Here is a 230,686-nt window from a genome sequence, read left to right as displayed (position 1 = left end):
AATCAGAATCAGTGACAACTGCCAGCTGTTAAAAAACATAATGCCGAACAGCGCGATAATATACGAGCCTTCACGGACAACGGTTACCAGTGCGCCGGAGGAAGAGGAAGCCACCTGTTCAGAATCGTAAGTGATACGGGAAAGCAGAGTCCCGGTGGATTGCTGATCAAAGAAAGAAACCGGCATCCCCATCATATGGCGGAACAGGTTACGGCGCATGGTCATAACCACTTTACCGGAAACCCAGGAGAGGCAGTAGCTGGAGACAAAACTGGAGATACCGCGCAGCAGCATCAGCCCCAGGATAATCAGCGGCATAATACGGAGAAAATCACTCTCGGCTTTACCGAAACCGTCATCAAGCAACGGTTTCAGCAGCGACAGCATAAACGCATCACCGCCCGCATTGATGACTAACGCAATAGCCGCCACGATGATACCTGTTTTAAACGGAGCGATTGTCGGCCATAACCGGCGGAATGTTTGCCGGGTTGAAATATCAATATCTTTCATTATTGCGTTTACCAATACCAAAAATTAGCTGCCTATATTACCCGTTTACCGCCTGATCTCCAAACCATGCGCTGAACCAGCGGGCAGAGAGGTGAAAACGGTATGTCACAACGGATATCTTTCCGGCAAAAAAACGGACCGTAATCTGGCCGCTGTGCGCGGTGTCATGCCACTGCACGCCGAGATGATGATAACGACGGCGTACTTTATCAGAAGGCAGACGCCACGGGCTATAGCGTGCAACAGAAACCAGTGCGAAAGCGGGATTTACCGCACGAATAAAAAATTCTGATGATGAGGTTTTGCTGCCATGGTGCGGAACTTGCAGTACGGTGGCCGACAGTTCATCGTTATACTTCATCAGCTGTATTTCTGCTTGTCTTTCAATGTCACCGGTCAGCAAAACCTGATATTTCCCGTCACTGATACGGATAACACAGGAGCCGTCATTTTTACTCAGCTGATATTTTTCATCCGGCCATAACACCTCAAAGTACAATGACTGCCATACCCAGCGCTCCCCGCGACGGCAGGGTGTATCTGCCTGCGGGATGTTGCCTTTGACCACTGCGGCAGGATAAGCGCGGCGTAGTGAATCCAGACCGCCGGTGTGATCGCGGTGATCATGGCTGATAATAATCCGGTCAGGAACCAGCCGGTGATAACGCAGATAAGGCAGCACCGTGCGCAGCCCGTCATCCCGGGATCCGAAACGGTTGCCGGTGTCATACAGCACAGCTCTGCCATCCTTTATGACAACCGCCGCCAGTCCGTGCCCGATATCCAGCAATGTGACCGACCATTCCGGCGGCGGGGTTTTCCGCAGATACAGACAACAACTGAGCACCATCCCCGGCAACAACAGCGGATGCTGACGCCACATATCCAGCCGGATGATATAAACAGCAATCCACATAAGCGGCATCCATATCAGGGCGATGTGTCCGGTAACCAGCCAACCCTGCGCCAGAAACGGCAGCGGCCATAATGCCAGTGCCAGAGAATAATCCGCCAGCTGCAGTGCAGGCGTTGTCAGTAATCCGGCAAACAGTAACGGCACGGTCAGAAAAGAGATCACCGGTACAACCCACAGGTTACTGAGGAACGACAACACATTGACACCACCGAAGAAAAATCCCTGAACCGGCAGCAACAGCAGAAACAATCCGCTCTGATAAGAGAGAAACAGCCGGATATTGCGCCGCAGACGGGTAACGCGTGTTCCAGGGATAACAGCAGGCCGGCGGGATAAAACGCCGGTATGATGCCAGAACAGTAATGCGGCCACCGCCGTATAAGACAACCAGAATCCGGCGGACAGAATCGTCAGCGGATCAGCCAGCAACAGCAGTGCGGCGCTTATCATAACAAACTGATACGCCGGCAGATGGTAATGCCGCCAGCGCAGCAGGTGCCACAACAACAACGCAGCCAGCGCGCGGCAGGCGGGAACGGCAAATCCGGCCAGCCAGACATAGACAATGGCGGCACAGACTGACAGCACCACCGGAATACCATATGACATGACACGCTGCGGTAACAGCAGTAACAGTAACCGCCCGGCCCACCAGCCCCATAATGCTGCCAGTCCGATATGCAGTCCGGAGATGGCCACCACGTGTGCCACACCGGTTTCCTGCACCAGTCTGCGCTGCTCCGGTGTGATACCGCGTCGTTCACCAAACAGGAGCGCCGCCATCAGGCCGCTGTGCGGCAGGTTATCCATCCGGGGAAGATATCGCGCGATCATCCTCTGGCGCAGATTGCAACCTGAAGATAATTTTTCGCTGCGCCCGGGCGTCAGGGAAAACAGAACCCGTTCGGACAGTAAATATTGCTGCCGGTTTGATTGTCCTTCATTTAACTGACCATGTACCGGCCGTAATACAGGGCGGTATATGCGCCACATCTCTCCGGCACACACCGGTTTAAATGCCCCTTTTATTTTTATATTAATAAAAGCCGTATCATTATAGATTTTATTATTTATATTAATAACACGACCCCTGACTGAATAATAATCAGATGGATTGATCATAATATCGCGGGTTATGATATCAATATATTCCGGTTGTTCTGCAGAAAAGAGTGACAGCGTATTACTGAGATGAATATTAACTGCTAAGAAAGTTCCTGCAACAATACGAATAAAAAAACTCAGCCGCGTCCGGATAAGAAACAATACGCAGACACAGCCGGATAACAAAAGATTTTCTGCCGGTGACAACAGGCGTGGTATCAGCAGTAACGGCAGGTTTCCGGCCACTACCGCTGCCGCAACCAGCCACAGTGACAGCGGGCGGGGAAACAGATATTTCAGCACAACCATGACTTGCATATTACTTATCCGGAAGGTAAACAGACCGGTATTATGTAATTAATGGTATTGCGTTTTATTACGATAAAAGAAAAATGAGAGTTGTCACGAATTTATATTTCAATCATACAAATAATCAATTATTTTATGCGAGTTAACTCACAATTATTTGTTTCATTATAAAGACAGTCCACTTTTTAATAGTATTTTATGATGAACTGAATATTATAGCTCCGGCAGCCTGTTATTAAATACATTAAACATTGCCAACACCAGAACCTTATAAAACTCTATATTATTAATAAATCATTAACATTTTTACAATAATAATATTCTGATTTTTTTTTTGTAAAAAAAATGACGCCGGCGGCGTCATTTTTATTATCTCTGTCAAGAATCAAGCATAGATATTTGCGCGGTCGCGTAACTCTTTGCCCGGTTTGAAGTGAGGAACGTGTTTACCTTCCAGTTCCACCTGTTCGCCGGTTTTCGGGTTACGACCTACCCGCGGTGCACGGTAGTGCAGAGAAAAACTGCCGAATCCACGGATTTCAATACGTTCGCCGTCAGCAAGCGTATTTGCCATATGCTCAAGGATCTCTTTTACTGCCTCTTCAACAACTTTAGCCGGAAGATGAGATTGTTGGCCTGCCAGCTTCTCAATCAGTTCAGATTTGGTCATATAACCTCCTGGACTACCCTGATTATCATAAAAGCAGACCGCTTGCGCGGCCTGCCGCTGCTTAATTACTCGCCTTTAGCTGCTTTGAAAGCTTCTGCCATTGCGTTGTTAGAGAAACCAGCTTCTTCCTGTTTGTTTACAGTAGCGATAGCGTCTTTTTCATCCGCTTCGTCTTTTGCACGTACAGACAGGTTGATTACACGGTTTTTACGATCAACACCGGTGTATTTAGCTTCAACTTCATCACCAACACTCAGAACCAGAGTAGCATCTTCAACGCGGTCGCGTGAAGCTTCTGATGCACGCAGGTAACCTTCAACGCCATCCATCAGCTCAACAGTTGCGCCTTTAGCGTCTACTGCAGTTACTTTACCGGTGACGATAGCACCTTTCTTGGTAACAGCGGTGTAGTTGTTGAACGGATCTTCAGCTAACTGCTTAACGCCCAGAGAGATACGCTCGCGCTCTGCATCAACCTGCAGAACAACAGCTGCGATTTCGTCGCCTTTTTTGTATTCACGTACTGCTTCTTCGCCTGCAACGTTCCAGGAGATGTCAGACAGGTGAACCAGACCGTCGATGCCGCCATCTAAACCAATGAAGATACCGAAGTCAGTGATTGACTTGATTTTACCTTCAACGCGGTCACCTTTGTTGTGAGTTTCCGCGAACTGCTGCCATGGGTTAGATTTGCACTGTTTCAGGCCGAGGGAGATACGACGACGTTCTTCGTCGATGTCCAGAACCATAACTTCAACAACGTCGCCCACATTAACAACTTTAGATGGGTGGATGTTTTTGTTGGTCCAGTCCATTTCAGAAACGTGTACCAGACCTTCAACGCCTTCTTCGATTTCAACGAAGCAGCCGTAGTCAGTCAGGTTGGTCACGCGACCGGTCAGACGGGTGTTCTCAGGGTAACGCTTAGCGATTGCGACCCAAGGATCTTCGCCCAGCTGTTTCAGGCCCAGAGATACGCGGGTACGTTCACGGTCGAATTTCAGCACTTTAACAGTGATTTCGTCGCCGACATTCACGATTTCGCTTGGATGTTTAACACGTTTCCACGCCATATCAGTGATATGCAGCAGACCATCAACGCCGCCCAGATCAACGAATGCACCGTAGTCAGTGAGGTTCTTAACGATACCTTTAACTTCCATGCCTTCCTGCAGGTTTTCCAGCAGCTGATCGCGCTCTGCGCTGTTTTCTGATTCGATAACTGCACGACGGGAAACAACCACGTTGTTGCGTTTCTGATCCAGCTTGATTACTTTGAACTCAAGCTCTTTGCCTTCCAGATGCGTGGTGTCACGAACAGGACGCACGTCAACCAGTGAACCCGGCAGGAACGCACGGATGCCGTTCAGTTCGACAGTGAAACCGCCTTTCACTTTACCGTTGATAACACCGGTAACAGTTTCAGCTTCTTCGTATGCTTTTTCCAGCATCAGCCACGCTTCGTGGCGTTTTGCTTTCTCGCGGGACAGAACAGTTTCACCGAAACCGTCTTCTACTGCGTCCAGAGCAACATCAACTTCGTCGCCAACCTGGATTTCCAGCTCGCCCTGAGCATTTTTGAACTGTTCTACCGGAATAGCAGATTCTGATTTCAGACCTGCGTCAACCAGAACAACGTCTTTATCGATAGCAACAACGGTACCACGGACGATAGCGCCCGGACGAGTTTCGATAGCCTGCAGGGATTCTTCAAAGAGTTGAGCAAAAGATTCAGTCATGTTTGATCTTCAAGTGTTTAAGTATTAACGTCCATTTAGCATCCGGCCGAATGGGGTTGTTTCACATACCTTGCAACATTCCTTGTCACAAAGGGGTGGCAGAAAACTGCTTCTTTGCCTTGTTCTCTGCCGGTAAAAAACTTCAACTTAACATTATAAACAAAAACGAATACAGAAACCTACTAAAAAACACGTTTTCAGTCAGATTTCCCGCAAATTTTGTTTATCATTCCGCCGTTTCTGCCAGTTTTGCCTTCGTATAACGGAGGGCTTCGGCAATAACGTCGTCAATTGACATGGTTGTTGAGTCCAGAATCAGCGCATCGCCGGCAGCGACCAGCGGGGCAACCGCACGGTTGCGGTCGCGGTAATCGCGCTCTTCTATCTCAGCAAGAAGGCGGTCAAAATTAACACTAAAGCCTTTATCCTGCAACTGCTTCATCCGGCGGTGGGCGCGCTCCTGCGCACTGGCATCGAGGAAAATTTTCACCGGTGCATCCGGGAACACGACAGTACCCATGTCACGGCCGTCGGCAATCAGGCCCGGTGCCACACGGAATGCACGCTGACGGCGCAGCAGCGCTTCACGGACACGCGGGAATGCCGCGATTTGTGAGGCAGTCATGCCCACCTCTTCCTGACGGATACCCCGGCTGACATCCTCACCTTCCAGAATAATCTCAAGGCCGGATTCTTTTGCCAGGAATTTCACATCCAGATTGGCAGCCAGCGGAACCAGTGCATCTTCTGAGGTGATATCCACATGATGATGCAGTGCCGCCAGCGCCAGAACGCGGTAAATTGCGCCGGAGTCCAGTAAGTGCCATCCCATTTCGTTTGCCAGTGCGTGACAAAGTGTCCCTTTGCCCGCGCCGCTCGGGCCGTCAATGGTGATAACCGGAACATATACTGCCATGCGCGCTCTCCTGTCGCAGTCCGGCGGCCGTCACAACGGCCGCCTGAAAAAAGATGCCGGTATTATACGCATCTGTGACAACAGAGGAAACGTCCTGTGCGCGGAACAGCGCTTTTTTATTCTGACAGCGCCGCCAGTTCACTGAAGTAGCCGGGGAAGGTTTTTGCCGTGCAGCCCGGATCGAGAATCGTGACCGGGGTGTCTGACAGTGCCACCAGCGAGAAACACATGGCGATCCGGTGATCGTTATAGGTTTCAATTTCCGCGTGCTGAAGTTTTGCCGGCGGGGTCACCTGAATGTAATCATGCCCCTCTTCCACCTGTGCACCGACTTTGCGCAGTTCCGCCGCCATCGCACTGAGGCGGTCTGTCTCTTTCACCCGCCAGTTATAGATATTGCGGATAGTGGTTGTCCCCTCCGCAAACAGCGCGGTGGTGGCAATAGTCATCGCCGCATCCGGAATGGCGTTCATGTCCATATCGATACCGTGCAGGGTATCACGGGTGCATTCGATGTACGTGTCCGCAAACGTGACCTTCGCACCCATCTTTTCCAGTACTGACGCAAATTGCGTGTCCCCCTGCAAACTGTTGCGCCCGATACCGGTAACCCGCACCGTGCCGCCTTTAATCGCCGCCGCTGCAAGGAAATAAGAAGCGGATGAGGCATCCCCCTCCACCAGGTACTGCCCCGGGGACTGATACTGCTGTTTTCCTTTGATCAGGAAACGGCGGTAATCTTCATTCACCACCGTAATACCAAACACGGACATCATCGCCAGTGTGATATCAATATACGGTTTGGACACCAGCTCACCGGTGATGGTGATTTCCGTGTCATTCTCTGCCGGTGGTGCAGCCATCAGCAGCGCGGTCAGGAACTGGCTGGATACCGAACCGTCCACACTGATACGGCCGCCGGTAAAGCCGCCGCGGATACGCAGCGGCGGGTAACCGTCATTTTCCGGGAAATCAATCTGTGCGCCGCCCTGACGCAGCGCATCAGTCAGATGGCCGATCGGACGCTCTTTCATCCGCGGTTCGCCGGTCAGCGTAATGTCATTATCCCCCAGACACAGTGCTGCCGTCAGCGGGCGCATCGCCGTCCCGGCATTGCCCAGGAACAATTCAATACCTTTAAATCCGCTGATCGGTTTGCCCTGACCTTCCACGATGCATTCGGTTTTGTCGTCAGAAAGCTGATAACGTATCCCCAGTTCCCGCAGTGCACTGAGCATATGGCGGATATCATCACTGTCGAGCAGGTTGATAAGGCGTGTGGTGCCCGCTGCCTGTGCCGCCAGCAGCAGTGCCCGGTTAGAGACACTCTTGGAGCCGGGCAGGTTAATCGTTCCGTTAATGCGGGCGATGGGTTGTAACGTCAGGGAATCCATACGAAATTATTCTCCGGTGTATAACATAAAAACGAAAAACGGGGCCGGATATCAATCCGGTCCCGGAAAAATGTCTGCAAAAAATCAGCTGTGACGGCTTTCAAACTCCGCCATAAATTCAGCCAGTGCGCGCACGCCTTCATACGGCATTGCGTTATAAATGGAAGCGCGCATACCGCCGGCCACTTTATGCCCTTTCAGGGAAACCAGCCCTGCGGCCTGTGCTTCGGCGAGGAATTTGCTGTCCAGTGACGGATCAGACATCTGGAACGGTACGTTCATCAGAGAACGGTTGGCTGCCTCCACACGGTTAATATAGAAATCACTGTGATCGACTGCTGAATAGAGCAGTTGTGCTTTGTCATAGTTGATCCGGGCAATTTCCTGTAATCCGCCCTGCTCAATCAGCCACTTAAAGACCATACCGGAGAGATACCAGGCAAAGGTCGGCGGCGTGTTGAACATGGAATCGCATCCGCTCAGAACGGTATAATCGAGGATGGACGGGGTTTCTCTGCGTGCTTTGCCCAGCAGATCCTCACGGATAATCACCAGGGTCAGCCCCGCCGGGCCGATATTTTTCTGTGCACCCGCATAAATCACCCCGAAACGGCTGACATCCAGCGGTTTTGACAGGATAGCGGACGAGTAATCTGCGATCACGATTTTATCGCCGAAGTCCGGCTCTTCGTGAATAGCAATACCATCAATAGTTTCGTTCGGGCAGTAGTGCACATAGGCTGCGTCATCACTGAGCTGCCATTCGCTCATCGGCTTCACACCGATACCGTCTTCCGATTCGGTTCTGACGTTAATAATGTTCGGTGTGCAATATTTTTTTGCTTCTTCTGCCGCACATTCCGCCCAGTATCCGCCCACCACATAATCCGCTTTGGTTTTCTCACCCAGCAGGTTCATCGGCAGTGCGGCAAAATGGCCGCGTGCACCACCGTGACAGAACAGTACTTTATAGTTATCCGGCACAGCGAGGATCTGACGCAGATTATTTTCCGCTTCCTTCGCCACGGACATAAATTCTTTGCTGCGGTGGCTGATTTCCATGACTGAGGTGCCGAGCCCGCGCCAGTTGCACAGTTCCTGCTCAGCACGGCGCAGTACTTCAACCGGCAGCATAGCCGGACCGGCACTAAAATTGTATACCTGACTCATTGACCTCACCCTATCTGTAAATTAACGCCCTGTATATCCATCATATGAATACGCCCTGTCTCTCGGTTTTATCACTCCCCATCCTTCGCTGCAACGCTTATTGCATGATGGGCGGCAAACCCTTTTTATCGCCCGGCAGAATATCTGACTGCCTCTGACCATCAGATTGGGATATTATATAATGTATTGCCGGAGATACATGACGCACGGCGGAAATACAGCGGAATAACGCGGTGGTAACTTTACATTCACAAAGGTAGCCGCTGACACGAAAAATCCGTATTATGTGCGCCTTTCTTCCCCGGTATTCCTGAGCCCGCATGCAGCGGGCCGTTACAGCAATTGTGGATCCCATGACGCAAACACATACTTTTATTCCCGGCAAAGATGCCGCCCTTGAAGATTCCATCAGCCGCTTTCAGCAGAAATTACAACAGCTGGGTTTCAATATTGAAGAAGCCTCGTGGCTCAACCCGGTGCCGAACGTCTGGTCCGTGCATATCCGTGATACTGACTGCCCGCTCTGTTTTACCAACGGTAAAGGGGCCACGAAAAAAGCCGCACTGGCCTCCGCGCTGGGCGAGTATTTTGAGCGTCTGTCCACCAACTACTTTTTTGCCGATTTCTGGCTGGGTGAAACCATTGCCAACGGGGAATTTGTTCACTATCCGGATGAGAAATGGTTCCCGCTGACAGACGATGATTCTCTGCCGGAAGGTATTCTCGATCAGTATCTGCGCGACTATTATGATCCGGAAAATGATTTGCAGGGCAGTCAGTTAATTGATCTGCAATCGTCCAATGAAGAGCGCGGTATCTGCGCCCTGCCGTTTACCCGTCAGTCTGACGGCAAAACGGTCTATATTCCGATGAATATCGTCGCCAACCTGTATGTGTCCAACGGCATGTCTGCCGGGAACACCCGCAATGAAGCACGGGTTCAGGGGTTATCGGAAGTCTTTGAACGTTATGTGAAAAACCGCATTATTGCTGAGCGCATCAGCTTACCGGCAATCCCGGAAGCGGTGCTGGCGCGTTATCCTCAGGTTGTTGAGTCAATCCGCACCCTGGAAAATGAAGGTTTCCCGATCTTCTGTTTTGATGCCTCTCTCGGCGGTCAGTACCCGGTGATCTGCGTGGTACTGTTTAACCCGGCCAACGGCACTTGCTTTGCCTCTTTCGGCGCTCATCCTGATTTCGGTGTTGCACTGGAGCGGACTGTCACTGAGCTGTTACAGGGACGCAGCCTGAAAGACCTGGATGTCTTCACTCCGCCGACATTTGATGATGAGGAAGTGGCGGATCAGACCAACCTGGAAACACATTTTATCGATTCAAGCGGCCTGATCAGCTGGGATCTGTTTAAACAGGATGCGGATTATGATTTCGCAGACTGGCAGTTCCGCGGTACCACAGAAGAAGAATTTGCCACACTGATGGCGCAGTTCGCGGCATCCGGCCACGAAGTGTATATCGCCGATTATGAACATCTGGGTGTGTATGCCTGCCGTATCCTGGTACCGGGGATGTCCGATATTTATCCGGCGGAAGATTTGCATATGGCCAATAACGCCATGGGTATTCACCTGCGTGAAACGATCCTCGCCCTGCCGGAAAGCCGTTACAGCCCGGAAGATTATCTCTCTCTGCTGGCACAGCTGGATGAGGAAGGTCATGACGATTTCACCCGTGTCCGTGAGTTACTGGGCATTGCCGCCGGTAAAGATAACGGCTGGTCCACCCTGCGTATCGGTGAGCTGAAATCCATGCTGGCTCTGGCGGGTGGTGATACTGATCAGGCGCTGGCCTGGGTCGAGTGGACACAGGACTTCAACGCCAGTGTCCTCAGTGCTGCGCGGGCAAACTATTACCGCTGTCTGCATACCCTGTTATTACTGACGCAGGAGCCGGATCGTGACGCGGAACAATACCTTCCTGCGTTTGCACGCATGTACGGTCAGGAAACACTGGATGCGGCCTTAAATGCCCTGAACGGCAAAAACTGTTTCTTCGGATTATGTGCATCTGATAATAACTTAACCGCATTTCCTGCTCATCAGGCACTGCTGGCAGCTTATGAAAAACTGCAAAAAGCAAAAGCGCATTTTTGGCCAAACGATAAAAATGCAATTTAATCGTCGTAAATAGCAATAAACGTAAATATTAGGTTAATTTGTTCGTTTTAAGTAACACAAAAACGACAAGTTAACCTGATTTTTTACTTTAATTAAATAAAAAATAAAAAATAAAAATATATTACAATTTTTAAAAAATTGTTTTTTCTTTATATACATCAACTTATGTTGATTTTTCAACTTTTTCAGGGATATTTGACGATTCTCTTGAACGCCTTTATGATCCACATCAAGTTTAATTTTTTCACCCTTTGTTACTATCATTGCGTGCTATAATTATTTGGAATCAAGAGACAGTTAGCATTATGAAAACTGACGCACTTTTTAATTTATTATCTCCTGCCGCTATGGCACATGTTGCAGACGATGTGGGTGTCTATAAAGCAACGAAATCCCCTCACATCACATACTTATCTGCATTTATGGCAGGAATTTTCATCTCAGTAGGTTTTGTCTTTTATATTACAGCCACCACCGGTACCGCAGGCATAGTGCCTTTTGGTATCGCAAAACTTATCGGTGGTTTATGTTTCTCGCTCGGTCTGATGCTGGTTGTGGTTTGCGGGGCTGACTTATTCACCTCCACCGTATTAACCAGCGTGGCAAAAGCCACCGGGCGCATCACCTGGGGACAGATGTTTGCAAACTGGACCCGCGTGTATTTCGGTAACCTGGTCGGCGCCCTCTTCTTTGTCGCCCTCATCTGGTACGCCGGACAATCAATGGCAGCCAACGGGCTGTGGGGATTAAATATCCTGCAAACAGCGGATCATAAGCTTCATCACACCTTTATTGAAGCCGTCTGTCTCGGGATTCTGGCAAACTTAATGGTTTGTCTGGCGGTATGGATGAGCTACGCAGGCCGTAGTCTGACCGATAAACTTTTAGCTTTAGTCTTACCTATCGGTATGTTTGTTGCCAGCGGATTTGAGCACAGTATCGCCAATATGTTTATGATCCCGATGGGGATTGTGATTAAAAATTTTGCACCTCCTGAATTCTGGACTATGGTTGGTTCGTCGCCTGAACAGTTTCCGTCCCTGACAGTTTCTGATTTTGTGATTAACAACCTGATTCCGGTCACCATCGGTAACATCATTGGTGGTGCAGTTTTAGTAGGTCTGACTTATTGGCTGATTCATTTACGCGGTGACCAGAAGCATTAATCTCTGTTTATCACGACTGAATTTCTAAGTTCCATTGTTAAAAGGTAAAGTATCATGTCAGAATTAAATGAAAAATTCGCTTCAGCATGGCAAGGCTTTAATCTGGGTGACTGGTCACAGGAAGTTAACGTCCGTGACTTTATCCAGAAAAACTACACCCCATATGAAGGCGATGAGTCTTTCTTAGCAGGCGCTACAGATGCAACAACCGCACTGTGGACTACTGTCATGGAAGGCATCAAAATCGAAAACAGCACCCATGCTCCTGTCGATTTTGACACTGATCTGCCGTCTACTATCACTTCTCACGATGCCGGTTACATCAACAAAGATTTAGAAAAAGTTGTTGGTCTGCAGACTGAAAAACCTCTGAAACGTGCAATGCTGCCGTTCGGTGGTATCCGTATGATCGAAGGTTCATGCAAAGCTTACGGCCGCGAAATGAACCCGGAAATCGAAAAAATCTTCACCGATTACCGTAAAACTCACAACCAGGGTGTGTTCGACGTTTATACTCCGGACATCATCCGCTGCCGTAAATCCGGTGTTCTGACCGGTCTGCCTGACGCATACGGCCGTGGTCGTATCATCGGTGACTACCGTCGTGTTGCACTGTACGGTATCGACTTCCTGATGAAAGACAAATTCGCACAGTTCACTTCTCTGCAGGCTAAATTAGAAAGCGGTGAAGATCTGCGTGAAACTATCCAGCTGCGTGAAGAAATCGCAGAACAGCACCGTGCATTAGGCCAGATGAAAGAAATGGCTGCCAAATACGGTCTGGATATCTCCCGTCCTGCTGCTAACGCTCAGGAAGCTGCACAGTGGACTTACTTCGGCTACCTGGCTGCTGTTAAGTCTCAGAACGGTGCTGCAATGTCCTTCGGCCGTGTTTCTACTTTCCTGGATGTTTACATTCAGCGTGACCTGGAACAAGGCAAAATCACTGAAGTTGAAGCTCAGGAAATCGTTGACCACCTGATCATGAAACTGCGTATGGTCCGCTTCCTGCGTACCCCTGAGTATGATGAACTGTTCTCCGGTGACCCAATCTGGGCAACAGAATCTCTGGCAGGTATGGGTACCGACGGCCGTACTCTGGTAACCAAAAACAGCTTCCGTTTCCTGAACACCCTGTACACCATGGGTCCTTCACCGGAACCAAACATGACCATCCTGTGGTCTGAAAAACTGCCTCTGAACTTCAAACGTTATGCAGCTAAAGTGTCTATCGATACCTCTTCTGTACAGTATGAGAACGATGACCTGATGCGTCCTGACTTTGATAACGATGACTACGCAATCGCATGCTGCGTGAGCCCGATGATCGTCGGTAAACAAATGCAGTTCTTCGGTGCCCGTGCAAACATGGCTAAAACCCTGCTGTATGCAATCAACGGCGGTGTTGACGAAAAACTGAAAATCCAGGTTGGTCCTAAACACGAACCAATTCACTCAGATGTTCTGGATTACGACGTTGTTATGGCTCGTCTGGACGAGTTCATGGACTGGCTGGCAACTAACTATGTAACTGCACTGAACTGCATCCACTATATGCACGACAAGTACAGCTACGAAGCAGCTCTGATGGCTCTGCATGACCGTGACGTATATCGTACTATGGCATGTGGTATCGCAGGTCTGTCTGTTGCAGCTGACTCCCTGTCTGCTATCAAATATGCGAAAGTAAGCCCGATTATTGACGAAAGCGGCCTGGCCATTGACTTCAAAATCGAAGGTGAATATCCGCAGTTCGGTAACAACGACTCCCGTGTTGATGACATCGCATGTGACATCGTTGAACGTTTCATGAAGAAAATTCAGAAACACCACATGTACCGTAACGCAGTACCTACACAGTCAATTCTGACCATCACTTCTAACGTTGTGTATGGTAAGAAAACCGGTAACACTCCTGACGGCCGTCGCGCAGGCGCTCCGTTCGGACCAGGTGCTAACCCTATGCACGGCCGTGACCAGAAAGGTGCTGTTGCCTCTCTGACTTCCGTTGCCAAACTGCCGTTTGCTTACGCGAAAGATGGTATTTCTTACACCTTCTCTATCGTACCAAACGCGTTAGGTAAAGATGACGATGTTCGTCGTACTAACCTGGCAGGCCTGATGGATGGTTACTTCCACCACGAATCAAGCATCGAAGGTGGTCAGCATCTGAACGTGAACGTAATGAACCGCGAAATGCTGTTAGAAGCAATGGAAAATCCTGAGAAATATCCTCAGCTGACTATCCGTGTTTCTGGTTACGCAGTTCGTTTCAACTCACTGACTAAAGAACAGCAGAAAGACGTTATTACCCGTACATTCACAAAATCCATGTAATTTGTGCGGTAACCATTTGCTGTCTTATTAAAATAACTTAAACTAAAAGGCCCCTCTGTTTCGGGGCCTTTATTATAACTGGTCAGTTTTGGAGTAATCCTGTCATGTCAGTATTAGGTCGTATTCACTCATTTGAATCCTGCGGGACCGTTGATGGTCCGGGTATTCGTTTTATCGTCTTTTTCCAGGGCTGTCTGATGCGTTGCCTGTATTGCCATAACCGCGATACATGGGATCTGCATGACGGTCAGGAAGTCACTGTCGACGAGTTAATGAAAGAAGCGGTCACTTACCGTCACTTTATGAATGCATCCGGCGGTGGTGTGACAGCATCCGGTGGTGAAGCGATACTGCAGGCTGAGTTCGTGCGTGACTGGTTCCGTGAATGTAAAAAAGAAGGTATTCACACCTGCCTGGATACCAATGGTTTTGTCCGTCGTTATGACCCGGTCATCGATGAGCTGATGGAAGTGACGGATTTGGTTATGCTGGATTTAAAACAACTCGATGACAGCATCCACCAGAATTTAGTCGGTGTGTCCAATCACCGTACATTACAGTTTGCCCGTTATCTCGCTGAACGGAATCAGAAAACCTGGGTACGCTATGTTGTCGTGCCGGGCTGGTCTGATGATGAGCATTCCGCCCACCTTCTCGGTGATTTCACCAAAGATATGAAGAATATCGAGAAAATTGAACTGCTGCCTTATCATGAGTTAGGAAAGCATAAGTGGACGGCAATGAATGAAGAATACAAACTTGATGGTGTTAAGCCGCCGTCAAAAGAGACCATGGAAAAAGTGAAATCCATCCTGGAAAGCTATGGTCATAAAGTGATGTATTAAGTTATTTCACTGTTATTGCTGACAGCACACCCAGGTGTGCTGTTTTTGTTTGCGCCGCCGGAAACCGGGTTCACTCTGCTTCACTGAATATTGTTTTCAGCAGCTCAGGATTATTCAGTGTGAAAAGATGCAAACGTCCTGATTCTGATAATGCAGAGCGGATAAAGAAACGGGTTAACGCAACGCCCTCGTCAGCCACTGAGTGAAGCGACGGGTCAGAAATCACGTTTCTGATCCATGACGGATAACCGATGCCGTTTGCTTTTGTGAACTTTTCAATAAAGCTGAAATTAGCCAGCGGAAAGAGCGACGGAACGATCCGGATATCATGACCGGCGGTCTGTTTAAGATGAGAAATGGCATCACTGTTCAGACAAAACTGGCAAATAAACTCCCGGATACCAAACCCGGCTTTTTCCTTAATCCAATACCGCTCTTCTGCCGGTGATACCGTTTCTTTATGAAAGTCCGGATAAATCGCCGCTCTTATTTCCGCCTCTCTGAAATTCTCACGGCAATACCGTATCAGGTCAATTGCATAGTTAAATGATTTTTCCGCACCGGGAATATGTTTATCCCCCCTGATAAGAAAGAAACTGCTTATCCCCGCATTTATATATCTGCTGAGAATACAGTCAAGCTCACACTCATCTTTATTATTTATCGCAATATGCGGAATGATTTTTTTGCCTGTATATTGTTTCAGTACCATACAGGTATCAAATGTCGCCGCCTGAGGCATCATACCAATTTCTGTATTTACCGTATAAAATAACGGATTAAGTGTCTCTGTAAATTCAATTAATGATTTTAATAATTCAACTCTATTATTATTTTCTGAAACAGCATTAATTTCAAAACTTATTCCATTCATCATTTCGCGATTGTCCCTTTCTGTAAAAATACCGTAAAACAAAAATATATTCTGTCACCCCGCCTGGTTGTAACCATTTCTTACATATTTTCTGCCGGTTTTCCACCCTTCTTTTTTAAACCACGTTATTTCCCGTAATGCTATCTGAAGAGTGAATGGTCTTTTTTCCGAAAACTTCACTGTTGCAGCAGCTCTCCTGAACAACTCGTTTATCCTTTGTTTCAGTTATCAGACAACACCAAGGACTGAAAACAAACAATAAATCAGAGTTTAAATCTGATAAATGTCGTAATTTTAGTTTATTAATTCACAAGACGCATCATTTCACAGTACCCGGGGTAATTTAATCCGCAATCTAAACAAAAACTAAAGCACATCGCCGCTCAAATAGATCTGATCAATAAAGCTCAATACAATTATTACGAGTTAAACGAAAGGCATGATATGCACATCGTGACACCTTAATTAAATAACCGACTGATAATCAAATTTACTTTAAATACTACCGAGGTTTTCAATGAGCGTTAAAAAAAACTCTGTTAATTGCATCTGTCGTTGCAACTTCATTTTCCGGTAATGTCTTTGCCGCAGAGAATGTCAATACAACCGGTATGATCCACTTTAAAGGCCAGTTTATTGATTCCACCTGCCAGGTGGAAACCAATAATGAGAATAAAACCGAAGGCACTGTGCAGTTAGGTACCTGGATGACGCAGGCATTCTCAAAGAGCGGTGAAAAAACAGAGGCCACCCCGTTCACTATCGGTCTGAGCGGATGCCCGGCAACCCTGGGTAAAGCCCGCGTTACGTTTGGCGGCACAGAGCATGCAGATAATGCCGACCTGTATAAAGTCGATAACGCAACCGGCGTCGGCATCGGTATTACCGGCAGTGCCACCAGCGAAACCTTTTACCGCCCGAACACCGAAGCCGACGGTATTACGCTGGGTAAAGATAACAGAGGCCAGAAAACCTATTACGCCCGTTATATGACAACCGCAGATACAGTAACACCCGGCACCGCAAATGCTGATGTTACCGTTACCGTCCAGTACAACCAGTAATTACTTTTGAAGGGGGCGCCTGCTCCCTCTTTTTACCGGAGTTCATTATGAAAAAATCACTGATTACGTTATTTCTTCTGAGCACCGCAGTTTCTGCGGCTAATGCAAGCGTTGTTCTGGGCGGAACCCGCGTTATTTATGAAGGTAATAAAAAAGAAGCCTCCATTACCGTCAGAAACGATGAAAAAACACCCTATCTTGTTCAGTCATGGATAAATAACTTCGATGATAATAATACGGCTAAACCACCTTTTTCCGTGACACCGCCGCTGTTCAGAATTGAGCCGGAATCAGCGAATGCCGTACGGGTTGTATTAACGTCACCGGGACTTCCGGAAGACAGAGAATCTGTTTACTGGCTGAATGTAAAATCTATTCCGCCGTCAGATCCTGCGGCGACAAATAATCTGACTATTTCAGTCAATAACAAAATAAAGCTGATTTACCGCCCGGCCGGATTACCGTCCGCAGATGCGGCAACTGCCTATACACAGCTGCATTTTGAAAAGAAAGGCAATGTATTACAGGCCACAAACCCGACACCTTATTATGTGTCATTTGGTGAATTAAAAGCCGGCAATCAGGAAATTGAGCATTCCGGAATGGTACCGCCGAAAGGAACCGCATCATGGAATATAAATGGTATTCAGGTAAACAGTGTGACCTGGAATGCCGTTAATGATTACGGGTCAATAACAGAAAATAAAACTCAGTCATTAAATTAATCGCCGGATAGTTATTTATTATTCATCACGCCACAGAGATTAAAACAATGAAGTTCACCTGTGAAATGCCTTATCGGAATGCTGATAATGCCGGATACCGTTTTCGGTTAAACAGAATTGCTGTTACCGTTACCGCGCTGGTTTTCAGTGCCGGCAGCAGTATTTCTTTTGCCGGAGACTATTTCAGCGTTAATTCACTCAGCATGACTGAAGGGCAGAATATCGCAGATCTTCAGAGTCTGGATCAATTTGCGGCACCGGGCGGACAATTGCCGGGCGATTATCATGTGGATATTATTGTTAACGGTGTTGTTACTGATGCCCGCACAATTACCTTTACCAAAAATAGCAACAACAATGGCCTGACACCGGTTCTGACCAAAGCCGATCTGGCATTATGGGGCATTAATACTGAGGCTCTCCCTGAGCTGGCCGCACTGCCGCCGGAGCAGGAAATCACCGCTGTCAGCCGCTATATTCCGGATGCATCGGTTACACCGGAAATTAACCATCAGCGTCTGCTGATCTCTGTTCCGCAGATAGCTATGAATAATACCGTTGCCGGTGGTATTCCCGAAGCACAATGGGAAAACGGGGTCACCGCATTTATCCTGAATTACTATTACAGCGGTTCAAATAATCACAATAACCATACTCCGGATACCGATGCCCATTATCTTAATTTACGCAGCGGCCTGAATCTCGGGGCATGGCGCATAAACAATTATTCAGCGTATTCAGTCAGCGCCGGTGAAAAGAAATGGCAGAATATTGATACCAGCCTGGAACGTGGTATCAACTTCATAAAATCACGGCTGATTATCGGCGATTCATCCACCCCCGGCGATATTTTTGACGGCTTTCAGTTCCGCGGATTACAACTGCAAAGTGATGAATCCATGATGCCCGATGCCATGAAAGGCTTTGCCCCCGTGATTCGTGGTATTGCTCAGTCAAATGCAGAAGTGACCGTCAGACAGAACGGTTATGTTATCTATCAGACGTATGTTGCACCGGGTGCATTTGAAATAAACGATCTCCACCCGACAGGTACCAACGGTGATTTAACCCTGGTTATCAAAGAAGCTGACGGTACAGAACGTACCAGTATCGTACCTTTCTCGTCCGTTGCCATTATGCAGCGTGAGGGACAGTTACGTTATTCCCTGACCGGCGGTAAATTCAGAGCTGCGGGTGACGGCAAAGAGCCGGATTTTTTTCAGGGTACCCTGATTTATGGCCTGCCGAAAGGCGTCACCGCCTATACCGGCACAATTCTGGCGGATAACTATCAGTCCCTAGCTGCCGGAGCGGGTATCAATATGGGGAATTTCGGGGCGTTTTCCGCCGATGTCACCCATGCCGGCACCCGTCAGTTACGCGGCAGTGAATCCCGTGACAGCGGCCGCTCTTACCGTGTTCAGTATTCAAAGAATATGATGACCACAGGCACATCCGTTACCCTGGCAAATTACCGCTATTCCACAGACGGTTACTATTCCTTTGAAGAGGCCAATAAGAACCGCGCAGAGCTGTACCGTGACAGTAAAAAGAACCGCTTACAGGTAACAATCAGCCAGTCGCTGGATGAATACGGCAGCGTTTACCTGAGTGCCTATCAGCAGGATTACCGGAATCGTGCCGGTAAAGAGCGTTCTGCCGGTGCCGGATACAACAACAGCTATGAGGGGATCAGTTATAACCTCAGCTACAGCTATTCAGATAATGCTTATCAGCATAAAGCAGATAACCAATTTTCATTTTCCGTGAGTATTCCGTTAACTACGGCAGCAGGCAGCAATGCCAGCTTTAATACCTCGGTAACAACAGATAACAGCGGACGCAGCGATATGATGGCAGGTATCAGCGGCAACTTATCCGGCGATAACCGTTTCAGTTATTCCATACAGCAATCCTATGCCAATAAAGGTACCGGCGCGGGCGGTAATGCCTCAGCCTCTTACCGGGGCAGTTACGGTGTCGCCAATGCCGGGTACAGCTATGACAAAAACTCACAGCGTCTGAATTACGGCTTAACCGGAGCAGTTATCGCTCATCCTTACGGCGTCACATTATCACAGCCGGTCTATGACGCATTTGCCATCGTCCGTGCACCGGGTGCGGAAAATGTCGCCGTGACCAACCGCAGCGGTGTATCTACTGACCGGCGCGGCTATGCGATCGTACCTTACCTGAATGCCTATACAAAAAATGAAATCGCCCTGGATGTCAGCAGTCTGCCGGCCAATGTGGAACTGAAATCAAACACTGTCAGTGTTGTGCCGACCAAAGGTGCTGCCGTCGTAATCAATTATCAGACACATGTGGGCTACCGCATCCTCTTTACGGTCACCAAAGACGGTTCTCCTGTGCCGTTTGGTGCCGTTGCATCGTCAGAGCAGAATGACGGCAACGACAACAGCACCGGTATTGCTGATGAGAACGGTGATGTCTACCTCAGCGGTATGCCGGAAAAAGGCCGGATAAATATTCAGTGGGGCAACAGCCCGGACAAACAGTGCCGTGCCGCCTATCAGCTGACCCAATCACAGACTGAGCAGCATCTGCCGGTTGTCCCTGTTACCTGTCATTGAGAGATATAACGATGAACTATACAAAATACTTATTTTCCGGTCTGTGTGCAGGGTTGCTTTCCTTTCAGGCTGGTGCCTATTACGACATTGCTCATATGGTCAGTGTCACCATTGACAGCCCCGCACAACAACAGCCCGTCGGAACAATGCTCGGTAACTGGCAGGATTTAAGTTCATCAATAAATTGTGATTCGGGCATAGCGCCGGATACTTACCGCTTCAGCAATAACGGCTATACCACAACCGGCGTGACACTGTCTGACGACGGAAAACGCTATCCGGTGTTTAAGACATACCTTGAAGGTGTCGGCGTGGCACTCGCTGTACGTGAAAAAGGCACATCAGCCTGGCATCCTGTCACTGAAAACCAGACAAGCGTTTCACTGAATAAATCAGACAGTAATATAGTATTTGAAGTAAAAGGCATTTATGTGAAGACCCAAAAAACATTAGTGCCGACAAAAGTTTCACAGGAGGTCAGTCTGGTGAAGATCTCCTGTATGTTTTACAACTCATCCGTAAGCATGCCGATAGAATTATCCGTACGCAGTAACGGAGCCACACAGAAAGCAGAAACCTGTAATGTCACCAATAAAACCCAGTCGGTTGATCTCGGTACTCATGAGCTGACGGCGGTCAGAAAATTAAAAGTGGGTCAGAATTTTGGCCATGCCCGTGCCGGGCTTACCGTGAAATGTGACGCGGGGATGAATGTCTATTTTACACTCGGTGATCACCTGCATTCCGGAAACATCAATACTGATACCCTCTTTCTTGAAAATCACAATACCAATCCGGGATTTGCGGTACAGATATTCGAACCGGAAAAATCAGAGCCCTATAAATTAGGTGGTGATAAAAAAACCGGTTCGGCACATCAGTATCCCTTTTATAAAACCGGCAACAGTACCTCAGAGACCATCACAAAATATCTGGATTTTAAATATGTAAAATTATCGGAAGATGTCAAAGCCACTGAAGGGAATGCGCAGGCAACAATTACTCTTATCTATAAATAACAGGTAAAAATAATGAAAATAATACGCTCTGTTTTTTTATACCTGCTGTTTTTATCGTCATATTCCGCGGCGGATACGAATGTAAAAGTGAATTACAGCGGTTCCATTAAAATACCGGCATGTGATATTACAACCCATAATACCAATGTTGAGCTGGGAACGTGGTTATTAACCGGTAACGGCAGTAATTTTCCCGCCGGCAGCACCACTGACTGGACTGAATTTGAACTTATTTTTAACTGCCACAGCAGTATGAGCCGGATCGCCGGTTCACTTCAGGGAAGCGCGGCGTCAGATAACAGATTATTTGAATTGGATAAGATCACCGGTGCAGCCACCGGCATGGCAATCCAGATTGAGTATTTTTCCGTACAAACTAACCGCTGGGAGCCGGCTGACGCCAATAAAATCAATCAGTTTCTTGCCATGAAACAGACTCAGGCCGGGACAAACAATCTGAAATTCCGGGCCCGTTATAAGCAGTTGGCCGCAAAGGCCACGACCGGAAAAGCAAATGCATCCGTGACATTCGTTGTGGAAAATAAATAAGGAATGAGTGATGTCAGCAATAATTAAACAATCAGCCTGTCTTTTTGCGGTTCTGTGTCTGTCTTTCAATGCCGCAGCTTATGACGCAATTTATAAGATCTCAGGTCGTATTCAGCCCGGCACCTGCACGCTGCTATCCTCTTCCGTCGTTAATGTGAAGCTGAATGATGTTTATCTGAGTAATACCGGACTGGGAAGCAAACCGGATTCAGTCAGTGATAAGGTTGACTGGAATATTGTTCTGGAATGCCCGTCAGATATTCCTGTGATAATTAATCCGGCCGGTACCACGGTATCCGGAAAAAGCAACTTACTGGCGATTGCTCCGGCAGCAGATGCCGCATCAGGAGTCGGTATTGAAACGGAATATAAAGCGGCTGACGGCGTATGGCGGGTATTAGAACTGAATAAAACAAACACGATTGTCAGCACAGTGAAGAATGACGGTATCCTGACCTTAAATTTCAGAGGGTATTATCGCCAGACTGCCGCCGAAATTGCGCCCGGAACGGCAAATGCGACATTAGATCTGAATATTGTTTATAAATAATCACAGAGTGATACCGGACACAGAAAATAAAGTCAGATAATGATCTTATTTATGTAGGTTTCCGGTTATTTTTTGACACTTTTTTCCTGCCAGTTTTTTATCCTGAACGTTTTGATCACAATGGATAATTAACACATGTTCAGAATCACAGGCTCACCTTCCTTATCCGCATCTGTCAGTACGCCGGATATACCATCTCCCCGGCCTTCCGGTACCACAGCCGCATTCCCCGGGCTGATAACAGAACGGCAGGCTGTTATTTCTCAGACCGGCATTGCCACAGAACATCTTGCCCCGCTTCAGGCATTAGCTGAAGAACAGCAACTGGTGATCAGCTTCCGTCCGGTCGAGACAACCGCAACCGGTCTTATCAGTGCCGGTTATCCGACAAAGAATTTTACTATCAAGGGGAAAAGCGCCAACTGGGGACCAATGGCCGGATTTATTCCGGTTAATCAGTTTTACAGCAAACTATGCGGTGAGAAACATAAAACTGAACTGATGGACAAAAAGGTTGCAGAATGCCTGCGGGATGGTCACGCCAGCGAAAATATTCTGCAAATAACCGATTCACGTATTAACGAACTGGTTCATATGGGATTACTTACCCGCCATCAGCCGGATAAAAACGGATTTATCACGCTCGAAGCTAAGTCGCCTCATGGTCACCCGCATCTGTTCACAGCCAAACCGGCCGCAGATGATACCTATGCCATTTATGTACAGAAAGATGATACACAAGTACGTGTTCTCTGTTCCCCGCAGCTAAATAAACCACTGACGGCCGACTATGACCTGATGATTGTTGCACCCCGCACTGAAGATTTCGGCAGTCTGGACATTCCGCATAACCCGGATGTCAGCGCAGACGCATTTGCGAAAAAACGATCTTATCTGTTGCGCCGCGGGTCGACAAAAGAGATTATCCACCAAGAATTACTGGAGAGAGAAGATCCCCGCCTCGGTAATAACACACCGAGAATCGCCGCTCTGATCCCGCTGATTAATTCGGCTTTATTTTGTGAGGACGGCAGAGAAGTCGTACATCACAGTATGGATGCCACTAACCCTTTTTCCGAGATGAGTGCTAATTTCCCTGTTACCTTTTTCCTGCCGGAGCCACTGGGCGAGTTACCGCAAATACTGCTGGCAGAAGATATTAATGGCCTGCGGACCGTGATCCGAACGCTTGAACATAGTGGTTTTATGGTACCGCATAACCCGCAGTGGGGTAATGAGATCCCGTCATTGCGCCGGGAAAGCTTTGAAGCTGCCAGAAAGGTGTTTAATACATTGTGATTGTTTGCCGGCATAAAAAATCCCGCTGGTTTTCACCGGCGGGATTTTTATCAGATCAGTGACAACTCACCGGCCATCAGCCGATATGTGTCAGACCTCTCATATACGGACGTAATACTTCCGGAATTTCGATACGGCCATCAGCCTGCTGATAGTTTTCCATGATAGCCACCAGGGTACGGCCTACAGCCAGACCGGAGCCGTTCAGAGTATGAACCAGCTGTGGTTTTTTATCATCTTTACCGCGGAAGCGTGCCTGCATACGACGCGCCTGGAAATCCCAGCAGTTAGAGCAGGATGAGATTTCACGGTAAGTGTTCTGCGCCGGAACCCAGACTTCGAGGTCATAGGTTTTACGGGAACCGAAGCCCATATCACCGGTGCACAGCAGCACTTTACGGTATGGCAGGTTCAGCAGCTGTAAGACTTTCTCGGCGTGACCGGTCAGTTCTTCCAGGGCTTCCATGGATTTTTCCGGATGAACAATCTGAACCAGCTCAACTTTATCAAACTGGTGCATACGGATCAGACCACGGGTATCACGGCCATAAGAACCGGCTTCGGAGCGGAAGCACGGGGTATGTGCAGTCATACGCAGCGGCAAATCAGCCTCATCCAGGATCTCGTCACGGACCAGGTTGGTGACAGGCACTTCTGCTGTCGGGATCAGCGCATAGCTGCTGGTTTCCGCTTCTTCTTCCAGTGGTTTGGTATGGAACAGATCACCGGCAAATTTCGGTAACTGCCCCGTGCCATACAGCGTATCCTGATTGACCAGATACGGAACATAAATTTCCTGATAACCGTGCTGTTCCGTGTGCAGATCCAGCATGAACTGTGCGATAGCGCGATGCAGGCGGGCAATCTGGCCTTTCATCACAACAAAACGCGCACCGGTCAGTTTGACGGCAGCCGGGAAATCCAGACCATCGGTCATTTCACCCAGTGAAACGTGATCGCGCACTTCGAAATCATACTGCTTAGGTGTACCCCAGCGGCTGACTTCAGGGTTATCGCTGTCATCTTTACCAAACGGCACTTCGTCTGCCGGCAGGTTAGGAATATTCAGAGCAATGGTGCGTAACTCAGCCTGCACTTCATCCAGCGCAGATTTGGCAGCATCCAGTTTATCCCCTAACAGATTCACTTCACTGCGCACTGCTTCAATGTCTTCACCGCGGGCTTTCGCTTCACCAATGGACTTCGATCGGGAGTTGCGTTCAGCCTGCAGAGTTTCAGTTTCAACTTGTAAAACCTTGCGGCGCTCTTCGAGAGTGCGCAGCGTGTCCACATCCAGGGTAAAACCCCTGCGAGCCAGTTTTTCGGCAACCGCGTCCAGCTCATTACGCAGTAAATTTGGATCGAGCATGCTATTCCTGTGCTTGTTGTTATAACGTGAGTGTCAGTAACGGAGATGCAACCGGCGAAAAGTGTTTTCCTGCTTTCCGGCAGTGCGGCTGTTATTAACGCAACTGTGAAACGCCTTAATCCGCCCGGAAACCCGCACTGTATGCAGGATGAACATTCTGAGTGTTTTAAGCCATTTACCTATTCTTACATTTCACACCTTACCGCAACAGCGGCATTAACGGTAGCGTTTTATCGGGCTATTTTGATCCTGCTCAGCAAGCCAGGCGAGTTTCTCGCCGATTTTGCCTTCCATTCCCCGGTTTGCCGGAAAATAGTAGCGGGTATCACGCATTTCAGGCGGAAAATAGACTTCTCCGGCGGCATACGCGTTCGTTTCATCATGCGCGTAACGGTACTCTTTGCCGAGCCCCATTTCTTTCATCAGTTTGGTCGGCGCATTGCGCAGATGTTCCGGCACATCGTAATCCCGCCCTTCTTTTGCGTCACGCATGGCGGCTTTGAATGCGGTATAAACGGCGTTGCTTTTCGGTGCGCAGGCAAGATAAACAATCGCCTGGGCTATCGCCCGTTCACCTTCTGCCGGTCCCACGCGGGTAAAGCAGTCCCAGGCCGAAATCGCGACCTGCATAGCGCGCGGATCGGCATTACCGACATCTTCCGATGCTATCGCCAGCAGACGGCGGGCAACATAGAGCGGATCACCGCCTGCGGTGATAATCCGGGCGTACCAGTAAAGTGCCGCATCCGGTGCCGAGCCGCGCACTGATTTGTGCAGCGCGGAGATCAGGTCGTAGTAGCGGTCGCCTTTGTTATCAAAACGGGCACTGCGCTCACCGCTGACTTCTTTCAGCAGTTCAGTGGTCAGCACACGTTTGCCGTCAGCCCCGGTTTCGGCCATATCCGCCATCATTTCCAGCACATTCAGCGAACGGCGGGCGTCACCGGCGACCAGTTCAGCCAGCAGTTTGCGGGTTTCATCCGGCAGGACGATATTTTGTCCGCCCAGGCCGCGTTCAGTATCATTCAGCGCCTGAATCAGAACCGCTTCGATATCTTCCGGAGACAGAGATTTAAGCAGATAAACACGGGCGCGGGATAACAGTGCGGAGTTGAGCTCAAACGACGGATTTTCGGTGGTGGCACCGATAAAGGTAACCGTACCGTCCTCAATATGCGGCAGAAACGCGTCCTGCTGACTTTTATTGAAGCGGTGCACCTCATCAACAAACAGAATGGTACGGCGCCCCAGATTACGGTTCTGACGCGCCCGTTCGATAGCTTCGCGGATCTCTTTGACCCCGGAAGTCACCGCTGACAGGCGTTCAATATCCGCATCCGCATAGTGACCAATCACTTCCGCCAGGGTGGTTTTTCCGGTGCCGGGCGGTCCCCACAGGATCATGGAGTGGAGCTGTCCGGCGCGGATAGCCCGCGGCAGTGGTTTGCCCTCTGCCAGCAGGTGAGTTTGTCCGATGTACTGTTCCAGCGTCCCCGGCCGCATTCTGGCGGCCAGAGGCTGATAATCGTTTTGCGAGAAATCGAGAGAAAAGTTAGTCACTGACGCCTCATTGACGCTGATCGTCCAGCGTAACCCCCTTCGGCGGTGTAAAGGTGAATTTATTCATATTCACATCAGTACTCTGCTGACCTTTGAGCTGATAGCTGCTTTTCTGGCCATCCTGCTCAACGGCGGCAAACTGCTGAATAATACCGTCCGGAGTTACAGTGATAGTAAATAATTTCAGATTGCCGTTGTTGGTTTTCGGTTTCAGCTCAAAGCTGTCACCACGCTGACTCACCATGTACTGCTGCCAGTCTGCCGGATCATTGCGGGTGATCAGCATAAACGGCGTATTTTGTGTGGCATCTTTCAGCCAGGTGGCGGTGACCTGCTCAACAAACGGGTTATAGAACCACAGTGTTTTGCCGTCAGAAACCAGTACGCTTTCATCCGGGGCGCTCATCTGCCAGTTAAACAGGTTCGGGCGTTTTACCCATAAATCCCCTGTTCCTTCCTGAACCAGTGCGCCGTCAGCATCAGTGACGGTCTGCGCGAAATTCGCATGGAAGCTGTTCACTTTTCCCAGACGCGACTGAAGGTCACTGCGGGTATCTGCATGTGCTGCACTGACTGCGGCACCTGCCAGCAGGCAGGCTGTGATAAACACCTTTTTCATGTATGCATTCCTGATGATGCGTTCGGATAAATCAGACGCCGCCTTTTCAGGCAGCGGTGTCATTAAAAGTTATTTGAGGACGGTGCCAGGACTTCACGGTTGCCGTTATGGCCCGGTTCACTGACAATGCCCTGTTCTTCCATTTCTTCCACAATCCGTGCCGCCCGGTTATAACCGATCCGGAACTGACGCTGGACACCGGAAATGGACACCCGCTGTTTTTCTGTGACGAATTGTACCGCCTGATCGAACAGCGGATCCAGATCTTCCCCGCTGACAGAACTGCCGCCTTCGCCGTCCTCACCGCCACGGGTGATGTTATCGATATATTCCGGACGCCCGCGGGCTTTCCAGTCATTCACCACATCATGAACTTCCTGGTCACGGACAAATGCGCCGTGAACACGCAGCGGCGCATTAGCCCCCTGCGGCAGATAGAGCATATCCCCGTTCCCCAGCAGCGATTCCGCACCGCCCTGGTCGAGGATAGTCCGGGAGTCAATTTTACTGGATACAGTAAAGGCAATACGGGTCGGGATGTTGGCTTTAATCAGGCCGGTGATCACATCCACAGACGGACGCTGCGTCGCCAGTACCAGGTGGATACCTGCTGCACGAGCTTTCTGCGCCAGGCGGGCAATGTGTTCTTCCACTTTTTTACCGGCGGTCATCATCAGGTCAGCAAATTCATCCACCATGACCACGATATACGGCTCTTTTTTCAGAACCGGGTGCGTCATTTCCATGCTGTCTGTCGGTTTCCAGAACGGGTCCGGAATCGGCCGTCCCATGGATTCCGCCATCAGAATTTTTTCGTTATAACCCGCGAGGTTACGCACCCCGAGCGCTGACATCAGTTTATAGCGACGCTCCATTTCCGCCACACACCAGCCGAGAGCATTGGCGGCATCTTTCATGTCGGTTACCACCTGGGTCAGCAGGTGCGGAATACCTTCATAAACAGAGAGTTCCAGCATTTTCGGGTCGATCATGATAAAGCGGACGTCTTCCGGTTTCGCTTTATACAGAATACTGATAATCATGGCGTTTACGCCGACTGATTTACCGGAGCCCGTTGTACCGGCAACCAGCAGATGCGGCATCTTACCCAGATCCGCCACCACCGGCTGACCGGAGATATCTTTCCCCAGCACCACCGAGAGCGGTGACGGCGTGTCACGGAATTCGTCACAATCCAGCACTTCACGCAGATAGACGGTCTGACGTTTTTCGTTCGGCAGTTCCAGGCCCACATACGGCTTACCCGGAATCACTTCCACCACACGAACCGCAACAGTGGAGAGTGAACGCGCAAGGTCACGGGACAGGTTAGAAATACGCGAGGCTTTCACGCCCGGTGCCAGATCCAGTTCAAAACGGGTGATCACCGGCCCCGGTTCATAACCGACCACGCGGGCTTTGATACGGAAATCATTCAGACGCGCTTCGATCAGGCGTGCAGTCTGTTCCATAGCGAATTCATCCACCGGCTCAATGGTATCCGGCGGTGAGGCCAGTAAATCAAGAGACGGCATCGGCGTGGTGGATTTCGGCAGCGGCTGATCATTGCGGATCAGGAACGGATGGAACAGGCTCTCTTCCATCTGTTTTTGTAACTGTGTTTCCTGTGAACTGACCGGTGCCGGATTCTGCTGCGGTGCGGCAACAGGCTCAGCGCTCTGTACCGGCGTCTGTGGTGCCTGATAAACCGGAGCCGGTTCAGCAACAGGCGCGGTGACCGGTGTCGGGATAAACAGCGGCTCTGCCGGTTCCGGGTTGACCAGATCGTCCACCGGGGAGAATGCCTTCAGTTCGGCCAGGTCTGATAAAATCGCATCAGCCTGCCCGCTGTAACGTTGTTGCTGCATCTGCATAAACTGAGCCTGAAGGCGCTCAGATTCCTGCTCGTCTTCATCGTCTTCTGTTGTCACAGTGTGAACATCCGCCACCGGTGATACAGAGGCAAAAGAGTGATGATTAACCGGAGTCTGATAAGCGGACGACGCAGGGATAAAGGCAGAGGAGGTCCCTGCGGTGATTTCCGGTGCGCTCGCTGCCGGCTCTGCTGCCGGCGGCATATCCGCATCATCATCACCATAGCGGCTGCGCTGCTGCGTCATAAACTCATCACGCAGACGCGCCTGTAATAGGTCGTCTTCATCCGGCTCTGTCTGTGCTGCCGGTTGTTCCGGCTGATGCTGCTGCGCAAATTCATCCTGCTCACGGCGCAGACGCTCAAGTTCCGCATCACGCTGAGACGGAATACGGATGCCGTAAAGTTCACGCCGGGTCGGAAGACGCACCGGGTTCGGACGCGGCAGTTCAGGGCCCAGCCCCTGTTTGATCTGTGCCGCACCAAAAGCTGCCGCGGCGGCAGCCGCGGAACTCAGATGCGCGCTGCTGTTATCATCCAAATCCGCAGAATCGGGTAAACCGAACGTAAAGACCGGTTCAGTGCGGCCGCTTTCTGCATACGGGTTTTCCCATTGCGGCGGTGCCGGTTCAGGTTCAGGCTGAACATCCGGCACGTGAATCGGCGTATTCGGATCAAACGTTGTCCGGTAAGCGTCCGGAACATCAAAACGGTAGTGTTCAGCGTCATCCGCAGCAGACTCAGTGTGTTCCTGTCTTTCAGGTTCCGCTGTTGCCGGTTCCTGTGCGGGGATATGCTGTACTGCGGGCACCACCGGTTCATTCACGGTTTCCGGGAATGCAGAAACAGGGTGTTCCGGTGTCAGCAGCGGGTCTGTGCTTTCAGCGGGATCATCATAATGAGTCTGCTTAGCCAGTTCCGCCGCATTCGGCGCGGAAAACAACACATCATCCTCATCATCGTATTCACGGTACTGTGCGGTCTGAGTCTGTGCATCACTGTCAGGCGCAACGGCAGTCAGTGCCGCAGCGGCAGCCGCTGTTTGCGGTACGCTGCTGTGCGCTTTTTGCTCATCAGCGTCTTCGTCATCATCGTATTCGTCATCATCCTCATACTCACGGTCGTCGTAATATTGATCGTCATACTGGTCGTCATAACGGTCACGGGAATGATTGGTGAGGAAGGTAATCGGTGAAAGAACGGCCGCGCCGGTTTTCTCGGCGATAGTGATCCACGACCAGCCGGTCAGCAGCATCAGGCCAACCGCCCACAGACTGAGCAGCGCGAGTGTCGCACCGAGTGCATTAAACCACGGCATCAGTGCCGAACTGAATAAACTGCCTATCACCCCGCCCGCAGCAAAGTTCTGCATATCATCCACATTCAGGGAGGCGAGTGCACAGGATGAGAGGATAAGGGTCAGTCCCCCGATGATACGCATCGAGAGTGAGAAAAAGTCTACGTAATCTTTATTTTCATTACTGCGGAAGGCCGACCAGCACCCCAGAATCATCAGCGGGGGAACGGTGTAAGCCAGTATGCCAAAGGCGGAAAAAAGAATATCCGCAAACCAGGCACCGATACTGCCGGCCAGATTTTTCACCGGCTCATGCCAGTTTGTCTGGGACCAGCTCGGGTCTGACGGATTAAACGATAAAAGGGCAACCAGCAGAAAGACGGCGCACAACCCGATCACAATAAGGACGGCTTCCAGCAACCGGCGGCCGCTGCTGATTTTTCTGAATTTAATGTGTTTGTCTTCTGTATATTCCTGGCTCATCTCATTTCCTGACGCAACGTCCGGTTTTTCCTGTCAGTAAAACGGAACAACGCTGAGGGTAGCTCAGCGTTGAAACTGTATGCATAAACAGGAGTGTACCTGATTTATCCCGTTTTGCACATGACGCAGGAAACAAATTAACGGGTCTTGATGACCAGACGGTTACTTTGTTTGACCTCTTCCATCACCACATAGGTGCGGGTGTCATTCACGCCCGGCAGACGCAGAAGAGTTTCACCCAGCAGTTTGCGGTAAGCGGACATGTCCGGCACACGAGTTTTCAACAGGTAGTCAAAATCACCGGAAACCAGGTGACATTCCTGAATCTCTTCCAGCTTCTGAACTGCAGTGTTGAATTGCTCAAAGACATCCGGAGCGCCGCGGTTAAGGGTAATTTCCACGAATACCAGCAGGGATGCATCCAGATAGTGCGGATTCAGCAGTGCGGTATACCCGGTGATAAAGCCCTGACGCTCTAAACGACGGACACGTTCCAGACACGGAGTCGGTGACAGACCCACACGTTTGGAGAGTTCGACGTTAGAGATACGGCCATCTTTCTGCAATTCGTTAAGAATATTCCTGTCGATTCTGTCAAGATCTTTACCCGGACGCTTTTTGTTATCAATCATCTCGTTATCTCTCTTATTTACTATTTTCCCACACCCATAACACTTCCCTTACCTGACAGAACAAAATCAGCATCGGAAAACATGTTTTCAGGCTAATCTTTGCATTTCTGATTATAAGAATACGCAACCGGCGCCAGTTTACCGGAACATTCAGATTATTATCGCTGTAGTCGTAAGCTGAAATTACCACGCTTCGTCATCAGGACAAACACATCGCCGGTGTAACAGGATGTATTAACCTGACGGATAAAAATCTCTTACACTGATGTTTTCGCAAATGCGCAGCCGATTGTCAAAGCAAATGAACAAAAATCAGAACAACCTGTTGAAGAAAATGGCAGAAAAACGTTTCGCTGACAAATACAGCGTGCTTTTGGTGTGATATTCAAACAACTTAGGAATCTTCTGAATAATCATTTTTTCGTACAATAACCTGAAAACCGACTCATTTCCGGCTCATTTCGATTTTGTGCTCTGCCGTTTTTATTCCTTTTTTTAACCCCCCGTTTCTCCTACAATCCTGTACACGCTTTTTTGCCATTTTGTTAATGAGGTGTTCATGAACGCAACCCGACACAGTAAATTAATTATTCTGGGTTCCGGCCCTGCCGGATATACCGCTGCCGTTTATGCGGCACGGGCGAATTTAAAACCGGTGCTGATTACCGGGGTTGAAGTCGGCGGCCAGTTAACCACCACCACTGATGTGGAAAACTGGCCGGGAGACCCGGAAGGTCTGACCGGACCGGGTCTGATGGAACGTATGCAGGCGCATGCTGAAAAATTTGAGACTGAAATCATCAACGATTACATCACGGAAGTGGATTTCAGCAAACGTCCGTTTACCCTGACCGGGGAAAATACCTACACCTGTGACGCACTGATTATCGCCACAGGCGCATCCGCCCGTTATATCGGCCTGCCGTCAGAAGACGCTTTCAAAGGCCGTGGTGTGTCTGCCTGCGCCACCTGTGACGGCTTTTTCTACCGTAACCAGAAAGTGGCGGTTGTCGGCGGCGGAAACACCGCTGTGGAAGAGGCGCTGTATCTCTCCAATATCGCGTCAGAAGTGCATCTGATCCACCGCCGTGACAGCTTCCGTGCGGAAAAAATCCTGATCAGCCGTCTGATGGACAAAGTGGAGAACGGAAATATCGTTCTGCATACTGACCGCACACTGGATGAAGTGCTCGGTGACCAGATGGGCGTGACCGCTGTCCGTCTGCGTGATACCCAAAGTGATGCAACGGAAGAGCTGCCGGTGATGGGCTGCTTTATCGCTATCGGCCACAGCCCGAATACCGGTATTTTTGAAGGACATCTGGATCTGGAAAACGGCTATATCCGTGTTCAGTCCGGCACACACGGCAATGCTACTCAGACATCTGTGCCGGGTGTGTTTGCCGCCGGTGACGTGATGGATCATGTCTACCGCCAGGCGATTACCTCCGCGGGAACCGGGTGCATGGCCGCACTGGATGCCGAGCGCTATCTTGACAGCCTCGCTGACAAATAATCCTGCATTATCAGGGCGCTATATCTGTAGCGCCTTTTCGTGTACCATGGCATTATCCTGCTGATTTCAGCCAAATTTTTACTTATCACCTGCATACAGAAAAAATGGATAAATCAAGACAGTCAGAACTCGTCCGCTGGTTAAAGCATCAGGCGGCACCGGCACGGCGATGGTTGCGCCTCTCGATGTTGCTGGGTGTACTCAGCGGTTTACTGATTATCGGCCAGGCCTGGTGCCTCGCTGTTCTCCTTCAGTCCCTCATCATGGAGCATACGCCCCGCGAACAGCTCCTCACTCCGTTCACTGTACTAATCATACTGTTTATTGCCCGCGCAGTTGTCGCTGCGATCCGCGAACGGGTCGGGTTTATCTGCGGGCAGGTGGTAAGACGTGAGATCCGCCGTACTGTGCTGGATAAACTGGAACAACTCGGCCCGGTCCGGGTAAAAGGCAAACCGGCAGGCAGCTGGGCGACCATTATTCTCGAACAGATTGACGATATGCAGGATTACTATTCCCGCTATCTGCCGCAGATGACGCTGTCCGCCATCATTCCGCTGATGATTCTGATCACCCTGTTCCCGATCAACTGGGTTGCAGCGCTGATTCTGCTGGTAACGGCACCGCTGATCCCCGTCTTTATGGCACTGGTCGGCTTAGGGGCCGCCGATGCCAACCGCCGTAACTTCCTGGCACTGAGCCGTCTGAGCGGCGATTTTCTCGACCGTCTGCGCGGGCTGGAAACCATCCGCTTTTTCCACCGCGGCCGTGAGGAAGTGAAACAGATTGATGACGCTACCGAAGATTTCCGTTCGCGCACCATGGAAGTGCTGCGCATGGCGTTCCTTTCCTCCGCCGTACTGGAGTTTTTCGCGGCGATTTCGATTGCGGTGGTCGCGGTCTATTTTGGTTTCTCCTATCTCGGCGAACTGAATTTCGGCAGTTACGGCGTGGGCGTCACGCTGTTTGCCGGGTTTATCGCCCTGATCCTGGCGCCGGAGTTTTTCCAGCCGCTGCGCGACCTCGGCACCTACTACCACGCCAAAGCACAGGCCGTCGGAGCCGCGGAATCGCTGGTAACCCTGTTATCTGCGGAGAATAATGCGGATGAATTACCGGGCACCGAACCGCTGGCACCGGCAGAGCAGATTTCTGTCACGGCAACCGATCTGGTGATTTTTGCCCCGTCCGGGGAAAAACTGGCCGGGCCGCTGACCTTCACCCTGAATGCCGGGCAGCGTATCGCGCTTGTCGGCCAGAGTGGTGCAGGAAAAAGCTCACTACTCAATCTGCTGCTCGGTTTTCTGCCGTATGAAGGCAGTATCCGGATTAATCAGCAGGAACTGCGTGACATCCGCCCGGAAAGCTGGCGGGCGCAACTGAGCTGGGTGGGACAAAACCCGCATCTGCCGGAACAAACCATTCTGGACAATATCCGCCTGAGCCGTCCGGATGCCGCTCAGGAAGAAATCAATGCGGTGATGGAAAAAGCCTATGTGACCGACTTTATCGGTTCCCTGCCTGACGGTGTGAATACCGTGGTCGGGGATAATGCCGCCCGGCTCTCTGTCGGCCAGGCGCAACGGATTGCCGTGGCGCGTGCCCTGCTCAATCCGTGTCATCTGCTGCTGCTGGATGAGCCGTCCGCCAGCCTGGACGCGCACAGTGAGGAGCGTGTGATGCATGCCCTGAATGATGCCGCCCGTCAGCAGACAACCCTGCTGGTGACGCATCTGCTGGAAGAGACCCGTGACTACGATGAAGTCTGGGTGATGGATAAAGGTCTGATTACTGAACAGGGAAGCTATGCCGCCCTGCAACAGCAGCAGGGTGCCTTTGCACAGCTGTTGTCACACCGGACGGGGGATCTGTAATTATGCGTGTTTTACTGCCGTTTTTAGCCCTCTACCGCCGCCACTGGTTCCTGCTGACGCTCGGGATACTGCTGGCGATTGCCACCCTGCTCGCCAGTATCGGCCTGCTGACGCTGTCCGGCTGGTTCCTGGCCGGAACGGCGATTGCCGGTGTGCCGGGGATTGCCTTTTTTAACTATATGCTGCCTGCCGCCGGGGTGCGCGGTGCGGCTATCTCCCGTACTGCCGGACGCTATGCGGAACGGCTGGTCAGCCACAATGCCACGTTCCGTGTGCTGAAACATCTGCGGGTGTTTGCCTTTGAAAAAATCCTGCCGCTGACACCGGGCGGCATCGCCCGATTCCGTCAGGGAGAATTGCTCAACCGGCTGGTCGGGGATGTGGAAACGCTGGATCATCTCTATCTGCGGGTCATTTCTCCGATTGTTGCCGCGCTGGTGGTGATTGCGGTCCTGACATTCGGACTGGGTTTTCTCGATCTGACTCTCGCATATGCACTGGGCGGGTTTATGACCTTCCTGCTGTTTGCCCTGCCGGTGGTGTTCTACTCTGCCGGTAAGCCAATAGGCATACAGCTGACAACACTGCGGGCGCAATACCGCACCCTGCTGACCAGTGCATTGCAGGGACAGGCTGAACTGACCATTTTTGGCGCGCAGTCCCGTTTCCGTGAGCAACTGGCAGAGACCGAACAGCGCTGGCTGATACAGCAGCAGCGCCAGGCCGGGCTGACAGGGCTTTCCCAGGCGGTGATTATTCTGGCAACCGGGTTTGCTGTTGCACTGATGCTGTGGATGGCCTCCGGGGTCAGCTGGCCGTACCGTGAGGGCGGAGCCATTATCGCTCTGTTTGTATTCTGTGCGCTGGCGGCATTTGAAGCATTAGGCCCGGTTGCGGTCGCGTTCCAGCATCTCGGCCAGGTAATGACCTCTGCTGAGCGCGTCTCGCAGATTGTTGACACCAAACCGGAAGTCACCTTCCCGGCCACCGGTCCGGCGGCATCCGCACAGGTCAGTGTCAGCCTCAGCGGCGTTGGTTTTACCTATCCGGGACAACCGCTGCCGGTGCTGAAAGATATCTCCCTGACTCTCCGCGCCGGGGAACATCTCGCTCTGCTCGGCAAAACCGGCTGCGGGAAATCCACCCTGTTGCAGTTGCTGACCCGTGCATGGGATGTCAGTGAGGGTGAAATCCGCCTGAATGACCAGCCGATTGCCGCTTATGATGAAAATACACTCCGGTCGCTGATGGCCGTCGTTCCGCAACGTATTCATGTGTTCAATAACACACTGCGCGGCAATCTGCGGATCGGGGATAATGAAGCAGCAGATGCGCAGCTGAATGCGGTACTGGCCCAGGTCGGACTGGAAAACCTGCTGGATAACGACCAGGGACTGAATGCCTGGATCGGTGAAGGCGGGCGTCTGCTCTCCGGCGGTGAGCAGCGTCGTCTCGGGATCGCCCGTGCCCTGCTCCACAATGCGCCGTTCCTGCTGCTCGATGAACCGACAGAAGGGCTTGATGCGGATACTGAGCAGCATATTCTCGCTCTGCTGCGGGAAATCGGCCGCGACCGGACGATGCTTATTATCACCCACCGTTTACAGGGCCTGGAACACATGGACACGCTGTGCGTGATGGATGGCGGGCAGATAGCCGAACAAGGCACTCACGACGCGCTGCTGGCGCGCAGAGGCCGTTATTATCAGTTTGTGAACCGTATGCCGGCCATGACCGGGGAATCAGATGCCATTCTATCAGCTGAATGAGGAACTTCTCTTTCCGCCGGTTGAGCACGCGCTGACCGATCCGGACGGATTGCTGGCCACCGGCGGGGATCTCTCCCCCGCCCGGTTGCTGCTGGCATACCGGGAAGGTATTTTTCCGTGGTATTCGCCCGGTGAGCCCATTTTGTGGTGGTCACCGGACCCGCGTGCGGTATTGTACCCGGAAGAGCTGCATGTCAGCCGTTCACTGCACAAAATTCTGAAAAAACACCCTTACCGGGTCACGCTCAATCATGCCTTTGACCAGGTCATCCGCGCCTGTACAGAGCGGGATGAAGGTACCTGGATAGGTGAGGATATTGTTGCCGCTTATATACGACTGCATCAGGCAGGACGTGCTCATTCCGCCGAAGTGTGGGATGATGACGCGCTGGTCGGCGGGCTGTATGGTCTGAACACCGGATCGCTGTTCTGCGGAGAGTCGATGTTCAGCCGTGTCAGCAACGGGTCAAAAATTGCTTTTATGACATTTTTCGCCCATTTTACCGGCCACGGCGGCGCGATGTTTGATTGTCAGATACTGAATCATTACACCGGATCACTGGGTGCGCGGGAGATCCCGCGGCAGACGTTTATCCGTCAGCTGTATCAGCTGCGCGATAATCATTTACCGCAGTCATGCTGGCAGCCGCAGACATTAGCACGTCCGGTGCCGTCACAACTGCCGCCTTTTTTATAAAATCGCTGCAAAGCAACAGGAAATGGTATGTTTCAGCCCGTTTTATGTTTCAGACACGGTGCTTAAAAAATATCATTCCTTTACATAATCCCGGTTTTTCGGCATTATCTTGCGGTTTGAAAATACTGGTTATTAACATTAGAGGATTAGATGGCCAAAGAAGACAATATTGAAATGCAAGGCACTGTGTTAGATACACTGCCGAACACGATGTTCCGTGTGGAACTGGAAAACGGACACGTTGTGACTGCACATATCTCCGGTAAAATGCGTAAAAACTATATCCGCATCCTGACAGGCGACAAGGTTACAGTAGAACTGACCCCATATGACCTGAGCAAAGGCCGTATCGTCTTCCGTAGCCGCTGATCCCTGCAGGCCACGCCTCATAAAAAGACACCACAGGCAACGCACCGAAGTGCGCGTCCTGTGGTGATCGTTTTTATGTCTGTACTGTTTGTCTCAGTACTGCTCTGCCATCAGGCTACCGGGTCACCGGATTTCTCTTTCAGGGCACTGAAACGGTAAGTCAGATCATCTTTCTTCTTATCAAGATCGATAATCACCGAACCGCCGTTCACCAGCTCACCGAACAGTAATTCGTTTGCCAGCGGTTTTTTCAGTTTATCCTGGATCACACGGGCCATCGGACGTGCGCCCATTGCCGGGTCATACCCTTTTTCTGCCAGCCATGAGCGGGCACGGGCAGACACTTCAATGGAAACGCCTTTCGCATCCAGCTGCGCCTGGAGTTCAACAATAAATTTGTCGACCACCTGGGCGATAATCGGCTGCGACAGTGCATTAAACCAGACAATGCCGTCCAGACGGTTACGGAACTCCGGTGTGAAGACCCGCTTGATTTCCGCCATCGCGTCAGTGCTGTTGTCCTGCTCGGTAAAGCCGATGGCTTTACGCTGGGTTTCACGCACACCGGCGTTGGTGGTCATCACCAGGATCACATTACGGAAATCCGCTTTGCGCCCGTTGTTGTCCGTCAGCGTCCCGTTATCCATCACCTGTAACAACAGGTTAAAGACATCCGGATGCGCTTTTTCGATTTCATCCAGCAGAACCACCGAATACGGATGCTTGATAACCGCATCTGTCAGCAGCCCGCCCTGATCAAACCCGACATATCCCGGAGGCGCACCAATCAGACGACTGACGGTATGACGCTCCATGTACTCGGACATATCAAAACGCAGCAGCTTGATCCCCATCGCTTTGGATAACTGTACGGTCACTTCAGTTTTACCGACCCCGGTCGGACCGGCCAGCAGGAACGCACCAATCGGTTTATGCTCGTTACCCAGCCCCGCACGGCTCATTTTGATGGATTCCGCCAGAGCATCAATCGCCGGGTCCTGGCCGAAGACCAGCATTTTCAGGCGGCTGTCGAGGTTGCGCAGCAGATCTTTATCACTGCTGGACACGGTTTTTTCCGGGATACGCGCAATCCGCGCCACAATCGCCTCGATTTCGCCGACACCGATGGTTTTCTTACGGCGGCTCAGCGGCATCAGACGGGTTCTTGCCCCGGCTTCATCGATAACATCAATCGCTTTATCCGGCAGATGGCGGTCAGTGATGTATTTCACTGATAAATCCACCGCCGCCTGAACGGCTTTCGCGGTGTAACGCACATCGTGGTGCGCTTCATATTTGGCTTTCAGACCGTTGATGATGCGTACGGTTTCATCAGCCGTCGGTTCGTTGATATCAATTTTCTGGAAACGGCGGGTCAGCGCTTTATCTTTATCAAAGATATTGCTGAATTCCTGATAAGTCGTGGAGCCTATCACCCGGATTTTCCCGTTGGATAATAACGGTTTAATCAGGTTAGCCGCATCCACCTGTCCGCCCGATGCCGCACCGGCACCAATGATGGTGTGGATCTCATCAATAAACAGGATGCTTTTTTCGTTTTTCTCCAGCACTTTCAGCAGCGCTTTAAAGCGTTTCTCGAAATCACCGCGGTATTTGGTACCTGCCAGCAGTGAGCCGATATCCAGAGAGAAAATGGTATAGCCTTTGATGACTTCCGGTACGTCATCCTGTTCGATACGCCAGGCGAGCCCTTCCGCAATCGCGGTTTTACCCACGCCGGACTCCCCGACAAACAGCGGGTTGTTCTTGCGGCGGCGGCACAGCACCTGAATCGTGCGCTCCAGCTCTGCCTGACGGCCGATCAGCGGATCAATCTGGCCTTTACGTGCCAGTTCGTTAAGGTTGGAGGTGAAGTTATCCAGGCTGTCCTCTCCGCTGCCGCTCTCTTCGGCGGCAGACTGGGACGGCTCATCAAAAGACGGGCCGCTGTCATTATCATCCTCACCTTTGGTGGTGCCGTGAGAGATGAAATTAACAATATCCAGACGACTGACATCATGCTTGCGCAGCAGATACGCCCCCTGGGACTCCTGCTCACTGAAGATGGCCACCAGCACATTTGCGCCGTTGACTTCATTACGGCCGGATGACTGGACATGGAAGACGGCGCGCTGCAAGACACGCTGGAAACTGAGTGTCGGCTGGGTTTCGCGATCGTCCCCTTCCGGCAGCAGCGGCGTGGTCTGTTCAATAAAATTTTCGAGTTCCTGACGCAGAACAGCCAGGTTAACACGGCAGGCTTCCAGCGCCTCACGGGCTGATTTGTTACCTAACAACGCCAGCAGCAGGTGCTCTACGGTCATAAATTCATGCCGGTTGTCCCTTGCTTTGGCAAAGGCGATATTCAGACTGAGCTCTAATTCTTGATTGAGCATAGGCACCTCCATTCTGAGAAATAAAGTGTATTCTTATACCTTCTCGAGTGTACACAGCAACGGATGATCGTTATCTTTCGCGTACGTATTGACCAATATTGTTTTCATTTCCGCAATTTCAGCGGTAAATACCCCGCAGATCCCTTTTCCCTGGTAATGGATGTCGAGCATAATCTGCGTCGCACGATCAACATTATAAGAAAAGAACTTTTGCAAAACTTCAACCACAAAGTCCATAGGGGTATAGTCGTCGTTGTTTAAAACCACCTTATACATTGAAGGCGGCTGTATCTTCTGCAGCTCTTTTTCCCTGAGCGTGACATCCGTTTGTGATTCAGATTGATAGTGACTCATTGCTATTCCGGTTATAGAAAACGTACGCCGCAGCAGGCGTATCAATACTCAGCGTTATTTTTATCAGACTTTACAGACCCATACTGTTTTGCCGTCAACAAAGGCTTGACGTCACCCTCTAATTCAATAGAGTATAAATAATGTACAAGGCAACCAGTATATCTGCGTAATACTGATACTTCATTATGAGTATTATGGATCATATGGCGCATTGTGCAGCATTTTTCAATCGTTTGACAGATGAGGGTGATAACAGTATGGAAACAGGTACTGTTAAGTGGTTCAACAACGCCAAGGGTTTCGGGTTTATCTGTCCGTCGGACGGTGGTGACGATATTTTTGTCCACTATTCGACGATACAGATGGACGGCTACCGCACGCTGAAAGCGGGTCAGAAAGTGAATTATGACACCATTCAGGGACCAAAAGGGCATCACGTCAGTGTGATTATTCCGGTTACTGAAGATGACGACACCGCAGCGCCGTAACGCTGTATTTTACAAATCATTGTATTTTACAAAATCATGTATTTTACAAAATTATGCGGATCGTCGCGGTAATGTCAATCGTCATTCCGCGACGTATTCGTATTTTCAGCCGGTGTGCGGCTATTCCCGCGCCAGTGCATCGATAGGATCAAGTTTGGCCGCATTCCTGGCCGGCAGGAAACCAAAGATAACCCCAATCGCGGTTGAACAAAGCACCGCACTGACAATCGCCGCAGGCCGGAAGACAAATTCCCAGTCCGGCAGTGCCATTTGAGCTGCAAAAGCAATGGAGTAAGAGAGTCCCAGGCCGATGGCGCCGCCCATCAGACACACCAGCACCGCCTCGATCAGAAACTGCTGCATCACATCCCCCGCCCGTGCACCGACCGCCATACGGATACCGATTTCGCGGGTACGCTCTGTCACGCTCACCAGCATGATATTCATCACGCCAATCCCCCCGACCACCAGTGAGATTACCGCCACCAGCGTCAGGAAAAGCTGCATCGTGGTTGTGGTTTTATCCACGGTTTTCACAATGCTGTCGAGGTTATACGTGAAGGTATCCTGTTTGCCGTGGCGCAGTGTCATCAGCCGGACCAGTTGCTCTTCCGTATTATTGGTGTTGTAACCGTCACGGATACGCACGGAGATCATATCCAGATAATTACGCTGCATCAGCCGCCCGGTCAGGGTGGTGTACGGCATCCAGACCTGTAAGGTTTGCGAGTTACCGAACATGGACTTGCGATCCGCAATCACGCCGACCACCGTTGCGGGCATATTACCCACCAGCAGCGTTTCCCCGACCACATTCTTCTGATGAGGAAAGAGTTTGCGTTTGGTATTCATGTCGATGATAACAACCTGAGAGCGGCGTTCATACATCTCAGGCGGGAATGCACGCCCTTCGCCGAAACGCATATCATACACCGTGAAAAAGTCCGGCCCGATCCCGGTGATGCGGGCCGCGGAGTCGATATTTCCGCGGCGCAGACGCGCATTACTCCCGATTTCCGCAGAAGCCGCATAGACATACGGCTGCCGGCGGATCACATCCACATCGCCGGGTTTGAGGGATTGCAGATCCTGTCCCGGATCACTGCCGAAGTCTTTGCCGGGATAGATAAAAATGGTGTTGGTGCCGATGGATTTGATATCAGACAGCACGAGGGCTTTGGCGGCATCACCAATCACCAGAATGGTCACCACGGAGGCAATCCCGATAATAATGCCCAGCATCGTGAGCAGTGTCCGCATCTTGTTGACGACCATCGCCCGCCACGCCATCAGCAGCGCTTCATTAAAGCGGCCGAAGAAACGGCTGAACGCACTGCTTTTCAGGCGGGGTTTTGCCGCCGGGGTTTTCGCCTGCGGATTGATTGCCGCCCCGCTGTCACTGAGAATATGCCCGTCTTTGATTTCAATGATCCGCGCGGCCTGTGCGGCAATGACCGGGTCATGGGTGACAATAATCACCGTATGCCCCTGCTCACAGAGCTGGTGGAGGATCGCCATCACTTCTTTGCCCGACTGGCTGTCGAGCGCGCCGGTCGGTTCATCCGCGAGGATCACTTCACCGCCGTTCATCAGCGCGCGGGCAATACTGACACGCTGCTGCTGCCCGCCGGAAAGCTGCCCCGGCCGGTAAATCAGCCGCTCACCCAGCCCCAGACGCTGCAACAGCTCTGCTGCCCGTTCGCGGCGCTCGCGGGCGCTCAGTCCGGCATAAATGGCCGGCATTTCCACATTCTGTTCCGCACTGAGGTGGGATAACAGATGATAGCGCTGGAAAATAAAGCCGAAATGCTCACGGCGCAGTGCCGCCAGCTCATCACCGCTCAGTTCTGCCGTGTTCTTTCCGGCGACAAAATACTGGCCGTCACTCGGCGTGTCCAGACAGCCGAGGATATTCATCAGCGTGGATTTCCCCGAGCCGGACTGACCGACAATCGCCACCATTTCACCGGCACTGATCGTCAGTGAGACATCATCCAGTACCGTGACACTGCTGTCACCGGAAGGATAACGGCGGTAAATATTCCGCAGTTCTAATAATGCGCTCATGAATTATCCTGCTGTGGTGTCATCAATGCCGGTCACCACTTTCTCATGCTCCGACAGACCTTTTACCACCTCAGCTTCCACATCATTACGGGTGCCGAGTGTCACCTGCCGGGTTTCCGGCTGACCATTCACCAGTACCTGTACTTCATATTCGGTCGGGGAAATCTCTTTACCCAGCGCCGCCAGCGGAATTTTCAGCACATTTTCGCGGTTTTCCAGTGCAATGGTCACCTGGGCAGTCATGTCCAGTTTCAGCACGTGCTGCGGATTGGGTACTTCAAAGCGCGCATAATAGAAAATGGCGTCATTAATTTTCTGCGGTTTCGGCAGGATATCGGTGATCACGCCGCTGAAGGATTTATCCGGCGCACCCAGTACACTGAACGTCGCTTTCTGGCCGGGTTTCAGATAAACCACATCCGCCTCGGAGACTTCCGCATTCACCAGCATCGTATCGAGATCCGCCAGGGAGAGAATGGTCGGCGCCTGCTGCATCGCGATCACCGTCTGCCCCTGTAATGTTTTCAGCTCTGTCACCACACCGTCCATCGGTGCACGGATATTGGTGTACTGCAAATCATTACGGGCGGTATCCAGAGTGGCCTGATTACGTGCCAGCTGGGCTTTACTGGTATCAATCGCCGCGCGCTGCACTTCCATATTGCGCCGTGCCTCATCCACATCCTGCTTTGAAATAACCTGTGTTTTTGACAGCGCCAGCCGCCGCTGATACGTCGCTTGTGCAAAAGCATACTCCGCCTCTGCCTGCTTCAGCCGTGCTCTGATTTCACTGACCGTCTGCTCCGCCTCAATCACCACGTTCTGTGCTTTGACCGGGTCGATAACGGCCAGCAGATCCCCCTTCTTAACAAAATCTCCCTCTTTGACATTCAGGGTCTGCAACTGTCCGTTAACCTGCGCCCCGACATCCACCTTCTGCAAGGCATCCAGTTTGCCGGTGGCCATCACTTTTTTTTTCCAGTGTCCCGCGCTGCACATCCTCCGTCATATAACTGACCGGTGCATCTTCACGGTTAAAAAACCAGAAACCGCCGGCGATCAGAATGATCAGAATGCCGGCGGTCAGTTTTTTTTTTCTTTGAAACTGCTCTCATGAATTCCTGTTTCCTCAGTTAGCCCGCCCTCTGGCGAGCCATGCCACGCGGGAGAACATCCGGCGCAGCAACAGCGGGATAGAGTCCACACCCCTGCCTGCGGCATTATTGGCAATCGCAATCGCCAGATCCGGTTTCGAGGTGCGGTGAATCGCTTTGGTAATCACCCGGCGGGCCGGCATTTTAATATTCTCGGGGATATCCGCAACCTTGTGATACAGGCGGCTGAACCCCTCACGATATAAAAAATGCTCCATGTCCGGCGCGGGCAGACGGGTCAGTCTGTCCTGCTCAACATCATTGAGCCCCGATGAGAAGTGTGCGGCGGTGGCCGCGTATTTCTTACCGGCTTCATCGCCGTCAACCAGCGTATGCCATTCTATACCCATTTTGTTGGCAAACTTTAACAAAGGTTTAAGACCGCACTGGGCAAACTCAATCACCTTGATCCCTTCTGTCTCAAAGTAGTAATTACACTGTTTTGCCAGGTCGTTCATCAGCCAGATTTCCGTTTCCCCCTCCACCAGCAGCCAGCAGCGGGCAAACAGTGCGGACGGACGGTTAAAGCGGATATGGAATGAGATACGCCGCAGTTCTTCCGGCGACAGATGATTTTCCCCCAGCCGGTAAGCAGCGACACGTGTGGATTCCCGCACCAGGCGGCAGATATCATGAATAGGCACCAGCGAAAGCAGTTCACCGGAGTTGGTGGTGGTAATACGCTGTAAAGAAAACAGATTGAGCAGCCCCCACGCCACCGACAGCATAATCGGATGCAGCCGGGTTTCCGGATCTTCCACGATGATGATCGGCCGGGCATACGGATCGAGTTTCAACCCGCTGTTGGACTGAAGCAGCGCGGCAAACATACCGAGGATAATCAGCCGCACATTACGCTGATTGGGACCGGCCACCACGCGGTTAATTCCTTCCAGCGCCTGCCATGCCCGCTGGCGCGGCTCAATATTCAGCCGCCGCGCCTTACGGCGATCCAGCAGATACTCCCCCTGTTCGGCAAAGTAGTGGCTGAGCAGCTGTTTCATGGCTTCCAGGCCATCCTGCAAATCATCATTGGAGAGTGTTTGCGGATTGCTGACCAGAGCGCGGGTCAGATCCGCCATCCGGTTATTAAAGGTTTCTGTCTGCATGCGGAGATCACACTCCTCCTCCTCACATTCAGGCATTCCTTTTCTCAGGCCATGCATAAAGCGGGCATCACGCAGACGCAGCACCGGATAAAGACGGATAATTTCACTGATAAAGGTATCTGTTTTTTCCGGCAGAAGCGGCTCACCGGCTTCATCCAGAAACGTGCGCTGACTGGTAATCGTGTTGTCATCCGCCAGATCGGCACTGACACGGTAGTTGATCCGCTGATATTCATCCCCGTTGCTGCGCCACAGCGGCGCCAGTTCACGGAAACGGCGGGAGCGGTAACGTCCGGGCCGGGTTTCACGGAATATCAGAACAATCTGTAAGTGACGGACAGGTCCTGATTCACTGTCAGCGGCGTGATAAAAGTCGCTCAGGATAAATTTTGCATTCAGTGCCTGCGGTGACAGTGTCAGGGTCAGGGCATCCAGCAGACTGGATTTCCCCCACGCGTTTTCACCAATCAGTACCGTATTGCCGGTCAATGGTAATGACAGCCGGTTTATACCGCGAAAACCCAGAATTTCCACTCTTTCCAGAATCATAGTTCCCTCACTGTTTGCCGGATACCGCCTGTGTTATGACAATAATGATCACAATAAAGTATTATCACAATGTAATAAATAAAAACGGTTTTGACTTATACTAAACATGAAAACAGAGGGATACGTAGCAATTCTGGTGGGAATGCCGCTATAATCGTCTGCTTTTTAATCAGACACTAACACGAACACAAGAAAGACGGCATTATTTTACGGAAACAACACACATGTACTCAGGGTTATTAATTATTCTCGCACCGCTTATTGCGGGTTATCTCATCCCGGTCAGCAACACGGCACTGAAAAAAATCATCGGCCGCGGTCTGAGCGCGATGGTGTATGTGATACTGTTTCTGATGGGGATCAGTCTGGCGCTGGTGGAAAACCTCGGCGCCAATCTGCTGGTGATAGTGCAGTACACGCTGACATTCTCGGTGGTGGTACTCGGCTGTAACCTTGCCGGATTGTTTTTATACGGCAAAAAATACCCGTGGCAGGTCCCGGCTCACAAACAGCAAAAACCGCCTTCCCGCCTGCATATGGTGCTGGAGTCACTGCAACTGTGCGGTGTGCTGCTGGCTGGCTTTGCCACCGGGTTATTCGGCTGGTCATTTCTCTCTTTTGCCGGTGCCGCCAGTGAATATGCCCTGATTTTTCTGCTGTTCCTGGTCGGTATCCAGCTGCGCAACAGCGGTATGACGCTGCGCCAGATCCTGATTAACCGCCGCGGTATGCTGGTTTCCCTGATTGTGGCAGCCACCTCACTGCTCGGCGGCGCGCTCGCGGCACTGATTGCCGGGCTGCCGGTCAAAACCGGGATGGCGCTCTCTTCCGGCTTCGGCTGGTATTCGCTGTCCGGTATTCTGCTGACCGACGCATTCGGTCCGGTACTCGGCAGTGTCGGCTTCTTTAACGACCTGGCGCGGGAAATTGCCGCGATTATGCTGATCCCGCTGCTGATCAACCGCCACCGTGCAGCCGCTCTCGGCCTCGGCGGTGCCACCACGATGGACTTTACCCTGCCGGTATTGCAGCGCAGCGGCGGTGTATCGATTGTCCCGGCCGCGATTGTGCACGGCTTTGTCCTCAGTCTGTTTGCACCGGTACTGATAGCCCTGTTTACCTGAAGAGTGAAAATGTATGCCACAACAACGGATTTTGCCTCAGCGGATTTTAGTACTGGGCGCCAGCGGTTATGTCGGACAGAATCTTATCCCGCAACTGATCGCCGCCGGTCATCAGGTCACCGCCGCCGCCCGCCGGGTGGAGTGGATGCAGGCACAGGGCTGGGAAAATACCCGCTGCTGCTATGCGGATCTGTATGATAAATCCACCCTGGAAACCCTTTTTCAGGATATCGATGTGGTGTACTACCTCGTCCACAGCATGACGGATGAGGCGGACTTACTGGCGCGCGAGCGTCTGGCAGCGGAAAACGTGCAGGCGGTGCTGAATAACTCTGCTGTACGGGAAGTGATTTACCTGAGCGCGATGCAGCACAGAGACAGCGACTCCCCGCATCTCGCCGCCCGCAGGCTGACCGGCGAAATTCTTGCGGACAGCCGTGTGCCGGTCACCGAGATCCGCGCGGCAATTATTGTCGGTCCCGGCTCGGCAGCTTTTGAAATCATGCGGGACATGGTGTACAACCTGCCCATCCTCACCCCGCCGCGCTGGGCGCGCTCAAAATCCTCGCCGGTGGCGCTGGAAAACCTGCTGAATTATCTGACCGGTCTGCTCGCGCATCCTGCTGACGGCAACCGCCGCTTTGATGCCACAGGGCCGGATTACCTCAGCTATCTGGAGATGTTCCGGCATTTTATTACCATCAGCGGTAAAAAACGGCTGATGATCCCGCTGCCTATTCCGCTGCGGCTGATTTCAGTTCACTTTCTGCGGCTTATCACCACGGTGCCGGAAGGCATCGCCAAAGAGCTGATTATGGGGCTGAAATATGATCTGCCGGGCGACGGAAAGCCGCTTCAGGCACTGATCCCGCAGACGCTGCTCAGTTTTGATGATGCCGTACGCAAGACCCTGAAGGATGAAGCGGATGCCGTGGATAATGAGGACTGGGGTTATGACCCCGAAGTCCGCGCCCGCTGGCGGCCGGGTTTCGGCTTCTATCCCAAACAGGCCGGTTTTACCCTGAACACCTCCGCCTCCGCTGATGCGCTGTGGCATGTCGTGCAGCAAATCGGCGGTAAAGACGGTTATTTCTACGCCAATATTCTGTGGTCTGTCCGCGCACGGCTGGATGACCTGTGCGGCAATAAAATCACTTACGGCCGCCCGGATCGCGATACCCTCGAACCCGGGGATAAAATCGACGGCTGGAAAGTGATCACCGTTAAACCCCGGCAGCAACTCTCTCTCCTGTTCGGCATGAAAGCTCCGGGACTGGGACGGCTGACGTTTACCATCCGCGACCACGGCCATCAGCGGACGCTGGATGTCCGCGCCTGGTGGCATCCTGCAGGATTCAGCGGGCTGCTCTACTGGTTCGCTATGATGCCCGCTCATTTATTCATCTTTAAAGGCATGGCGAAAACTATCGTCAAACGGGCGGCAGCATACGCCCTCTCAGCATCAGAGAAGACATAATCACTCAGTAAAAGTTATTAGTTTGCTTTTTTAGTAGTTTTTTATGCAGAAATAATTGCATATTTATTCTTACGGCGTTAATATTCACTCAACGTCACTGAGTATGCAGAATTACAGCATGAGTATTCAATTAAAAAACATCAATTGCTTTTACGGACAGCATCAGGCGCTGTTTGATATCAACCTGGAATGTGGTGCAGGTGAAACCATGGTACTGCTCGGGCCGAGCGGTGCCGGTAAAAGTTCGCTGCTGCGGGCACTGAATCTGCTTGAAATGCCGCGTTCCGGTGAACTGACCATTGCGGATCACCATTTTAATTTTGCCACCACGCCGTCTGCCGGTGAGATCCGTGCGCTGCGTCAGAATGTCGGGATGGTATTCCAGCAGTATAACCTGTGGCCGCATCTGACCGTCATGGATAACCTGACGGAAGCGCCGGTCCGGGTACTGGGTCTGACCAGAGAAGCCGCTCAGGCAAAAGCGGAAAAGCTGCTGGCACGTCTGCGTCTGACTGACTTTGCAAACCGCTTCCCGCTGCATTTATCCGGCGGACAGCAGCAGCGTGTGGCGATTGCCCGCGCCCTGATGATGGAACCGCAGGTGCTGTTATTCGATGAACCGACCGCAGCACTGGACCCGGAGATTACCTCTCAGGTCGTCGATATTATTAAAGAACTGTCGCAGACCGGGATTACCCAGGTGATTGTGACTCACGAAGTGGATATCGCCCGTAAAACCGCCAGTAAAGTGGTGTATATGGAAAACGGCCGTATCGTTGAACAGGGCGGCGCGCAATGCTTTACCACGCCGCAGACAGAGGCATTTGCCGGTTATCTGTCACACTGATTATTTTCTGCCACTGAACACTAAAATAGGATGTTGCTATGAAAAAACTGGTTATTGCCGCATTAATCGGCGCGTTTGCTTTCTCCGCAGCGGCGGCAGAAAAAGAAAAAATCCGTTTCGCGACAGAAGCGAGTTATGCCCCTTTTGAAACCGTGAATGAGAAAAACGAAATCGTCGGTTTTGATGTGGATCTGGCTCAGGCGATGTGTGCCAAAATCGACGCGGAATGTACCTTTACCAACCAGGCCTTTGACAGCCTGATCCCGAGCCTGAAATACAAGCGTTTTGATGCGCTGATGGCCGGTATCGACGTAACACCGGAGCGTCAGAAGCAGGTTGATTTCACCAATACTTATTATGATAACTCTGCTGTTTTCGTTGCAGTCGCGGGCAAATTTGATAGCATTGACAGCCTCAAAGGGAAACAGATTGGCATCCAGAACGGTACTACGCATCAGAAATACCTGATGGAACAGTTTAAGGACATGAAAATTGTTCCTTATGAAAGCTACCAGAATGCGGTACTGGATCTGAAAGGCGGACGTATTGACGCTGTCTTCGGTGACACAGCTGTTATCAATGAATGGCTGAAGAGCAATGACAATCTGAAAACCGTGGGTGAGCGTGTCACCGATCCGGAATATTTCGGCACCGGCCTGGCTATTGCGGTCCGTAAGGGCAACAGTGAGCTGAAAGACAAACTCAACAAGGCGCTTGGTGAGGTCAAAGCGGACGGTACTTACGATACCCTCTATAAGAAATGGTTTGAGTAATAACATAAAAAATTAATGAACGATTTTCTTTCTTTAACAAGTGCCGCCGGGGTAACCGTCGGCCTTGCTGTTTCTGCACTCCTGATTGGTCTTGTGCTCGCGATGCTGTTTACCCTCTGGGAAAACGTACGCTGGAAACCTGTCGCCTTTGCCGGAACCTGTCTGGTCACACTCATCCGTGGTTTACCTGAGCTGCTGGTGGTTCTGTTTGTGTATTACGGTACTCAGGAAGTAATTATCCGGCTGAGTGACGGTATCGATCTGGGCTTCTTTACCCTGACGCTTGAGATCGATAACGGCCCGTATGTGCCGATCTTCAGCGGTATCACCGCCCTTTCCCTGCTCTATGCCGCCTATGCGTCACAGACCCTGCGCGGTGCGCTGAAAGCCGTCCCGGACGGTCAGCGCGAAGCCGGTCAGGCACTAGGACTGAGCCGTACCACTATTTTCCTCCGCTTTATCATGCCGCAGATGTGGCGTCATGCTCTGCCGGGCCTGGGTAACCAGTGGCTGGTTCTGCTGAAAGATACCGCGCTGGTGTATCTGATTGGTATTAATGAACTGATGCTGCAGACACAAAGCATTGCCCGCCGTACTGAAGAGCCTTTCACCTGGTACAGCATCGTGGCGCTTATCTATCTCGCCATTACGCTGGTCAGTCAGTACATCCTCAAACGTATCGAATTACGTACCACACGTTTTGAACGGAGCGGCCAGTGAGCATATTTGATTATATTATTGCTGTATTACCGGGCCTGCCGGTCAGTCTGTCACTGACCTTTGCCGCCCTGGTTACGGCGTTTCTGCTGTCAGTACTGTTTACACTGATACTCTCTCTCAAACCCCGGATTCTGACTCAGCTGGTCAAAGGGTATATCACCCTGTTTACCGGGACACCGCTGCTGGTCCAGTTTTTCCTGATTTATTTCGGACCGGCGCAGTTTGAGGGATTAAAAGCGTATCCGCATCTGTGGGAACTGATGTCATCCCCGTGGCTCTGCGCTATGGTGACTCTGGCGCTGAACAGTGCCGCCTATTCAACGCTGTTGTTCTACGGTGCGGTGAAAGCGATCCCTCAGGGTCAGTGGCAATCCTGCCAGGCGCTGGGGATGTCACAGAAACAGACGATGCGGATTATCCTGCCGTATGCCTTTAAACGTGCATTATCATCCTATTCCAACGAAGTGGTGCTGATCTTCAAAAGTACCTCTCTGGCCACGACGATTTCATTACTTGAAGTGATGGGTTACAGCCGCCGCCTGTTTGGTCAGGATTATGACCTGAATGTCTTTATTGCCGCCGGGATTATCTATCTGGTTGTCAACAGCCTGCTGACGCTGGCGATGCGTCTGATTGAACGCCGGGCGCTGGCATTCGAACACCGCAACTGATCCGCTCATAAAAAAACGGGGCTGACGTCTGAACGCAGCCCCGTTTTTTTTATTCCGGCGATTTATTTTCTGGTCAGCAGTACCAGCACTTCATAATGTGCGGTATGCGGGAACATATCAAATAACTGCACGCGCTGCGGCTGATACTGTGTGAGATGCGCCAGGTCCTGTGCCAGACTCTGTGCATTACAGCTGGAATAGATAATCGTGTCCGGCGCCATGGTGTTCAGGTAATCACACAGGGCTTTCCCGATCCCTCTGCGCGGCGGATTAACCAGTACCAGTTCCGGCACGGCAGATTTAGCGAGAGCAAACTGCGCGGAATCCAGTGCCTGAAACGTGACATTCTCCAGCCCCATTTTTTCCGCTGAACGGGTGGCGCAGGCGATGGCCTCCGGACTGATTTCAATCCCGGTCAGTTGGGTGGATTTATCCGCACAGTGCAGACCGAATCCCCCCCGCGCCGCAAAACAGATCCCATAAGCGGGTGATACCCCGCTCACGCACCCATTGCCCGGCAGTATGATACAGCTGTGCGGCAACATCCGGATTGGTCTGGAAAAAACTGTGCGGACGGATATAGAGCGGAATACCGTTGAAGGTTTCTTCCAGTACCTCATCCGGGGTAAAGATAATTTCCTGCTCCCCTTCCAGAATCGCCATTGCGACCGGCTGGATATTAGCGGAAATCACCGATAACTGCGGTAATTGTGCCTGCAGAAACGGCAGTGCGGCCTGTAACTGCGCCACTTTTTTCTCTGAGCGCAGCACAAAACGCAGCATCATTTTACCGGTGGCACGGCTTTCGGTCAGCAGCAGAAATTTCAGCTCACCGCGGCGGCGTTCCACATTGTAGGGCGTGAGTCCGGCGCGGGCGATAAAGGGTTTCAGCGCAGCAAATACCGGTGCAAAATGCGGCGGATAAAGCGGGCAGTCTGATAAATCCACCGGTTCGTTATCCGTGACAATCCCGAACACCGGGCGCTCAACACTGCCGCTGACCACCATCTTCGCTTTATTTCTGAACGCAGTTTCCGCACTGAGGACCGGCGGCAGCCACGTTTGTACCGCGAACGGAGATAACAGAGCACGGAGATCCTGCTCTTTATCATCAATCTGCTGGATATAGGGTTTTTCAAGCCACTGACAGGAACGGCAGCGGCCGGATGAATACTGGGGGCAATGCATGACAGGTGTCCCGGATATCGAAAGTGGTACGGATAATCAGTGGATCACCGGAGAAGGAACGGAATCAGCGCGGAAACTTTCTTCATCTTCCGGCTCCGCATCATTCGGATCAAACAGCATATTGTTACTGAACAGCTCAAATACCACCGCACCAACCTGTTCTTCCATCAGTTGCAGGGAGAGAGAGAACTGCTCAAATGTCAGCCCGGCACTGAGCGGCAGCGAGTAACAGACCACCAGTTTCGGCATGGTGGAATCCTGAATATCCATAAACGTTTTGACCAGCAGCGAACTGGCGTTGATCTGGCTCAGGTTGGCAATCAGCGGGACAATCGCGGTCGGGCGGACTTCCGCCAGCGCCGAGAACACCAGCATATCGTCAAGGATATCAATTTTGGCATCAAACACACCGTCCACATTTTGCATATGCGGCAGATGCAGTGCCTGGCAGGAATCACACTCAAAACAGGAGAGTTGCAGCTGATCCAGCCATGTGCGTAATATCGTGAGATCGGGAATGATCATGAACCTGAAGCCTTTTAACCGGAAAAACAAAAGTACAGCGGGGAAAAATGTCACCCGCAGACCAATAACGGATCTTAGCTGAAAAACGTGAAGGGGAATAACGTTTTATTGCTTTTTTTCATTTTTATTCTGCCGGGTCTTTTTAGCGGCCCCGCTTTTGCTGTCAATCCCGACGGACGGCATCGCGCTGATTGCCCGCCAGACAATATTGATTGCCGCCGGTACCAGACACCCCAGGCCGGCAAACGCCATTATCATCAGTGCATTTTTACTGCTCATAAACCCCGGCAGCGCGATAAAATCATTCACTGCCAGATAAACCAGCAGCAGTAATATCACACCGATAACTTCACAGATAATCACCGGGCGCGGCATGTCTCCTAATGAACGCATTTGTCGCGGCTGTTTATTTGTCATTTTATCCTCTGCGATTGTGCTTTGCTTTCCGCACTGCGGATACTCTCTGAACCATTGATGCGGACTACCGCACAAATCGTCACAACATTCTTTCCTAACCGCTATGATACAGGCATAATTTATCTCATTAAAGCACCACTTCCGGTGTTACTGATGAATGAAGGAGCTTTTCATGTATACCGTTATTTTTGGCCGTCCGGGTTGCCCTTATTGCGTTCGTGCGAAAGAACTCGCAGAAAAACTGAAAAATGAACGTGATGACTTCGATTACCGCTATATTGATATTCACGCTGAAGGTATCAGCAAAGAAGATTTATCTGTCACTGTCGGTAAACCGGTCGAAACTGTTCCTCAGATTTTTATCGATGAAAAGCACATCGGCGGCTGCACTGATTTCGAAGCTTACGCAAAAGCCAATCTCGGCCTGTTCAGCTAAGCTATACTGCCGTTTCCCGCCCGGGAAACGGCTTGTTTTTCTTCTTCTATCCTGCTGATTTTCAACATCAAAAAATTATTTTCATTTTTTTGAATCTTTTTCCGAACTTTCCTGCCGGGACGCAGTCTGAATAAGTGCCACTGCTTTTCTTTGAATATCCCCAAGATTGAGGAAGCCCGATAGTCACCAATTTGGTTTTAACTATCGGGTTTTTTATTGCCTGCTGTTTATCCCGCCTGTTATTGCTTCAGATTTTGTCAATTTTTTGCAATGTTACGTAATAGCACGATTAACCAAGATATTTTTACTTTACCTTGATGCACAAGACGGCTACCCTGACCCGTCATTTTATTGCCGGATATACACAGGTGTGTTTTTAAGGAGTCCGATGTGCTGGAAAATCTGAATCATTCGCTTTTTCTCCTGATCAATGCCACGCCGGAAACATCTCATGCCATGATAATTGCAGCCACTTTCGCGGCAAAATATCTGGTTCTGCTGTTTCCGGTCGTTGCCGCAGGACTCTGGTTGCGGGGAACACCGGAGAATATGGTCCGCCAGCGCCGTGCAGTCTCCAAAAGTGCCATTGCCCTGCTGATTGGCTTCGCCGCCTCCTGGATTATCGGCACACTCTGGCCGCACGCCCGCCCGTTTGCCGAACCGTTCGGACACAGTTTTCTGGAACACGCACCAACCGCCTCGTTCCCGAGCAATCACGGTATTATTGTATTTACCTTCGCGCTGGGCTGCCTGTTCTGGTGTAATGTCCGCGCAGGATTGCTGCTGATGATCCCGGCACTGATTATCGTCTGGTCGCGGGTTTTCCTCGGCGTTCACTGGCCGGTGGATATGCTGGGTGCCTTTATCACCGTGCTGATTGCCTGTGCGCTGACAGAGCTGCTCTGGAGTCTGTTCGGCCCGGCACTGCAAAACCGGTTGCAAACGCTCTACCGCCTCTGTTTTGCTATGCCTATCCGTAAAGGCTGGGTGCAGGAATAACGGTATAAACATAAATCCGATAATACCGGCCGGTGTGCCGGTATGAGATTGCTGACAGTATTATTTTTGTTCACAGAATATTACCCTGCCATTTATTTAACATTTCAGTTCAGTCTGGCATCAGTATCACCCGGCCACTTAATTCGCGATTCAAATAATTATTTTAATTATCCGGGATATACAATGTGTCTATTATATCATCCTCTGTTTTACACTACCTGGTTCCCTGCATACTTCCCGAATCAAAACAAACTCAATGACAGATTAATTTTTGTTTAAAAACAACAAATAACAAGATTTTCAAATAATTCTCATCCGGTAATAATCCCGCTTATCCTTATTTTGTAATAATACGATATTGTTCAGCGCATATACTAATTAACACCTGAACCAATAAATTTGTTTAAATAAAAAACAGATAAAAATGGCATTATTGCAAAATATCTGACCTCCTATGCCGTTTCGGCATGCCCCATTCTGCAAAAACGGATTAACAACATTATTAAATGTTGCAACACGACCAGTTTTAATGTTATTTATAGCAAATGAGATGAAGATCACAGTGTTTTTCACTAATAAATAGTACATTTTCACTACAAAAAGACAGTCACCAATCTCAGATTCTTTTGAATATGAATTAATGCAGAGGCTTTTATTTATCCGTTGCAGATATCAGGCCTCTGCTGTTTATTATTTTTACCGGCAAGCAATTACCGGTAATTTTCCCGTTTTATTTATTTTTATCCGGTTGCGTACATAGACCCTGCTTCAGAAACACATTTTGTGCACAGCTCACCGTGCATTTTTTCGCTGTTATTGTTGCAAATTTTGGAGACATCTATGGAAACAACACAACCACAGGTCGTGGTCAGTCAGACTGATACCCGTAATGATTACCGCAAATGGCGTAAATCCGATACCGTCTGGATGCTCGGACTGTACGGTACGGCCATTGGTGCCGGTATCCTGTTTCTGCCGATTAATGCCGGTATCGGCGGGCTGCTCCCGCTGATCATTATGGCCCTGCTGGCCTTCCCGATGACCTTTTTCGCGCACCGTGGCATGTGCCGCTTTATATTGTCCGGTAAAAATCCGGGTGAAGATATTACCGAAGTGGTTGAAGAACATTTCGGTGCCAAAGCAGGGAACCTGATCACCCTGCTCTATTTCTTTGCGATTTACCCGATCCTGCTGGTTTACAGTGTGGCTATCACCAACACCGTGGAAAGCTTTATCGTTAACCAGATGCATATGACAGCTCCGCCGCGCATTATTCTGTCACTGGTACTGATTATCGGGATTATGTGTATTATCCGCTTCGGTGAAGCCGCGATTGTCAAAGCAATGAGCGTGCTGGTATTCCCGTTTGTGGCCGTTCTGATGGTATTGGCACTGTATCTGATCCCGCACTGGAATACGGCGATATTTGATACGCTATCTTTCAGCAGTCACTCTGCAGGTGACACCGGTCGTGGTCTGATGGTAACGCTGTGGCTGGCGATTCCGGTGATGGTATTCTCGTTTAACCATTCCCCGATTATTTCAGCATTCAGTGTCGCGAAACGTCAGGAATACGGCGAAAATGCGGAGAAAAAATGCTCGCGTATTCTGGCATGCGCCCACATTATGATGGTACTGACCGTGATGTTCTTTGTGTTCAGTTGTGTACTGAGCCTGTCACCAGTCAATTTACAGGAAGCAAAAGATCAGAATATCTCCATTCTGTCCTACCTGGCGAACTACTTCCATAATCCGATGATTGCGTATATCGCACCATTAGTCGCGTTTATTGCTATCACCAACGCATTCCTGGGACACTACATGGGTGCCCGTGAAGGCTTTAACGGTCTGGTCAACAAAGCATTACGTGCCAGAGGCAAAAGTATTGCACCGTCTAAGCTGAATAAACTGACTGCCCTGTTTATGCTGGTAACCTCCTGGATTGTTGCCACACTGGACCCGAGCATTCTGGGAATGATTGAAACCCTGGGCGGTCCGATCATCGCTATGCTGCTGTTTATCATGCCGATGTACGCTATCCGCAAAGTGCCTGCGATGCGTAAATATGCCGGTCACCTGAGTAATCTGTTTGTGGTTGTCATCGGTCTTATCGCCATTTCTGCGGTGTTCTACAATCTGTATCAGCTGTTTTTTGGTTAATAAATACATGACTGTTGCCCCCTCCGGCGGGTAACAGCAGTAACAATCATCAGCCGGGTTCCCTTACGGTTGGTCTGATGAAAGCAGGCAAACCAACATCATGAAGTATGAGTCAGAGAATACCGGCCCGCACGCCGGTATTTTTTTATCCGCGTTTAATTGCTCCCGCTGCTGCTGATCTTTTTTAAACCACATTTTTCACTGCCGACAGTATTATTTTTGTTCACAGAATATTATTCTGCTATTTATTTAACATTTCTGTTCTGTCTGACACCTGTATCACTCTGGTTACTTAATTCGTGATTAAAATAATTATTTTAATCATCCGGGATATCCCCGGCCATCATTATATAATGCCATATTTTATACTGTCCGCTCACCTGCACACGGCCAGTATTATCACAGACTAAATTAGTGAACATTTTCATCATAAAAAACAAAAAGATAAAAACAAAAACCCTAGTAGTTAAGTGGTTTTTATCCTGTGAAAATATGCTTTTTACTATTTTAAAATAATGAGATAGTGTGCAGGTGATATATTTATTAATATATGAATAAATTAATTTAATTAAATAGAATACAGGCAAAAATGACATTATTACGAAACAGGTCATTTCATATGCCGTTTCGGCATACTCTATTCCGTAAACACGGATTAACAATTTTATCAAATCTTGCAACAGAGCCTATTTTACTGAGATTTATAGCATTTGAGACTACGATCACGGTGTTTTCCACTGAAAAACAGTATATTTTCACCATCAGAAAGAGAGTTATCAATTTCAGGTACTTTTGAATATGAATTAATGCAGAGACCTTTATTTATCCATTACAGATATCAGGTCGCTGCTGTTTATTATTTTTACCGGTAAGCAATTACAGGTGACTTTTTAGCTTTACTTATTTTTTATCTGGTTACGTACATAGACCCTATTTCAGAGACGAATAAATGCACAGGTCAGCGTGCAAAATTTTAATTGTTGTTATTGTTGTACATTTTGGAGACTTCTATGGATACAACACAACCGCAGGTTGTGGTCAGCAAGACTGACACCAGCAATGATTATCGCAAATGGCGTAAATCCGATACCGTCTGGATGCTCGGACTGTACGGAACAGCTATCGGTGCGGGCGTACTGTTTCTGCCGATTAACGCCGGTATCGGCGGGCTGATCCCGCTTATCATCATGGCCGTGCTGGCCTTCCCGATGACCTTTTTTGCACACCGCGGTATGTGCCGCTTCGTGCTGTCCGGTAAAAATCCGGGCGAAGATATTACTGAAGTGGTTGAAGAGCATTTCGGTGCCAAAGCCGGCGGCCTTATCACCCTGCTCTATTTCTTCGCTATCTATCCGATCCTGCTGGTCTACAGTGTGGCTATCACCAACACCGTGGAAAGCTTTATCATTCACCAGATGCATATGACGGCTCCGCCGCGCATTATTCTGTCACTGGTACTGATTATCGGGATTATGTGTATTATCCGCTTCGGTGAAGCCGCGATTGTCAAAGCAATGAGCGTGCTGGTATTCCCGTTTGTGGCGGTTCTGATGGTGCTGGCGCTGTATCTGATCCCGCACTGGAGCACTGATGTCTTCAAAACTCTCACTTTCGACAGCAATACGGTCAGTGTAACCGGTCACGGTCTGCTGATAACGCTGTGGCTGGCGATTCCGGTGATGGTGTTCTCCTTTAACCATTCCCCGATTATCTCCGCCTTTGCTGTCGCCAAGCGTGAAGAGTACGGTGAGAATGCGGAGAAAAAATGCTCCCGCATTCTGGCATACGCTCACATTATGATGGTACTGACCGTGATGTTCTTTGTGTTCAGCTGTGTGCTGAGCCTCTCCCCGCAGAATCTGCAGGAAGCAAAAGATCAGAACATCTCCATTCTGTCTTACCTGGCAAACCACTTCCAAAACCCGATGATCGCCTATATCGCACCATTCATCGCGTTTATTGCTATCACCAAATCATTCCTGGGTCACTACCTCGGTGCCCGTGAAGGTTTTAACGGTCTGGTTAACAAAGCATTACGCGCCAAAGGTAAAAGCATTGCGCCGTCTAAACTGAATAAACTGACTGCACTGTTTATGCTGGTAACCACCTGGATTGTTGCCACATTAGACCCGAGCATTCTGGGAATGATTGAAACCCTGGGCGGCCCGATCATCGCTATGCTGCTGTTTATCATGCCGATGTACGCTATCCGCAAGGTGCCTGCGATGCGTAAATATGCCGGTCACCTGAGTAATCTGTTTGTGGTTGTGATGGGTCTCATTGCAATTTCAGCGGTGTTCTACAATCTGTATCAGCTGTTTTTTGGTTAAAAAATAAATGACTGTTGCCCTCTCCGGCGGGCAACAGCAACAACAATAATCAGCCGGAACTGAAAAGTAACGGCTTCGTGAATTTTCACGACACTATTAATCCACGCCTTAACATAGGGGGCGAGCAATATGGTCAGTGTATTTGACATCTTCAAAATTGGTATTGGTCCGTCGAGTTCCCACACGGTCGGTCCGATGAAAGCAGGCAAACAGTTCGCTGATGACCTTATCGCGGCCGGACTGCTGGAAAAAACCACCCGCATTCAGGTTGATGTGTACGGCTCTCTGTCTCTGACAGGGAAAGGTCACGCAACAGATATCGCTATCATTATGGGTCTTGCGGGTAATCTGCCGGATTCTGTTGATATTGATGCGATACCGGGCTTTATCAGGGATGTTGAAGAACGTGAACGCCTTTTGCTGGCAAACCAACGCCATGAAGTGGATTTCCCGCGCGATAACGGGATGAATTTCCATAAAGAAAACCTGCCGCTGCATGAAAACGGCATGTCAATCAGCGCATTCAGCGGTGATGAATTACTGTACAAGAAAACCTATTACTCCGTCGGCGGCGGCTTTATCGTGGATGAGGAGCATTTTGGTCAGGCTGCGGACAGCGAAACCAAAGTGCCTTATCCGTATCAGTATGCCGCTGATCTGCAAAAACACTGTAACGAAACCGGGCTGTCTCTGTCAGCGCTGGTGATGCAGAACGAACTGGCTCTGCGCAGTAAAGAAGAGCTTTCCGCTCACCTCGCGGCAGTCTGGGATGTGATGAAGGCCGGTATTGAGCGCGGTGTGAACACCGAAGGTCTGCTGCCGGGGCCGCTGCGTGTACCACGCCGTGCCGCGGCACTGCGCCGTCAGCTGGTTACCAGTGATAACACCTCCACTGACCCGATGCAGGTTGTCGACTGGATCAATATGTTCGCCCTCGCGGTTAACGAAGAAAACGCCGCCGGCGGCCGTGTGGTTACCGCACCGACCAACGGTGCCTGCGGGATCATCCCTGCGGTGCTGTCGTATTACGATAAATTCATCCGTCCTGTGAATGAAAATGCGTATACCCGTTATTTCCTGGTATCCAGCGTGATCGGTTCACTGTACAAAATGAATGCGTCTATCTCCGGTGCGGAAGTGGGTTGTCAGGGTGAAGTCGGTGTCGCCTGTTCCATGGCTGCTGCCGGTCTGACCGAACTGCTGGGCGGCAGCCCGATGCAGGTCTTTATCGCAGCGGAAATCGCGATGGAGCATAACCTCGGCCTGACATGTGACCCGGTTGCCGGGCAGGTGCAGGTGCCGTGCATCGAGCGTAACGCCATTGCTGCTGTTCAGTCTGTCAACGCCGCCCGTATGGCGCTGCGCCGTGTCAGTGAACCGCGCGTTTGCCTCGATAAAGTTATCGAAACCATGTATGAAACCGGTAAAGATATGAATGCCAAATACCGCGAAACCTCACAGGGCGGTCTGGCAATCAAAGTGATCCCGTGTGACTGATTAGTCTCCGTTTCATAACTGCAAAAACCCCCGCAATACAGATTGCGGGGGTTTTTCATATCAGGACATCAGCAGCAGGGTTTTGGGTCTGAAGCCGAACAATCCGGCCACCAGCGTGTCAGGGTAGTGCTGAACCGCAATATTGTACTGAATCACAGCCTCGTTAAATGCCCGGATACCGGGATTCAGCGCGTCCTCCACATCACAGACCGCCAGCTGAATACGGACAAACTGCGGGTCTGCAATCAGCACCGGGAAGGTCTCTGTCAGCGTCATAATATGATAAAAAACACTGCTGATATCATTTGCGGCACTGACACTCTCATCCAGTGTCGCCGCCTCTGTATAACGCGGATACGCATCCTGCCAGGAATAAAACAGCGTTGCATCCTGAATGCCTGCTTTTTCCGTCATATCCACCAGCTGGCCTATCCTCTCCGCCCGCTGATGTAACATGCCGTCAACCGCCGCATAAGCCTCCGTGAGTGGTGCCTGAAGGTCGTTAATCCGGAGATATACCCGCCGGACCCATACGATTCCGGCCACCGCAATGACCAGCGCGATAAACACAATTGTCCCCATATCTTTAATCCTTTATTGACCGGTGTGTAAAAATACCGGTCCTTTTTTATAAAAAAATCCGATATCAGGATGTAATATCGGATCTTATACGGATTTCAACAGGGTAATTCAGCAGACAGCATGATAAATTACCGCCTGAAAGGGGAATAACCTTATTAAGATAGCGGTAATTGCGCCATTTCCTCACCAAAATCCATCATCTGCACCGCATTAAAGCCAAAACGCTGATAAAAGTGTTTCGCGTATTCGTTCTCCGGCTCATAACTTAACCGCAACCAGGGCAGAGGCTGCTCCCGGGTGTTATTCATCGCGGTAATTTTTTCCAGCAGCGCCGTAAATGCTGCTTTTCCCAGCCCTTTTCCCTGAAATTTTGCATCCAGCATAAAGCGCCAGATCCAGAACATGCCATCATCATCATCAATGCCGTACATGGCAAAGCCAATCATAACGTCATCATCATAAATCACATCGGCACTGAAATTATTGACAAACTGAAGCTGTGCCAGCGAATACACATTGGATGCCACAAAATCTTCCTGATCCTCCCGCACCTCTAAATCAATACAGGCTTCCCAGTTATCTTTACTCACCGGACATAAACGAATCATCGCCTCTCCTGTTGTTACCGGTTTTTATCTGCCTGAACAGTATTACCGGGCTGATAAAAAATAGCCGCTCCGCATGGTGCATTCCGTGTTTTTCTTCCTTAATTCAGATTAAATCCCGCGCTTCACCGGATTGTCCGCTGCACCACTCTCTTTTATGCTTCCGTATATCCGCAGCCTGTCTGCATCTGTCATAATCGGAGCCACAATGAGCCGCCTTTTGCTGTTAAAATCATCTGTTAACGGACAACAATCCCAAACCAGCCAACTGATCACCCATTTTTATGATGCATGGAAAACCCGTTTCTCTGAGAACGATATTACCGTCAGGGATCTGGTGGCTGATGCTCTGCCTGTCCTGGATGAGCAGCTCTACTCCGCTTATTACGCGGTACCACCGGAACAAATGACCACTGAGCAAAAAGCAGCAATTGCCGTTTCTGATGCACTGATTGCCGAGATAAAAGCACACGATGTTATCGTTATGGCCGCGCCGATGTACAACTTCACCATTCCCGGGCAGCTGAAAAACTATTTTGATTTATTAATCCGTGCCGGGCTGACCTTCAGTTATACCCCGCAGGGCAGAACCGGGCTGGTAACCGGTAAAAAAGCGGTCATTCTGAGCAGCAGTGGCGGTATTTATGAAAATGGCGTGAATGATTTCGGAGTGCCGTATCTGAAAGTAATACTGGATTTTATCGGCATACAGGATGTGGATGTGATCGGTATTGATGGTGTGGCACAGGCACCGGATGCGGTTGCGGAAAAACAGGCGGCGGCCGGTGATACCATCACGCAGTTTGTCCGGAATTACCAGTAATAAGCAGGAAAACCTGCCGGTCAGATAACCGGCAGGCTGTTGTGATTAACCAAAGACGGAATGCCACAGTCCGGCAAAGAAGCGGACAATATAATCCCAGATACGGCCGAAGAAACCGGCTTCCTCAACCTGCTGCTGAACCACCAGCGGACGCTGTTCAACCACTTTGTCGTCGAGGATAAAGTTAATTTTTCCGACTACCTGATTTTTTGCCAGCGGTGCTTCCAGGGTCGTGCTGTCCAGCTCGAAAGTTGCTTTCAGATCTTTGAGTTTGCCTTTCGGGATGGTGACATAAATGTCTTTTTCCGCACCCAGCGGCACTTCTGAGATATCCCCGAACCAGACGCGCTCGGTGGTCAGCGGTGTATCGGCTTTCACCGGTGCGACCGTTTCAAAGAAACGGAAGCCCCAGGAGAGGATTTTTTCACTTTCGGCAAAACGGACGCGATCACTCGGTGCGCCGAGCACCACAGAAATCAGACGCATCGGGCCGTCGGTTGCGGAAGCCACCAGGTTATGCCCCGCTCCGCTGGTGTGACCGGTTTTTACACCGTCCACATTCAGATTGGTGCTCCACAACAGACGGTTGCGGTTCGGCTGGCGGATCTTATTGAAGGTAAATTCTTTCTCTTTATGGATTACATATTCATCCGGCACATCGGTGATCAGCGCCTGGGTCAGCAGCGCCATATCTTTGGCGGTACTGTACTGCCCTTCGGAATCCAGTCCGTGAACGGTTTTAAAATGGGTATTTGTCAGGCCAATTTGTTTGGCGTAACTGTTCATCTGGGAAACAAACGTTTCCTGACTGCCTGCCACATATTCCGCCAGCGCAATACTGGCGTCATTGCCGGACTGTATAACCATCCCTTTGTTAAGGTCGATTAATTTTACGCGATCATCGGGCTTGAGGAACATCAGGGAAGAGCCTTTCAGCACCGGGTTACCGGTGGCCCAGGCATTGATACCGACAGTCACGATGTCATCCGGTGTTACTTTTCCGGCTTTAATGGCCTGTCCGACCACATAACTGCTCATAATTTTTGTCAGTGACGCCGGGTCAAGGCGCTCATCCGCATTGGCGGATGCCAGGATTTTCCCGCTGTTGTAGTCCATCAGCACATACGCTTTTGCATCCACCTGCGGTGCAACCGGTGTTTCCTCCGCAAACGCGTGGCCGATGCTTAAAAATCCGAAAGCAAGCCCGCCGATTAAACCGGTTACCCGTGAACTGATTACTGTCTGCATTACTCTTCCCTCTTTAAACCCGGTACATCGTGACAAAAATAAGAGTGATAACTCTGTGATAATGAATACTATATTCATTTCATGAATGGTAAGCCAATGACACTTTAACGCGATTCTTCCTGTTACGGGCATTTCGTGTAAAAATTTACACTTCATGACATAAAATAACCGACAATACGCACACGTCATCGCATTTCTATCAACAGGAGTCACTATGATAACCGTCTGGGGCAGAAAAAACTCGTCTAACGTCAAGAAAGTCTTATGGTGTCTGACTGAGCTGGGGCTGACTTATCAGCAGAAAGATGCGGGCGGGCCGTTCGGCGGCCTCGATACCCCCGAATACCTCACCATGAACCCGAATAAAACCATCCCGACGTATCAGGACGGTGAGTTTATTCTCTGGGAATCCAATGCCATTCTCAGCTATCTGGCGGATAAATATGATGACGGCACACTGCTGCCGCATAATGCGGAATTCCGCGCGCGGGCAGCGCAGTGGATGTACTGGTCAGACGGCAGCCTGTTCCCGTATATCAAAGCGATGATGGGACTGCTGGTCAGAACCCCGGCAGAGCAGCGTGACCCGGCACGTGTTGCGGAACTGAAACAGTCGCTGAATAACCTGATTGCCATGCTCAACGACGACCTTGCACAGCGTGATTATATCGCCGGTGATACGTTCAGTATCGCAGATATGGCACTGGCACCGCTGCTCTATCCGTGGCGGGAAGTGTGTCACGACAGACCGGACTTCCCGCACATTGAGCGCTGGTTTGCACGGATTGAAACCCGTCCGGCGTACCGCGATATCGTGGCACTGCCGGTCAGTTAATACTTACTCCGTCATCGGCATCCGGCCGGGATCAGGGTACTGATACTCAAACCCCAGTTCCCGGCAGATGCGGCTGCCGTCAATCTCTTTTCCCTCAGAGATATCTTCTTCTCTGAAGACCGGCGGCAGTAAATTAATCTGACGGGACATATCAGGATAAAATTCAGCCCGTGACGGGTGCTGCGGCGCACACAGGTTGTACAGATGGCCGCCGTGCGGGCGCTGGATAAGCAGGCGGATTGCCGCAATCACATCATCCTGATGTACCAGATTAACCGGCTGATTCGCGCCTTTCACCGCTGTTTTTCCGGCCAGGAAACGCCCCGCATGACGGGATTCCCCTACCAGCCCGGCCAGACGCAGAATATCCGCTGACACGCCCGGCAACTCATTCAGCCAATGTTCAATCTCTGCGATTGCTTTGGCCGATTCTGTCACCGGATCGACCGGCGAATTCTCCGTCAGCTTCCCGGTCTGATTACCGTAAACGGCGGTTGAACCGGTAAAAATCACCCGTGACACGCCGCGCGCCGCCGCCAGATCCACCAGGTTCTGCACCGCTTTCACATACAGGTAACCGCCGCCCGCGGTTCTGGATGCAGGCAGCGTGATCACCAGAATATCTGTCTGCAAAAATTCATCCAGATCATCAGCATCACACTCTGGTTCCGGCGTCAGATTCAGCATATAACACTCAATACCGCACATCCTTGCCGCCTCTGTGCCGTCCGGCGTGGTTTTGGTGCCCTTAACGCGGATACCGATATCCGCAAGATGCAGTGCCAGCGGCATTCCCAGCCAGCCCAGCCCCGCGATAGAAACTGTTTTCATCGTGATCGACCTCTCTGTGTGGCTTATTTTTCTTTTTATTTCAGTAAATTATCTTAATTTCTGTTTTCTTTGCAAAAAAGGGGTTGCAAAGTCCGGGTGAGTTCTATAGGTTGAAAGACAAGCAATTTATATACATTGAATTTATAAATATCGTTATCACCATCATGACAACATTATCCGTGATAGCAACAAGCAGATAAACAACGAGAGATTATCATGACACGCATCCAGTTCAGCCATCACCACCACCATCACCCTGACTAGTCTTTCAGGCGATTGGTGCCGGAAGACGTCCAGAGCTTCCGGTGGCATGCGTGTAATAGAGAACCCCCGGAAGAATCTTTTTTCCGGGGGTTTTTTTATACCTAAAAAATTATAAAATTAAAGGATAATCAAAATGTTAGATAAAACGCGCTTACGGATAGCCATTCAGAAGTCAGGTCGCTTAAGTGAAGATTCCCGCGAATTACTCGCGCGCTGCGGCATAAAAATCAACTTACAACAGCAGCGCCTGATTGCCTACGCAGAGAATATGCCGATCGATATCCTGCGGGTGCGTGATGACGATATTCCGGGGCTGGTGATGGACGGTGTGGTTGACCTCGGTATTATCGGCGAAAACGTGCTGGAAGAAGAATTATTAAGCCGTCAGGCACAGGGACAAAACCCGCGCTACTTCACTCTGCGCCGCCTGGATTTCGGCTCCTGCCGCCTCTCGCTGGCTGCTCCGGTGGATTTCAGCTACAACGGTGCGGAGTGTCTTCAGGACAGCCGTATCGCGACCTCCTACCCGTTCCTGCTCAAGCGCTATCTTGATCAGAAAGGTATCCGTTTTAAATCCTGTCTGCTTAACGGCTCGGTGGAAGTGGCACCGCGCGCCGGACTGGCTGATGCCATCTGTGACCTGGTCTCCACCGGCGCCACACTGGAAGCCAACGGTCTGCGCGAAGTGGAAGTGATTTACCGCTCCAAAGCCTGTCTGATTCAGCGTGACGGTGAAATGCCGCCGGCCAAACAGCAGCTTATCGACAGAATGATGACCCGTATTCAGGGCGTGATCCAGGCGCGTGAATCCAAATACATCATGATGCACGCCCCGTCTGAGCGCCTGGATGAAGTAATCGCCCTGCTGCCGGGTGCGGAACGTCCTACCCTGCTGCCGCTGGCCGGTGAGCCGGATCTGGTGGCGATGCACATGGTCAGCAGCGAAACCCTGTTCTGGGAAACCATGGAAAAACTGAAAGCCCTGGGTTGCAGCTCCATTCTGGTTCTGCCGATTGAAAAAATGATGGAGTGATGACAATGACCGCAATGACCTTTAATACTCTGATCCGCTGGGAAAACCTTGATGCACAACAGCAGGCGGACGCCCTGATGCGTCCGGCGATGGCTGCATCCGGTGATATCAGCCGTGTGGTCAGTGACATCATCCGTGATGTGCGCGAAAACGGCGATAACGCCCTGCGTGCCCTGAGTGCGCGCTTTGACAAAACACAGGTAACAACGCTGCAAATCAGCGCCGCAGAGATTGCCGCTGCCGCTGACCGCCTGCCGGACTCACTGAAGTCCGCGATGGCGACAGCAAAAGCGAATATCACCCGCTTTCACGAAGCGCAGATCCCGGATGTGATTGATGTGGAAACACAGCCCGGCGTCAGTTGTCAGCTGGTCACCCGTCCGGTGGACAGTGTCGGATTGTATATCCCCGGCGGTACCGCACCGCTGATTTCCACTGTCCTGATGCTGGCCGTCCCGGCAAAAATCGCCGGTTGCCGTCAGATTATTCTTTGCTCACCGCCGCCGGTCGCGGATGAAATTTTATATGCCGCGCAACTTTGCGGTGTGGAAACGATTTATCAGGTTGGTGGTGCTCAGGCGATTGCCGCCATGGCATTCGGTACAGAGACCATCCCCGCCACTGACAAAATTTTCGGGCCGGGCAATGCTTATGTGACAGAAGCAAAACGTCAGGTCAGCCAGACTATCGGCGGCGCAGCGATTGATATGCCGGCAGGGCCTTCTGAAGTGCTGGTGATCGCTGACAGTGGGGCAAACCCGGCCTTTGTCGCTGCCGACCTGCTCTCCCAGGCGGAACACGGCCCGGATTCTCAGGTGGTGCTGGTCACCCCGGATGAAGAGATGGCACAACGTGTGGTGGCAGAAACCAACTCTCAGCTCGAATTATTATCACGCAAAGAGATTGCCCGTCAGGCGCTGTCCGCCAGCCGCATTATTATTGCCCGCGACCTGGACACCTGTGTGGCCATCAGTAATCAGTACGGCCCGGAACACTTAATTATCCAGACCCGTGACCCGGACGCCCTGCTGCCCGCGATTAACAGTGCCGGTTCTGTCTTCCTCGGTGACTGGTCGCCGGAATCCGCCGGAGATTATGCTTCAGGGACTAACCACGTCCTGCCGACTTACGGCTACACCTCAACATACTCCAGCCTCGGACTGGCGGATTTTATGAAACGGATGACCGTACAGAAACTGACCCCGGCCGGGTTATCCGGGCTGGCAGACGCGATTGAAACCCTGGCGGCGGCGGAACTGCTTACCGCGCACAAAAATGCCGTGACACTGCGGATGAATGCCCTGAAAGCAGAGGAGAATAACGGATGAACAAACCATTCAGCGCGATGGCACTGGCCCGCGAAAATGTGCAGTTACTGACGCCGTATCAGTCGGCACGCCGCCTCGGCGGTAACGGGGATGTCTGGCTGAACGCCAACGAATACCCGCAGGCACCGGATTTTACCTTTACGGATCGCAATCTGAACCGCTATCCGGAGTGTCAGCCTGCCAATGTGATCAACCGTTATGCAGCTTACGCCGGTGTCAGTCCGGAGCAGGTTATCGCGGGGCGCGGCGCGGATGAAAGCATTGAATTACTGATCCGCGCTTTCTGTGAGCCGGGAAAAGATGCCGTACTGTTCTGCCCGCCGACATACGGTATGTACAGCGTCAGCGCAGAAACGTTTGGTGTCGCACAGAAAGTGGTGCCGGCTCTGGATGGCTGGCAATTAGATCTCGACAGCATTGCCACCAGCCTTGATAACGTCAAAGTGCTGTATGTCTGCCACCCGAACAACCCGACCGGTAACCCGATCCGTGAACAGGATCTGCGTTATCTGTTTGATATTGTCGATAACCGTGCACTGATTGTGGTTGATGAAGCCTATATCGAGTTTTGCCCGGAGTTCAGTGTGGCATCGTGGCTGAAAGAATACCCGAACCTGGTGATCCTGCGCACGCTCTCCAAAGCATTTGCACTCGCCGGGCTGCGCTGCGGCTTCACACTGGCCTCTGCGGAGATTATTAATGTACTGATGAAAGTGATCGCGCCCTATCCGCTGTCATCGCCGGTGGCCGCCATTGCCGCCGAAGCGCTGCTGCCGGAGGGCATTGCCGTCATGCAGGCTCGCGTCAGCGAAATCCGCAGCAACCGGCAGATGCTGTGTGATGAGCTGGCCAAACTGCCGCTGACAGAAACCGTTTTCCCGAGTGAAACCAACTACATTCTGGTGCGTTTCCGTGATGCGGAGCGGGTTTTCCGCAGTCTGTGGGATGAGGGAATTATTTTACGTGACCAGCGTAAACAACGCGGACTGGAAAACTGCCTGCGTATTACTGTCGGCACCCGGGCAGAATGCCTGCGGGTGATCGCCGCCATCGCCGCGCTTGAAATGCCATAATCTGAGGACAACGGATATCATGACACAGAACGTTTTATTTATTGACCGCGACGGAACCCTGATCACCGAACCCCCGGTGGATTTCCAGGTGGACAGATTAGACAAACTGGCATTTGAGCCGGATGTGATCCCCGCGCTGCTGAAACTGAAAGACGCCGGATACCGCTTTGTGATGGTCACCAACCAGGACGGACTCGGTACTGACAGCTTCCCGCAGGCCGACTTCGAGGCTCCGCACCAGCTGATGATGCAGGTTTTTACCTCTCAGGGCATTATCTTTGATGAGGTTCTGATTTGTCCGCACAAACCGGCAGATAACTGCAACTGCCGTAAACCGAAAACCACCCTGGTGGAGAAATATCTGCTGCCGGGTGTGATCGACACGCAAAACAGCTATGTGATCGGCGATCGTGAAACCGATATTCAGCTTGCGCAAAATATGGGAATTACCGGTCTGCGTTACGGACAGCCGGGCGCTGACTGGAACAGCATCGCAGAACAACTGACCCGCCGTGATCGTTACAGCCGCGTGGAGCGCAAAACCAAAGAAACCGATATTCTCACCGAAGTGTGGCTCGACCGTGAGGGCGGCAGTACCATCAGCACCGGCGTCGGCTTTTTTGACCACATGCTGGATCAGATAGCCACCCACGGCGGTTTTCGTCTCAATATTCAGGTCAGCGGTGATCTGGTGATTGATGATCACCACTCCGTCGAAGATACCGGGCTGGCACTGGGTGAAGCCCTGAGACTGGCGCTCGGCGACAAACGCGGCATCACCCGTTTCGGCTTTACCCTGCCGATGGATGAATGCCTTGCCCGCTGTGCACTGGATATATCCGGCCGCCCGCACCTGGAATACAAAGCCGATTTTAAATATCAGCGTGTCGGCGACCTCAGCACCGAGATGATCGAGCACTTCTTCCGCTCGCTCTCCTACACGATGGGCTGCACATTACACCTGAAAACCAAAGGGAAGAACGATCACCACAGAGCCGAAAGCCTGTTTAAAGTGTTCGGACGGACACTGCGACAGGCCATCCGCGTGGAAGGTAATGTTCTGCCGAGTTCAAAAGGGGTGTTGTGATGCGCATAGTGATCACCGATACCGGCTGCGCCAATATCGCCTCCGTCCGCTACGCGGTGGAGCGTCTGGGTTATCAGCCGCTGGTCACCGCCGACCCTGACCTTATCCGTCAGGCAGATAAAGTGTTTCTGCCGGGGGTCGGCACCGCAGGTGCGGCGATGGAAAAGCTGACAGAGCGCGGACTGGTAAGCACCATCCGTTCCCTGAGCCAGCCGGTGCTGGGGATTTGTCTCGGCATGCAGCTGCTCGGTACCACCAGCGAAGAGGGTAATATTGAGCTGCTCGGCCTGATTGATACCCCCGTACAAAAAATGACGCCGGACGGTCTGCCGGTGCCGCATATGGGCTGGAATACCGTTGAATTTACTGCCGATCTGCCGCTGTTCCGTGATATCGCACCGCAGAGCTATTTTTACTTTGTCCACAGTTACGCCTGTCCGGTCAGTGACGCCACGGCGGCCACCACCACGTACGGTGAGGCTTTCAGCAGTGCTCTCTGCCGCGATAATTTTTACGGCGTACAGTTCCACCCGGAGCGTTCAGGTAAAACCGGCATCACTCTGATTAAAAATTTTCTGGAGATGAAATCGTCATGATCATTCCCGCACTGGATTTAATTGACGGACAGGTAGTGCGCCTTCACCAGGGCGATTATGCAAAACAGCGCGATTACGGCGCTGATCCGCTCAGCCGTTTGCTGGCCTATGAGCGCGAAGGGGCGGAACTGCTGCACCTTGTGGATTTAACGGGCGCCAAAGATCCGGCCAAACGCCAGATCGCATTGCTGAAAACCTTACTGGCAGGTGTCAGCGTACCGGTACAGATCGGCGGCGGTATCCGCACTGAAGAAGATGTGGCCGCTCTGATTGAAGCCGGCGCTGCCCGTGTGGTGGTCGGCTCCACGGCGATCAAATCCCCGGAAGAAGTAAAACGCTGGTTTGCCCGCTGGGGTGCGGAACGCATTGTCCTCGCACTGGATGTGCGTATCGGTGCAGACGGCAAAAAACGGGTCGCGGTCAGCGGCTGGCAGGAAGATTCAGAGCAGACCATCGAAGACGTGATCCGCGATTTTGCCTCTGCCGGGCTGCGCCACGTGTTATGTACCGATATCTCGAAAGACGGTACCCTGGCGGGCTCTAATGTGGCGCTCTACCGGGAAATCTGTGCGGCGTTCCCGGAGATTGCTTTCCAGGCGTCCGGCGGTATCGGCGGGCTGAGTGATATCGCCCCGCTGCCTGCCACCGGCGTGGCGGGTGTGATCGTCGGCCGGGCTCTGCTCGACGGCAAAATGACATTACCGGAGGCTATCGCATGCTGGCAAAACGCATAATTCCCTGCCTGGACGTCCGTGACGGACAGGTTGTCAAAGGGGTGCAGTTCCGTAATCACGAAATCATCGGTGATATTGTTCCCCTCGCCCGCCGTTATGCTGAAGAAGGCGCGGATGAACTGGTATTTTATGATATCACGGCATCCTCTGACGGCCGTGTGGTGGATAAAAGCTGGGTTGCCAAAGTCGCGGAAGTGATTGATATTCCGTTCTGCGTTGCCGGTGGTATCCGCAGCACAGAAGATGCGGCGGCGATCCTCAGTTTCGGGGCGGATAAAATCTCCGTAAACTCGCCGGCGCTGAGTGATCCGTCACTGATCACCCGGCTGGCTGACCGCTTCGGCGTGCAGTGTATTGTCATCGGAATCGATACCTGGCACGATACGGAAACCGGTAACTATCAGGTCTATCAGTTTACCGGTGATGAAAAACGCACTATCGCCACCTCGCGTAATACCCTCGACTGGGTGCAGGAAGTGCAGCAGCGCGGTGCCGGGGAAATCGTCCTTAATATGATGAACCAGGACGGTGTGCGTAACGGCTATGACTTAGAACAGCTGAAAAAAGTCCGTGAAGTATGTCACGTACCGCTGATTGCCTCCGGGGGTGCCGGTCATCCGGATCACTTCCGCGATGCGTTTTTACAGGCCGGTGTTGACGGCGCGCTTGCCGCCTCCGTCTTCCACAAACAAATTATTAATATCGGCGAACTGAAACGCGGACTTGCCCGCGACGGGATCGTTGTCAGAATACAGGAGTAACACACAATGCTCACGGAACAGGAAATTGCACAACTGGACTGGCAGAAAACCGGCGGCCTGCTGCCGGTTATTGTTCAGCACGCTGTCTCCGGCGATGTACTGATGCTGGGCTACATGAACCGCGACGCACTGGACAAAACGATCAGCGAAAAACGCGTGACGTTTTATTCCCGCACCAAACAGCGGCTGTGGACCAAAGGGGAATCCTCCGGGCATTTTCTGAATCTGACCGACCTGTTTAAAGACTGTGATAATGACACGCTGCTCGCCCTGGTTTTACCGGTCGGCCCGACCTGTCATCAGGGTACCAATAGCTGTTTTGCACCGGCACAAACTGCCCAGGGTTTCCTGTATGAACTGGAATCTGTGATTAAATCCCGCAAAAACGCCGATCCGGACAGTTCTTACACCGCGCAACTCTATGCCGCCGGGACCAAACGGATCGCACAAAAAGTCGGTGAAGAAGGTGTGGAAACCGCACTGGCAGCGACTGTCCGCGATAAGGCGGAACTGACCTCTGAATCCGCCGATCTGCTCTATCACCTGCTGGTCCTGCTTCAGGATGCTGATCTGGATTTAGCCACTGTAATCGCAAAACTCCGCTCCCGTCACCGTTAATCCGAAAGCCGGGCAAATCCTTTTTTGCCCGCTGTTTTTGTTGCCGTAACATTCTATAATGGTCAGGATATTGGCAACAAATGCAGAGACTGTGAGTGATATGAACCCGATTTTTGAGAAACTGACCGCCCGGCTGGATGAACATAATGCCCGCTACCGCGTAGTGCACCATGCCTCCGCCGGGAAAACCGAAGAAGTCGCCAGAGTGCGCGGCACACACCACGGTCAGGGTGCCAAAGCACTGGTTTGTCATGTCAAAGGAAACGGTGTCCGTCAGTATGTCCTCGCGATTCTGCCTTCTGATCAGCAGGCGGATTTACAGACACTGGCAAAAAAAACCGGCGGTACCCGTGCCTCTCTCGCCAGCCCGGCAGAGACGGCTGAACTGACACAATGTGTGTTCGGTGCTATCCCGCCGTTCAGTTTCCACCCCGATCTCCGTCTCGTTGCCGATCCGATGTTATTTGAGCGTTTCAGCGAACTGGCTTTTAATGCCGGCAGCCTGGAATGTTCGATCATTCTGAACACAAAGGACTACCAGCGGATTGCCGATCCTGAAACAGTATCGTTTGTCCGCCGTAAACTCTGATTTTTGCTTGGGAAGGCGCTTATGCAGGACGAACTCTTAGACTCTCTTTATTATCTGCTGTTACTCAGCCTGCTGCTGTATATGTCGCGACACCGCTGGCGCCGCTGGTTCAGAACACAGAAATCCCGCAGGCGTTTTGTCTCCTCTCCCGAGGAGGATGAGCAATCTCTGCGTCAGCAGCTAAGTGCGCCGTATCTTAACGGCAGTCAGTTTCATAAAACGGATCACTTTTTTGCGGTCAGCGCGCTGCTGCGCGAAGTGCTGATACATTATGAAGAAAAACAGATCCGGCTGAATGACAGCCTGTTCAGCCGGGAAGACAGTTATGAATTTACCTGTTTCGGCACACCGCTGCCCGCCCCGGCAACCGCCACGCTGGCAGAACGGCTGGCACTGCGGGATGATTTTCAGTATACCGCCGGTGAGTTACTCAGCCGCTACTGCATTACCCCGCCGGCCGGAAAACCGCTGAATCATCAAATCGGTCTGTGGATTGATATGCTCCAGTCTCTGCTGGATAGTGAGCTGGTTCTGCTGCTGGAAGAGAATAATCAGAAAGACCGGGACTGCCCGTCACTCCGGTTATCCGCAGAACAGGTTCACCACTGGCTTGATGAAATTAATGACACCATGACGCAAATCGCATCCCGGGTGTTGCAGGCACATACCCGCAGCAATATTGTGATGTAAAAAAGACCCGCAACGCGGCGGGTCTGAGAAACCATAAGGTTCCTTTTTTATAAAACATTTATTTATCGGCTATATCACTTAAGGTATCGCAGGGTGCTTCATTGTGAAAAACGGATTGTCAGGGCGATTTTTGACGTGTTTTATTGTACATAATCAGCTCATGATATAACCTAAGTGAAATGAACAGGGAGAGTTACATGGGATATAAATACGACCCCGTACGCGGAACCGTCATTTCATCAGAGACACCGTATGGTTTTGAGGAAAGACCCGATTATGATGAATTACATCATCAGGCTAATCTGCTTAAAATAAAATCAATACTGGGTGATACTACGGATGATGAGAATGTTGCCGCGCTGATTACTGTTGCGGAAGCGGAGTATGTTTTAAAAAACACGAATACATCGAATCCTTTTCAGTCAGCGAAAGAGGCATTGTTTGGTGTCGCTGATGTTGTTTCCAATTTTTCAGGAAGTGTTTATGAGTCAGGCCGCGTTTTCCGGATTATTAATGAGTTCAAAGATATCGGTATTAAAGCCACTGAATACGTCGGGAAAAATGGTAATGTTTATATCCGTCTGTCCGGTCATGCAGGGGTAAGAGCTTTCCTGAATGCAACGCGGTATTTAGCTGATAATCCGAAAATATTGTATATGGGCGTGGGGACTCAAGGCCAGAATGCTGTTTCTGCAGGAGCTACCCGGTTTTCAATTGTATATTCTCTGGCTTACCGTGTCGTTGAACTGATATTTAAGGATGAATATACGCTGACGGATTTTTTTGTGAATGTGACGATGGATATGGCAAAGCTTGCGGTAAGTATGAAAGTAGGCGGAGTCGTAGTTGGTTACTTTGTGACGGCAGGATATATCGCCAGCGGTAGTGTTATTGTTATATCTCTGGGAATATTTTTTGCAGGTCTTGTTATTTCTTATGGTTTATATAAACTTGATGATTACTTTGGAATAAGTGAATCTATTATCAGAGAGCTGAGAAAGCAGCGAAAACCAAGATCTGATGGTGAAAGCCGATACCATGCTGATAATTTTTTCATGAACTTTGGCAGGAACAGTCGTGGATGAAATTAAACCAGTAAAAATGTATTTTGTTGCAACTATACTGCTTTTTTTTGTTGCACTTGGCGCATATGGTTCTATAACAAGTTATATTGAATACTTTCTTAAAAGTGAGACTGTGTCATTTTCATTTCAGGTTGGTGTTATTATTTTTGGCGTTCCTTTTCTTGCCCGGGGTGCATATTTCCTTTTTATTTGCGGTTATCGTAAAACAAAACAAAAAGCAAATAATAAAATAAATAACGCATGTGTCGCGATAATGATATTTGGTATTGTTTTTAGTTTTATTTTTTCATTTTATGTTGAGTATGATTTAACATCACGCGGCTATGTAAAATGTTATAAAAAATCTATGTTAGCGCCAACTGAATATGTTATTTCAAAGGATATGTGCAAATAGCACATATCCTTTAGCTTATCGTTGTCTGTTAAATCATTTCACTGTTAATGCTGTATGTTGAGGTGCTGGCTTTTGTATGTTCTCTTGAGATAGAGATATATCTCATTTTGACGCGCTGATAGGGGTCTTCGCTGCCCTCACTGATTAAGTTCGCATGAACATCATCAACATCAACCAGTGATACGCCGGTAAGTTTATATGTGGCGCAGACCTCAAGCTGTCCGTGCTGACTTGTCCGGTAGCATTTGAAGGTTGCTTCCAGAATCTCATTATTATCGACACAGGAGTAAAGCAGAGGAAATGCTTTATCTATCGGTTTCGTGAATATCAGCTCTTTATAGGCGGCATTTTGCGCCCGGAACGCCCCTGCGCTTAAATTAAGTATCAGAATTTCATTTTCATGTCCGGCCTGATAACGGTTACCTATTGAATCAACAGATGAACATCCTGCAGAAATCAGTCCCTGAATTTTACCGGTTAACGTCAAATAAATCGGATGTGCCATAACAACGTCCTTAGTCAGAAAACATGAACTTAACCTTAAGTTAAATTTCCTGTCAAGGCGAAGCCAATATGTCCGTCTTGTTACTGTATTCATCCGGTGTCCGGATTGCTGTTATTATGTTAGTCAACAGCCTGAAGACCCGCATGCAGCGGGTCTTCTGATCTTTTTTCTGCGGCGATCAGCGCAGTGCCAGTTTCAGTGCCTCTTCTTTCAGATCCAGTTCATGCACCAGCCGTGTATAGGTGTGCTCACTGATATTCTTACTCTTACGCAGCTGTTTCAGCGCATCCCGCTCTGCCTGAAGGGCGTTCAGTGACATCCGCCGTTCCACACGGATGACATTCAGCCAGTCAAACCCGGCGGTCTGATCATCACTGTTACTGTCAAGATGACGGCCGTAGATCTCCAGCAGATGAGTTCCCACTTCTGTCCGCAGTGTCATTTCATCAATGTCTTCCAGCGGCTCCGCCATCTGCACCCGCAGATTGTTCATCGCAGCTTCATTCAGGGTGAAACGGGCATTCAGCTCTTCATTATCATGCGGTAAGTCAGTATTCAGCCCTTTCGTCAGTACCGGCAGGGCAACCGCGGCAATCACCAGCGAAAACAGAATAACTCCCATCGCCAGGAAGATAGCCAGATCCCGGTGCGGGAACGGTGAACCATCATTCATCAGCATCGGCAGAGTCAGAATACCGGCGAGCGTAATCGCCCCGCGCACACCGGCTGTTGCCATAATCGCCATCAGGCGCAGATGCGGCATGTCGGACTGTTTACCTTTGCGGCGCTGACGGAAAACTGTCAGTGTCATAGCAATCCATACCCAGGCAAAACGCAGAACCGCCAGACCGAAGGTGATAATCACCACATACAGCAGTAATACCCACGGTGCAGAAGCCCCGGCATCCGCCGCCACCTGCGGCACTGCACGCCACATTCCGGGTAATTGTTCCCCCAGCAGAATAAAGATCATTCCGTTCAGTGCGACCTGCACGGTATCCCAGACCGCTTTGCTCTGCATGCGGGTTGCGGACTGCATACGGCCGACAATACGCTCATAGTGCATCGCAATACCGGCAGCCACCGCGGCCAGAATACCGGAGACTCCCAGGTGCTCCGCCGCCAGATAAGAGACAAACGGGATCAGCAGGCTGATCATAATCTGGATTGCCGGGTCTTCCCCGGTACGCTGCACCAGGAACTGGTTCACTTTCCCGATAAACATGGCAATCAGCAAACCGACCATAATTCCGCCCAGCGCCACCACCATAAACTTCCCGGCAGCTGACGGCAGAGAGAATGTCCCGGTCAGTGCAGCTGTTACCGCAAAGCTGAAACACACCAGACCGCTGGCATCATTAAAGAGGGACTCCCCTTCCAGAATATGTGCCATACGGGACGGCAGCGGTGCATTGACCGTCATTGCCGCCACAGACACCGGGTCAGTCGGTGACAGAATCGCCGCCAGTGCAAAGGCAACTGCAAGGGAAACCGCCGGGATCAGCCAGTGGATAAACAGCCCCATACCGACAACCGTGAAGAACACCAGACCGATAGCCAGCGAGAAAATAGGTTTGATATCACTGAACAGCGCTTCCTTCGGAATACGCCAGCCGTCAAGAAACAGCAGCGGCGGGATAAAAAGAAACAGGAACAGGTGCGGCTCAAACGCCACATCAAAACCAAAAAGTGATAACCCTGCCCCAATAGCAATCTGGATGAAAGGTAACGGGATTTTATCCCGCAGCAGGCGGGAGATAAACACGCTGGCAATCACGGCCAGCAGAAAAACGAGGATCAGTGTAACGACAGACATAGGCGGTTTTTTATCCTTACAGAAATCTGATACATAACCACAATTCAGGGTTTGCAGGGTATACGATTGACAGTAAAAATAAAGCAGAGAAAGCGGGGAATGTAAAATTATTGTGTGTCAAAATCTGATCACCTGCGCTTCCTGAACATCCTCATTGCATAATTAACGCATAAGATAAGTAAAACCATCATTTTAACAACATGTTAGCTATTATCTTTTGTAATAAAAAAATAAATATTCTTTTTTAAAAAATGATTATTCATTCCGGATAATTAAAATAACCGGAATGGCCGGTAACAAATATCAGATAAATTAACTATTCAGTAATGACGATTAAAACCCTGCTGCAAAAACATCAGAAAATCCGGCAATGAAAAACAAACCTTCCGGTCTTATCCGGAAACATATTGTTATTATTTTATTTAAACGCAGGCAATCAATTGCGTGTTAAATATTGGTTATTAATACTTAGCCATATTCTAAATAAACAAAATAAGACGTGGTATTAGTACATGTATAGTTAACATTAACTGGTGTTATTTTTTTAGCAACCTTTTGTTATCAATGAGTTACACATTATCACATTCCCGTGAACATAAAGTTTTCTCGCCGATCCGCATCTATGTTTGTTTTGTAGCGCCACTATAGACTCAATTCAGTCATTTAAACCATTTGAAGCGATTCAGTCAGGATTTAAACTCTATAACAATGCACTTTTTTAGATAAAAAAATTACCAATTGGAAACTTGCGCCAGATCAATTCTAAGGGTGTAAGGGAGTGTGTTAGAGTATTTCCAAGTTAAGTTACTTACCCAAAAATATAACCAAATTCATTATTACGACGACGAGAAAGAATTCCATGAAAAAGATTAATTTAATTACTGCTATCCTGTTTACTGCTATTTCCGCAGGCGCTGTTGCCGCTGATGGTAAAATTACATTTAAAGGTGAAGTGGTAAAACAAAGCTGTGTAGTTGAAGGTGCAAATAAAGATAAAACAGTAACATTACCAAAAGTCAGTGCAAACGCATTACAGAATGTCGGTGATACCACCGGTACTACTCCATTCACAATCGAATTATCCAAGTGTGCGGCGGCAGAGAGTGTGACTGACGTGGGTTTAAGTTTTGTCGGCCCTAACATTGATCTGACAACAAAAACACTGAATACCAAAGGTATTGGTGCAACAACGGCTAAAAATGTCAATATTGCGCTGTATAACCAGAATGACCAGTTTATTAAACTGGGTATGGATAAAGACAACCAGAATGTCGGTTTTACCAAATTAGCGGAAGGTAATGTTCAGTTAAACTATATTGCTAAGTATTATGCCGTAGGCGCTTCTGAGCCGGGCGTAGTGGAATCTAACGTTGATTTCGAAATTATTTATAAATAATCTTATATTATAAAATATAATGGAAATAGGGTGATGAATTTGTTCTAATCACCCTGTTTCCTTTTCTTTATTCCACTCATCAAAATAAGAGTATATAAGAGCGAATATGATTAAAAAGATGATAGCTGTCTTTCTGTCGTTGGTGGCTATTCCGGCAAGCGCTGCTATTGTGGTGACCGGAACCCGTTTTGTATATCCTTCCGATGATAAAGAAATATCCGTTAATATTGAAAACAGCGGTGAAAAAACAGCGCTGAGTCAGGTCTGGCTGACAACCGGTTTTTCCGAAAAACGTTCCGGTAAAGAGGTCACCAAAGCAGATATTGAAGATACCCCTTTTGTCGTTCTGCCGCCGTTATTTAAAATTAAACCGGGAAATGTGCAGACCGTCCGTATTCTGTATACCGGTGAACCGCTTCCTGCTGATCGTGAAACAATTTTTACCCTTAATATTCTGGATGTTCCGCCGAAAAGCAAAGCCGTTGAAAATAACCTGCAGATTTCTGTCTTATCAAAATTCAAACTCTTTTACCGCCCTTCTGCAATTGCCGGCGATTACAGCTCCGCCGCTGATAAAACGGACTGGACAATAACAAAACAAGGCGCGGATATCTGGCTGTCCGCCAAAAATAACAGTGCATTTTATATCACACCGGACAAAGCAAAAGTCATTGTTAATCAACAGGAATATGATGTTCAGCCCGGGCTTGCCATGATGGCGCCTTTCGGCGGCACCACACAGGCAAAAATAAACCGGTTAACGGCAGTTCCGTCATCCGCTGTCATTAAATTCAGCTATGTCAATGATTCCGGCGGCAGTTCAGACGCCGAAAAAACCGTAAATTAAGGTTGCCCGAAGAAACATATGCAATGGCCTGTTTATCTCTCTGCTATTATTTTTTCCGCCACACTGCCGTTTAGTGTGGCCTTTGCTGATGACGACGACGATTACGAATTTAACCCGGCCTTTATTAAAAACTATGCCGTCAGCGGAGATGTCGATTTACGCCGCCTGACCACCGATAATGACCAGATGCCGGGATTATACCGTACTGATGTTTATGTCAATGATCAGAATACCGGGAAATTCCTGATTAAGCTGGAGAATAATAAGTCCGGAAAATTGCAGGTCTGTTTAACTCCGGAATTGGTTAATTCAATGGGATTAATCAATTCTCTCGTTGATACCTTTCATGAACAGACAGAAAAACAGGATGAAAACGACTGCTTTTATTTATCTGATCTGATCCCTGAATCCGCATTTGAATTTATTTTCAGTAAACAACAACTGCATCTTTCTGTCCCGCAGCGGGATTTACTGAAACCGGTTCCGCCGGAAAGCAATCCGCTTAACTGGGATGAAGGTAAGTCTGTTATATTTACCAATTATTTTTATAATCGCTATACCACCCGCTCAGAAGGCTATTCCAATACCACCGATTCATTAACGCTTAATTCCGGTATTAATATTTTAAAATGGCGTTTCCGTAATGACAGCCAGATAAATAATGATAAATATACGGCGGTCATGACCTGGCTTGAACGGGATATTGATTCGGTAAAAAGCAAACTGACACTCGGGGATTTTTATTCCGGCTCTGTTTTTTCCAACGGCAGTTCATTACGGGGTGTTCGTTTACGTAATGATAACAGCATGTTATCAAGCCGGGAAACCGGATATGCCCCGGTGATTCAGGGGATCGCCAAGACTCAGGCACAGGTAAAAGTGTATCTTGCGGATTCCGGAACAGAAATTTACAACACGGTTGTACCGGCCGGGCCGTTCGAAATCAGTGATCTCCTGCCGGTCTATTATTCCGGGGATCTGCTGGTCGATATTATTGAAGCCGACGGCAGCGTTCAGAAAATGCAGATTCCGGTGCAGAGCGGTTTATCCTTTACCCGTCCCGGTAAACTCGATTTCGATATCGGCGTGGGCAAACTGCGCTACCGTAATACCGTATTCGGTGACCCGGTAACCGATGCCTCATTACGCTATGGTGTCAGCAACCGGATTTCTGCCTCACTGGGAACGGTATTCAGTAACGATTATCTGTCCGGCGCCGCCGGAATGACCATCAATACCCCGGTGGGCGCCTTTAACGGCGAAGTGATCCACGCCAAAGCGACACTGAAAAATAATGATAAAACCCTTGAAGGGAATTCTTATAAACTCAGTTACAGCAAAACATTTCCGTCAACGGAAACCTATATCAACCTCTCTTCCATTCAGTTTGATACCAAAAACTATGTCAGCGTTTATAACGCGATGCAGATGAATCACGGCTATTTTCAGTATGATGAACAGCAGCAGAATAATGCCTATAAACTGAAAACCCAGTACACCCTGTCTATGAGTCAGCGCCTGCCGTATAACGCAGGCAGTGTCAGTGTCAGCGGTTCAACGGCAGATTACTGGAACAGCAGCAAAACCAGTAAGCAATATACTATGTCTTATACCACGAGCGTGTACAGCGCAGGGGTGATCGCCTCTCTCCGGAAAACCGATAATCAGTATAACAACGACACGCTCTTTTCATTATCGCTGAGCATTCCGCTGTCTGCCGGAAATAACACCTATCTGACCGCCAATTATCTCAATGCCGGCAATAACCGGAATATCGGTGCCGGTGTCAGCGGCAGTCTCAGCGACGATCTTGATTACTCATTATCCGCCGGACAGGATCAATATGAAGATGAAACCAGCCGTTACGCCACAGCCGGCGGCCGTTATAAAACCGGTATTGCGGATTTCTCGGCGGATTACAGCCATTATCCTGACTCAAAAACATTAAATGTAAGCGCCTCTGGTGCGATTGTCGGCCACAGCGGCGGATTACTTTTTGCCAACAGGCTGGGTAACTCCTTTGCCATTATAAAAGCGGAAGGCATTGAAAATGCGCAGGTGCTGGGAGCAGATACGCACACAAACAGCGCCGGTTATGCCATTCAGCCTAATCTCGTGCCTTACCGCAAAAATCTGGTCGGTATCGAAACCCGTGACCTGGGGCAGAATTACACCGTGGAAGAATCAAAACGCACGATTATTCCGCGTTCCGGCAGTGCAATATTTATCGAACTCGATACCCGTATCGGTGCTCCGGTGGTACTGAAAACCCGGGATTCTCAGGGAAATATGTTACCGCTGGGTGCAACCGTGTACGGACCGGATAACGAGCCGCTGACGTTTGTCGGCCAGGGCGGAAAAATCTTCCTGAATCTGAATGAAAAAATGACAACGATCCGCGTGGATACCAGCGCCGCCGACGGGCAGCAATGCGTGATTGACCTGACTGAGATTAATCACAAATACCTGATGAATGATAAAGTGTCGGTCGTGACAGCGACCTGCGGGATAATTAATGATGAGAATTAAATCACTGCTTTTTTTCTTCGCCATGATAGTCAGCACGCAGGTGTCCGCTTTCAGTACAGTAACGGACATTAAAGGCCACGTTGCCCCCGTCTGGCGGGGTGCAAAAGATATCAAAGCCACGATAGGTGTCTTTAACTCAGGCAGCTACCGCTTTGGGGAACCTATCCGGAATACCAGCGGACAGCTGATTGAAACTGAGTATGTCCCGCATTTTCACTTAAGTTATTCATCCCCCCGCTTCCGCTGCACCCGGGGTGAAACCTATCGTGCGGCTGTCACAACTGAAGGTATCGGAATCATTCTGGGCGAAAAAGACGGATATGCCGTGCTTAAATCCAATATACCCGGCGTGGGTTACCGGCTGGATATCGGCGGGGAAATTTCCGGAAACTATGTTAACCCCTCAATTACCCGCTACAGTAAAATAGGCGTAAATGGATCAACCGATATCGATCTTCCCTGCACATCACAAAGCCAGTTTGCACTGGGTGTCAAAGTCACGCTGGTCAGAACCGATGAACAACCGGATGACAGCCAGGGGCTTACGTTTTTACCGGTACATATAGCATCACCTTATCCGGTGGCTATTTCAGTTTATGACCCGGCCGGAAACCTGGTGCTGGACGGAAGATGGTCAATTCCGCTGAAAAAAACCAGTAACATCGCGGTTAAATACCTGAAAGAGTCCTGTCAGTACCGCTTTTCCAACCGCGAGCAGATTATCAGCCTCGGTAAAGTGTCTTCCGGTCAGTTTTCCGGTCCCGGCAGTACCGCCTACGGGCAAAACGGCCCGCAAACCGTGGATGTGTATATCGACTGCGGCGGCACTAACTTTATTCAGAATATCCGTGCCTCCGTTTTTGAAGGCGCCGGCGGTAATGAAGCCTCCGCCGCGCTGCGCCGTCAGGGGGTGCTGCTGAATAACCTGACCGGACAGAATGCCGCGAAGGGCGTGGGGGTTCAGGTACTGATCGATAATAATGCCAGGCCGCTCGGTACCGATATGCCGGCCTATATTGATGATGAAACTCAGTGGGATGTGGTAAAAGGCGGCGGAATTATCAAAGGTGTCTATCATTTTGCGGTCAGCGGACGTTATTATCAGACAGAGCCTCAGATTCGTGAGGGACTGATTCAGACTACTGCCGGATTTACCCTGATTTATCGCTGACGGCTGAACATCTTTTTTATCAGGGTTCTGAATAGTCCGCCGATATTAATCATAATATATGACTGCAACGGATATCTTATTGATGAAAAAAATACTGCTGGCCGGTGTGATTGCCGCCTGCTCTGCCTCTGCTTATGCTGTCCCTGATACCTGGTCAATGGGGACTGCTCAGGGATTTACTGAATACGGTATCAGTAACGGAGCCGGTAATGCCGTCATTATCGCCTGCAACGAAGGTGCGGGGGAAGGCTATGACAACAGCGTGTCTGTTTACAGTAATGACCAGAGCCTTGACGGTGACGTCTCTTTCCTGATTGATGATGAAGCCTATTATATTCCTGAAAACACCACGACCCGCAGTGGTGCTAATGCCTGGGTCAGTTTCACCTCAGCCATTACCCGGGCATCTGAATTTGAAGTGTATGTGAATAACAAACCGGCCGGGAAGTTTAAGCCCCGCGCCAAAAACAGTCAGAAAATCTTCAGTGATTTTGAATGTGCCCCGGTTGAATAACCTGCACGATATGATGATAACGCCGCTGTTTCCGGCGGCGTTATTATTTAACAGTTAGTCGTCACTGTCTTCCGGATTTTCCGGCAGCGTGATTTTCACACGGTTAATCCGGTGATTCTGAATTTCCAGCGGTTCAAACAGACAACCGTCAATACTGATCTGCTCACCCACTTTCGGCAGACGCTGTAAATGTTCCATCAGCAATCCGGCCACGGTTTCATATTCCCGTTTTTCGTCCAGTGTCAGCGGAATATAATTGATCAGATCTTCCAGCGGCATAAAACCGTTGGTTATCCAGCTGTTATCATCCGTAAACTGAATATCATGACGGGCATCATTTTCAATACCGCTGACCGGCAGATTTCCGGCGATGGTTTCCATCACGTCCGTCAGTGTCACCACCCCTTCAACATAACCGAACTCATCCGCCACAAAGGCAAAGTGAGTCTGCGCCTGGCGGAACTGCTCCAGCGCTTTCAGTAATGACAACTGCTCCGGGAACACCAGCGGCTGCTTGATCAGTGCATGCAGATCCAGCGTATCCTGCTGTAAACGCTGATGCAGCAAATCAATCACATGCACCACTCCCAGCAGTTCATCATCATCCCCCGAGCCTTTAATCACCACCCGGGTATGCGGGTTTTTGATCAGCAATGCGGCGATTTCATCACTGGTGGCATCAATCCGCAGCATTTCCACATCATGACGCGAGGTCATAATACTGTTGACGTTACGCTGAGACAGCCCCAGTACGCGGACAATCATCTGCCGCTCTTCCGGATCAAAAATATCCTGGTTATCCGAAATCAAATCTGCAGTGCGGTTATCCAGCTCCGATGATTCACGTTTACCGCTCAGAATACGCAGTACTGCTTCCGCTGTACGCTGACGCAGGGAATTCCGCCCGCGCAGAAACTTACGGCGGTTAAACATCGCCACCTGATTGAGCATTTCAATCATGATGGAGAAACCGATCGCCGCGTAGAGGTAACCTTTCGGAATGTGATAGCCGAACCCTTCCGCCACCAGGCTGAAACCGATCATCAGCAGGAAGCTGAGACACAGGATAACGATGGTCGGGTGTTCATTGACAAAGCGGGTCAGCGGACGGCTGCCCCAGATCATCAGCAGCATTGCAATAACCACCGCAGTGACCATAACACCGATATGATCCACCATCCCGACTGCCGTGATCACGGAATCCAGAGAGAAGACTGCATCCAGCACGATAATCTGTGCCACCACCGCCCAGAATTTCGAGGTTTTCCGCTGCTGTCCGTCATTATGCTCACCGCCTTCCAGCCGTTCGTTAAGCTCCATCGTGGCTTTGAAAAGCAGGAACAGTCCCCCGATCAGCATAATTAAGTCACGCGCACTGAATGCATGCCCGAACATCGTGAACATCGGTTTGGTCAGCGTGATAAGCCAGGAGAGACTGAACAGCAGAATAATACGCATGATCAGCGCACACAGCAGACCGGTTATACGGGCTTTGTCACGCAGCGCAGGCGGAAGTTTATCGGCAAGAATGGCAATGAAAACGAGGTTATCAATACCAAGAACAATTTCGAGTACGATTAGTGTGGCCAGGCCGGCCCAAATCGACGGATCAGCGATCCATTCCATACGGTTAGTTTTACCTTTTATTCACACAGCTTATGCTGCACACGAAATAATGCGGATTGTCCGGCCAAATAGCAATAAAAAATTCCGCACTTTGCCGCTGTTCCTGTTGTGCGCAATGACGATACCGTTTGCATCAATCGCTACCACGCGGGCTTTACATGCGTTAAACTGTGACGAAATTAACAGTCAGCTAACGAAATCGTCGTTAGTCACGGGTCAATTCCTGAAGGAGTCTTCATGTCCAAACAACAAATTGGTGTTGTCGGTATGGCCGTTATGGGCCGTAACCTCGCACTGAATATCGAAAGCCGCGGTTATTCTGTTTCTGTTTTTAACCGCTCTTCTGATAAAACTGACGAAGTGATTGCTGAAAACCCGGGGAAAAAACTGGTTCCCAGCTACAGCATTGAAGAGTTTGTTGACTCCCTGGAAAAACCCCGCCGTATCCTGCTGATGGTCAAAGCCGGTGAAGCCACCGATAAAACCATCGCGTCCCTCACCCCGCATCTCGATAAAGGTGACATTCTGATCGACGGCGGTAATACCTTCTTTCAGGACACCATCCGCCGTAATAAAGAACTGTCCGCGCAGGGCTTTAACTTTATCGGCACCGGTGTTTCCGGTGGTGAGGAAGGTGCACTGAAAGGGCCGTCCATTATGCCGGGCGGACAAAAAGAAGCTTACGAACTGGTTGCCCCGATCCTGAAACAGATTGCCGCGCAGGCTGACGGTGAGCCGTGTGTCACTTATATCGGTGCTGACGGTGCCGGTCATTATGTCAAAATGGTGCACAACGGTATCGAATACGGCGATATGCAGCTGATTGCCGAAGCGTATTCTGTGATGAAAAATGCCCTCGGCATCAGCAATGATGAACTGGCATCGGTATTCAGCGAGTGGAATAACGGCGAACTGAGCAGCTACCTGATTGATATCACAAAAGATATCTTCCGTAAGAAAGATGAAGACGGCAACTACCTGGTCGATGTGATCCTCGATGAAGCCGCTAACAAAGGCACCGGTAAATGGACCAGCCAGAGTGCACTCGACCTCGGTGTGCCGCTGACGCTGATCACTGAATCCGTGTTTGCCCGTTATATCTCCTTCCTGAAAGACCAGCGCGTTGCGGCATCCAAAGTGCTGAAAGGACCAAAAACAGCAGCATTCAGCGGCGATAAAGCAGAATTTATCGAGAAAGTCCGCCGTGCCCTGTATCTGGGGAAAATCGTCTCTTACGCACAGGGCTTCTCACAGCTGCGCGTTGCTTCTGACGAATATAACTGGGATCTGAACTACGGCGAAATTGCGAAAATCTTCCGCGCCGGTTGTATCATCCGCGCCCAGTTCCTGCAGAAGATCACTGACGCTTATGCGGAAAACCAGGCACTGGCTAACCTGCTGCTGGCCCCTTACTTCACACAGATTGCCGATGAGTATCAGCAGGCGCTGCGTGACGTGGTCTGCTACGGTGTTCAGCACGGTATTCCGACACCAACCTTCTCTGCCGCTATCGCCTATTATGACAGCTACCGCAGTGCGGTACTGCCGGCGAACCTGATCCAGGCACAGCGTGACTATTTCGGTGCACATACTTATAAACGTACCGACAAAGACGGCGTGTTCCACACGGAATGGTTAGATAATAACTAATTCCTGATCTTTATTATGATCTGAAAAACCGCACAGACCAGACCGGTCTGCGCGGTTTTTAACTATCAGAGGTTCGGTATGACTGAATTAAAACAACAGGATAATAATCCGTGGGGAAAGGTCATTCTCCCCGCCAAACAGACCTTCCGGCTGTCTGCTATGCTGCTTACCCTGCTGTTAGTGCTGCTCAATACCGGCATTTATTTTTATCAGGAACTTTATGTCTCACCGCTGCCGTCGCGGGAAAGTAATCTTTTACTGTTTGGTGCCAATGTTTATCAACTGTCACTGACCGGTGACTGGTGGCGTTATCCGATCAGTATGATCCTTCACGCCGATATATTTCATCTGGTACTCAATTGCCTGGCGCTGTTTGTTATTGGTATTAACTGCGAAGCGCTGTTCGGTAAATTCAGAATGCTGGTTATTTATGTGGTTTCCGGTATCAGTGCCTCATTATTCAGCGCCCTTTGGCAATCAACAGAATTTAATACGGAACAATCATTTTATTTATACGCACACACGGTGTATATCACCGTCAGTGTCGGTGCATCCGGCGCCATTATGGGCATTGCAGCCGCAACAGTGATATTTCTGATTAAAGAGGGATTTAACCCGGCGCTGCCGGCAGATGTCCGCGCATTGTACTCACGTAACCGGTTGTCTGTCGGTGCTATGATCGTGCTGACACTGGTTAACGGAATGCAGGCGGGGACTGACAATATCGCGCACCTCAGCGGTGCGGCTACCGGCGTGGTACTGGCGCTGGCATACCTGGTATTTACGGCGAAAACCCCGGCAGGTAAGCGGATTTATTCACTCTGTATCTCAGTATCGGTAATTTTACTGCTTGTTTTTGTTATCAGAGCGGTTTCGTTTTCCGATAATCCGCGCCTGATAAATGAACGGGCATTTATATTACAGGAAATGAATAATGAATCTTCCGCCGGATTGACGGCGGAATAATTCAGAACTGTGAACAGAAACAAATTTAAAATATATGCGGCGAAAAGAGAGTGAAATGATTGATTCTGGTCACATTAATCTCACCGTTAAATCGCTATGGTGATTAAACGATTAATGACATAAGCAGGTGATGATATGGATTATTGGTTTGTATCGTACAAAGTGCGCGCCCGTAACGGAGACACTTTACAGGGACATCAGATCACAGAAACTGAAGCCGGTGTGTCACCCCGGGATGCATTAGAAGAAGCCACTCAGAAAATCGCCGACGAGTCACAGGCCGACCTGCGTTCAGTCCGCATTATTGCATTTAACCGCGTGTAATTAACTCCCCCTTATAAAGCGAAACCCCGTCAGATACGGGGTTTTTTTTACTGCTTTTATACCGCCACTTTTTCGATATTGACCTTATCGCCGATTGCTAATCGCCCGAGAGCCGTTTTCAGCAGTGTATCAGTGAAAAGATAAAAACCGACATGGCTGTTATCAATTGCCGCCACCGTCAGACAGCAGCCGTTATACGACACGGAATCACCAATCGTCAGTCCCGGTAATAATTCTGCAGGAAACTGCACAATATGAATCAGATGATCATTGTTTTCTTCAATTTTTAAAATCAGTGCCGTGCCCTGCACAACCCCGGTAAAAATCTTATCCAAAGCCAACCTCACACTTTCCGTATTGATACAAAAAAACCGCAGCGGATAACCGGTGCGGCTTATCGCGTTTTACAGTGTAACCGGCACCAGGAACTCAGTGGCGGCAATCACGACCAGCAGGCCGACGAGCACCGGAACCGATGTCCGTTTCACCACTTCAAATGGTGAAATTTTCGCCATACCGGCAACCGCAACCACCACACCGGAAACCGGTGACATCGTACGGCCCAGGTTGGACGCCTGTAACATCGGGATCACCAGGTAGGCCGGGTTGATACCCATCTGCTGTGCCAGACGCGGGATCAGCTCGACAAATGCGTAGAATGGTGCGTTACCGGAACCGGTGGTCATCGCCGCCAGCATAGTAATAATCACCAGTGCAATCATCATCACGATAGCACCTGAACCGAAAGACTGCGCCAGGTCGATAAGACCGGAAATAAAGCCGACGGTGCTCAGACCCTGGGCGAACACACCTGCCGCAACCAGCAGCATAACCACGGTTGCAAAGGCATCAGCCATACCGCGGTAGCAGACATCCAGTCCTGCATACACTTTTTTGCCGTCAAAACCACGGACAAATTCAATAATGGCAGAAAGGATAATACAGCCGACAATAATCGTGATGATATGTAATTCAGGCAGCACGATGTGGCTCAGGAAACCGATGCTGAACGGCTTACCATCAAACAGCAGAACACCGATGATCGGCATAAACGGCAGAATGGCGTAGAACTTAGGTGCATTGGTGGTAATTTCTTTGACATCCAGGATTTCAGATTTGATATCTTCTTTGCGATCCAGGAAACGCTGCCAGAAATAGTGGGCAATCGCCATAGACACAATCGCCACGATAGAAATCGGCAGTGTCAGGCTGAAAGCGAACTCTTTCAGCGGAATCATCGAGGCTTCCGCCGCAATCACCACGTCACCGGAGGTCGGTGCCAGGATAATCGCCGCCGGAGACGCACAGATAGCCGCAGCCGCACCACGGCTGATCCCCACGTTCACCATGACCGGGAACAGGGTTGCCATCAGTAACACGCCCAGACCGGTAGCCGAAGACACCGCCAGAGACATCAGACAGGCAATAAAGTAGGCAACAATCATCAGCAGATACGGAGAGTTCACGACCTTCAGCGGTTTGGAGACCATTTTGATGACGACATCGTTGGCACCGATATGGGTCATATAAGCCGCAAAACCGCACAGTACCATGATCATCATACCGAGGTCGCCGCCGCGGTTCATCAGCAGGTACTTCACATACTCAATAATGTTTGTCGGTCCCCAGCCAGTGGAGGCGGCGGCGGACGGCAGGATATTTTTTCCCATCATGACACTGATGATCAGAAGCAGTAAGCCCCCGACCATCAGCACCCCTGTTGCTGAATACCCTTTAATAATATAGCGCCCGACGCCGACGGCGACGACAGCACCAATGAGAAGGTCTAACATTTCTGCTCCTGTCTGGTATTTTTATTTATAAAAATGATTAATGCACTGTGCCGAAAACCGGAGTGAGATTAAATGATATGTATCAATGAACCTTGGTTATTACCCGTATCATTTATGTATTCCGGCCTTCTGCATTAAAAAAGCAGTGACAATATAAATTATCGTCACTGCTCTGTTTGTATAAATTGTCCGCGAATTTATAACCGGTTAATTAAGGATTCCACAGCGTTGAGATCCCGCCCGGTTTTTTCATTCAGCAACTCTCCGGCTGCCTGTTTTACCCGCTGCTGTAACTGATTACGCAGCAGGGTTTCCACTTCAAATTTATACTGAATATTATCCCAGTCACCGAACAGCACAACCGGAATACGGATGGATTGCAGCCAGGTCACCAGATCGTTGGTTTTCCCCCAGCCTTTTAAGATCTGAACACCCAGGTTCACATCCAGATTCTGTTTCACCAGATTGGTCCGCCCGCTGCCGGTAATATTAAAGGCATCGGATACCGCCAGAATTTTACTGATTTTCACTTCACCGTTATTCAGCGTACCGATAGCTTCCAGTTTTTTCGCTTCGGTCATGGCATCCATGGATTGCGGCTGAGCCACTTTGTCAGTTGCCTGGGAAAGTGACTGCTGGATCAGATACGGAATATTCAGACCAAGCAGCTTAACATCGGTAATTGTCAGTGCCACATCACCGCGCCAGTTGTTTAATACCGCGTCCTGGTCATAACCGGTACCGCGCAGATCACCGTCAAAGCTCAGACGTCCGGTGAATTTTTCCGGCATTTTAAACGCCGTCAGCAGCGGTTTTACATCAATATTCTGCAGCAATGGTTTAATACGCAGCTGCGCCGGGACCTTTTCGGAATAAATCGTCATCGGCAGTGAGAAACGGCCGCCGAATACGTTACCGGTCATTTTGGAGATTTCAGTGATACTGCCCCGGTTCTCTGCTTTCACCGTCAGCTGCCCGATCTCCATCCCCTGATAAATCAGGGAATCCACATTCAGCGCCAGCGTGGCATTGAAGTGATTCATAAAGGTCAGGTCATATTTATCCGCGTTACTGCCGGTCGTGATCACGGCCGGTTTGGTGGCAACCGGTTTTTCCCCGTTTTCTGAATGCACGGCACGCTCATAACCGAGCAGGTTATCCAGATTCAGTTTTGAGGAGGCCAGCTGGATGTCATAACGCGGGGTTTCACCAAGCGCCGCTTCGATTGTGCCGCTGAGCTGACTTTCGTTCGCGCTCAGTTTCAGGTTTTCCAGAATCAGGGACTGAGGCGCCTGACCGACCGCTTCGTGCCAGGTATAGGTCGTCGTACCATTACCGTTGATGCCGTTGGCATACAGACCGGCACCGGACAGGCGGTAATTCAGACGGTTAATATTGCCGCTGACCTGTACCGGATACTGGGAAAGGTCGATATCAGAACTCAGGCTGAAAGAGAGCTCCTGCTGATTACGCAGAATATTGCTGTTCAGCGCTATCACATAGCGTTCAGGGGTATTGCGTTCGAGAGAGAAGTTAATGTCACGCATGTTAATCTGCGTACCGTCCTGAGCCTGCCAGACCAGCAGACTGTTGGCAATACGGATGCGATCCACATCAAACGACCATTTGTTTCCCTGCTCAACCGGTACCGGTCTGGCTTTCTGGTTACCCGGGGCCACAGGGACACTTTTCTTCTCCTGTGATTCGGTTTCAGGCAGGATTTTCAGCAGTGCGCCGTCAAGCATCACTTCACGGACCGATAACTGGTGTGATAACAGCGGCCAGAGCTCAACATCAAGACGCATATTTTCTGCCGTCACCACCGGTTCAGCGGCATCCGGTGCGGTCAGTGTCATTTTACCGGTGATGATGCTCAGTTTCGGCCAGACATGCCAGCGCATATCATCTTTCATTACCAGTTCGTAACCGGTGTCTTCCTTCACCTTGTTAACGATATAATCGCGAAAATCATTCGGGTTCACCAGCAGGATTAAGGCCGCAAGGCCCGCCGCCACAACGACAAGCAGAATAATCAGCGTGGTGAAAAATCGTTTCATAATCCCTGTTCCTTTCCCATTCTCTGTTGAACCCGCTGACGGACAGTTCTCTGTCCGCCGTTTAATCTTCGCTGATACGGCTGCCCACAGCTCCCTGCTGATTTTTATATTTCGCATCGCTGCGGCGGTTATACGGCCGGTCAGCGGAGCCGGATAACGGCTCAAAACTCAGGGCGCCGATCACCATGCCCGGACGTAATGCCAGAGGTAACTTACCTGAGTTATAAAATTCCAGCACGATTTGCCCGTGCCAGCCCGGATCGATCCGGTGTGCGGTGACGTGCACCATCAGACCGAGACGTGCCAGTGATGAACGCCCGTCCAGCCAGCCGACCATGTTATCCGGCAGCGTGACAGATTCCAGTGTTACCGCCAGTGCCAGTTCTCCCGGATGCAGGTAAAACACTTCATCTTCTGTCAGGGTGATTTCATCACTCATGACATTCTCCAGCGCCGCATTCACTTCTTCTTTCGGGCCGCTGAGATCAATATACGCTGCCGTATGGCCCCGGAATACCCGGAACTGATGTCCGAGACGGACATCCGCAGTCGCCCCGTTAATCCGCTCAACCGGCGGACGCGGGGAAATGGTCAGTCTGCCGTCATCAAGCCACTGAATAATGTCACGGTCACAAAGTCGCATGGTATCATCCTTCTTAAACTCAGCGTTTATCACCGGCGGATAAACGCGGGTTAATTCGTTGTCGGCGGCTTACTCGCAGAACTGACTGATTTTAGCTTTCAGAATATCAATCGCCACGCGGTTTTTACCGCCCCGCGGCACTATGATATCAGCATATTGTTTTGTTGGTTCAATAAATTGCAGGTACATCGGACGTACAGTTTTATTGTACTGTGCAATAACGGAATCCAGCGTGCGTCCGCGCTCATTCACATCGCGGCGGATGCGGCGCATCAGGCAGATATCCAGCGGGGTATCGACGAAAATGGAGAAGTCCATCTGTTCGCGCAGACGTTTGTCTGTCAGCAGCAGAATGCCTTCAAGAATAATCACCCGTTTCGGGCTGAACAGAACAGATTCCGGCTTGCGGGTATGTTCTGCATAATCATACTGCGGTAACTGAATAGACTTACCTGATTTCAGTGCTTTCAGATGCTGTAACAGCAGTTCGTGATCCATAGAGCCCGGATGGTCATAGTTGACCTTGATGCGCTCTTCCATCGGCACATCGCTCTGATCTTTGTAGTAGCAGTCTTCCGGAATCACACCGATATTGTGATCGCCCACCTGAGCACGTAACTCATGATAAAGCGTATTGGCAATCAGACTTTTTCCTGACGCGGATGCGCCGGTGATACCGATGATAGTGCACTGCTGCTGTGCTGTGTCAGCCATAATAGAAATAACCCGGTTTGAAAATAGGAGAGAAAAAAACCGAAACGATCTGCTGCGGCCTTTTTTGGTGCTTATCCGGCCGGGAGTAACAAAACGTGTCTGCCCGGCGCTGAATTATAGGGAGTAACGGCGCGAGATTCCAGCAGAATCGGGCATCCGGCCTCATTATTTCGGGGTAACCGCTCTTACTGCTGCCATAAAAAAAGACCGGCACATTACTGTGCGGGCCTTTTTTACTTTCCGGATGTGCCGGAGCTGACATAAACCCCGCTTATACTGCGCGGAAAGCGATTTCTGTCGGGATCTTATCCCCTTCCCAGAACATTTCTGCCGTCACATTGACCGCGATCTCACGGTAGATATCCGCAAATTCGCCGTCCGGGTCACGCATCACTGTCGGCTGGCCGCGGTCGAGGTCTTCACGCAGCGAAATATGCAGCGGCACCTGTCCCAGCAGTTTGGTGTGATAGCGTTCCGCCAGTTTCTCCGCCCCGCCGGTGCCGAAGATCGGCTCGACATGACCGCAGTTACTGCAGATGTGCGCACTCATATTCTCCACAATGCCCAGAACCGGCACGTTCACTTTCTTGAACATGACGATACCTTTCATCGCATCCACCAGCGCGATATCCTGCGGAGTGGTCACCACCACCGCACCGGTGACAGGAATGTTCTGCGAGAGTGTCAGCTGGATATCCCCGGTGCCCGGCGGCATATCGATGACCAGATAATCCAGATCCGGCCACAGGGTGTCCTGTAACATCTGCATCAGGGCTTTACTGGCCATCGGGCCGCGCCAGACCATGGCGTTATCATCAGTGACCAGATAACCGATAGAGTTGGAAGCCAGACCGTAGGCCATGATCGGAGCCATATGCTGGCCGTCCGGTGACGTCGGACGCTCTTTGGTGGTACCCAGCATGTTCGGGATGGACGGGCCGTAAATATCCGCATCGAGGATACCGACTTTTGCCCCTTCCGCTGCCAGTGCCAGCGCGAGGTTCACCGCGGTGCTGGATTTACCCACACCGCCTTTGCCGGAGCTGACCGCCAGAATATTGCGGACACCGTTAATACCCGGCAGATCATTGGCGCGGCGCAGCGTCGCGATATCATGGCGCAGTTTCCAGTCCACCGCCGCCGCACCGGTCACTTTACGTAATTCTTTGGTTTTTGCTTCAATCAGTGCTTCAAACGGACGCTTCCAGACAAACGGCATCACCAGCTCAACATGCAGCACATCATCCAGCATCGCGCAGTGATTCAGCGCTTTGATGGCAATCAGATTGCGTTTGAGTGTCGGATGCTCAAATGTCGCCAGTACCTGTGCGACCTGTTCGTTCAGCAATTCAGGGTTCATCTCCCCGGGGGATTTCGCATTCATCCCGGCTCCTTAGATTTATCATTTTTATTGCCTGTAACTATCGGCATCAATGATAGCAGAAGCCAACTGATTAATTTAGTCATTCCGCGCAAACCCGCACAAAACAAATCCCCTGCAACCGACAGGGTTATCACCGGATACTCACCGCAGAAAAAAGTCCGGAAAACCACACACAAAGCCGGATTACTGCTGGCAGGGGTGGACGGGATCGGTTAACATCAAAGACCCTTTATTATTTGAGGAAGTGAAATACTCTATGTCTCAGATCGCTAATAAAATTTTGGTAACCTGTGCGTTACCATATGCAAACGGTTCAATCCATCTCGGTCATATGCTGGAACATATCCAGGCTGATATTTGGGTCCGTTTTCAGCGAATGCGCGGCAAAGAGGTTCACTTCATCTGCGCCGACGATGCTCACGGCACACCGATTATGCTCAAGGCACAGCAGCAGGGGATCTCCCCTGAAGAAATGATCGCCAAAATGAGCGTCGAGCATCAGAAAGATTTTGCCGATTTCGCCATCAGCTTTGATAACTACCACTCCACGCACAGCGAAGAGAACCGGGTATTATCAGAGAATATCTATCTGGCGCTGAAAAAGAACGGCCATATTGAAACCCGGACCATTTCCCAGTTGTACGATCCGGAAAAAGGCATGTTCCTGCCGGACCGCTTTGTGAAAGGCACCTGCCCGAAATGTAAAGCGGAAGACCAGTACGGCGACAACTGTGAAGTGTGCAGCGCGACCTACAGCCCGACCGAGCTGATTAACCCGCGCTCCGTGGTTTCCGGTGCCACACCGGTACTGCGTGAAAGTGAGCACTACTTCTTTGATCTGCCGGCTTTCGCTGACATGTTACAGGCATGGACCCGCAGCGGCGCGCTCCAGGAGCAGGTCGCCAATAAAATGCAGGAGTGGTTTGATTCCGGTCTGCAACAGTGGGATATCAGCCGTGATGCGCCGTATTTCGGGTTTGAAATTCCGGGCGCGCCGGGTAAATACTTCTATGTCTGGCTGGATGCGCCTATCGGCTATATGGGTTCATTTAAAAACCTGTGTGACAAGCGCGGCAATCTCGATTTCGATGAGTTCTGGAAAAAAGATTCTGATGCGGATCTGTACCACTTTATCGGTAAAGATATCGTGTACTTCCACAGCCTGTTCTGGCCGGCCATGCTGGAAGGCAGCGGTTACCGCAAGCCGACCAACCTGTTTGTCCACGGCTATGTGACCGTTAACGGCGCGAAGATGTCCAAATCACGCGGCACCTTTATTCAGGCACGCACTTATCTGAATCACCTGGATGCTGACAGCCTGCGTTACTACTATGCGGCGAAACTCTCTTCACGCATTGATGATATCGACCTTAACCTGGAAGATTTCGTACAGCGCGTTAACAGTGACATCGTCAACAAAGTGGTTAACCTGGCATCCCGTACGGCGGGCTTTATCAAAAAACGCTTTAACGGCCGCCTGAGCGCAACACTGGCTGAACCTGAGTTATATCAGCAGTTTATTGATGCTGAGAAAACTATCAGCGAAGAGTATACCGGCCGTGAATTCGGCAAAGCTATCCGCGAAATCATGGCGCTGGCCGATGTGGCCAACCGTTATATTGATGAGAAAGCACCGTGGGTCGTGGCGAAACAGGAAGGTAAAGATGACGAACTGCACGCTATCTGTACCGTGGGAATCAACCTGTTCCGCGCACTGATGACCTACCTGAAACCGGTTATGCCGGAACTGGCGGCACGCAGTGAAGCGTTCCTGAATCAGGAACTGACACTGGACGGCATTGCAAAACCGCTGCTGGATCATCAGATTGCGGACTTCAAAGCGCTGTTCAGCCGTATTGAAATGGCAAAAGTGGATGCGATGATTGAAGCCTCCAAAGAAGATATCAAAGCCATGTCCGCCAAACCGGTCAGCGGCCCGCTGGCAGATGATCCGATTGCGGATACCATCAGTTTTGATGATTTTGCCAAAGTGGATATGCGTATCGCACAGATAGTGTCTGCTGATTTCGTTGACGGCTCTGACAAACTGCTGAAACTGGTATTGGATCTCGGCGGCGAAACCCGTCAGGTCTTCTCCGGTATCCGTCAGGCTTATCCGGACCCGAAAGCGCTGGAAGGCCGTCTGACGGTGATGGTTGCCAACCTGGCACCGCGCAAAATGCGGTTCGGGATCTCTGAAGGCATGGTCATGGCCGCAGGTCCCGGCGGAAAAGATATTTTCCTGCTCAGCCCGGATTCCGGTGCACAGCCAGGCCAGCAGGTGAAGTAAGTCCTGTAAATCAGCAGTAAAAATAACGGCAGCGCATCATTCAGATCCGCTGCCGTTTTTTATACAGATAATAAATGCTGATTGCTTTGCCGCCGCTGTGTCAGTGTGCTTTCTATTTCCCGGCGGATGCCCCCTCAAACACCGCCTGAGCATCTCTTCCCAGTGTAACCAGATCTGCATATCCCTCTTCTTCCGGCTGATAGTCTGATTCCGGATAATAGGAAAATGCCCCCATACCGCGGTGTCCGACAAATGCCAGCCTGTCCATTGCAGTAATATTATGCAGCGGAATGCCCTGCCGCCGGAATACTCTATCCTGCAGCAAACGTCCCCAGCCATCCGGCAGGCTGTCCGCAAAAAGACCGTGCAAACCACCGTGCGGATTGGCTGGTGCGGGCTGAAGCTCAGTGCTGGTCTCCAGTGTCAGAGGCGAACTGTTGCCGAAACGCCGGAGATAATCACGGTGATACTGAAAAAAAACGCCGGTTCGGTTCTGTACCAGCGTTCCGGCTTCTGTTGTTTCCCCCGCAGACAGTGTCCGTACTACCGTCAGTTTCTGAACAGGCTTAAAATTCATCTTTCAATACCTCTTCTATTGTCTGTGGTATCTTCACCTCAGTGCGTTTTTTCGGATCGACAACATCATAAAGTACACCGATATCATCCAGGCATTGCCATAATGTTAAAAGCTGACGGAATGATATGCGCCCGGTCAGCTCGAATTTTTTTATGGTAGATGCGGGAACCAGACTGCGGGCAGCCAGAGCATCACGCGACCATTTCCGGCTTTCGCGTTTTTTACGCAGCCAGACGGCAAATGCTTTGCTGACATCCGCATCAGTTAATAACAGCCGGGATAGCATCAGACCTCCTTTGGACATTATAATATCCAAAAATGATAATTTGACTAAAAATTGGATACTATTGTATCTGATATTTCACCCGACGTCCGTTACAATCAATATTTAGCGGCTATAAATGTATAAAAAACGATCAAGACAACCACACCGTTATACTATTTTTTTCGTGACCTGTAGCACAAATAAAAAGTTAATTGTATGATGAATGAGTTCATCCAAGAAGGAACATTATCATGAAACCAAAACAGATAGCGGAAACCGGCTGGCGCTATCTCCGGGCATTTCTGATCCTGTATCTGTGCCTGTTTGCCGGCAATATTATCGCGGTGTTACTGCCGTTTTCCGTCCCGGGCAGCATCGTGGGCATGCTGCTGCTTTTTGTGCTGCTCGCACTGCAGATTGTTCCGGCGCACTGGGTTCAGCCCGGCTGCACCTTATTAATGAAAAACATGACAATGTTATTTCTGCCGATCGGCATCGGTGTGATGAACTATTACGATACCCTCAGCGCCCAGCTGCTTCCGATCCTGGTTGCCTGTGTCGTCAGTACTTTTATTGCCATGTGTGCTGTTGCACTGAGTTCTGAATTTATTCACCGCCGTCATGTGCCGGTTCCGGAACAACAGGAAGCCGATGCGGTTGCCGCAGTAACTGAAAAAACCGAACAACAAGAGAAACGCAAATGTTAACGCATATCTGGTGGTCGCTCCCGCTTACCATCGGCGTCTATTTTCTCGCCAGAGCTATCTATATTAAATTTAAGCTGCCGGTATTAAACCCGCTGCTGATATCCATCGTGATTATTATTCCGCTGCTGATATTCACCGGAATCTCATACAACCACTATTTCGAGGGCAGCCGTATCCTTAACGACCTGCTGCAACCCGCGGTGGTGGCGCTGGCGTTTCCGCTGTATGAGCAATTGCATCAAATCCGTGCACAGTGGAAATCCATTATCACTATCTGCTTTGCCGGGAGTGTGATTGCGATGGTCACCGGCACCGCCATTGCCTTTATGATGGGCGCAACACCGGAAATCGCCGCCTCTATTCTGCCGAAATCAGTCACCACTCCGATTGCGATCGCTGTTTCTGATTCCATCGGCGGTGTCGCGGCAATCAGTGCAGTCTGTGTGATTTTCGTCGGGATACTCGGCGCTATCTTCGGCCATACCCTGTTCAAACGACTGAAAGTCACCACGAAAGCCTCACGCGGCCTGGCAATGGGGACAGCCTCTCACGCCCTCGGTACTGCCCGCTGTGCGGAAGACGATTATGTGGAAGGTGCTTACAGCTCACTGGCATTAATGACCTGCGGGATTATTACTTCTCTGATGGCGCCGTTTATCTTTCCGGTTCTGCTGGCTGTGTTCGGATAACCTGAAAATTTGAGTTCCATCTCGCAAATTCAGCATTTGTTTCATTCGTTTCATAATGAACGTGATAAAAATCACGTTCATTATGTGCAACTCCCCGCTAAAATGATCTTATTGATAATGGAGGTCATTTTATGCAAAACCGCTTTCATGCAGCCCTGAACACACTCCCTTCCCCGTTACAGACACTGCTGACAGATATTGTGTGCGCTGATACATTCCCCGGATATTTATCCGCCAAACAGGTCACTGCACTCTGCAACGCCGCAGGTACTGATGAGGATGCACTCGCGCTGGCCATGTTGCCGCTGGCGGCAGCCTGTGCTGTGACACCGGTATCCCGGTTTAATGTGGGTGCGGTTGCACACGGACTGAGCGGAAACCTCTATTTCGGTGCCAATATGGAGTTCTGCCATGTGCCGTTACAGCAAACGGTACACGCGGAACAGAGCGCGATCACCCACGCCTGGCTGCGCGGCGAAAACGGTTTGCGCAAAGTCACCGTCAATTACACACCGTGCGGCCATTGCCGTCAGTTTATGAATGAACTGAACAGCGGCACAGAACTGCTGATTCAGTTACCGGAACTGGCCGCTATGCCGCTGAAAACCCTGCTGCCGCATGCTTTCGGCCCGGTGGATCTGGGGATTGAAACCCGTCTGTTTGACCAGGTGCATCATGGTTATCATTTCCTTGCCACTAATGCGGTGGTCGGAAAAGCGCTCGAGGCGGCTAACCGCAGCCATGCGCCGTACTCTCATTCCCACAGCGGTGTGGCTCTTCAGGACAGCCGCGGACGCATCTACAGCGGTGCTTATATTGAAAATGCTGCCTTTAACCCGGGGCTGCCGCCGTTACAGGCCGCATTGATCTTTATGAATATGGCGGGCGGCGACCTGCACGATATCCACCGCGCTGTACTGGTGGAAGGCAGTAATGCCACACTGTCACAATGGGAAAGCACCTCTGCCACACTGAATGCCCTGGGCTGTCAGGATATCGCTCTGTTCAGTTATTGATCCTCTCCCTCTGAGGTTGGTGCTCACCGGTTCCGGGCATCAACCTTTACGTGATTACTCAATATAAATCTATCCCGCCTCTCACTTTCACACATCGGTATCACTAATTTCGTAACAATTACTGTACATATTTTTCAGATAACTTAGGATCAGTGCGTCCTGTCTTAAAAATGTCAATTGGCAAAGAGTAGTCATACATGGAACTGGAATACGAAAGCAAACGTGCATTATATATCCCGTATGCGGGCCCTATCCTGTTAGAGTTCCCGCTGCTGAACAAGGGAAGCGCCTTCTCCGAAGAAGAGCGCAGTAATTTCAACCTCCACGGCCTGCTGCCTGAAGCGGTGGAGACCATCGAAGAGCAGACTGAACGCGCCTATCGTCAGTATTCTGATTTTAAAAACGATACGGATAAACATATCTACCTGCGTAACATTCAGGATACGAATGAAACGCTGTTCTACCGTCTGCTCAATGCTCACCTCAAAGAAATGATGCCTATCATTTACACCCCGACAGTCGGGGCGGCCTGTGAGCATTTCTCAGACAGTTACCGCCGTGCGCGCGGGCTGTTTATCTCTTATCCGAACCGCGCTTACATTGATGACATGCTGCAGAATGCCACCAAGCAGAATGTAAAAGTCATCGTGGTCACCGATGGTGAGCGGATCCTCGGTCTGGGTGACCAGGGGATCGGCGGGATGGGTATCCCGATTGGTAAACTCTCCCTGTATACTGCCTGCGGCGGTATCAGCCCGGCGTATACCCTGCCTATCGTGCTGGATGTCGGTACCAATAATCAGCAGCGCCTGAACGACCCGCTCTATATGGGCTGGCGTCATCCGCGGATTACCGGCGAAGAGTATGATGAATTTGTTGATGAATTTATCAATGCCGTTAAACGCCGCTGGCCGGATGTGTTGTTACAGTTTGAAGATTTCGCCCAGAAAAATGCGATGCCGCTGCTGGAACGCTACCGCGATCAGCTGTGCTGCTTCAATGATGATATTCAGGGAACCGCGTCAGTCACCCTCGGCAGCCTGATCGCCGCCAGCCGTGCTGCGGGCGGACAGCTGAAAGATCAGACCGTTGCTTTCCTGGGAGCAGGCTCTGCCGGATGTGGTATCGCTGAGCAGATCATCGCGCAGATGAAATCCGAAGGTCTGAGTGAAGAGCAGGCGCGTGCCCGTATCTTTATGGTGGACAGATTCGGTCTGCTGACCGATAAACTGCCGAACCTGCTGAACTTCCAGAGCAAACTGATCACCAAAAGTGACATTATTGCGGACTGGGATGTGCAGAATGATGCCATTTCGCTTGAAGATGTGGTCCGTAACGCCAAACCGACGGTGCTTATCGGGGTTTCCGGTCAGCCGGGGCTGTTTACGGAAGAGATTATCCGTGAAATGCACAAAAACTGTGAGCGTCCGGTGGTCATGCCGCTGTCTAACCCGACCTCCCGCGTGGAAGCGCGTCCGGAAGATATTATCGCCTGGACAGACGGCCATGCACTGGTTGCGACCGGCAGTCCGTTCAATCCGGTGATTTATAAGGATAAAACCTATCCTATCTCTCAGTGCAACAACTCCTTTATCTTCCCGGGGATTGGTCTGGGAGTGCTGGCTGCCGGTGCCAAACGTGTGACTGACGGTATGATGATGACCGCAAGCCGTGCACTGGCTGATTGTTCGCCGATGGTTATCAACGGCGAAGGTTCGTTACTGCCGGATATCGAGGATATCAAAAAAGTGTCCCGTATCATCGCCAAACAGGTTGCCAAGGAAGCACAGATCCAGGGTGTTGCCACCGTCACCTCTGACGGCGCTCTCGATGAAGCTATCGAACGCAACTTCTGGCATCCGGAATATCGTGTTTACCGCCGGACATCTTTCTGACGAATAGCCGGTGAACTGTCACTGAAAACCCGCCTCTGTGCGGGTTTTATTCTTTTTTTCACCCTTGCCAGCTTTTCCCCGCTCAAGTAATCTTAGCCTTATGGTAACTATATAGTGATAAAGGTCTCAGGAATAATGGGAAAAGCCCGGATATGGAAACGGATCATTCTGTGGCTGCTGGCAGGTATTATCCTGGCGGCAGTGGTGGCTATTGCGGCAGATCGCTGGATAAGCTGGAAAACCGCGCCCTATATTTATGAAAATATCAATGACCTGCCGCCGGCTGAAGTCGGTATGGTACTCGGTACAGCCAAGTACTACAGAAACGGGACAATTAACCAGTATTACCTCTATCGTATTCAGGGTGCGGTCAATGCGTATAACAGCGGCAAAGTGAAATATCTGCTGTTGAGCGGTGATAACGCGCAGCACAGCTACAATGAGCCGAGTACGATGCGGAAAGATCTGGTGAATGCCGGGATACCGGCCAGTAAAATTGTGCTCGATTTTGCCGGATTCCGTACGCTGGATTCAGTGGTACGGACAAGAAAAGTCTTTGATACCAATGGGTTTACCATTATTACCCAGCGTTTTCATTGCGAACGGGCACTGTATATCGCGATGGAGAAAGGAATTGAGGCACGCTGTTATGCCGTTTCTTCTCCGAAGAATATGTTTACTGTCCGGGCGCGGGAAGTGATTGCCCGGCTGGGGGCGCTGGCCGACTTATATATTCTCAATCGTGAGCCGCGTTTCCTCGGTCCGCAGGAGTCTATCCCGGCGCCGCAGACGCTGCCTGCAAATGTGCCGTCATACCCGGCAGTGACCCCGGAAGAGCTGAATGTGCTTTATCCGGAGCCGCCAGCCACCGCAGAAAAACCGGCAGAAACCGGAACCGGACAACCGGCACCGGCTGCACCGTAGTATCACTTCAGCGGGCAGCCAGTTTACCGGCTGCTTTCCGCCATAACCACTCCGCCGGTCCCTGAGAAAAGTAACGCAGCCACAGAGTGGAGAATAAAATGTTAATCATCCACATCAGCGGCACAAACGCCAGCAGCGTCAGGCGATCAAACTGACCGAAATAACCGAAGTACTCAAACACTATCACCCCGCACACCGATTGCAGCAGATAACTGCTCAGGGCTGTACGCCCGACCCGCTGTAAACAGGCCGAAACCGGTTTTAACTGCGGCTGCAAACCGTAAAACAGTGCGATAAGCCCGGTGGCCTGCACCGGCTGTAAAATATCGGCGAGCGGATACCCGACAGTGCCTAACCAGAAGACGCTCCAGCCGTTCAGGTATTCCATCCACACAACAACAGCCTGTAACAGCAGTGACGGGATCAGCAGCAATGCCGCCAGCCGCCGGTAGTGAGACAGCGGAAATGCCCCTTTCAGCCAGCCATTTTTCATCAGCACGGCTCCCAGCAACATCATCGCCAGTAATTGCCAGCCATACTGAACCACCATCATCATCAGCATGCCGCTGATGGTGCTGATTCTGTCCAGCATACCTGCAATGCCACCAGTGTTGGCGATCAGCACTTCATAATCCAGCATTTCCTGCGACGGCTGCCAGTACAGCAGTTTCAGCTCACCGTCTTCCGATAACAGGAAAAACAATAAAAACAATCCGGTCAGGACCAGCACCGGTACCAGCTTCAGCCACCAGCGGGAGGAAACATTATGGATGATCCAGCAGGCGGCCACGCCGGTCAGGCTGTACATCAGCAGGATATCCCCGCTCCAGAGCAGCGCCGTATGCAGCAGACCGATAACCCCCAGCACCAGCAACCGCCCCATATTCCATGACTGACTGTAGCGGCTGAGCATCATCAGTGTCGCACCAAACAGCAGCGCAAACATACCGAGGAATTTACCCTGCACCAGTACGCTCAGTACCGCCCAGGTCGTGACATCCGTTCCTGACGCTGACGGAATATAGACCGGGTTCAGATAGGCTGCGGACGGCAGGGCGAACCCGCTGATGTTGAGGATAAAAATACCGAGAACGGCCAGCCCCCGCACCATATCGAGAACATCAATACGTGCAGAGGCGGGAGTGGCAGACAATGTCATCGGTTAAATATGACGGGCTGCGCGCAGGAATTCCTGGCGGGTGTTCTGGCTGGATTTAAATAATCCGCCCAGTGAGGTGGTGGTGGTGGTACTGGTCGCATCGCGGATACCGCGGGCTTTGACACAATAATGCACCGCATCAATGGATACCGCCACGTTGGTGGTTCCGAGCAGCGTCTGAAGCGCCAGTAAAATCTGCTGTGTCAGACGCTCCTGCACCTGCGGACGCTGAGCAAAAAACTGCACAATCCGGTTAATCTTCGATAACCCGATAACCGTGTCTTTCGGGATATACGCCACCGTGGCTTTACCGTCGATAGTGACAAAGTGATGTTCACAGGTGCTGGTCAGCGTGATATCACGGACCGTCACCATCTCATCCACTTTCATTTTATTTTCAATCAGGGTGATTTTCGGGAAATTGTGATAATCCAGCCCTGAAAAAATTTCATCCACATACATCTTCGCGATACGTTTCGGGGTATCTGCCAGACTGTCGTCGCTCAGGTCGAGATTGAGCAGCTTCATAATTTCTGTCATGTGCGCTTCAATCTGAACCTTACGGGTTTCCGGCGGCAGTGTCTGCTCCCGCAATGGTGTCTCCAGCCCGCGTGCGATCAGCGCGGCGTGGACAAGTTCTGCTTCCCGGCTTAATGATGACATACCTTCTCCGACTATTTTTCAGGTGACTCCCGGTGCTGTGTTGCACCCGGCGGCCGGTCAATACCCGCCGCCCTGCTATTTTAGAGCAATACGCCGTTTTGTTAATCCATTTTGTGGTTTTGGTGATGAAAAGTTTGCACCGGAAATCCCTGTTAATACTACGGATATCAGCCGGAAAAAAATAACGAAAACATTTACCGGAAAAATGCCGGATAACAGATGTGTTATATAACCTCATAACGGAGACGGGAAATATCCTTATGATCAGCAAAAACAATTTCTTCGCTGCTCCGGGTGATATTTGAAATCATTGCAGCACTGACATCAAATGCAATACCGGCGAAAATCACACCTGCAGAAATAAACCCTGCACCTGAAACAGACAATAATTGTTCCTGATTTAATTCTTTCATAATTAACCTCTCAATTATTCAAATATAAAATACAGTATCTTTTTTGTCAGAACATAGAATCCCACATAAATCACCGGTGTAAGAAAGACATCAGTCATCACATTATCCGGCCTGACAATGCGCAGTGATGAGTGCGTGACCATCAGTGGCGTCAGTACCATACTGACATTCATGGACAGCAAGCGTGTATCTTTCAGATCATTAATTACCTTCTTAAGAATATTTTTCTTTCTCATCAGGAATGATTACCGGTTATTTTTCATTATGATGACTTTATGCCCTGAAAATTAAATAAAGCATAAACCGGTTAAGTGATAAACCCGTTTTTTTAGTTCTCTGTTTTTTATTTTTAATTAATTAAAAAGATAACAGGATTAATAAATAATAAACCTGTTATCCATGAGATAATTATTCGTTTATATCACTGCGATCACGGAACACCAGCAATCCACCGATAATCAGTGCCGCAAAGGCGACCCACAGTGCCGGTTCCAGTTTACCGGTAAAATATGCGGAAACCGAGGATACCAGCGGGCCGCCGAGCTGTCCGACGGCATACCAGGTGGTCAGCAGCCCGGCCATATAGCGGCCGTGCTCCGGAGCCAGTTCGCGTCCGCACTGGAATGCCAGCTGCACTGCCGCCATCAGGCCGCCGCCGACCAGAAAGGCACTGACTGCCAGACCACTGATACCCGGCATCACTTCCGCCGCCAGAATACCCGCTGCCTGTGCCCAGAGGGTGATTGCCAGCCGCCGCTGCGGCGTGAAAAAATGCCGCGCGGCAATTGCGGCAGCGATACCGGCAACAGCTGCGATACCAAATACCGGCCAGACAAACTGAGCAAACAGGCTGCCGGGAAAACGTGCCGCTGCCATCTGCGATAAAAACGTGGCGGGCAGGATATAGCCGAACCCGGCCAGAGCATAGCTCCACAATAAACGACGGATTTTCGGCGTCATCACCGGCTTGCTGTGCGGGGAGGCGCCGGTACTCAGTTCTCCCGGACGCGGCAGATAGCGGCTGACATACAGACTGAACACCAGCGCCGCGGCACCATAGATCCACCAGCCCTGCGAGGCGGTCAGTGATAAACCCTGAATGCCGATGGCCGCCAGTCCGCACAGCAGAATCCCGGTACCGGTTCCGCCGTAAACCGCAACACTCAGTGCCGGCCGGTTGAGTTTTGCCAGCGCATCATTGGTCCAGGCAGCGGCGAGTACCAGTGTCCAGCCGCTCGCCCAGCCGAAAAAAAAACGTGCGATACTGTGCAGCACCGCGCCGGAAATCACCGCTGACAGCAGTGTGATAATCACCGCGCCCCATAACCCGGTCCACAACCGCAGCTCAATGCCGCGTTTTGCCCGCATGGCATCAAAGGACCCGGCAAGATAACCGAGGTAATTCCAGGCAGCGACAATACCGGCGGTTGTCAGATCAAGCTGATGCTCGTCAATCATCAGCGGCACCTGCGGGGTAAAGGCAAAGCGCCCTATTCCCATGGCGACCACCAGCGCAAGAAAACCACTGACTGCAATATGAAGCGCCGTTGTCTGACGGGCGGAGTGAGATGTCGTCATATGAAATACAATATGTTAATAATTTGTAATATCGTTATACCAAAAGAAGACTTTAAAATGCAATAATCACTTCCGAAATCATATCTGTAGCTCACGCTTTTGTGCCATATCATTCAACTTGACCAGTAAGTCTGCCATAATGTCTTTCTCTTTATTATCCGTTTTATCTGCGCCCTGCGGGCACCGGGAGTGAAACAGCATCATGGCTAATCCGACAGAAAGTCACACCTCTTCGTTAATCTCTTTACAGGAAGCACTGGATAAGCTGCTCGCGACCCCGGCCGCGATCACCGGTACGGAAACGATCGCGCTGACGGATGCTGCCGGGCGGATCACTGCCGCACCCGTTATTTCGCCGATCAATGTACCGCCATTTGATAATTCCGCAATGGATGGTTACGGGCTGCGCCTGGCGGATTGGGACGGAAAAACCCCGCTGCCGGTGGCTGGCCGGGCACTGGCCGGTGTACCGTTTAACGGCGCATTACCGGCAGGACAATGTGTCCGTATTATGACCGGTGCCCCGGTACCGGCGGGTGTGGATACCGTGGTGATGCAGGAAGAAGCAGAAGTGTCAGATGCCGGTATCACCTTTACTGCCGGCATTACCGCCGGGCAGAATATCCGCCGCATCGGTGAGGATATCGCGCAGCACAGCGAAGTTTTACCGGCAGGCGCCAAACTGGCTGCCGCCCAGCTTCCGCTGATCGCCTCCCTCGGTCTGGCAGAATTATCTGTGGTACGCAAACTGAAAGTAGCGGTATTCTCCACCGGCGATGAATTGCAGGCTGTCGGCCAGCCGCTGGGTGACGGACAGATTTATGATACTAACCGGTTTGCGGTTCGTCTGATGCTGGAAAAACTCGGTTGTGACGTAATTGACCTCGGTGTGATCCCGGATAACCCGGAGATTCTGCGCGCCACCTTTGAAAAGGCCGATGCACTGGCCGATCTGGTGATCAGCAGCGGCGGCGTGTCTGTCGGGGAAGCGGATTACACCAAACAGATCCTCGATGAGATCGGTAAAATTAATTTCTGGAAACTGGCGATCAAACCGGGCAAACCGTTTGCTTTCGGTAAACTGAACAACGCCTGGTTCTGCGGCCTGCCGGGTAACCCGGTTTCCACCACCGTGACGTTCTATGAGCTGGTGCAGCCGCTGATTGCCCGTCTGTCCGGTTTCAGCCAGTGGCAGCCGCCGGTGCGCTTTAAAGCCGTCGCCACCACGCCGCTGAAGAAATCTGCCGGTCGTCTGGACTTCCAGCGCGGTATTGCCGGGGTGAATGAACAGGGTCAGATGGTGGTCAGAACCACCGGCGATCAGGGCTCACATATTTTCAGTTCTTTCAGCCTCGCTAACTGCTTTATTGTGCTGGAGCGTGAACGCGGTGCGGTTGCCGCCGGTGACACCGTTGAAATCGAATTTTTTAATCATTTACTGAAGAATGACTGATGGCGACTGAACCCGGACATATTGAACTCAGTGATGAAGAAGCGCTGCGTTATAACCGTCAGATAGTACTGCGCGGCTTTGATTTTGATGGTCAGGAAGCCCTGAAAGCCGGGCGGGTGCTGATCACCGGTCTCGGCGGGCTGGGCTGTGCGGCGGCGCAGTATCTCGCTGCCGCAGGGGTTGGTCATCTTACGCTGCTGGATTTTGATACCGTCTCGCTCTCCAATTTGCAGCGTCAGATCCTGCATACTGATGCCCGCATCGGGATGGCAAAAACAGAATCCGCCGCCATTGCGCTGAAAGCAGTCAATCCGCACTGTCATACCGAAACGGTCACCAAACAGCTGGATGATGATGAGCTGGCCGCCCTGATTCAGTCTCATCATGTGGTGCTGGATTGTACCGATAATGTGGCTGTCCGCGAACAGCTTAACCGCGCGTGTCATCAGATGAAGATCCCGCTGGTATCCGGTGCCGCTATCCGTATGGAAGGACAGATTTCTGTCTTTACCTGGCAGGAGGGCGAACCCTGTTACCGCTGCCTGAGCCGGTTATTCGGGGAGAACAGTCTGACCTGTGTGGAAGCGGGTGTAATGGCACCGCTGGTCGGCACCATCGGCACCCTGGAGGCGATGGAGTGCATCAAACTGCTCACCGGCTACGGGCAGGTGAGCAGCGGAAAAGTGGTGCTGTTTGATGCCATGCACATGCAGTTCCGCACCATTAATCTTAAGCCTGATCCTCAGTGCGAAGTGTGCGGCTGTAACGGATAGTCTCCGGTTTATCCAGATGGATCTGTGTGACGGCAGGCTGTGTTTCGGCTATCACACGGCCGTCACGGACAGAGTAACGCACCGGTACCTGACGGCGGACAGCATCAAACCCGTTTTCCACCGGCAGGATCAGCAGGCTGGCACGTTTGCCTTCCGCCACACCGTAATCCTGTAAATTCAGGGTGCGCGCGCTGTATTCCGTGATCAGTTTCAGCCCGTCATTAATCTGACCATATCCCATCAGCTGACAGACATGCAGCCCCATATGCAACACCTGGAGCATATTGGCGGTGCCCAGCGGATACCACGGGTCAAACACGTCATCGTGACCGAAGCAGACATTAATATCTGCCGCCAGCATCTCTTTGACACGGGTGATCCCGCGGCGCTTAGGATACGTATCAAAACGCCCCTGTAAGTGAATGTTCACCAGCGGATTCGCCACAAAGTTAATGCCTGACATTTTCAGCAGACGGAACAGACGGGAGGTATAGGCCCCGTTATAAGAGTGCATCGCCGTCGTATGGCTTGCGGTAACGCGCGCGCCCATGCCTTCGCGGTGTGCCAGCGCGGCAACCGTTTCAACAAAACGCGACTGCTCATCATCGATTTCATCACAATGCACGTCGATCAGACGATCATATTTCTGAGCCAGCGCAAAGGTTTTGTGCAGGGATTCCACCCCGTATTCACGGGTAAATTCAAAGTGAGGGATAGCACCGGCCACATCCGCGCCCAGGCGCAGTGCCTCTTCCAGCAGTGCCTCACCGTCCGGATAGGACATAATCCCTTCCTGCGGGAACGCGACAATCTGTAAGTCCACCCACGGCGCAACTTCCTGCTTCACTTCCAGCATCGCTTTCAGTGCGGTCAGTGTGGCATCGGAGACATCAACGTGTGTACGGACATGCTGAATACCGTTGGCAATCTGCCATTTCAGGGTCTGCCAGGCACGGGTTTTCACATCGTCATGTGTCAGCAGCGCTTTGCGTTCTGCCCAGCGTTCGATACCTTCAAACAGCGTACCGGACTGGTTCCACGCCGGTTCCCCGGCAGTCTGAGTGGTATCAAGATGAATATGCGGTTCGACGAACGGTGCCGTGACCAGACCGCCTTCGGCGTCCAGGCTCTCCGGCGGCACTTCACCGGCAGGCTGCTGCACAATCGCGGTAATGCGCTGATGATCAATGTCGATACGCCACAGACCATCACGATCCGGCAGACGGGCATTAAAAATATGTTTTACGGTTTGATTAAGCACGGGTCATCTCCGGGTTGGTTGTGCGACGGCGGTTAAGTAACGGATTGAGGACAGCATAGCTTAATGCACCGCCGAGAACTGCGTTCACCGGCACAATCCCCGGCAGCCAGTGTCCGGCAATCACACCTGCCGCCACCGCCAGCAGTGCGCTGATATTCACATCACGCATTTTACTGCGGTCAAAGGTTTCATAGCGGTGACGGTACATCAGATAATCCGCGATGATAATTCCCCCGATTGGCGGAATAGCGGCGGATAAGAAGGTCAGCCAGCCGACAAAATTATTATAGAGCCACAGGGCGCACAGTGTGCCGATAAGCCCGTTGATGATAGATAAGGTTTTGCTGGAAAGCCCGGTGATATTGGCAAACCCCAGGCCGGACGCATAGAGCGCGTTATCATTGGTGGTCCAGATATTCAGCCCGAGCACAATAATTGCCGGTAATAACAGCCCCTGGGCAATCATCACATCAGAGATATCCGCCATACCGAGAGACGCCGCCCCGGCAGCACCAAAGATAAACATCAGTGAGTTACCGAGGAAGAAAGCGATAATCGCCACCAGCACCGCAATTTTCGGTTTGCGGCCGAAGCGGACAAAATCCGCCGTCAGCGTGCCCGCACTGACAAATGAACCGACCACCATGGCAAGCGCCAGATTAAAATCAATCGGCTGAGCCGGAATCACTTCACGCAGTGCACTCATCCCGCCCATACCGGTTACCGCGAGGTAAACCGAGTAACTGCCGAGAATGGCAATCGCCGGTACCGCAATCACAGAAAGTACGGTCAGTGCCGAGATGCCGAAGAAAACCGTCACCGTCATCAGCACCCCGGAGATACCGATCAGCCAGTTGATATCCCACCCTGTCGCTTTACCGACCGGAATGGCAAACATGGCCACACCGACACCGAACCAGCCGACTTGTGTACCGCCGAGTAAGAATGAAGGGAGCCAGGAGCCTTTGATACCGAAGGAGTAACGCGCGAGAAGGTGAGTTGTTAAGCCGGTTTTGGAACCAATGAAACCAAGAAAAGCGGTGTAGACACCAAGAAGAAGATTACCGATAAGAACTGCGAGGAAGAAATCATTAAAACTGAGACCGGTACCGAGAGCACCTCCGGTCCACATACTGGCGGAAAAGAAGGTTAAACCCAGCATTACAAAGGTTAATGCCAGCCCGCCTTTCCGCGCGGATATGGGCACAGGCCCATGACTGTAATTTTTATCCCCGGACACAATTGCCTCCTGTTGCTTTTCTCAGGCCAAAAAAATCTGACGAATTCTATAGCCGCAAAAAACAAAAGCAAACGATTTCGTTCACACTTAAAGAGAATTAACGCATACATGATATTCCGGCTGAAAATTATCCTGACGCAAAAAACAACAGGGAAAAAACCGGAAATAATACCTGATTACCGCACCTGTTATTGTCTGCCGGAACACCGGTATCTGCGGCCGGTAAATGAACATGATATGATTAATATCTGCCTGAAGATGTTTTCATAAATGAAAAAACGGATAAAAATCAATTTATTACTTTTTTATTACCGGATACCACAGAATGTAACGGTAAGCCTTACATTACATCAGGGATATAACGCTGAATCTCACAATAACTTATTTCGGTTCCGGCATACCGGTTGTGTCCCCGGATATTCCCGGGTGGATGACGTTATTTTTTTACCGGCCTTTTCCGGTCTGTTATCACTTTATCGTTACTTATCGTTTTTTATCCGTCCGGCAGTGAAAAAAAAGCAGCAAGCGGATAAATCACTATCCCTGCCTGAAAATAAACAGCACCGGTAATTACGTTATTCTGCTTAATGTATCAATTTCTATATTAACTTATTAATGAAAATCGATATTCCAATGATTTTATTATAAAAAACAACTTCCTCTGCGGTTTTCACTACCCCGTTCAATTCCCCGGAAAACGATCACCGGTAAGGATGTTTTATCCTTATAGTTACCTGGTCATCATTTTGCGGAATTTCCGGGAAAATACGCTATATTCATTGTCATTATCCTGTTCAACTTTTATTGCCAAATACAGATAACTCATATATTGTACGCCGCCTGCATTTACCCCAGCGTGTGGTGATGGCCCGTTTATCACTGACGTTTCAGTAAAGTGCGCACGATGCAGACGCAAGGTGCGAGGTTTATTGAAAATAAATGCAGACTGACCGTCATCCGCTGACGGCCGGAAAATAAGTGCTGTGCCGGGACGCCATGTCCGCGGCATGTTTCAGGCTATTGGGAAGGGCTGTAAAAATGCAACAGAATACTGTGCAGATGAAACGCGTATTAAATACCCCCGCGTTGGTTTTCTTCGGGCTTGCCTATATGGTGCCCCTTGGTATCTTCACGACTTACGGACAGGTCACCGTCCTCAGTGAAGGCCATTTACCGGTTGCTTATATTATTACTCTGACAGCCGTCCTGTTTACCGCACTCAGCTATTGTAAAATGACCAGCACACTGCCGCTGGCCGGCTCTGCGTATTCTTATGTCCAGAAAATCTTCGGCGGAAATACCGGGTTTCTGGTCGGCTGGGCGCAATTGCTGGATTATCTGTTTCTGCCGATTATCAACTATATCGCCATCGGTATTTTTGTGCATGAAGCCCTGCCGTCGGTGCCGATGGAGCTGATTATTGTCTCCACGATTGTGATTGTTTCCCTGCTGAATATTCTCGGGATAAAACTGGTCACGTCGATGAATATGCTGATTATTGTGATGCAGTTGATCTTTATCGCACTGTTCCTGTACTTCAGCTTCAGTTCGGCGTTCACCCTGGATAAAGAGGCGCTGCTCGCCCCGCTGACGGTGATGTCTGATCAGGTATCCGGGCTGTTTGCCGGTGCTGCGGTACTGTGTCTCGCGTTCCTCGGGTTTGATGCCATCTCCACCATGGCGGAAGAGACCAAAGATGCCAAACGCGCGCTGCCGAAAGCGATTCTCTATACCGTGTTTATCGCCGGTACGTTATTCATCGTTATCTCTTACGGCGCACATCTGAGCTATCCGGCGTGGCGTGATTTCCTGCCGAACACCGACATCGCCAGTATTCAGGTGATGGAAAAAGTCGGCGGCGCCCTGATGGCGTCCTCCTTTATCACGGCTTATGTGATCGGCGTGTTTGCCTCCGCGATGACATCCCAGGCCAGTATTGTGCGGATTTTCTATGCCATGGGCCGTGAAGGGGTGCTGCCGCGCTCTGTGTTTGCCCGTCTGCATGCCAGATTCAACACTCCGGTGCTGTCGATCCTGTTTGTCGCCCTCGCCTCTCTGATGGCACTGGTGCTCTCCCTGAGCCTGGTGGCGTCCATGATAAGCTTCGGCGCACTGATTGCATTTACCTTTGTAAACCTGTGTGTTATCAAACACTTTATTATTGACCGGAAGGAACCGCTGACGGCTGCCGTGATCCTGCGCTGCCTGGTGGTACCGGCGATCGGGGTTCTGCTGACCCTGTGGCTGTGGACCAGTCTGGATGCCCAGGCACTGACTGTCGGCCTGATCTGGCTGGGGATCGGTGTGGTATACCTCGGTGTGATCACCCGGTTCTTTACCCGCCGTCCGCCGTCAATTACAGAAGAAGAAACTCACTTAATTATCAATTAACTCTGTTGATGAGGACTGGAGAGCATAATGAAAATGACTGCCGCTGATATTATTTATCACAACGGTTACATCTATACTGCGGATGCGGAAAACCGCGTCGCCGGAGCCATCGCCATTGCTGATGGCAGTATTCTTGCCTGTGGTGATAATGATGACATGGCAGCATTCCGTGGTGAGCATACACAGTTTATCGATCTTGACGGCAAAATGATGATGCCGGGAATTATTGACGGTCATATGCACCCGTTCTGGGGTGGTATTCAGCTGTTCGGCTGCCATCTGAATTATGAATCCCTGACCATTGACGAGATCCTCGCCCGCGTACAGGCGCATCTGGATAATGATCCGCGCACCGGCGAAAACGACTGGCTGAAAGTCACCGCCTGGCTGCGTCAGGGGATGTTACCGGCCGGTATTGATATGTACCGCGAAGATATGGACAAACTCAATACCCGCCGCCCTGTCGTGCTGTTCTCCAATGACTGCCATACCCTGCTCGCCAACAGCCGTGCGCTGGAACTGTTCGGCATCACCAAAGAGACCCCGGCACCGAGTGACGGTAAAATCGGCAAACACGCTGACGGTGAACTGAACGGTATTCTCGAGGATGCCCCGGCCATGCGTGCGGCTGACAGCATTCCGTCCATTCAGGCCGACCGCGCGCCGGATGTTGCGCGCCTGGTACAAAAAGTCCTCAATGAACAGGGCGTCACCATGGTGATGGATGCCCGCGTGGCAGAATTGCAGCTGGATGCGTTCCGTACATTGCAGGAACAGGGTGAACTGACACTGCGTATTCAGGCTGCCCGTGAAATCACCCCGGATGATGCGCCGGACGTGGCTTCTGTTCCGCAGGCCGTGAAAAACGCGGTTGCCTTTGCAGAGCGCTATCATCAGCCGGAATGGGGCCCTGAGCCGGGCATTGCGGTGAAAAACATCAAAATGTTTGTCGATGGTGTGCTTCAGTTCCCGACAATGACCGCCTCCCTGCTGAAACCGTACCGCATCAATCACGGTACTCCGGCACAACCGGACTGGCGTGAGACAGATAACTACGGTGATCTCTACTTCACTTCAGAGGTGATCGATGCCCTGCTCGAACGTATTGCAGCGGCCGGGTATGATCCGCATCTGCACACCGTCGGTGAAGGCGCGGTTGATATGGTGCTCAACGGTATCGAAAAAATGCGTGCCGCGCATCCCGGGAAAGATATCCGTCCGGGACTGGCTCACAATGAGCTGGTGGATGCCAAAGATTACGCGCGCTTCGCCCGGCTCGGCACCATCGCCTGCCTCTCTTTCCAGTGGGCGGCACCGACTGCGGAACTGGCGGAATTCACCCGCAATATGATCGGTGAAACCCGTTATCAGCAGCTGGAACCTATCGCCAAGTTTATTGATGCCGGGGCGGTGGTCGCGTTCGGCAGTGACTGGCCGATTGATGATTTTGATGAATGGTATGATCTGAAAGTGGCGGCTACCCGCCGTGGTCATCCGGTTAACGGCCAGCCTGCACAGCGTCTGGATACTGACCGCGACCTGACCATCACGGAAGTACTGCGTGCCGCCACTATCGATTCTGCTTATGCCCAGCACCGGGAAGATATTCTCGGCTCACTGGAACCGGGTAAACTGGCGGATATGATTGTGCTGGATCGCAATGTGTTCCAGATCCCTGCGGATGATATCGCCAATGTGAAAGTGCTGCGCACGATTGTCGGCGGTAAAACCGTTCATCTGACCAACTGACCGTAACCGGCCGTCTGAAAAACTGAAACCTCATCCATGATGAGGTTTTTTTTATGTCAGTGCTTAATTGCCAGCGTGTGGATCACCGGCTGATAACCTTCGCGCTCATATAACCGCAGTGCGCCGGTGTTTTCCGGCAGCACCGATAACTCCAGATGTGTATGTCCCTGCTCTTTTGACCAGGTTTTGACAGCATCCAGCAGTTTTTTACCGGTGCCCTGCCCGCGTACTGCCGGATCAACCACAATATCAAAGATATAACCGAAACGGCGTGGCACCACGCAGGTGTAAGGCGAGGTATCCTGTGTCTGAGCAAAGGCAAATCCGGCGATACCGTCTTCCGTTTCCGCGACCAGCAGACAAAATGTCTCATCTGCAACGGCATTTTCGATAAATCCGCGATCCTGCTGCGCCGGACGCCAGCGATCGGGCTGATATTCCGCCATCAGAACAAATAACTGCTGATAAAGCTCAGCAATACGATCAGTATCATTCAGTGTTGCGGGGCGGATTATCATGGTGTTCTCCTGTTAATCGTAGGTTTTGACCGCCGGCGCCTCATAGTCACGGAAACGGCGGATAAGTGCGTTACCGTCAGTTTCGGTGATCGCCATATGACGGTATTTTTCCTGCATAAACTGTTCATCGGTCATTTTGTTGATCAGTGACAGCAGCGGATCATAATAGTTATTGATATTCATCAGCCCGACCGGCTTCTGATGCAGCCCGATCTGGCTCCAGGTAAAGACTTCCGCAAACTCTTCCAGAGTGCCGAAGCCGCCCGGCAGCGCGACAAATCCGTCTGCCAGTTCAATCATTTTGCTTTTGCGTTCATGCATGGTGCTGACACGGTGAAGTTCGGTCAGATTTTTATGGGCAATTTCACGCCCCTCCAGCAAGGCCGGGATCACACCGATAGCCTGTCCGCCCTCGCGCAGCACGGTATCCGCCACCGTTCCCATGATCCCCACACTGGCACCGCCGTAAACCAGGGTAATCCCCTGCTCAACCAAAACCCGGGCAAATTTCACGGCTTCATGGCGGTAAATCTCTGATGCACCCGCTGCTGACCCGCAATAGACTGCTATTCGTTTAATATCCCGCATATCTGCCCTGTCCTTATCGTGATGAATTGAAAAACCGGGAGCCAGTATACGCAAGCGGTCTGAAGATAGCACTCGTCAGATTTTGCTATGTTATCCCGCAACCTCTGCCGGCGGATTAATATCCTCTTAAATCAGTAATTGCTATCCGTCATCAGCCCCGCTAAGATTGCATAACGAGTTCTGCCTTTTGCATGTAATTCCACATAACTAATTGTCTCACCGCATTTTTATTGCTCCCGAGGTTCTTCATGTCCGCGTCTCCCCGCCAGCAAAATGGTTCTCCGTGGTTACCGATCGGCTTATTGCTGCTGTCGATGATCTCTATTCAGAGCGGTGCCTCACTGGCGAAAACCCTGTTCCCGGTTATCGGCGCACCGGGGGTGACTGCCCTGCGTCTGCTTCTGGGTACGGCTATTCTGCTGGTGATTTTTAAGCCCTGGCGGCTGCGTTTTACCCGTGCGTCACTGCTGCCGATGCTGGGATACGGCCTGTCTCTCGGGGTGATGAACTATCTGTTCTACCTGGCCCTGACCACAATCCCGCTCGGGATCGCGGTGGCGCTGGAATTTACCGGGCCGCTGGCCGTGGCCATGTTCGGTGCGCGGAAAATAACAGATTATCTCTGGATTATTCTGGTGATCGCCGGTCTGGCCTTTTTGCTGCCGCTCGGTGAGCAGATAGGAGATCTTGAGCAACTGGACCCGATCGGGATGCTGTATGCCCTGGGTGCCGGTGCGGGCTGGGCGCTCTATATTATTTTCGGCCAGCGGGCCGGACGCTTTTACGGCGCAGCCACAGTTTCCGTCGGCTCGCTTATCGCCGCACTGATTTTCTTCCCTGTCGGGGCATATCACAGTGATCTCAGTGTGATGTTCAGCTGGGCGGTACTGCCGGTTGGTGTGGCAGTGGCAATCTTATCAACCGCCTTTCCGTATTCGCTGGAGATGGTGGCGCTGACCCGCCTGCCGACACGGACATTTGGCATCCTGATGAGTCTGGAGCCGGTCATTGGTGCAATGGTCGGGATTATTTTCCTGCATGAGCATCTGTCATTCGCACAATGGCTGGCGCTGAGCTGTATTGTGGTAGCCTCCATGGGCGCGGCTCTGACCATCAAACCGAAGTCAAAAATCAAATCTGTTGAGTAATCACCTGCCATACTGAAACCGGCCTTGCGCCGGTTTGCCTATCGATTCTATAGATTTAATCGAATTTAACTATTATCTGTGCTGCCCTATAGTAACCCCATCGAAACAGAAATGTTTAACTGAATAATGTTTAACGGAATAAATAAGGGGAACAATAATGAGCACCGCAAAATTAGTGAAAACCACCGCTTCTCACTTAGTGTACACCCGTAACGATGTTACTGATGATATTAAACAAGAAACCATTGATGAACTGAATCATCAGGTTCTGCAGTTTATCGACCTGTCTCTGATGACCAAACAGGCGCACTGGAATCTGCGCGGCCGCAACTTCATTGCCATACATGAAATGCTGGACGGCTTCCGCGACAGCCTGAACAGCCACCTCGATACCTTTGCCGAACGCGCTGTTCAGCTCGGTGGTGTGGCACTCGGTACCTCACAGGCTATCAGTAAGGCCACCGCTTTACCGGCTTATCCGACCGACATCCACAGCGTGCAGGATCACCTGAAAGCACTGGCCGACCGTTATGCGATTGTCGCCAACGATATCCGCCGTGCCGTCAGCCGCGTTGAAGATGAAAATACCGCAGATATGTTTACTGCCGCCTCCCGCGACCTCGACCAGTACCTGTGGTTTATCGAAGCCAATATCGAATAATGATCAGAAATACAGCACCGTAACCGGCGGGTTGCGGGCTGAAATAAACATCTCATGTGTGAGTATGTGTCGTAAAAAATAAAAACAGTAAGACCTTGTGAGTCAATCCTACCCTTTATACCGCCTCCGGGCGGTATTTTTTTGCGTGCTGATTCCGTTTGAAACGAAGAACTGTCTCTGTCATACAGAAAAACCATTTCGGTGATTTTCCTTATAACGAGTCCGTTACCACAATGCCTGCCTTTTTCAAAAAAACACAATCAATTGATTTTATTTAAAAATTATCGCCATGGTATGTTTTGATATTTTGGGATGTGGAATTTACACCACCAGAAGCTGTGCAAAAACACAGTTTTTGGGTAAATCTTAAACCCAAAAGGAAATCTACGATGAGTGGCGGAGACGGCAATGGTTATAACAGCGGGGCTCATGATACCGGTGGCAATATCAACGGCGGACCAACAGGTATCGGTGGTAACGGCGGTTCAACAAGTGGTGGCGCAGGTTCCGGCAGTGGTTGGGGAACAACACAACTACCGGACGGAAGAAATATTCATCATTATGACCCGGATAAATTCGGGGGTCACCGTGATAACAATAGTGACAATAATAGCTATACAGATTTGAATAATACTCCTGAATCTCTGAATTATATTGATATATCGGGAGCACCGAAAACAGTCTATGTTTCCGCAGATACTATCGGATTAACGTTCAGCTCTGCTCTGTCGGCTTATTACGCCTCACTAAATGAGGCTCAGCTTGCTGCATTAAAAGCATTCTTAACAACTTCCGCAGTTATTGCAGGCCGGGTTCTGGGAATTCTGGGATTATTCTATCCCTCTCAGATAGCACCTGACCCGAAAGTGAATATTTACGTTAAAGATTTCGATATTGATAATCCCTACAATGCTGCCATGCTGCCTGCCGGAGTGGTAACTTCTGTTCCGCCGGAAGATATCCCCGACAAGACAAGTGTTCCGGCCAGCGTGATTGCACAGGCAGTGATTGATGAGCTGGCTGAAACGCGGCCTGTTGCCATCACAGCGGTAAACCCTACTCTGGTACCGGTTGTCAAAGCACAAAAGACAAATAAACCAAATGTGTATACTGCTCAGGTGGTACCCGGCATGAAACCAATACGTATCAGTGTGAATAATACCGAACCGGTAAAACCAAACACTGCTTCACGGGGACTGAATACTACTCCGGAGATAAAACAATACCTGCCGGCGCCGGAAAAAAAAGAAAACGTTTCACATCATGCAATTATCGACTTCGGTGGTGGCCATGCTCCGGTTTATATTTCTGTCACGAAACAGATAAAACCGGAAGAAGAGAAAAAACAGGCTGAACAGGCTAAAAAAGACCGTGCTGCTTTATATCCGCTGGAGGCTGCACTGGAACACCTGGATGTTGCGAACAGCAATCTGGCAAAAGCTGTTTCTGACCAGGAAACAGCACAGAAAAATTACGATACGGTAAAAAATACGGATGTAAACAAGCTAAGAGAAGAACTGACCAAAGCCCAAAAGGGGTTTGCGTATTTTGAAGCCCGTAATGCCACCAACGAAGCTGGTGCATATAAAGCACAGATGGGGCACATCGAAGACACTATCCAAAAATATACTCAGGCAAAAGATGCACTGGCAATAGCTGTTGAAAACAGGAAAAATACGGAAGGCAGGAAAAAAGCTGCTGAAGGTAAGGTTGAAGAAGAAAAAGACAAAAAAGGAAAAACTCCTGAACTCAAATTTGATACAAAAATTAAAGATCAGATGATTGGCCGGGGTTGGACCGAACAAGATGTCAAAGATTCGGTAGCTAAAGGTACGAAAGGGAAAACTTTTGATAGACGTAGTCCGAAAAAGACGCCGCCTGATCACCTCGGACGTAATGACACGGCTACCGTGTACGGTAAACCGGGTGAATATGTTGTAGTTAACGATCGCACCGGCGAAGTAGTTCAGGTCAGTGACAAAACAGATCCTAAATGGATCGATGACTCTCGAATTCAATGGGAAGGAAAATAATGGAAGAAAAATTATTTGATCACGGTGTACTATATAACAATGGTGAAGATTTCTTTAAATTAAAAGGAAATGCTTCAATGAAATTATCACCAAAAGCAGCAATTGAGGTTTGCCGGGAAGCTGCCAAGCGAAGTTTATGGATTTCAGGTATAGATGGAGGTCACTGGTTTAATCCCGGGTTCAGACCTGATGGTAGTGCATCGTGGACATATAATAAACCCAATGACTATAAATCAAAGCTTACTGAAAATAATACGCTGGCAATTGAGAATATTAAAGATGATGAAGCGGCTGGCTATACAGCATTTTTAGTGACAATAAGTGACCTTAAATAACTTCATTCATCAGAGATAGAATGAAGATAAATACCCGCTCACCGATTAATAGCGGGTATTCATTTATAATAACAAAGATAGTGCACATACAACCATTGCATTGATATTAAAAGAAAAAATAAATTAACGAAAAAGAAAATTCTCCGGCAGATATTTTAAGAATAGCATATTCTCTTACCGTATCCCGTGATGGATAAACGCTCTCATTTCATTGATGATGTCTTCCTTACTCAGCAATAAACAAAATCCCGAAGAAATACGTATTTCAAAAACAGAAAAAAACCATAAAATTAAATGAGATAAGAGGAATACGTTAACACGTAATTATAGCAGATAATTATCTCAGTAATAATACCTGCTTATATATTCCTTTGGGCATAGCGGGGAAATAAAATGAAATTATATCTGTTATTAGTCATGTATTTTATCAGTGCCTTTTCTTTTGCTGACGGTATCAGTCCGGACAGTACACGGTATATTTATCCGGAAGATGCACATGATATTACGGCCCTGATAAGTAATGAATCCGCCAATGCGGCATTTGTTCAGTACTGGCTTGACCCCGGTGATTCTGAAGAGCTGACCGCAAAATTGCCTGTCACACCGTTTGAGCTGACGCCGCCAATCTCGCGTATTAATCCCGGCTCAAGTCAGACACTGCGCATCCGGCTGATGGATAAAAGCACAATACCGGCCGACAGAGAAAGCCTGTGGTGGCTGAATGTTCTGGATATTCCGCCGGTCAGCAAAACGCCTTCAGCGGAAGCAAAAAACTCCGTACAACTGGCCGTTCGTTCCCGGTTTAAAATGTTTTACCGTCCCGCCGGGTTAAGTGACAGAAATACCGCCACACAGCAGGTTACATTTCAGTCCGGCACTCATTCAATCCTGATAAATAATAATTCGCCGTACCACATTACCATTACGGAAATAACGCTGGCGGATAAAAAACAGATATTACATAAATCGTTTATGCTGACACCGAAAAGCCGTTCGGAAATTGCAGTAAAAAGAGCGGTTACACGTGGTGACCATCTGACTGTCAGTAATATCAATGATTATGGCGGTAATGTGACCTTTACCGCTACGGCAGAATAACCGTTATCCGTTTATATTATTTTTCCGGTTCAATATCCGGCCGTATAATCGGAAACACCGGTAATGCATTAAGCAGCCTGCTGCCGTACCGTTTGGTCAGCAGGCGCTGGTCATAAATCACCACATCACCGTGACACTGATGACTGCGGATCAGCCGTCCGACCTGCTGGATCAGGGTAAATGACGCGCCCGGCAGGCTCTGGACTTCAAACGGATAGCGGTTCAGGGATTTCAGCCAGTCGTTTTCCGTGATAATCACCGGATTAGTGACCGGCGGAAATGCGATTTTATGGATATGAACCTGCGTCAGGTAATCGCCTTTCAGATCAAGCCCCTCCGCAAAAGAGTGCAGACCAATCAGCACACTGGTCTGCCCGTCCCGTATCCGCTGACAGTGGGTTTCCACCAGCCGGTAACGGGGCTGATCACCCTGCACCAGCAGTTGCAGCCGCAGGTCCGTCACATGGGTAAGAAAAAGATCCATCGCCCGCTGACTGTTAAACAGTACCAGCATACCGCGGTGTTCACCGGATGCCAGCTGTGAGCGGAAGTAACGCGCCATTTCACCGATATGTGCGGCTTCATCCGCCGGCGTCGGCTCATAATGCATTTTCGGGATCACCAGACGCCCCTGGCGGCAGTGATCAAACGGGGAACCGAGTGCCACAAAGCGGTCATCCGCCTTTTCACTCAGTCCGGTCATTTCCTGTAACCGGCTGAAACTGTTGAGTGAACGCAGTGTCGCTGAGGTCACCACGATATTCGGCACATTGCGCCATAACAGATGCCCGAGCTGTTCACTGACGCGGATACCCGCGCAGTGGAACCAGAGGTGAGACTGATTCTTTTCATAGCGGCGGCTGAGCCATTTTGAAACCGGCGCATGTGAGATTTCAGAGAGTGCCGCCAGACGCCATAGTTTGGCACTGCTTTCCAGTGCGCCGAGAAACTTACCGGCGGTGAGTATGGCCTTATGCAGCCGGACAATATCCTGCTTTGCGGTCTGTTCGTTCAGGTCACTTAGAATCCCCTCCACCATGCTGTGCAGGGCGTCCGTCTGTTTCGACAGCTGCTGAGCGGCTGCGGTCAGCGGTTCCGGCAGTTCCCCGAGCGGAAAGAGATAGTGCGGATCTGCTGCCTGCTCCGGCAGCAGCGCCTGTGTATACATTGCCACATCACGGTACACGTCCGACATCGCTTCCAGATGTTTTTGCAGACGCGCACTGTCCGCCAGTTTCGGCGGTTTTACCGGACGAAACTGTTGCAGATACTGAGTGACAAAGCGGGAAAGATTATCCAGTTGTGCCTGAAGTGATACCAGGGTGATATCCCCCTCCACTTCCAGGGAGTCACGGGCCACATCGGCAATATGGTGCCCCTCATCCAGTACCAGCAGCAATTTTTTGCTTTCCGGCAGAACAGATTCATTTTCCATTGCCGCCATCACCAGCGCATGGTTGGCAACCACCACATCCACACTTTCAATTTCACGCCGCGCGAGGAAAAACGGACAGCGCGAATAATACTGGCAGTTGCGGCCGAGGCAGCTGAGTTTGTCGGTGCTGATTTTACGCCACAGACTGTCCGGAATGGATGTTTTATGGTGGTCGCGCAGGCCGTCCCAGCCGAAAGAGGTAAAATCATTCTGCAGCTGCCGCACCGTGTCACGTTCAGACGCCGTTGCCACATCGGCTTTATCTTCCAGCAGCAGCATCAGGTCTATCTGTTCGCCTTCCGCCGCACCGATCACCGCCATATTGCGCGGACAGACATAGCGTCCGCGCCCGAATGCACCGGTAAAACGCAGATCAGGAATAATTTTTGCCAGCAGCGGCAGATCTTTGCTGTAGATCTGATCCTGTAATGCGACGTTAGCGGTGCTGATCACCAGCAGTTTTTGCTGCTCACGCGCCACTGCAATCCCGGGGATCAGATAAGAGAGGGTTTTCCCTACTCCGGTCGGGGCTTCAATCACCAGATGCCGTCCCTCATCCCCCGCCATGGTCCGGGCGACTTCCGCAATCATCTCCCGCTGCGGCGCGCGCGGAACAAAGCCGTCAATCTGCTCCGGCAGGGCTTTGTACCAGGCGCTGATTTGTTGTTTGACGGTGGCGGAAAGGGGCATCAGAAAAACCTATGGATAAATAAACAGGGCGCTATTGTTTCACACTACAGAAAAAAAATCAGCATGTCCGGGCCGTTACCGCTCATTTTCTGCATACGGTTCTTTCAATAGTTTGTTACAATTAATCAACATCACTCCGGATTTATCCGGCAGACAGGCTATATCAGATAAGATCAGAATACATCTATGAAGAAATTATTGATTATTTTCATTTTTATTTTTGCTTTCGGCTCTCTCGGCGGCGTTTTTCTTGCCGGAATGAACATGTATAATCGTTCGGTTGCCCCTGAGACTCCATCCACGGCGCAGGAAACGACCACCGGAGAAACCCGGTAATACTCTGCGTCCTGCTAACGAGGTTATTGCGATGTACCGAGACTATTTTGTGACAGCAGACTGGCTGCACACGCACCTGAATGATGAAAATCTTGTCGTGCTCGATGTCAGCAAAGCACCACCCGTTCAGCCCGCAGATTGCCGTCAGTTGTGGCTTGAGCGCCATATTCCCGGCGCACACTATTTTGATCAGGATAAAGTCGCTGATCGCGCCTCCCCGCTGCCGCATATGCTGCCGTCACCGGAAGTGTTCGCGCAGGCCGCCGGTGAGCTGGGGATTGATAATGACACCATGGTGATTATTTATGATCAGGGTAACCTGTTCTCCGCCCCGCGCGCCTGGTGGACACTGAAAACCTTCGGTGTGAAAAATCTGCGTATTTTACAGGGCGGACTGCACGCCTGGATCAATGCCGGTTATAACACCGAAAGCGGTGAGATCCCGCTGCCGCAGGCAAAAACGTTTGTGCCTGAGTTTCAGCGCCATAATGCCGTGAATAAAGATGATGTGCTGCTGGCGATTACTGACCCGGAAATTCAGATTGTTGATGCCCGCTCTGCCGACCGTTTTCAGGCACTGGCTCCGGACCCGCGTCCCGGCGTGCGTTCCGGCCATATTCCGGGCAGTTGCAATGTGCCGTGGAATACGCTGGTGGAAAACGGGATCTTCAAATCCCCGACACAAATTCAGCAACTGTTCCGTGATGCGGGTGTGGATTTAAGCAAATACCTTGTGGTGTCCTGCGGCTCCGGCATGACCGCTGCGGTGCTGCTGCTGGCGCTGACACTTACCGGCCATCAGAATGTCCGTCTGTATGACGGTTCATGGGCGGAATGGGGCGGTTCAGATACCCTGCCGATCGAACCATAAAAAAATGCCGGAGCACATCAGTGACTCCGGCATTTTTTAATCTGTTATATGGCTGTCAGCCCGCAAACTTCCCGGCAAGAAACAGCACAACCATCGCACCGATAACGGCCACAACAAAACTACCGAAATTAAACCCGTCAACCCGGCCTTTGCCGAAGAAAACACTGATATATCCCCCGACAACAGCACCGACGACCCCTAATACAATGGTCATAATAAATCCGATACTGTAGGTTCCGGGCATAATCCACTTCGCCAGCACACCTGCAATCAAACCAAAAATAATCCAGGAAAGAAAATTCATTACTGCCTCCTGCTGTATTAACGGGTTAAGAAAAAATCCGGTTCACCTGTCAATTAAAGTGTCATATGACAAAAAAAGCAAATTTTATGCGCTCTGAGCCCGGGAAATGGCCTGTGCAATCGATGCGGAATCTTTCAGCGGACGGATAACAGCAAAGAGCTCATCCGCTTCCTGCGGATACGCTTTATGCAGATAACTGAACCACTGTTTGATACGCGCCACATGATACAGCCCGGTATCACCCTGTTTTTCCAGCTGCGTATAACGGTGCAGTAATGCCACAACATCCGGCCACGGCATAAAAGGCGCATCGTGTTTGACCACACGGCTCAGGTTGGGCACATTGAGTGCCCCGCGTCCGAGCATTACGGCATCACATCCGGTGACAGCCAGACATTGCAGAGCACTCTGCCGGTCGCGGATCTCACCGTTGGCAATCACCGGAATGGGCAGCCGCTGACGGATAGCGGCAATCGCCGGCCAGTCAATCAGATCCGCGCGATAGCCCGCCTCTTTGGTGCGCCCGTGCACGGTGATCTCGGTCGCCCCGCCCTGCGCCACCGCATCGGCGATTTCAAACTGATGGGCATTGCTGCTCCAGCCGAGCCGCACTTTCACAGATACCGGCAGATGCGCGGGAACCGCCTCACGGATAGCTTTGGTGCCCTGATAAATCAGTTCCGGGTCTTTCAGCAGAGTCGCCCCGCCGCCGCTGCCGTTCACGGTTTTGGACGGACAGCCGCAGTTGAGATCCACCCCGTGCGAGCCGAGCTCCGCCGCCCGTGCGGCATTTTCCGCCAGCCACTGCGGGAACTGCCCCAGCAGCTGAACCCGCACCGGTGTTCCGGATTCGGTCAGACCGCCGTGTTCCAGCTCCGGGCAGAGACGGAAAAACAGCTTCTCCGGCAGCAGCATATCCACCACGCGGACAAACTCGGTAATACAGAGATCATAATCATTCTCCGCCGTCAGCAGATGGCGGACAAGGGGGTCAAGGACCCCCTGCATCGGTGCTAAAAGAACACGCATGAGCCGGTACCGTTATTTACCCCGGTTACCCCACGGGCTGCCGGAGTCGCTGTTACCGGAACGCGGTTTGTGCTGACGCGGACGCGGCGGACGTTTGTCGCCGCCACCGCTGTTACTGCGGCCTTCGGTGCTGCGTCCCTGTCCGCCCTGACGTCCGCCGCCGGAACGGCCGTTACCGCCGCGACCCTGCTTCGCTTTCTGGATAGGTTCGGCTTTGATAGACGGGTCCGGATCGTAGCCCGGTTCAGCCATCCGTTCGATTTGCTTTTTCAGCAGTTTTTCAATGTCGCGTAATAAATCATGCTCATCGACACATACCAGTGATAATGCCAGGCCGGTAGCCTCCGCACGCCCGGTACGGCCGATACGGTGAACGTAATCTTCCGCCACATTCGGCAGTTCATAGTTCACGACATACGGCAGCTGTTCGATATCCAGGCCGCGTGCCGCGATATCTGTCGCGACCAGTGCGCGGATCGCACCGCTTTTGAAATCCGCCAGTGCACGGGTACGTGCGCCCTGGGATTTGTTGCCGTGAATAGCTGCCGCTTTAATGCCGCTGCCGTTGAGGAATTCCGCCAGACGGTTGGCACCGTGTTTGGTGCGGGTGAAAATCAGCACCTGCTCCCAGTTATCACGGCCAATCAGGTGTGCCAGCAGTTCGGCTTTGCGTTTTTTATCCACCAGGTGAACAAACTGTGAGACCTGCTGCGAGGCGCTGTTGCGCGGGGAAACTTCCACCGTCACCGGATTATTCAGGATGGTATTCGCCAGTGATTTGATGCCGTTGGAGAATGTCGCGGAAAACAGCAGATTCTGACGTTTTACCGGTAATTTTTTGATAACACGACGGATATCATGGATAAAGCCCATATCCAGCATGCGGTCAGCTTCATCCAGCACCAGAATTTCAACTTTGGATAAATCCACCGCATTCTGATGTTCCAGATCCAGCAGACGCCCCGGGGTGGCAATCAGGATATCCACGCCGCTGCGCAGTTTCATCATCTGCGGATTGATGCTCACTCCGCCGAAGACAACCAGAGAGCGGGTACGCAGGTGACGGCTGTACTCACGGACGTTTTCGCCGATCTGTGCTGCCAGTTCGCGGGTCGGGGACAGGATCAGCGCGCGTACCGGACGCCCGCCGCCTTTGCGCGGATTATCCTGTAAATATTGCAGGATAGGTAAGGTAAAACCGGCGGTTTTTCCTGTACCGGTTTGTGCGCTGGCTAATAAGTCATGTCCGGCAAGCACCTGAGGAATGGCCTGCATCTGAATCGGGGTCGGCTGCTCGTAGCCCATCTCTGCGACGGCCTTCTGAATTTCCGGGCATAATGGTAATGATGAAAAACTCATGAATTGTTAAGACTCCGCCCCGGTCTGTTGTCTGCGGGGCCTGCTGATAATTGAATGTCGAAAATTAATCCGTCACTCCGGAAGAAATATCGATAAAATACGTCTGTGATCAATCCGTTGCTTACTGCTCATTTACAACAGATACTGATGAGCATACAGTTAATCATATGATTGATCTCTCGTTTATGCCGACACACCTATAAGGATATACGCCATGTCAGTCAATACGACTAATACGCCGCGAGGCGAACAAGCCAAACTCGCTTTACTGGAAGCCGCTATTGAGATTTTCGGACTGAACGGCCCAAATAGTGCCACTACTCGCCAGATTGCACAACGTGCGGATCAAAATATCGCAGCTATTGCTTATTATTTCGGCTCAAAAGACGGGTTGTATCTGGCCGTGGCACAGCATATTGCCGACATTATCCGTGATGAATTCCGTCCTGTCATTGAAGAAATTGATTTGTTTCTGGCAAACGGTACGGACGGGCAGGATGAATCCCGCTGTTTGCAACTGATTGAGCAGAGTTTTCTCGCCTACAATGAACTGGTACTGAAGAAGGGTAATATTAATATCAGCCGGATTATGTCACGTGAGCAATTAATTCCGACCAAAGCTTACACGCTTATCCATGAACAGGCGCTGTCTGTTATTTTTACCCGTCAGGCCAGGTTAGTTGCCCGCTATACCGGCCTGCCGGACGGGCATATCAACACATTGATCCATACTCACGCCCTGATGGGTGAAATATTGTCTTTCCGTCTGGCACGGGAAAACCTGCTGCGCCAGACCGGCTGGGACAATATCGGTCCGAAAGAGTATGACATGATCAATAATGTGCTGCGTGAACATATCCGCCTGCTGCTCAGCGGATTACAGCAGCATTACCGGAACTGATACACCACTGTCTCTGATAACTCACTGGAAACCAATTCATGAAACCAATGAAAAAAACCGGGATATTTATCATTATTCTGATTCTGCTGGCGGGTGCCGGCGGATGGTACTGGTGGGAGTCACGCCCGTCGGGGCCCGCCCTGCTGTACGGTAATGTGGATATCCGGACAGTGAATCTTGGTTTTCGTGTCGGCGGCAAACTGCAATCCCTGAATGCGGATGAAGGTGCAGCTGTGCAGCCCGGAGAGTTACTCGGTATGCTGGATGATACACCGTACCGCCACGCCCTGCTGAAAGCAGAGGGGGTACGGGACAGTGCGCAGGCTGCATTATTACTGATGGAAACCGGCTACCGTCCGGAAGAAATCGCGCAGGCAAAAGCGGATGTTGCCCGCAATACCGCGGCGGCAGAATTCGCCCGTCAGTTTTATCAGCGCCAGGCCGGACTGATGAAAAGCCGTGCCATCTCCGCCAATGATCTGGAAAATGCCCGGAATCAGCGCAATCAGGCGGATGCGGCACTGAAAGCCTCACAGGATAAACTCAATCAGCTGGAAAACGGTTACCGCAAAGAAGAGATTGCCGAAGCACGCGGACAACTGAAACAGGCTGAAGCCGCGGTGGAGCAGGCGAAGCTTGATCTGGCCGATACCCGGCTGACCGCACCGGCAGAAGGGACTATTCTGACCCGTGCCATTGAACCCGGCACAATTTTACCGGCGGGCAGCACGGTGTTCACGCTGACACTGACCAACCCGGTGTGGGTGCGGGCATATGTCAGTGAAAATGAACTGGGACAGGCACAACCCGGACGCAAAGTCCTGCTGGAAACCGACAGCCGCCCGGGCAAACCGTATCACGGTCATGTGGGATTTGTTTCCCCGACCGCCGAATTTACCCCGAAATCCGTTGAAACCCCGGCGCTGAGGACCGATCTGGTCTACCGTCTGCGTATTGTCGTGACTGATGCCGACCCGCTGCTGCGTCAGGGGATGCCGGTCACCATCCGCTTTGATAACGAAGAGCCGCAGTCGTAAGGAGAGACGATGTCAGACATCACTATCTCCCTCAGTGCGGTCGAAAAGCACTTTCCCGGCCTTGATAATCCGGCCGTTGACCGGCTGACCACCACGATTCAGGGCGGTGGTGTGACCGGGCTTGCTGGGCCTGACGGTGCCGGAAAAACCACACTGATCCGCATGCTGGCCGGGCTGCTGAAACCGGACAGCGGAGAGATCCGCGTCGCCGGATTTGATCCGATTGAGGACAGTGTCGCTTTGCGCGCACAGCTCGGTTATATGCCGCAGAAATTCGGGCTGTATGAAGATCTGTCGGTGATGGAAAACCTCCGTTTATATGCCGAACTGCGCGGCCTGCCACACCACGAACAACAGGCGGTTTTTGACCGCCTGCTGACCTTTACCGATCTGACCCGCTTTACCGGCCGTATGGCGGGCAAACTCTCCGGCGGTATGAAACAGAAGCTGGGCCTGGCCTGCACACTGCTCGGGCAGCCGCAGGTGCTGCTGCTCGATGAGCCGGGTGTGGGGGTCGATCCTATCGCCCGCCGCGAGTTGTGGCGGATGGTGCACTCTCTCGCCGATGACGGCATGCTGATCCTCTGGAGTACCTCTTATCTGGATGAAGCGGAACAGTGCCGCGATGTGCTGCTGCTCAATCAGGGAAAAGTGATCTATGAAGGCAAACCGGCACAACTGACAGAAACCATGGAGGGCCGCTCTTTCCTGCTGTCCGCAGAACCCGGTGAGCGCCGCCGTATCTTACAGGAAGCATTGATTCAGCCACAGGTGACAGATGGTGTTATTCAGGGGCGTTATGTCCGGCTGATTGTGAAACCACAGGCGGATACCCGCGCCCTGCTCAGTGCGCTGAATTCCCCGGATGCGGAACTGCTGCCCGCCAAACCCCGTTTTGAGGATGCGTTTATTGATCTGCTCGGCGGCGGCCCGTCACACCGCTCGCAGCTGGCGCAGATTATGCCGCAGATCCCGGCGGCACCGGATGAAACCGTAATTGAAGCCGTCAGTCTGACCAAAAAATTCGGTGATTTTGCCGCAACCGATCATGTGGATTTTCAGGTTAAGCGCGGCGAGATTTTCGGCCTGCTCGGCCCGAACGGTGCGGGCAAATCCACCACTTTCAAAATGATGTGCGGCCTTATGATCCCCAGCAGCGGCCGCGCCCTGGTGCTGGGGCTGGATCTGAAAACCAGCTCAGCCAAAGCCCGCAGCCGCCTGGGTTATATGGCACAAAAATTTTCCCTCTACGGTAATCTGACCGTCGCCCAGAACCTGACATTTTTCTCCGGTGTTTACGGGCTGCGCGGCAAAGCGCAGCAGCAGAAAATCGACGATATGGTGAATGCCTTTAATTTCACCCCGATCCTGCGCCAGACCACCGAAGATTTACCGCTCGGTTTCAAACAGCGGCTGGCGCTGGCCTGCGCCCTGATGCATGAGCCGGATATTCTTTTTCTCGACGAACCGACTTCCGGCGTTGATCCGCTGACCCGCCGCGAGTTCTGGCTGCATATTAACGGCATGGTGGATAAAGGCGTAACCGTGATGGTGACCACTCACTTTATGGATGAGGCGGAATATTGTGACCGTATCGGGCTGGTCTATCACGGTAAAATCATTGCCGCCGGTACGCCGGATGAACTTAAAGCCTCTGTCGCGGATGACACCCATCCTGACCCATCGATGGAAGATGCCTTTATCGGGCTGGTTGAAGAATATGACAAAGAAAGCGCACAGGAGGCTGCATCATGAGCACACCTTCCGGTTTTTCATGGCGTCGTCTGCGGGCGCTGTGCATCAAAGAGAGCAAACAGATTGTCCGCGACCCGTCGAGTGCTCTGATCGCGATTGTGATCCCGCTGATTTTATTATTTATTTTCGGCTACGGCATCAATCTGGACTCATCAAAACTGCGCCTCGGGATTCTGGTTAATCAGCAGAGTGAACCGGCACGGGAGCTGATCAGCACGTTTACCGGTTCTCCGTTTATTGATGCCACTCTCAGCGATAACCGCCATGAATTAATCGATAAACTTCAGGCGGGACATATCCGCGGTATTGTGGTGATCCCGGCCGATTTTGACAAACGCCTTGCCCGTAAGGGTGATATCGCACCGATACAGGTGATTACGGACGGCAGCGAGCCTAATACCGCCAATTTTGTGCAGGGCTATGCCAGCGGTATCTGGCAAATCTGGCAGCAGCAGCGCGCACAGGATAAGGGGATCAGCAGTGAACCGCTCATTGATGTCCGGCTGCGCTACTGGTTTAACCCGGCCGCTGTCAGCCAGCATTTTATTATCCCGGGCGCTATCAGCATCATTATTACCGTGGTCGGTGCGATCCTCACCTCACTGGTGGTGGCGCGGGAATGGGAGCGCGGTACCATGGAAGCGCTGCTTTCCACACAGGTGACCAAAACGGAACTGCTGCTCTCCAAACTGCTGCCCTATCAGGTGCTCGGCAGTTTTGTGATGGTGCTCTGTATGGTGGTAACGGTGTATGTGCTGGATGTGCCGTATCGCGGTTCGCTGTGGCTGCTGGCACTGGTGACCTCCCTTTATCTTGCCACTGCACTCGGCATGGGGCTGCTGATTTCCACGGTAACCCGCAATCAGTTTAATGCCGCGATGATCTCCCTGAATGCCGCATTTCTGCCCGCGATTATGCTGTCCGGATTTGTGTTTGAAATCGACAGTATGCCGGTGGCGATACAGGTGGTGACCTATGTGATCCCGGCGCGCTACTTTGTGGAAAGCCTGCAAACCCTGTTTCTGGCGGGCAATATTATGCCGGTGATTATCAGCAATCTGGTGCTGCTGATCCTGTCAGCGATTGTGTTTATCGGCCTGACCGCCCTGAAAACCCGCCGCCGGCTTGATTAAGGAGAAGCGCATGTTCCACCGGATATTCACCTTAATTATTAAAGAGCTGCAATTGCTTCTGCGGGAGCGGCAGACCCGGACGATCCTGATCGTACCGGTAATTTTTCAGATGATTTTGTTCCCGCTGGCGGCAACGCTGGAAGTCACCAACGCGACTATCGCGATTTACGATGAGGACAAAGGCCCCGCATCCATTGAACTGACCCAGCAATTTGCCAAAGCCAGTGCCTTTTCAGACGTACTGCTGATCCAAAACCGGCATGACGTACAGGATGTGATTGATAACCGCAAAGCGCTGCTGCTGGTACATTTCCCGCAGAATTTCAGTGCGCAGCTTGCCGGACACAAACCGGCACAGCTGCAAATTCTGCTCGACGGGCGGAATTCCAACAGTGCGCAGATAGCCGCCAATTATGTTCAGCAAATTACCGCGCATTATCAGCAGGAACGGATGCCGCAGGCGGTCACCAGTGAGCTGGTGGTGCGCAACTGGTATAACCCGAATCTGGATTACAAATGGTTTATCGTGCCCTCGCTGGTGGCGCTGATCACCACCATCGGCGTGATGATTGTGACCTCACTCTCTGTTGCCCGTGAACGGGAACAGGGCACGCTGGATCAGTTGCTGGTTTCGCCGCTGACTACCGGTGAGATCTTTGTCGGCAAAGCCGTCCCTGCGCTGATTGTGGCAACGGTACAGGCCAGTATCGTGCTGGTGATCGGTATTTTCGCTTACCACATCCCTTTCTCCGGCTCACTGCTCCTGTTTTATTTCACTATGGTGATATACGGGCTGTCGCTGGTCGGGTTCGGCCTGTTAATCTCCGCCCTTTCCGCCACTCAGCAGCAGGCCTTTATCGGCGTGTTTGTCTTTATGATGCCCGCCGTGCTGCTGTCCGGTTATATTGCTCCGGTGGAGAATATGCCGGTCTGGCTGCAACATATTACCTGGGTCAATCCTATCCGCCATTTCAATGAAATCACCAAACAGATTTACCTCAAAGATGCGGATTTCAGTGTTATCCGCCAGAGCCTCTGGCCGCTTCTGGTGATCGCGGTCACCACCGGCTCGGCTGCCTATGCGTTGTTCCGGCGCAAGATTGCGTGATAACGTCCGGTAAAAAGGAATATTAACTATTGTGATACCCGATACACGCCTTGCCACAGCGCTGATAGCGGAACAATTCCCGCAGTGGGCACATCTGCCGGTGACACCGGTCGCGACCAGTGGCTGGGATAACCGGACATTTCATCTGGGTGAAGAGATGCTGATCCGCCTGCCGTCTTCACCGGATTATGCCGGTCAGGTGCTGAAAGAACAGCTGTGATTGCCTCGTCTGGCAACAGGACTGAAGATTCAGATCCCGGTCCCGCTCGGTACGGGTAAACCATCAGAAAGATTTCCGCTGCCGTGGTCTGTGTACCGCTGGATCCCGGGAGAAACGGTTGCGGCACACCCGCCGGCTGATAAAGCCGTGTTTGCCCGTGACCTCGCAGATTTTCTGACGGCATTTCAGAGTATCGATGCAACTGACGGCCCGGCAGCCGGTGAGCAGAATTTTCACCGTGGCGGTAATTTAGCAGTTTATGACAGTGAAACCCGTCAGGCGCTGGCGAATCTGAAAGATAAAACCTGTATTCCGCTGTTTCTGCGGATATGGGAAAACGCTCTGCAATCACCGCGGACGACTGAACCTGTCCGGGTTCACGGTGATATCAGTGCGGGCAATCTTATCACTGCTGACGGCCGTCTGAGTGCCGTGATTGACTTCGGGCAACTTGGTACCGGTGACCCGGCCAGTGATCTGGTAATCGCCCGGACCTTCTTTGACAGGGAAAGCCGTAACATCTTCTTTAAACGGCTGCAATGTGACGCCGGAACCCGTGCAAGAGCAATGGCCTGGGCGCTGTGGAAGGCACTGATTGTCAGTGCAGCCCCGCAGAATACCAATGTGACGGAGGCCGGGCAGTAAACGCAAAAAAGGCCGGTTTTCACCGGCCTTTCATTGTTACACATTATTCTGTCTGTGATTAGCGGCGGTCGCCCAGCAGGCGCAGCAGCATCAGGAACAGGTTGATGAAGTCCAGGTACAGAGACAGCGCACCCACGATCGCATAGCGGCGCATGGTGTCTTTGTTGTTGCTGTCAATCTGCTCACCCAGTTCACGCAGTTTCTGCGTGTCATACGCGGTCAGACCGGCAAACACAATCACACCGATATAGGTGATGATCAGTGTCATACCTTCGCTTTTCAGCCAGATATTGACCAGTGACGCGATGATAATACCAATCAGCCCCATAAACAGGAAGTTACCCATCCCGGACAGACTGCGTTTGGTGGTGTAGCCGTAAATGCTCAGCGCACCGAACATCCCTGCCGTGATAAAGAAGGTGCTGACGATAGACGCTTCGGTATACACGATAAAGATACTGGCGAGTGTCAGACCCGTCAGTGCGGAATACAGCATAAACAGCCCGGTCGCCACAGAAGCACTCAGGCGCTCAACCATACCGGAGATAACCCAGACCAGTGCCAGCTGAGCAATAATCAGACCGAAAAAGGTGATTTTGCTGGAGAAAACAAAGCTCATAATCGCCATGGAGTTAGACGAATACCAGGCGACAAAAGCAGTCAGCAGCAGACCGCATGCCATCCAGCCGTAAACCTGGGCCATATAAGCCTGAATACCGGAGCCCGCCTGTGAAACTATCGAGCCGTTAGAACGAGGAAATCGGTCCATGATGGATAACCCTTTCATCTGTATCAAATTGTTTATCGGATGATAAACGACCAAGGCCTATAGATTATCACATAAAAAGGGTGTTGCCAGCAGGCAAACTGTCAGGAATTCTCCCCTTTTCTTTACAAACAGGGAATATTTTTAACCTGATATGCAGGCGCCGGAAAAAATCCGGCGATCAGGCGGGGATTGGCGGTAAATTACCAGCGATCTGCGGCTTTTTGGTCGCTTTCTCTGGCATCCACCCAGCGGGTGCCGCCTTCCGGCAGTGTCTCTTTTTTCCAGAACGGCGCACGGGTTTTTAAGTAATCCATAAGGAATTCAGCCGCTTCAAATGCCATGCCGCGATGCGCGGCACTGACACCGACAAATACGATTTCATCATTCGGGTATAAACTGCCGACCCGGTGGATCAGCGTCACGCGCTGTAATTCCCAGCGTCCGCGCGCCTGTGTGACTATATCTGTCAGGGCTTTTTCAGTCATGCCCGGATAATGCTCCAGCGTCAGCGCCGCCACATTATCACCCAGGTTATGATTACGGACTTTGCCGGTAAAGGTCACCACCGCGCCGTCATCCGCACAACCGGCCAGCCACTGATATTCCTCACCAACACTGAAATTATCCGTCTGAACAGCAATCCGGGTATTATTCATAGCTCAGCCTCCGGTGACCGGCGGGAAGAATGCGACCTCGTCACCATCTGTCAGTGGCTGTGACAGCGGCACAAAAGACTGATTTACCGCACACAGCAGTTTGCCGGATTCCAGCGCCAGCGCCCAGCGCTCACCGCGCTCACATAACGCCGCCCGTAAATCTTCCGCAGTAGCGTAATCACACGGCAGAGAAAGTTCGTCAGTATTCACCAACTCGCGCACCTGCGCAAAAAACAGTACCTTAATCATGCGTCCGCCTTAAAATGTCCTGATTTCCCGCCGCTTTTTTCCAGTAAACGCACCGGCCCGATAACCATGTCTTTCTGCACCGCTTTGCACATATCATAGATAGTCAGCGCGGCCACAGAAGCGGCGGTCAGAGCTTCCATCTCCACCCCGGTTTTACCGGTCAGACGGCAGCAGGATTCAATACGCACACGGGACGTTTCCGGCTCCGCACTCAGCTGAACTTCGACTTTGCTCAGCATCAGCGGATGACACAGCGGGATCAGATCCCAGGTCCGTTTGGCGGCCTGAATACCGGCGATACGGGCTGTCGCAAAGACATCCCCTTTGTGATGGTTGCCGTCAATAATCATCTGTAAGGTTTTGGCATCCATGGTGATAAAGGCTTCGGCGCGCGCTTCGCGGACCGTTTCCTGTTTTCCGGACACATCCACCATGTTGGCTTCGCCCGCCGCATTAATATGGGTGAGTTGAGACATGTAAACTCCTGATATGACCGGCGGATCAGCCGCCGATAACGGATAAATTCGGGGTAATACCGCTGTCCCCCTGATGGAGGAAATGGGTTTCGCGTTTGTGCTGCAATGCCCGCTGAAGCCGTGCTTTCAGTTCGGCGTCGTGTCCGTCTTCTGCCAGCAGGTCACGCAGCGTGATCCCCTGCTCACCGAACAGGCACAGATGCAGGTTACCGACCGCAGACACCCGCAGGCGGTTACAGCTCTGACAGAAGTCTTTTTCATACGGCATGATCAGGCCGATTTCGCCCTGATAATCCGGATGACTGAACACCTGCGCCGGGCCGTCACTGCGGGCACGCGCCACCTGCTGCCAGCCTGCCTGTAACAGACGGGCACGGATAACATTGCCGGAGATATGAAAACGGCGGAACACATCACTGCCGTCGCCGGTTTCCATCAGTTCAATAAAACGCAGCTGAATCGGGCGGTCTTTGATCCAGTTCAGAAACGCGGGCAGATGGATGTCATTGACATTCTTCATCAGCACCACATTCACTTTGACCTTCTCAAAACCGGCCTCAAACGCGGCATCGATACCGTTCATCACCTGCATGAATTTATCCTGCCCGGTGATAGCGTGAAACTGGCGCGGGTCGAGACTGTCAACACTGACATTCACGGCGCTCAGCCCGGCGTCACGCCAGTCGCGGATATCCCGTGCCATGCGGTAACCGTTGGTGGTCACGGCGATGGTGCGGATATTCTCATTTTCGCGGATAGCGGCAACAATATCGGTAAAATCGCGGCGCATCGTCGGCTCTCCGCCGGTCAGACGGATTTTTTCCGTGCCCAGCTGAGCAAACGCGCGGGTCACCCGGCGGATTTCACCGAGCGAAAGAAAGGATTTGTGTCCGTTTGGTTTATAACCATCAGGCAGACAATAGTTGCAACGGAAATTGCAAACGTCTGTCACGGAGAGGCGCAGATAATAAAACTTGCGCGCAAAGGGATCTGTCAGTTGTTCAGTCATAACACCTTTCCAAATACGGGAGATGCGGACATTTCTATCCTGCACCCTGGTGACACTCTGGAGTGCCACGGCCAGCTCACCCTATTTCCGGTTCTGACTGAAACGTAGGTGTGAAGGCTAGGAGTTAATCGTTGTCATTAATACTGTTAATAACCACGCTAAGTGAATTGATTCTAGCGTCGCCCTGCGGGAATTACCATGACAAATACGTTATATATCTTATTATACAACGAGTTACCGGGACTCCGGAGAAAAAGACTTACACGCGGGATAACGAAAATTTCACACCATTTTTCAATTAATTAGCAAATAAATTATAGGTTTCCGAACAAATAACAACCAACAAACCGCCGGAAATACGGCGGTTTGCCGGGAAAATTATTTACCACTTTCTTGATCTGACACCCGTATATCCGGCCCGGTCAGTCCAGTGTAAGGTGATAGAAAATAACGGATTTATAATTCATCATCAGTGTCTCCTGCGGACGGAACCCGTGACGCTCTGCCAGCCGGGCAGAAGGTTTATTCTCAGGAGCGATAATACACACGCATTCATTAATGCCGCGCACCTCTTTCAGCCAGGTCAGTATGGCTCCCAATGCTTCACCGGCATAGCCCTTGCCGTGCGCCCGCTCTGCAAATACCCAGCCCGCTTCCGGATAGCGGCTGATGTCTTTTTCCATTTCACGGTAAAAATCCGCAAAACCGATATCGCCGATATACTCTCCGGTACTTTTTTCCCTGACCGCCCAGTAACCATACCCCAGCAGCGGCCACAATCCGAGATACGCCAGCATCCGCATCCAGCTGTCGCGGGGCGTGGAGATTTGCCCGGCCATGATATGATGCGTTACCGCGGTATCCGACCACATGTCAGCGACTGCCGCGTGATCCTCTCTGCGGTGAGCGCTCAGGATCAGGCGTTCAGTTTCCAGCACCGGAATGGTGTACGTCAGGTCATTCATGATGTTCTTCCTGTCATTTATTGATTTTAGTTATTGATGTTTATTTATGATGCTTTCAGTCATCACATCCACTCATACCATGACTTTCCTGCGCCTGCCACCACCGAATTACGCGTAATAGTACGCAGTAAAAAGATAATTTATCTTTATGATTGAGCAGAGTTTGATAAATCTCAGTATCGTGACGCGAAAAATTGGTTTTTATGATAGATTAGCGCGCAAATAAATATGAAAACTCAGGGAATGCATAAACACTATGGGAAACCGCACACTCACGTCGCTGGAACATGTTGTTGCTTTAGGCGGAGGCCACGGGCTGGGACGGGTGATGTCCTGCCTGAACGGTCTGGGATCGCGGCTGACCGGCGTGGTCACCACCACGGATAACGGCGGCTCCACCGGCCGGATCCGCCGGGCGGAGGGCGGCATTGCCTGGGGGGATATGCGCAACTGCCTCAATCAGATGATCACCGAGCCGTCGATTGCCTCCACCATGTTTGAATACCGTTTCAGCGGCAATGGTGAGCTGGCAGGCCATAACCTGGGGAATCTGATGCTCAAGGCGCTGGATCATATGAGTGTGCGTCCGCTGGATGCGATCAATCTGATCCGCAATATGCTGAAAGTGAAAGCGAAGTTAATCCCGATGTCGGAAACGCCGGTTGATCTGATGGCTATCGACAGCGACGGCCACGAGGTGTACGGCGAAGTCAATGTGGATCAGCTGACCTGCCCGCCGCAGGAGTTACAGCTCTCACCGCCGGTGAAAACCACCAAAGAAGCGCTGGACGCTATCTGCCGTGCAGAGCTGATCATTATCGGTCCCGGCAGTTTCTTCACCAGCCTGATGCCGCTGATGCTGCTGCCCGATTTCACCAAAGCCATTAATTTCAATCAGGCGCCGATGATCTACATTGAAAATCTCGGCAAAGAGCTGAGCCCGGCGGCCGCGTCACTCAGCCTGAGTGAAAAAATAGCCGTGCTGGAAAAACGCATCGGCCGCAAACGGATAGATGCAGTGGTATGCGCACCGCATATCAATACCGGCGATCTCGGCGACCGTCTGATTGTCAGAGAGGTCCTGGAGGCACAGGATGTCCCGTACCGCCATGATCGCAACCTGCTGCTGAGTGCGCTGGATAAAACAATCGGCCTGCTGCCCTGATACGGTCAGGAGTTGGCAATAAACTGCTCACGTAATCCCTGTAATTCATCCCGTACCGCTGCCGCCTGTTCAAATTCCAGATCCTGTGCGTGGCGGTACATCTGCGCTTCCAGTTCCTGAATCTTAACTTCCAGCTCTTTCGGCGACATACGCTGGTAATCGCTGCTTTTCGCAGCCGCTTTTCCTTTGCCTTTGTTTTTCGCTCCCGCAGACGGCTGGCCGATTTTCAGGATATCGCCAATCTTTTTGTTCAGCCCTTTCGGCACAATACCGTGTGCTTCGTTAAACGCCATCTGCTTCTCTCTGCGGCGTTCGGTTTCCTCAATCGCTTTCGCCATTGAGGCCGTAATTTTATCGCCGTAGAGAATCGCTTTACCGTGCAGGTTACGGGCAGCACGGCCGATGGTCTGGATCAGGGAACGTTCGGAACGCAGGAAACCTTCTTTGTCCGCATCCAGGATAGCCACCAGCGATACTTCCGGCATATCCAGCCCCTCACGCAGTAAGTTGATGCCCACCAGCACATCAAACTCCCCGAGGCGCAGGTCACGGATAATTTCCACGCGCTCCACGGTATCGATATCCGAGTGCAGATAACGCACCCGCTCACCGTGTTCTTCCAGATATTCAGTAAGATCTTCCGCCATCCGTTTGGTCAGTGTGGTGACCAGCACACGCTCATTTTTCTGCGCGCGGATACGGATTTCAGACAGCAGATCATCCACCTGCGTGGTGACCGGCCGTACTTCCACTTCCGGATCGAGCAGCCCGGTCGGCCGCACAACCTGTTCAACCACATCAGAGCCGGATTTCTCCATTTCATATTTACCCGGCGTGGCAGACACATAAATACTCTGCGGGGCGAGGGATTCAAATTCCTCGAAACGCAGCGGGCGGTTATCCAGTGCGGACGGCAGACGGAAGCCGTATTCCACCAGGGTTTCTTTGCGTGAACGGTCGCCTTTGTACATCCCGCCGATTTGCGGAATCGTGACGTGGGATTCATCGATCACCAGCAGACCATCTGCCGGCAGGTAATCAAACAGGGTCGGCGGGGATTCGCCGGATTTACGTCCGGAGAGATAGCGCGAGTAGTTTTCGATCCCCGAGCAGTAACCCAGTTCATTCATCATTTCCAGATCAAACTGGGTGCGCTGGGCAAGGCGCTGCTCTTCCACCAGCTTGTTATTGTCGATCAGGAATTTGCGCCGCTCCGCCAGCTCGGTTTTAATCCCTTCCATCGCCTCAATGATGCGCTCACGCGGCGTTACATAGTGGGTTTTCGGGTAAACGGTAAAACGCGGCACCTGATAATGGATGTGCCCGGTCAGCGGATCAAACAGTGACAGGCGCTCAACTTCATCATCAAACAGTTCGACGCGCAGCGCGTAATCATCCGATTCCGCAGGGAAAATATCCACCACTTCACCGCGCACACGGAATGTGCCGCGCTGAAAAGCCTGGTCGTTGCGGGTGTACTGGAGATCGGAAAGCCGGTGCAGGATCGAACGCTGATCGATGATCATCCCTTCCGTCAGATGCAGCATCATTTTCAGGTAACTGTCCGGATCACCCAGACCGTAGATAGCGGAAACCGATGCCACCACTACCACATCCCGCCGTTCCAGCAGGGCTTTGGTGGCGGAGAGGCGCATCTGCTCAATATGTTCGTTAACCGAGGCATCCTTTTCGATAAAGGTGTCTGAGCTCGGTACATAGGCTTCCGGCTGGTAATAGTCATAGTAGGAGACAAAATATTCCACCGCGTTTTCGGGAAAGAAATCTTTAATCTCACTGTAGAGCTGCGCGGCAAGGGTTTTGTTAGGCGCCATAATCATGGTCGGACGGTTCAGCGTGGCGATAACATTGGCAATGGTGAACGTTTTCCCCGAGCCGGTTACCCCCAGCAGCGTCTGATGCGCCAGCCCGTCTTCCAGGCCCTCAACCAGTTTTGCAATAGCCTGCGGCTGGTCACCGGCCGGTTTAAAGTCAGAATGCAGTTTAAATAGTTTGCTCATGGGCCCCCCTGCGCGAATAGGGTCACTATGATACTGGATAAAAAACCAGCTTCAACCCCCGGCAGAAAAAATCCGTTATTTTGTGATTTTTTGCTTGCAAAACCGGGGAAAATTTTATTGCCTTTCCACAGTTATCCCCAAAAAAAAGCACTTGCAATTTTAAATTATGCTGAAATCTGATGCGCCTCTGACCAATTGCTATTTTTCACGCCGGAGGACTCTTGATTTTATTTATCTACTTGTTATTTATAGATAAATAATAAAAGCCCGATTTTACAACAATGTCAGTGAAAGCCCCGTATCTGCAAGGATGGCGTGAGTTTTCTAAAGTTAATACACAAGGTTATCCACAGGAATAGTGGATAACTTAATAAAGTCGTTTGCCGGTGCATGGTTGCGTGACATTGTGCAGCCATAAAATTGTCACTTTCAGCACAAAGAGAAAAAATAATTCAGGATTTTTTCCTGATAAAAAACACCCGGCCGGAAGATTTGCCGTGATCCCGGCACGATCCTGCCGGGAGCAGGATCAGTGTGCGGAAACCGGCAGAGAAAGATAACCGGATAAGTCCTGATTCAGCGGATCCGGCAGATGGGGAAGTACACCCATACACGGTGCCGGGATCAGATTACTGAGTGTCGCCAGATACGCCTGCTGCCGCAGTCCCGGCGGCGTGACCTCATCGGGCTTCACACCACGGCCGGGGGCAGGATCAGTGCGCGGAAACCGGCAGAGAAAGATAACCGGATAAGTCCTGATTCAGCGGATCCGGCAGATGGGGAAGCACACCCGGGCACAGTGCCGGGATCAGATTGCTGAGTGTCGCCAGATACGCCTGCTGCCGCAGTCCCGGCGGCGTGACCTCATTAGCCACCCAGCCCGCCAGCAGCAACCCGGCCTGCTGTATCGCCATCACCGTCAGCAGAGCGTGATTAATGCAGCCGGGCTTCACACCACGGCCGGGAGCAGGATCAGTGTGCGGAAACCGGCAGAGAAAGATAGCCGGATAAGTCCTGATTCAGCGGATCCGGCAGATGGGGAAGCACACCCAGGCACGGTGCCGGGATCAGATTACTGAGTGTCGCCAGATACGCCTGCTGCCGCAGTCCCGGCGGCGTGACCTCATTAGCCACCCAGCCCGCCAGCGGCAACCCGGCCTGCTGTATCGCCATCACCGTCAGCAGCGCGTGATTAATACAGCCGAGCTTCACACCAACGACCAGGATCACCGGCATCCCCATGTGTGCTGCCCAGTCCGCATAGGTTTGTGTGGCCGACAGCGGGGTAAACCATCCGCCCGCTCCCTCGGTCAGCACCCAGTCAGCCTGCTGATTCAGCGCATGCAGCCCGTCAGTCATCACTTCAAATTCCAGCGGGGTTTGTGTCAGTTCGCTGACAATGTGCGGCGAGGTCGGTTCGGCAAAGGTATACGGATTGATCTGTGCGTAACTGACCGGCGGCACCGTATACCGCCACAGTGCCAGTGCATCGCTGTTGCGCAGGCCGTCCTCTGTCATCTCACTGCCCGAGGCCACCGGTTTATATCCGGCACAACGGAAACCGGCGTTGCGGGCGGTCTGCAACAGGGCGCAACTGACCACGGTTTTACCGGCATCCGTATCGGTGCCGGTTAAAAACCAGTTATTTTTCAACATGAATGACTCCGTACTGAATAAGATAGCTGAGCGGAAACCGCCCGTTTTCGGCGGGGTAATGATCTGCCAGCTGAATGAGTTTATTGCGTGTCATCAGCCCGGCAGCACGCCCCTGATGAACATGGGTGGCGCCGATCCCCTTAAGGGAGTGCAGCAGCGCGGGCAGTGAGTCGAAAGAGAGCCGGTAACAGACCTCCGACAACACGTGCCGGTAAGGCTGACAAGCGGCAGAAACGGCCTCCCGGCTGAGAAAACCGTTGGCATGACGGTTGCTGTCCACCCGGGAAAAAGCCTGATTCAGTTCATCCAGAGACCCGCTGAGCAACGTGGAGAACGCCACCACACCACCGGGCCGGGTCACCCGCACCAATCCGGCCAGAGCGGCCGCCAGGGAATCACACCACTGTACCGCCAGATTGCTGAAACAAAAATCAAACTGACTATCCGCAAAAGGCAGTTGTTCGATATCCCCCTGCACATAGCGGGTCGCCCGCTGCTGTTCCGCTGCATGCGCCAGCATTGCCGGAGAGAGATCAAAGGCCGTCACACTGCGGCATTCCGCTTTCCATTGTTCACTGAAGAACCCGGTACCGCATCCGGCATCCAGCCCGTGCAGTTCAGACACGATTTGTCCGGAGAGTGCCTGAGTGGTCAGCTGACGCAGATGATGGCCGGTTTTCTGCTGAAGATGTGCAACTGAGTCATATTGCCCTGCGGCACGCCCGAAAGCGGCAGCAACGGCAGCTTTATTCACCGGGGCGGTAGTGACGGCAGAATGCATCCAGCGCCTCCGTAAGCTGTGTGATATCGTCGCGGTGATGTGCGCTGGTCAGCGTGATACGCAGACGGGCGGTATTCGGCGGCACGGTCGGCGGGCGGATCGCTTTCACCCACAGGCCGCGCTCCTGTAAATAGTGCGACAGCGCCAGCGCAGTACGGTTATCCCCTGCGATCAGCGGCTGGATCGCCGAGGCGGACGGCAGTAATTGCAGCGGCAGATGCGCCACCTGCTGACGGAAGAGACGGATATTCTCCGCCAGTTTGTCACGCAGTCCGTCACCATTGCGGATTGCCTGTACCGCAGCCTGAATGGCACACGCCTGCGCGGCCGGGAATGTGGTGCTGTAGATAAGATGACGGGCATATTGCGTCAGGTAATCCGCCGTCTGTGCATCGCACAGCACTGCCGCACCGCTGACTCCGGCCGCTTTGCCGAAGGTGACAACCTGAATATCCGGGTGTATTCCCGCCGCATCACAGCTGCCCCGCCCCTCACGGCCGCAGACACCAATGCCGTGCGCATCATCCGCCATCAGCCGGGCGTTATGCTGCCGGGTGAGCGGCAGGATCGCCGCCAGCGGCGCGGCATCACCGTCCATACTGAAGATCCCCTCGGTGACCACCAGGGTTTTGCCGGTGCTGTTTTCAGTCCGGCTCAGACGAGTGCTCAGATGAGCAGTATCGTTATGATGAAAACGGCTGAATTCAGCAGGTGAATGTATCGCCGCTTCCATAATGGAGGCGTGAGCGAGTTTATCGCAGATAAGATGATCACCGCGCTGCATCAGTGCCGTGATCACCGCCTGATTAGCACTGAAACCGGAAACAAATAAGATCGCGCGATCAAACCCGAGCCACTCTGCCAGCATCTGTTCCAGATCCCGGTGAGCTGAAGTGTAACCGGTGACATGGCCGGAGCCGCCGCTGCCCACACCGTATTGTTCAGTGCCGTCACACCAGGCGCGGATCACCGCCGGATGGCGGCTGAGGCCGAGATAATCATTGCCGGAGAAATTCACGGCGCGTCTGCCGTTAATCAGGAGAGTACGTCCGTCCGCGCCGTCATTGGCGTCACGGCGGCGCACAGCATCCTGCTCCTGCGCCTGTTTCAGGCGCTCAGAAAGAAAAGTCTGCCACATGGTCCGGCTCACAGGGCTGCGTTATAGAATTTTTCGTCATCGCTGTGGCTGATGGCATCCAGCAAATAATCTGTCTGCTCATTATCCCCTTGGGTAACGTGGATCGCTTCACGTTTGATTCCCAGTTTTTTAAACAGTGCGATATCGGTATTTTCTTCCGGGTTAGTGGTGGTGAGCAGTTTGCAGCCATAAAAAATGGAGTTCGCACCCGCCATAAAGCAAAGCGCCTGGGTCTGTTCATTCATCATTTCACGCCCGGCGGAGAGGCGCACATGAGACGTTGGCATCATAATGCGGGCCACCGCAATGGTGCGGACAAAATCAAACGGATCGACTTCCTCATTATCCTCAAACGGCGTGCCTTTGATTTTCGCCAGCATGTTGATCGGCACACTTTCCGGAGCTTTCGGCAGATTCGCCAGCTGTACCAGCATCGCCGCACGATCGCGCACCGCTTCACCCAGCCCTAAAATTCCGCCGGAACACACTTTGATCCCCGCATCACGCACATTATCGAGGGTATCGAGCCTGTCCTGATAGGTCCGGGTGGTCACAATCGAGCCGTAAAATTCCGGCGAAGTATCGAGGTTGTGGTTGTAATAATCCAGACCCGCTTTGGCAAGACGTTCCGCCTGTGAACTGTTCAGCATACCGAGTGTCATGCAGGTTTCCATACCCAGCGCCCGTACTTCTTTCACCATGGTTTCCAGATACGGCATATCGCGCTCATGCGGATTCTTCCACGCCGCTCCCATACAGAACCGGGTCGAACCAGCCGCCCGCGCCTTACGCGCCGTCTCCACCACCTGCTGAACTTCCATCAGACGCTCTTTTTCCAGCCCGGTCTTGTATCGCGCACTCTGTGCACAGTATTTACAATCTTCCGGACACGCACCGGTTTTGATAGAAAGCAGCGTGCTGATTTGCACCTGCTGCGGGTCAAAATGCTGGCGATGTATGGTCTGAGCTTCAAACAAAAGTTCAAAAAAAAGGTTTTTCAAACAATGTGTTGGCTTCTTTTAATGTCCACTGACGACCTTGACTCATAACTGTAACTCCCGATAAAAAAGTGTTGCCAGTTTAAATATCAGCATTATCATGTCAACTTTATTTGCATTGAAATGGTTTACATAATGGCTTTTTCAGGGAATATTTCAGGTCACACCTTTTCGGCTGATGATGCGGATTTTGACCGCCGCCACATCTGGCATCCTTATACATCAATGACTCAGCCACTTCCGGTCTATCCGGTCGTCTCCGCTCAGGGGGCTGTCCTGACACTCGCTGACGGCCGCGAACTGGTTGACGGTATGTCCTCCTGGTGGGCGGCCATCCACGGCTACAATCATCCGGTACTGAATGCCGCAGTCACAAAGCAGCTGTCGCAGATGTCACATGTGATGTTCGGCGGCATCACTCATCCGTCAGCTGTTGCACTGTGCCGCCGCCTGGTAACAATCACCCCGGCCCCGCTGGAGTGTGTGTTTCTTGCCGATTCCGGCTCTGTGGCGGTGGAAGTTGCACTGAAAATGGCGCTGCAGTACTGGCAGGCCCGCGGTGAGAAGCGTCACCGGATCATCACGCCGCGTCACGGCTACCACGGCGATACATTCGGTGCGATGTCAGTATGTGATCCGCAAAACTCCATGCACTCTCTCTGGCAGGGCTATCTGCCGGATCACCTGTTTGCGGATGCGCCGCAGTGCGGATTTGATGAGGAATGGCGGCCGGATGATCTCCGCTCCGTGGAAACGCTGCTGGAACAGCATCATCATGAAGTCGCAGCCGTGATCCTGGAACCGGTTGTTCAGGGTGCAGGCGGAATGCGCTTTTACCATCCTGAATATCTGAAAGGGGTAAGATCGCTGTGCGATCACTACAATGTCCTGCTGATTTGCGATGAGATCGCTACCGGATTCGGTCGTACCGGTAAGTTATTTGCCTGCGAACACGCAGAAATATCACCGGATATCATGTGTCTCGGAAAAGCGATTACCGGCGGTTATATGACCCTCTCGGCCACGCTCACCACCCGTCATATTGCGGACACCATCAGTCAGGGGGACGCCGGCTGCTTTATGCACGGCCCGACCTTTATGGGGAACCCGCTGGCCTGTGCCACCGCCGTGGCCAGTATTGATCTGCTGTTATCCGGAGACTGGGCAGCGCGCGTTAAAAACATCGAAACACAACTGAAAACCGCCCTGCTGCCGCTGAAATCCCGCCGCAGCGTCCGGGATGCCCGGGTGCTCGGCACCATTGGTGTTATTGAAACGGAAGAGCCGGTGAATATGGCAGAATTGCAGCGCCGTTTTGTTGACGCAGGCGTATGGATACGCCCGTTCGGACGACTGATTTATATTATGCCGCCATACATTATTACCGGTGCGCAACTGGAAAAACTGACACAGGCGATCGATAAGGTGACGACAGGATGAAAAAGCAGGTGATAGCATCAGCACCGGAGAAGCGCTGATAACGGGCAAAAACGAAAAGCCGCTGTGAATACCTCCCTGTACGCTCAGGCGCGTCATCCCTGACGCGCATGCTTTTCGTTTCGCCTGCCCGTTATCACTTATTACCTGACCGGTAAACTCTGTATTGAAAAAATGAATTATTTCAGTGTCAGCACCGCCACCCACATCGGCCCCTGTCCTGCCGGATAGCGGTTGATAAAGTGCAGTTCGCCGGTAATCGCATCAATACGGGAAACCGCAACATGATGAGAAAGCTGTCCGGTTGAGATCAGAAAACGTCCGCTGTTATCCACCGCAAAACCGCGCGGCTGAGTTTCTGTCGGATAACGTCCTGCCAGTTGCAGATGGCCGCCGTCATCAGACACCCGGTAGTGATTAATCACACTTGATGCCCGCTCGCAGGCATAGAGGTGATGCCCGTCCGGTGTGATATGAATATCGGCCGCCCAGCGGCGCCCTGAATAATCATCCGCCATCATATCGACAGACTGAATTTCACGGACTTTCACCCATTCGCGGTAAACATTAATGGTCGCATTTAATTCATTCAGGCAATACGCCACATGTTTTTCCGGATGAAACGCCATATGGCGCGGCCCGGCACCGGCAGCAACGCTCAGCATATCGGCATGGCGTTCAGTTAAGTGCCCGTCGTCACCGATAGTATAAGCACGGATATGATCTTCCCCGAGGCACGGTACAAACAGTGTGCGGCCATCCTGTGCAATATTGGCGGAATGCGGATTTTTTAATCCCTCAATCACCTGTACAGCACGGGCGGGAAGACCGTTATCGCGGATCGGCAGCACCGCCAGATTACCCTGATGATAAGACGCGGCATACAGTGTACGCCCGGCATTATCAAGGGTGATATACGCGGCAGTGCCCGGGAGCGGCGTCAGACCGGTTTGTGTCAGCTTGCCGTCTGCGGCAATTTCATACGTAACCACCGCATTGCCCGGTTTTACCGCAGCATAAAGATGACGGCCATCCGGCGCGGTGATCAGCGGCTGCACCTGATCAGGCGTTGATACTGTCTGTAACAGTGACATCTCACCGCGTTCATTCATCTGCCAGACATGAATCTGATGACTTTCCGTACTGGCAACATAAACCACCTGCTTCATTCGCGCTCCTTAATATCATCACTTACCCGTTTGATTTTTAACAGGTAATGTAAGCATTTCTGTATAATAATACCGCACTTAGCGTTTATCGCGAAACAATTAACATGCTATATTACCAGTTATCGCCGCCCGGAATCATTCAGGATGCCGTCAGGGTGCAATAATATTCCCTGATGCCCGTTTTTATTCCGGTTCTGACACTCATACAAGGGGCTTCCTGTTATGTCTTACCGCGTCCTCGCATTTGATCTCGATGGTACACTTCTCGATCCGGATAAACATATTTTACAGGAGTCGCTGGATGCCATCCGCGAAGCCCGCCGTGCCGGGGTACAGGTGCTGATTGTCACCGGCCGTCATCACGTTGCTATCCATCCGTTTTATCAGACATTGCAGCTGGATACACCGGCTATCTGCTGTAACGGCACCTATCTGTACGACTATCCGGGGAAAAAAGTACTTTCCGCCGATCCGATGAGTATCAGTGAATCCCGTCAGTTGCTGGAACGTCTGGCACAGACGGATATCGAACATCTGATGTATATCTCTGATGCCATGCTGTATCACACTGACAGCAGCACCATTGAGCGGACACTGAACTGGTCTGCCTCCCTGCCCGAACACCAGCGCCCGGTGATGCGTAAAGTGGATAACTTCCTTGATGAAGTTGATCGCGCTGACACTATCTGGAAATTCGCCACCTGCTCAGACGATCTGAACAAACTGCGCGAATTTACCGATGCCGTGGAAGCGGATATGGGGCTGTCCTGCGAGTGGTCGTGGGTAAACCAGGTTGATATTGCCCGCAAAGGTAACAGCAAAGGCCGCCGTTTGCAGGAATGGGTGGAATCTCAGGGAATGTCGATGAAAGATGTGATGGCATTTGGTGATAACCACAATGATATCAGCATGCTTTCTTCTGCCGGCCTCGGAGTGGCAATGGGCAATGCGGCAGACGAAGTCAAAGCACATGCCGACCTGATTATCCCGGATAATACCCAGCCGGGTATTGCACAGGCGATCCGCCGTCATATTCTCAGCTGATAAATGCCGTTTATATGGCTGAATAAGTAATTATTCAGCCATATACCTCCTCCAACCCCCGGGTCTGAGCCATCAGACAGAGTTGAACATCGCTGTTTCATCTTGTACTCTGAACTGAATGACCAGGGAGCACGGAGAGCATGGAGCGCGCATGGGATATAAATATGACCCGGTACGGAAAACCGTCATTTCATCAGACACACCGTATAGTTTTGAAAAACGGCCCGATTATGATGAATTAAATCATCAGGCAACATTGCTGAAAATAAAATCAATACTGAGTGATACAACCGATGATGCGAATGTCGCTGCGCTGATTACGATTGAGGAAGCTGAGTATGTTTTAAAAAATACAAATACGTCAAATCCCTTTCAGTCAGCAAAAGAGACTTTATTTGGTATCGGTGATTTCGTTTCCAATTATTCGGGAAGCGTTTACGAATCAGGCCGGATTTTCCGGATTATTAATGAGTTTAAAGACCTCGGTATTAAAGCAACAGAATATACCGGTAAAAATGGTAAGGTTTATATCCGGTTATCCGGCCATGCCGGAGTAAGAGCTTTCCTGAACGCGACCCGGTATTTAGCCGATAATCCGAAAATACTGTATATGGGCGTCGGTACTCAGGGGCAAAATGCCGTTTCAGTCGGCGCCACCCGGTTTTCAATTGTGTATTCTCTCGCTTACCGTGTGGTCGAACTGATATTTAAAGATGAATATACGCTGACGAATTTTTTTGTGAATGTGACGATGGATATGGCAAAGCTGGCTGTAAGTATGAAGCTGGGTGCTATGGCTGTCGGTGGGTTGATGACAGCCACAGGTTTTTCAGGTGCTAGTGTTATAGCCATATCAATAGGCATATTTTTCGTTGGTCTTGGTATAGGAATTATTTTATATACTCTTGATGATTATTTCGGAATAAGTGAATCTATTATCAGAGAGCTGAAAAAAAAATAGCAAACCAAGATCCGATGGAGATGGTCGATACCATGCTGATAATTTTTTCACCAACTTCAATAGGTACACCCGTGGATGAAATCAAACCAGTTAAAATGTATTTTATTTCATTAGTTTTTTTTATTATTTCAATTTTTGGATTATATATATCTATAATGGCCTATAGAAGTTATTTTCTGATGGGTAACATTGTTAGTTTTTCATTCCCCTATGCATCTTTTATATTAGGTTGGCCTTTACTTCTTAGCTTCTCATTTATTACATTTATGTGTGGATATCAAAAAAAAACGCAACATGTAAACCAGAAACTCTCTGGTTTATTTAGTGTTATTGCTATATCAGGAATTATTTTTAGTCTTATTTTTTCATTTTATATCGAGTATAATTTAACGTCACGCGGCTATGTAAAATGTTATAAAAAATCCATACTGGCACCAACTGAATATGTTATATCAAAGGATATGTGCCGTGAATGAGATAAAACCTGTCAAAATGTATCTTGCTTCTGCTATTTTGATTTTTTTTGTAGTAATTGGCGTATATGGTTCAGCAAGTAGTTATGTCGAGTATTTTTTAAAAACCGATATTATTTCATTTTCATTTGTAGTAGGTTTTATTATTTTTTGCTTTCCCTTTCTCTCGTGGTTATCATATTTAATATTCATGGTAGCGCATCACAAAAGAAAACTAAAAGTAAATAATAAAATAACTAATTACCTTGCGGTAATAGCAATGTTTGGTATTGTTTTTAGTTTTTTTTCTCATTTTATGTTGAGTATGACTTAACATCGAATGGCTATGTCAAATGCCATAAAACATCAATCCATGCACCAACTAAATATGTTATTTCAAAGGATATGTGCAAATAGCCCATACCCTTTATCGCTGTATCTTAAACCAACTCGCTGTTAATGCTGTATGTTGATGTACTCGCTTTTACATGTTCTCTTGAGATAGATACATATCTCATTTTGACACGCTGGTAAGGGTCTTCGCCGCTGTCACTGATTAAGTTCGCGTGAACATCATCGACATCAACCAGTGATACACCGGTAAGTTTATATATGGCGTAAACTTCAAGCTGTCCGTGCTGACTTGTTCTGTAGCATTTAAAGGTTGCTTCCAGAACCTCATTATTATCAATAGAAGAGAAAAGCAGAGGAAATGCTTTATCCATTGGTTTTGTGAATACAAGTTCTTTATAGGCCGCATTTTGTGCCCGGAATGCACCGACTGTTAAATTCAGTACCTGTATGTCATCTTCATGTCCGGCCTGATAGCGGTTTCCTATCGAATCAACTGATGAACATCCCGCAGAAATCAGCCCCTGATTCTTACCTCTTAACGTCAAATAGATCGGATGTGCCATAAAAGTCCCTTTAATGAAAAATCGGATAGTTATCAACACAGGACGTTAGCATATATTAACGTTTTGAGACACAAAACGATGACAATAATTTAACACAACAAAACATCTTTACGATGAAACCACATTGAGTATCTGCCCGAAAATCCACCGTCATATTCTCAGTTGATAAATACAATTTTATAAAAATAAAAAACGCCCCTTAATAATAGGCATTTTTTCGTATTTATGTTTCTGCCGATCTTAACATATAAAGTAGTTATTTATACTTATCAAAACTCCAGTTATTTTTTGGTTTTTCTGCCGGGTTCTGATTCGGGAATTTATCATTTTCAACAATCAGCAGTAATTTAGAGCCGTCATAAGTATAACCACCCTCCGCATACTGATACGGAAAACTTTCTGTCGCCACCACTTTATATCCCATACTGAGCAGCTCCGGGATGCGCATTCCGCCCTGTGAGCCATCAGTGGTACCGATACACCAGACTTTTAAGTTTTCGATTTCAACATCTTTCACTTTTTTCAGATAGGTGTAACACATCACCTGATTTGCGGCCAGCGCCTGACCGCCGGAGAAAATACCCAGTAATAAAAAGAGAAGTGCTTTTTTCATTGTATCCCTCTGACTCAGTGGTTTTTATGCAATAACGCACGTCTTACACTTATTTCCGTGTGCGGAGAATATTATATGATAATGCGGGGTCAGTGATGAACCGGCGATAATATATATCGCCGGTGCAGCGGAAGGGCAATCAGAATAATATGAATGCCCCTTTTATTAATGAAAAGTACGTATATTCAGACAGGTTATAATTCGCGGCTCAGTGACACACTTTTTACCTGTGCATACACCCATTGTCCGGGTTTAAGCTGTAAATCATCCCGCGCCCAGCCGGTAATCCGCGCCCAGAGGAAATGATTGCCGACCGCCAGTCTCACATCGGTCTGACCGTTGTCACCATCATACATTTCCGTGATTTTTGCCCGTAATATATTGCGGATACTGCTGCTTTTCGGTTTTTCCAGCGCGATTGACACATCATCCGCACTAACCCGTACCCGCACCGGCGTGTCACGCTCACCGGCGATACGCGGCACCCACAGCACCTGGTCACCGATAGCGGCAGCAGTCATCGCATAGCGGTCATGGTGCTCAAGCACCGTAACACTTAATACACTTGAGAGGCTTTCCTGTGTGAGCCACGGACGCAGCGCCGCGCCTGCCCACACCTCTTCCAGCGGCCCTTGTGCCAGAATACGGCCTTTCTCCAGAATCACCACATCTTCCGCCAGCCGCAGGATTTCATCCAGACTGTGACTGACATAAAGGATCGGAATACTGATATCCTGCGCCATCTTTTCCAGATACGGCAACAGTTCGCGTTTGCGCGGCAGATCCAGAGACGCCAGCGGTTCATCCATCAGCAGAATATCCGGTGCGGTCAGCAATGCACGGCCAATCGCCACCCGTTGTTTTTCCCCGCCGGAGAGGGTTATCGGCAGGCGGTTCAGCAGATGCCCGATACCCAGCAGTTCCACAATGCTATCAAACTGATCTTCCATTTCCCGCGCCATGCCATAGCGCAGATTGCCTCTTATCCGGTAATGAGGAAACAGACGCGCATCCTGGAAGACATAGCCGATTTTGCGTTTTTCCGGCGGCAGACAGATACGTTTTTCAATATTAACCAGTGTGTGACCGTTAAGCTCAATCCGCCCTTTCTGCGGCTTTGTCAGCCCGCCGATCACATTAATAAAGGAGGTTTTCCCGGCCCCTGAGAGCCCGAAGACCGCGGTAATACGATCACTGGCCAGTTCGGTGTTGATGACCATCGATAAATCACCGAGCTGCTGTTCGAAATCAAGCACTAACATACGGTGACCCCCAGACGTTTACGCCCCCAGCGGGTCAGCCATTCCGAGGCCAGCAGTGAGGCCAGTGCCAGAATAATAGCGATAATACAAAGCCGTGCCGCGTCCATTTCCGCCCCCGGTGTTTCAAGCAGGGAGTACATGGCCAGCGGGATAGTCCGGGTTTCCCCCGGGATATTAGAGACAAAGGTGATTGTCGCGCCGAATTCGCCCAGTGAGCGGGCAAATGCCAGCACGGTGCCGACAATAATTCCCGGCAGAGACAACGGGAGTGTGATGGTGAAAAAGACCCGCAACGGAGAGGCACCAAGTGTCCGTGCCGCCTGCTCCAGCCGCATATCCACCGCCTCCAGTGCCAGGCGGATCGCCCGCACCATCAGCGGAAATGCCACCACTGCCGCAGCCAGCGCGGCACCGCGCCAGCTGAAGGTAAAACTGAAGCCGAACCAGTTATAGAGCCACTCACCGATAATACCTTTGCGGCCCATGCTGATCAGCAGCAGATAACCCACTACCACCGGTGGTAACACCAGCGGTAAGTGGATAAGACTGTCCAGCAGCGACTTGCCCGGAAAACGGCAGCGCACCAGTACCCATGCCATCAGTATGCCGAACGGCAGACTGACTGCCACGGCGACCGTTGATACTTTCAGGCTGAGGATGACCGCCTGCCATTCATACTCATTCAACATCGCTGTCTGTTAGTCCTTACTTATTACAGAGGGCTGAAACCGTAACGTTTGAAGATTTCTTTTGCTTCCGGTGTCTGCAGATAATCATAGAAACCTTTAACATCGGCATTATTGCGATCTTTCAGGATAGCAATCGGGTATTCAACCGGTTTATGGGTATCCGCCGGGAAAATACCGACCACTTTCACTTTATCACTGGCAACCGCGTCAGAGCCGTACACGATACCCAGCGGCGCTTCACCGCGCTCCACCAGCGCCATGCCGCTGCGCACATTATTAGTACGGGCCAGCATCGGATCAACCACTTTCCAGGCGCCCAGGTTTTCCAGGGCTTCCTGTGCATAAATACCGACCGGCACATGATCAGGATCGCCGACAGCCAGACGGCCGCCATCCAGTAATTTAACCCAGTCAGTCTGCTTATTAATATCGACTTTATCAATCTTGCTGTCTTTCGCGGCAATCAGCACCAGCTCATTACCCAGCAGGGTTTTACGGGTGTCATTGATGATCAGATTTTTTTCCTGAGCATAATCCATCCATTTCTGGTCAGCAGAGATAAAGATATCTGCCGGGGCGCCATTTTCAATCTGGCGGGCCAGCGTGGAAGAAGAGGCATAAGACGCAACAACTTCCCCCTTTTTCTCCTGCTTATATTTTGCCGAGATTTCATCAACGGCATTTGTCAGCGATGCCGCTGCAAATACGGTCACTTTTTCAGCGGCCCATGCCTGACCCATGACAGCAGCAGAGATAACAACACCGGCCAATAACTTACTGAACTGTTTTTTCATTTTTTCCACCAGGATAGATTAGGATTAACCCGTTGTATATAACAAGATACAGCGAAAAATGAAAGGAGGTTTATCCCACTATCGTCAGTTAAGCGGAAAACACTATAAAATGGGGGAATTACATCAGGAGTGAGCGGGAAAACAAAAACAAAGGCGGATCACCTGCACAGGCAGGTGATCCTGAATACAGGATAATCAGTGCTGTTTTTCGTGGCGATCGCCTTTTGAAATCAGGTTGAAAATTTCACCTAATCCCCAGATCAGAGCCGCCAGGCCTGCCATGACAACAGGAACCATTAACAGTGCAAAACCTAAACTTTTAATTAACTCAAACATAGCACTTCATCTCTTTATATCAGGCGAAAGAATATTCAGCATGACAATAATAGCGTCATATTGCCCGCTATTCTATATAAATCACGCAGCCGGAAGCATAGCGATTCGTGCGGTCAGGTCTGCATAAAATAAACAACAGCCACAATCACTGCTGCCAGGATAAGAAAACCGACCACCTTTCCGGCACCACCCGGTTTTTCCACAATATCACCACTGCGCGGTGAGACAGGCGCGGACGAAGATTGTGCCGGTGTTTCACCCTCATCATCTTCGCGGTAAAGCTCCTGAATATAGAGAAACATCGTTTTCATAAACTGACTGTTCAGTGGCAGGGTCTGACCATCCTCACCAATGATGCACAGTGTAAAATCAATTTTTCTGCTCAGTCCCAGTAAAAAAGCACCCGGCAGCCAGGTATACTCCCGCTCACCGGAAGCGATCTCTTCCGCAACTTTTGCCGGAGCTTCATGACCGCCGTCATCACGCATATAAACAAGCAGCAACGGCTCTTCATCATCTTCGCCCTGCGTGAACGCCAGGCCAATTTGTCCGCCACTTTCCTGATCCTGAGATTCAGCCCAGAATGCCTGCTCTGCCAGCATGCGGGCAAATGCTTCTGTTTCAGTACCTTCCCCTTCCGGTTCCGGGGAATCCTTGACTGCCTGATGAAGACGGAATAATACATTCTGCATGAAATAATCTCTGGCTGATAATTAATAGCTATACCATACCTGTTTTTATCCGGCTCACAAATTATTAAGTGAAATGTAACCGCCATATTGGCAGATGAAAAAAAACCGCAGTTTGCTACACTAACCGGAAAGTAACGCCGCACCGGGCGGAGAAACTGCGCCGGTGATTCTGTCTGATTAATATACGGGGTATTTTCCGTTGGATATTTTATTAACACTGAAATCAGAAGGTCATTTATTTGCCGATCCGCGGCGGATTTCCTTACTCAAGCAGGTCAAAGCTACCGGCTCCATCAGTCAGGGGGCAAAACTTGCCGGTATCAGCTATAAAAGCGCGTGGGATGCCATCAATGAAATGAACCAGCTTGCCGAGGAAACTATAGTTGACCGGGCGACCGGCGGCAAAGGCGGCGGCGGCGCAACACTGACGCGCTATGGTGAGCGCTTACTTCAGCTTTATGATTTGCTGGCACAAATCCAGCAGAAAGCGTTTGATGTCCTCAAAGAGGATTCACTGCCGCTCGACAGCCTGCTGGCAGCTATCTCCCGCTTCTCATTACAGACCAGTGCCCGTAACCAGTTCTTCGGTACTATCATGTCGCGCAACCATACCCACGTGCAGCAGCATGTTAACGTTCTGCTGGCAGATAAAAAAACGGAACTGGCTGTCGCACTGACCGAGCAAAGCGCCAACCGGCTGGGGTTATCCATAGGTAAAGAAGTACTCACTCTGATTAAAGCGCCGTGGGTGAAAATCAGTAAATCCGCAGAAAACAGCGCTGATTATGACAACTGCCTGAGCGGACGCATCTGTTCCGTAGCCAGAGGTGCGGAAAACAGTGAGGTGATGGTGACGCTGACCGGCGGCGCACAGTTATGCGCAACGGTGGATAATCAGGATGCTGATAATCAGCAGCTGAAAGACGGTGATGAAGTCACCGCGCTGTTTAATGCCGACCAGGTAATTATTGCGACGTTGTGCTGATAATAAAAGACGCAAATAAAAGCCGCCGCGGACTGAACCGACGGCGGCTTTACGTCAGTAACTGCTTACTTCGCTGTTAAATCAACCTGATAAACCGCAAAGCCCACATCATCAGTGCCAACCCGCGTCATCGGATAACGTGCATTTTCTTTAATAAACTGCGTGGCTTTTTCACCCGGGGAGGTTTCAAAGCGGATATCTAATTTTTTATCCGTTTTCACCGGCACAAATGTCCAGTTCTGCTCTGCCCGGGCCGATACCCCGCCTTTCTCTTTGGTTTCTGCCGCGATATAGCCTGCCAGCACACTGCGGTTTTCATCCGGTGAGGCAAACGCAATATGTTTATCGCCGGTACCGGCAAATTTTCCGCTGTAAGCACGGTAGTTATTGGTGGCAACCAGGAAGACCGCTTTCGGATCAATCGGTTTACCCTGATAAGTCACATTTTTGATGCGGTTGGCCTGCGGATTGACGGTCTGGCAGTCCACATCATATTTTGCCGGTTGGGTCAGGTCTATCTGGTAATTGACCCCGGAAATAGTATCAAAATTATAGGTTCTGAAACCATCCCAGTTAACCAGGCTCTGCGGTGCCTCAGACTGCGGGTCAATCTGATTAAACATCCCGGCGGAGCACTCCAGCCATTCGGTGACTTCCGCACCGGTCGCTTTTACCACCACCAGCGTATTTGGGTAGAGATAGAGATCGGCCGCGTTGCGGAATGTCATATCCCCTTTTTCCACCTCGACAAAATCTGCCGGGGCATTTTTGCGTCCGCCCACTTTAAACGGCGCGGCGGCTGATAATACCGGCAAATCCGCCAGATCCGGATCACCCTGAATAAAGCGGCGGGTATAATCTGTCTGCGCGTTATTAACAATCTGCACTGTCGGGTCGCTCTGCAACAGGGCGAGATAGCTGTACATGTTATCCGGTGATTTACCAATCAGTTTACCGACAAAGGCCCGGGTCGCATTGTGCTGCTCATCAATCACGGAAGCCAGCTTGTCATCCCGCGCCACCAGCGGCTTTTTATTGACCTTGTCATAAACCGGACGTGCCTGTGATTTGGCATCCGTCACTTTCCATGCGCCGTCATCATTGTTCAGTACCAGATCTACCACACCGAGGTGATCACCCCACTGGCCCGGCATCACCGCCGGAATACCATTAACGGTTCCCTGTTCTATATTAACACCTTTGATATCCGCGAAATCTTTGCCCGGAAATACGCCGTGCGAGTGGCCGAACATAATGGCATTAATCCCCGGGACTTCGCTGAGATAATATACCGAGTTCTCTGCCATCGCTTTATACGGCTCCTGAGAAAAACCGGAGTGCGGAATAGCGACAATTAAATCAGCACCTTCTGCTTTCATTTGCGGTACAAATTTTTTCGCGGTTTCCGTAATATCATTAACGCGGACTTTTCCTTCCAGATTGGCTTTATCCCAGATAAGGATTTGCGGCGGTACAAAACCGATATAGCCGATTTTAATCACATGCTCTTTACCGTCGCGATCTTTTACCGGAGTATCGACGATAATATAAGGCGTAAACAGATTCTTACCGGTTTTTTCATCAATAATATTGGCGTTTATATACGGAAAATCCGCACCGGCAATGGCTTTTTTCAGATAATCCAGGCCAAAGTTAAATTCATGGTTACCGAAATTACCAACGGTATAGCCCATGGTATTCATTAATTTATGTGCCGGATGCGCCTCGCCGTCATTCAGTCCTTTGCTGACCATATAATCGGCCAGCGGGCTGCCCTGAATTAAATCCCCGTTATCCACTAATACCGCATTGGTGACTTCACCTTTCGCCGCTTTAATTAACGCGGCAGTGCGGACTAAACCGAACTGATCTGTCGGTTTATCTTTGAAATAATCAAAATCAATTAAGTTACTGTGAATATCCGAGGTTTCCATCACCCGCAGATCGACTGTCGCGGCATTGACCGTTCCGCTGATCAGTAATGCCAGTACCGAATATTTTAATCCTGTTCTCACCATAACACCCTCTTCCGTTTAATGTTCTGCTGCTGTTATTTTGTCTGTTTTCACACCATTTGCGTCCAGTAATTCCTGCATGGTGTAGTACTTATCATCAATACTGTAAGATATCAGCCCGTTCATGGATGACATGGAATTATGATGACTGTATTTAAACGGAATAACCACGTCGCCCTGTTTATTAATCACGCCCCAGTGATCACTTTTTCTCACCAGCGCATAACCGTTATCAAAATCACGGGCTTCCTGATAATCAGGAGCAACCACTTCATTTCCTTTTACGTCAACAAACCCATATAAATTATCTCTCTCTGCCTTTATCATCTCATTGCTGATTTCACCGGCTTTATCATAGCCTTTTAATGTCAGGCGGATTGTTGCATCCTCATTGAGAAAATAAATTTTTTTATCTTTTGTTGCTATGTCATCCATAAAAACACGGCTGATGACTCTGACTGTATTATCTCCGCCTTTTTCCAACCAGTACTTAGATACAGGAAGGATCTCCTCACCTTTATCATTCAGAACATGTGTCCCTTTGTTGTCTTCATAATAGAAAAACTCAAAACTGCCATAATAGCTGTTAACGATGTCCGCTTCCGTATTTTTACCGGAAATGACTATCGGATCAGCATAATTAACATTAAATATCAGGATGTTATTACCATCGGAGACAACAAACGCATCATCAGATAAACTGTATACGCGATTAGCGTGCATAATATAATCCAGCTTTTTATTTACTGCATCCAGTTTATGAATCTGATAGTACGTTGATTCATACTCTTCGCCGTCATTTTCATCTTTTTTACTCTCAGTATGGCGGGTAAAGAAATAACCGTTCCCCACACTGTACACACCCTCTTTACCATGATTAATCATCTCATTACCGTTTTGATCAATAATATAAAAGGTTTGTGTCTTCTCATCTTCAATGACCGGATAGAGACTGGTATAACCAGGTGTCAGTATAATATTTTGTTCTTCACGCTCCTGCTTATTTGCAGCGTATACGGTCACCGATTCCGGCGTACCATGGTAGATACATTCCACCAGGTAAGTTGCAGGCTCGTTGGTTTCTTGTTCAAGGCGTTCATAATAGCCGGCAACTCGTTTTATTAACTCGTCTTTATTTTTACCGTATTTTTCAGCCGCTTTTCCTGTGCCATTAATAAATCGCTCTATTTTTTCAATATGGCCGATTTCCCCTCTTGAACAGGCAGATGCTGATAATATTTTACCCTTTTTATCCGTAACGTTTTCGCTGACAATATTCAGTTCACCATCCAGCGAATATTTCAGGTAATTTTTATCTTTTTTTTACCAGCGTTAATTTATAGTTACCTTGTGAAATCTCCGGTTTATCCGGGGTGAGATGATAACGGCCAAGGTCACTGATGTAGCGAAATGTCACATTGGCATCAATACTTTTTACGGTTTTCTGTGTATTTAATTTTATATTATTATCTGCTTTGGTAACTTTTATATCGCTTATTTCTTCACTACCATCCATGTAGGTAATTTTTTTAATTTTCACCACAAGTTGTTTTTCTGCCGGCATGACAGGAATGTCAAAATCAAAAGTGGAATAGCCATGTTCTATATTCTGAACAAACGTTATTTCTTTAAGTGCTTTATTAAATTTGTTTTTATATTCTTCTGGTGTAAGAACAGAAAATACATTTTCGTATTCTTCATCTTCAGATGACACCGTCTTCCGCTGGCTATAGAGGTCATCTTTTCCTCCTATCCCGAGAATAAAATCAAACTGCTCTTTCTGTGCCTGTATTTTTGTTACCGCTTCTTCCGGCGTCAGGTCATTAAACTCTTTTGTTATATAGTCCAGAGTTTTCTGTGACGGCTCCGGTAATTTCTCCTCATACCCGAAAAACCAGTATGCCATTCCCGCCGCAATAACCAACAGTGCGGGGATTGCAATCATCTTTTTTTTCATCAGCACATCCCTTTCATATAATTTCCATAATTCCGTAATAGCGTTAATAAAAAGTATAACAAAAACAGCAGACTGAATAATGACGTTTCTGTGAAGCAGATCTTCTTTTCATGATACGGAATGTAACACCGGAGCCATATCTTGACATCGCTGCCGGTTCCGCTTATTTCTGGGGAATAATTAAACTAATAATAAGGCTGTTCACTATGGCACATCTGCATATCACACAAGGGATTTTCCGGTTAAGCGCGGATAAACAACTGTCTGTTCCGTCATTACAGCTGGACACCGGGCAGCATCATGCCTTTATCGGCACCAACGGCAGCGGGAAATCCGCCCTTGCCCGCGCACTGGTGCAGGAACTTCCGCTGCTTTCCGGGGAGATGAGCACCACTTTCCGCCGTCCGGTTCTGGTCGCGTTTGAAAAATTGCAGGCGCTGATTGATGAAGAATGGAACCTCAATAATACCGATCTGATTGACGGCGATGACACCGACAACGGCCGCACTACCGCTGATATTATTCAGGCAGAATACCGTGATAATGAGCGCTGCCTGCAACTGGCGGCGCAGTTCGGTATTTCTGATCGCCTGTCACGCCGTTTTAAATACCTTTCCACCGGCGAAACCCGCAAAGCCCTGCTGTGTCAGGCACTGATGACAGAGCCGGATCTGCTGGTACTGGATGAGCCTTATGACGGACTGGATACTGACTCCCGCCGCATGCTCAGTGAGATGCTGGCAGAACTTGCGGCAGACGGACTGACCGTTATTCTGATCCTCAACCGTTTCAGTGATATTCCGGACTTTATCACCCGCGCCGGGCTGCTGACAGAATGTGTGCTGGCACCGGCGGACACCTTGTCCGCGCTGTTACAGGCACAACTGGCCCGCAGTGAGCAGACAGAAAATCTGACACTGCCGGAGCGGGATGACCCGGCCGCAGAACGCCTTGCCCCGGATATTCCGCGGGTGATCCTCAATCACGGTTGCGTCAGTTATAACGACAAACCTATTCTGCATGATCTGACCTGGCGGGTGCTGCCCGGCGAGCACTGGCAAATCACCGGTGAAAACGGCGCAGGAAAATCCACACTGCTCAGTCTTATCACCGGTGACCATCCGCAGGGCTACAGTAACGACCTGACACTGTTCGGCCGCCGCCGCGGCAGTGGTGAAACCGTGTGGGATATCAAACGGCATATCGGGTATGTCAGCAACAGCATCCACCTCAGTTACCGTGTGAATATCAGCGTGCGTAACACGCTGATTTCCGGTTTTTTTGATTCTGTCGGACTTTATCAGAAACCCTCCGACCGGCAGATAAAACTGGCGGATGAATGGCTGGCACTGCTCGGCCTTAAAGCTTACCGTGACGCGCCGTTTCACAGCCTGTCATGGGGACAGCAGCGGCTGATACTGATTGCCAGAGCGCTGGTGAAACATCCTGCGCTTCTGATCCTTGATGAGCCGTTACAGGGGCTGGATACACTCAACCGCCTGCTGGTACTGCGTTTTATCGATATTATGATAAGTCGCGGTGATACGCAGTTGCTGTTTGTCAGTCATCACAGTGAAGATACCCCGGCCTGTATCAACCGGCGTCTGGCGTTTATTCCTGATAACGGTAGTTATCGTTACGAAATCAATGAGTTGTAACCGGATTATCAAACGGCTGTTTTACTTTTTTATTTCACCGGGAACAGCCGTTATTTTCTGAATGTATTCAGTTTGTTATTAAGAATAATCTTATTATCCATTATTATCTGCCCGCTTTTTTTACTGGTGCATCGCGCACTTCTCTTTTACCCTGCGTCCTCCTTTTCTGATTTTCTGACACGATCCCATGACCTGGCTTTTACTTGCATTATCTCTGCTGTTGTTACAATTTCACCGGACGCTGTCACTGGCAGTGCTTCTGACCGCCACCATCAGTGCTCTGTTCACAGGCGTGATGGACTGGCACGCCCTGCTCACACTGTGGTTTGTGATCCTGCTGGCTGTTGCCCGGCCTTATACCGCACCGCGCTCATGGCCGCGCGCGCTGGTGACACTCATGGTGCTCACCGTTGCACTGGGACTGGCTTTTCATCTGCTGCCGGGATTTCATAACCTGCGCTGGATGCCGCCGGAAGCCGCCGGGCCGCACAGTCCGCCGTATTCATTCTGGCTGAATGCTGATAAAGCCCTGCTTCCGTTTGTTCTGCTGATTATCATTCCGCAGTTATTCGTCACCGCCCCGCTGCGTCCGGCGACCCGTCTGCGCTGGCTGCTGCTGGTTCTTGCTGTCCCTGCCTTACTGTTACTGGCAACGGCCCTTGGCGGGCTGGGATTTGAGCCGCATCTGCCTGAGTGGCTGCCGGTGTTTATCATGACGAATCTGTTGTTTGTTTCGCTGGCGGAGGAAGCCCTGTTCCGCGGGACTATCCAGCAGGTACTTTCTCGTTATCTGCCGCCTTATGCCGCCCTGCTGATCACCGCCGCAGTTTTCGGACTGGCGCATCTTGCCGGGGGGCCGCTGCTGGTGGTATTTGCCGGTCTGGCAGGTATTATCTACGGGCTTGCCTGGATGTGGAGCGGCCGGTTGTGGGTCGCAACCGCGTTTCACTTCGGTCTGAACCTTTGTCATCTGCTGTTTTTTACCTGGCCGTTTAAGGTGGCGTAAAAAACTGTTTTTTTCTGTGTATCAGACTTTGCATAAACATTTATAGCGGAATCGATTCAGTTTTAGTGTACACTATCCGGTAAACAGGACGGAATTGATGCTTTACGCACACGCCCGGGCGGAAATACCTGTACGGAAAGTTTGCCGAAAGGCGCCGGTGACCAATATAATGGGCAATGTGCCGGGTCTGTTTCAATTCTGAAACCCCCTATCTGAAACACAACAGGAGTTTACGCTATGGCAGTAACTAAACTGGTGCTTGTACGTCACGGTGAAAGTGAGTGGAACAAAGAGAACCGCTTTACCGGCTGGACTGATGTTGAGTTATCTGAAAAAGGCCGTGCTGAAGCACAAGAGGCTGGTCAGTTACTCAAAAAAGAAGGCTTCTCTTTTGATTTCGCCTATACCTCTGTACTGAAACGCGCTATTCACACGCTGTGGAATATCCTGGATCAGGTAAACCAGCAGTGGCTGCCGGTTGAAAAAAGCTGGAAACTGAACGAGCGTCATTACGGTGCGCTCCAGGGTCTGGATAAAGCAGAAACCGCAGCAAAATACGGTGACGAGCAGGTCAAACTGTGGCGTCGTGGTTTTGCTGTCACCCCGCCGGCACTGGAAAAAAGTGATGAGCGTTTCCCGGGCCACGACCCGCGTTATGCAAAACTGGCTGAAAGTGAACTGCCTGCAACTGAAAGCCTGGCGATCACCATCGACCGCGTTGTTCCTTACTGGACTGATGTTATCAAACCACGCGTTGCTTCCGGCGAGAAAGTGATCATCGCCGCACACGGTAACTCCCTGCGTGCACTGGTAAAATACCTGGATAACATGGGTGAGGATGAGATCCTCGAACTGAATATCCCGACCGCTGTGCCGCTGGTGTATGAGTTTGATGAAAACATGAAACCACTGCGCCGCTACTACCTGGGTGACCAGGATGCGATTGCTGCCAAAGCCGCTGCGGTTGCCAACCAGGGTAAAGCGAAGTAATCCGCTTTTTCCGGTGAAAAAAAACCCTGACATCGTCAGGGTTGAGATTGCTGACAAAGCAGGATAAAACGTGGTTTTTCCTGCTTTGTGTTATCAGCCGAAAATCAATAAATTGATTTTCCTGGTTTATTTTTACAACCTCTGTCGGTCGCCGCCAACCCCTGCGGGTTTGTCAACGGCCTGAAACCCTGACATTGTCAGGGTTTTTTATTTTCTGTCATCCGGGTTACCGGTGTTATCAGCTGCGGCGGGCTTTTACCGCATCGGAGAGCTGACGCAGCAGTGTCTCCGTATCTTCCCAGCCGATGCAGGCATCTGTCACGCTCTTGCCGTACACTAATGGTGCATCGCCTTCCAGATTCTGATTTCCTTCCTCCAGATGGCTTTCCACCATCACGCCCATAATGGATTTTTCACCACCGGCGATCTGCTGTGCCACATCGGTACTCACATCCATCTGACGCTTGTACTGTTTGCTGCTGTTGGCGTGGCTGAAATCTATCATGATGCGTGGTGCCAGACCGGCCTGTGCCAGCCCGTCTTTTACCGCACTAACATCTTCCGCGCTGTAGTTCGGCTTTTTACCGCCGCGCAGAATAATATGGCAATCACCGTTACCGGTCGTATTCACAATGGCCGAGTGTCCCCACTTGGTCACGGACAGAAAACAGTGCGGTGATCCCGCAGCATTAATGGCATCAATCGCCACTTTGATAGTACCGTCTGTGCCGTTTTTAAACCCGACCGGACAGGACAACCCGGAGGCCAGCTCGCGGTGTACCTGGGATTCGGTAGTACGTGCGCCGATAGCGCCCCAGCTCATCAGATCCGCCAGATACTGCGGTGTGATCATATCCAGAAACTCGCCGGCAGCCGGCAGACCTTTATCATTGATATCCAGCAGCAGTTTACGCGCAATACGCAGACCATCATTGATAGCGAAGGAGTGGTCAAGGTGCGGGTCGTTAATCAGCCCTTTCCAGCCGACCGTGGTGCGCGGTTTTTCAAAATAGACGCGCATAACGATTTCCAGCTCACCTTTCAGTGTGTTGCGCAGTGCCAGCAGGCGATCAGCATATTCAACCGCTGCTTTCGGATCGTGAATTGAGCACGGCCCGATAACGACCAGCAGGCGGTCATCCCGGCCTTCCAGGATTTCGTGGATTGCATGACGGGTGCGGCGAACGGTGTCTGCGGCAGTTTCAGTCGCGGGAAACGACTCTAATAACGCCACTGGTGGTAATAATTCCCGAATTTCTTTTATTTTTACATCATCGTTCTGATAGTTCATAACCCGTCTCTTCCGGTGTCCTGTTTCGTTATTGTCGTTATTTTAATCTAACTGCTTGTCAACAAGCTGTAAACAATTAGCTGTCACCGGAATTGAAATTAATTTTTCGCCCCGAAAATATTCAGATCAGCAGGACAAATTGTTATGAATCAGATGGAAAACAGCGGCTTCATCAGCCGCTGCCTGTGAGAGGGGTGTTTATGCCGTTAATCCCGTTTTAATACGTTTAATCACGGTAAACAGGAGGACAATCACCAGACCGGCAACGAGACCAAACAACAGATTAGCAACCGGCGGTGTCATAAAATGCAGTACGCCGCCAAATGCCGGTACCAGCGCACTCTGCTGAGCCAGGTTCTCAATCAGATTATGGATCAGCGGAATACCGTGTGTCAGGATACCGCCACCGACCATAAACATGGCGGCAGTCCCCACCACTGACAAGGTTTTCATTAGATACGGCGTGGCGTGGATCAGGCCGTCACCCAGCTTTTTCAGCAGCGCCGCTGATTTCTTTTGCAGGTAAAATCCCAGGTCATCAAGTTTAACAATACCGGCCACCAGACCGTATACCCCGATAGTCATAACCACTGCAATCAGTGACAGTACCACCAGCTGATTGATAAAAGGAGACGTGGCAACAATTCCGAGTGTGATCGCAATAATTTCCGCTGATAATACAAAATCAGTGCGGATAGCCCCTTTGACTTTGCGCTTTTCAAACGCGGCCAGTTCTTCCGGCGTCTGAAGATCTTCCGCCGGTGCCGTTTCACCGGATTCTCCGTCTGTTTTATGCAGAAATTTATGTGCCAGTTTTTCAGCACCTTCAAAACAGAGAAACGCCCCGCCGACCATCAGCAGCGGAGTGACCGCCCAGGGGGCAAAGGCATTGATCAGCAGTGCCAGCGGCACCAGAATCAGCTTATTGAGAAAAGAGCCTTTCGCCACCGCCCAGACCACAGGGATCTCACGTTCTGCACGAACCCCGGCCACCTGCTGCGCATTCAGCGCCAGGTCATCCCCCAGCACCCCGGACGTCTTTTTGGCGGCCATTTTGGTCATCACAGAGACATCATCCAGTACAGTTGCGATATCATCGAGTAGTGCGAGTAAGCTGCCACCGGCCACAGGAATTTCCTTTTGTTGCTGATTAATGAGAATCTGATTGTTATCAGACTCTCATTATAATCACCGGACTATTGTACGGAAAATAGTTTTACGACTGCTTCGCTGCTTTTATCCACATCCGCGAGCCGTTGAGTGCCACACCCAGCAGAATGATATATTCCAGTGACAGCGCATACACACCCTGGAGGGCATAGATAACAATACTGATGATATTAATCACCACCCACAGCAGCCAGTTTTCCACCAGCTTACGGGTCATCAGAATCATCGCCACCACAGACAGCACGGTCATTGCCGCATCCCAGAACGGGAAGGCATCAGGCAGCAATACCGGCATCGCCAGATCAGCCCCTGCGACATTCAGTATACTGACCATACTCTGCGCCAGCCACGTAAAGACCGGGTCGATAAAACGTGCCAGCAGTAAAATCGCCGCCAGTGAGACAGCGGCAATCACTGCGGTCTGCCGCAGCGGCATCCAGCGGATTTTCAGCTCCGCTTCTGCTTTCTCATTTTGTCTGGTCCAGGCATACCAGCCGTAGATATTGGCCGCGAAAAAGAAAATCTGCAGCAGAAGATTGGCATAAAGCTGAATCTGAAAGAAAATCACCGCAAACAGCGTGACATTAATCAGACCAAACAGATAGTTGATTGTTTTTTCCAGACTTGCCAGCCAGATACACAACAACCCGGCGGTCGCCCCCACAGCTTCAATCCAGGACAGAGCATAGGACCCCTCTTTCCAGTAAGGGATCACCACGAGAATATTATTGATATCAAAAAATTCCATTCCGCCACCCGCGCTAAGTAAATTTACCGAAGTTCACAGATAATTATCTGCCGCATGTTTATTGTAGTGTGTTTCACTCTGCCGTTTTCAGTGAAATCATCCCATGGTAACAAATTTTGTTTAATACACTAAACATAATAACGTTTTTTTAACCTGAGCACTCCCGCTATTTTTGATTATGACGTACTATCTGGCCAGTTATTAATTATATGAATGAGATGTGAAATGGAATCAATTGAGCAAATTATAAACACTATAATTTCTTTTGCCCTATTAGATCCCCGTATTGATGCGGTCATTATCACCGGCCCTGCGGCGCGTCAGGACCAGGCAGAGCGTTTTTCTGATATTAATACCGAACTGATTGGCAGCAACCCTGATGAACTGTTTCACGACAGCCGCTGGCTGAACCGGTTTGGTGTGCCGCTGATTATCCGTAAAGCGCTTTCCCATGAAAGCGATGGTGTCCGCCGGCCATGTTGTCAGGTGCTGTATGAGAAAGGCCGTAAAGCCGGTTTTATGCTGGCAGGACGTGAGCGTATTACACGGATGGCTGAACACGGGCTGGATAACATCTATCAGCGGGGTTATGCCGTTTTGCTGGATAAAACCGGTGTGACTGCCGGATTACCGGAGTATGCCGATCCTGCGTCTTTACTTACCCCGCCGGATCAGCAGACATTCCTGGAAAACTGGCAAAATTTCTGGCTGGAGGCATCACAAGTGCCGGTTTATTATCTGCGTAATGAAACCTGGACAGCCCGTCTGCGCGATGTCGCCATGAAACAGTGGCTGATCACCCTGCTGGAGTGGCATGTACTGCTCCGCAGTGACGGCACACAGGATATCTGGTATGCCGGACGCCATCTGAGCACCTGGCTGCCACCGGCCCTGTACGGCCGTTTTATGGCGACACTTGATAACCGTGATCGTGTCCGTGCCGCACGGGCTTACATGGCGATGCTGACGCTCTACCGCAATGTGGCGATCCGCGTAATTGATGCACAGAAATTTGATATTGATATAACGTTGGCAGATAAAATTATTGCACTGGTCACTGACCGGTTAAATACCGCTGATTTGCTGACGCAGGAAAATAAATCGTAACCGGCAGATAATCTCCGGTATGAGACCGGGGAGAATAAAACTCAGAGGGAAAGATACGATGGTGGGTCGTACAGGATTCGAACCTGTGACCAATTGATTAAAAGTCAACTGCTCTACCAACTGAGCTAACGACCCATCGTAATACTGCATACTGCGGAGGAGGTCTGAAATGGTGGGTCGTACAGGATTCGAACCTGTGACCAATTGATTAAAAGTCAACTGCTCTACCAACTGAGCTAACGACCCGTTTCAGATTTCGGGCAAAAGAGAATGGTGGGTCGTACAGGATTCGAACCTGTGACCAATTGATTAAAAGTCAACTGCTCTACCAACTGAGCTAACGACCCGTACTCTCTTGCCAACGGCACGATATAATACTGATTTATCCGGCCGGTGCAACGATTTTTTCAAATTAACTTATTCAAACGCTTATAATTCACTCACTTAGCCCCGGTTTGGTAAAAAAACCACCGGTCGGGGCTATACTCTGAGCAAAAAAATAAACCGGCTGTTATAAACCAGCCAGTTTTTTCTCAGCCAGTTTTGCACCGGAAGACCCCGGGTATTTTGCAACAACCTGCTGATAAATCGCTTTAGCTTTCGCTTTATCCCCTTTCTCCTGCATGATCAGCCCGACTTTATAGAAGGACTCTCCTGCTTTCTGGGATTTCGGCCAGTTTTTTACCACAGAAGCAAAATACGCCGCAGCGTCATCTTTTTTGCCTTTGTTGTAGTTCAGCTGACCTAACCAGTAATTGGCATTAGGAAGATAACCGGACTTCGGATAGCTTTGGATAAAACTCTGAAATGCGCTGATTGCACCATCGTAATCTTTGGTGTTCATCGCCAGGTTTACTGCAGCGTTATAGTCATCTTTCTCATTGCCCTTACCTGCAGTGGCCGGCGCAGATGTATTATCCGCAGAACCCGTACTGCCGGATGCTGCGGACGTATTATCTGTTGATGCGCTGCCGCCGCCGCTGAGCGAATCCAACTGTGAGAAAAGTTCGCGCTGGCGTTCTGTCAATTGATTCAGCTGGTACTGACTTTCCTGGATTTGCCCGCGCAGCATATCGATATCGCGCTGGTTATCCATGACTTGTTGCTGAAGTTGGGTTAATAACTGACCATGAGCGTTAGAAATACGCTCGAGCTGCGTAAGGCGGTCATCAGTGGAGCCTGAGCCGATATTGATGATGGGTGCCTGAGCAATAGCGGCCCAGGGGGCCGCTACACCTATCAATAACGACAGACTCACCATCAGGCGTCTGAAGTTACTTTTCATGTATATCTCTTAGTATACGATGACTGCACGACGGTTTTTAGCGTAGTCAGCTTCGGTGTGACCCAGAACTGCCGGCTTCTCTTTACCGTAAGAAACGATAGAGATTTGTTCGCCGTTCACGCCTTTACCCTGCAGGTACATTTTAGCTGCGTTAGCACGACGCTCGCCCAGCGCGATGTTGTACTCAGGAGTACCACGTTCGTCAGCATGACCTTCTACAGTCACTTTGTAAGACGGGTTGTTACGCAGGAATGCAGCGTGTGCATCCAGCATTTGCTGGAATTCAGGAGAGATATCGTATTTGTCGAAACCGAAGTATACGATATTGTTGTTCTGAAGTTCCTGCAGCTGCTGACGTGCCAGTTCTTCCGCAGACATACCAGCGTTTGCGCCATTGTCGACAGTGCCCGCATCAGTCTGGTCGTTTTTGTTAGAACTACACGCAGCAACAGCCAGAACAGGTAAAGCTAACATCAGCCCTTTAAGCACTTTGTTAAGTTGCATCTCTTTGATCCTTTTATAATTTGCCATACATATTTTTAATGCATCACAGATACGGCGACCAGGCAGGGAATTTTACCTGTCCGTCAGTCGCCGGAAGACGCGCTTTGAAACGCCCGTCGGTCGAAACCAGCTGCAATATAGTTCCCATACCTTGTGAGGAGCTATAAATAACCATAGTGCCGTTAGGTGCGATACTTGGCGTTTCATCTAGGAACGTATCCGTTAAAATCTGGAAATTGTTCGCTACTAGATCTTGTTTGGCGATATGCTGTTTCCCGCCGCCTGAACTGACCATTACCAGGAAACTGCCGTCAGCACTGACGTCACCATTCTGGTTCTGAGTCCCATCCCACGTCAGGCGCTCAGGCGCACCGCCATTAATCCCAACCTTATAGATCTGCGGACGACCAGCCTGGTCAGACGTGAACGCTAACGTCTGGCTGTCCGGGAACCATGCAGGTTCGGTGTTATTACTGCGACCATCTGTTACCTGACGCATCTGGCCTGAGCCGAGATCCATCACATACAGATTCAGACTACCGGTTTTTGATAACGCAAATGCCAGTTTGGTTCCGTCCGGTGAAAATGCCGGTGCACCATTGTGACGCGGGAATGAAGCAACCTGGCGCACCTGTCCGCTGGACAGATTCTGGATAACCAGAGCTGAACTTCCGCTCTCAAAAGTAACATAAGCCAGTTTCTCACCATCCGGTGACCACGCCGGGGACATCAGCGGCTCCGGTGAACGGTGAACGGTGAACTGGTTATAGCCGTCATAGTCAGACACACGCAGCTCGTGACGATAGTCACCGCTGTTCTTAACCACCACATAAGCGATACGTGTGCGGAATGCACCACGGATACCGGTTAATTTTTCAAAAACTTCATCACTGGCAGTGTGTGCGGCATAGCGCAGCCACTGTTTGGTGACTTTAAACTGGTTCTGTGCGAGTACGCTGCCCGGAGCACCTGAGGTGTCCACCAGCTGATAACTCACCAGATAATTGCCGTCAGCACCCGGCTGAACCTGGCCGACAACAACTGCATCAATACCTAACGCGGTCCAGGATTCAGGAACCACTTCAGACGCGGTGCCCGGTAACTGCGGCATACGGTTAGGATCGATAGGATTAAATTTTCCGCTGTTACGCAGATCCGCTGCAATAATTGCACCGACTTCTTCCGGCACAGTACCGCCGCCGGCGACCTGGAAAGGCACGATTCCGATAGGACGTGCTGAATCAACGCCCTGAGTAATCTCGATACGAACTTCAGCCTGAGCAACCGTCGCCCACAGCATCAGAAAACCGAGCATGTATTTCACTGCCTGCTTCATTCTCTCTCCCTCGTTGCACCAATGCCCGCATCAAACCCATATTTTAACAAACGTTCATAACCAAAACCAGATACCCTGTTAAAAACTATCACAGGATATAACAGGTTACTGACGCTGTTTTGCCATTTATTCCGGTTTAAAGTCCAGTTTAGTATTTTTAAACTGCTGCCAGACCGATTTACTCGGCGGAGCAGGAATACGAGCCTGTTTGGCCGCCGCGAGAGCTGCCTGACATAAACCGTCATCACCACCGACCGCATTCACACTGATAAGTGTTCCCTTATCAGTGATATTAATTTCCAGCGTACAGGTTTTACCGCGGTACATATCCGCATTATAAAACTTCGCCTGAATCGCTAACCGGACCTGCGCGATATAACCGTTCATATCGCCATCCGAATTTGTTCCGCTTTTCTTGCCACCGCCCTGACCAGCCGCGGATGCACCGCCGCTTTCTGTGCCCGGTGCGTTGGATGCCAGTCCGCCGAGGAGATCATCCACTTCACTGGCCTGTTTTTTCGCTGCGGCTTTGGCTGCTTTTTCTTTAGCCGCTTTTTCTTTGGCGGCTTTTTCAGCTTTAGCGGCTTCTGCTTTGGCGGCTTCTGCTTTAGCTGCTTCGGCCTTGGCGGCCTTTTCCTGAGCCGCTTTTTCTGCTTTGGCTTTTTCTTCTTCAGCGGCTTTCTGTGCGGCGGCTTTTTCGTCAGCCTGTTTCTTCGCCAGCGCCTGCTCTTTAATCACTTTTTCTTTTTCAGCCTGAGCTTTGGCTGCGGCTTCTTCCGCCAGCTTCTGCTCTTCTTTGGCTTTCTTCACGGCTTCCTGAGCTTGTTTTTGCTGCTCTTCAGCCTGTTTTTTCTGATCTTCAACTTTTTGTTCAGTTTTCAGGCGCTCTTCTTCGATAGCTTTTAAGCGCTCCTGCTCACGCAGTTCTTTCTGACGTAATTCTTCTTCCTGCTGCTTCGCTTTTTTCTCGCGCTGCGCCTGAGCCTGTTTTGCATTGGCCTGCTGCTGTTGCTGCTGGTTAAAGTTCTCAACCATGGCGTTCGGATCAACCATAATCGCATCGATCACCTGACCGCCTTCACCGCCGCCGGTCAGCCCTGATTTGGTTACAAACGATCCCCAGATCACAAGCGCAATCAGCAAAAGATGCAACACCACAGAGGTGATGACAGAACGATTTAATTTATCTTTACGCTCTTTCAGCTTTCCCACGCTTAATTCCCTAACCTTCTGAGTGAAAACATCTGCATAACAAACCTTACATCGGCTTCGTCATCAGGCCCACAGATTTCACTCCGGCCTGTTTCAGAATATTCAGGCCATTAATAATCTCTTCGTAAGGCACATCTTTGGCACCGCCGACCAAGAAAATAGTCTTCGGATCTTCAGCCAGATACTGTTTTGCCGCAGCAATGATCTGCTCTTCCGGCAGCAGTTCCAGACGATCCTGCTTCACCACCAGGGTGTAACGGCCGACACCGGAGACTTCCAGAATCACCGGCGGATTATCATTAGTGGAAACGGACTGAGAATCGGAGGCATCCGGCAGATCCACTTCCACGCTCTGACTGATGATCGGCGCTGTTGCCATGAAGATCAGCAGCAACACGAGTAACACGTCCAGTAAAGGAACGATGTTAATTTCGGATTTCAGCTCCCGCCGGCGTCCGCGATGACGTGCCATGATAATCTCCTGCCTTATTTCTTATCAGCAGTAGCAAAGGCCTGACGGTGTAAAATCGCCAGAAATTCTTCGCTGAAGTTGTCGTAGTTCTGTTCTAATTTATTCACGCGCTGATTAAGACGGTTGTATGCCATAACAGCAGGAATCGCCGCAAACAGACCGATTGCCGTTGCAATCAATGCTTCCGCGATACCCGGCGCCACCATCTGTAACGTTGCCTGTTTTACCGCACCCAGTGCGATAAAGGCATGCATGATCCCCCAGACAGTACCGAACAGACCGATGTACGGGCTGATCGAACCGACAGTTCCGAGGAACGGAATATGGTTTTCCAGGCTTTCCATCTCACGGTTCATGGAGATGCGCATAGCACGTGCCGCGCCGGTTTCCACCGCCTGCGGAGAGTGTACATTCGCCTGATGCAGGCGGGCAAATTCCTTGAAACCGGAGTAGAAAATCTGCTCTGTGCCGCTCAGTTCATCACGGCGCGCCTGGCTTTCTTTATACAGGCGGGACAGTTCGATTCCTGACCAGAATTTGTCTTCAAACGCTTCTGCTTCACGGGTGGCGGCATTCAGAACTTTGGTGCGCTGAATAATAATGGCCCACGAGGCAACAGAAAAGCCCAGCAATACCAGCATGATAAATTGCACGAGGTAACTTGCTTTCAGGAATAAATCCCAGATATTCATGTCAGTCACTGCTTAAACTCCGCGACAATAGACTCAGGAAGCGCTACCGGCTTCATTAAAGAAATATTCACGCAGGCGACCAGTACCTCTGCGCGACATAAAAGAGTTCCGTTTTTATGCATAAGTGTCTGCGTAAATGTCAGAGACGCACGACGGATGTCCGTGATCTCACTGCGTACCTCTAACAGATCGTCTAACCTTGCCGGATGGTGGTAATCGATAGTTAATTTGCGGACCACAAAGCCGAGCTGCTCTTCCAGCAGACGCTGCTGGTGAAAGCCCCGTTCCCGTAACATTTCGGTTCTGGCACGCTCAAGAAATGCCAGATACTGCCCGTGGTATACCACACCACCAGCATCGGTATCTTCGTAATAAACCCGTATTGGCCAACTGAACATTGAATATCCCGCAACTTACCTTTATCAGACAACATGCTTTGCAAACTATACGTGAAGAGCAAACGTATTGAAAATGCTTAGTTCGTAAAGATAAGAAAAGCCCGTTTGTCCGCGCGCTAATCATACTCGCCTTTATCCAACACGCAAGCCCCTGAAGGGCTCGGGATGAAAAAATATTTTGTTACGTATTACAATACCTTAGAGGCGTTATTTTTTGCTTCTAAAGCTATCATTAAACACTTATTAAAAGACATTTTTCCTCATGAATATGCAAAAATCCGGAATTATCCGGATTTTTGTGCTACCGATTTATTTACAACATACTCTAACTTATTGTAATTCCATAAATTAAATCGCCTTATCTTTATTTTATGAAAACAGGTTTTCCGTCCGGATTTACCGGCTGAAAACCCGCTTTTACTTATCTGTGGTGTTTTCTGCGGACAATGGCGTTTCATGTAAATAATGCCACAGCCAGTTATTGTTATCTCCCCGGCGCAGAATAACCAGTGAGCGCCGCGATGTGGTGCTTCCGGCAAAGTGCTGCGTCTCCTGATAACGCACTGATATGGTGTTTTCTGTCAGGCTGATACACTGATATTCTGCCGTTTCAATCGGTGCTCCCTGCCTCTTACCCTGTATACGGGTAAACATCTCTGTCACCGCCGCGAGGTCGATTACCGCCCCGCTGATCCCGGTCATGGAAAACTCAGGTGTGAAGTGGGTCAGCAGCTCAGACAGTGCCGACTGCCCTTCTGCCCCGGAAACCGTAAATGTCTTAAAAATAAGATCATGAACACGATGAATCTCGTCACAGGCCTGCTGAAACATACTGTTAGTCACGGATAATCTCCTTTGCGGGTTTAAGTGATGTGCGGTACTGCGGGCGGAACAGAAAAATCAGGGGGATAAGCCCGGCCAGTGCGCCCCCCAGAAATGTCAGCGCAAATGCCTGTCCGGGAAAATGGTGTTCAGCGTCTGATATAACGTCATCATGACAGCCGCCCCGATGCTGAACACCACCTGGCGGTTGATATTCCAGATCACACTGGCTTTATTCAGTTGCGCGCCCTGAAAGTCATACAACGCGGTAGTTTGTGCACAATTTGCCGCAATACCGCCGCCGGTGCCGGTCAGCAGATAAATCAGACCGATCAGATACAGCGGCGTATGACTGTCAGTCAGTGCGAACAGTGCGATACCACCGCTGTGCAGCAGCAGGCTGATAATAAACAGTCGTCCGGCGCCGATCCGGTTATACACCGCACCGCTGATCAGCATCGCTACCATCGCACCTGCCGCATACAGCAGCATAAACGACCCGGTAACCGCTGTTGTCAGGCCGAGAACCGTGGTCAGATAAAAAATGGCAAGGATATTCGCACCGGTAAATACGCCGGGCACCGCGTAATACACGGCGACAGAGAGCCACAACCGGGTATTTTTCAGCAGGGATAAATCAATAATAGCCTGAGGTGTCTGCCGGTAGTGACGGTAGTATCCCAGGGCACTGAGCAGCATCAGCGCACCAAGTGCCAGCGCTCCGGCAATATTGTGATATTCCCCGTATAAAGAGAGGGCTATCAGGAGTGACGCCAGTGTCAGGCTGACCAGAAGCAGCCCTTTGAGATCCGGTGCGTCTCCGGCGTTTGTTTTCGGTTCACGTATCCAGCACCAGGCCAGTAGTGCGGTGAAGAGTGCCACCGGCGCGTTGACGTAAAAAACAGGCCGCCATCCGGCCAGATCAACAATAATTCCCCCTGCCATCGGGGAAAGTGCCGGCGCAATCAGCGCAATCATCATAATAATGGTGGAGATTTTGCTTCGCTCACGCCCCTGAAAATACTGAAAGGTCAGTGACTGCCCGGCCGGGATCAGCAATCCGCCAGCCACGCCCTGTAAAAAACGCCAGAAAATCAGCGAAGCAAAAGATTCCGCACTGCCTGCCAGCACGGCTGCCGCCGCAAACAGCAGCATAGAGGCCGTCATCAGTTCCCTGATCCCGAAACGCGCCGCCAGCCGCGGGCTGAGCGGGATAATCAGTGTCAGCCCGAGAATATAACTGTTTGCCACCCAGGTCACTGACAGGGATGTAACCTGCATGGCCTCTGCAATCGCAGGCAGTGTGATGGCGGACATAAAGATATTGATACAATCAATAAAAAAGCCCAGTAAAAAAATCAGGGCGATACGGTAACGATAAGTCATGGTTTCCTCCGGCCAGCAGTGTAAAAGCAGTTGACCACAGCCGTCTATGCATCAAAATAGACAATACTGTTTGAAAAAACGAAACAATCCTATGCTGACATCCGTTGAGAAGATCAATACCTTTATCTATGTTGTGGATACCGGTTCCTTTACCCGGGCTGCTGCACGCCTGAATCTGAGCAAATCGGTGGTCAGCCTGCATATCAAAGCGCTGGAATCCGAACTCAGCACCACGCTGCTGCACCGGACCACCCGGCAATTTACCCTGACAGAATCCGGTCAGGCGCTGTATCAGCAATTCAAACCGTTGTTACAGCAGTTTGACAGTGCGATGGATGCGGTCAGAACAGGGACGATGCAACCTCAGGGCCCGCTGAGTTTCAGTGCCGCCGCCGAATTCGGCGGTCAGTTTCTGCTTCCGCAGTTACCCGCCTTTATACAACGCTATCCGCTGATCAGGGCGGATTACCGTGTCGATCACAGTCTGAGTGATTTGATTGCCCTGAAACTGGATGTGGTCTTCCGGCTGGGCACGCTGAGTGACAGCGGTCTGCGGTTCCGCAAACTGGCTGATTTTCCGGTCTGTTATGTGGCAACGCCTGAATTTATCCGGCAGCACCGGATAACGGAAAACAGCGATCCCGCCGCCCTGCCCTTTATCGCCAACAGTAATCTCACCGCCCGTTTCAGCCGTCGTCCGCATCTTCCTGCCCCGGATAACCGGGTGTTTATCTCTAACTCAATTCAGGCGATCCGTACTATGACACTGGCACATCAGGGTTACAGTCTGCTGCCGGTCTGGTATATCCGGGAGCAACTGACTGAGGAAAAACTTGTTCCGGTATTCACACACCAGCCGTTACCGGATCAGAGCATTAATATGGTGTTTCCGCCCGCAGCGCATCTGCCGCAAAAGACCAGGGTATTTATTGATTATTTTGCCCGCTTTTTTGCCGGTAATACCGCATTACTGCGCTATCCGTGAACCGGGGCGAAAACAGAAAAGAAAAAAGCCGTTCAGATGAACGGCTTGTTGTCATAAACGTTTATATCAGCTGAAAAAATGATAAAGGCCGTAACCCAGAATCACCACCGCCGGAAGCGGATGGAAAATAATCTTCCAGATTGTGCGCTCCGGACGGAATGCCGTACCGAAAATTGCACCGCTGCATACTGCCCAGATCATCAGCAGTCCCTGCCAGATCTGTAATGAACTGGTGTTTGCCGCAAAACGCGACGGGTCCCAGATCACACACAATGCCAGCCCCAACGCCATTACAAGGACAAGGGCCCGTAAGGGACCCTTATCCAGTAGTTGGTAAGACTTATTCAGCATCAGTCTTACTCGCCTGACGCGGCTTTATCTTCGTGATGCTCAATAGCCAGTGCTGCAATAACAGCAATGCTGCAGGCCAGGAGCGTTCCGAGGATCCATGCAAAATACCACATATTCGTCTGCTCCTTAGTACAAGCTATGTTTGTTATCTTCGATGAAGGACTTATCAAGACGCCCTGCCATCTTCACGTAACACCAGATGGTGTACAGGAGAACTGTCGGAACGAAGATAATCGCAACAACCGTCATTACCTGAAGTGTAAACAGGCTGGAAGTCGCATCCCACATGGTCAGACTGACGTTCGGGTCGATGCTTGAAGGCATAACGAACGGGAACATCGCTGTACCGCAGGTCAGGATCACACCGGCAATTGTCAGTGCAGAGAACAGGAATGCCCATGCACCTTTATCCATTGCAGTGAACATCACAACCAGCAGCGGAGACGCCAGACCAATAGCAGGCAGGATCCACAGGATCGGATAAGCATTGAAGTTTGCCATCCATGCGCCTGCTTCCTGTACCACTTCTTTGGTCACCGGGTTAGAAGCACCGAAGTGGTCAATGTCAGACACGACACGGAAGCCTTCAATACCGCCCCACATCAGCCATGCACCGGCAACTGCGAACAGAACAAATGTCAGCAGAGCAGTAACACTGGTAGCTTTACGCACACGCGCATGCAGATCACCGGTGGTACGCATCTGCAGGTAAGTCCCGCCGTGCGCCACGATCATCATCAGGCTGATTAAACCGGCTAACAGACCGTACGGGTTCAGCAGACCGAAGAAACTCCCTGCATAAGACACCTGCAGCTGAGAGTTAACTTCTACCGGCACACCCTGTAACAGGTTACCGAATGCCACACCGATCACTAATGACGGTACGAAACTGCCGATAAAGATACCCCAGTCCCACATACCACGCCATTTTGGTGATTCCAGTTTTGAACGGTAGTCAAAACCGACCGGACGGAAGAATAATGCCGCCAGTACCAGAATCATAGCGATATAGAAACCGGAGAATGCCGCCGCATAGACCATCGGCCATGCTGCGAACAGTGCACCACCTGCGGTGATAAGCCATACCTGGTTACCATCCCAGTGCGGTGCGATTGCGTTAATCATGATACGGCGTTCAGTATCACTTCTGCCGATAACACGCAGCAGAACACCAACGCCCATATCAAAGCCATCAGTTACAGTGAAGCCAATCAGCAGTACGCCAATCAGGATCCACCATACAAACCGTAATATTTCATAATCAAACATAAGTGGGCTCCTGTTTACTTAGCGTCTTGTGCCGGGGACGTTTCGAAATGATAACGGCCGGTTTTTAAGCTGCTTGGACCAAGACGTGCAAATTTGAACATCAGGAACATTTCAGCAATCAGGAATAAGGTATACAGGCCGCAAATCAGCGCCATAGAGAACAGAATGTCTCCGGCTGCCAGATGTGACGTTGCATATGCTGTCGGTAATACTTCACCGACTGCCCATGGCTGACGGCCATATTCAGCAACGAACCAGCCCGCTTCAACACCAATCCACGGTAACGGCAGGCTGAGGAAAGCAGCACGCAGCAGCCATTTTGATTTGCCGATACGGTTGCGCAGTACACTCAGGAATGACAGACCCAGAACGATCAGCATCAGACCACCGGCTGCCACCATCAGGCGGAATGCCCAGAACAGCGGTGCAACACGCGGGATAGAGTCTTTGGTTGCTGCCTGAATCTGCTCTTCAGTTGCCTGACCGACGTTGTCGGTATAGCGCTTCAGCAGTAAGCCGTAACCAAGGTCTTGTTTGCTCTGATTAAAGGCATCACGAATTGCCGGGTCGGTATTACCGCCACGCAGCTGCTGTAACAGATCATACGCCACCATACCGTTACGGATACGGGCTTCGTGCTGCACCATCAGGTCGCGCAGGCCGAGAACCGGAGTATCGATAGAACGGGTGGTGATAATCCCCATCAGGTACGGAATTTCAATCGCAAAACTGTTTTCCATTTTTTCCTGATTCGGGAACGCAATCACGTTAAATGATGCAGGTGCAGGCTGAGTATGCCATTCACCTTCAATCGCGGCGAGTTTGGTTTTCTGTACGTCACCCATTTCATAACCGGATTCATCACCCAGCACGATAACGGATAACACAGCAGCGATACCAAAGCTTGCTGCAATCGCAAAAGAGCGTTTTGCAAATGCGATATCACGGCCTTTCATCAGATACCACGCACTGATAGACAGTACGAAGATCGCACCGGTACAGTAACCGGCCGCTACTGTATGCACAAATTTAACCTGTGCAACCGGGTTGAGAACCAGTTCGGAGAAGCTCAGCATCTCCATACGCATGGTTTCAAAGTTGAAGTCAGCAGCAATCGGGTTTTGCATCCAGCCGTTTGCCACCAGAATCCACAGTGCAGAGAAGTTGGAACCGAGCGCAACGAGCCAGGTCACCATCAGGTGCTGTTTCTTGCTGAGACGATCCCAGCCGAAGAAGAACAGACCCACGAAGGTGGACTCGAGGAAGAATGCCATCAGACCTTCGATTGCCAGAGGCGCACCGAAGATATCACCGACATAGTGAGAGTAGTATGACCAGTTTGTCCCGAACTGGAACTCCATAGTCAGACCGGTAGCAACACCCAGAGCGAAGTTAATACCAAATAACTTACCCCAGAACTTCGTCATATCTTTATAGATTTGTTTACCGGACAGGACGTATACCGTTTCCATGATCGCTAACATGAAGGACATCCCTAATGTTAGCGGTACAAATAAGAAGTGGTACATCGCTGTTAAGGCAAACTGTAATCGCGACAGTTCGACAATATCAAACATCTTGACTCCTTGCTCCTAGCAGGAAGACACCGACATGCGGCAACCCAAGCTTTCCTGAAGAAAGAAAGCAACATAACTACCAGCAATAAATGCCTCTAAATGCAATAACAAATTAGTAACAAAAAAACACCTAAATAGACACCCTAATAATAGTACGCTTATATTTGCACACAATAAACTGCTTTTGCGTGATTCAGATTGGAATTCTGAGGATATATCAAATAATGCACAGCGTAGTCATTTTCGGCTATTTTGATCTGCCACAATTTAAACAAATCACCGAAATAATTCCAGTGCAATAGATTGATTTACGTCAATTTTTCCTCGCCGTGTTAATTAAAATCGCATATATGGTAATTGAGTTGCTTTATTGTTAATGCAATGTGCACACAAACACAACCAAACAGAAAAATACCAATAATATATGCTCTTTTCATTAACGTTTTATTTTCATCAGCATTTCTGGTTAATTTCATGAGCCCGATAATTCAATTATAAATAAATTATCACTAAAACTGTTATTGTCTGTTTGTATTAACACAGAGCAATAATCATTTCCGGCTTAAAAATTAAGTATAAATCAAGATGATAAAAACGCCCTTTTATACCTGAGACTTTTTGCTGTGTAAACGATACAGCAAGCGTTTTGGCTTAATTCAGAAAATTGATTAAAAGGACAGCAATGGAGGGAACAGCTGCGTAAAAATACGCAATATGACAGATACAGCTGAATTGTGTTCAGATCAAAAAACAGCCGGAAGCAGCATCAGGCCTGCCCCGGCTGTATAAAAATGCCCGGAATTATTTACCCAGGATCGCTTTTACCGCATCACCGATGTCAGCCAGACTGCGGACAGTCTTCACACCGGCAGCTTCGAGTGCTGCAAATTTCTCATCCGCAGTACCTTTTCCGCCCGCGATAATCGCCCCCGCATGACCCATACGCTTGCCTTTCGGTGCAGTCACACCTGCGATATAAGCCACAACCGGTTTGGTGACATGATCTTTGATGAAGGCTGCCGCTTCTTCTTCCGCGCTGCCGCCGATTTCACCGATCATCACAATCGCTTCTGTCTGCGGGTCGTTCTGGAACATACGCAGGATATCGATAAAGTTAGAGCCCGGAATCGGGTCACCGCCGATCCCCACACAGGTGGATTGTCCCAGACCGGCATCAGTGGTCTGTTTCACCGCTTCATAGGTCAGCGTACCTGAACGGGAAACGATCCCCACTTTGCCCGGCAGGTGGATATGTCCCGGCATAATCCCGATTTTGCATTCACCCGGGGTGATAACGCCCGGACAGTTAGGACCGATCATCCGCACACCGGCTTCGTCCAGCTTCACTTTGACTGTCAGCATATCCAGGGTCGGAATACCCTCAGTGATGGTGATAATCAGCTTGATGCCCGCATCGATCGCTTCCAGGATGGAATCCTTGCAGAACGGTGCCGGAACATAAATAACAGAGGCGGTAGCACCGGTGGCTTCCACCGCGTCACGCACGGTGTTAAAGACCGGTAAACCTAAATGTGTTGTACCGCCTTTGCCCGGTGTCACACCGCCGACCATTTTGGTACCGTACGCAATCGCCTGTTCAGAGTGGAAAGTCCCCTGGCTACCTGTGAATCCCTGACAGATAACTTTGGTGTTCTTATCGATTAAAATAGACATTATTTCGCTCCCACTGCTGCAACAACACGTTTCGCAGCATCCGTCAGGCTGGTTGCCGCAATAATATTCAGACCACTTTTCGCCAGTTTTTCCGCACCCAGTTCCGCGTTGTTCCCTTCCAGGCGCACAACCACCGGCACACTGACGCCGACTTCCTCAACCGCACCGATAATCCCGTCTGCAATCAGGTCACAACGGACGATCCCGCCGAAGATATTGACGAATACGGCTTTAACATTTTCATCGGACAGAATGATTTTAAAGGCTTCTGTAACGCGTTCTTTGGTTGCGCCGCCGCCGACATCCAGGAAGTTTGCCGGCTCACCGCCATGCAGCTTGACGATATCCATGGTGCCCATCGCCAGACCGGCACCGTTCACCATACAACCGATATTGCCGTCCAGCGCCACATAGTTCAGTTCCCATTGCGCAGCCTGTGCTTCGCGGGCATCTTCCTGTGACGGGTCATGCATTTCACGCAGTTCCGGCTGACGGTACAGGGCGTTGCCGTCAATACCTAATTTACCGTCGAGGCAGATAAGTTCGTCCTGAGTGGTGATAACCAGCGGGTTGATTTCCGCCATCGCCAGATCACGCTCCAGGAACATGGTTGCCAGTCCCATAAAGATTTTGGTGAACTGACTGACTAATTTACCGGTTAAGCCCAGTTTAAACGCCAGCTCACGCCCCTGATACGGCATCGGGCCGGTCAGCGGGTCAATCACGGCTTTGTGAATCAGTTCCGGTGTTTCATGTGCCACTTTTTCAATTTCGACACCACCTTCGGTGGAGGCCATAAAGACCACACGGCGCGAACCGCGATCCACCACGGCTCCCAGATACAGCTCTTTGGCGATATCTGTTGCCCCTTCCACCAGCACCTGATGTACAGGCTGTCCCTGTGCATCTGTCTGATAGGTCACCAGACGCTTGCCTAACCACTGTTCGGCAAACGCACGAATTTCATCTTTGCTCTTAACCAGTTTCACACCGCCCGCTTTCCCGCGGCCGCCGGCATGAACCTGGCATTTGACGACCCACGGGCCGCTGCCGATTTTGGATGCTGCTTCTTCCGCTTCACGGGGTGTGGAGCAGGCATAGCCTGCCGGTGCAGGTAAACCATACCGGGTGAAGAGTTGTTTTGCCTGATACTCGTGTAAATTCATGATGTTCTATCCATAATTTGTCTGATGAGAGCGGGCTCTCTTATTGTTGTTGCCTGGATAGCGCCGGTTTCCCGGCGCAGGGACACAGATTCACTGTCGCGAGTTCAGCCGGGCGGTTTTAGCGCGATGCCGCCCGGATGAGCCAAACTAAAAAACAAAAAGCATTACACGTCGAGCAGTAAACGTGCCGGATCTTCTAACATCTCTTTAATGGTCACGAGGAACCCGACAGATTCACGTCCATCAATCAGACGGTGGTCATAAGAGAGTGCCAGGTACATCATCGGCAGGATCACCACCTGACCATTTACCGCCATCGGACGCTCTTTAATTGCATGCATCCCCAGAATCGCACTCTGCGGCGGGTTAATGATAGGCGTGGACATCAGTGACCCGAACACACCACCGTTAGTAATCGTGAAATTACCACCAGTCAGATCTTCGACTGTCAGTTTGCCTTCCTGACCTTTGACAGCCAGCTCTTTGATGCGTTTTTCAATTTCAGCCATGCTCAGCGCATCCGCATCACGCAGAACCGGAGTCACCAGACCGCGCGGCGTGGAGACCGCAATACTGATATCGAAATAGTTGTGATACACCACATCGGTGCCGTCGATAGAGGCGTTCACTTCCGGATAACGTTTCAGTGCCTCAACCACCGCTTTCACATAGAAAGACATGAAACCGAGGCGCACACCGTGACGTTTTTCAAATGATTCGCCGTACTGTTTGCGCATATCCATCACCGGCTTCATGCTCACCTCGTTAAAGGTGGTCAGCATTGCGGTGTTGTTTTTCGCTTCCAGCAGACGCTCTGCCACACGCTTGCGCAGACGGGTCATCGGTACACGTTTTTCACTGCGGTGCGGTAAACCGGCCTGAGAAACCGGCTCAGCGGCCGCTTTCACCGGTGCTTTCGGCTGCTGTGCCAGATGTTTCTCAACATCCTCACGGGTCAGACGTCCGCCGACACCACTGCCGGCAATATCGGCTGCTTTCAGGCCGTGTTCTGCGATCAGGCGGCGGACAGCCGGGCTCAGCGCATCATTGCTTTCTTCATCCAGGCCGGCATTCTGACGCTGCGCCGGTGTGGACTGCACTTTTTCTTTTACTTCCGCAGGCAGACCGGTGCTGTCACCCAGACGGATACGTCCGAGAAGCTGTTTTGAGAGGACAGTCGCCCCCTCTTCTTCCAGCACGGCTTCCAGAACACCGGAATCGCTGGCAGGCACTTCCAGCACAACTTTGTCTGTTTCGATTTCTACCAGCACTTCATCACGTTCGACGCTGTCACCCGGCTTTTTGTGCCAGGTTGCCACAGTGGCATCGGCAACAGACTCAGGGAGGTCAGGAACCAGAATTTCTATGCTACTCATTGCTTTTCCTTAATTTATTCAACGTTCAGTGCATCATTAACCAGCTCTTGTTGTTGCTGCTGGTGAACAGACGTATAACCCACGGCCGGAGAGGCAGATGCCGGACGACCCGCATAGCGCAGTGACGCTCCTGCCGGGACCGCATCACGGAAATTGTGCTGGCAGCAATACCAGGCGCCCTGGTTGAGCGGCTCTTCCTGACACCAGACAAAATCTTTCACATGGCTGAATGGTGCGAGAATCGCATGAATATCTTCATGCGGGAACGGATAGAGCTGTTCAATACGGATAATCGCCACATCTGTCTGATTATTCTTGCGGCGCTGCTCCAGTAAATCGTAGTAAACCTTACCGGAACACAGCACAACACGCTTCACATCTGCCGGATTCAGATCATCCGCTTCACCGATAACGGCTTCAAAACGGCCCTCAGCCAGCTCTTCCAGAGAAGAGACCGCCAGCGGATGACGCAGCAGTGATTTCGGTGACATTACAATCAGCGGACGGCGCATTCCGCGCAGTGCCTGACGGCGCAGCATATGGTAAACCTGTGCCGGGGTTGACGGAACACAGACCTGCATGTTCTGTTCCGCGCAAAGCTGGAGATAACGTTCCAGACGGGCGCTGGAGTGCTCAGGACCCTGGCCTTCATAGCCATGCGGCAGTAACATTACCAGCCCGCACATACGGCCCCATTTCTGTTCGCCGGAGCTGATGAACTGATCAATCACCACCTGCGCTACGTTGGCAAAGTCACCGAACTGCGCTTCCCAGATAGTCAGACCGCGCGGATCAGTCGTTGCATAGCCGTATTCAAAGGCCAGTACCGCTTCCTCAGACAGGACGGAGTCCCACACATTGAAGCGACCCTGGGCATTATGGACATTCATCAGCGGCACATAGCAGGAGCCGTTGCTCTGGTTATGGATAACCGCGTGACGATGGAAGAAGGTACCGCGACCCGCATCCTCACCGGACAGACGCACCGGAACACCTTCATCCACCAGTGTTGCGTAGGCCAGATTTTCCGCCGCACCCCAGTCGAGCAGTTTGTTGCCTTCCGCCATTTCCGCACGGTCGGTATAGATTTTTTCGACACGCGGGTGCATATGCACTTCTTCCGGAACAGTACTGATACGGCGCGCCAGATCACTGAGGCGTTTCAGTTCCACTTTATTGGCGTAGCTGTCGTTCCAGTTATGATTCAGGTACGGTTCCCAGGTGAGTGCCGCTTTACCGATTTCACGCCACTCTTCCACCACGCAGTCACCGCGATCCATCGCATCACGGTACATATTGACCATTTCAGTCACATCACCGGCGGCCACCACCCCTTCGGCAATCAGTTTATCGCCGTAGATTTTGCGTGGTGTCGGATGCTGTTTGATTTTCTGATACATCATCGGCTGGGTTGCACTCGGCTCATCCGCCTCGTTATGGCCGTGACGGCGGTAGCAGACCAGATCAATCATCACATCGCGGTTAAAGGTATTACGGAAATCCAGCGCCAGGCGGGTCACAAAAGCCACCGCTTCCGGATCATCCGCATTGACGTGGAAGATCGGTGCCTGAACCATCTTCATGATGTCAGTACAATATTCCGTTGACCGGGTATCTTTCGGGTTGGAGGTGGTGAAACCAATCTGGTTATTGATAACAATGCGGACAGTCCCGCCCACTTCATAGCCCCGCGCCTGAGACATATTCAGGGTTTCCTGAACAATCCCCTGACCGGTTACCGCTGAGTCACCGTGGATAGTGATTGGCAGAACCATTTTGCTCAGGTTTTCCGGCAGACGGTCACGGCGGGCACGGACGGAGCCGATCACCACCGGGCTGACGATCTCAAGGTGAGACGGGTTAAAGGCAAGCGCCAGATGCACCTGAGCGCCTTCTGTCACGAAATCGGACGAGAAGCCCTGGTGGTATTTCACGTCACCGGTGCCAAGATGATCTTTATGTTTACCGGCAAATTCATCAAACAGATCCGCCGGTTTTTTACCGAACAGGTTAACCAGTACGTTCAGACGACCGCGGTGTGCCATACCCAGCACCACTTCGCGGGTGTCCTGTTTACCGGCATGACGAATCAGGTCTTTCAGCATCGGAATGAGGGAATCGCCCCCTTCCAGTGAGAAGCGTTTTGCGCCCGGGAATTTCGCACCGAGATAACGCTCCAGCCCTTCGGCTGCGGTCAGGTCGGCCAGGAAACGCCGTTTTTCATCAGCACTGAACAGTTTACTGACGTCAACGGATTCCAGACGTTGCTGGAGCCAGCGTTTCTCTTCGGTATTGGTGATATGCATGTACTCGGCACCGATGGAGCCGCAGTAAATACGTTTTAATGCGTCAAACAGCTCGCTCAGCTGCATGGTTTCGCGGCCGATGGCAAAAGAACCGACGTTGAACGTTTCATCAAAATCAGCTTTGGTCAGATTATGGAACGCCGGGTCCAGATCCGGAACCGGTTCCTGTTTCCACAGGCCGAGCGGGTCAAGATTAGCGCTCTGGTGGCCACGGAAGCGGAATGCGTTGATAAGCTGCAGGACTTTGACCTGCTTGGAGTCCATCGCCGGATCGCTGACGGAGGTATGGTAGCGTGTTGAATCTTTGGCCAGACGACGAAAATAGTCGCGTGTCTGTGAATGAGGTTGTTCTGTAATATCCGCTTTCGGCAGTGAGTCGAAAATCTCCCGCCAACTTTCATCGACGGAGGCCGGATCGTTCAGATAGTCTTCATAGATATCTTCTATGTAGGCCTGGTTTTCTCCAGCCAGAAAGCTGGAATCCAGCCAGTCCTTCAGTGCGCCGTTCTGCATTATGATCCCTTAAGCTTAGAGCTTTATCCCCGTTGTCTTTCCGGCTGCGGTGTTCCGGCTGCGTGTCCGTCCGGAAAACAGAATAACGCTGTTCTGCGGATTACCCCGTCTGCCGCTGCCTGCAACCTGAATGAGGCCGGGTTTAGTTTTCGCCGTGATAACTAATACCGCGATACATTGCGGTGCGTAAAGGATTCCCGGGTGGTGCTTGTGCATCTTATGTTCTGTGTATCCCTGAGGAACCTTTAGCAACGGAATAACCGTTGCTGAAAATCCCTGTGCTGTCTATAACCATACTTACATTTGAACCAAAAAACTCACATCTTAATCACAATTAACTACATTTATTGTCGCTTCTAACACTTACTGCGATAGATTATGCCTATTGTTACGGGTTGGTAAAAGATGCCTGCCTTGCAGGCATCTTATTATTATCAATCGCTTAAACAGAATAAAGTCAATTATGCACTGCGTTTCAGTAACATTGATTTAATATGACCAATTGCCTTTGTCGGATTCAGCCCTTTAGGACAGACACTGACGCAGTTCATAATACCGTGACAGCGGAATACGCTGAAAGCATCACTGATATCGTCGAGGCGGGATTCTGTCTCGGTATCACGGCTGTCTGTCAGGAAGCGGTACGCCGCTAATAAACCGGCCGGGCCGATAAATTTATCCGGGTTCCACCAGAAAGACGGGCAGGAAGTCGAGCAGCAGGCACACAGGATACATTCGTACAGACCATCGAGCTTTTCACGCTGCGCAGGTGACTGTAAATGCTCACGCGCCGGCGGGTTTTTGTTGTCGTTGATCAGATACGGACGGATTTTTTCATACTGCGCGTAGAACTGCCCCATATCCACGACCAGATCCCGCACTACCGGTAAGCCCGGCAGCGGGCGGATCACCACCTTTTTGCCGCCTTTCGTCAGTGCCGACAGCGGTGTGATACAGGCCAGACCGTTTTTGCCGTTCATATTAATACCGTCAGACCCGCACACCCCTTCACGACAGGAACGGCGGAATGACAGGCTAGGGTCCTGCTCTTTCAGCTGGATCAATGCATCCAGCACCATCATGTCCCGGCCTTCTTCCACATCCAGCTGATAGTTCTGCATGTGAGGTGCGTTATCCACATCCGGGTTATAGCGATAAACTGAAAATTCAACTTTCATAGTATTCTCTCCGCAAATGCCTCATCACCACACATCAGTAAGTACGAATCTTCGGCGGGAAAGGTTCACGCAGCTTAGGCTGCATGTTCACCGCACGACGTGTCATGGTTTCAGATTGCGGCAGGTACAGGGAATGACACAGCCAGTTCGCATCATCGCGATCCGGGTAGTCAAAACGACTGTGCGCACCACGGCTTTCAGTACGGAAGTTGGCGGCCATTGCAGTGGAATACGCCGTTTCCATCAGGTTATCCAGTTCCAGGCATTCAATACGCTGAGTGTTGAATTCTGATGAGGTGTCATCCAGGCGCGCATACTGCAGGCGCTCTTTAATGGCTTTCAGCTCTTCCAGTCCTTTTGCCATCGCATCCCCTTCACGGAATACCGAGAAGTTATGCTGCATGCAGGATTGCAGAGCCTTGCGGATAGTCACCGGATCCTCACCACTGCGGGTGTTGTTCCAGCGGTTCAGACGCGCCAGCGCCGCATCAACATCCGATTCACCGGCATCGCGCATTGCGCCCTGCTCCAGAATGGACTCTTTCAGATGCAGACCGGCTGAACGACCGAAGACCACCAGGTCAAGCAGCGAGTTACCGCCGAGGCGGTTTGCGCCGTGAACAGATACACAGGCAATTTCACCGACAGCAAACAGGCCCGGAACCAGCACATCCTCGCCCTGCTCATTCATGCTCACAACCTGACCGGTCACTTTGGTCGGGATACCGCCCATCATATAGTGGCAGGTCGGGATAACCGGGATCGGTTCTTTGACCGGGTCAACGTGAGCGAATGTCCGTGACAGCTCCAGAATACCCGGCAGACGGGATTCCAGCACCTCTTTACCCAGATGGTCGAGTTTCAGTTTCGCATGCGGTCCCCACGGGCCGTCACAACCACGGCCTTCGCGGATTTCGATCATAATGGAACGGGCAACCACGTCGCGCCCGGCAAGGTCTTTGGCGTTCGGTGCGTAGCGCTCCATAAAGCGTTCGCCATCTTTATTGAGCAGATAACCACCCTCACCACGGCAGCCTTCTGTGACCAGAACCCCCGCACCGGCAATCCCGGTCGGGTGGAACTGCCACATTTCCATATCCTGCAACGGAATACCGGCACGAACGGCCATGCCGACACCATCACCGGTGTTGATATGGGCGTTAGTGGTGGACTGATAGATGCGCCCTGCACCACCGGTTGCCAGAATAGTGGCTTTGGCTTTGAAATAGACCACTTCACCGGTTTCGATACAGATAGCGGTGGTGCCCATAATGGCGCCGTCCTGGTTTTTCACCAGATCGAGGGCATACCATTCGGAGAAAATTGTGGTGTGATTTTTCAGGTTCTGCTGATACAGCGTATGCAGCAGTGCATGACCGGTGCGGTCAGCTGCGGCGGCCGTACGTGCAGCCTGCTCGCCCCCGAAATCTTTGGATTGTCCGCCGAACGGGCGCTGATAAATACTGCCGTCATCCAGGCGGGAAAACGGTAATCCCATGTGTTCCAGTTCCAGCACCGCTTCCGGGCCGGTTTTACACATGTATTCAATCGCGTCCTGGTCACCGATGTAATCCGACCCTTTTACAGTGTCGTACATATGCCATTCCCAGTTATCCGGATGGGTATTCCCCAGCGCCACCGTGATACCACCCTGGGCGGATACGGTATGAGAGCGGGTCGGAAACACTTTGGATAACAGGGCACAGGACAGGCCGGACTGAGAAATCTGGAGTGCCGCGCGCATACCTGCGCCGCCTGCACCGATAACAACTGCGTCAAACTCTCTGACAGGTAAGCTCATTTAGACACCCCACACAATGATTGAACCGTAAATGACATAAGCGGCCAGTGCAATAATCACAATAAATTGCAGCAACAGACGCAGGCTCAGGCACTTGACGTAATCCGTCAGTACCTGCCATAACCCGACCCAGGCGTGGGCGAGAATGGCTATCAATGTCAGCGTGGTGAACACCTGAGTGAATGAAGAGGCAAAGAAGCCACGCCAGACGTCATAAGTGATGTCTGAAGTAAAGGCTACAAAGCCGATGAGGTAGAGTACATAAAGTGTAATCACAATCGCGCTGGCACGCAGAATTAACCAATCCTGAATACCGTTACGGCCGAGCGTGGTCGCACTGATTTTTGAATTATTCACCATACCAGAACCCCCGCCAACACGGCTAAAATCACAGTCAGAACCATGGAAATCTTCGCGGATGAAATACCGGCAGCCAGTGTTTCATCAACAAATCCGAAATCCATTAACATGTGACGGATACCGCCACAGATGTGATAAGCCAATGCAGTGAGGATGCCCCAGAGGATAAACTTCGCGAAGAAACCGCTCATGATATCAGCAGCCTGCGCAAACCCTTCCGGTGAGGACAGCGACAATCCTAACAGCCACAGCAGAATCGCTACAGCAACAAAGGTAATGACGCCTGAGACACGGTGTAAAATTGAAGCGATTGCAGGGATCGGAAAGTGGATCGTCTGCAAGTCTAAATTGACAGGTCGTTGTTTTTTCACAATTTTGCCCACACAGCTCTTTATTATTTTTCCTTCCTCCGGACCCGGGCGGAAATCAGACAGCGCTGGGGAAATAAGAACAATCCTTAAGTAAAATCCACATCCGTATTGTTTTACAAAAGTAATGATTCAGTTACGCTGGGTGCTCCTGCTTCAGGGAATTCCGGAGACCTTGGGGCAGTATATGGACTTCACAATATGATTACAATTCCCATACAAAATGTTTGGTCAGATTTAGCCAGAACAGTGAATAAGATCACGGTTCACACAATAAAAACGACCATTATTATTACTTGTGACATTTTGACAACAATTGAATTACATTATGTGGTTAAATACAAAAATTAAACTGACGATTACCGGCAAGAAAGACTTCCCGTAAGTGCAAACTTATGCAAAAGTGTAACTTGCAAAAAATGCACAATATCTTGCTGTACAACATAACTTTTATCGCAACACAAAGTTTCACTAACAATCTGATAACACATTAGTGCGCCGTACCGGATAACGTAACACCAGGTACGGTATCCATTCAGGTAACGCACCCGTGGTTATCACAAAAGATTGCAAAACAAATAATAAATGCGCTAAGGAGACCTACATGTCTAATATAAAGGCGGAGCTGACACTAAACGGCGTCAGGGTTACTGATCTGGATATCCTGAGCCCGACTCTCGGCCAGCCCGTAGTCGATGTCCGGACGCTCGGCGGCAAAGGCTACTACACCTTTGACCCCGGCTTCACCTCCACTGCGTCCTGTGAATCCAAAATCACGTATATCGACGGTGATGAAGGTATCCTGTTACATCGCGGCTTCCCTATCGAAGAGCTGGCGATGAAATCTGATTATCTGGAAGTGTGTTATATCCTGCTCTACGGCGAAGCGCCCGGCCAGAAAGAGTATGACGAGTTTAAAGAAACCGTAAAACGCCACACCATGATCCACGAGCAAATTACCCGCTTATTCAACGGGTTCCGCCGTGACTCTCACCCGATGGCCGTCCTCTGCGGCGTAACCGGTGCACTGGCAGCGTTCTACCATGACTCGCTGGATGTGAATAATCCGCGCCACCGCGAAATTGCGGCCTACCGTCTGCTCTCCAAAATGCCGACCGTGGCGGCAATGTGTTACAAATACTCTGTCGGACAGCCTTTTGTCTATCCGAAGAACAATCTTTCCTACGCCGGTAACTTCCTGCGTATGATGTTTGCCACTCCGTGTGAAGAATATGTGGTAAATCCGGTACTGGAACGTGCAATGGACAGAATCCTGATCCTGCACGCCGATCACGAACAGAACGCATCCACCTCAACCGTGCGGACCGCCGGTTCTTCCGGTGCCAACCCGTTCGCCTGTATCGCAGCCGGTATTGCCTCCCTGTGGGGACCTGCACACGGCGGCGCGAACGAAGCCTGCCTGCGTATGCTGGAAGAGATCCAGACCGTTGAACACATCCCGGCCTTTATTGAGCGCGCGAAAGATAAAAATGACTCTTTCCGTCTGATGGGCTTTGGCCACCGCGTGTACAAAAACCATGACCCGCGCGCCAAAGTGATGCGTGAAACCTGCCACGAAGTGCTCAACGAGCTGGGCCTGAATGACAGTCTGCTGGAAGTGGCGATGGAGCTGGAGCGTATCGCGCTGAACGACCCGTATTTCATCGAGAAGAAACTCTACCCGAACGTGGATTTCTACTCCGGTATCATCCTGAAAGCACTGGGTATTCCGTCGAATATGTTCACCGTGATCTTTGCTATCGGCCGCACTATCGGCTGGATCGCACACTGGAGCGAAATGCACGACGACGGCCTCAAAATTGCCCGTCCGCGCCAGCTTTATACCGGTTACACTGAACGTTCGTTTGAAACCAAAGTCACTAAACGTTGTTCATAGTATTAATACCGCATCCGTCCTTATAAAACCCTCTCCGGAGGGTTTTTTTATGCATTTTTATCCACGTCTTATTCATTTCCCCATATATTCACCGGGGGTTTTTCCTGTCATCTTGCGGAAGAAAGAGACAAAGGCGCTGTCACTGGCAAATCCGAGTGCCTGTGCAATATCACTGCTGCGGTATTTTTTCGCCAAAAGTTCAACAGATTTAATTAGTCGCCACTGCTGCCGCCATTGCTGATAGCTCATGCCGGTTTCCCGGCGGAAAATCCGTGTGATCGTTTTTTCCCCCGCACCACAGCGCGATGCCAGTTCATTCAGCGGCGGCGGCAAAATCTGCGGATCAAGCGTTTTCAGCCGCCGGTCAGACGGCAGCGGTAACTGCATATCTTCGCGTCCGGCCAGTGCCATCTCATCCATAAATACCGGTAACAGATGCTGTAACCGTGGTTGTGTCCAGTCACTGTCAAACGGCAGCCCGGCAAACAAAAACAGGATCTCGCGCAGCAGCGGCGATACCCCGGAAATGACACAGGTTGCCGGCAGGCAGGCGCTGAGCTGCGCATCCGGATACAGCGACCGGTAACCGACAGCCTCAAACATCTGCACACGATGCAGCATCCGCGGCGGGATCCACGCCACCCGCGTCGGCGGCAGCACTGATAACGTATCAGTCAGAGTGATCTGAATCGCCCCGCGTTCAGTAAACAGCAATTGTCCGCGCTGATGACGGTGAAAGCCGGAATCATGCTGTGCGGCCATCTCTGCGGCAATACCAATCAGCGGTGCGGAATAGCTGTCTGCATCAAATTCATCACTTTGTTTCAGCCACGCCATGTTGTCCCTTTTGATAAACAGAATGTCCGGATTATTATAATAAGACATCCTCTCTTTTGCTAATCTTCGTCCCGTTCATTTCAGTTACAGAAAAGGGGACAAAAATGACAATACAAAAACCGACATTAACGCTCGCCGTTGCGCTGATGATGTTCCCGCAGATAGTGGAAACCATTTACAGCCCGGCGCTGACAGATATTGCACAAGGCTTTGGTGTCAGTGCGGCACAGGCAGGGCAGACACTGTCACTGTACTTTTTTGCCTTTGCTTTTGGCGTGATCACCTGGGGACGCTTATGTGATATTGCAGGCCGCAGACGCACCATGCTGAGCGGGCTCACACTTTACGCGGCCGCATCCTGCGGTGCGGTTATCACGAAGGATTTCAGTGTATTACTGATCCTGCGGATGTTGTCTGCTTTCGGGGCGGCGGTCGGCTCAGTCGGCACACAAACCATCATGCGTGATTGTTACAGAGGCGATGAGCTGGCAAAGGTGTTCTCTGTCATGGGGATCGCACTGGCTGTCAGTCCGGCACTGGGTATGTTCAGCGGTGCGGCACTGACCGGTTTTGCCGGTTATCAGGGCGTCTTTACCGGGCTTGCGGTACTGGCCGTTGTTTTACTGGTCTGGACTGCACTCAGGCTGCCGGAAACAGCACCGGTTCATATTACCGTCATCTCTCTGCCGGAAACGGCAGGACAGATGCTGAGAGACGGATTTATCCTGCGTAATGTGCTGCTGATTGCCTTTCTGAATATCAGTCTGTTCAGTTATTACCAGTTAGCACCGTTTTATTTCAGTGAACTGGGATTAACACAACAGGAATTCGGTTACAGCGGATTACTGCTGGCTCTCGGTGTTGCGGCCGGATCACTGATTAACCGGCGGTTACTCAAACGCGGATGGCACACCTATTCACTGATCCGTCTGGCGGCGGTGATCGGGATTATCAGTGCCTCTGCGGTCTGGCTGTTATCTGACTCGGTCCTGTTCGTACTGCCGGTCACCGGAGTTGTTGTTTCCTACGGGCTGGCCATTCCGAATATTCTGGCCGGTGTGTTACAGGATTACCGCGATCGCCTCGGTACCGCAGGCGCCCTGCTGGGTCTGATGTATTACCTGCTGATTGGCGGCGGACTGGCGCTGGCCGGATTGAGCCAGAATCTCGGTATGTCACTGTTTATCTGCGCCGCGGGAACACTTATCTGTGCACCGCGCAACGCACGGCAAAGTACACAAACCGCGCAGTAAGACATGATAACCATATAGTAAAAGCCGGTCAGATGACCGGCTTTCTTCTTGTTACGTGTTATGCCGGATTCGGAATATCCACAAATATCACGTCGAGACCGTGTTCAGCCTGTAACCACTCACCCAGTACACGAATTCCGCCGCGTTCGGTAGCATGGTGGCCCGCTGCAAAGAAGTGCATTCCGCATTCACGGGCGATATGAATTGTCTGCTCTGATACCTCGCCGGTCACAAAACCATCCAGACCGGCATCAGCTGCTGCCTGAATAAAGCTCTGACCACCACCGGTACACCAGCCCAGTTTTTTAATCTGAGCAGGCGCATTATCCCCGCAATGCAGAATCTCCCGATCCAGCCCCTGCTGTAAACGCTGTGCCAGTTCCTCACCGCTGACCGGCTGCGCAAACTCTCCGCAGGGAAGTAACGGGTCGACCTGTCCGGTCACCGTAACCCCCATCAGCTCTGCCAGTTTCGCGTTATTACCCAGTTCCGGATGCGCATCCAGCGGCAGATGATAACCGTATAAATTCATATCATTACACAGCAGTGTTTTGATCCGGCGCTGTTTCATTCCGCGGATACTGACCGGCTCGTTTTTCCAGAAATAACCGTGATGCACCAGCACTGCATCGGCATTCAGTCTTACCGCTTCATCCAGCAATGCCTGACAGGCGGTGACGCCGGTTACCACCCGCTGAACCTGTTCACGTCCTTCAACCTGTAAACCGTTCGGGGCATAATCCTGAAATTCCTGTACTGCCAGTTTTTCATTAATAATCTGTTCTAATTCAATGTGATTCATACTTTTTTCCTGTCCGTGCGGATACGCTTTACCATACCTTTCCGGCCTGCCAATAGCAATTTACAGACAAAAAAAACGCCCCGCGATAATATCGCCGGGCGCCTCTTTTGCTGCCGGATGCCGGTATCAGTGATGCTGTGTACTGCTGATCGCATTCTCTGAACGTGCCAGCCAGACCGGCTTATCGCTCGTCTTGGTCCACACACGGTACAGATAACTCCAGAAGCGGGCGCGATCCCGGTAAAACAACATGAACGGGAACGCCAGGATACCTAAAGAGACTGCACCGGCACGGCGCAAGAGAACCTTATGCAACGGATATTCCTGAAATGTTGACATTGAGACCCTCCTTAATAACGGATTATCGCAAAATGGCAATAATCACCGAATGTATTTCACTTTCATATTAACCCGGCTGGTGAAACTTTACCACTCATCTGACCACTTAAACCCGGCACAATGCGCACAAAACGCCCTTTTCCCGGTAATTAAATTACGTAATTGTTATTTTTTATCATTTTGTTAACATATTTATCATTAAAAAATTAAGCTACCACAGTGATGAAAATACCTTATGATATTCCTGTTGCTAATTGATAATGGGAATTATTTATTATGAGTGCCTGGCTGGTTTATGCCCTGCTGTCTGCCATCAGTGCCGCAATGGTTGCTGTCTTCGGGAAAATGGGATTGCAGCATCTGGATGCCAATACCGCAACCGCAATCCGCGCAGTCATTATGGCGTTGTTTTTAGCCGGCGTAGTCGTCGTTCAGGGAAAACTGAATTTAATCAGTGAAATAATCGAAAATCGTAAAGCGCTGTTCTTTATTGCGCTGAGCGGGATTGCCGGTGCCCTTTCCTGGCTTTTTTACTTTATGGCGATAAAAAACGGGCAGGTTTCACAGGTTGCCCCGATTGATAAACTGAGTGTGGTTTTTGCCGTGATTTTTGCCGTGATTCTGTTCGGCGAAAAAATTTCTCTGATTGCCGCAGGCGGTGTCGCTCTGATCACGCTTGGCGCACTTATGGTTGCTCTCGGATAAAACCGGTAAAAAAAACGCGGAGGGGAAGATCCGCTCCGCGTCGCTTTTTCCGGGAATGCGTCAGTCTGCAATCACCTGATTGACTATCTCAATCGCTTCTTTTTCTATCTGTGCCAGATGTTCCGGGCCACGGAAACTTTCACAGTAGATTTTATAGGCATCTTCCGTACCGGAAGGACGCGCGGCAAACCATCCCTGCTCACTCATCACTTTCAGACCGCCGATCGATGCACCGTTCCCCGGAGCTGTGGTCAGGCGTGCCGTGATCGGATCACCGGCCAGAGTATCTGCGGTTACCATTTCCGGGGACAGTTTCGATAAGCGGGATTTCTCCGCATGACTCGCCGCAGCCTGAATCCGGCTGTAGCACGGCGACCCGAATTTCTCTGCCAGCTCATCATAATGCTGCTGCGGGTTTTTACCGGTCACGGCAGTCAGTTCCGCGGCCAGCAGGCAGAGGATAATACCGTCTTTATCGGTTGACCACGGCGTGCCGTCAAAACGCAAGAAAGAAGCACCGGCGCTCTCTTCACCGCCGAAGCCCAGTGTGCCGTTATACAGTCCGTCAACAAACCACTTAAACCCGACAGGGACTTCCGCCAGATCGCGCTGTAAATCAGCTACCACGCGATCAATCATTGCGCTGGACACCAGCGTCTTACCGACACCGACAGACGCAGGCCAGTCCGGGCGGTGCTGAAATAAATAGTTAATCGCAACTGCCAGATAATGGTTCGGATTCATCAGCCCTTTCGGCGTCACAATACCGTGGCGGTCGTAATCGGGATCATTAGCGAAAGCCAGTGAAAAGCGGTCACGCATACTGAGCAGCCCGGCCATTGCCCATTTTGAGGAGCAATCCATGCGGATCACTCCGTCATGGTCCAGCGGCATAAAGCGGAATGTCTGATCCACCTGTTCATTGACCAGCTCAATATCGAGATCATAAAAATCACGGATGCGTTTCCAGTACTCAATCCCGGCACCACCCAGCGGGTCCACACCGATTTTGAGTTTCGCGTTACGGATAGCATCCATATTGATCACATCACTGAGCGAGCTGACATACGGCTCAATCAGGTTGACTGCACTCACCAGCGGACTGTGCAGCGCCTCACACACCGGCATTTGTTTTACCTGTGCCATATGACCGGCCAGCAGGTCGTTAGCGCGTTTTTCGATAACAGAGGTGAGGTCAGTATCCGCCGGGCCGCCGGTCGGCGGATTATATTTGATACCGCCATCTTCCGGCGGATTGTGTGACGGTGTGATTACAATGCCGTCAGCTTTATCCGTATGTGCCCGGTTGTAAGTCAGAATGGCATGTGACACCGCCGGTGTCGGGGTGAAACCATTATTTTCCTGAATAATAACGCGGACATTATTGGCAGCCAGTACAGACAATACAGTCTGAAACGCAGCTTCAGACAGCGCGTGCGTATCTTTGCCCACATAGCACGGCCCGGTAATACCCTGCTGCTGACGGATTTCGGCAATAGCCTGAGTGACCGCCAGAATATGTGCTTCGTTAAAACTGCCGCGCGCCGCGCTGCCGCGGTGGCCGGAAGTCCCGAATTTGACCTGCTGTGCCGGGTCCGCCGCATCAGGTGCAAGGGTATAATACTGAGAGGTCAGCTGCGCCACGTTGATTAAATCGGATTGCTGCGCAGGCTGACCAGCCCGCGGGTGCGTATGAGCCACTGTGTCATTCTCCCCTGATTACGCCGTCACCGGCAGATAAATACCCCTTACAGGGTATTGCAGACTTTCTCGACAGTATTTGCCGGGAAGCCCATTCCCTGCATAATCTGTTCTACCATGCTCTGTTTGCGCTGAGTATTGGTGTTGGTGATAACCCAGAACGGTGTGCCCGGAATGTGGCGCGGTTTGCTGGTTTTACCGCTGGCCAGCAGCGTGTGTTCATCACCGGCAAAATATACGCGGGTGCGGCCGTGGAGCTCATCGGTGCTTTTACTGAACCCGTCCGGATCAATGTTATACAGTGCGGATAACACCAGCATAAAACGATCGATCGTTTTCTTTTTCTCTGAATAGGTGTCAGATAACAGCAGTTCGCGCATGACGCGGACCGGGTCCTGAGAAACGGTTTTCACCGGACGGGCGGTAACCTGCGGAATGTTATTATCTGCGCTGTCCGTTACAGCAGGTGCGCAGGTGGCATCCGGCGTCTGCGGGCCTAAATTAAGCATACGGCGTAAAATTACCGATGCGCTTTCGCCAATGTGCTGTGTGTGGCTGGCAATATAACTATAAAGTTCTTCATCTACATCGATTGTTTTCATTTCTACCCGGTTCTTTTATTCGTTAACGCGAAACACGTTATTATAAGATAGAAAAACGCAAAACAAAACAAGTAAAATTTCAATAACTTAAACTGAAAATCACCGCAGTTTGCCACATCCGGCATTTAAAAAATAAATCAGTAAGTTATCGTTTCCTGACGCATAATCCGGTGCAGAAACATTTGCTTAACATGTTGGTTTCCGGAGGCGGCCGTGTCATCATAGCTGCCTGTTTTGCTCTGCGGATCGGTTGTTAATATGAAATTACCTGCATTACTTCATCATGAAATATTCACGCCTGAAATATCACATCACACCACACCCATTGTACTTATCCATGGTCTGTTCGGTGATCTGCATAATCTCGGGGTGCTTGGCCGTGAACTGCGGAAAACGCATACCGTGGTACAGATTGATGTCCGTAACCACGGTGATTCACCACGTGCGCAATCCATGACTTACGGGGAAATGGCGCAGGATGTGCTTGATCTTATCCGTGCCCTGAATATTGAAAAAGCGATTGTGATTGGCCACTCCATGGGCGGAAAAATTGCCATGGCGCTGGCGGCACTGGCACCGGATGTCACTGAAAAGCTGATTGTTATTGATATGGCACCGGTAGCTTACGGCGTACGCCGTCACGATGAGATTATCGCGGCACTGGAAGATGTCACCGCTGCCGGTGTCAGCACCCGGACAGACGCCGCCGCAATTATGGCGCAGCGCATCCGTGAAGATGGCGTCATCCCGTTTCTGCTGAAATCCTTTAAACAGGGAGAGTGGAAATTCAATCTGCCGGTGATCAAAGCGCAGTATGAATCCATCATCGGCTGGGAAACCCTGCCCCCGCAACAGGTTCCGCTGCTGCTTATCCCGGGCGGTAATTCATCCTATGTGAAACCGGAGTACCGCGACGCGATTATGGCGCAGTTCCCGCAGGCAACCGCACATGTGATTGCCGGATGCGGACACTGGGTACACGCCGAAAAACCGGACGCGGTTCTGCGCGCCATCGGCCGTTTCCTGGATAAAGCCTGATACCGGCGCCGCCGTCACGGCGGCGTTTGTTCACTGACGGAAACTCAGTATCAGATTGTCAGTGTCACTCTCCTGCCACCAGGCCACAACAGAACGTACCTGCTGTCTGACATCCTGTCCCGGCAAATCAACGCAGATATCCAGCAGGCAGCAGCCCGATAAAATCAGACAAAAATACTGAAGCGGGCCGCTTAATACGGCCAGTATCTGTTTTACTTTTTTGCCGGACAGACGCTTTTTGTGTGACATACGCGATGATAGTGCTGGTTCTGAGATACGTTCCATGTACGCGTCCTCTGTTATTCCCTTGCCGAAAATACATACTACGTAATGCCCGCCGTCAAAAACACTCCGTTATCCTGATGGGAACGATCTCTTTTTTCTAATATATTCATAATGATAATTGCAATCAAAAAACCATCAATCCGCCATATCATCCGCGATAACACTGCCGCCGTGCGGTGCGATGTTAATCAATCTGTACAAAATCCGCGGCAACAGACCGCGAAGCGGTGGCGGTATGCGGGATGGCGGTGTATCATTGCGCGTTTATCATTGTAATCCGCATTTTCGTAGTAAAATTATGGCCAAAGAACAAACGGATCGTACCACGCTGGATTTGTTCGCTGATGAACGCCGGCCCGGACGCCCGAAAACAAACCCGCTCTCCCGTGATGAGCAGTTGCGGATTAACAAACGCAATCAGCTGCGGCGTGACAAAGTTAACGGATTACGCCGTGTTGAGCTCAAACTGAATGCGGATATTGTCGATGCCCTGAACCAGCTGGCATACGAAGAAAACGTGAACCGGGGAGAACTTATCGAGCAAATTCTGCTTGATTATCTTCAGCGTTCAGATTTATGCACCAAATTGTGAGACGACACACCACACAAATTTGACAGACTTCAAATACTGTTTTCGTCAGAATAGTATTTATAAAGATGAAATAGTTATAATTTCTGCTTGTTGTCGCTGCGGCGTCCTTTTTGCAGGTACAGAGATTTTCGGTTGAGAGGCTTATTTATGGCAATCGCAGGTATATTTTTCGGTAGTGACACCGGTAACACAGAAAATATCGCTAAAATGATTCAGAAATCACTCGGCGATGATGTCGCAGAAGTCAGGGATGTTGCCAAGTGCAGCAAAGAGGACATCGAAGGGTTTGATTTCCTGCTGCTGGGTATCCCGACCTGGTATTATGGCGAAGCACAGTGTGACTGGGATGATTTTTTCCCGACGCTGGAAGAAATTGATTTCAGCGGTAAAATTGTGGCGATCTTCGGTTGTGGTGACCAGGAGGATTACGCAGAGTATTTCTGTGACGCCATGGGTACCATCCGTGACATCATTGAGCCGCGCGGCGCCACCATCGTGGGTCACTGGCCGACAGAAGGCTACCACTTTGAAGAGTCAAAAGGACTGGCAGATGACAGTCACTTTATCGGCCTTGCGATTGATGAAGATCGCCAGCCTGAGCTGACTAACGAACGCGTGGCAAAATGGGTTGAGCAGATCCGTGAAGAAATGAGTCTCGACGAGATTCTGGCAATTTAAGGGTTACCCCGTAAATTGCGAATGATAATTCTGCTTATTTATGTAATGATATTATTATCCGGTCCGGCATCGGTCAGGCGAATCGCACCTGACGCCTTTTGATAGCCGGGCATTGTGTTCAGCCGTTGAGCGTTCCCCTGAAGTGCGCTCACCAGCGACAATATAGGACTAAATCCGCATGACCGATAACAATAAAGCATTGAAAAATGCAGGACTGAAAGTCACACTTCCCCGCCTGAAGATTCTGGAAGTGTTACAGGATCCGGAGTGCCATCACGTCAGTGCGGAAGATCTCTACAAAAAACTGATCGATATCGGTGAAGAGATTGGACTCGCAACTGTCTACCGCGTTCTGAATCAGTTTGATGATGCCGGTATCGTCACCCGCCATAATTTTGAAGGCGGTAAATCCGTATTCGAACTGACCCAGCAACATCACCACGATCACCTGATCTGCCTGGATTGCGGTAAAGTCATTGAGTTCAGTGATGAATCCATTGAGACACGTCAGAAAAATATCGCGGAACGCCACGGTATTAAACTCACCAACCACAGCCTGTACCTGTACGGTCACTGTGCGGATGGCGACTGCCGTTCTGATGATGGTATCCACGACGAGAAAAAATAATTCTCTCCGGTAACCGAATTGTATGAAAGGTGCATAATGCACCTTTTTTATTGTGTTTTTTCCGTCAGACACAAACAAAAAAGCCGTTCGCATGAACGGCTTTTTTTATATCAGTAACAATGTGTTATCTGTTATTTACTTTCCATTTTTGCCCAGGTATCACGCAGGCCGACAGTCCGGTTAAAGACTAATTTATCCGCTGAGGATAATTTGGCATCGGCACAGAAATACCCTTCGCGCTCAAACTGATACGGCTTGCTGCTGTCTGCGGCGACCAGTGACGGCTCCACAAAGCCCTGACGGATCACCAGAGAATCCGGGTTGAGTGTTGCCAGGAAGTCATCTTCCGCACCCGGGTTCGGTACACTGAACAGACGATCATACAGACGGATTTCCGCCGGTACTGCGTGTTTCACGCTGACCCAGTGAATAACACCTTTTACTTTACGGCCGTCAGCCGGATCTTTGTTCAGGGTTTCCGGATCATAAGTACAGTAGATAGTGGTGATATTGCCTTCGCTGTCTTTATCCGCACGTTCCGCTTTAATCACAAACGCGTTACGCAGACGCACTTCTTTATTCAGCACCAGACGCTTGTACTGTTTGTTGGCTTCTTCACGGAAGTCAGCACGATCAATCCAGATTTCACGGCTGAACGGCACTTCACGGCTGCCCATTTCCGGTTTGTTCGGATGATTCGGCATGGTCACCATCACATCGCCTTCCGGCATGTTTTCGATCACGACTTTCACCGGATCAATAACGGCCATCGCACGCGGTGCGCTTTCGTTCAGATCGTCACGGATACAGGATTCCAGCGCCGCCATTTCGACGTTGTTATCCTGTTTGGTAACGCCGATACGGCGGCAGAATTCACGGATAGAGGCAGCAGTATAACCACGGCGGCGCAGACCGGAAATGGTCAGCATGCGCGGGTCGTCCCAGCCCTCAACAAATTTCTCGGTCACCAGCTGATTCAGCTTACGCTTGGACATCACGGTGTATTCGAGATTCAGACGTGAGAATTCATACTGACGCGGATGACAATCGATAGTGATGTTATCCAGAACCCAGTCATACAGACGGCGGTTATCCTGGAATTCCAGGGTACAGAGTGAATGAGTGATCCCTTCCAGCGCATCAGAAATACAGTGCGTGAAATCGTACATCGGATAGATGCACCATTTATCACCGGACTGATGGTGTGTGGCAAATTTAATACGGTAAATAACCGGGTCACGCATCACCATAAAGGAGGATGCCATATCAATTTTGGCACGCAGACACGCTTTCCCTTCCTCAAAGCCGCCGTCACGCATTTTTTCAAACAGCGCGAGGTTCTCTTCCGGGGTGCGGTCACGGTACGGGCTGTTTCTGCCCGGCTCTTTCAGGGTACCGCGGTACTGGCGGATTTCTTCCGGACTTAATTCGCAGACATACGCCAGGCCTTTGTTGATCAGCTCAACAGCGTAGTTATACAGCGTATCGAAATAGTCAGAGGAATAACAGACTTTGCCGCTCCACTGAAAACCGAGCCATTTGACATCGTTTTCAATGGAATTGACGTATTCCACGTCTTCTTTCACCGGGTTGGTATCATCAAAACGCAGATTGCATTGCCCCTGATAGTCTTGTGCAATGCCGAAATTCAGGCAGATTGATTTTGCATGACCAATATGCAGGTATCCGTTCGGCTCAGGCGGGAAGCGCGTGTGAACCGTGGTATGTTTTCCGGAAGCCAGGTCTTCGTCAATAATCTGACGAATAAAGTTTGTCGGGCGGGCATCAGCCTCGTTCATTGTCATAATTCCTCAATGCAATATGCGCGTTAATAACCCCATATCATCCGATATGATGCGCTCATATACAACCACTTGATCACGGAAATATCAGCAGGACAGGTGCCTTCGCGCAAAAAACAGATAAAAAAACGGGAAGCAGATGCCTCCCGTTATTATCATAACTGCAATCACTTATTTAATGACGTGATACAACTCAGATTCGTTTGCCTTAACCAGACCTTTGGCAACAATCTCCACGCGATCATAATCGTCGATATTACTGATGATTACCGGGCTTATCATCGATTTGGCGTGTTCGTTCAGATAAGCCAGATCCAGTTTCAGTACCGCATCACCGGCCGCAACCTGTGCACCCTCTTCAATCAGGCGGGTAAAGCCGTTACCGTTCAGATTCACGGTATCAATACCCATGTGAACAATAATTTCCGCACCATTATCTGTTTCCAGACAGAACGCATGGTTGGTATCGAAAATTTTCACCACGGTACCTGCTGCCGGCGCATATACGGTGTCACTTTCCGGTTTGATAGCGATACCGTCACCGACAACACGACTTGCAAATGCTTCATCCGGTACAGCAGATAAATCAACCACTTCACCGTCGAATGGTGCCACCAGCGTCAGTACCACGTTACCGTCGCTCTGCGCTTTGGCTTTAACTGCTTCCGGGGCGGCTGCCGCAGCCTGAGCCGGAGCTACCGGGCCCTCTTTCAGCACATCACGCATCGCATTGGCAATCAGTTCGGCACGGGTACCGACAATTACCTGCACACTCTCTTTGTTCAGACGGATAACACCGGAAGCACCGATGTTTTTCGCATAAGCATCATTCACCTGCGCAGAATCTTTCACGGTCAGACGCAGACGGGTGATACAGGCATCAATACCGGTCAGGTTATCTGATCCGCCGACAGCCGCGATATACTGACGCGCTTCGCTGCTGATGGATTTTTTCTCATCTTTATTGCTGCTGACATTCTCGCTGTAACCATCAACGGTATCGTTGGTTGCCATCGCCGCTTCGCGGCCCGGGGTTAACAGATTGAATTTGGTGATAACAAAGCGGAACACCACATAGTACAGGGCAAAGAAGACCAGCCCCTGTAAAATCAGCATATACCAGTTCGTCGCCAGCGGGTTGCGTGAGGACAGCGCCATATCCACCAGCCCCGCACTGAAGCCGAAACCGGAGATCCACTGCATAGTTGCGGCGATGAACAGGGAAATACCGGTCAGGAAAGCATGGATGACATACAGCACCGGTGCCACAAACATAAAGGAGAATTCAATCGGTTCGGTGATACCGGTGAAGAACGCGGCAAAGGCACCGGCGATCATAATACCGGCCACTTTTGCTTTGTTTTCCGGTTTGGCGCAGTGATAAATCGCCAGCGCAGCACCCGGAATACCAAACATCATGATCGGGAAGAAACCAGCCTGATAACGGCCTGTGATACCCGCAACCGCAGTACCTGCATCAATGGATTGCTGTCCGGCCAGGAAGTTAGGAATATCGTTGATATCCGCCACGTTGAACCAGAATACTGAGTTCAGTGCGTGGTGCAGGCCGACAGGGATCAGGAGACGGTTAAAGAAGCCGTAAATCCCCGCGCCCCATGCGCCCAGGTCTTTAATGCTCTTACCGAAGGAAACCAGTGCATCATAAATGACCGGCCAGACATACATCAGCACCGCAGCAACCAGAATCATCACAAATGATGCCAGGATCGGCACCAGACGACGGCCGCTGAAGAATGACAGAGCCATCGGCAGTTCAACACCGCTGTAGCGGTTATACAGTTCAGCAGAAATAACACCGACCAGAATACCGATAAACTGGTTGTTGATCTTACTGAATGCCGCCGGAACCGCTTCCGGCGGGATACCCTGAATCATACCGACTGTCGCGGTGGAACACAGCGTGGTGACCACCATAAAGCTGACAAAACCGGTCAGTGCTGCCGCACCGTCTTTGTCTTTTGACATCCCGTACGCGATACCGATAGCGAACAGCATTGACATGTTATCAATGATCGCCGCACCGGATTTAATCAGGAACGCGGCAACCACGTTGTCCGCACCCCAGCCCGTCGGGTCGATCCAGTAGCCGACCCCCATCAGAATTGCCGCTGCCGGTAATGTGGCGACAGGCACCATCAGTGCCCGGCCAATCCGCTGCAGATAGTTCAGTATACCCACTCACTCCCCCTTGCCGCCCTGACGAACGGCCTTTTTGTTTTACTGCATTATTATCACAGTCATGACTGACTGCCTTATTGTGTACAACCGGATTATTTAACAACCGGCCTGATTACCCGCCGGATTGTGTAACACTTATTTTACTGCCAACTATACGTATCAGTCTAAAAAGTTTATTTTGCATCGCAAATTAAATAGCTGTGATTTGTGATTATTGTCACCAATATTCATCACCGGCTGGTTAAAATGCTGGCAGTCACACAAAACTTATTTTAAGATAAAAAATATCTTTTCCGGCGGCTGTATTCTCCCCCGTGACTAATAAATCCCGGGTATTCATGTTATAGATGAGAAGGGAATAATCTTCCTGAGACAGCACAGCAGGTACCGGGCCGATAATCCGGTATAACTTAATGAGGTAGAATCGATATGCGTTTAATCCCTCTTGCGAAAGCGCAGGATGTCGGTCAGTGGTCCGCACAGTACATCGCTGACAAAATCAATGCGTTCCGCCCTTCGGCAGAGCGCCCGTTTGTTCTGGGACTGCCGACCGGCGGCACCCCTCTGGCGACCTACAAGGCGCTGATTGCCCTGCATCAGGCCGGAAAAGTCAGCTTCCGTCATGTGGTAACCTTTAATATGGATGAGTACATCGGCCTGCCGGAATCACATCCTCAGAGCTATCACTCATTTATGCATGAAAACTTTTTTAACCACATTGATATCCCTGCAGAAAATATCAATCTGCTGAATGGCAATGCCCCGGATACCGATGCGGAATGTGAACGCTATGAAGCGAAAATAAAAGCGTACGGCGGCGTACAGCTGTTTATGGGCGGCGTCGGTAATGACGGTCATATCGCGTTCAACGAACCGGGCTCATCACTGACCTCTCGCACCCGTGTCAAAACACTGACACCGGAAACCCGTATCGCCAACTCCCGTTTCTTTGATAATGACATTAATAAAGTGCCTAAGTATGCACTCACTGTGGGTGTCGGTACCCTGATGGATGCCAAAGAGCTGCTGATCCTCGCCACCGGCCATAACAAGGCAATGGCGGTACAGCAGGCGGTTGAAGGCTCAGTGAACCATATGTGGACGATTACCTGTGTGCAGATCCATCCGAAAGCCATTGTAGTGTGTGATGAACCGGCCACACTTGAGCTGAAAGTGAAAACCCTGAAGTATTTTTGTCACCTTGAATCTGACATTATCGAACAATTTTCTGCTGAATAACCGATGCTGACCGCCCTTTATCCGGGCGGTTTTTGTTGTGTTGTCTTATCTTTAAATAAGTATTCTCTCCCCCAGGAGGCGTTATGTACGCATTAACCAATGCCATTATTTATACCGGTCACGATCGTCTGGAAAACCACGCGGTCATTATTGACGGCGAATTAATCCGCAGCGTGTGTCCGGTCAGTGAGTTACCGGACGGAATTGATACCCGTGATCTGGGCGGTGCCATCCTCTCCCCGGGATTTATTGATTTGCAGGTCAACGGCTGCGGCGGCGTACAGTTTAATGACAATGAGGACGATATCACTGTCCGCACTCTGGACATTATGCAGAAAGCCAATGAGCGTACCGGCTGCACCAGCTTCCTGCCGACACTGATCACCAGCCCCGACTCGCTGATGAAACTGAGTGTCAGCACCATGCGCGACTATCTGAAAACACATAAAAACCAGGCGCTGGGGCTGCATCTTGAAGGGCCGTATATCAACCCGGTGAAAAAAGGCACGCACAACCCGGCTTATATCCGCAAACCGGATGCCGCGATGATCGATTTCCTGTGTGACAACGCAGATGTGATAACCAAACTCACCCTGGCACCGGAAATGGTGGAGCCCGCTGTTATCCGCAAACTGACGGATGCCGGCATTGTGGTTTCATCCGGCCACTCCAATGCGAGCTATGAAGAGTCCCGTGCCGGATTTGAAAACGGAATTACCCTCTCCACTCACCTGTTTAATGCGATGCCGTATATTTCCGGCCGCCAGCCCGGACTGATCGGTGCGATTTATGATACCTCTGAAATATATGCCGGGATTATTGCTGACGGCCTGCATGTCTCCTGGCCGAATATCCGCAACAGTAAAGCCCTCAAGCGCGACAAGCTGATTCTGGTCACCGATGCCACCGCACCGGCAGGACTTGATCCGCAAACCAGCGAGCTGGATCATTTTATCTTTGCCGGCAAAACGATATATTATCGTGATGGTTTATGTGTGGACGAAAACGGCACTCTGAGTGGTTCTTCGCTCACCATGATCCGCGCAGTGGCAAACTGTGTTCAGCATGTCGGTATCCCGCTGGATGAAACCCTGCGCATGGCCACACTCTATCCGGCACGGGCAATTGGTGTTCAGGACAGACTGGGAAGTATTAAATCCGGCAGTATTGCCAACCTGACCGCCTTCACCGCTGATTTTTCTGTCTGTATGACAATCGTTAACGGGAATGTGGTTCATTTATCATGAGTAAAAGATGCCGATGGGTAACGGAATTCCGCAGATAGGTAATATTGATTTAGTCAAACAGCTGAACGGGGCGGTAGTTTACCGCCTGATAGATCGTTCCGGCCCGATTTCACGCATTCAGATTGCCGAACAAAGCCAGCTGGCCCCCGCCAGCGTCACCAAAATTACCCGTCAGCTTCTTGAGCGCGGCCTGATAAAAGAGGTGGATCAGCAGGCATCCACCGGCGGACGCCGCGCTATCTCCATTATTTCCGAGCACCGCGCTTTCCAGACCATCGGCGTGCGTCTCGGCCGCCATGACGCCACCATCGCACTGTTTGATCTCAGCGGACGTGCCATTGCAGAGGAAACCAGTCCCCTGGAAGCCACCTCTCAGGCGGATGCGGAAGCTAAACTTATCGCACTGATCGATAATTTCAGGCAGGCACAACAGCGCCGTATCCGTGAGCTGATCGCCATTGCGGTGATTTTACCGGGGCTGGTCGACCCTGATCTCGGCATTGTCCGCTATATGCCGCATATTACCGTCAGTGACTGGCCGCTGACCGAAAATCTCCATCAGCATTTTAACCTGCCCTGCTACGCCGGGCATGATATCCGCAGCCTCGCGCTGGCTGAACACTATTTCGGTGCCACCCGCGACTGCGCGGATTCTCTGCTGGTACGTATTCACCGCGGAGCCGGGGCGGGGATCATTATCAACAATCAGATCCTGCTTAACCGGCGCGGTAATCTCGGTGAAATAGGCCATATTCAGATTGATCCGCTCGGCGGGCGCTGTCATTGCGGAAACTTCGGTTGTCTGGAAACCGTCGCATCGGATGCCGCTATTGAAACACGGGTAAAACATCAGCTGGAACAAGGGTTTGAAAGCGAATTAACACCGGATAACTGCTCCATTCGTGCTATCTGCCGGGCAGCTAACCGGGGCGATGCTCTTGCGGCTGAAGTGATAAAACAGGTCGGCAATTCTCTCGGAAAAGCCATTGCTATCACAATAAACCTGTTTAACCCGCAAAAAGTCGTGATTGCCGGTGAGATAACCGCTGCTGAAAATGTCCTGCTGCCCGCACTGCAAAGCTGCATAAATACGCAGTCACTGAAAAATTTCCGCGAGGATCTGCCGGTCGTGATTTCACAGCTGCCGCCAAACTCCGCTATCGGTGCATTTGCCCTGATAAAACGGGCCATGCTGTACGGTGAATTGCTGCTGCATGTTCTCGAAAACAAACCGGATGCGGAAGAATAATCTGCTGCCTGATAAATGCATCAACTCTGTGATTTTATCCTGTTTTTTGTTCTGTTTATCTTCAAAGTGATTATTATGCAGGCAAACAAACGGATTTCATCAAAATATCTGCAAAAAGCAGTTGACGCTTTTGGCTGTAATCCGCATAATGCGCCCCGCAACGCCGATGAAGGTCACGCAAAAAAAAGATGGCTACGTAGCTCAGTTGGTTAGAGCACAACACTCATAATGTTGGGGTCACAGGTTCGAATCCCGTCGTAGCCACCATCTTTTTTGCGGGAGTGGCGAAATTGGTAGACGCACCAGATTTAGGTTCTGGCGCCGCAAGGTGTGCGAGTTCAAGTCTCGCCTCCCGCACCATTTCTCGTGACATTCGTTGTTGCTTATTGTATTTCCGGATGGGGTATCGCCAAGCGGTAAGGCACCAGGTTTTGATCCTGGCATTCCCAGGTTCGAATCCTGGTACCCCAGCCATCTTCCACTCAGTGGAAAAATGAAGTATGATAAGCCTCGTTTTTCAGGTGGGGTATCGCCAAGCGGTAAGGCACCAGGTTTTGATCCTGGCATGCCCAGGTTCGAATCCTGGTACCCCAGCCATATTCTGAAAAACGGCTTTGTTAAAGCAGTAAAAGATGGCTACGTAGCTCAGTTGGTTAGAGCACAACACTCATAATGTTGGGGTCACAGGTTCGAATCCCGTCGTAGCCACCATTTTTTTGCAATAAGTATATTTTGGGGTATCGCCAAGCGGTAAGGCACTGGATTCTGATTCCAGCATTCCCAGGTTCGAATCCTGGTACCCCAGCCAAATTCTGAAAGCCCGTCTCTGACGGGCTTTTTGCTTTTCTGAATCCGGATAAAGATTTCATTTGTACTCAATGTACAACGCGCGACAGCGGGCAAAAACAACGAAAAGCATGCGCGTCAGGGATGACGCGCCTGAGCGCACACGGACGTGTTTACAGCGGCTTTTCGTTTTTGCCTGCTGTCCGCCATCCCCGGGAGCCGAAGAGAATCTCCCGCCCTGCCTGAATCAGCAATCAAACTCCCAGTGCATATTTCAGCGCCAGCTTTTTCAGCGGTGTTGCACGTTGTGCCACTGTCAGCGCCAGATTACGCAGCGGCTGTAACACCGGCAGGGTATTACTGAAGGTCAGATAAAAGGCATCCATCCCGGCCTGCATCAGCAGGTTATCCGGACGGCGGCGGCGCTCATACCGTTTAAGAACGGATTCGCTGCCCCAGTCCTCACAGCACTCACGCGCTGCAATCAGGGTATTCAGTAATGTATCCGCATCGCGGTAACCGAGGTTTACCCCCTGCCCGGCCAGCGGATTGATGGTATGCGCCGCATCGCCGATCAGTGCCAGCCCGTCCTGCACATAGTGTGCGGCATGGTGCCGCACCAGCGGGAAAGAGCCGCAGGCAAGTGGCGTGACATCGCCGAGGCGTTCAGGGAATGATGCGCGGATTTCTGCCTGCAGTTGCGGCATCGGCAGTTTACTGAGCTGGCGTATCCGCGCCGGTGAGTCATACCAGACCAGCGAAGCATACGAATCAAACAACGGCAGAAACGCACGCGGGCCGGACGGGAAAAACTGCTGCCAGGTGATATCCTGCTGTTCACGTCCGGTATCCACGGTGATCAGCATACAGGACTGGCGATACTGCCAGCCGCGGCTGCCGGTACCGGCCAGGGTTCTGACCTGTGATTTCGCACCATCCGCGCCGATCACCAGCCGGGTTTTTATCACATCACCGTTATCAAACGACAGTAACCACTCCCCGTCACCTTTTGTCATAGTCTGCAACCGTGCCGGACACAGACAGGTGATCAGCTCATGAGCCGTGATTTTTTCCCATAATGCCCGTTGCAGTACCGGATTTTCCACCATATACCCCAGCTCAGGTAACCCGAGGCTGTCTGCGGTAAAGGTCACTTCCGAGCCCGGTTCCTCATAGGTTTCCAGTGTGCGGTACGGCACACAGCGCATTTCACGGACACGCTCCCACACACCGAGGCTATCCAGTAACTCAACAGAGGCGCGGCTGACAGCGGAAATCCGCACATCAGGGCGGCTCTGAGCATCGAACGGTGCCGGTGCCTGTAATTCGGCCACCGTGACGCGGAAACCGGCCTGAGCCAGTCCCAGGGCGGTGGCTGCACCAATCATTCCCCCGCCGATAACGGTGACTTCAGAATGTGTTAACGGGTTATCCATGACATACCTATTCTAATACGTTGATTTTTTGTTCAATTGCCGTAAATTCACCGGGAAAGGTGAAGATCCGTGCTGCCGGGTCTGGTCACTGGTGTGTCAAATGACTACAATATCGACCATTGGTTACATCAAAAACTGATTGAATACACACAATGCTTTTCCGTGTTGCGGGTATTGTTTCACTGAAAACAGCGGATTGAGAAAATGTCGACGAGTAAAAAACTGTACATAAAAACCTGGGGCTGTCAGATGAATGAGTACGATTCATCCAAAATGGCTGACCTGCTGGAAAGCACCCACGGCTACACTTTAACAGACAATGCCGATGAAGCCGATATTCTCCTGCTTAATACCTGTTCTATCCGTGAAAAAGCGCAGGAAAAAGTCTTTCACCAGCTCGGCCGCTGGAAAAACCTCAAGGATGTGAATCCGGACATTATTATCGGTGTCGGGGGCTGTGTGGCCTCCCAGGAAGGGGATTTTATCCGCCGCCGCGCACCAGCCGTGGACATTGTCTTCGGCCCGCAGACACTGCACCGCCTGCCGGAGATGATTAACAAACTCCGGGGCGACCGCAGCCCGATTGTGGACATCAGCTTCCCGGAAATCGAGAAATTTGACCGCCTGCCGGAACCGCGTGCAGAAGGCCCGTCCGCCTTTGTCTCCATCATGGAAGGCTGCAATAAATACTGCACCTTCTGCGTGGTGCCGTATACCCGTGGTGAGGAAGTCAGCCGTCCGTGTGATGATGTCCTGTTTGAAATCGCTCAGTTAGCCGCACAGGGCGTGCGTGAAGTGAACCTGCTCGGTCAGAACGTGAATGCTTACCGCGGCCCGGCGTTTGACGGCAGCATCTGCAGTTTTGCCGAACTGATCCGTCTGGTGGCCGCGATTGACGGTATCGACCGCATCCGCTTTACCACCAGCCATCCGATTGAATTCACCGATGATATTATCGCTGTTTATGAAGATACCCCGGAACTGGTCAGTTTCCTGCATCTGCCGGTACAGAGCGGCTCTGACCGCATTCTGACCCAGATGAAGCGTGCTCATACCGCGCTGGAATACAAATCCATTATCCGCAAACTGCGCAAAGCACGTCCGGATATCCTGATAAGCTCTGACTTTATCGTCGGCTTCCCGGGAGAAACCAATGACGACTTCGAAAAAACCATGCAGCTGATTGCCGATGTGAATTTCGATATGAGCTTCAGTTTTATCTACTCCCCGCGTCCGGGAACCCCTGCGGCTGACCTGCCGGATGACGTGACCGAAGACGAGAAAAAACAGCGTCTGTACCTGTTACAGCAGCGGATTAACCAGCAGGCGATGAGCTACAGCCGTCAGATGCTCGGCACCACTCAGCGCATTCTGGTAGAGGGCCCGTCCCGCAAAGACGTTATGGAGTTATCCGGACGCACCGAAAATAACCGCGTGGTGAACTTTGAGGGCACCCCGGACATGATCGGCAAGTTTGTGGATGTCGAAATTACCGATGTCTATACCAACTCACTGCGCGGCAGCGTGATCCGGACAGAAGATCGGATGAACCTGCGTGTTCACGAAACCCCGGAATCCGTCATTGCCCGCACCCGTAAAGAAGACGAACTGGGTGTCGGCATCTACCAGCCAACCGTACACTAACTAAAACCCGTCACGCGCAGATCTCTCTGCGCGTGAGCATACACAGAGAGATTCAGTGACAGAAACCTATACATCACCTTCACAGGTAGCAACACAGGAAATTTTCCTCGAACCCGCCGAAAATCAGCGTCTGCAAAGCCTCTGCGGTCCCTTCGACGATAACATCAAACTGCTCGAGCGCCGCCTCGGCACCGAAATCAGCCGCCGCGACAACCGCTTCCGACTGACCGGCAAACCGCACTGTGTCAAAGCCGCCGCGGCGATCCTGCGCCAACTCTATGTGGAAACCGCCCCGGTACGCGGTGTGATCCGCGATATTGACCCCGAGCAGGTTCACCTCGCTGTGGCAGAGAGCCGTGTTCTGGAACAGAGCGACGATCATGTGCCGGATTACGGCAAGTCCGTCAATATCAAAACCAAACGTGGTGTGGTTAAACCGCGTACGCCAAACCAGGCGCAGTATATCGCTCACATTCTCGATCACGATATCACCTTTGGTATCGGCCCTGCCGGGACCGGGAAGACCTATCTGGCCGTGGCTGCCGCTGTTGATGCCCTGGAGCGTCAGGAAATCCGCCGCATTCTGCTGACCCGCCCTGCCGTTGAGGCCGGTGAGAAGCTCGGATTCCTGCCCGGCGATCTCAGCCAGAAAGTCGATCCGTATCTGCGTCCGCTGTATGACGCGCTGTTTGAAATGCTCGGCTTTGAGAAAGTGGAAAAGCTGATTGAGCGCAACGTGATTGAAGTCGCACCGCTGGCCTATATGCGCGGCCGGACACTGAACGACGCCTTTATCATTCTCGATGAAAGCCAGAACACCACCATCGAACAGATGAAAATGTTTCTGACCCGTATCGGTTTCAACTCCAAAGCGGTCATCACCGGGGATATCACCCAGATTGACCTGCCGAACGGCAACAAATCCGGTCTGCGTCACGCCATTGAAGTGCTGGCGGATGTACCGGAACTGAGCTTTAACTTCTTCCACAGTGAAGATGTGGTACGGCACCCGATCGTGGCAAAAGTGGTGATTGCCTATGAAGCGTGGGAAGCCGCAGAACAGAAACGCAAACAAATGCTGAAGCAGCAGCGTGATGCCGAACGTGCGCAGGCGCAGCAGGAACAATCCCATGAGTAATCCGGTTCTTGATTTACAAATCGTCTGTGAAAACACAGACAATCTGCCTTCTGAGGCACAGTTTCAGCGCTGGATTGACGGCGTGCTGCCGATGTTTCAGGAAGAGAGTGAAGTGACTATCCGCCTGGTGGATGAAGCAGAAAGCCATGAGCTGAATCTGACTTACCGCGGCATGGACAAACCGACCAACGTGCTCTCCTTCCCGTTCGAAGCACCGCCGGAAATTGAACTGCCGCTGCTGGGTGATCTGATTATCTGCCGCCAGGTGGTGGAACGCGAAGCTGCCGAACAGGAAAAAACCGAAGAGGAGCACTGGGCACACATGGTTGTCCACGGATGCCTGCATTTGCTGGGTTATGACCACATCGAAGACGATGAAGCGGAAGAAATGGAAGGTCTGGAAACGGAAATCTTAAAAAAATTAGGCTATTCTGATCCGTATATCACAGAAAAAGCGTAGTCAGCGATGCCGTTTTTATGCTACATAATACGGCATCTTTCATTAAATCGGGGAATGTAAAAAAACCGCCATGAGCGACGACCATCCATCGGGTAGTGATACACCGAACCAGAAAAAGGGTTTCTTTTCTCTGCTGCGCCAGCAACTGTTCCACGGCGAGCCAAAAAGCCGTGAAGACCTCGTTGAGGTCATCCGTGATTCCGAACAAAATGCACTGATCGATCCTGACACCCGCGACATGCTCGAAGGGGTGATGGATATTTCCGATCAGCGTGTCCGTGACATCATGATCCCGCGGTCACAAATTGTGACACTCAAGCGCAATCAGACACTCGACGAGTGCCTGGATGTCATTATTGACTCTGCCCACTCCCGCTTTCCGGTGATCAGCGAAGATAAAGATCACATTGAAGGCCTGCTGATGGCAAAAGATTTACTGCCGTTTATGCGCAGTGATTCCGAAGAGTTCAGTATTGATAAAGTCCTGCGCCAGGCGGTTGTTGTGCCGGAAAGTAAGCGTGTTGACCGTCTGCTTAAAGAGTTCCGCTCCCAACGCTACCACATGGCGATTGTGATCGATGAATTCGGCGGCGTATCCGGACTTGTCACTATCGAAGACATTCTGGAATTAATCGTCGGTGAAATTGAGGATGAATATGATGATGAGGATGACGTGGATATCCGTCAGCTCAGTCTGCACTCCTATTCTGTCCGCGCCCTCACCCAGATAGAAGATTTTAACGACGCATTCGGCACCCGCTTCAGCGATGAAGAGGTGGATACTGTCGGCGGGCTGGTGATGCAGGCCTTCGGCCATCTGCCGACCCGGGGTGAAACCATTGAGATTGACAACTATCAGTTCAAAGTTGCGATGGCGGACAGTCGTAAAATTATCCAGTTACATGTTAAGATTCCGGACGATGCTCCTATCCCGTCTTTGGATGAAGATAATCTGACATGATGAAATCACCTCAGGGTTTACGCCAGTGGCCGCGTCTGCTGCTGGCACTGATTTTCGGGGCCGGCGGAACGCTGGCCTTTTCGCCTTTTGATCTCTGGTTTTTCGCGCTGCCCGCGCTCACAGCGCTGCTGCTGCTGACACTGAACCGGACCGGCAAACAGGCATGTGCTATCGGTTTCGCCTGGGGGCTGGGGTTATTCGGCAGCGGCGTAAACTGGGTATATGTCAGTATCGCGGATTTCGGCGGTATGCCGGAAGTTGCCAACCTGTTTCTTGTCGTATTGCTGGCTGCCTATCTGGCGCTCTATCCGATGCTGTTTGCCGGTCTGCTGGCCAAATGCTTTCCGCATGCCACCGTCTGGCGTCTGGTGATTGCCGCCCCGGCCCTCTGGCAGCTCACTGAATTCTTACGCGGCTGGGTGCTGACCGGCTTCCCGTGGCTGGAGTTCGGCTACACTCAGATTGACGGCCCGATGCGTGCACTCGCACCGCTCCTGGGCGTCAATGCCATCACTTTCCTGCTGATGGTGATAAGCGGCCTGATTGCCCTGACGCTCTCACGACGCCGAGCCTGGCCGCTGGTTCCCGCACTGGTGCTGTTGTTTGCGCCGTGGCTTGCACGTAACTACCAATGGTATCAGATGAATAACGACCCGACTCAGGTCGCACTGGTGCAGGGAAATATCGCGCAGTCCCTGAAATGGGAACCGGGCATGCTGGATAAAACGCTGGGTATCTATCTTCAGGAGAGCCGTCCTTACTTCCGCCCTGACACGCTGATTATCTGGCCTGAATCTGCCATTCCTGATTTTGCCGCCAGTCAGTCCGCGTTCCTGGATCAGCTCAACGGCCTGCTGACACTCAGCGGTGCACAGCTTATTACCGGTGTGGTGGATGCCGTTCCTAAAGCAGACGGCAAAGAATATGATGTTTACAACACACTGATTGTGCTGGGTAATAAGAGCGAATACGACAGCCGGGACAAAAACCGCTATTACAAACATCACTTAGTGCCGTTCGGGGAATTTGTCCCGCTGGCAGATTTGCTGCGCCCGCTGGCGCCGTTCTTTAATCTGCCGATGTCCGCTTTCAGCCGCGGGGATTATGTCCAGCCACCGCTGACCGCCGGAAAAATGACGCTGACCGCCGAGATCTGCTATGAAGTGATCCTGGGTGAGCAGGTACGCCGCAATATGACCGATAAAACCGGCGTACTGCTGACCGCCTCCAATGATGCCTGGTTCGGCCGTTCCATCGGCCCGTGGCAGCATTTCCAGATGGCGCGGATGCGTGCACTGGAGCTGGGACGCCCGCTGCTGCGTGCCACCAATAACGGCATCACCGCGATTATTGCGCCGGACGGTTCAGTCACCGCTCAGTTACCGCAATTCACACAGGCCACTCTGAGTGCCACCATTACCTCTGCATCCGGTTTTACACCGTATTACCGCATGGGAACATGGCCGGTCTGGGGTGCCACCGTTATCTTCCTCTGTCTGGCACTGATAAAACGCAGAAAGACCACCGAGCGCGGTTTGCATTTTCGCTGATACGAAGCACTTACGCAGATAAAAAAAATCCCGCCGTGATTACTCACCGGCGGGATTTTTCATTTCAGACGGATTATTTCGCCAGCCACAACCGGGCCATCATACCCAACTGGCTGGTCCAGCCACTGGTGTAGCTGACTATCTCCCCTTTGTGATAAATCACAAAGGTTGGCGTGACATTCACACCCCAGAGCTGTGAGATACGCCCATCCGGGTCGTTAATCACCGGAAAATGGTAACCTTTTGCCGCCATCCCTTTCGCCAGCCGGTCATCGTCACCGGAGCGGATAGCAACCGTCACCACATTGTAGCCGGACTCAGACAGATCGCTGACTGATGGCGAGGTCAGTTTGCAGATCCCGCACCAGGATGCCCAGAAGTAGACCAGTAACGGTTTTTCCGCACTCATCTGCGCAATGGACACCGGTGTGCCGTCAGTCAGTGTCAGTGAAGGCACCGTGTTTAAATCCGGTGCCTCCGGTTTGCGCCAGTAGTCCATCGCCTGTGACGCAATAAATAAAATCACCAGCAGCAGGAGAAATTCCTTTCCCCATCTGCGCAGTAACCGCATTATTTAACCTTAGCCAGCTGTTCCTTAATGACAGATTCCAGCTGTGCATCATCCACGGCACCCGGCAGCATCACATCACCAATCAGCGTCGCAGGGGTTCCCTGAACACCTAATTGCTCTGCCAGCATCATATTCATACGCATGGTATTCATACTGTTGTCAGTGACTTTCACATCATCCGCTTTCGCGGTTTTCAGCGCGCTGTTGATATCATCCTGAGTCAGTGCGGTTTTCTTCTGCATCAGACGGCTGTGCAGTGGTGCAAAGGCTTCCGGCTTGGTTTCCCATACAGAGAGTGCCGCGCGGCTGGCGTTCAGGGAGCTTTCCCCTTTGAACGGCAGCAGTTTGAAGACAACCGCCACGTCAGGATATTTTTTCACCACTGCTTCCAGCTGCGGATCAAAACGTTTGCAGTACGGACAGTTATAATCGGTGAAAGACACAATGGTCAGTTTCGGCGATTTTGAGCCGATACGCGGTGTATATTTATCATTGAACAGCGCGTCAGCATTGGCTTTCACGGCATCTTTCATCTGTGCGCTCTGTTTTTCGGTCTGTTTCTGCTGAAGCGCCATAATCGCCTCTTCCAGAATTTCCGGATTTTTAACCAGCGTGTCACGAACCAATACGCGCACCTGCGCTTCCTGGTCAGCGGTGAGAGCGGCCGCATGAGCTGTGGCTGTAAAGATAAGCGGAGCAATCATTAAAGCCGCGAGTGTTTTTTTCATGGTTCAATTCCTTGTGACTGATTTAACAGATGTAAGAGAGTTTCTTTATCCAGTAATGGTGACAATATTTCACCTTCAGGTAAAGCAGGGCCGTAAATCTGGTTAAACGGTACCGCCAGATGCCCGCGCTTTTGTAAAAACGCATTAATATCCGGCGACGGTTTTGTCCAGTCCCCGCGCAGTGCGACAACATCCGGTTCACGGAGGGCATCCTGAACATCATCGCGTAATAATACATTGTATTTGTTTGCTTTGCAGGTCACACACCATTCGGCGGTCACGTCCACAAAGACCCGTTTCCCCTGCGAAAGTGCGGTGGTCACCGCCTCTTCCGTCAATGGCTGCCACTCCACCTGATCACGGACCAGGCTCTGCTGCCGGTCATCCGTCATATTGATACCGGCCCAGACACCACCCGCTATCAGCAGCGCCACCAGTGCCGCAGCGCCCCGCTTAATGCCGGCGCGGCGGAAAGCCAGCAGGGCAAGCACCAGCAGCACAACCCCCACCATCACCGCAGCCGTTTCCGGCCCGGTGTGCGGGATAAGCAGACTAATCAGCCACAGTGCCGTAATAAACATCATGGCACCCAGTACCAGACGCAGGCCGTTCATCCAGCGGCCGGGCTTCGGCAGTGCTTTTGCGATCCCCGGAAACGCGGCAATCAGCAGCCACGGCAGGCTCATTCCGATCCCCAGTGCGGTAAAGATCATCCACAACTGAGAATACGGCGCCACCAGGGCAAATGCGACCGCCGTGCCGAGAAACGGTGCGGTACAGGGCGTCGCCAGCAGCGTGGCGAACATACCTTCCATAAAGTGGCCGCGCATTCCTTTACCGCCCGCAGTCGCCAGTTTTGTGGTTGTGTTACTGCTCAGGCGGATGGAAAAGACACCAAACAAATTGGCGCTGAACAGTAATGTCACCACCACCATAAAGCCGAGGAACCACGGATTCTGGAACTGAATTCCCCAGCCGACAGCACTTTGCGTCAGACGCAGTACCGACACCAGTGTCGCGAGTATCCAGAAAGAGACCATAATACCGGAGGAGGAAACCAGAAACTGTGTGCGGATCATCCGCCGTTCGCGGTTTTCCACATACAGCACAGCGCCGAGTTTCATGGCCAGTACCGGCAGAACACACGGCATAACATTGAGGATAAGCCCGCCGAGCAGGGCAAACAGCAACAGCATAATAAAGGATGTATCACTGCCGGATGTCGCGGCGATATCCGGACCGCTGCCGATCACCGTTGTCAGTGCCTGTGCCGCCGGGCCGTCTGTCACCACTACCGACAGCGGTTTTCCGTTCAGATCGGACGGCACTTCCCCCCAGTCATCCGTTACTTTAACGGTAGCCGTAAGGTTATCGCCGGAAAGGGTGAATGACGGGGCGGCAAAAATGGTTTCCTTATCCGCATTAAAGAACAACTGCGGCTGCTGCCAGCCTCCCGGGCGGTGCAGCGCCATTGTCAGTGTTCCGCCGTTCACACGGCTGCTGCCGATGGTGATATCACCACCGGTCTGCGGAACCTGCTGCATAGCCATCGCATACTGCCGGTCAAAATCGTCCGGTGCCGGTTCTGAGGTGTCCAGTGAGACCGGATAATCGGTCAGGATACAGACATTACTGCATGTGGATAAGGTCAGCGTTCCGCTGAGTAACGGCAGTGCCTGATCCGCAGTGACTTCCAGCGGAAATACCACACTGCCGCCGTAACCCTGGGTGGAAAGCCCTGCAACATCAAAACGCTGAGGTGCGGGCCAGAACCACTGTGTGGCAGCCGTTTTTTCCTGCCATGTCAGTTCAGGCGCAACGCCCCCTTCCCCCGGTGACTGCCAGTAGGTTTTCCAGCCCGGTTGTAATTCAACAGCCAGCAACAGACGTAACTTTCCGTCCTGCCATTGATCTGATGTGACTCTGACACGGGCATGATCATTGTGCGGCATCTCAGTCCAGCCGGTATCAGCTGCATGCACAGAAGTCAGCGCGGACAAAAACAGCACAAACGCTGTTAATACAAAACGCATAATATTTTTCATCTCCGAATTAAGCAAAAAACCCGACAATATAAAGATTGCCGGTTGCTAATCCCTCATGACACAAAAATGGAGATGCCTGCGCAGCCGCATCGGCGGGATATGCTGACGCCATGAACGCGAACGGTAACGAACAGGGACAATAACCGCTGTCATGACGAAGAAAAGAAGAGCGAAAAAGAGAGGTTCGGCCGGAAACTGCGGCACCGTACTCAGCGATTTGGCGCTGATATCACAGGTGCTGCCGGGCTGAGTACTCCCGGTTTCCGTATCACTGAACGACGCCGGGGTGATAAGATCAGCAGACGTGCTCAGACTGATGCGCGGTGCACCAGACATCCGTTGTGTCAGACACAACATGATAAAGAAGAATGTGAAAAACAGCAGCAGATAACCCTGCCTGCGTTGCTTCAGCATAGCCCGCTCCCCGATAGTTACCGCCTATCTTACACAGCCTGCGATTTCAGACAACCGGATAACCATAACTTTACACAGTCAGCCGGAATAGAATGTTAACACGGTACAGCCGGATTGTTACAACCGCAGATTATGGCACGACGGCATTTCGCTGCCGTAAAAGCCTCTCACCTGACAGTAAAAAACACTATTAACAGGTTAATAAAACAATAAAAACCAGCACATAAAACTACATCACACCAAAATACCCTGATTTAATGTGAATGCGCGTTTCACGTGTAACTTGCACATCTTTATCGGACAGAGTGAGAGGGACCTCCCGATTTAAAACAAATTAACTTCCATTTATTAACAATAGTGTTCTATTTTTAACAATACAAACACAAGAGCAACACACGTCCTTATACCGTTCCCGAAAAGGAGTTGTTTATGCGCAAGTTAGTTTTGTCTGTACTGGTCACCGGAGCCGCGCTTGCCAGTGCGGCAGTTTCTGCTGAAGAGCTGACCGGTACACTGAAAAAAATCAATGATAACGGCGTGATTATCGTCGGTCACCGCGAGTCCTCCGTCCCTTTCTCTTATTATGATAACCAGCAAAACGTGGTCGGGTATTCCCAGGATTACTCCAACCATATTGTTGATGCCGTGAAAAAGACGCTGAATAAGCCGGACTTGCAGGTCAAACTGATCCCGGTGACCTCTCAGAACCGTATCCCGCTGTTACAGAACGGCACATTCGATTTTGAGTGCGGCTCCACCACCAATAACCTGGCCCGCCAGCAGCAGGCGGCCTTCTCCAACACTATTTTTGTGGTCGGTACCCGTCTGCTGACCGGTAAAGATTCCGGCGTTAAAGACTTTGCCGATCTCGCCGGGAAAAACGTGGTGGTCACTTCCGGTACCACCTCTGAAATGCTGCTCAACAAACTCAATGATGAGAAGCAGATGAAGATGCGCATTATCAGCGCCAAAGATCACGGGGATGCCTTCCGTACTCTGGAGTCCGGCCGTGCTGTCGCCTTTATGATGGATGATGCCCTGCTGGCCGGTGAACGCGCCAAAGCGAAAAAACCGGATAACTGGGTGATCGTCGGCACACCGCAGTCCGAAGAAGCCTACGGTTGTATGCTGCGCAAAGATGATCCGCAGTTTAAAGCCCTGATCGATAAAACTGTCTCTGATGCCCAAACCTCCGGTGACGCTGAAGAATCCTATAACCGCTGGTTCAAACAGCCGATTCCGCCTAAGAACCTCAACCTGAACTTTGAATTGTCCGGTGAAATGAAAGGCCTGTTCAAAGCACCGAACGACAAAGCCTTTGAATAACCTCTGCGGCGGCTGACAGCCGGACAGGCTGCGCCGCCCGGACTGAGGATATAACTAAGACCGCCGCGCCCGCGTTCACCACTGACGCGGGCGCGGACGATAAGCCGCAGTCCGCAGCATGTAAATACTCTATCTGTCCGGTAACCACTGGTTATCCGTCTTATACAGGGAGTTCGTTCTTTTACCGGGAGCCGCGCTATGTCAGCTAACTGGGACTGGGGGATATTTTTTCAGCCCGCCCCCTTCGGCAACACCACTTACCTCGGCTGGATTCTGTCCGGCCTGAAGGTCACGGTAATGCTGTCAATCTGTGCCTGGATTATCGCCTTTCTGGTGGGATCTCTGTTCGGTATCCTCCGTACGGTGCCGAATAAATTTCTCTCCTCTCTCGGCACCATTTATGTGGAAATTTTCCGTAATGTGCCGCTGATCGTCCAGTTTTTCACCTGGTATCTGGTGATCCCTGAATTCCTGCCGCCGTCTCTGCGCGACTGGTTTAAAATGGATCTCGACCCGAATATCCAGTTCTTTATTTCCTCCACCCTCTGTCTGGGACTGTTTACCGCAGCCCGTATGACCGAACAGGTTCGTGCCGCCATTCAGTCACTGCCGCGCGGCCAGAAAGCGGCCGGGCTGGCGATGGGGCTGACACTGCCGCAGACTTACCGTTATGTCCTGTTGCCGAATGCTTACCGCGTGATTATTCCGCCGATGACATCCGAAATGCTCAACCTGGTGAAAAACTCCGCGATTGCCTCCACCATCGGCCTGGTCGATATGGCCGCTCAGGCCGGTAAATTGCTGGATTATTCCGCCAGAGCCTATGAGTCCTTTACAGCGATAACCCTCGCTTATGTCGGCATTAACGTCATTATTATGCTGGCCATGCATTTACTGGAAAAACGGGTGCGTCTGCCCGGGACAGGAGGCCGCTGATGTATGAATTTGACTGGAGTTCGGTGATGCCGGGCATGCCGTTTCTGTTAGACGGACTGGTTATTACGGCGAAAATCACCATTACGTCGATTGTTATCGGCATCCTGTGGGGTACCATTCTGGCGATGATGCGTCTGTCATCCATCAAAATCGTGAGCTGGCTGGCTGCACTCTATGTGAACGCCTTCCGTTCCGTTCCGCTGGTGATGGTGCTGTTGTGGTTTTATCTGATTGTGCCTAACTTAGTCCAAAATGTTCTTGGTATATCACCAAAAACAGATATCCGTCTGATCTCAGCTATGGTAGCGTTTTCCCTGTTTGAAGCTGCGTATTATGCTGAAATTATCCGCGCCGGTATCCAGAGTGTGTCACGGGGACAAACATCCGCCTCACTCGCCCTCGGTATGACCAAAATGCAGACCATGCGTCTGGTGGTTCTGCCGCAGGCATTCCGCGCGATGATCCCGCTGCTGCTGACCCAGGGTATTGTCCTGTTCCAGGATACCTCGCTGGTGTATGTGCTCAGCCTGACCGATTTCTTCCGCACCGCCAGCAATATCGGCGAGCGCGACGGAACACAAATCGAGATGGTGCTGTTTGCGGGTGCGGTTTATTTTGTTATCAGCTTTGCGGCGTCAATGCTGGTTAATTATCTTAAGAGAAGGACTGTGTCATGATCTCCCTGAAAAATATCTCCAAATGGTACGGTCAGTTCCGTGTCTTAACCGACTGCTCGACCGACGTCAAAAAAGGGGAAGTGGTTGTGGTGTGCGGCCCGTCCGGCTCCGGTAAATCCACGCTGATAAAAACCGTTAACGGCCTGGAGCCGGTACAGGAAGGCGAAATTTTCGTCAATGATATACAGGTGAATAATAAACGTACCGATCTGGCAAAACTGCGCTCTAAAGTCGGCATGGTATTCCAGCACTTTGAGCTGTTTCCGCACCTCTCCATCGTGGAAAACCTGACTCTGGCACAGGTAAAAGTGCTGGGCCGCAGTAAAACCGCCGCCAAAGAAAAAGGGCTGAAACTGCTGGAACGTGTGGGATTATCCGGCCACGCGGATAAGTTTCCGTCCCAGTTATCCGGCGGACAGCAGCAGCGTGTGGCTATCGCCCGCGCCCTGTGTATGGACCCCGTCGCGATGCTGTTCGACGAACCGACCTCCGCCCTAGACCCGGAAATGATCAACGAAGTGCTGGATGTCATGGTTGAACTGGCACACGAAGGCATGACGATGATGGTGGTGACCCACGAAATGGGCTTTGCCCGTAAAGTGGCCGACCGCGTGATTTTCATGGATGAAGGGAAAATCATCGAGGACAGTAAAAAAGAGGATTTCTTCGCCAACCCGAAATCCGATCGCGCCAAAGATTTTCTGGCCAAAATTCTGCACTGATGTTCTGACCGGCCGGTTACAGACCGGCCTTTCTTCTTCTCTTTATCATTCCCCTGCTTTTTTCATCCCTTTACGACCTTAACTGTTGTTCCCTCAGGGGCATATCGGCTATGCTTACGGGTCAGATATTAACAAAACCATATATTATTATGCTGTCCGTCCGGTCTGGTCGTCAGTCCGTGTCCGGCAGTTCATCACCACAGGAATACCGGTGCCATGCAAGAACAATATCGTCCCGAAGACATAGAGCAACAAGTCCAGAGTCACTGGCAGGAAAAACAAACATTTAAAGTGACTGAAGATAACAGTAAAGAAAAATACTACTGCCTGTCTATGCTGCCATACCCTTCAGGACGACTACACATGGGCCACGTGCGTAACTACACCCTGGGTGATGTGATGTCACGTTACCAGCGCATGCTGGGTAAAAACGTCTTACAGCCAATCGGCTGGGATGCATTCGGTCTGCCTGCGGAAGGCGCGGCGGTGAAAAACAACACCGCACCGGCACCGTGGACCTATGCCAATATCGAATACATGAAACAGCAGCTGAAAAAGCTGGGTTTCGCGTACGACTGGGATCGCGAAGTCACCACCTGTACGCCGGAATATTACCGCTGGGAACAGTGGTTCTTCACCAAACTGTATGAAAAAGGTCTGGCGTATAAAAAAACCTCCGCAGTGAACTGGTGTCCGCATGACCTGACCGTTCTCGCGAACGAGCAGGTTATCGACGGCTGCTGCTGGCGTTGTGATACCCCGGTTGAGCGCAAAGAGATCCCGCAATGGTTTATCAAAATCACCGCTTATGCCGAAGAGCTGCTCAATGACCTCGATACGCTGGAAGACTGGCCGGAGCAGGTCAAAACCATGCAGCGCAACTGGATCGGCCGTTCCGAGGGTGTGGAAATCACCTTTGATGTTGCTGACAGCACCGAAAAACTGAGTGTCTACACCACCCGCCCGGATACCTTTATGGGTGTTACTTATCTGGCAGTGGCGGCGGGTCATCCGCTGGCACAGCAGGCGGCACAGAACAATCCTGAGCTGAAAACCTTTATCGATGAGTGCCGTAACACCAAAGTGGCAGAAGCTGAAATGGCCACGATGGAGAAAAAAGGCGTGGCAACGGGGATGTTTGCTATTCACCCGCTGACCGGCGAAAAAATCCAGGTCTGGGCTGCCAACTTCGTTCTGATGGAATACGGCACCGGTGCTGTTATGGCGGTTCCGGCACACGACCAGCGTGACTGGGAATTTGCCACCAAATACGATTTACCGATCAAACCTGTCATTCTGAATGAAGACGGTTCTGAGCCGGATATCAGTGAAGCCGCAATGACCGGCAAAAATACGCTGTTCAATTCCGGTGAGTTCGACGGACTGGATTACACCGCCGGTTTCAATGCC

215 protein-coding genes, 9 tRNA genes, 4 pseudogenes, 1 riboswitch and 1 other annotated feature (2 of these 230 only partly in view) are annotated in these 230,686 nt (G+C 50.9%); of the genes and pseudogenes, 115 read left to right on the top strand and 113 right to left on the bottom strand.

Annotated features, from left to right (window positions below; all coding sequences use genetic code 11):
- The 7 genes from msbA to serC form a co-directional block, all read right to left on the bottom strand.
- Window positions 1-513 carry the beginning of a lipid A ABC transporter ATP-binding protein/permease MsbA gene (gene msbA, locus JC793_RS06035; protein WP_208323143.1) on the bottom strand. It extends 1,233 nt beyond the left edge of the window, so the window shows 513 of its 1,746 coding nt (coding positions 1-513); the start codon lies at window positions 511-513; its stop codon lies beyond the left edge, outside the window.
- A gap of 37 nt (window positions 514-550) precedes the next feature.
- Complete coding sequence (locus JC793_RS06030; RefSeq protein WP_166707329.1) at window positions 551-2,851, bottom strand: DNA internalization-related competence protein ComEC/Rec2; 2,301 nt, start codon at window positions 2,849-2,851, stop codon at window positions 551-553.
- Window positions 2,852-3,227: 376 nt separating this feature from the next.
- Complete coding sequence (ihfB, locus tag JC793_RS06025) at window positions 3,228-3,512, bottom strand: integration host factor subunit beta (protein ID WP_004235823.1); 285 nt, start codon at window positions 3,510-3,512, stop codon at window positions 3,228-3,230.
- Between the two features lie 65 nt (window positions 3,513-3,577).
- Complete coding sequence (gene rpsA / locus JC793_RS06020) at window positions 3,578-5,251, bottom strand: 30S ribosomal protein S1 (RefSeq protein ID WP_004235822.1); 1,674 nt, start codon at window positions 5,249-5,251, stop codon at window positions 3,578-3,580.
- Window positions 5,252-5,477: 226 nt separating this feature from the next.
- Entirely contained in the window at window positions 5,478-6,167 is a 690-nt protein-coding gene (gene cmk, locus JC793_RS06015) for a (d)CMP kinase (RefSeq protein ID WP_046893844.1), read from the bottom strand.
- 116 nt (window positions 6,168-6,283) lie between these two features.
- Entirely contained in the window at window positions 6,284-7,561 is a 1,278-nt protein-coding gene (gene aroA / locus JC793_RS06010) for a 3-phosphoshikimate 1-carboxyvinyltransferase (protein ID WP_218427812.1), read from the bottom strand.
- Between the two features lie 84 nt (window positions 7,562-7,645).
- Window positions 7,646-8,731: a 3-phosphoserine/phosphohydroxythreonine transaminase gene (serC, locus tag JC793_RS06005; RefSeq protein WP_218427811.1), complete on the bottom strand. Its 1,086-nt coding sequence runs from the start codon at window positions 8,729-8,731 to the stop codon at window positions 7,646-7,648.
- A 353-nt stretch (window positions 8,732-9,084) separates the two neighbouring features.
- Between serC and ycaO the strand changes: the two genes are divergently transcribed.
- From ycaO to pflA, 4 genes are all read left to right on the top strand, one after another.
- Window positions 9,085-10,866, top strand: coding sequence for a 30S ribosomal protein S12 methylthiotransferase accessory factor YcaO (ycaO, locus tag JC793_RS06000; protein ID WP_166707327.1), 1,782 nt, complete (start codon window positions 9,085-9,087; stop codon window positions 10,864-10,866).
- A gap of 305 nt (window positions 10,867-11,171) precedes the next feature.
- The gene (gene focA, locus JC793_RS05995; protein WP_046893841.1) at window positions 11,172-12,032 is read left to right on the top strand and encodes a formate transporter FocA; all 861 of its coding nucleotides are present in this window, start codon (window positions 11,172-11,174) and stop codon (window positions 12,030-12,032) included.
- Window positions 12,033-12,086: 54 nt separating this feature from the next.
- Window positions 12,087-14,369 (top strand): formate C-acetyltransferase, encoded by a 2,283-nt coding sequence (gene pflB, locus JC793_RS05990; RefSeq protein WP_166707326.1) that lies wholly within the window; start codon window positions 12,087-12,089, stop codon window positions 14,367-14,369.
- A gap of 104 nt (window positions 14,370-14,473) precedes the next feature.
- Window positions 14,474-15,214: a pyruvate formate lyase 1-activating protein gene (gene pflA / locus JC793_RS05985; RefSeq protein WP_004235814.1), complete on the top strand. Its 741-nt coding sequence runs from the start codon at window positions 14,474-14,476 to the stop codon at window positions 15,212-15,214.
- A 70-nt stretch (window positions 15,215-15,284) separates the two neighbouring features.
- Here pflA and JC793_RS05980 read toward each other — a convergent pair whose 3' ends face one another.
- Window positions 15,285-16,088: a methylenetetrahydrofolate reductase gene (locus JC793_RS05980; RefSeq protein ID WP_243846982.1), complete on the bottom strand. Its 804-nt coding sequence runs from the start codon at window positions 16,086-16,088 to the stop codon at window positions 15,285-15,287.
- A gap of 611 nt (window positions 16,089-16,699) precedes the next feature.
- On the opposite strand from JC793_RS05980, the gene JC793_RS05975 reads away from it, so the two are divergent.
- From JC793_RS05975 to JC793_RS05945, 7 genes are all read left to right on the top strand, one after another.
- Entirely contained in the window at window positions 16,700-17,152 is a 453-nt protein-coding gene (locus JC793_RS05975; RefSeq protein WP_218427809.1) for a fimbrial protein, read from the top strand.
- Window positions 17,153-17,199: 47 nt separating this feature from the next.
- Window positions 17,200-17,877, top strand: a complete 678-nt coding sequence (locus JC793_RS05970) for a fimbrial biogenesis chaperone (protein ID WP_166707324.1) — start codon at window positions 17,200-17,202, stop codon at window positions 17,875-17,877.
- A 65-nt stretch (window positions 17,878-17,942) separates the two neighbouring features.
- Window positions 17,943-20,471: a fimbria/pilus outer membrane usher protein gene (locus tag JC793_RS05965; protein ID WP_247717328.1), complete on the top strand. Its 2,529-nt coding sequence runs from the start codon at window positions 17,943-17,945 to the stop codon at window positions 20,469-20,471.
- An 11-nt stretch (window positions 20,472-20,482) separates the two neighbouring features.
- Window positions 20,483-21,490, top strand: a complete 1,008-nt coding sequence (locus JC793_RS05960; RefSeq protein WP_218427806.1) for a fimbrial protein — start codon at window positions 20,483-20,485, stop codon at window positions 21,488-21,490.
- A gap of 12 nt (window positions 21,491-21,502) precedes the next feature.
- The gene (locus JC793_RS05955; protein ID WP_166707321.1) at window positions 21,503-22,039 is read left to right on the top strand and encodes a fimbrial protein; all 537 of its coding nucleotides are present in this window, start codon (window positions 21,503-21,505) and stop codon (window positions 22,037-22,039) included.
- Between the two features lie 10 nt (window positions 22,040-22,049).
- Window positions 22,050-22,589 (top strand): fimbrial protein, encoded by a 540-nt coding sequence (locus tag JC793_RS05950; RefSeq protein WP_218427804.1) that lies wholly within the window; start codon window positions 22,050-22,052, stop codon window positions 22,587-22,589.
- Window positions 22,590-22,724: 135 nt separating this feature from the next.
- Window positions 22,725-23,888: a CyaA/EF/ExoY family adenylyl cyclase toxin gene (locus JC793_RS05945; RefSeq protein WP_218427802.1), complete on the top strand. Its 1,164-nt coding sequence runs from the start codon at window positions 22,725-22,727 to the stop codon at window positions 23,886-23,888.
- Window positions 23,889-23,964: 76 nt separating this feature from the next.
- On the opposite strand, the gene serS is transcribed toward JC793_RS05945, so the two are convergent.
- From serS to lrp, 5 genes are all read right to left on the bottom strand, one after another.
- On the bottom strand, window positions 23,965-25,257 hold the full coding sequence (serS, locus tag JC793_RS05940; protein ID WP_166707318.1) for a serine--tRNA ligase: 1,293 nt from the start codon (window positions 25,255-25,257) through the stop codon (window positions 23,965-23,967).
- 216 nt (window positions 25,258-25,473) lie between these two features.
- Entirely contained in the window at window positions 25,474-26,817 is a 1,344-nt protein-coding gene (locus JC793_RS05935; RefSeq protein WP_107678217.1) for a replication-associated recombination protein A, read from the bottom strand.
- A gap of 7 nt (window positions 26,818-26,824) precedes the next feature.
- Window positions 26,825-27,436, bottom strand: coding sequence for an outer membrane lipoprotein periplasmic chaperone LolA (gene lolA, locus JC793_RS05930; protein ID WP_046893830.1), 612 nt, complete (start codon window positions 27,434-27,436; stop codon window positions 26,825-26,827).
- Between the two features lie 62 nt (window positions 27,437-27,498).
- Window positions 27,499-31,089, bottom strand: coding sequence for a DNA translocase FtsK 4TM domain-containing protein (locus tag JC793_RS05925; RefSeq protein WP_218427801.1), 3,591 nt, complete (start codon window positions 31,087-31,089; stop codon window positions 27,499-27,501).
- 137 nt (window positions 31,090-31,226) lie between these two features.
- Window positions 31,227-31,721: a leucine-responsive transcriptional regulator Lrp gene (gene lrp / locus JC793_RS05920; protein WP_004235807.1), complete on the bottom strand. Its 495-nt coding sequence runs from the start codon at window positions 31,719-31,721 to the stop codon at window positions 31,227-31,229.
- Between the two features lie 559 nt (window positions 31,722-32,280).
- Between lrp and trxB the strand changes: the two genes are divergently transcribed.
- The 5 genes from trxB to infA all read left to right on the top strand — a co-directional run bounded on the left by trxB (window position 32,281) and on the right by infA (window position 37,946).
- Entirely contained in the window at window positions 32,281-33,237 is a 957-nt protein-coding gene (trxB, locus tag JC793_RS05915) for a thioredoxin-disulfide reductase (RefSeq protein ID WP_046893828.1), read from the top strand.
- A 104-nt stretch (window positions 33,238-33,341) separates the two neighbouring features.
- Complete coding sequence (gene cydD, locus JC793_RS05910) at window positions 33,342-35,111, top strand: heme ABC transporter permease/ATP-binding protein CydD (RefSeq protein WP_052926172.1); 1,770 nt, start codon at window positions 33,342-33,344, stop codon at window positions 35,109-35,111.
- A gap of 2 nt (window positions 35,112-35,113) precedes the next feature.
- Entirely contained in the window at window positions 35,114-36,880 is a 1,767-nt protein-coding gene (cydC, locus tag JC793_RS05905; RefSeq protein ID WP_218427799.1) for a heme ABC transporter ATP-binding protein/permease CydC, read from the top strand.
- Window positions 36,858-37,577, top strand: coding sequence for a leucyl/phenylalanyl-tRNA--protein transferase (gene aat, locus JC793_RS05900; RefSeq protein ID WP_218427797.1), 720 nt, complete (start codon window positions 36,858-36,860; stop codon window positions 37,575-37,577). The genes cydC and aat overlap by 23 nt, the downstream gene beginning before the upstream one ends.
- A gap of 150 nt (window positions 37,578-37,727) precedes the next feature.
- A complete protein-coding gene (infA, locus tag JC793_RS05895) occupies window positions 37,728-37,946 on the top strand; it encodes a translation initiation factor IF-1 (protein WP_002211347.1) in 219 nt (72 codons plus the stop codon).
- A gap of 110 nt (window positions 37,947-38,056) precedes the next feature.
- Here infA and clpA read toward each other — a convergent pair whose 3' ends face one another.
- Together clpA and clpS are read right to left on the bottom strand one after the other, a co-directional pair.
- Entirely contained in the window at window positions 38,057-40,342 is a 2,286-nt protein-coding gene (clpA, locus tag JC793_RS05890) for an ATP-dependent Clp protease ATP-binding subunit ClpA (RefSeq protein ID WP_166707312.1), read from the bottom strand.
- A gap of 33 nt (window positions 40,343-40,375) precedes the next feature.
- Entirely contained in the window at window positions 40,376-40,696 is a 321-nt protein-coding gene (clpS, locus tag JC793_RS05885) for an ATP-dependent Clp protease adapter ClpS (RefSeq protein WP_046893824.1), read from the bottom strand.
- A 257-nt stretch (window positions 40,697-40,953) separates the two neighbouring features.
- On the opposite strand from clpS, the gene cspD reads away from it, so the two are divergent.
- A complete protein-coding gene (gene cspD / locus JC793_RS05880; protein WP_046893902.1) occupies window positions 40,954-41,184 on the top strand; it encodes a cold shock domain-containing protein CspD in 231 nt (76 codons plus the stop codon).
- A gap of 120 nt (window positions 41,185-41,304) precedes the next feature.
- On the opposite strand, the gene macB is transcribed toward cspD, so the two are convergent.
- The 3 genes and pseudogenes from macB to JC793_RS05865 form a co-directional block, all read right to left on the bottom strand.
- Window positions 41,305-43,251, bottom strand: a complete 1,947-nt coding sequence (gene macB / locus JC793_RS05875; RefSeq protein ID WP_166707311.1) for a macrolide ABC transporter ATP-binding protein/permease MacB — start codon at window positions 43,249-43,251, stop codon at window positions 41,305-41,307.
- A 3-nt stretch (window positions 43,252-43,254) separates the two neighbouring features.
- Window positions 43,255-44,338: pseudogene (gene macA, locus JC793_RS05870) on the bottom strand (macrolide transporter subunit MacA).
- 42 nt (window positions 44,339-44,380) lie between these two features.
- A complete protein-coding gene (locus tag JC793_RS05865; protein WP_218427795.1) occupies window positions 44,381-46,063 on the bottom strand; it encodes an ATP-dependent nuclease in 1,683 nt (560 codons plus the stop codon).
- 224 nt (window positions 46,064-46,287) lie between these two features.
- Between JC793_RS05865 and JC793_RS05860 the strand changes: the two genes are divergently transcribed.
- From JC793_RS05860 to artM, 6 genes are all read left to right on the top strand, one after another.
- Window positions 46,288-47,187, top strand: a complete 900-nt coding sequence (locus JC793_RS05860; protein ID WP_166707308.1) for a LysO family transporter — start codon at window positions 46,288-46,290, stop codon at window positions 47,185-47,187.
- Between the two features lie 13 nt (window positions 47,188-47,200).
- Window positions 47,201-48,664: a DUF2867 domain-containing protein gene (locus JC793_RS05855; protein WP_218427793.1), complete on the top strand. Its 1,464-nt coding sequence runs from the start codon at window positions 47,201-47,203 to the stop codon at window positions 48,662-48,664.
- Window positions 48,665-48,782: 118 nt separating this feature from the next.
- Complete coding sequence (gene artP, locus JC793_RS05850; protein ID WP_052926287.1) at window positions 48,783-49,511, top strand: arginine ABC transporter ATP-binding protein ArtP; 729 nt, start codon at window positions 48,783-48,785, stop codon at window positions 49,509-49,511.
- Window positions 49,512-49,549: 38 nt separating this feature from the next.
- Window positions 49,550-50,284: an arginine ABC transporter substrate-binding protein gene (artJ, locus tag JC793_RS05845; protein WP_004241743.1), complete on the top strand. Its 735-nt coding sequence runs from the start codon at window positions 49,550-49,552 to the stop codon at window positions 50,282-50,284.
- Between the two features lie 15 nt (window positions 50,285-50,299).
- Window positions 50,300-51,004 carry an arginine ABC transporter permease ArtQ gene (artQ, locus tag JC793_RS05840; RefSeq protein ID WP_046893818.1) on the top strand — a complete coding sequence of 235 codons (705 nt, stop codon included), beginning with the start codon at window positions 50,300-50,302 and terminating at the stop codon, window positions 51,002-51,004.
- Between the two features lie 2 nt (window positions 51,005-51,006).
- Window positions 51,007-51,675 carry an arginine ABC transporter permease ArtM gene (gene artM, locus JC793_RS05835; protein WP_166708930.1) on the top strand — a complete coding sequence of 223 codons (669 nt, stop codon included), beginning with the start codon at window positions 51,007-51,009 and terminating at the stop codon, window positions 51,673-51,675.
- Window positions 51,676-51,737: 62 nt separating this feature from the next.
- Here the strand turns inward: artM and rlmC are convergent.
- The 3 genes and pseudogenes from rlmC to JC793_RS05820 form a co-directional block, all read right to left on the bottom strand.
- Window positions 51,738-52,863: pseudogene (gene rlmC, locus JC793_RS05830) on the bottom strand (23S rRNA (uracil(747)-C(5))-methyltransferase RlmC).
- 36 nt (window positions 52,864-52,899) lie between these two features.
- Window positions 52,900-53,388 (bottom strand): type III secretion system chaperone family protein, encoded by a 489-nt coding sequence (locus JC793_RS05825; RefSeq protein ID WP_046893816.1) that lies wholly within the window; start codon window positions 53,386-53,388, stop codon window positions 52,900-52,902.
- 105 nt (window positions 53,389-53,493) lie between these two features.
- A complete protein-coding gene (locus JC793_RS05820; RefSeq protein ID WP_052926178.1) occupies window positions 53,494-53,805 on the bottom strand; it encodes a YbjC family protein in 312 nt (103 codons plus the stop codon).
- Window positions 53,806-53,977: 172 nt separating this feature from the next.
- Between JC793_RS05820 and JC793_RS05815 the strand changes: the two genes are divergently transcribed.
- The 5 genes from JC793_RS05815 (at window position 53,978) to JC793_RS05795 (ending at window position 61,227) form a co-directional block, all read left to right on the top strand.
- Complete coding sequence (locus JC793_RS05815; RefSeq protein WP_004235784.1) at window positions 53,978-54,241, top strand: GrxA family glutaredoxin; 264 nt, start codon at window positions 53,978-53,980, stop codon at window positions 54,239-54,241.
- 390 nt (window positions 54,242-54,631) lie between these two features.
- Window positions 54,632-55,240: an undecaprenyl-diphosphate phosphatase gene (gene ybjG, locus JC793_RS05810; RefSeq protein WP_218427792.1), complete on the top strand. Its 609-nt coding sequence runs from the start codon at window positions 54,632-54,634 to the stop codon at window positions 55,238-55,240.
- 840 nt (window positions 55,241-56,080) lie between these two features.
- Window positions 56,081-57,400 carry an HAAAP family serine/threonine permease gene (locus JC793_RS05805; RefSeq protein WP_218427790.1) on the top strand — a complete coding sequence of 440 codons (1,320 nt, stop codon included), beginning with the start codon at window positions 56,081-56,083 and terminating at the stop codon, window positions 57,398-57,400.
- A 1,010-nt stretch (window positions 57,401-58,410) separates the two neighbouring features.
- Window positions 58,411-59,730, top strand: a complete 1,320-nt coding sequence (locus JC793_RS05800) for an HAAAP family serine/threonine permease (protein ID WP_218427788.1) — start codon at window positions 58,411-58,413, stop codon at window positions 59,728-59,730.
- A gap of 129 nt (window positions 59,731-59,859) precedes the next feature.
- Window positions 59,860-61,227 carry an L-serine ammonia-lyase gene (locus tag JC793_RS05795; RefSeq protein WP_107678202.1) on the top strand — a complete coding sequence of 456 codons (1,368 nt, stop codon included), beginning with the start codon at window positions 59,860-59,862 and terminating at the stop codon, window positions 61,225-61,227.
- A gap of 60 nt (window positions 61,228-61,287) precedes the next feature.
- Here JC793_RS05795 and JC793_RS05790 read toward each other — a convergent pair whose 3' ends face one another.
- Both JC793_RS05790 and JC793_RS05785 read right to left on the bottom strand, forming a co-directional pair.
- Window positions 61,288-61,809 (bottom strand): LemA family protein, encoded by a 522-nt coding sequence (locus JC793_RS05790; protein WP_218427786.1) that lies wholly within the window; start codon window positions 61,807-61,809, stop codon window positions 61,288-61,290.
- A 155-nt stretch (window positions 61,810-61,964) separates the two neighbouring features.
- Window positions 61,965-62,417, bottom strand: a complete 453-nt coding sequence (locus JC793_RS05785) for a GNAT family N-acetyltransferase (protein WP_054425154.1) — start codon at window positions 62,415-62,417, stop codon at window positions 61,965-61,967.
- A 205-nt stretch (window positions 62,418-62,622) separates the two neighbouring features.
- On the opposite strand from JC793_RS05785, the gene JC793_RS05780 reads away from it, so the two are divergent.
- Complete coding sequence (locus tag JC793_RS05780) at window positions 62,623-63,237, top strand: FMN-dependent NADH-azoreductase (protein ID WP_218427784.1); 615 nt, start codon at window positions 62,623-62,625, stop codon at window positions 63,235-63,237.
- 45 nt (window positions 63,238-63,282) lie between these two features.
- On the opposite strand, the gene JC793_RS05775 is transcribed toward JC793_RS05780, so the two are convergent.
- Window positions 63,283-64,485, bottom strand: a complete 1,203-nt coding sequence (locus JC793_RS05775; protein WP_004235775.1) for a serine hydrolase — start codon at window positions 64,483-64,485, stop codon at window positions 63,283-63,285.
- 214 nt (window positions 64,486-64,699) lie between these two features.
- Here JC793_RS05775 and JC793_RS05770 point away from each other — a divergent pair, with 214 nt between their 5' ends.
- Window positions 64,700-65,320 (top strand): glutathione S-transferase family protein, encoded by a 621-nt coding sequence (locus JC793_RS05770; RefSeq protein WP_046893807.1) that lies wholly within the window; start codon window positions 64,700-64,702, stop codon window positions 65,318-65,320.
- Between the two features lie 3 nt (window positions 65,321-65,323).
- Here the strand turns inward: JC793_RS05770 and JC793_RS05765 are convergent, their stop codons facing one another.
- A complete protein-coding gene (locus tag JC793_RS05765) occupies window positions 65,324-66,151 on the bottom strand; it encodes an SDR family oxidoreductase (protein ID WP_052926183.1) in 828 nt (275 codons plus the stop codon).
- 216 nt (window positions 66,152-66,367) lie between these two features.
- Between JC793_RS05765 and hisL the strand changes: the two genes are divergently transcribed.
- The 13 genes from hisL (at window position 66,368) to JC793_RS05700 (ending at window position 76,403) form a co-directional block, all read left to right on the top strand.
- The gene (hisL, locus tag JC793_RS05760) at window positions 66,368-66,415 is read left to right on the top strand and encodes a his operon leader peptide (protein ID WP_101495319.1); all 48 of its coding nucleotides are present in this window, start codon (window positions 66,368-66,370) and stop codon (window positions 66,413-66,415) included.
- Window positions 66,391-66,514: a sequence feature (His leader region), on the top strand. Its footprint overlaps the gene before it by 25 nt.
- Window positions 66,515-66,548: 34 nt before the next feature.
- Window positions 66,549-67,448, top strand: coding sequence for an ATP phosphoribosyltransferase (gene hisG / locus JC793_RS05755; protein ID WP_046893805.1), 900 nt, complete (start codon window positions 66,549-66,551; stop codon window positions 67,446-67,448).
- Window positions 67,449-67,453: 5 nt separating this feature from the next.
- The gene (gene hisD / locus JC793_RS05750; protein WP_218428347.1) at window positions 67,454-68,776 is read left to right on the top strand and encodes a histidinol dehydrogenase; all 1,323 of its coding nucleotides are present in this window, start codon (window positions 67,454-67,456) and stop codon (window positions 68,774-68,776) included.
- Window positions 68,773-69,849, top strand: a complete 1,077-nt coding sequence (gene hisC, locus JC793_RS05745) for a histidinol-phosphate transaminase (protein ID WP_218427782.1) — start codon at window positions 68,773-68,775, stop codon at window positions 69,847-69,849. Before hisD ends, hisC begins: the two co-directional genes overlap by 4 nt.
- A gap of 19 nt (window positions 69,850-69,868) precedes the next feature.
- The gene (gene hisB / locus JC793_RS05740) at window positions 69,869-70,936 is read left to right on the top strand and encodes a bifunctional histidinol-phosphatase/imidazoleglycerol-phosphate dehydratase HisB (protein WP_166707296.1); all 1,068 of its coding nucleotides are present in this window, start codon (window positions 69,869-69,871) and stop codon (window positions 70,934-70,936) included.
- Entirely contained in the window at window positions 70,936-71,532 is a 597-nt protein-coding gene (gene hisH, locus JC793_RS05735) for an imidazole glycerol phosphate synthase subunit HisH (protein ID WP_218427780.1), read from the top strand. Before hisB ends, hisH begins: the two co-directional genes overlap by 1 nt.
- A complete protein-coding gene (gene hisA, locus JC793_RS05730; RefSeq protein WP_218427778.1) occupies window positions 71,529-72,266 on the top strand; it encodes a 1-(5-phosphoribosyl)-5-[(5-phosphoribosylamino)methylideneamino]imidazole-4-carboxamide isomerase in 738 nt (245 codons plus the stop codon). The genes hisH and hisA overlap by 4 nt, the downstream gene beginning before the upstream one ends.
- Window positions 72,248-73,027, top strand: coding sequence for an imidazole glycerol phosphate synthase subunit HisF (gene hisF, locus JC793_RS05725; RefSeq protein ID WP_218427776.1), 780 nt, complete (start codon window positions 72,248-72,250; stop codon window positions 73,025-73,027). The genes hisA and hisF overlap by 19 nt, the downstream gene beginning before the upstream one ends.
- Before the next feature lie 6 nt (window positions 73,028-73,033).
- A complete protein-coding gene (hisIE, locus tag JC793_RS05720) occupies window positions 73,034-73,645 on the top strand; it encodes a bifunctional phosphoribosyl-AMP cyclohydrolase/phosphoribosyl-ATP diphosphatase HisIE (RefSeq protein WP_052926186.1) in 612 nt (203 codons plus the stop codon).
- A 100-nt stretch (window positions 73,646-73,745) separates the two neighbouring features.
- The gene (locus JC793_RS05715; protein WP_218427775.1) at window positions 73,746-74,234 is read left to right on the top strand and encodes a YbaK/prolyl-tRNA synthetase associated domain-containing protein; all 489 of its coding nucleotides are present in this window, start codon (window positions 73,746-73,748) and stop codon (window positions 74,232-74,234) included.
- 21 nt (window positions 74,235-74,255) lie between these two features.
- On the top strand, window positions 74,256-74,924 hold the full coding sequence (locus JC793_RS05710; protein WP_166707292.1) for a hypothetical protein: 669 nt from the start codon (window positions 74,256-74,258) through the stop codon (window positions 74,922-74,924).
- Between the two features lie 197 nt (window positions 74,925-75,121).
- Window positions 75,122-76,009 carry a hypothetical protein gene (locus tag JC793_RS05705; RefSeq protein WP_218427773.1) on the top strand — a complete coding sequence of 296 codons (888 nt, stop codon included), beginning with the start codon at window positions 75,122-75,124 and terminating at the stop codon, window positions 76,007-76,009.
- Window positions 76,002-76,403, top strand: coding sequence for a DUF1240 domain-containing protein (locus JC793_RS05700; RefSeq protein ID WP_218427772.1), 402 nt, complete (start codon window positions 76,002-76,004; stop codon window positions 76,401-76,403). Before JC793_RS05705 ends, JC793_RS05700 begins: the two co-directional genes overlap by 8 nt.
- Before the next feature lie 28 nt (window positions 76,404-76,431).
- On the opposite strand, the gene tssD (JC793_RS05695) is transcribed toward JC793_RS05700, so the two are convergent.
- Both tssD (JC793_RS05695) and JC793_RS05690 read right to left on the bottom strand, forming a co-directional pair.
- Window positions 76,432-76,908 (bottom strand): type VI secretion system tube protein TssD, encoded by a 477-nt coding sequence (gene tssD, locus JC793_RS05695; protein WP_218427770.1) that lies wholly within the window; start codon window positions 76,906-76,908, stop codon window positions 76,432-76,434.
- A 178-nt stretch (window positions 76,909-77,086) separates the two neighbouring features.
- Window positions 77,087-78,724, bottom strand: coding sequence for a Na+/H+ antiporter (locus tag JC793_RS05690; RefSeq protein WP_218427768.1), 1,638 nt, complete (start codon window positions 78,722-78,724; stop codon window positions 77,087-77,089).
- 859 nt (window positions 78,725-79,583) lie between these two features.
- Here JC793_RS05690 and JC793_RS05685 point away from each other — a divergent pair.
- From JC793_RS05685 to JC793_RS05665, 5 genes are all read left to right on the top strand, one after another.
- Complete coding sequence (locus JC793_RS05685; protein ID WP_046893796.1) at window positions 79,584-80,120, top strand: fimbrial protein; 537 nt, start codon at window positions 79,584-79,586, stop codon at window positions 80,118-80,120.
- A 118-nt stretch (window positions 80,121-80,238) separates the two neighbouring features.
- Window positions 80,239-80,967 (top strand): fimbrial biogenesis chaperone, encoded by a 729-nt coding sequence (locus JC793_RS05680; RefSeq protein ID WP_166707291.1) that lies wholly within the window; start codon window positions 80,239-80,241, stop codon window positions 80,965-80,967.
- An 18-nt stretch (window positions 80,968-80,985) separates the two neighbouring features.
- The gene (locus tag JC793_RS05675; RefSeq protein ID WP_218427767.1) at window positions 80,986-83,496 is read left to right on the top strand and encodes a fimbria/pilus outer membrane usher protein; all 2,511 of its coding nucleotides are present in this window, start codon (window positions 80,986-80,988) and stop codon (window positions 83,494-83,496) included.
- Window positions 83,483-84,667, top strand: coding sequence for a fimbrial protein (locus JC793_RS05670; RefSeq protein WP_166707289.1), 1,185 nt, complete (start codon window positions 83,483-83,485; stop codon window positions 84,665-84,667). The genes JC793_RS05675 and JC793_RS05670 overlap by 14 nt, the downstream gene beginning before the upstream one ends.
- 82 nt (window positions 84,668-84,749) lie before the next feature.
- Window positions 84,750-85,181 (top strand): YfjT/YkfB family phage-associated protein, encoded by a 432-nt coding sequence (locus JC793_RS05665; RefSeq protein ID WP_218427765.1) that lies wholly within the window; start codon window positions 84,750-84,752, stop codon window positions 85,179-85,181.
- Window positions 85,182-85,235: 54 nt separating this feature from the next.
- Here the strand turns inward: JC793_RS05665 and JC793_RS05660 are convergent, their stop codons facing one another.
- A complete protein-coding gene (locus JC793_RS05660) occupies window positions 85,236-86,807 on the bottom strand; it encodes a TerC family protein (protein ID WP_046893792.1) in 1,572 nt (523 codons plus the stop codon).
- A 237-nt stretch (window positions 86,808-87,044) separates the two neighbouring features.
- On the opposite strand from JC793_RS05660, the gene gndA reads away from it, so the two are divergent.
- The 3 genes from gndA to JC793_RS05645 all read left to right on the top strand — a co-directional run bounded on the left by gndA (window position 87,045) and on the right by JC793_RS05645 (window position 89,747).
- Window positions 87,045-88,457: an NADP-dependent phosphogluconate dehydrogenase gene (gene gndA / locus JC793_RS05655; protein WP_218427763.1), complete on the top strand. Its 1,413-nt coding sequence runs from the start codon at window positions 87,045-87,047 to the stop codon at window positions 88,455-88,457.
- A 78-nt stretch (window positions 88,458-88,535) separates the two neighbouring features.
- Window positions 88,536-89,423, top strand: a complete 888-nt coding sequence (locus JC793_RS05650) for a rhomboid family intramembrane serine protease (protein WP_166707286.1) — start codon at window positions 88,536-88,538, stop codon at window positions 89,421-89,423.
- Between the two features lie 135 nt (window positions 89,424-89,558).
- Entirely contained in the window at window positions 89,559-89,747 is a 189-nt protein-coding gene (locus tag JC793_RS05645; RefSeq protein WP_046893789.1) for a hypothetical protein, read from the top strand.
- Between the two features lie 56 nt (window positions 89,748-89,803).
- On the opposite strand, the gene JC793_RS05640 is transcribed toward JC793_RS05645, so the two are convergent.
- The 6 genes from JC793_RS05640 to apbC form a co-directional block, all read right to left on the bottom strand.
- Window positions 89,804-90,082 (bottom strand): riboflavin synthase, encoded by a 279-nt coding sequence (locus JC793_RS05640; RefSeq protein ID WP_218427761.1) that lies wholly within the window; start codon window positions 90,080-90,082, stop codon window positions 89,804-89,806.
- A gap of 69 nt (window positions 90,083-90,151) precedes the next feature.
- On the bottom strand, window positions 90,152-91,540 hold the full coding sequence (gene dcuC, locus JC793_RS05635; RefSeq protein ID WP_218427759.1) for an anaerobic C4-dicarboxylate transporter DcuC: 1,389 nt from the start codon (window positions 91,538-91,540) through the stop codon (window positions 90,152-90,154).
- A 197-nt stretch (window positions 91,541-91,737) separates the two neighbouring features.
- Complete coding sequence (gene asmA, locus JC793_RS05630) at window positions 91,738-93,597, bottom strand: outer membrane assembly protein AsmA (RefSeq protein WP_218427757.1); 1,860 nt, start codon at window positions 93,595-93,597, stop codon at window positions 91,738-91,740.
- 61 nt (window positions 93,598-93,658) lie between these two features.
- Window positions 93,659-94,240, bottom strand: coding sequence for a dCTP deaminase (dcd, locus tag JC793_RS05625; protein WP_046893786.1), 582 nt, complete (start codon window positions 94,238-94,240; stop codon window positions 93,659-93,661).
- Window positions 94,241-94,309: 69 nt separating this feature from the next.
- On the bottom strand, window positions 94,310-94,954 hold the full coding sequence (gene udk, locus JC793_RS05620; RefSeq protein ID WP_025153374.1) for a uridine kinase: 645 nt from the start codon (window positions 94,952-94,954) through the stop codon (window positions 94,310-94,312).
- A gap of 271 nt (window positions 94,955-95,225) precedes the next feature.
- Window positions 95,226-96,338 carry an iron-sulfur cluster carrier protein ApbC gene (apbC, locus tag JC793_RS05615; RefSeq protein ID WP_046893783.1) on the bottom strand — a complete coding sequence of 371 codons (1,113 nt, stop codon included), beginning with the start codon at window positions 96,336-96,338 and terminating at the stop codon, window positions 95,226-95,228.
- A gap of 256 nt (window positions 96,339-96,594) precedes the next feature.
- Between apbC and metG the strand changes: the two genes are divergently transcribed.
- Window positions 96,595-98,628 carry a methionine--tRNA ligase gene (gene metG / locus JC793_RS05610; RefSeq protein ID WP_107678178.1) on the top strand — a complete coding sequence of 678 codons (2,034 nt, stop codon included), beginning with the start codon at window positions 96,595-96,597 and terminating at the stop codon, window positions 98,626-98,628.
- Between the two features lie 112 nt (window positions 98,629-98,740).
- Here the strand turns inward: metG and JC793_RS05605 are convergent, their stop codons facing one another.
- Window positions 98,741-99,205 carry a HipA N-terminal domain-containing protein gene (locus JC793_RS05605; protein ID WP_218427755.1) on the bottom strand — a complete coding sequence of 155 codons (465 nt, stop codon included), beginning with the start codon at window positions 99,203-99,205 and terminating at the stop codon, window positions 98,741-98,743.
- Window positions 99,195-99,491, bottom strand: coding sequence for a helix-turn-helix domain-containing protein (locus JC793_RS05600; protein WP_036407353.1), 297 nt, complete (start codon window positions 99,489-99,491; stop codon window positions 99,195-99,197). Before JC793_RS05600 ends, JC793_RS05605 begins: the two co-directional genes overlap by 11 nt.
- Window positions 99,492-99,721: 230 nt before the next feature.
- On the opposite strand from JC793_RS05600, the gene JC793_RS05595 reads away from it, so the two are divergent.
- From JC793_RS05595 to sanA, 5 genes are all read left to right on the top strand, one after another.
- The gene (locus tag JC793_RS05595) at window positions 99,722-100,177 is read left to right on the top strand and encodes a CidA/LrgA family protein (protein WP_107678175.1); all 456 of its coding nucleotides are present in this window, start codon (window positions 99,722-99,724) and stop codon (window positions 100,175-100,177) included.
- Window positions 100,171-100,866, top strand: a complete 696-nt coding sequence (locus JC793_RS05590; RefSeq protein ID WP_052926197.1) for a CidB/LrgB family autolysis modulator — start codon at window positions 100,171-100,173, stop codon at window positions 100,864-100,866. Before JC793_RS05595 ends, JC793_RS05590 begins: the two co-directional genes overlap by 7 nt.
- Window positions 100,867-100,997: 131 nt before the next feature.
- Window positions 100,998-101,882 carry a cytidine deaminase gene (gene cdd, locus JC793_RS05585; protein ID WP_046893778.1) on the top strand — a complete coding sequence of 295 codons (885 nt, stop codon included), beginning with the start codon at window positions 100,998-101,000 and terminating at the stop codon, window positions 101,880-101,882.
- Between the two features lie 197 nt (window positions 101,883-102,079).
- Window positions 102,080-103,777, top strand: coding sequence for an NAD-dependent malic enzyme (locus JC793_RS05580; protein ID WP_218427753.1), 1,698 nt, complete (start codon window positions 102,080-102,082; stop codon window positions 103,775-103,777).
- Window positions 103,778-103,927: 150 nt separating this feature from the next.
- Entirely contained in the window at window positions 103,928-104,701 is a 774-nt protein-coding gene (gene sanA, locus JC793_RS05575) for an outer membrane permeability protein SanA (RefSeq protein ID WP_431739827.1), read from the top strand.
- A 7-nt stretch (window positions 104,702-104,708) separates the two neighbouring features.
- Here the strand turns inward: sanA and yeiB are convergent, their stop codons facing one another.
- The 5 genes from yeiB to JC793_RS05550 form a co-directional block, all read right to left on the bottom strand.
- The gene (gene yeiB / locus JC793_RS05570; protein ID WP_218427750.1) at window positions 104,709-105,860 is read right to left on the bottom strand and encodes a DUF418 domain-containing protein YeiB; all 1,152 of its coding nucleotides are present in this window, start codon (window positions 105,858-105,860) and stop codon (window positions 104,709-104,711) included.
- Between the two features lie 3 nt (window positions 105,861-105,863).
- Complete coding sequence (gene folE, locus JC793_RS05565) at window positions 105,864-106,523, bottom strand: GTP cyclohydrolase I FolE (RefSeq protein ID WP_004235735.1); 660 nt, start codon at window positions 106,521-106,523, stop codon at window positions 105,864-105,866.
- Window positions 106,524-106,747: 224 nt separating this feature from the next.
- The gene (locus tag JC793_RS05560; protein ID WP_166707281.1) at window positions 106,748-106,936 is read right to left on the bottom strand and encodes a hypothetical protein; all 189 of its coding nucleotides are present in this window, start codon (window positions 106,934-106,936) and stop codon (window positions 106,748-106,750) included.
- Between the two features lie 14 nt (window positions 106,937-106,950).
- Entirely contained in the window at window positions 106,951-107,172 is a 222-nt protein-coding gene (locus tag JC793_RS05555) for a hypothetical protein (protein WP_054425481.1), read from the bottom strand.
- Window positions 107,173-107,344: 172 nt separating this feature from the next.
- On the bottom strand, window positions 107,345-108,514 hold the full coding sequence (locus JC793_RS05550) for a YbfB/YjiJ family MFS transporter (protein ID WP_218427748.1): 1,170 nt from the start codon (window positions 108,512-108,514) through the stop codon (window positions 107,345-107,347).
- A 202-nt stretch (window positions 108,515-108,716) separates the two neighbouring features.
- Here JC793_RS05550 and moeA point away from each other — a divergent pair, with 202 nt between their 5' ends.
- Both moeA and moeB read left to right on the top strand, forming a co-directional pair.
- Window positions 108,717-109,967: a molybdopterin molybdotransferase MoeA gene (gene moeA, locus JC793_RS05545; protein ID WP_166707279.1), complete on the top strand. Its 1,251-nt coding sequence runs from the start codon at window positions 108,717-108,719 to the stop codon at window positions 109,965-109,967.
- The gene (gene moeB, locus JC793_RS05540) at window positions 109,967-110,740 is read left to right on the top strand and encodes a molybdopterin-synthase adenylyltransferase MoeB (RefSeq protein WP_218427746.1); all 774 of its coding nucleotides are present in this window, start codon (window positions 109,967-109,969) and stop codon (window positions 110,738-110,740) included. Before moeA ends, moeB begins: the two co-directional genes overlap by 1 nt.
- Here moeB and JC793_RS05535 read toward each other — a convergent pair.
- A complete protein-coding gene (locus tag JC793_RS05535; protein WP_218427744.1) occupies window positions 110,697-112,001 on the bottom strand; it encodes a cytosine deaminase in 1,305 nt (434 codons plus the stop codon). The two genes, moeB and JC793_RS05535, sit on opposite strands and share 44 nt — an antisense overlap.
- Window positions 111,994-113,241: a cytosine permease gene (gene codB, locus JC793_RS05530; protein WP_218427742.1), complete on the bottom strand. Its 1,248-nt coding sequence runs from the start codon at window positions 113,239-113,241 to the stop codon at window positions 111,994-111,996. The genes JC793_RS05535 and codB overlap by 8 nt, the downstream gene beginning before the upstream one ends.
- Window positions 113,242-114,279: 1,038 nt before the next feature.
- Between codB and JC793_RS05525 the strand changes: the two genes are divergently transcribed.
- Window positions 114,280-115,632 carry an APC family permease gene (locus JC793_RS05525; RefSeq protein WP_046893767.1) on the top strand — a complete coding sequence of 451 codons (1,353 nt, stop codon included), beginning with the start codon at window positions 114,280-114,282 and terminating at the stop codon, window positions 115,630-115,632.
- A 27-nt stretch (window positions 115,633-115,659) separates the two neighbouring features.
- The gene (locus JC793_RS05520; RefSeq protein ID WP_218427740.1) at window positions 115,660-117,381 is read left to right on the top strand and encodes an amidohydrolase; all 1,722 of its coding nucleotides are present in this window, start codon (window positions 115,660-115,662) and stop codon (window positions 117,379-117,381) included.
- Window positions 117,382-117,437: 56 nt separating this feature from the next.
- Here the strand turns inward: JC793_RS05520 and JC793_RS05515 are convergent, their stop codons facing one another.
- Both JC793_RS05515 and JC793_RS05510 read right to left on the bottom strand, forming a co-directional pair.
- The gene (locus JC793_RS05515; protein ID WP_052926206.1) at window positions 117,438-117,899 is read right to left on the bottom strand and encodes a GNAT family N-acetyltransferase; all 462 of its coding nucleotides are present in this window, start codon (window positions 117,897-117,899) and stop codon (window positions 117,438-117,440) included.
- A gap of 12 nt (window positions 117,900-117,911) precedes the next feature.
- Window positions 117,912-118,487, bottom strand: coding sequence for an LOG family protein (locus JC793_RS05510; protein ID WP_052926207.1), 576 nt, complete (start codon window positions 118,485-118,487; stop codon window positions 117,912-117,914).
- Between the two features lie 248 nt (window positions 118,488-118,735).
- Here JC793_RS05510 and rhtA point away from each other — a divergent pair, with 248 nt between their 5' ends.
- The 5 genes from rhtA to JC793_RS05485 all read left to right on the top strand — a co-directional run bounded on the left by rhtA (window position 118,736) and on the right by JC793_RS05485 (window position 123,762).
- Window positions 118,736-119,635 carry a threonine/homoserine exporter RhtA gene (rhtA, locus tag JC793_RS05505; protein ID WP_046893763.1) on the top strand — a complete coding sequence of 300 codons (900 nt, stop codon included), beginning with the start codon at window positions 118,736-118,738 and terminating at the stop codon, window positions 119,633-119,635.
- A gap of 157 nt (window positions 119,636-119,792) precedes the next feature.
- A complete protein-coding gene (gene dps, locus JC793_RS05500; RefSeq protein WP_046893762.1) occupies window positions 119,793-120,296 on the top strand; it encodes a DNA starvation/stationary phase protection protein Dps in 504 nt (167 codons plus the stop codon).
- Window positions 120,297-120,685: 389 nt separating this feature from the next.
- Window positions 120,686-122,329: a colicin-like bacteriocin tRNase domain-containing protein gene (locus JC793_RS05495; protein WP_218427738.1), complete on the top strand. Its 1,644-nt coding sequence runs from the start codon at window positions 120,686-120,688 to the stop codon at window positions 122,327-122,329.
- On the top strand, window positions 122,329-122,664 hold the full coding sequence (locus tag JC793_RS05490; protein ID WP_247717327.1) for a colicin transporter: 336 nt from the start codon (window positions 122,329-122,331) through the stop codon (window positions 122,662-122,664). The genes JC793_RS05495 and JC793_RS05490 overlap by 1 nt, the downstream gene beginning before the upstream one ends.
- 393 nt (window positions 122,665-123,057) lie before the next feature.
- Window positions 123,058-123,762, top strand: coding sequence for a fimbrial biogenesis chaperone (locus JC793_RS05485; protein WP_218427737.1), 705 nt, complete (start codon window positions 123,058-123,060; stop codon window positions 123,760-123,762).
- Window positions 123,763-123,778: 16 nt separating this feature from the next.
- Here JC793_RS05485 and dinG read toward each other — a convergent pair whose 3' ends face one another.
- Complete coding sequence (dinG, locus tag JC793_RS05480; RefSeq protein ID WP_218427735.1) at window positions 123,779-125,887, bottom strand: ATP-dependent DNA helicase DinG; 2,109 nt, start codon at window positions 125,885-125,887, stop codon at window positions 123,779-123,781.
- Window positions 125,888-126,073: 186 nt separating this feature from the next.
- Between dinG and JC793_RS05475 the strand changes: the two genes are divergently transcribed.
- Together JC793_RS05475 and sseA are read left to right on the top strand one after the other, a co-directional pair.
- On the top strand, window positions 126,074-126,223 hold the full coding sequence (locus JC793_RS05475) for a hypothetical protein (protein WP_004235712.1): 150 nt from the start codon (window positions 126,074-126,076) through the stop codon (window positions 126,221-126,223).
- A gap of 31 nt (window positions 126,224-126,254) precedes the next feature.
- Window positions 126,255-127,094 (top strand): 3-mercaptopyruvate sulfurtransferase, encoded by an 840-nt coding sequence (gene sseA / locus JC793_RS05470; RefSeq protein WP_214095481.1) that lies wholly within the window; start codon window positions 126,255-126,257, stop codon window positions 127,092-127,094.
- Between the two features lie 55 nt (window positions 127,095-127,149).
- Here sseA and JC793_RS05465 read toward each other — a convergent pair whose 3' ends face one another.
- The 3 genes from JC793_RS05465 to rhlE all read right to left on the bottom strand — a co-directional run bounded on the left by JC793_RS05465 (window position 127,150) and on the right by rhlE (window position 129,786).
- The gene (locus JC793_RS05465) at window positions 127,150-127,398 is read right to left on the bottom strand and encodes a GlsB/YeaQ/YmgE family stress response membrane protein (protein WP_046893757.1); all 249 of its coding nucleotides are present in this window, start codon (window positions 127,396-127,398) and stop codon (window positions 127,150-127,152) included.
- A gap of 84 nt (window positions 127,399-127,482) precedes the next feature.
- Window positions 127,483-128,427, bottom strand: coding sequence for a tRNA dihydrouridine(16) synthase DusC (gene dusC, locus JC793_RS05460; RefSeq protein ID WP_218427733.1), 945 nt, complete (start codon window positions 128,425-128,427; stop codon window positions 127,483-127,485).
- A gap of 12 nt (window positions 128,428-128,439) precedes the next feature.
- Entirely contained in the window at window positions 128,440-129,786 is a 1,347-nt protein-coding gene (gene rhlE, locus JC793_RS05455; protein WP_166707265.1) for an ATP-dependent RNA helicase RhlE, read from the bottom strand.
- 214 nt (window positions 129,787-130,000) lie between these two features.
- Here rhlE and JC793_RS05450 point away from each other — a divergent pair, with 214 nt between their 5' ends.
- Genes JC793_RS05450 through JC793_RS05420 form a run of 7 tightly spaced genes read left to right on the top strand, consistent with a single transcriptional unit; the run spans window position 130,001 to window position 136,585 of the window.
- Window positions 130,001-130,687, top strand: coding sequence for a CerR family C-terminal domain-containing protein (locus tag JC793_RS05450; RefSeq protein ID WP_166707264.1), 687 nt, complete (start codon window positions 130,001-130,003; stop codon window positions 130,685-130,687).
- 38 nt (window positions 130,688-130,725) lie between these two features.
- Window positions 130,726-131,724, top strand: a complete 999-nt coding sequence (gene hlyD, locus JC793_RS05445; protein WP_107678151.1) for a secretion protein HlyD — start codon at window positions 130,726-130,728, stop codon at window positions 131,722-131,724.
- Between the two features lie 9 nt (window positions 131,725-131,733).
- Window positions 131,734-133,479 carry an ATP-binding cassette domain-containing protein gene (locus tag JC793_RS05440; protein ID WP_052926214.1) on the top strand — a complete coding sequence of 582 codons (1,746 nt, stop codon included), beginning with the start codon at window positions 131,734-131,736 and terminating at the stop codon, window positions 133,477-133,479.
- On the top strand, window positions 133,476-134,612 hold the full coding sequence (locus JC793_RS05435) for an ABC transporter permease (RefSeq protein ID WP_218427731.1): 1,137 nt from the start codon (window positions 133,476-133,478) through the stop codon (window positions 134,610-134,612). The genes JC793_RS05440 and JC793_RS05435 overlap by 4 nt, the downstream gene beginning before the upstream one ends.
- A 10-nt stretch (window positions 134,613-134,622) precedes the next feature.
- Window positions 134,623-135,720: an ABC transporter permease gene (locus tag JC793_RS05430; protein ID WP_054425570.1), complete on the top strand. Its 1,098-nt coding sequence runs from the start codon at window positions 134,623-134,625 to the stop codon at window positions 135,718-135,720.
- Between the two features lie 31 nt (window positions 135,721-135,751).
- Window positions 135,752-135,940, top strand: coding sequence for a hypothetical protein (locus JC793_RS05425; protein WP_208323140.1), 189 nt, complete (start codon window positions 135,752-135,754; stop codon window positions 135,938-135,940).
- Window positions 135,941-136,585, top strand: coding sequence for an aminoglycoside phosphotransferase family protein (locus JC793_RS05420; RefSeq protein WP_218427729.1), 645 nt, complete (start codon window positions 135,941-135,943; stop codon window positions 136,583-136,585). It begins immediately after the preceding gene.
- Window positions 136,586-136,643: 58 nt separating this feature from the next.
- On the opposite strand, the gene JC793_RS05415 is transcribed toward JC793_RS05420, so the two are convergent.
- The 6 genes from JC793_RS05415 to JC793_RS05390 all read right to left on the bottom strand — a co-directional run bounded on the left by JC793_RS05415 (window position 136,644) and on the right by JC793_RS05390 (window position 140,709).
- A complete protein-coding gene (locus JC793_RS05415) occupies window positions 136,644-137,354 on the bottom strand; it encodes a Bax inhibitor-1/YccA family protein (RefSeq protein WP_046893747.1) in 711 nt (236 codons plus the stop codon).
- Between the two features lie 200 nt (window positions 137,355-137,554).
- Window positions 137,555-138,010, bottom strand: a complete 456-nt coding sequence (moaE, locus tag JC793_RS05410; RefSeq protein WP_054425568.1) for a molybdopterin synthase catalytic subunit MoaE — start codon at window positions 138,008-138,010, stop codon at window positions 137,555-137,557.
- Window positions 138,011-138,013: 3 nt separating this feature from the next.
- Window positions 138,014-138,259, bottom strand: coding sequence for a molybdopterin synthase sulfur carrier subunit (moaD, locus tag JC793_RS05405; protein WP_046893745.1), 246 nt, complete (start codon window positions 138,257-138,259; stop codon window positions 138,014-138,016).
- A complete protein-coding gene (moaC, locus tag JC793_RS05400) occupies window positions 138,256-138,735 on the bottom strand; it encodes a cyclic pyranopterin monophosphate synthase MoaC (protein WP_046893744.1) in 480 nt (159 codons plus the stop codon). The genes moaD and moaC overlap by 4 nt, the downstream gene beginning before the upstream one ends.
- A gap of 25 nt (window positions 138,736-138,760) precedes the next feature.
- On the bottom strand, window positions 138,761-139,744 hold the full coding sequence (gene moaA, locus JC793_RS05395; RefSeq protein ID WP_166707261.1) for a GTP 3',8-cyclase MoaA: 984 nt from the start codon (window positions 139,742-139,744) through the stop codon (window positions 138,761-138,763).
- Window positions 139,732-139,880, bottom strand: a riboswitch (molybdenum cofactor riboswitch). (Overlaps the previous gene by 13 nt.)
- A gap of 286 nt (window positions 139,881-140,166) precedes the next feature.
- Window positions 140,167-140,709: a GNAT family N-acetyltransferase gene (locus tag JC793_RS05390; protein ID WP_218427727.1), complete on the bottom strand. Its 543-nt coding sequence runs from the start codon at window positions 140,707-140,709 to the stop codon at window positions 140,167-140,169.
- Between the two features lie 256 nt (window positions 140,710-140,965).
- Here JC793_RS05390 and JC793_RS05385 point away from each other — a divergent pair, with 256 nt between their 5' ends.
- Window positions 140,966-141,874 (top strand): gluconeogenesis factor YvcK family protein, encoded by a 909-nt coding sequence (locus JC793_RS05385; protein WP_046893742.1) that lies wholly within the window; start codon window positions 140,966-140,968, stop codon window positions 141,872-141,874.
- A gap of 5 nt (window positions 141,875-141,879) precedes the next feature.
- Here JC793_RS05385 and uvrB read toward each other — a convergent pair whose 3' ends face one another.
- Complete coding sequence (gene uvrB / locus JC793_RS05380) at window positions 141,880-143,892, bottom strand: excinuclease ABC subunit UvrB (protein ID WP_218427725.1); 2,013 nt, start codon at window positions 143,890-143,892, stop codon at window positions 141,880-141,882.
- A 27-nt stretch (window positions 143,893-143,919) separates the two neighbouring features.
- Here uvrB and JC793_RS05375 point away from each other — a divergent pair, with 27 nt between their 5' ends.
- Window positions 143,920-144,072 carry a hypothetical protein gene (locus tag JC793_RS05375; protein ID WP_155402962.1) on the top strand — a complete coding sequence of 51 codons (153 nt, stop codon included), beginning with the start codon at window positions 143,920-143,922 and terminating at the stop codon, window positions 144,070-144,072.
- A 349-nt stretch (window positions 144,073-144,421) separates the two neighbouring features.
- Here JC793_RS05375 and JC793_RS05370 read toward each other — a convergent pair whose 3' ends face one another.
- From JC793_RS05370 to bioB, 6 genes and pseudogenes are all read right to left on the bottom strand, one after another.
- Window positions 144,422-144,586: a hypothetical protein gene (locus JC793_RS05370; protein ID WP_247717326.1), complete on the bottom strand. Its 165-nt coding sequence runs from the start codon at window positions 144,584-144,586 to the stop codon at window positions 144,422-144,424.
- 19 nt (window positions 144,587-144,605) lie between these two features.
- The gene (gene bioD / locus JC793_RS05365) at window positions 144,606-144,845 is read right to left on the bottom strand and encodes an ATP-dependent dethiobiotin synthetase BioD (RefSeq protein WP_431739824.1); all 240 of its coding nucleotides are present in this window, start codon (window positions 144,843-144,845) and stop codon (window positions 144,606-144,608) included.
- Window positions 144,846-144,864: 19 nt separating this feature from the next.
- Window positions 144,865-145,545: a dethiobiotin synthase gene (gene bioD / locus JC793_RS05360; RefSeq protein ID WP_431739826.1), complete on the bottom strand. Its 681-nt coding sequence runs from the start codon at window positions 145,543-145,545 to the stop codon at window positions 144,865-144,867.
- Window positions 145,535-146,329, bottom strand: a complete 795-nt coding sequence (gene bioC / locus JC793_RS05355; protein WP_218427721.1) for a malonyl-ACP O-methyltransferase BioC — start codon at window positions 146,327-146,329, stop codon at window positions 145,535-145,537. The genes bioD (JC793_RS05360) and bioC overlap by 11 nt, the downstream gene beginning before the upstream one ends.
- A complete protein-coding gene (bioF, locus tag JC793_RS05350) occupies window positions 146,295-147,467 on the bottom strand; it encodes an 8-amino-7-oxononanoate synthase (protein ID WP_218427719.1) in 1,173 nt (390 codons plus the stop codon). Before bioF ends, bioC begins: the two co-directional genes overlap by 35 nt.
- 8 nt (window positions 147,468-147,475) lie before the next feature.
- Window positions 147,476-148,514, bottom strand: a pseudogene (gene bioB, locus JC793_RS05345) (biotin synthase BioB).
- Window positions 148,515-148,600: 86 nt separating this feature from the next.
- On the opposite strand from bioB, the gene bioA reads away from it, so the two are divergent.
- Entirely contained in the window at window positions 148,601-149,905 is a 1,305-nt protein-coding gene (gene bioA / locus JC793_RS05340; protein WP_218427717.1) for an adenosylmethionine--8-amino-7-oxononanoate transaminase, read from the top strand.
- Between the two features lie 176 nt (window positions 149,906-150,081).
- Here bioA and pgl read toward each other — a convergent pair whose 3' ends face one another.
- On the bottom strand, window positions 150,082-151,071 hold the full coding sequence (gene pgl, locus JC793_RS05335; RefSeq protein WP_218427716.1) for a 6-phosphogluconolactonase: 990 nt from the start codon (window positions 151,069-151,071) through the stop codon (window positions 150,082-150,084).
- Between the two features lie 222 nt (window positions 151,072-151,293).
- On the opposite strand from pgl, the gene JC793_RS05330 reads away from it, so the two are divergent.
- The 5 genes and pseudogenes from JC793_RS05330 to JC793_RS19880 all read left to right on the top strand — a co-directional run.
- Window positions 151,294-152,115, top strand: a complete 822-nt coding sequence (locus tag JC793_RS05330; protein ID WP_218427714.1) for a pyridoxal phosphatase — start codon at window positions 151,294-151,296, stop codon at window positions 152,113-152,115.
- 151 nt (window positions 152,116-152,266) lie between these two features.
- Window positions 152,267-153,076 carry a hypothetical protein gene (locus tag JC793_RS05325; RefSeq protein ID WP_247717325.1) on the top strand — a complete coding sequence of 270 codons (810 nt, stop codon included), beginning with the start codon at window positions 152,267-152,269 and terminating at the stop codon, window positions 153,074-153,076.
- A 71-nt stretch (window positions 153,077-153,147) separates the two neighbouring features.
- Window positions 153,148-153,552 (top strand): DUF1240 domain-containing protein, encoded by a 405-nt coding sequence (locus tag JC793_RS05320; protein ID WP_247717324.1) that lies wholly within the window; start codon window positions 153,148-153,150, stop codon window positions 153,550-153,552.
- A complete protein-coding gene (locus JC793_RS05315; RefSeq protein WP_218427712.1) occupies window positions 153,545-153,862 on the top strand; it encodes a DUF1240 domain-containing protein in 318 nt (105 codons plus the stop codon). Before JC793_RS05320 ends, JC793_RS05315 begins: the two co-directional genes overlap by 8 nt.
- Before the next feature lie 20 nt (window positions 153,863-153,882).
- Window positions 153,883-153,945: pseudogene (locus JC793_RS19880) on the top strand (DUF1240 domain-containing protein); the annotation flags it as partial.
- 23 nt (window positions 153,946-153,968) lie between these two features.
- On the opposite strand, the gene tssD (JC793_RS05305) reads toward JC793_RS19880, so the two are convergent.
- The 7 genes from tssD (JC793_RS05305) to JC793_RS05275 form a co-directional block, all read right to left on the bottom strand.
- Window positions 153,969-154,445 (bottom strand): type VI secretion system tube protein TssD, encoded by a 477-nt coding sequence (gene tssD, locus JC793_RS05305; protein ID WP_218427711.1) that lies wholly within the window; start codon window positions 154,443-154,445, stop codon window positions 153,969-153,971.
- 256 nt (window positions 154,446-154,701) lie between these two features.
- Complete coding sequence (locus tag JC793_RS05300) at window positions 154,702-155,058, bottom strand: hypothetical protein (RefSeq protein ID WP_046893734.1); 357 nt, start codon at window positions 155,056-155,058, stop codon at window positions 154,702-154,704.
- Between the two features lie 194 nt (window positions 155,059-155,252).
- A complete protein-coding gene (modC, locus tag JC793_RS05295) occupies window positions 155,253-156,320 on the bottom strand; it encodes a molybdenum ABC transporter ATP-binding protein ModC (RefSeq protein ID WP_052926225.1) in 1,068 nt (355 codons plus the stop codon).
- Window positions 156,314-157,009, bottom strand: a complete 696-nt coding sequence (gene modB / locus JC793_RS05290; protein WP_166707248.1) for a molybdate ABC transporter permease subunit — start codon at window positions 157,007-157,009, stop codon at window positions 156,314-156,316. The genes modC and modB overlap by 7 nt, the downstream gene beginning before the upstream one ends.
- A gap of 23 nt (window positions 157,010-157,032) precedes the next feature.
- A complete protein-coding gene (gene modA, locus JC793_RS05285; RefSeq protein WP_032099091.1) occupies window positions 157,033-157,803 on the bottom strand; it encodes a molybdate ABC transporter substrate-binding protein in 771 nt (256 codons plus the stop codon).
- Between the two features lie 195 nt (window positions 157,804-157,998).
- Window positions 157,999-158,139, bottom strand: a complete 141-nt coding sequence (locus JC793_RS05280; RefSeq protein ID WP_107678135.1) for an AcrZ family multidrug efflux pump-associated protein — start codon at window positions 158,137-158,139, stop codon at window positions 157,999-158,001.
- 113 nt (window positions 158,140-158,252) lie between these two features.
- Window positions 158,253-158,831, bottom strand: coding sequence for a hypothetical protein (locus JC793_RS05275; protein WP_218427709.1), 579 nt, complete (start codon window positions 158,829-158,831; stop codon window positions 158,253-158,255).
- Between the two features lie 199 nt (window positions 158,832-159,030).
- Between JC793_RS05275 and modE the strand changes: the two genes are divergently transcribed.
- Window positions 159,031-159,816, top strand: a complete 786-nt coding sequence (modE, locus tag JC793_RS05270) for a molybdenum-dependent transcriptional regulator (protein ID WP_218427708.1) — start codon at window positions 159,031-159,033, stop codon at window positions 159,814-159,816.
- 65 nt (window positions 159,817-159,881) lie between these two features.
- On the opposite strand, the gene JC793_RS05265 is transcribed toward modE, so the two are convergent.
- From JC793_RS05265 to JC793_RS05255, 3 genes are all read right to left on the bottom strand, one after another.
- Window positions 159,882-161,834, bottom strand: coding sequence for a bifunctional 2',3'-cyclic-nucleotide 2'-phosphodiesterase/3'-nucleotidase (locus tag JC793_RS05265; protein ID WP_218427706.1), 1,953 nt, complete (start codon window positions 161,832-161,834; stop codon window positions 159,882-159,884).
- Between the two features lie 15 nt (window positions 161,835-161,849).
- Window positions 161,850-162,854, bottom strand: coding sequence for a WG repeat-containing protein (locus JC793_RS05260; protein WP_218427704.1), 1,005 nt, complete (start codon window positions 162,852-162,854; stop codon window positions 161,850-161,852).
- Window positions 162,855-163,143: 289 nt separating this feature from the next.
- The gene (locus JC793_RS05255; RefSeq protein ID WP_218427702.1) at window positions 163,144-163,788 is read right to left on the bottom strand and encodes a hypothetical protein; all 645 of its coding nucleotides are present in this window, start codon (window positions 163,786-163,788) and stop codon (window positions 163,144-163,146) included.
- Between the two features lie 206 nt (window positions 163,789-163,994).
- Between JC793_RS05255 and modF the strand changes: the two genes are divergently transcribed.
- The 3 genes from modF to gpmA all read left to right on the top strand — a co-directional run bounded on the left by modF (window position 163,995) and on the right by gpmA (window position 167,442).
- The gene (gene modF, locus JC793_RS05250; RefSeq protein ID WP_218427700.1) at window positions 163,995-165,446 is read left to right on the top strand and encodes a molybdate ABC transporter ATP-binding protein ModF; all 1,452 of its coding nucleotides are present in this window, start codon (window positions 163,995-163,997) and stop codon (window positions 165,444-165,446) included.
- A gap of 187 nt (window positions 165,447-165,633) precedes the next feature.
- The gene (locus tag JC793_RS05245) at window positions 165,634-166,452 is read left to right on the top strand and encodes a CPBP family intramembrane glutamic endopeptidase (protein WP_218427699.1); all 819 of its coding nucleotides are present in this window, start codon (window positions 165,634-165,636) and stop codon (window positions 166,450-166,452) included.
- A gap of 237 nt (window positions 166,453-166,689) precedes the next feature.
- The gene (gene gpmA, locus JC793_RS05240; protein ID WP_046893725.1) at window positions 166,690-167,442 is read left to right on the top strand and encodes a 2,3-diphosphoglycerate-dependent phosphoglycerate mutase; all 753 of its coding nucleotides are present in this window, start codon (window positions 166,690-166,692) and stop codon (window positions 167,440-167,442) included.
- Window positions 167,443-167,680: 238 nt separating this feature from the next.
- On the opposite strand, the gene aroG is transcribed toward gpmA, so the two are convergent.
- From aroG to pnuC, 3 genes are all read right to left on the bottom strand, one after another.
- Window positions 167,681-168,733 (bottom strand): 3-deoxy-7-phosphoheptulonate synthase AroG, encoded by a 1,053-nt coding sequence (gene aroG, locus JC793_RS05235; RefSeq protein WP_218427698.1) that lies wholly within the window; start codon window positions 168,731-168,733, stop codon window positions 167,681-167,683.
- 198 nt (window positions 168,734-168,931) lie between these two features.
- Window positions 168,932-169,861 carry a DUF808 domain-containing protein gene (locus tag JC793_RS05230; RefSeq protein WP_166707242.1) on the bottom strand — a complete coding sequence of 310 codons (930 nt, stop codon included), beginning with the start codon at window positions 169,859-169,861 and terminating at the stop codon, window positions 168,932-168,934.
- Between the two features lie 88 nt (window positions 169,862-169,949).
- Window positions 169,950-170,651, bottom strand: a complete 702-nt coding sequence (gene pnuC, locus JC793_RS05225; RefSeq protein ID WP_218427696.1) for a nicotinamide riboside transporter PnuC — start codon at window positions 170,649-170,651, stop codon at window positions 169,950-169,952.
- Between the two features lie 225 nt (window positions 170,652-170,876).
- Between pnuC and JC793_RS05220 the strand changes: the two genes are divergently transcribed.
- Window positions 170,877-171,758 carry an aminoglycoside 6-adenylyltransferase gene (locus JC793_RS05220; protein ID WP_218427694.1) on the top strand — a complete coding sequence of 294 codons (882 nt, stop codon included), beginning with the start codon at window positions 170,877-170,879 and terminating at the stop codon, window positions 171,756-171,758.
- 59 nt (window positions 171,759-171,817) lie between these two features.
- Here the strand turns inward: JC793_RS05220 and JC793_RS05215 are convergent.
- From JC793_RS05215 to JC793_RS05160, 12 genes are all read right to left on the bottom strand, one after another.
- Window positions 171,818-171,893, bottom strand: a tRNA-Lys gene (locus JC793_RS05215).
- 35 nt (window positions 171,894-171,928) lie between these two features.
- A tRNA-Lys gene (locus JC793_RS05210) sits at window positions 171,929-172,004 on the bottom strand.
- A gap of 25 nt (window positions 172,005-172,029) precedes the next feature.
- Window positions 172,030-172,105, bottom strand: a tRNA-Lys gene (locus JC793_RS05205).
- A gap of 164 nt (window positions 172,106-172,269) precedes the next feature.
- Window positions 172,270-173,043 (bottom strand): cell division protein CpoB, encoded by a 774-nt coding sequence (cpoB, locus tag JC793_RS05200; RefSeq protein ID WP_046893719.1) that lies wholly within the window; start codon window positions 173,041-173,043, stop codon window positions 172,270-172,272.
- Between the two features lie 9 nt (window positions 173,044-173,052).
- A complete protein-coding gene (gene pal, locus JC793_RS05195) occupies window positions 173,053-173,547 on the bottom strand; it encodes a peptidoglycan-associated lipoprotein Pal (RefSeq protein ID WP_025153442.1) in 495 nt (164 codons plus the stop codon).
- A gap of 43 nt (window positions 173,548-173,590) precedes the next feature.
- Window positions 173,591-174,883 carry a Tol-Pal system beta propeller repeat protein TolB gene (gene tolB, locus JC793_RS05190; protein WP_046893718.1) on the bottom strand — a complete coding sequence of 431 codons (1,293 nt, stop codon included), beginning with the start codon at window positions 174,881-174,883 and terminating at the stop codon, window positions 173,591-173,593.
- Window positions 174,884-175,009: 126 nt separating this feature from the next.
- Window positions 175,010-176,095: a cell envelope integrity protein TolA gene (gene tolA / locus JC793_RS05185; RefSeq protein ID WP_107680556.1), complete on the bottom strand. Its 1,086-nt coding sequence runs from the start codon at window positions 176,093-176,095 to the stop codon at window positions 175,010-175,012.
- A gap of 46 nt (window positions 176,096-176,141) precedes the next feature.
- Complete coding sequence (tolR, locus tag JC793_RS05180) at window positions 176,142-176,567, bottom strand: colicin uptake protein TolR (protein WP_004235659.1); 426 nt, start codon at window positions 176,565-176,567, stop codon at window positions 176,142-176,144.
- 14 nt (window positions 176,568-176,581) lie between these two features.
- Window positions 176,582-177,268: a Tol-Pal system protein TolQ gene (gene tolQ, locus JC793_RS05175; protein ID WP_107680555.1), complete on the bottom strand. Its 687-nt coding sequence runs from the start codon at window positions 177,266-177,268 to the stop codon at window positions 176,582-176,584.
- Entirely contained in the window at window positions 177,265-177,657 is a 393-nt protein-coding gene (gene ybgC, locus JC793_RS05170; protein WP_045138323.1) for a tol-pal system-associated acyl-CoA thioesterase, read from the bottom strand. Before ybgC ends, tolQ begins: the two co-directional genes overlap by 4 nt.
- Window positions 177,658-178,074: 417 nt before the next feature.
- Window positions 178,075-178,500 carry a hypothetical protein gene (locus JC793_RS05165; RefSeq protein ID WP_218427692.1) on the bottom strand — a complete coding sequence of 142 codons (426 nt, stop codon included), beginning with the start codon at window positions 178,498-178,500 and terminating at the stop codon, window positions 178,075-178,077.
- A 96-nt stretch (window positions 178,501-178,596) separates the two neighbouring features.
- A complete protein-coding gene (locus tag JC793_RS05160; RefSeq protein WP_247717323.1) occupies window positions 178,597-179,865 on the bottom strand; it encodes an MFS transporter in 1,269 nt (422 codons plus the stop codon).
- A gap of 91 nt (window positions 179,866-179,956) precedes the next feature.
- Between JC793_RS05160 and JC793_RS05155 the strand changes: the two genes are divergently transcribed.
- Window positions 179,957-180,850, top strand: coding sequence for a LysR family transcriptional regulator (locus tag JC793_RS05155; protein WP_218427690.1), 894 nt, complete (start codon window positions 179,957-179,959; stop codon window positions 180,848-180,850).
- A gap of 66 nt (window positions 180,851-180,916) precedes the next feature.
- On the opposite strand, the gene ybgE is transcribed toward JC793_RS05155, so the two are convergent.
- From ybgE to sdhC, 12 genes are all read right to left on the bottom strand, one after another.
- On the bottom strand, window positions 180,917-181,201 hold the full coding sequence (gene ybgE / locus JC793_RS05150) for a cyd operon protein YbgE (protein ID WP_046893714.1): 285 nt from the start codon (window positions 181,199-181,201) through the stop codon (window positions 180,917-180,919).
- A 5-nt stretch (window positions 181,202-181,206) separates the two neighbouring features.
- Window positions 181,207-181,314, bottom strand: a complete 108-nt coding sequence (gene cydX, locus JC793_RS05145; RefSeq protein WP_004235652.1) for a cytochrome bd-I oxidase subunit CydX — start codon at window positions 181,312-181,314, stop codon at window positions 181,207-181,209.
- Window positions 181,315-181,327: 13 nt separating this feature from the next.
- Entirely contained in the window at window positions 181,328-182,470 is a 1,143-nt protein-coding gene (gene cydB, locus JC793_RS05140; RefSeq protein WP_166707235.1) for a cytochrome d ubiquinol oxidase subunit II, read from the bottom strand.
- Between the two features lie 14 nt (window positions 182,471-182,484).
- The gene (gene cydA, locus JC793_RS05135; protein WP_046893712.1) at window positions 182,485-184,047 is read right to left on the bottom strand and encodes a cytochrome ubiquinol oxidase subunit I; all 1,563 of its coding nucleotides are present in this window, start codon (window positions 184,045-184,047) and stop codon (window positions 182,485-182,487) included.
- An 801-nt stretch (window positions 184,048-184,848) separates the two neighbouring features.
- Window positions 184,849-185,721: a succinate--CoA ligase subunit alpha gene (gene sucD / locus JC793_RS05130; protein WP_052926236.1), complete on the bottom strand. Its 873-nt coding sequence runs from the start codon at window positions 185,719-185,721 to the stop codon at window positions 184,849-184,851.
- Window positions 185,721-186,887: an ADP-forming succinate--CoA ligase subunit beta gene (gene sucC, locus JC793_RS05125; protein WP_046893710.1), complete on the bottom strand. Its 1,167-nt coding sequence runs from the start codon at window positions 186,885-186,887 to the stop codon at window positions 185,721-185,723. The genes sucD and sucC overlap by 1 nt, the downstream gene beginning before the upstream one ends.
- A 164-nt stretch (window positions 186,888-187,051) precedes the next feature.
- Window positions 187,052-188,263 carry a 2-oxoglutarate dehydrogenase complex dihydrolipoyllysine-residue succinyltransferase gene (gene odhB / locus JC793_RS05120; RefSeq protein ID WP_046893709.1) on the bottom strand — a complete coding sequence of 404 codons (1,212 nt, stop codon included), beginning with the start codon at window positions 188,261-188,263 and terminating at the stop codon, window positions 187,052-187,054.
- A gap of 14 nt (window positions 188,264-188,277) precedes the next feature.
- Window positions 188,278-191,082, bottom strand: coding sequence for a 2-oxoglutarate dehydrogenase E1 component (sucA, locus tag JC793_RS05115; protein WP_166707234.1), 2,805 nt, complete (start codon window positions 191,080-191,082; stop codon window positions 188,278-188,280).
- A 461-nt stretch (window positions 191,083-191,543) separates the two neighbouring features.
- Window positions 191,544-192,260: a succinate dehydrogenase iron-sulfur subunit gene (locus tag JC793_RS05110; RefSeq protein WP_046893707.1), complete on the bottom strand. Its 717-nt coding sequence runs from the start codon at window positions 192,258-192,260 to the stop codon at window positions 191,544-191,546.
- A 34-nt stretch (window positions 192,261-192,294) separates the two neighbouring features.
- Window positions 192,295-194,061 (bottom strand): succinate dehydrogenase flavoprotein subunit, encoded by a 1,767-nt coding sequence (gene sdhA, locus JC793_RS05105; RefSeq protein WP_046893706.1) that lies wholly within the window; start codon window positions 194,059-194,061, stop codon window positions 192,295-192,297.
- On the bottom strand, window positions 194,062-194,421 hold the full coding sequence (gene sdhD / locus JC793_RS05100; RefSeq protein WP_046893705.1) for a succinate dehydrogenase membrane anchor subunit: 360 nt from the start codon (window positions 194,419-194,421) through the stop codon (window positions 194,062-194,064).
- Window positions 194,415-194,804 carry a succinate dehydrogenase cytochrome b556 subunit gene (sdhC, locus tag JC793_RS05095; protein ID WP_046893704.1) on the bottom strand — a complete coding sequence of 130 codons (390 nt, stop codon included), beginning with the start codon at window positions 194,802-194,804 and terminating at the stop codon, window positions 194,415-194,417. The genes sdhD and sdhC overlap by 7 nt, the downstream gene beginning before the upstream one ends.
- 589 nt (window positions 194,805-195,393) lie before the next feature.
- Between sdhC and JC793_RS05090 the strand changes: the two genes are divergently transcribed.
- The gene (locus JC793_RS05090; RefSeq protein WP_166707233.1) at window positions 195,394-196,686 is read left to right on the top strand and encodes a citrate synthase; all 1,293 of its coding nucleotides are present in this window, start codon (window positions 195,394-195,396) and stop codon (window positions 196,684-196,686) included.
- 72 nt (window positions 196,687-196,758) lie between these two features.
- Here JC793_RS05090 and JC793_RS05085 read toward each other — a convergent pair whose 3' ends face one another.
- Window positions 196,759-197,523 carry an AraC family transcriptional regulator gene (locus JC793_RS05085; protein ID WP_166707232.1) on the bottom strand — a complete coding sequence of 255 codons (765 nt, stop codon included), beginning with the start codon at window positions 197,521-197,523 and terminating at the stop codon, window positions 196,759-196,761.
- A 104-nt stretch (window positions 197,524-197,627) separates the two neighbouring features.
- Here JC793_RS05085 and JC793_RS05080 point away from each other — a divergent pair, with 104 nt between their 5' ends.
- Window positions 197,628-198,776: a multidrug effflux MFS transporter gene (locus tag JC793_RS05080; RefSeq protein WP_218427688.1), complete on the top strand. Its 1,149-nt coding sequence runs from the start codon at window positions 197,628-197,630 to the stop codon at window positions 198,774-198,776.
- A 58-nt stretch (window positions 198,777-198,834) separates the two neighbouring features.
- Here the strand turns inward: JC793_RS05080 and JC793_RS05075 are convergent, their stop codons facing one another.
- Entirely contained in the window at window positions 198,835-199,578 is a 744-nt protein-coding gene (locus JC793_RS05075) for a type 2 GTP cyclohydrolase I (RefSeq protein ID WP_218427686.1), read from the bottom strand.
- 126 nt (window positions 199,579-199,704) lie between these two features.
- Complete coding sequence (locus tag JC793_RS05070; RefSeq protein ID WP_046893701.1) at window positions 199,705-199,917, bottom strand: YbfA family protein; 213 nt, start codon at window positions 199,915-199,917, stop codon at window positions 199,705-199,707.
- 276 nt (window positions 199,918-200,193) lie between these two features.
- Here JC793_RS05070 and JC793_RS05065 point away from each other — a divergent pair, with 276 nt between their 5' ends.
- Window positions 200,194-200,622, top strand: a complete 429-nt coding sequence (locus JC793_RS05065; protein WP_218427684.1) for an EamA family transporter — start codon at window positions 200,194-200,196, stop codon at window positions 200,620-200,622.
- A gap of 60 nt (window positions 200,623-200,682) precedes the next feature.
- Here the strand turns inward: JC793_RS05065 and pgm are convergent, their stop codons facing one another.
- Together pgm and seqA are read right to left on the bottom strand one after the other, a co-directional pair.
- Entirely contained in the window at window positions 200,683-202,323 is a 1,641-nt protein-coding gene (gene pgm, locus JC793_RS05060) for a phosphoglucomutase (alpha-D-glucose-1,6-bisphosphate-dependent) (protein WP_218427683.1), read from the bottom strand.
- Between the two features lie 47 nt (window positions 202,324-202,370).
- Window positions 202,371-202,925 (bottom strand): replication initiation negative regulator SeqA, encoded by a 555-nt coding sequence (gene seqA, locus JC793_RS05055; protein ID WP_166707227.1) that lies wholly within the window; start codon window positions 202,923-202,925, stop codon window positions 202,371-202,373.
- A gap of 258 nt (window positions 202,926-203,183) precedes the next feature.
- On the opposite strand from seqA, the gene ybfF reads away from it, so the two are divergent.
- Window positions 203,184-203,963, top strand: a complete 780-nt coding sequence (gene ybfF, locus JC793_RS05050) for an esterase (protein ID WP_107680543.1) — start codon at window positions 203,184-203,186, stop codon at window positions 203,961-203,963.
- A 30-nt stretch (window positions 203,964-203,993) separates the two neighbouring features.
- Here ybfF and JC793_RS05045 read toward each other — a convergent pair whose 3' ends face one another.
- Window positions 203,994-204,248 carry a hypothetical protein gene (locus JC793_RS05045; protein WP_052926243.1) on the bottom strand — a complete coding sequence of 85 codons (255 nt, stop codon included), beginning with the start codon at window positions 204,246-204,248 and terminating at the stop codon, window positions 203,994-203,996.
- Window positions 204,249-204,546: 298 nt separating this feature from the next.
- Between JC793_RS05045 and ybfE the strand changes: the two genes are divergently transcribed.
- From ybfE to fur, 3 genes are all read left to right on the top strand, one after another.
- Window positions 204,547-204,840: a LexA regulated protein gene (gene ybfE, locus JC793_RS05040; protein WP_004235627.1), complete on the top strand. Its 294-nt coding sequence runs from the start codon at window positions 204,547-204,549 to the stop codon at window positions 204,838-204,840.
- Window positions 204,841-204,987: 147 nt separating this feature from the next.
- The gene (gene fldA, locus JC793_RS05035; protein ID WP_046893696.1) at window positions 204,988-205,518 is read left to right on the top strand and encodes a flavodoxin FldA; all 531 of its coding nucleotides are present in this window, start codon (window positions 204,988-204,990) and stop codon (window positions 205,516-205,518) included.
- A gap of 178 nt (window positions 205,519-205,696) precedes the next feature.
- Window positions 205,697-206,146: a ferric iron uptake transcriptional regulator gene (gene fur, locus JC793_RS05030; protein WP_046893695.1), complete on the top strand. Its 450-nt coding sequence runs from the start codon at window positions 205,697-205,699 to the stop codon at window positions 206,144-206,146.
- Window positions 206,147-206,277: 131 nt separating this feature from the next.
- Here the strand turns inward: fur and glnS are convergent, their stop codons facing one another.
- A complete protein-coding gene (gene glnS, locus JC793_RS05025; RefSeq protein WP_052926244.1) occupies window positions 206,278-207,945 on the bottom strand; it encodes a glutamine--tRNA ligase in 1,668 nt (555 codons plus the stop codon).
- 174 nt (window positions 207,946-208,119) lie between these two features.
- Entirely contained in the window at window positions 208,120-210,147 is a 2,028-nt protein-coding gene (gene nagE, locus JC793_RS05020; protein WP_218427681.1) for an N-acetylglucosamine-specific PTS transporter subunit IIBC, read from the bottom strand.
- 429 nt (window positions 210,148-210,576) lie between these two features.
- Here nagE and nagB point away from each other — a divergent pair, with 429 nt between their 5' ends.
- The 9 genes from nagB to JC793_RS04975 all read left to right on the top strand — a co-directional run bounded on the left by nagB (window position 210,577) and on the right by JC793_RS04975 (window position 214,690).
- Complete coding sequence (nagB, locus tag JC793_RS05015; RefSeq protein ID WP_046893692.1) at window positions 210,577-211,386, top strand: glucosamine-6-phosphate deaminase; 810 nt, start codon at window positions 210,577-210,579, stop codon at window positions 211,384-211,386.
- Window positions 211,387-211,469: 83 nt separating this feature from the next.
- Window positions 211,470-212,633, top strand: coding sequence for an N-acetylglucosamine-6-phosphate deacetylase (gene nagA, locus JC793_RS05010; RefSeq protein ID WP_046893691.1), 1,164 nt, complete (start codon window positions 211,470-211,472; stop codon window positions 212,631-212,633).
- 13 nt (window positions 212,634-212,646) lie between these two features.
- Window positions 212,647-213,882, top strand: a complete 1,236-nt coding sequence (gene nagC / locus JC793_RS05005) for a DNA-binding transcriptional regulator NagC (protein ID WP_166708926.1) — start codon at window positions 212,647-212,649, stop codon at window positions 213,880-213,882.
- Window positions 213,883-214,072: 190 nt separating this feature from the next.
- A tRNA-Met gene (locus JC793_RS05000) sits at window positions 214,073-214,149 on the top strand.
- An 8-nt stretch (window positions 214,150-214,157) separates the two neighbouring features.
- A tRNA-Leu gene (locus tag JC793_RS04995) sits at window positions 214,158-214,242 on the top strand.
- 39 nt (window positions 214,243-214,281) lie between these two features.
- Window positions 214,282-214,356, top strand: a tRNA-Gln gene (locus JC793_RS04990).
- A 48-nt stretch (window positions 214,357-214,404) separates the two neighbouring features.
- Window positions 214,405-214,479 (top strand) — tRNA-Gln (locus tag JC793_RS04985).
- A 37-nt stretch (window positions 214,480-214,516) separates the two neighbouring features.
- Window positions 214,517-214,593 (top strand) — tRNA-Met (locus JC793_RS04980).
- A gap of 22 nt (window positions 214,594-214,615) precedes the next feature.
- Window positions 214,616-214,690, top strand: a tRNA-Gln gene (locus JC793_RS04975).
- Window positions 214,691-214,922: 232 nt separating this feature from the next.
- Here the strand turns inward: JC793_RS04975 and ubiF are convergent.
- Window positions 214,923-216,104 carry a 3-demethoxyubiquinol 3-hydroxylase gene (gene ubiF, locus JC793_RS04970; RefSeq protein ID WP_218427679.1) on the bottom strand — a complete coding sequence of 394 codons (1,182 nt, stop codon included), beginning with the start codon at window positions 216,102-216,104 and terminating at the stop codon, window positions 214,923-214,925.
- 204 nt (window positions 216,105-216,308) lie between these two features.
- On the opposite strand from ubiF, the gene miaB reads away from it, so the two are divergent.
- From miaB to lnt, 5 genes are all read left to right on the top strand, one after another.
- Window positions 216,309-217,748, top strand: coding sequence for a tRNA (N6-isopentenyl adenosine(37)-C2)-methylthiotransferase MiaB (gene miaB / locus JC793_RS04965; RefSeq protein ID WP_218427677.1), 1,440 nt, complete (start codon window positions 216,309-216,311; stop codon window positions 217,746-217,748).
- 55 nt (window positions 217,749-217,803) lie between these two features.
- Window positions 217,804-218,886 (top strand): PhoH family protein, encoded by a 1,083-nt coding sequence (locus JC793_RS04960; protein WP_166707221.1) that lies wholly within the window; start codon window positions 217,804-217,806, stop codon window positions 218,884-218,886.
- Window positions 218,879-219,346 carry an rRNA maturation RNase YbeY gene (ybeY, locus tag JC793_RS04955; protein ID WP_025153517.1) on the top strand — a complete coding sequence of 156 codons (468 nt, stop codon included), beginning with the start codon at window positions 218,879-218,881 and terminating at the stop codon, window positions 219,344-219,346. The genes JC793_RS04960 and ybeY overlap by 8 nt, the downstream gene beginning before the upstream one ends.
- Before the next feature lie 70 nt (window positions 219,347-219,416).
- The gene (gene corC / locus JC793_RS04950) at window positions 219,417-220,307 is read left to right on the top strand and encodes a CNNM family magnesium/cobalt transport protein CorC (protein ID WP_004235612.1); all 891 of its coding nucleotides are present in this window, start codon (window positions 219,417-219,419) and stop codon (window positions 220,305-220,307) included.
- A complete protein-coding gene (lnt, locus tag JC793_RS04945) occupies window positions 220,304-221,857 on the top strand; it encodes an apolipoprotein N-acyltransferase (protein WP_218427675.1) in 1,554 nt (517 codons plus the stop codon). The genes corC and lnt overlap by 4 nt, the downstream gene beginning before the upstream one ends.
- 73 nt (window positions 221,858-221,930) lie before the next feature.
- Here the strand turns inward: lnt and JC793_RS04940 are convergent, their stop codons facing one another.
- From JC793_RS04940 to JC793_RS04925, 4 genes are read right to left on the bottom strand one after another with little or no spacing between them, the layout of a single operon-like run.
- Entirely contained in the window at window positions 221,931-222,428 is a 498-nt protein-coding gene (locus JC793_RS04940; RefSeq protein ID WP_046893684.1) for a protein disulfide oxidoreductase, read from the bottom strand.
- Window positions 222,428-223,156: a DsbA family protein gene (locus tag JC793_RS04935; RefSeq protein ID WP_054424250.1), complete on the bottom strand. Its 729-nt coding sequence runs from the start codon at window positions 223,154-223,156 to the stop codon at window positions 222,428-222,430. Before JC793_RS04935 ends, JC793_RS04940 begins: the two co-directional genes overlap by 1 nt.
- Window positions 223,153-225,189, bottom strand: coding sequence for a protein-disulfide reductase DsbD family protein (locus JC793_RS04930; protein ID WP_218427673.1), 2,037 nt, complete (start codon window positions 225,187-225,189; stop codon window positions 223,153-223,155). The genes JC793_RS04935 and JC793_RS04930 overlap by 4 nt, the downstream gene beginning before the upstream one ends.
- A 57-nt stretch (window positions 225,190-225,246) precedes the next feature.
- Window positions 225,247-225,615 carry a hypothetical protein gene (locus JC793_RS04925; protein ID WP_046893682.1) on the bottom strand — a complete coding sequence of 123 codons (369 nt, stop codon included), beginning with the start codon at window positions 225,613-225,615 and terminating at the stop codon, window positions 225,247-225,249.
- A gap of 423 nt (window positions 225,616-226,038) precedes the next feature.
- Between JC793_RS04925 and JC793_RS04920 the strand changes: the two genes are divergently transcribed.
- The 5 genes from JC793_RS04920 to leuS all read left to right on the top strand — a co-directional run.
- The gene (locus JC793_RS04920) at window positions 226,039-226,941 is read left to right on the top strand and encodes a glutamate/aspartate ABC transporter substrate-binding protein (protein WP_166707218.1); all 903 of its coding nucleotides are present in this window, start codon (window positions 226,039-226,041) and stop codon (window positions 226,939-226,941) included.
- A gap of 198 nt (window positions 226,942-227,139) precedes the next feature.
- Window positions 227,140-227,877 carry an amino acid ABC transporter permease gene (locus tag JC793_RS04915; protein ID WP_046893680.1) on the top strand — a complete coding sequence of 246 codons (738 nt, stop codon included), beginning with the start codon at window positions 227,140-227,142 and terminating at the stop codon, window positions 227,875-227,877.
- Window positions 227,877-228,554, top strand: a complete 678-nt coding sequence (gene gltK, locus JC793_RS04910) for a glutamate/aspartate ABC transporter permease GltK (RefSeq protein WP_218427671.1) — start codon at window positions 227,877-227,879, stop codon at window positions 228,552-228,554. Before JC793_RS04915 ends, gltK begins: the two co-directional genes overlap by 1 nt.
- Window positions 228,551-229,276 carry an amino acid ABC transporter ATP-binding protein gene (locus tag JC793_RS04905; protein ID WP_218427670.1) on the top strand — a complete coding sequence of 242 codons (726 nt, stop codon included), beginning with the start codon at window positions 228,551-228,553 and terminating at the stop codon, window positions 229,274-229,276. Before gltK ends, JC793_RS04905 begins: the two co-directional genes overlap by 4 nt.
- Before the next feature lie 216 nt (window positions 229,277-229,492).
- Window positions 229,493-230,686 carry the beginning of a leucine--tRNA ligase gene (leuS, locus tag JC793_RS04900; protein WP_218427668.1) on the top strand. The gene runs 1,389 nt beyond the window's last position, so the window shows 1,194 of its 2,583 coding nt (coding positions 1-1,194); it begins with the start codon at window positions 229,493-229,495; its stop codon lies beyond the right edge, outside the window.

Source organism: Morganella morganii, assembly GCF_019242955.1.
Lineage (GTDB): Bacteria > Pseudomonadota > Gammaproteobacteria > Enterobacterales > Enterobacteriaceae > Morganella > Morganella sibonii.
Note: the sequence above shows the minus strand (reverse complement) of the source record. Positions and strands in the feature narration are given on the sequence as shown.

What these genes read in the sequence shown, in the direction of transcription:
- JC793_RS06030 (WP_166707329.1), bottom strand. Translation starts at nt 2,851, where the DNA reads ATGCAAGTCATGGTTGTGCTGAAATATCTGTTTCCCCGCCCGCTGTCA.
- ihfB (WP_004235823.1), bottom strand. Translation starts at nt 3,512, where the DNA reads ATGACCAAATCTGAACTGATTGAGAAGCTGGCAGGCCAACAATCTCAT.
- rpsA (WP_004235822.1), bottom strand. Translation starts at nt 5,251, where the DNA reads ATGACTGAATCTTTTGCTCAACTCTTTGAAGAATCCCTGCAGGCTATC.
- cmk (WP_046893844.1), bottom strand. Translation starts at nt 6,167, where the DNA reads ATGGCAGTATATGTTCCGGTTATCACCATTGACGGCCCGAGCGGCGCG.
- aroA (WP_218427812.1), bottom strand. Translation starts at nt 7,561, where the DNA reads ATGGATTCCCTGACGTTACAACCCATCGCCCGCATTAACGGAACGATT.
- serC (WP_218427811.1), bottom strand. Translation starts at nt 8,731, where the DNA reads ATGAGTCAGGTATACAATTTTAGTGCCGGTCCGGCTATGCTGCCGGTT.
- ycaO (WP_166707327.1), top strand. Translation starts at nt 9,085, where the DNA reads ATGACGCAAACACATACTTTTATTCCCGGCAAAGATGCCGCCCTTGAA.
- focA (WP_046893841.1), top strand. Translation starts at nt 11,172, where the DNA reads ATGAAAACTGACGCACTTTTTAATTTATTATCTCCTGCCGCTATGGCA.
- pflB (WP_166707326.1), top strand. Translation starts at nt 12,087, where the DNA reads ATGTCAGAATTAAATGAAAAATTCGCTTCAGCATGGCAAGGCTTTAAT.
- pflA (WP_004235814.1), top strand. Translation starts at nt 14,474, where the DNA reads ATGTCAGTATTAGGTCGTATTCACTCATTTGAATCCTGCGGGACCGTT.
- JC793_RS05980 (WP_243846982.1), bottom strand. Translation starts at nt 16,088, where the DNA reads ATGAATGGAATAAGTTTTGAAATTAATGCTGTTTCAGAAAATAATAAT.
- JC793_RS05975 (WP_218427809.1), top strand. Translation starts at nt 16,700, where the DNA reads ATGATCCACTTTAAAGGCCAGTTTATTGATTCCACCTGCCAGGTGGAA.
- JC793_RS05970 (WP_166707324.1), top strand. Translation starts at nt 17,200, where the DNA reads ATGAAAAAATCACTGATTACGTTATTTCTTCTGAGCACCGCAGTTTCT.
- JC793_RS05965 (WP_247717328.1), top strand. Translation starts at nt 17,943, where the DNA reads ATGCCTTATCGGAATGCTGATAATGCCGGATACCGTTTTCGGTTAAAC.
- JC793_RS05960 (WP_218427806.1), top strand. Translation starts at nt 20,483, where the DNA reads ATGAACTATACAAAATACTTATTTTCCGGTCTGTGTGCAGGGTTGCTT.
- JC793_RS05955 (WP_166707321.1), top strand. Translation starts at nt 21,503, where the DNA reads ATGAAAATAATACGCTCTGTTTTTTTATACCTGCTGTTTTTATCGTCA.
- JC793_RS05950 (WP_218427804.1), top strand. Translation starts at nt 22,050, where the DNA reads ATGTCAGCAATAATTAAACAATCAGCCTGTCTTTTTGCGGTTCTGTGT.
- JC793_RS05945 (WP_218427802.1), top strand. Translation starts at nt 22,725, where the DNA reads ATGTTCAGAATCACAGGCTCACCTTCCTTATCCGCATCTGTCAGTACG.
- serS (WP_166707318.1), bottom strand. Translation starts at nt 25,257, where the DNA reads ATGCTCGATCCAAATTTACTGCGTAATGAGCTGGACGCGGTTGCCGAA.
- lolA (WP_046893830.1), bottom strand. Translation starts at nt 27,436, where the DNA reads ATGAAAAAGGTGTTTATCACAGCCTGCCTGCTGGCAGGTGCCGCAGTC.
- JC793_RS05925 (WP_218427801.1), bottom strand. Translation starts at nt 31,089, where the DNA reads ATGAGCCAGGAATATACAGAAGACAAACACATTAAATTCAGAAAAATC.
- lrp (WP_004235807.1), bottom strand. Translation starts at nt 31,721, where the DNA reads ATGATTGATAACAAAAAGCGTCCGGGTAAAGATCTTGACAGAATCGAC.
- trxB (WP_046893828.1), top strand. Translation starts at nt 32,281, where the DNA reads ATGAACGCAACCCGACACAGTAAATTAATTATTCTGGGTTCCGGCCCT.
- cydD (WP_052926172.1), top strand. Translation starts at nt 33,342, where the DNA reads ATGGATAAATCAAGACAGTCAGAACTCGTCCGCTGGTTAAAGCATCAG.
- cydC (WP_218427799.1), top strand. Translation starts at nt 35,114, where the DNA reads ATGCGTGTTTTACTGCCGTTTTTAGCCCTCTACCGCCGCCACTGGTTC.
- aat (WP_218427797.1), top strand. Translation starts at nt 36,858, where the DNA reads ATGCCATTCTATCAGCTGAATGAGGAACTTCTCTTTCCGCCGGTTGAG.
- infA (WP_002211347.1), top strand. Translation starts at nt 37,728, where the DNA reads ATGGCCAAAGAAGACAATATTGAAATGCAAGGCACTGTGTTAGATACA.
- clpA (WP_166707312.1), bottom strand. Translation starts at nt 40,342, where the DNA reads ATGCTCAATCAAGAATTAGAGCTCAGTCTGAATATCGCCTTTGCCAAA.
- clpS (WP_046893824.1), bottom strand. Translation starts at nt 40,696, where the DNA reads ATGAGTCACTATCAATCTGAATCACAAACGGATGTCACGCTCAGGGAA.
- cspD (WP_046893902.1), top strand. Translation starts at nt 40,954, where the DNA reads ATGGAAACAGGTACTGTTAAGTGGTTCAACAACGCCAAGGGTTTCGGG.
- macB (WP_166707311.1), bottom strand. Translation starts at nt 43,251, where the DNA reads ATGAGCGCATTATTAGAACTGCGGAATATTTACCGCCGTTATCCTTCC.
- JC793_RS05865 (WP_218427795.1), bottom strand. Translation starts at nt 46,063, where the DNA reads ATGATTCTGGAAAGAGTGGAAATTCTGGGTTTTCGCGGTATAAACCGG.
- JC793_RS05860 (WP_166707308.1), top strand. Translation starts at nt 46,288, where the DNA reads ATGTACTCAGGGTTATTAATTATTCTCGCACCGCTTATTGCGGGTTAT.
- JC793_RS05855 (WP_218427793.1), top strand. Translation starts at nt 47,201, where the DNA reads ATGCCACAACAACGGATTTTGCCTCAGCGGATTTTAGTACTGGGCGCC.
- artP (WP_052926287.1), top strand. Translation starts at nt 48,783, where the DNA reads ATGAGTATTCAATTAAAAAACATCAATTGCTTTTACGGACAGCATCAG.
- artJ (WP_004241743.1), top strand. Translation starts at nt 49,550, where the DNA reads ATGAAAAAACTGGTTATTGCCGCATTAATCGGCGCGTTTGCTTTCTCC.
- artQ (WP_046893818.1), top strand. Translation starts at nt 50,300, where the DNA reads ATGAACGATTTTCTTTCTTTAACAAGTGCCGCCGGGGTAACCGTCGGC.
- JC793_RS05825 (WP_046893816.1), bottom strand. Translation starts at nt 53,388, where the DNA reads ATGATCATTCCCGATCTCACGATATTACGCACATGGCTGGATCAGCTG.
- JC793_RS05820 (WP_052926178.1), bottom strand. Translation starts at nt 53,805, where the DNA reads ATGACAAATAAACAGCCGCGACAAATGCGTTCATTAGGAGACATGCCG.
- JC793_RS05815 (WP_004235784.1), top strand. Translation starts at nt 53,978, where the DNA reads ATGTATACCGTTATTTTTGGCCGTCCGGGTTGCCCTTATTGCGTTCGT.
- JC793_RS05805 (WP_218427790.1), top strand. Translation starts at nt 56,081, where the DNA reads ATGGAAACAACACAACCACAGGTCGTGGTCAGTCAGACTGATACCCGT.
- JC793_RS05800 (WP_218427788.1), top strand. Translation starts at nt 58,411, where the DNA reads ATGGATACAACACAACCGCAGGTTGTGGTCAGCAAGACTGACACCAGC.
- JC793_RS05795 (WP_107678202.1), top strand. Translation starts at nt 59,860, where the DNA reads ATGGTCAGTGTATTTGACATCTTCAAAATTGGTATTGGTCCGTCGAGT.
- JC793_RS05790 (WP_218427786.1), bottom strand. Translation starts at nt 61,809, where the DNA reads ATGGGGACAATTGTGTTTATCGCGCTGGTCATTGCGGTGGCCGGAATC.
- JC793_RS05785 (WP_054425154.1), bottom strand. Translation starts at nt 62,417, where the DNA reads ATGATTCGTTTATGTCCGGTGAGTAAAGATAACTGGGAAGCCTGTATT.
- JC793_RS05780 (WP_218427784.1), top strand. Translation starts at nt 62,623, where the DNA reads ATGAGCCGCCTTTTGCTGTTAAAATCATCTGTTAACGGACAACAATCC.
- JC793_RS05775 (WP_004235775.1), bottom strand. Translation starts at nt 64,485, where the DNA reads ATGCAGACAGTAATCAGTTCACGGGTAACCGGTTTAATCGGCGGGCTT.
- JC793_RS05770 (WP_046893807.1), top strand. Translation starts at nt 64,700, where the DNA reads ATGATAACCGTCTGGGGCAGAAAAAACTCGTCTAACGTCAAGAAAGTC.
- JC793_RS05765 (WP_052926183.1), bottom strand. Translation starts at nt 66,151, where the DNA reads ATGAAAACAGTTTCTATCGCGGGGCTGGGCTGGCTGGGAATGCCGCTG.
- hisG (WP_046893805.1), top strand. Translation starts at nt 66,549, where the DNA reads ATGTTAGATAAAACGCGCTTACGGATAGCCATTCAGAAGTCAGGTCGC.
- hisD (WP_218428347.1), top strand. Translation starts at nt 67,454, where the DNA reads ATGACCGCAATGACCTTTAATACTCTGATCCGCTGGGAAAACCTTGAT.
- hisC (WP_218427782.1), top strand. Translation starts at nt 68,773, where the DNA reads ATGAACAAACCATTCAGCGCGATGGCACTGGCCCGCGAAAATGTGCAG.
- hisB (WP_166707296.1), top strand. Translation starts at nt 69,869, where the DNA reads ATGACACAGAACGTTTTATTTATTGACCGCGACGGAACCCTGATCACC.
- hisH (WP_218427780.1), top strand. Translation starts at nt 70,936, where the DNA reads ATGCGCATAGTGATCACCGATACCGGCTGCGCCAATATCGCCTCCGTC.
- hisA (WP_218427778.1), top strand. Translation starts at nt 71,529, where the DNA reads ATGATCATTCCCGCACTGGATTTAATTGACGGACAGGTAGTGCGCCTT.
- hisF (WP_218427776.1), top strand. Translation starts at nt 72,248, where the DNA reads ATGCTGGCAAAACGCATAATTCCCTGCCTGGACGTCCGTGACGGACAG.
- hisIE (WP_052926186.1), top strand. Translation starts at nt 73,034, where the DNA reads ATGCTCACGGAACAGGAAATTGCACAACTGGACTGGCAGAAAACCGGC.
- JC793_RS05715 (WP_218427775.1), top strand. Translation starts at nt 73,746, where the DNA reads ATGAACCCGATTTTTGAGAAACTGACCGCCCGGCTGGATGAACATAAT.
- JC793_RS05710 (WP_166707292.1), top strand. Translation starts at nt 74,256, where the DNA reads ATGCAGGACGAACTCTTAGACTCTCTTTATTATCTGCTGTTACTCAGC.
- JC793_RS05705 (WP_218427773.1), top strand. Translation starts at nt 75,122, where the DNA reads ATGGGATATAAATACGACCCCGTACGCGGAACCGTCATTTCATCAGAG.
- tssD (WP_218427770.1), bottom strand. Translation starts at nt 76,908, where the DNA reads ATGGCACATCCGATTTATTTGACGTTAACCGGTAAAATTCAGGGACTG.
- JC793_RS05690 (WP_218427768.1), bottom strand. Translation starts at nt 78,724, where the DNA reads ATGTCTGTCGTTACACTGATCCTCGTTTTTCTGCTGGCCGTGATTGCC.
- JC793_RS05685 (WP_046893796.1), top strand. Translation starts at nt 79,584, where the DNA reads ATGAAAAAGATTAATTTAATTACTGCTATCCTGTTTACTGCTATTTCC.
- JC793_RS05680 (WP_166707291.1), top strand. Translation starts at nt 80,239, where the DNA reads ATGATAGCTGTCTTTCTGTCGTTGGTGGCTATTCCGGCAAGCGCTGCT.
- JC793_RS05675 (WP_218427767.1), top strand. Translation starts at nt 80,986, where the DNA reads ATGCAATGGCCTGTTTATCTCTCTGCTATTATTTTTTCCGCCACACTG.
- JC793_RS05670 (WP_166707289.1), top strand. Translation starts at nt 83,483, where the DNA reads ATGATGAGAATTAAATCACTGCTTTTTTTCTTCGCCATGATAGTCAGC.
- JC793_RS05665 (WP_218427765.1), top strand. Translation starts at nt 84,750, where the DNA reads ATGAAAAAAATACTGCTGGCCGGTGTGATTGCCGCCTGCTCTGCCTCT.
- JC793_RS05660 (WP_046893792.1), bottom strand. Translation starts at nt 86,807, where the DNA reads ATGGAATGGATCGCTGATCCGTCGATTTGGGCCGGCCTGGCCACACTA.
- gndA (WP_218427763.1), top strand. Translation starts at nt 87,045, where the DNA reads ATGTCCAAACAACAAATTGGTGTTGTCGGTATGGCCGTTATGGGCCGT.
- JC793_RS05650 (WP_166707286.1), top strand. Translation starts at nt 88,536, where the DNA reads ATGACTGAATTAAAACAACAGGATAATAATCCGTGGGGAAAGGTCATT.
- JC793_RS05645 (WP_046893789.1), top strand. Translation starts at nt 89,559, where the DNA reads ATGGATTATTGGTTTGTATCGTACAAAGTGCGCGCCCGTAACGGAGAC.
- dcuC (WP_218427759.1), bottom strand. Translation starts at nt 91,540, where the DNA reads ATGTTAGACCTTCTCATTGGTGCTGTCGTCGCCGTCGGCGTCGGGCGC.
- asmA (WP_218427757.1), bottom strand. Translation starts at nt 93,597, where the DNA reads ATGAAACGATTTTTCACCACGCTGATTATTCTGCTTGTCGTTGTGGCG.
- dcd (WP_046893786.1), bottom strand. Translation starts at nt 94,240, where the DNA reads ATGCGACTTTGTGACCGTGACATTATTCAGTGGCTTGATGACGGCAGA.
- udk (WP_025153374.1), bottom strand. Translation starts at nt 94,954, where the DNA reads ATGGCTGACACAGCACAGCAGCAGTGCACTATCATCGGTATCACCGGC.
- apbC (WP_046893783.1), bottom strand. Translation starts at nt 96,338, where the DNA reads ATGAATGCGAAATCCCCCGGGGAGATGAACCCTGAATTGCTGAACGAA.
- metG (WP_107678178.1), top strand. Translation starts at nt 96,595, where the DNA reads ATGTCTCAGATCGCTAATAAAATTTTGGTAACCTGTGCGTTACCATAT.
- JC793_RS05605 (WP_218427755.1), bottom strand. Translation starts at nt 99,205, where the DNA reads ATGAATTTTAAGCCTGTTCAGAAACTGACGGTAGTACGGACACTGTCT.
- JC793_RS05600 (WP_036407353.1), bottom strand. Translation starts at nt 99,491, where the DNA reads ATGCTATCCCGGCTGTTATTAACTGATGCGGATGTCAGCAAAGCATTT.
- JC793_RS05595 (WP_107678175.1), top strand. Translation starts at nt 99,722, where the DNA reads ATGAAACCAAAACAGATAGCGGAAACCGGCTGGCGCTATCTCCGGGCA.
- JC793_RS05590 (WP_052926197.1), top strand. Translation starts at nt 100,171, where the DNA reads ATGTTAACGCATATCTGGTGGTCGCTCCCGCTTACCATCGGCGTCTAT.
- cdd (WP_046893778.1), top strand. Translation starts at nt 100,998, where the DNA reads ATGCAAAACCGCTTTCATGCAGCCCTGAACACACTCCCTTCCCCGTTA.
- JC793_RS05580 (WP_218427753.1), top strand. Translation starts at nt 102,080, where the DNA reads ATGGAACTGGAATACGAAAGCAAACGTGCATTATATATCCCGTATGCG.
- yeiB (WP_218427750.1), bottom strand. Translation starts at nt 105,860, where the DNA reads ATGACATTGTCTGCCACTCCCGCCTCTGCACGTATTGATGTTCTCGAT.
- folE (WP_004235735.1), bottom strand. Translation starts at nt 106,523, where the DNA reads ATGTCATCATTAAGCCGGGAAGCAGAACTTGTCCACGCCGCGCTGATC.
- JC793_RS05560 (WP_166707281.1), bottom strand. Translation starts at nt 106,936, where the DNA reads ATGAAAGAATTAAATCAGGAACAATTATTGTCTGTTTCAGGTGCAGGG.
- JC793_RS05555 (WP_054425481.1), bottom strand. Translation starts at nt 107,172, where the DNA reads ATGAGAAAGAAAAATATTCTTAAGAAGGTAATTAATGATCTGAAAGAT.
- JC793_RS05550 (WP_218427748.1), bottom strand. Translation starts at nt 108,514, where the DNA reads ATGACGACATCTCACTCCGCCCGTCAGACAACGGCGCTTCATATTGCA.
- moeA (WP_166707279.1), top strand. Translation starts at nt 108,717, where the DNA reads ATGGCTAATCCGACAGAAAGTCACACCTCTTCGTTAATCTCTTTACAG.
- moeB (WP_218427746.1), top strand. Translation starts at nt 109,967, where the DNA reads ATGGCGACTGAACCCGGACATATTGAACTCAGTGATGAAGAAGCGCTG.
- JC793_RS05525 (WP_046893767.1), top strand. Translation starts at nt 114,280, where the DNA reads ATGCAACAGAATACTGTGCAGATGAAACGCGTATTAAATACCCCCGCG.
- JC793_RS05520 (WP_218427740.1), top strand. Translation starts at nt 115,660, where the DNA reads ATGAAAATGACTGCCGCTGATATTATTTATCACAACGGTTACATCTAT.
- JC793_RS05515 (WP_052926206.1), bottom strand. Translation starts at nt 117,899, where the DNA reads ATGATAATCCGCCCCGCAACACTGAATGATACTGATCGTATTGCTGAG.
- JC793_RS05510 (WP_052926207.1), bottom strand. Translation starts at nt 118,487, where the DNA reads ATGCGGGATATTAAACGAATAGCAGTCTATTGCGGGTCAGCAGCGGGT.
- rhtA (WP_046893763.1), top strand. Translation starts at nt 118,736, where the DNA reads ATGTCCGCGTCTCCCCGCCAGCAAAATGGTTCTCCGTGGTTACCGATC.
- dps (WP_046893762.1), top strand. Translation starts at nt 119,793, where the DNA reads ATGAGCACCGCAAAATTAGTGAAAACCACCGCTTCTCACTTAGTGTAC.
- JC793_RS05495 (WP_218427738.1), top strand. Translation starts at nt 120,686, where the DNA reads ATGAGTGGCGGAGACGGCAATGGTTATAACAGCGGGGCTCATGATACC.
- JC793_RS05490 (WP_247717327.1), top strand. Translation starts at nt 122,329, where the DNA reads ATGGAAGAAAAATTATTTGATCACGGTGTACTATATAACAATGGTGAA.
- JC793_RS05485 (WP_218427737.1), top strand. Translation starts at nt 123,058, where the DNA reads ATGAAATTATATCTGTTATTAGTCATGTATTTTATCAGTGCCTTTTCT.
- dinG (WP_218427735.1), bottom strand. Translation starts at nt 125,887, where the DNA reads ATGCCCCTTTCCGCCACCGTCAAACAACAAATCAGCGCCTGGTACAAA.
- JC793_RS05475 (WP_004235712.1), top strand. Translation starts at nt 126,074, where the DNA reads ATGAAGAAATTATTGATTATTTTCATTTTTATTTTTGCTTTCGGCTCT.
- sseA (WP_214095481.1), top strand. Translation starts at nt 126,255, where the DNA reads ATGTACCGAGACTATTTTGTGACAGCAGACTGGCTGCACACGCACCTG.
- JC793_RS05465 (WP_046893757.1), bottom strand. Translation starts at nt 127,398, where the DNA reads ATGAATTTTCTTTCCTGGATTATTTTTGGTTTGATTGCAGGTGTGCTG.
- dusC (WP_218427733.1), bottom strand. Translation starts at nt 128,427, where the DNA reads ATGCGTGTTCTTTTAGCACCGATGCAGGGGGTCCTTGACCCCCTTGTC.
- rhlE (WP_166707265.1), bottom strand. Translation starts at nt 129,786, where the DNA reads ATGAGTTTTTCATCATTACCATTATGCCCGGAAATTCAGAAGGCCGTC.
- JC793_RS05450 (WP_166707264.1), top strand. Translation starts at nt 130,001, where the DNA reads ATGTCAGTCAATACGACTAATACGCCGCGAGGCGAACAAGCCAAACTC.
- hlyD (WP_107678151.1), top strand. Translation starts at nt 130,726, where the DNA reads ATGAAACCAATGAAAAAAACCGGGATATTTATCATTATTCTGATTCTG.
- JC793_RS05440 (WP_052926214.1), top strand. Translation starts at nt 131,734, where the DNA reads ATGTCAGACATCACTATCTCCCTCAGTGCGGTCGAAAAGCACTTTCCC.
- JC793_RS05435 (WP_218427731.1), top strand. Translation starts at nt 133,476, where the DNA reads ATGAGCACACCTTCCGGTTTTTCATGGCGTCGTCTGCGGGCGCTGTGC.
- JC793_RS05430 (WP_054425570.1), top strand. Translation starts at nt 134,623, where the DNA reads ATGTTCCACCGGATATTCACCTTAATTATTAAAGAGCTGCAATTGCTT.
- JC793_RS05415 (WP_046893747.1), bottom strand. Translation starts at nt 137,354, where the DNA reads ATGGACCGATTTCCTCGTTCTAACGGCTCGATAGTTTCACAGGCGGGC.
- moaE (WP_054425568.1), bottom strand. Translation starts at nt 138,010, where the DNA reads ATGAATAATACCCGGATTGCTGTTCAGACGGATAATTTCAGTGTTGGT.
- moaD (WP_046893745.1), bottom strand. Translation starts at nt 138,259, where the DNA reads ATGATTAAGGTACTGTTTTTTGCGCAGGTGCGCGAGTTGGTGAATACT.
- moaC (WP_046893744.1), bottom strand. Translation starts at nt 138,735, where the DNA reads ATGTCTCAACTCACCCATATTAATGCGGCGGGCGAAGCCAACATGGTG.
- moaA (WP_166707261.1), bottom strand. Translation starts at nt 139,744, where the DNA reads ATGACTGAACAACTGACAGATCCCTTTGCGCGCAAGTTTTATTATCTG.
- JC793_RS05390 (WP_218427727.1), bottom strand. Translation starts at nt 140,709, where the DNA reads ATGAATGACCTGACGTACACCATTCCGGTGCTGGAAACTGAACGCCTG.
- JC793_RS05385 (WP_046893742.1), top strand. Translation starts at nt 140,966, where the DNA reads ATGGGAAACCGCACACTCACGTCGCTGGAACATGTTGTTGCTTTAGGC.
- uvrB (WP_218427725.1), bottom strand. Translation starts at nt 143,892, where the DNA reads ATGAGCAAACTATTTAAACTGCATTCTGACTTTAAACCGGCCGGTGAC.
- JC793_RS05375 (WP_155402962.1), top strand. Translation starts at nt 143,920, where the DNA reads ATGATACTGGATAAAAAACCAGCTTCAACCCCCGGCAGAAAAAATCCG.
- bioC (WP_218427721.1), bottom strand. Translation starts at nt 146,329, where the DNA reads ATGCATTCTGCCGTCACTACCGCCCCGGTGAATAAAGCTGCCGTTGCT.
- bioF (WP_218427719.1), bottom strand. Translation starts at nt 147,467, where the DNA reads ATGTGGCAGACTTTTCTTTCTGAGCGCCTGAAACAGGCGCAGGAGCAG.
- bioA (WP_218427717.1), top strand. Translation starts at nt 148,601, where the DNA reads ATGGCTTTTTCAGGGAATATTTCAGGTCACACCTTTTCGGCTGATGAT.
- pgl (WP_218427716.1), bottom strand. Translation starts at nt 151,071, where the DNA reads ATGAAGCAGGTGGTTTATGTTGCCAGTACGGAAAGTCATCAGATTCAT.
- JC793_RS05330 (WP_218427714.1), top strand. Translation starts at nt 151,294, where the DNA reads ATGTCTTACCGCGTCCTCGCATTTGATCTCGATGGTACACTTCTCGAT.
- JC793_RS05325 (WP_247717325.1), top strand. Translation starts at nt 152,267, where the DNA reads ATGGGATATAAATATGACCCGGTACGGAAAACCGTCATTTCATCAGAC.
- tssD (WP_218427711.1), bottom strand. Translation starts at nt 154,445, where the DNA reads ATGGCACATCCGATCTATTTGACGTTAAGAGGTAAGAATCAGGGGCTG.
- JC793_RS05300 (WP_046893734.1), bottom strand. Translation starts at nt 155,058, where the DNA reads ATGAAAAAAGCACTTCTCTTTTTATTACTGGGTATTTTCTCCGGCGGT.
- modC (WP_052926225.1), bottom strand. Translation starts at nt 156,320, where the DNA reads ATGTTAGTGCTTGATTTCGAACAGCAGCTCGGTGATTTATCGATGGTC.
- modB (WP_166707248.1), bottom strand. Translation starts at nt 157,009, where the DNA reads ATGTTGAATGAGTATGAATGGCAGGCGGTCATCCTCAGCCTGAAAGTA.
- modA (WP_032099091.1), bottom strand. Translation starts at nt 157,803, where the DNA reads ATGAAAAAACAGTTCAGTAAGTTATTGGCCGGTGTTGTTATCTCTGCT.
- JC793_RS05280 (WP_107678135.1), bottom strand. Translation starts at nt 158,139, where the DNA reads ATGTTTGAGTTAATTAAAAGTTTAGGTTTTGCACTGTTAATGGTTCCT.
- JC793_RS05275 (WP_218427709.1), bottom strand. Translation starts at nt 158,831, where the DNA reads ATGCAGAATGTATTATTCCGTCTTCATCAGGCAGTCAAGGATTCCCCG.
- JC793_RS05265 (WP_218427706.1), bottom strand. Translation starts at nt 161,834, where the DNA reads ATGGTGAGAACAGGATTAAAATATTCGGTACTGGCATTACTGATCAGC.
- JC793_RS05255 (WP_218427702.1), bottom strand. Translation starts at nt 163,788, where the DNA reads ATGAAAAAAAAGATGATTGCAATCCCCGCACTGTTGGTTATTGCGGCG.
- modF (WP_218427700.1), top strand. Translation starts at nt 163,995, where the DNA reads ATGGCACATCTGCATATCACACAAGGGATTTTCCGGTTAAGCGCGGAT.
- JC793_RS05245 (WP_218427699.1), top strand. Translation starts at nt 165,634, where the DNA reads ATGACCTGGCTTTTACTTGCATTATCTCTGCTGTTGTTACAATTTCAC.
- gpmA (WP_046893725.1), top strand. Translation starts at nt 166,690, where the DNA reads ATGGCAGTAACTAAACTGGTGCTTGTACGTCACGGTGAAAGTGAGTGG.
- aroG (WP_218427698.1), bottom strand. Translation starts at nt 168,733, where the DNA reads ATGAACTATCAGAACGATGATGTAAAAATAAAAGAAATTCGGGAATTA.
- pnuC (WP_218427696.1), bottom strand. Translation starts at nt 170,651, where the DNA reads ATGGAATTTTTTGATATCAATAATATTCTCGTGGTGATCCCTTACTGG.
- JC793_RS05220 (WP_218427694.1), top strand. Translation starts at nt 170,877, where the DNA reads ATGGAATCAATTGAGCAAATTATAAACACTATAATTTCTTTTGCCCTA.
- cpoB (WP_046893719.1), bottom strand. Translation starts at nt 173,043, where the DNA reads ATGAAAAGTAACTTCAGACGCCTGATGGTGAGTCTGTCGTTATTGATA.
- pal (WP_025153442.1), bottom strand. Translation starts at nt 173,547, where the DNA reads ATGCAACTTAACAAAGTGCTTAAAGGGCTGATGTTAGCTTTACCTGTT.
- tolB (WP_046893718.1), bottom strand. Translation starts at nt 174,883, where the DNA reads ATGAAGCAGGCAGTGAAATACATGCTCGGTTTTCTGATGCTGTGGGCG.
- tolR (WP_004235659.1), bottom strand. Translation starts at nt 176,567, where the DNA reads ATGGCACGTCATCGCGGACGCCGGCGGGAGCTGAAATCCGAAATTAAC.
- ybgC (WP_045138323.1), bottom strand. Translation starts at nt 177,657, where the DNA reads ATGTTCAGTTGGCCAATACGGGTTTATTACGAAGATACCGATGCTGGT.
- JC793_RS05160 (WP_247717323.1), bottom strand. Translation starts at nt 179,865, where the DNA reads ATGACTTATCGTTACCGTATCGCCCTGATTTTTTTACTGGGCTTTTTT.
- JC793_RS05155 (WP_218427690.1), top strand. Translation starts at nt 179,957, where the DNA reads ATGCTGACATCCGTTGAGAAGATCAATACCTTTATCTATGTTGTGGAT.
- ybgE (WP_046893714.1), bottom strand. Translation starts at nt 181,201, where the DNA reads ATGCTGAATAAGTCTTACCAACTACTGGATAAGGGTCCCTTACGGGCC.
- cydX (WP_004235652.1), bottom strand. Translation starts at nt 181,314, where the DNA reads ATGTGGTATTTTGCATGGATCCTCGGAACGCTCCTGGCCTGCAGCATT.
- cydB (WP_166707235.1), bottom strand. Translation starts at nt 182,470, where the DNA reads ATGTTTGATTATGAAATATTACGGTTTGTATGGTGGATCCTGATTGGC.
- cydA (WP_046893712.1), bottom strand. Translation starts at nt 184,047, where the DNA reads ATGTTTGATATTGTCGAACTGTCGCGATTACAGTTTGCCTTAACAGCG.
- sucD (WP_052926236.1), bottom strand. Translation starts at nt 185,721, where the DNA reads ATGTCTATTTTAATCGATAAGAACACCAAAGTTATCTGTCAGGGATTC.
- sucC (WP_046893710.1), bottom strand. Translation starts at nt 186,887, where the DNA reads ATGAATTTACACGAGTATCAGGCAAAACAACTCTTCACCCGGTATGGT.
- odhB (WP_046893709.1), bottom strand. Translation starts at nt 188,263, where the DNA reads ATGAGTAGCATAGAAATTCTGGTTCCTGACCTCCCTGAGTCTGTTGCC.
- sucA (WP_166707234.1), bottom strand. Translation starts at nt 191,082, where the DNA reads ATGCAGAACGGCGCACTGAAGGACTGGCTGGATTCCAGCTTTCTGGCT.
- JC793_RS05110 (WP_046893707.1), bottom strand. Translation starts at nt 192,260, where the DNA reads ATGAAAGTTGAATTTTCAGTTTATCGCTATAACCCGGATGTGGATAAC.
- sdhA (WP_046893706.1), bottom strand. Translation starts at nt 194,061, where the DNA reads ATGAGCTTACCTGTCAGAGAGTTTGACGCAGTTGTTATCGGTGCAGGC.
- sdhD (WP_046893705.1), bottom strand. Translation starts at nt 194,421, where the DNA reads ATGGTGAATAATTCAAAAATCAGTGCGACCACGCTCGGCCGTAACGGT.
- JC793_RS05090 (WP_166707233.1), top strand. Translation starts at nt 195,394, where the DNA reads ATGTCTAATATAAAGGCGGAGCTGACACTAAACGGCGTCAGGGTTACT.
- JC793_RS05085 (WP_166707232.1), bottom strand. Translation starts at nt 197,523, where the DNA reads ATGGCGTGGCTGAAACAAAGTGATGAATTTGATGCAGACAGCTATTCC.
- JC793_RS05080 (WP_218427688.1), top strand. Translation starts at nt 197,628, where the DNA reads ATGACAATACAAAAACCGACATTAACGCTCGCCGTTGCGCTGATGATG.
- JC793_RS05075 (WP_218427686.1), bottom strand. Translation starts at nt 199,578, where the DNA reads ATGAATCACATTGAATTAGAACAGATTATTAATGAAAAACTGGCAGTA.
- JC793_RS05070 (WP_046893701.1), bottom strand. Translation starts at nt 199,917, where the DNA reads ATGTCAACATTTCAGGAATATCCGTTGCATAAGGTTCTCTTGCGCCGT.
- JC793_RS05065 (WP_218427684.1), top strand. Translation starts at nt 200,194, where the DNA reads ATGAGTGCCTGGCTGGTTTATGCCCTGCTGTCTGCCATCAGTGCCGCA.
- seqA (WP_166707227.1), bottom strand. Translation starts at nt 202,925, where the DNA reads ATGAAAACAATCGATGTAGATGAAGAACTTTATAGTTATATTGCCAGC.
- ybfF (WP_107680543.1), top strand. Translation starts at nt 203,184, where the DNA reads ATGAAATTACCTGCATTACTTCATCATGAAATATTCACGCCTGAAATA.
- JC793_RS05045 (WP_052926243.1), bottom strand. Translation starts at nt 204,248, where the DNA reads ATGGAACGTATCTCAGAACCAGCACTATCATCGCGTATGTCACACAAA.
- ybfE (WP_004235627.1), top strand. Translation starts at nt 204,547, where the DNA reads ATGGCCAAAGAACAAACGGATCGTACCACGCTGGATTTGTTCGCTGAT.
- fldA (WP_046893696.1), top strand. Translation starts at nt 204,988, where the DNA reads ATGGCAATCGCAGGTATATTTTTCGGTAGTGACACCGGTAACACAGAA.
- fur (WP_046893695.1), top strand. Translation starts at nt 205,697, where the DNA reads ATGACCGATAACAATAAAGCATTGAAAAATGCAGGACTGAAAGTCACA.
- glnS (WP_052926244.1), bottom strand. Translation starts at nt 207,945, where the DNA reads ATGAACGAGGCTGATGCCCGCCCGACAAACTTTATTCGTCAGATTATT.
- nagB (WP_046893692.1), top strand. Translation starts at nt 210,577, where the DNA reads ATGCGTTTAATCCCTCTTGCGAAAGCGCAGGATGTCGGTCAGTGGTCC.
- nagA (WP_046893691.1), top strand. Translation starts at nt 211,470, where the DNA reads ATGTACGCATTAACCAATGCCATTATTTATACCGGTCACGATCGTCTG.
- nagC (WP_166708926.1), top strand. Translation starts at nt 212,647, where the DNA reads ATGGGTAACGGAATTCCGCAGATAGGTAATATTGATTTAGTCAAACAG.
- ubiF (WP_218427679.1), bottom strand. Translation starts at nt 216,104, where the DNA reads ATGGATAACCCGTTAACACATTCTGAAGTCACCGTTATCGGCGGGGGA.
- miaB (WP_218427677.1), top strand. Translation starts at nt 216,309, where the DNA reads ATGTCGACGAGTAAAAAACTGTACATAAAAACCTGGGGCTGTCAGATG.
- ybeY (WP_025153517.1), top strand. Translation starts at nt 218,879, where the DNA reads ATGAGTAATCCGGTTCTTGATTTACAAATCGTCTGTGAAAACACAGAC.
- corC (WP_004235612.1), top strand. Translation starts at nt 219,417, where the DNA reads ATGAGCGACGACCATCCATCGGGTAGTGATACACCGAACCAGAAAAAG.
- lnt (WP_218427675.1), top strand. Translation starts at nt 220,304, where the DNA reads ATGATGAAATCACCTCAGGGTTTACGCCAGTGGCCGCGTCTGCTGCTG.
- JC793_RS04940 (WP_046893684.1), bottom strand. Translation starts at nt 222,428, where the DNA reads ATGCGGTTACTGCGCAGATGGGGAAAGGAATTTCTCCTGCTGCTGGTG.
- JC793_RS04935 (WP_054424250.1), bottom strand. Translation starts at nt 223,156, where the DNA reads ATGAAAAAAACACTCGCGGCTTTAATGATTGCTCCGCTTATCTTTACA.
- JC793_RS04930 (WP_218427673.1), bottom strand. Translation starts at nt 225,189, where the DNA reads ATGCGTTTTGTATTAACAGCGTTTGTGCTGTTTTTGTCCGCGCTGACT.
- JC793_RS04925 (WP_046893682.1), bottom strand. Translation starts at nt 225,615, where the DNA reads ATGCTGAAGCAACGCAGGCAGGGTTATCTGCTGCTGTTTTTCACATTC.
- JC793_RS04915 (WP_046893680.1), top strand. Translation starts at nt 227,140, where the DNA reads ATGTCAGCTAACTGGGACTGGGGGATATTTTTTCAGCCCGCCCCCTTC.
- gltK (WP_218427671.1), top strand. Translation starts at nt 227,877, where the DNA reads ATGTATGAATTTGACTGGAGTTCGGTGATGCCGGGCATGCCGTTTCTG.
- JC793_RS04905 (WP_218427670.1), top strand. Translation starts at nt 228,551, where the DNA reads ATGATCTCCCTGAAAAATATCTCCAAATGGTACGGTCAGTTCCGTGTC.